The sequence below is a fragment of the Pseudomonas sp. RV120224-01b genome (assembly GCF_003208145.1).
In the GTDB taxonomy this organism is placed as follows: Bacteria; Pseudomonadota; Gammaproteobacteria; order Pseudomonadales; family Pseudomonadaceae; genus Aquipseudomonas; species Aquipseudomonas monteilii.
Window position 1 is genome coordinate 1 of record NZ_QKMQ01000010.1, and the last position, 218,432, is coordinate 218,432.

The 218,432-nt window shown below is 62.7% G+C and carries 209 protein-coding genes and 1 tRNA gene; 117 read left to right on the top strand and 93 right to left on the bottom strand.

All coding sequences use genetic code 11. From position 1 onward, the window contains the following. Window positions 1-402: 402 nt before the first annotated feature. The 4 genes from N436_RS16310 to N436_RS16325 are packed head-to-tail and all read right to left on the bottom strand — an operon-like array spanning window position 403 to window position 4,537. The gene (locus N436_RS16310) at window positions 403-1,512 is read right to left on the bottom strand and encodes an agmatine/peptidylarginine deiminase (protein ID WP_110741551.1); all 1,110 of its coding nucleotides are present in this window, start codon (window positions 1,510-1,512) and stop codon (window positions 403-405) included. Window positions 1,513-1,515: 3 nt separating this feature from the next. Continuing rightward, window positions 1,516-2,601, bottom strand: coding sequence for an extracellular solute-binding protein (locus tag N436_RS16315; RefSeq protein ID WP_105947003.1), 1,086 nt, complete (start codon window positions 2,599-2,601; stop codon window positions 1,516-1,518). Window positions 2,602-2,603: 2 nt separating this feature from the next. Continuing rightward, complete coding sequence (gene aguB / locus N436_RS16320; RefSeq protein ID WP_110741552.1) at window positions 2,604-3,500, bottom strand: N-carbamoylputrescine amidase; 897 nt, start codon at window positions 3,498-3,500, stop codon at window positions 2,604-2,606. After that, complete coding sequence (locus N436_RS16325; RefSeq protein WP_105947001.1) at window positions 3,497-4,537, bottom strand: agmatine/peptidylarginine deiminase; 1,041 nt, start codon at window positions 4,535-4,537, stop codon at window positions 3,497-3,499. The genes aguB and N436_RS16325 overlap by 4 nt, the downstream gene beginning before the upstream one ends. A 135-nt stretch (window positions 4,538-4,672) precedes the next feature. Between N436_RS16325 and N436_RS16330 the strand changes: the two genes are divergently transcribed. From N436_RS16330 to N436_RS16340, 3 genes are all read left to right on the top strand, one after another. Then, a complete protein-coding gene (locus N436_RS16330) occupies window positions 4,673-5,533 on the top strand; it encodes a LysR substrate-binding domain-containing protein (RefSeq protein WP_105947000.1) in 861 nt (286 codons plus the stop codon). Between the two features lie 136 nt (window positions 5,534-5,669). Beyond that, window positions 5,670-6,881 (top strand): enoyl-ACP reductase FabV, encoded by a 1,212-nt coding sequence (fabV, locus tag N436_RS16335; protein WP_110741553.1) that lies wholly within the window; start codon window positions 5,670-5,672, stop codon window positions 6,879-6,881. Between the two features lie 105 nt (window positions 6,882-6,986). After that, entirely contained in the window at window positions 6,987-7,895 is a 909-nt protein-coding gene (locus tag N436_RS16340) for an alpha/beta fold hydrolase (RefSeq protein ID WP_105946999.1), read from the top strand. 129 nt (window positions 7,896-8,024) lie between these two features. Here the strand turns inward: N436_RS16340 and N436_RS16345 are convergent, their stop codons facing one another. The 4 genes from N436_RS16345 to N436_RS16360 all read right to left on the bottom strand — a co-directional run bounded on the left by N436_RS16345 (window position 8,025) and on the right by N436_RS16360 (window position 9,995). Continuing rightward, the gene (locus N436_RS16345; RefSeq protein WP_177410280.1) at window positions 8,025-8,366 is read right to left on the bottom strand and encodes a HopJ type III effector protein; all 342 of its coding nucleotides are present in this window, start codon (window positions 8,364-8,366) and stop codon (window positions 8,025-8,027) included. Then, complete coding sequence (locus tag N436_RS16350) at window positions 8,359-8,655, bottom strand: DUF1244 domain-containing protein (protein ID WP_012274156.1); 297 nt, start codon at window positions 8,653-8,655, stop codon at window positions 8,359-8,361. Before N436_RS16350 ends, N436_RS16345 begins: the two co-directional genes overlap by 8 nt. A 9-nt stretch (window positions 8,656-8,664) precedes the next feature. Continuing rightward, the gene (gene folM, locus N436_RS16355; protein ID WP_110741554.1) at window positions 8,665-9,357 is read right to left on the bottom strand and encodes a dihydromonapterin reductase; all 693 of its coding nucleotides are present in this window, start codon (window positions 9,355-9,357) and stop codon (window positions 8,665-8,667) included. A gap of 77 nt (window positions 9,358-9,434) precedes the next feature. Next, window positions 9,435-9,995: an antibiotic biosynthesis monooxygenase gene (locus tag N436_RS16360; RefSeq protein ID WP_105946997.1), complete on the bottom strand. Its 561-nt coding sequence runs from the start codon at window positions 9,993-9,995 to the stop codon at window positions 9,435-9,437. 218 nt (window positions 9,996-10,213) lie between these two features. On the opposite strand from N436_RS16360, the gene N436_RS16365 reads away from it, so the two are divergent. Continuing rightward, window positions 10,214-11,149: a MerR family transcriptional regulator gene (locus tag N436_RS16365; RefSeq protein WP_105946996.1), complete on the top strand. Its 936-nt coding sequence runs from the start codon at window positions 10,214-10,216 to the stop codon at window positions 11,147-11,149. Here the strand turns inward: N436_RS16365 and N436_RS16370 are convergent. Both N436_RS16370 and N436_RS16375 read right to left on the bottom strand, forming a co-directional pair. Further along, window positions 11,134-11,751 (bottom strand): hypothetical protein, encoded by a 618-nt coding sequence (locus N436_RS16370; protein WP_110741555.1) that lies wholly within the window; start codon window positions 11,749-11,751, stop codon window positions 11,134-11,136. The genes N436_RS16365 and N436_RS16370 overlap by 16 nt on opposite strands. A gap of 59 nt (window positions 11,752-11,810) precedes the next feature. After that, entirely contained in the window at window positions 11,811-12,239 is a 429-nt protein-coding gene (locus tag N436_RS16375; RefSeq protein WP_016713473.1) for a PAS domain S-box protein, read from the bottom strand. Window positions 12,240-12,355: 116 nt separating this feature from the next. Between N436_RS16375 and N436_RS16380 the strand changes: the two genes are divergently transcribed. Beyond that, window positions 12,356-12,811: a flavodoxin gene (locus N436_RS16380; protein ID WP_019098828.1), complete on the top strand. Its 456-nt coding sequence runs from the start codon at window positions 12,356-12,358 to the stop codon at window positions 12,809-12,811. Window positions 12,812-12,836: 25 nt separating this feature from the next. Here N436_RS16380 and N436_RS16385 read toward each other — a convergent pair whose 3' ends face one another. Beyond that, entirely contained in the window at window positions 12,837-13,718 is an 882-nt protein-coding gene (locus N436_RS16385; protein WP_105946993.1) for a LysR family transcriptional regulator, read from the bottom strand. 98 nt (window positions 13,719-13,816) lie between these two features. Between N436_RS16385 and N436_RS16390 the strand changes: the two genes are divergently transcribed. The 10 genes from N436_RS16390 to N436_RS16435 all read left to right on the top strand — a co-directional run bounded on the left by N436_RS16390 (window position 13,817) and on the right by N436_RS16435 (window position 22,844). Continuing rightward, window positions 13,817-14,203 carry a CidA/LrgA family protein gene (locus N436_RS16390; RefSeq protein WP_110741556.1) on the top strand — a complete coding sequence of 129 codons (387 nt, stop codon included), beginning with the start codon at window positions 13,817-13,819 and terminating at the stop codon, window positions 14,201-14,203. Further along, on the top strand, window positions 14,193-14,879 hold the full coding sequence (locus N436_RS16395) for an LrgB family protein (protein WP_016713477.1): 687 nt from the start codon (window positions 14,193-14,195) through the stop codon (window positions 14,877-14,879). The genes N436_RS16390 and N436_RS16395 overlap by 11 nt, the downstream gene beginning before the upstream one ends. A 176-nt stretch (window positions 14,880-15,055) precedes the next feature. Continuing rightward, window positions 15,056-15,961, top strand: coding sequence for an alpha/beta fold hydrolase (locus tag N436_RS16400; protein ID WP_105946992.1), 906 nt, complete (start codon window positions 15,056-15,058; stop codon window positions 15,959-15,961). Window positions 15,962-16,075: 114 nt separating this feature from the next. Next, window positions 16,076-16,987, top strand: coding sequence for an SDR family oxidoreductase (locus N436_RS16405; protein WP_105946991.1), 912 nt, complete (start codon window positions 16,076-16,078; stop codon window positions 16,985-16,987). Between the two features lie 126 nt (window positions 16,988-17,113). Next, on the top strand, window positions 17,114-17,677 hold the full coding sequence (locus tag N436_RS16410) for a GNAT family N-acetyltransferase (protein ID WP_016713234.1): 564 nt from the start codon (window positions 17,114-17,116) through the stop codon (window positions 17,675-17,677). A gap of 56 nt (window positions 17,678-17,733) precedes the next feature. Further along, the gene (locus tag N436_RS16415; protein ID WP_105946990.1) at window positions 17,734-18,261 is read left to right on the top strand and encodes a sigma-70 family RNA polymerase sigma factor; all 528 of its coding nucleotides are present in this window, start codon (window positions 17,734-17,736) and stop codon (window positions 18,259-18,261) included. Continuing rightward, complete coding sequence (locus tag N436_RS16420; RefSeq protein ID WP_105946989.1) at window positions 18,258-19,229, top strand: FecR domain-containing protein; 972 nt, start codon at window positions 18,258-18,260, stop codon at window positions 19,227-19,229. Before N436_RS16415 ends, N436_RS16420 begins: the two co-directional genes overlap by 4 nt. Window positions 19,230-19,305: 76 nt before the next feature. After that, entirely contained in the window at window positions 19,306-21,831 is a 2,526-nt protein-coding gene (locus tag N436_RS16425) for a TonB-dependent receptor (RefSeq protein WP_105946988.1), read from the top strand. A gap of 67 nt (window positions 21,832-21,898) precedes the next feature. Further along, window positions 21,899-22,438, top strand: coding sequence for a hypothetical protein (locus tag N436_RS16430; RefSeq protein ID WP_105946987.1), 540 nt, complete (start codon window positions 21,899-21,901; stop codon window positions 22,436-22,438). Window positions 22,439-22,457: 19 nt separating this feature from the next. Continuing rightward, the gene (locus N436_RS16435; RefSeq protein WP_110741557.1) at window positions 22,458-22,844 is read left to right on the top strand and encodes a lysozyme inhibitor LprI family protein; all 387 of its coding nucleotides are present in this window, start codon (window positions 22,458-22,460) and stop codon (window positions 22,842-22,844) included. A 121-nt stretch (window positions 22,845-22,965) separates the two neighbouring features. Here the strand turns inward: N436_RS16435 and mnmH are convergent, their stop codons facing one another. After that, window positions 22,966-24,078: a tRNA 2-selenouridine(34) synthase MnmH gene (mnmH, locus tag N436_RS16440; protein WP_110741558.1), complete on the bottom strand. Its 1,113-nt coding sequence runs from the start codon at window positions 24,076-24,078 to the stop codon at window positions 22,966-22,968. Next, entirely contained in the window at window positions 24,078-25,112 is a 1,035-nt protein-coding gene (gene selD, locus N436_RS16445) for a selenide, water dikinase SelD (protein WP_110741559.1), read from the bottom strand. The genes mnmH and selD overlap by 1 nt, the downstream gene beginning before the upstream one ends. Window positions 25,113-25,238: 126 nt before the next feature. On the opposite strand from selD, the gene N436_RS16450 reads away from it, so the two are divergent. From N436_RS16450 to phnE, 4 genes are read left to right on the top strand one after another with little or no spacing between them, the layout of a single operon-like run. Continuing rightward, window positions 25,239-26,093, top strand: coding sequence for a putative selenate ABC transporter substrate-binding protein (locus N436_RS16450; protein ID WP_110741560.1), 855 nt, complete (start codon window positions 25,239-25,241; stop codon window positions 26,091-26,093). Further along, complete coding sequence (locus tag N436_RS16455) at window positions 26,090-26,899, top strand: phosphonate ABC transporter ATP-binding protein (protein ID WP_110741561.1); 810 nt, start codon at window positions 26,090-26,092, stop codon at window positions 26,897-26,899. The genes N436_RS16450 and N436_RS16455 overlap by 4 nt, the downstream gene beginning before the upstream one ends. Further along, a complete protein-coding gene (locus tag N436_RS16460) occupies window positions 26,893-27,720 on the top strand; it encodes an ABC transporter permease (protein ID WP_110741562.1) in 828 nt (275 codons plus the stop codon). Before N436_RS16455 ends, N436_RS16460 begins: the two co-directional genes overlap by 7 nt. After that, window positions 27,717-28,484: a phosphonate ABC transporter, permease protein PhnE gene (phnE, locus tag N436_RS16465; RefSeq protein WP_110741563.1), complete on the top strand. Its 768-nt coding sequence runs from the start codon at window positions 27,717-27,719 to the stop codon at window positions 28,482-28,484. The genes N436_RS16460 and phnE overlap by 4 nt, the downstream gene beginning before the upstream one ends. A gap of 129 nt (window positions 28,485-28,613) precedes the next feature. Here phnE and N436_RS16470 read toward each other — a convergent pair whose 3' ends face one another. The 3 genes from N436_RS16470 to N436_RS16485 all read right to left on the bottom strand — a co-directional run bounded on the left by N436_RS16470 (window position 28,614) and on the right by N436_RS16485 (window position 30,896). Beyond that, window positions 28,614-29,501, bottom strand: coding sequence for a bestrophin family protein (locus tag N436_RS16470; RefSeq protein WP_110741564.1), 888 nt, complete (start codon window positions 29,499-29,501; stop codon window positions 28,614-28,616). Between the two features lie 98 nt (window positions 29,502-29,599). Further along, window positions 29,600-30,079, bottom strand: coding sequence for a GNAT family N-acetyltransferase (locus N436_RS16475; RefSeq protein ID WP_110741565.1), 480 nt, complete (start codon window positions 30,077-30,079; stop codon window positions 29,600-29,602). A 169-nt stretch (window positions 30,080-30,248) separates the two neighbouring features. Next, window positions 30,249-30,896 carry a trypsin-like peptidase domain-containing protein gene (locus N436_RS16485; protein WP_060499948.1) on the bottom strand — a complete coding sequence of 216 codons (648 nt, stop codon included), beginning with the start codon at window positions 30,894-30,896 and terminating at the stop codon, window positions 30,249-30,251. 264 nt (window positions 30,897-31,160) lie between these two features. On the opposite strand from N436_RS16485, the gene N436_RS16490 reads away from it, so the two are divergent. The 5 genes from N436_RS16490 to N436_RS16510 all read left to right on the top strand — a co-directional run bounded on the left by N436_RS16490 (window position 31,161) and on the right by N436_RS16510 (window position 36,152). Next, complete coding sequence (locus N436_RS16490; protein WP_105946978.1) at window positions 31,161-31,583, top strand: VOC family protein; 423 nt, start codon at window positions 31,161-31,163, stop codon at window positions 31,581-31,583. 77 nt (window positions 31,584-31,660) lie between these two features. Continuing rightward, a complete protein-coding gene (locus N436_RS16495; RefSeq protein ID WP_060499947.1) occupies window positions 31,661-32,167 on the top strand; it encodes a sigma-70 family RNA polymerase sigma factor in 507 nt (168 codons plus the stop codon). Continuing rightward, window positions 32,167-33,108, top strand: a complete 942-nt coding sequence (locus tag N436_RS16500; protein ID WP_110741566.1) for a FecR domain-containing protein — start codon at window positions 32,167-32,169, stop codon at window positions 33,106-33,108. The genes N436_RS16495 and N436_RS16500 overlap by 1 nt, the downstream gene beginning before the upstream one ends. Window positions 33,109-33,183: 75 nt before the next feature. Then, window positions 33,184-35,706 carry a TonB-dependent receptor gene (locus tag N436_RS16505; RefSeq protein WP_110741567.1) on the top strand — a complete coding sequence of 841 codons (2,523 nt, stop codon included), beginning with the start codon at window positions 33,184-33,186 and terminating at the stop codon, window positions 35,704-35,706. 137 nt (window positions 35,707-35,843) lie between these two features. Next, on the top strand, window positions 35,844-36,152 hold the full coding sequence (locus tag N436_RS16510) for an addiction module antidote protein (RefSeq protein WP_110741568.1): 309 nt from the start codon (window positions 35,844-35,846) through the stop codon (window positions 36,150-36,152). 155 nt (window positions 36,153-36,307) lie between these two features. Here the strand turns inward: N436_RS16510 and N436_RS16515 are convergent. Next, a tRNA-Leu gene (locus tag N436_RS16515) sits at window positions 36,308-36,392 on the bottom strand. A gap of 107 nt (window positions 36,393-36,499) precedes the next feature. On the opposite strand from N436_RS16515, the gene queA reads away from it, so the two are divergent. The 6 genes from queA to N436_RS16545 all read left to right on the top strand — a co-directional run bounded on the left by queA (window position 36,500) and on the right by N436_RS16545 (window position 42,566). Beyond that, entirely contained in the window at window positions 36,500-37,549 is a 1,050-nt protein-coding gene (queA, locus tag N436_RS16520) for a tRNA preQ1(34) S-adenosylmethionine ribosyltransferase-isomerase QueA (RefSeq protein WP_110741569.1), read from the top strand. Window positions 37,550-37,563: 14 nt separating this feature from the next. Beyond that, window positions 37,564-38,679 (top strand): tRNA guanosine(34) transglycosylase Tgt, encoded by a 1,116-nt coding sequence (tgt, locus tag N436_RS16525; RefSeq protein WP_014589748.1) that lies wholly within the window; start codon window positions 37,564-37,566, stop codon window positions 38,677-38,679. Window positions 38,680-38,722: 43 nt separating this feature from the next. Further along, the gene (gene yajC / locus N436_RS16530) at window positions 38,723-39,058 is read left to right on the top strand and encodes a preprotein translocase subunit YajC (protein WP_110741570.1); all 336 of its coding nucleotides are present in this window, start codon (window positions 38,723-38,725) and stop codon (window positions 39,056-39,058) included. Between the two features lie 63 nt (window positions 39,059-39,121). Further along, window positions 39,122-40,984: a protein translocase subunit SecD gene (gene secD, locus N436_RS16535; protein WP_060501849.1), complete on the top strand. Its 1,863-nt coding sequence runs from the start codon at window positions 39,122-39,124 to the stop codon at window positions 40,982-40,984. A 10-nt stretch (window positions 40,985-40,994) separates the two neighbouring features. Next, complete coding sequence (gene secF, locus N436_RS16540; protein WP_012270586.1) at window positions 40,995-41,903, top strand: protein translocase subunit SecF; 909 nt, start codon at window positions 40,995-40,997, stop codon at window positions 41,901-41,903. A gap of 120 nt (window positions 41,904-42,023) precedes the next feature. Further along, a complete protein-coding gene (locus tag N436_RS16545) occupies window positions 42,024-42,566 on the top strand; it encodes a glycine zipper 2TM domain-containing protein (RefSeq protein ID WP_025753813.1) in 543 nt (180 codons plus the stop codon). Window positions 42,567-42,626: 60 nt separating this feature from the next. On the opposite strand, the gene suhB is transcribed toward N436_RS16545, so the two are convergent. Beyond that, window positions 42,627-43,445 carry an inositol-phosphate phosphatase gene (gene suhB / locus N436_RS16550; RefSeq protein ID WP_016713212.1) on the bottom strand — a complete coding sequence of 273 codons (819 nt, stop codon included), beginning with the start codon at window positions 43,443-43,445 and terminating at the stop codon, window positions 42,627-42,629. A gap of 151 nt (window positions 43,446-43,596) precedes the next feature. Here suhB and trmJ point away from each other — a divergent pair, with 151 nt between their 5' ends. The 21 genes from trmJ to N436_RS16655 all read left to right on the top strand — a co-directional run bounded on the left by trmJ (window position 43,597) and on the right by N436_RS16655 (window position 62,317). Next, on the top strand, window positions 43,597-44,352 hold the full coding sequence (trmJ, locus tag N436_RS16555; RefSeq protein ID WP_105946972.1) for a tRNA (cytosine(32)/uridine(32)-2'-O)-methyltransferase TrmJ: 756 nt from the start codon (window positions 43,597-43,599) through the stop codon (window positions 44,350-44,352). 3 nt (window positions 44,353-44,355) lie between these two features. Further along, window positions 44,356-45,141 (top strand): serine O-acetyltransferase, encoded by a 786-nt coding sequence (gene cysE, locus N436_RS16560; RefSeq protein WP_016713210.1) that lies wholly within the window; start codon window positions 44,356-44,358, stop codon window positions 45,139-45,141. A 179-nt stretch (window positions 45,142-45,320) separates the two neighbouring features. Continuing rightward, window positions 45,321-45,812 carry a Fe-S cluster assembly transcriptional regulator IscR gene (iscR, locus tag N436_RS16565; protein ID WP_008092572.1) on the top strand — a complete coding sequence of 164 codons (492 nt, stop codon included), beginning with the start codon at window positions 45,321-45,323 and terminating at the stop codon, window positions 45,810-45,812. 46 nt (window positions 45,813-45,858) lie between these two features. Continuing rightward, window positions 45,859-47,073 (top strand): IscS subfamily cysteine desulfurase, encoded by a 1,215-nt coding sequence (locus N436_RS16570; RefSeq protein WP_105946971.1) that lies wholly within the window; start codon window positions 45,859-45,861, stop codon window positions 47,071-47,073. 46 nt (window positions 47,074-47,119) lie between these two features. After that, window positions 47,120-47,506: a Fe-S cluster assembly scaffold IscU gene (iscU, locus tag N436_RS16575; protein WP_003248539.1), complete on the top strand. Its 387-nt coding sequence runs from the start codon at window positions 47,120-47,122 to the stop codon at window positions 47,504-47,506. Between the two features lie 28 nt (window positions 47,507-47,534). Next, on the top strand, window positions 47,535-47,858 hold the full coding sequence (gene iscA / locus N436_RS16580; RefSeq protein WP_003248536.1) for an iron-sulfur cluster assembly protein IscA: 324 nt from the start codon (window positions 47,535-47,537) through the stop codon (window positions 47,856-47,858). A gap of 8 nt (window positions 47,859-47,866) precedes the next feature. After that, the gene (gene hscB, locus N436_RS16585) at window positions 47,867-48,388 is read left to right on the top strand and encodes a co-chaperone HscB (RefSeq protein WP_060501842.1); all 522 of its coding nucleotides are present in this window, start codon (window positions 47,867-47,869) and stop codon (window positions 48,386-48,388) included. A gap of 42 nt (window positions 48,389-48,430) precedes the next feature. After that, window positions 48,431-50,293, top strand: a complete 1,863-nt coding sequence (gene hscA / locus N436_RS16590; RefSeq protein ID WP_104834021.1) for a Fe-S protein assembly chaperone HscA — start codon at window positions 48,431-48,433, stop codon at window positions 50,291-50,293. Between the two features lie 3 nt (window positions 50,294-50,296). Beyond that, entirely contained in the window at window positions 50,297-50,638 is a 342-nt protein-coding gene (gene fdx, locus N436_RS16595; RefSeq protein ID WP_012270595.1) for an ISC system 2Fe-2S type ferredoxin, read from the top strand. A gap of 10 nt (window positions 50,639-50,648) precedes the next feature. Further along, the gene (gene iscX / locus N436_RS16600; protein ID WP_016713204.1) at window positions 50,649-50,849 is read left to right on the top strand and encodes a Fe-S cluster assembly protein IscX; all 201 of its coding nucleotides are present in this window, start codon (window positions 50,649-50,651) and stop codon (window positions 50,847-50,849) included. Window positions 50,850-50,937: 88 nt separating this feature from the next. Further along, entirely contained in the window at window positions 50,938-51,363 is a 426-nt protein-coding gene (ndk, locus tag N436_RS16605) for a nucleoside-diphosphate kinase (protein WP_008092560.1), read from the top strand. A gap of 28 nt (window positions 51,364-51,391) precedes the next feature. Next, window positions 51,392-52,537, top strand: a complete 1,146-nt coding sequence (gene rlmN, locus N436_RS16610; protein WP_012270596.1) for a 23S rRNA (adenine(2503)-C(2))-methyltransferase RlmN — start codon at window positions 51,392-51,394, stop codon at window positions 52,535-52,537. A gap of 14 nt (window positions 52,538-52,551) precedes the next feature. Then, a complete protein-coding gene (gene pilW / locus N436_RS16615) occupies window positions 52,552-53,313 on the top strand; it encodes a type IV pilus biogenesis/stability protein PilW (protein WP_105946970.1) in 762 nt (253 codons plus the stop codon). After that, window positions 53,310-54,347, top strand: coding sequence for a RodZ domain-containing protein (locus tag N436_RS16620; RefSeq protein WP_110741571.1), 1,038 nt, complete (start codon window positions 53,310-53,312; stop codon window positions 54,345-54,347). Before pilW ends, N436_RS16620 begins: the two co-directional genes overlap by 4 nt. A 3-nt stretch (window positions 54,348-54,350) precedes the next feature. Then, complete coding sequence (ispG, locus tag N436_RS16625; protein ID WP_016713199.1) at window positions 54,351-55,460, top strand: flavodoxin-dependent (E)-4-hydroxy-3-methylbut-2-enyl-diphosphate synthase; 1,110 nt, start codon at window positions 54,351-54,353, stop codon at window positions 55,458-55,460. A gap of 25 nt (window positions 55,461-55,485) precedes the next feature. Next, window positions 55,486-56,775 carry a histidine--tRNA ligase gene (gene hisS, locus N436_RS16630; protein ID WP_016713198.1) on the top strand — a complete coding sequence of 430 codons (1,290 nt, stop codon included), beginning with the start codon at window positions 55,486-55,488 and terminating at the stop codon, window positions 56,773-56,775. 38 nt (window positions 56,776-56,813) lie between these two features. Continuing rightward, window positions 56,814-57,455 carry a tetratricopeptide repeat protein gene (locus tag N436_RS16635; protein ID WP_060501832.1) on the top strand — a complete coding sequence of 214 codons (642 nt, stop codon included), beginning with the start codon at window positions 56,814-56,816 and terminating at the stop codon, window positions 57,453-57,455. Next, complete coding sequence (gene bamB / locus N436_RS16640; protein ID WP_003248513.1) at window positions 57,456-58,598, top strand: outer membrane protein assembly factor BamB; 1,143 nt, start codon at window positions 57,456-57,458, stop codon at window positions 58,596-58,598. It begins immediately after the preceding gene. A 116-nt stretch (window positions 58,599-58,714) separates the two neighbouring features. Further along, on the top strand, window positions 58,715-60,178 hold the full coding sequence (der, locus tag N436_RS16645) for a ribosome biogenesis GTPase Der (RefSeq protein WP_105946966.1): 1,464 nt from the start codon (window positions 58,715-58,717) through the stop codon (window positions 60,176-60,178). Between the two features lie 211 nt (window positions 60,179-60,389). Beyond that, on the top strand, window positions 60,390-61,538 hold the full coding sequence (locus tag N436_RS16650; protein ID WP_110741572.1) for a pyridoxal phosphate-dependent aminotransferase: 1,149 nt from the start codon (window positions 60,390-60,392) through the stop codon (window positions 61,536-61,538). Further along, complete coding sequence (locus tag N436_RS16655; RefSeq protein WP_105946964.1) at window positions 61,526-62,317, top strand: amidohydrolase; 792 nt, start codon at window positions 61,526-61,528, stop codon at window positions 62,315-62,317. The genes N436_RS16650 and N436_RS16655 overlap by 13 nt, the downstream gene beginning before the upstream one ends. 129 nt (window positions 62,318-62,446) lie before the next feature. On the opposite strand, the gene N436_RS16660 is transcribed toward N436_RS16655, so the two are convergent. After that, entirely contained in the window at window positions 62,447-65,002 is a 2,556-nt protein-coding gene (locus N436_RS16660) for a sulfite reductase flavoprotein subunit alpha (protein WP_110741573.1), read from the bottom strand. A gap of 102 nt (window positions 65,003-65,104) precedes the next feature. Further along, a complete protein-coding gene (locus tag N436_RS16665) occupies window positions 65,105-67,396 on the bottom strand; it encodes a TonB-dependent siderophore receptor (RefSeq protein ID WP_110741574.1) in 2,292 nt (763 codons plus the stop codon). A 222-nt stretch (window positions 67,397-67,618) separates the two neighbouring features. On the opposite strand from N436_RS16665, the gene N436_RS16670 reads away from it, so the two are divergent. After that, window positions 67,619-68,299 carry a Fe2+-dependent dioxygenase gene (locus N436_RS16670; protein WP_025753806.1) on the top strand — a complete coding sequence of 227 codons (681 nt, stop codon included), beginning with the start codon at window positions 67,619-67,621 and terminating at the stop codon, window positions 68,297-68,299. 3 nt (window positions 68,300-68,302) lie between these two features. After that, a complete protein-coding gene (locus N436_RS16675; protein ID WP_105946961.1) occupies window positions 68,303-69,052 on the top strand; it encodes a tetratricopeptide repeat protein in 750 nt (249 codons plus the stop codon). A gap of 74 nt (window positions 69,053-69,126) precedes the next feature. Here N436_RS16675 and N436_RS16680 read toward each other — a convergent pair whose 3' ends face one another. Beyond that, window positions 69,127-70,290 (bottom strand): type III PLP-dependent enzyme, encoded by a 1,164-nt coding sequence (locus tag N436_RS16680; protein WP_016713187.1) that lies wholly within the window; start codon window positions 70,288-70,290, stop codon window positions 69,127-69,129. A gap of 507 nt (window positions 70,291-70,797) precedes the next feature. Between N436_RS16680 and N436_RS16685 the strand changes: the two genes are divergently transcribed. From N436_RS16685 to N436_RS16695, 3 genes are all read left to right on the top strand, one after another. Further along, the gene (locus N436_RS16685; RefSeq protein ID WP_105946960.1) at window positions 70,798-71,283 is read left to right on the top strand and encodes a sigma-70 family RNA polymerase sigma factor; all 486 of its coding nucleotides are present in this window, start codon (window positions 70,798-70,800) and stop codon (window positions 71,281-71,283) included. Window positions 71,284-71,303: 20 nt separating this feature from the next. After that, window positions 71,304-72,266 (top strand): FecR family protein, encoded by a 963-nt coding sequence (locus tag N436_RS16690; protein WP_110741615.1) that lies wholly within the window; start codon window positions 71,304-71,306, stop codon window positions 72,264-72,266. Between the two features lie 107 nt (window positions 72,267-72,373). Beyond that, on the top strand, window positions 72,374-74,803 hold the full coding sequence (locus tag N436_RS16695) for a TonB-dependent receptor (protein WP_110741575.1): 2,430 nt from the start codon (window positions 72,374-72,376) through the stop codon (window positions 74,801-74,803). Between the two features lie 135 nt (window positions 74,804-74,938). Here the strand turns inward: N436_RS16695 and N436_RS16705 are convergent, their stop codons facing one another. From N436_RS16705 to N436_RS16720, 4 genes are read right to left on the bottom strand one after another with little or no spacing between them, the layout of a single operon-like run. Then, window positions 74,939-76,096, bottom strand: a complete 1,158-nt coding sequence (locus N436_RS16705) for a betaine/proline/choline family ABC transporter ATP-binding protein (RefSeq protein WP_110741576.1) — start codon at window positions 76,094-76,096, stop codon at window positions 74,939-74,941. After that, window positions 76,093-76,746, bottom strand: coding sequence for an ABC transporter permease (locus N436_RS16710; protein WP_016713182.1), 654 nt, complete (start codon window positions 76,744-76,746; stop codon window positions 76,093-76,095). Before N436_RS16710 ends, N436_RS16705 begins: the two co-directional genes overlap by 4 nt. Next, complete coding sequence (locus N436_RS16715; protein WP_110741577.1) at window positions 76,743-77,657, bottom strand: glycine betaine ABC transporter substrate-binding protein; 915 nt, start codon at window positions 77,655-77,657, stop codon at window positions 76,743-76,745. The genes N436_RS16710 and N436_RS16715 overlap by 4 nt, the downstream gene beginning before the upstream one ends. Window positions 77,658-77,670: 13 nt before the next feature. Further along, complete coding sequence (locus tag N436_RS16720) at window positions 77,671-78,384, bottom strand: ABC transporter permease (RefSeq protein WP_028698933.1); 714 nt, start codon at window positions 78,382-78,384, stop codon at window positions 77,671-77,673. Window positions 78,385-78,918: 534 nt separating this feature from the next. Here N436_RS16720 and N436_RS16725 point away from each other — a divergent pair. Next, window positions 78,919-80,502 carry a peptide chain release factor 3 gene (locus N436_RS16725; protein WP_016713179.1) on the top strand — a complete coding sequence of 528 codons (1,584 nt, stop codon included), beginning with the start codon at window positions 78,919-78,921 and terminating at the stop codon, window positions 80,500-80,502. 33 nt (window positions 80,503-80,535) lie between these two features. Here N436_RS16725 and N436_RS16730 read toward each other — a convergent pair whose 3' ends face one another. From N436_RS16730 to N436_RS16800, 13 genes are all read right to left on the bottom strand, one after another. Further along, window positions 80,536-81,615 (bottom strand): polyamine ABC transporter substrate-binding protein, encoded by a 1,080-nt coding sequence (locus N436_RS16730; RefSeq protein ID WP_016713178.1) that lies wholly within the window; start codon window positions 81,613-81,615, stop codon window positions 80,536-80,538. A gap of 52 nt (window positions 81,616-81,667) precedes the next feature. Beyond that, window positions 81,668-82,009: a cupin domain-containing protein gene (locus N436_RS16735; RefSeq protein WP_016501370.1), complete on the bottom strand. Its 342-nt coding sequence runs from the start codon at window positions 82,007-82,009 to the stop codon at window positions 81,668-81,670. A 32-nt stretch (window positions 82,010-82,041) separates the two neighbouring features. Next, window positions 82,042-83,448, bottom strand: a complete 1,407-nt coding sequence (locus tag N436_RS16740) for an FAD-binding oxidoreductase (protein ID WP_110741578.1) — start codon at window positions 83,446-83,448, stop codon at window positions 82,042-82,044. 64 nt (window positions 83,449-83,512) lie between these two features. Further along, window positions 83,513-84,322: a nuclear transport factor 2 family protein gene (locus N436_RS16745; RefSeq protein ID WP_110741579.1), complete on the bottom strand. Its 810-nt coding sequence runs from the start codon at window positions 84,320-84,322 to the stop codon at window positions 83,513-83,515. 375 nt (window positions 84,323-84,697) lie between these two features. Beyond that, complete coding sequence (locus N436_RS16755) at window positions 84,698-85,666, bottom strand: peptide ABC transporter ATP-binding protein (protein WP_110741581.1); 969 nt, start codon at window positions 85,664-85,666, stop codon at window positions 84,698-84,700. Continuing rightward, window positions 85,666-86,634, bottom strand: a complete 969-nt coding sequence (locus N436_RS16760; RefSeq protein ID WP_016713171.1) for an ABC transporter ATP-binding protein — start codon at window positions 86,632-86,634, stop codon at window positions 85,666-85,668. The genes N436_RS16755 and N436_RS16760 overlap by 1 nt, the downstream gene beginning before the upstream one ends. A 10-nt stretch (window positions 86,635-86,644) precedes the next feature. Then, window positions 86,645-87,571 (bottom strand): ABC transporter permease subunit, encoded by a 927-nt coding sequence (locus N436_RS16765; protein WP_110741582.1) that lies wholly within the window; start codon window positions 87,569-87,571, stop codon window positions 86,645-86,647. 10 nt (window positions 87,572-87,581) lie between these two features. Then, a complete protein-coding gene (locus tag N436_RS16770) occupies window positions 87,582-88,592 on the bottom strand; it encodes an ABC transporter permease subunit (RefSeq protein ID WP_012316108.1) in 1,011 nt (336 codons plus the stop codon). A 91-nt stretch (window positions 88,593-88,683) separates the two neighbouring features. Further along, window positions 88,684-90,294, bottom strand: a complete 1,611-nt coding sequence (locus tag N436_RS16775) for an ABC transporter substrate-binding protein (RefSeq protein ID WP_110741583.1) — start codon at window positions 90,292-90,294, stop codon at window positions 88,684-88,686. A gap of 78 nt (window positions 90,295-90,372) precedes the next feature. Then, on the bottom strand, window positions 90,373-91,752 hold the full coding sequence (locus N436_RS16780; protein WP_110741584.1) for an OprD family porin: 1,380 nt from the start codon (window positions 91,750-91,752) through the stop codon (window positions 90,373-90,375). A gap of 131 nt (window positions 91,753-91,883) precedes the next feature. Further along, on the bottom strand, window positions 91,884-93,476 hold the full coding sequence (locus tag N436_RS16785) for an ABC transporter substrate-binding protein (protein ID WP_110741585.1): 1,593 nt from the start codon (window positions 93,474-93,476) through the stop codon (window positions 91,884-91,886). Between the two features lie 142 nt (window positions 93,477-93,618). After that, on the bottom strand, window positions 93,619-95,244 hold the full coding sequence (locus tag N436_RS16790; RefSeq protein ID WP_110741586.1) for an ABC transporter substrate-binding protein: 1,626 nt from the start codon (window positions 95,242-95,244) through the stop codon (window positions 93,619-93,621). A gap of 391 nt (window positions 95,245-95,635) precedes the next feature. Continuing rightward, window positions 95,636-96,352, bottom strand: coding sequence for an SIMPL domain-containing protein (locus N436_RS16800; protein WP_016713165.1), 717 nt, complete (start codon window positions 96,350-96,352; stop codon window positions 95,636-95,638). A gap of 202 nt (window positions 96,353-96,554) precedes the next feature. On the opposite strand from N436_RS16800, the gene N436_RS16805 reads away from it, so the two are divergent. From N436_RS16805 to N436_RS16820, 4 genes are all read left to right on the top strand, one after another. Next, on the top strand, window positions 96,555-97,811 hold the full coding sequence (locus tag N436_RS16805) for an ATP-binding protein (RefSeq protein ID WP_016713164.1): 1,257 nt from the start codon (window positions 96,555-96,557) through the stop codon (window positions 97,809-97,811). Beyond that, window positions 97,811-98,371 carry a response regulator transcription factor gene (locus N436_RS16810; RefSeq protein WP_003255244.1) on the top strand — a complete coding sequence of 187 codons (561 nt, stop codon included), beginning with the start codon at window positions 97,811-97,813 and terminating at the stop codon, window positions 98,369-98,371. Before N436_RS16805 ends, N436_RS16810 begins: the two co-directional genes overlap by 1 nt. A gap of 216 nt (window positions 98,372-98,587) precedes the next feature. Beyond that, window positions 98,588-99,529, top strand: coding sequence for an AEC family transporter (locus tag N436_RS16815; protein ID WP_110741587.1), 942 nt, complete (start codon window positions 98,588-98,590; stop codon window positions 99,527-99,529). 56 nt (window positions 99,530-99,585) lie between these two features. Next, entirely contained in the window at window positions 99,586-100,944 is a 1,359-nt protein-coding gene (locus N436_RS16820) for an amino acid permease (protein WP_019098687.1), read from the top strand. A 53-nt stretch (window positions 100,945-100,997) separates the two neighbouring features. On the opposite strand, the gene N436_RS16825 is transcribed toward N436_RS16820, so the two are convergent. The 6 genes from N436_RS16825 to gatC form a co-directional block, all read right to left on the bottom strand. Further along, window positions 100,998-101,369: a carboxymuconolactone decarboxylase family protein gene (locus N436_RS16825; protein ID WP_016713161.1), complete on the bottom strand. Its 372-nt coding sequence runs from the start codon at window positions 101,367-101,369 to the stop codon at window positions 100,998-101,000. 10 nt (window positions 101,370-101,379) lie between these two features. After that, a complete protein-coding gene (locus N436_RS16830; protein WP_105946943.1) occupies window positions 101,380-102,423 on the bottom strand; it encodes a calcium/sodium antiporter in 1,044 nt (347 codons plus the stop codon). 60 nt (window positions 102,424-102,483) lie between these two features. After that, window positions 102,484-102,858: a septal ring lytic transglycosylase RlpA family protein gene (locus tag N436_RS16835; RefSeq protein ID WP_105946942.1), complete on the bottom strand. Its 375-nt coding sequence runs from the start codon at window positions 102,856-102,858 to the stop codon at window positions 102,484-102,486. 155 nt (window positions 102,859-103,013) lie between these two features. Next, window positions 103,014-104,459, bottom strand: coding sequence for an Asp-tRNA(Asn)/Glu-tRNA(Gln) amidotransferase subunit GatB (gene gatB / locus N436_RS16840; protein WP_016713158.1), 1,446 nt, complete (start codon window positions 104,457-104,459; stop codon window positions 103,014-103,016). Window positions 104,460-104,470: 11 nt separating this feature from the next. Further along, window positions 104,471-105,922, bottom strand: a complete 1,452-nt coding sequence (gatA, locus tag N436_RS16845; RefSeq protein WP_110741588.1) for an Asp-tRNA(Asn)/Glu-tRNA(Gln) amidotransferase subunit GatA — start codon at window positions 105,920-105,922, stop codon at window positions 104,471-104,473. Window positions 105,923-105,937: 15 nt separating this feature from the next. Next, window positions 105,938-106,225: an Asp-tRNA(Asn)/Glu-tRNA(Gln) amidotransferase subunit GatC gene (gene gatC, locus N436_RS16850; RefSeq protein ID WP_027595588.1), complete on the bottom strand. Its 288-nt coding sequence runs from the start codon at window positions 106,223-106,225 to the stop codon at window positions 105,938-105,940. Between the two features lie 205 nt (window positions 106,226-106,430). Between gatC and mreB the strand changes: the two genes are divergently transcribed. The 8 genes from mreB to tldD all read left to right on the top strand — a co-directional run bounded on the left by mreB (window position 106,431) and on the right by tldD (window position 117,541). After that, on the top strand, window positions 106,431-107,468 hold the full coding sequence (gene mreB / locus N436_RS16855; RefSeq protein WP_003255163.1) for a rod shape-determining protein MreB: 1,038 nt from the start codon (window positions 106,431-106,433) through the stop codon (window positions 107,466-107,468). Window positions 107,469-107,694: 226 nt separating this feature from the next. Further along, a complete protein-coding gene (gene mreC, locus N436_RS16860) occupies window positions 107,695-108,690 on the top strand; it encodes a rod shape-determining protein MreC (RefSeq protein WP_371920915.1) in 996 nt (331 codons plus the stop codon). Further along, window positions 108,690-109,178 (top strand): rod shape-determining protein MreD, encoded by a 489-nt coding sequence (gene mreD, locus N436_RS16865; RefSeq protein WP_016713154.1) that lies wholly within the window; start codon window positions 108,690-108,692, stop codon window positions 109,176-109,178. The genes mreC and mreD overlap by 1 nt, the downstream gene beginning before the upstream one ends. Before the next feature lie 33 nt (window positions 109,179-109,211). Beyond that, window positions 109,212-109,823, top strand: coding sequence for a nucleoside triphosphate pyrophosphatase (locus tag N436_RS16870; RefSeq protein ID WP_105946940.1), 612 nt, complete (start codon window positions 109,212-109,214; stop codon window positions 109,821-109,823). A gap of 54 nt (window positions 109,824-109,877) precedes the next feature. Next, window positions 109,878-111,335, top strand: a complete 1,458-nt coding sequence (rng, locus tag N436_RS16875) for a ribonuclease G (protein WP_105946939.1) — start codon at window positions 109,878-109,880, stop codon at window positions 111,333-111,335. Between the two features lie 82 nt (window positions 111,336-111,417). Further along, window positions 111,418-115,239: a YhdP family protein gene (locus N436_RS16880; protein ID WP_110741589.1), complete on the top strand. Its 3,822-nt coding sequence runs from the start codon at window positions 111,418-111,420 to the stop codon at window positions 115,237-115,239. 8 nt (window positions 115,240-115,247) lie between these two features. Next, entirely contained in the window at window positions 115,248-116,099 is an 852-nt protein-coding gene (locus tag N436_RS16885; protein WP_105946937.1) for a carbon-nitrogen hydrolase family protein, read from the top strand. 2 nt (window positions 116,100-116,101) lie between these two features. After that, on the top strand, window positions 116,102-117,541 hold the full coding sequence (gene tldD / locus N436_RS16890; protein ID WP_012270646.1) for a metalloprotease TldD: 1,440 nt from the start codon (window positions 116,102-116,104) through the stop codon (window positions 117,539-117,541). A gap of 35 nt (window positions 117,542-117,576) precedes the next feature. Here the strand turns inward: tldD and yjgA are convergent, their stop codons facing one another. Beyond that, window positions 117,577-118,098, bottom strand: a complete 522-nt coding sequence (yjgA, locus tag N436_RS16895) for a ribosome biogenesis factor YjgA (RefSeq protein WP_016713148.1) — start codon at window positions 118,096-118,098, stop codon at window positions 117,577-117,579. A 108-nt stretch (window positions 118,099-118,206) separates the two neighbouring features. Between yjgA and pmbA the strand changes: the two genes are divergently transcribed. The 6 genes from pmbA to N436_RS16925 all read left to right on the top strand — a co-directional run bounded on the left by pmbA (window position 118,207) and on the right by N436_RS16925 (window position 123,458). After that, complete coding sequence (pmbA, locus tag N436_RS16900; protein ID WP_019099450.1) at window positions 118,207-119,553, top strand: metalloprotease PmbA; 1,347 nt, start codon at window positions 118,207-118,209, stop codon at window positions 119,551-119,553. A 127-nt stretch (window positions 119,554-119,680) separates the two neighbouring features. After that, window positions 119,681-120,082 carry a hypothetical protein gene (locus N436_RS16905; protein ID WP_051096590.1) on the top strand — a complete coding sequence of 134 codons (402 nt, stop codon included), beginning with the start codon at window positions 119,681-119,683 and terminating at the stop codon, window positions 120,080-120,082. Further along, window positions 120,075-121,451 carry a lyase family protein gene (locus N436_RS16910; RefSeq protein WP_110741590.1) on the top strand — a complete coding sequence of 459 codons (1,377 nt, stop codon included), beginning with the start codon at window positions 120,075-120,077 and terminating at the stop codon, window positions 121,449-121,451. Before N436_RS16905 ends, N436_RS16910 begins: the two co-directional genes overlap by 8 nt. A 27-nt stretch (window positions 121,452-121,478) precedes the next feature. Then, the gene (locus N436_RS16915) at window positions 121,479-121,940 is read left to right on the top strand and encodes a hypothetical protein (protein WP_105946934.1); all 462 of its coding nucleotides are present in this window, start codon (window positions 121,479-121,481) and stop codon (window positions 121,938-121,940) included. Window position 121,941: 1 nt separating this feature from the next. Beyond that, window positions 121,942-122,553: a superoxide dismutase gene (locus tag N436_RS16920; protein ID WP_105946933.1), complete on the top strand. Its 612-nt coding sequence runs from the start codon at window positions 121,942-121,944 to the stop codon at window positions 122,551-122,553. Window positions 122,554-122,564: 11 nt separating this feature from the next. Further along, a complete protein-coding gene (locus N436_RS16925; protein ID WP_105946932.1) occupies window positions 122,565-123,458 on the top strand; it encodes a ZIP family metal transporter in 894 nt (297 codons plus the stop codon). Between the two features lie 36 nt (window positions 123,459-123,494). Here N436_RS16925 and N436_RS16930 read toward each other — a convergent pair whose 3' ends face one another. The 11 genes from N436_RS16930 to N436_RS16980 all read right to left on the bottom strand — a co-directional run bounded on the left by N436_RS16930 (window position 123,495) and on the right by N436_RS16980 (window position 130,912). Further along, window positions 123,495-123,815: a helix-turn-helix domain-containing protein gene (locus tag N436_RS16930; protein ID WP_110741591.1), complete on the bottom strand. Its 321-nt coding sequence runs from the start codon at window positions 123,813-123,815 to the stop codon at window positions 123,495-123,497. 83 nt (window positions 123,816-123,898) lie between these two features. Further along, window positions 123,899-124,171, bottom strand: a complete 273-nt coding sequence (locus N436_RS16935; RefSeq protein WP_016713141.1) for an HPr family phosphocarrier protein — start codon at window positions 124,169-124,171, stop codon at window positions 123,899-123,901. Window positions 124,172-124,191: 20 nt separating this feature from the next. Beyond that, window positions 124,192-125,046: an RNase adapter RapZ gene (gene rapZ, locus N436_RS16940; protein ID WP_105946929.1), complete on the bottom strand. Its 855-nt coding sequence runs from the start codon at window positions 125,044-125,046 to the stop codon at window positions 124,192-124,194. Between the two features lie 2 nt (window positions 125,047-125,048). Next, window positions 125,049-125,513 carry a PTS IIA-like nitrogen regulatory protein PtsN gene (ptsN, locus tag N436_RS16945; RefSeq protein ID WP_105946928.1) on the bottom strand — a complete coding sequence of 155 codons (465 nt, stop codon included), beginning with the start codon at window positions 125,511-125,513 and terminating at the stop codon, window positions 125,049-125,051. 12 nt (window positions 125,514-125,525) lie between these two features. After that, the gene (gene hpf, locus N436_RS16950) at window positions 125,526-125,834 is read right to left on the bottom strand and encodes a ribosome hibernation-promoting factor, HPF/YfiA family (RefSeq protein WP_003255135.1); all 309 of its coding nucleotides are present in this window, start codon (window positions 125,832-125,834) and stop codon (window positions 125,526-125,528) included. Between the two features lie 79 nt (window positions 125,835-125,913). Then, complete coding sequence (locus N436_RS16955) at window positions 125,914-127,407, bottom strand: RNA polymerase factor sigma-54 (RefSeq protein ID WP_110741592.1); 1,494 nt, start codon at window positions 127,405-127,407, stop codon at window positions 125,914-125,916. A 176-nt stretch (window positions 127,408-127,583) separates the two neighbouring features. Beyond that, on the bottom strand, window positions 127,584-128,309 hold the full coding sequence (gene lptB / locus N436_RS16960) for an LPS export ABC transporter ATP-binding protein (RefSeq protein WP_012270657.1): 726 nt from the start codon (window positions 128,307-128,309) through the stop codon (window positions 127,584-127,586). Further along, window positions 128,310-128,834 carry a lipopolysaccharide transport periplasmic protein LptA gene (gene lptA / locus N436_RS16965; RefSeq protein ID WP_012270658.1) on the bottom strand — a complete coding sequence of 175 codons (525 nt, stop codon included), beginning with the start codon at window positions 128,832-128,834 and terminating at the stop codon, window positions 128,310-128,312. Then, window positions 128,821-129,393, bottom strand: a complete 573-nt coding sequence (gene lptC / locus N436_RS16970) for an LPS export ABC transporter periplasmic protein LptC (protein ID WP_019099457.1) — start codon at window positions 129,391-129,393, stop codon at window positions 128,821-128,823. The genes lptA and lptC overlap by 14 nt, the downstream gene beginning before the upstream one ends. 8 nt (window positions 129,394-129,401) lie before the next feature. Then, a complete protein-coding gene (locus N436_RS16975) occupies window positions 129,402-129,926 on the bottom strand; it encodes an HAD family hydrolase (RefSeq protein WP_110741593.1) in 525 nt (174 codons plus the stop codon). An 11-nt stretch (window positions 129,927-129,937) separates the two neighbouring features. After that, window positions 129,938-130,912: an SIS domain-containing protein gene (locus N436_RS16980; RefSeq protein ID WP_016713135.1), complete on the bottom strand. Its 975-nt coding sequence runs from the start codon at window positions 130,910-130,912 to the stop codon at window positions 129,938-129,940. Window positions 130,913-131,160: 248 nt separating this feature from the next. On the opposite strand from N436_RS16980, the gene N436_RS16985 reads away from it, so the two are divergent. The 10 genes from N436_RS16985 (at window position 131,161) to hisC (ending at window position 139,082) form a co-directional block, all read left to right on the top strand. Further along, window positions 131,161-131,970, top strand: a complete 810-nt coding sequence (locus N436_RS16985; protein ID WP_012270662.1) for an ATP-binding cassette domain-containing protein — start codon at window positions 131,161-131,163, stop codon at window positions 131,968-131,970. After that, window positions 131,970-132,767 (top strand): lipid asymmetry maintenance ABC transporter permease subunit MlaE, encoded by a 798-nt coding sequence (mlaE, locus tag N436_RS16990; RefSeq protein WP_016713133.1) that lies wholly within the window; start codon window positions 131,970-131,972, stop codon window positions 132,765-132,767. The genes N436_RS16985 and mlaE overlap by 1 nt, the downstream gene beginning before the upstream one ends. Beyond that, complete coding sequence (mlaD, locus tag N436_RS16995; protein ID WP_016485045.1) at window positions 132,767-133,252, top strand: outer membrane lipid asymmetry maintenance protein MlaD; 486 nt, start codon at window positions 132,767-132,769, stop codon at window positions 133,250-133,252. The genes mlaE and mlaD overlap by 1 nt, the downstream gene beginning before the upstream one ends. A 9-nt stretch (window positions 133,253-133,261) precedes the next feature. Then, window positions 133,262-133,909, top strand: a complete 648-nt coding sequence (locus N436_RS17000) for a phospholipid-binding protein MlaC (protein WP_016713132.1) — start codon at window positions 133,262-133,264, stop codon at window positions 133,907-133,909. Continuing rightward, on the top strand, window positions 133,906-134,208 hold the full coding sequence (locus N436_RS17005) for a lipid asymmetry maintenance protein MlaB (RefSeq protein WP_105946926.1): 303 nt from the start codon (window positions 133,906-133,908) through the stop codon (window positions 134,206-134,208). The genes N436_RS17000 and N436_RS17005 overlap by 4 nt, the downstream gene beginning before the upstream one ends. Before the next feature lie 117 nt (window positions 134,209-134,325). After that, window positions 134,326-134,565, top strand: coding sequence for a BolA family protein (locus N436_RS17010; protein WP_003255121.1), 240 nt, complete (start codon window positions 134,326-134,328; stop codon window positions 134,563-134,565). 23 nt (window positions 134,566-134,588) lie between these two features. Further along, window positions 134,589-135,854 carry a UDP-N-acetylglucosamine 1-carboxyvinyltransferase gene (gene murA / locus N436_RS17015; RefSeq protein ID WP_016713130.1) on the top strand — a complete coding sequence of 422 codons (1,266 nt, stop codon included), beginning with the start codon at window positions 134,589-134,591 and terminating at the stop codon, window positions 135,852-135,854. A 91-nt stretch (window positions 135,855-135,945) separates the two neighbouring features. Further along, window positions 135,946-136,581 (top strand): ATP phosphoribosyltransferase, encoded by a 636-nt coding sequence (gene hisG, locus N436_RS17020; protein ID WP_016713129.1) that lies wholly within the window; start codon window positions 135,946-135,948, stop codon window positions 136,579-136,581. A gap of 126 nt (window positions 136,582-136,707) precedes the next feature. Continuing rightward, entirely contained in the window at window positions 136,708-138,033 is a 1,326-nt protein-coding gene (gene hisD / locus N436_RS17025; protein ID WP_105946925.1) for a histidinol dehydrogenase, read from the top strand. A gap of 2 nt (window positions 138,034-138,035) precedes the next feature. Further along, window positions 138,036-139,082: a histidinol-phosphate transaminase gene (gene hisC, locus N436_RS17030; RefSeq protein ID WP_105946924.1), complete on the top strand. Its 1,047-nt coding sequence runs from the start codon at window positions 138,036-138,038 to the stop codon at window positions 139,080-139,082. Window positions 139,083-139,213: 131 nt separating this feature from the next. Here the strand turns inward: hisC and N436_RS17035 are convergent, their stop codons facing one another. Then, window positions 139,214-140,398, bottom strand: a complete 1,185-nt coding sequence (locus tag N436_RS17035; RefSeq protein ID WP_105946923.1) for an alkaline phosphatase family protein — start codon at window positions 140,396-140,398, stop codon at window positions 139,214-139,216. A gap of 139 nt (window positions 140,399-140,537) precedes the next feature. On the opposite strand from N436_RS17035, the gene N436_RS17040 reads away from it, so the two are divergent. The 4 genes from N436_RS17040 (at window position 140,538) to N436_RS17055 (ending at window position 143,471) form a co-directional block, all read left to right on the top strand. Further along, window positions 140,538-141,188, top strand: coding sequence for a FadR/GntR family transcriptional regulator (locus N436_RS17040; protein WP_105946922.1), 651 nt, complete (start codon window positions 140,538-140,540; stop codon window positions 141,186-141,188). A gap of 13 nt (window positions 141,189-141,201) precedes the next feature. Next, a complete protein-coding gene (locus N436_RS17045) occupies window positions 141,202-142,482 on the top strand; it encodes an MFS transporter (RefSeq protein ID WP_110741594.1) in 1,281 nt (426 codons plus the stop codon). Between the two features lie 178 nt (window positions 142,483-142,660). Beyond that, the gene (locus N436_RS17050; protein WP_016713123.1) at window positions 142,661-143,137 is read left to right on the top strand and encodes a nuclear transport factor 2 family protein; all 477 of its coding nucleotides are present in this window, start codon (window positions 142,661-142,663) and stop codon (window positions 143,135-143,137) included. After that, on the top strand, window positions 143,130-143,471 hold the full coding sequence (locus N436_RS17055; protein WP_110741595.1) for a GIY-YIG nuclease family protein: 342 nt from the start codon (window positions 143,130-143,132) through the stop codon (window positions 143,469-143,471). Before N436_RS17050 ends, N436_RS17055 begins: the two co-directional genes overlap by 8 nt. Here N436_RS17055 and yejK read toward each other — a convergent pair. Continuing rightward, window positions 143,419-144,426: a nucleoid-associated protein YejK gene (yejK, locus tag N436_RS17060; protein ID WP_019098188.1), complete on the bottom strand. Its 1,008-nt coding sequence runs from the start codon at window positions 144,424-144,426 to the stop codon at window positions 143,419-143,421. The genes N436_RS17055 and yejK overlap by 53 nt on opposite strands. 370 nt (window positions 144,427-144,796) lie before the next feature. Here yejK and N436_RS17065 point away from each other — a divergent pair, with 370 nt between their 5' ends. Then, entirely contained in the window at window positions 144,797-145,078 is a 282-nt protein-coding gene (locus N436_RS17065) for an HU family DNA-binding protein (RefSeq protein ID WP_003255106.1), read from the top strand. Window positions 145,079-145,128: 50 nt separating this feature from the next. Here N436_RS17065 and rlmF read toward each other — a convergent pair whose 3' ends face one another. From rlmF to N436_RS17090, 5 genes are all read right to left on the bottom strand, one after another. Then, the gene (gene rlmF, locus N436_RS17070; RefSeq protein WP_110741596.1) at window positions 145,129-146,079 is read right to left on the bottom strand and encodes a 23S rRNA (adenine(1618)-N(6))-methyltransferase RlmF; all 951 of its coding nucleotides are present in this window, start codon (window positions 146,077-146,079) and stop codon (window positions 145,129-145,131) included. Window positions 146,080-146,196: 117 nt separating this feature from the next. After that, the gene (locus N436_RS17075) at window positions 146,197-149,043 is read right to left on the bottom strand and encodes a valine--tRNA ligase (protein WP_110741597.1); all 2,847 of its coding nucleotides are present in this window, start codon (window positions 149,041-149,043) and stop codon (window positions 146,197-146,199) included. Window positions 149,044-149,253: 210 nt separating this feature from the next. Then, entirely contained in the window at window positions 149,254-149,619 is a 366-nt protein-coding gene (locus tag N436_RS17080) for a DNA polymerase III subunit chi (RefSeq protein WP_105946916.1), read from the bottom strand. Window positions 149,620-149,624: 5 nt separating this feature from the next. Next, complete coding sequence (locus N436_RS17085) at window positions 149,625-150,053, bottom strand: DNA polymerase III subunit chi (RefSeq protein WP_019098191.1); 429 nt, start codon at window positions 150,051-150,053, stop codon at window positions 149,625-149,627. Between the two features lie 50 nt (window positions 150,054-150,103). Further along, on the bottom strand, window positions 150,104-151,597 hold the full coding sequence (locus N436_RS17090) for a leucyl aminopeptidase (RefSeq protein ID WP_105946915.1): 1,494 nt from the start codon (window positions 151,595-151,597) through the stop codon (window positions 150,104-150,106). A gap of 301 nt (window positions 151,598-151,898) precedes the next feature. Here N436_RS17090 and lptF point away from each other — a divergent pair, with 301 nt between their 5' ends. After that, on the top strand, window positions 151,899-153,014 hold the full coding sequence (gene lptF / locus N436_RS17100) for an LPS export ABC transporter permease LptF (RefSeq protein WP_016713115.1): 1,116 nt from the start codon (window positions 151,899-151,901) through the stop codon (window positions 153,012-153,014). Continuing rightward, entirely contained in the window at window positions 153,007-154,068 is a 1,062-nt protein-coding gene (lptG, locus tag N436_RS17105; RefSeq protein WP_016713114.1) for an LPS export ABC transporter permease LptG, read from the top strand. The genes lptF and lptG overlap by 8 nt, the downstream gene beginning before the upstream one ends. A 63-nt stretch (window positions 154,069-154,131) precedes the next feature. Here lptG and N436_RS17110 read toward each other — a convergent pair whose 3' ends face one another. The 6 genes from N436_RS17110 to gcvH all read right to left on the bottom strand — a co-directional run bounded on the left by N436_RS17110 (window position 154,132) and on the right by gcvH (window position 161,201). Beyond that, window positions 154,132-154,620 (bottom strand): RDD family protein, encoded by a 489-nt coding sequence (locus N436_RS17110; RefSeq protein WP_009687037.1) that lies wholly within the window; start codon window positions 154,618-154,620, stop codon window positions 154,132-154,134. A 91-nt stretch (window positions 154,621-154,711) separates the two neighbouring features. Continuing rightward, complete coding sequence (locus N436_RS17115) at window positions 154,712-154,924, bottom strand: cold-shock protein (RefSeq protein WP_003257941.1); 213 nt, start codon at window positions 154,922-154,924, stop codon at window positions 154,712-154,714. Window positions 154,925-155,282: 358 nt separating this feature from the next. Next, window positions 155,283-156,404 (bottom strand): glycine cleavage system aminomethyltransferase GcvT, encoded by a 1,122-nt coding sequence (gcvT, locus tag N436_RS17120; protein ID WP_105946914.1) that lies wholly within the window; start codon window positions 156,402-156,404, stop codon window positions 155,283-155,285. Between the two features lie 27 nt (window positions 156,405-156,431). Next, the gene (locus N436_RS17125; protein WP_105946913.1) at window positions 156,432-157,808 is read right to left on the bottom strand and encodes an L-serine ammonia-lyase; all 1,377 of its coding nucleotides are present in this window, start codon (window positions 157,806-157,808) and stop codon (window positions 156,432-156,434) included. Between the two features lie 142 nt (window positions 157,809-157,950). Next, window positions 157,951-160,806 (bottom strand): aminomethyl-transferring glycine dehydrogenase, encoded by a 2,856-nt coding sequence (gene gcvP / locus N436_RS17130; RefSeq protein ID WP_105946912.1) that lies wholly within the window; start codon window positions 160,804-160,806, stop codon window positions 157,951-157,953. Between the two features lie 11 nt (window positions 160,807-160,817). Further along, window positions 160,818-161,201 carry a glycine cleavage system protein GcvH gene (gcvH, locus tag N436_RS17135; protein ID WP_016713109.1) on the bottom strand — a complete coding sequence of 128 codons (384 nt, stop codon included), beginning with the start codon at window positions 161,199-161,201 and terminating at the stop codon, window positions 160,818-160,820. Window positions 161,202-161,793: 592 nt separating this feature from the next. Between gcvH and N436_RS17140 the strand changes: the two genes are divergently transcribed. Together N436_RS17140 and N436_RS17145 are read left to right on the top strand one after the other, a co-directional pair. After that, a complete protein-coding gene (locus N436_RS17140; protein ID WP_105946910.1) occupies window positions 161,794-163,209 on the top strand; it encodes an FAD-binding oxidoreductase in 1,416 nt (471 codons plus the stop codon). A 78-nt stretch (window positions 163,210-163,287) separates the two neighbouring features. Then, entirely contained in the window at window positions 163,288-163,782 is a 495-nt protein-coding gene (locus N436_RS17145; RefSeq protein WP_060497447.1) for a RidA family protein, read from the top strand. Window positions 163,783-163,835: 53 nt separating this feature from the next. On the opposite strand, the gene gltS is transcribed toward N436_RS17145, so the two are convergent. The 7 genes from gltS to arcD (N436_RS17180) form a co-directional block, all read right to left on the bottom strand. Beyond that, on the bottom strand, window positions 163,836-165,038 hold the full coding sequence (gene gltS, locus N436_RS17150; protein WP_110741598.1) for a sodium/glutamate symporter: 1,203 nt from the start codon (window positions 165,036-165,038) through the stop codon (window positions 163,836-163,838). A 127-nt stretch (window positions 165,039-165,165) separates the two neighbouring features. Continuing rightward, window positions 165,166-166,674 carry a sigma-54-dependent transcriptional regulator gene (locus tag N436_RS17155; protein ID WP_110741599.1) on the bottom strand — a complete coding sequence of 503 codons (1,509 nt, stop codon included), beginning with the start codon at window positions 166,672-166,674 and terminating at the stop codon, window positions 165,166-165,168. A gap of 83 nt (window positions 166,675-166,757) precedes the next feature. Beyond that, window positions 166,758-167,126: a DUF5064 family protein gene (locus N436_RS17160; protein ID WP_105946908.1), complete on the bottom strand. Its 369-nt coding sequence runs from the start codon at window positions 167,124-167,126 to the stop codon at window positions 166,758-166,760. A 56-nt stretch (window positions 167,127-167,182) separates the two neighbouring features. Next, on the bottom strand, window positions 167,183-168,112 hold the full coding sequence (gene arcC, locus N436_RS17165) for a carbamate kinase (protein ID WP_016713103.1): 930 nt from the start codon (window positions 168,110-168,112) through the stop codon (window positions 167,183-167,185). A gap of 180 nt (window positions 168,113-168,292) precedes the next feature. After that, a complete protein-coding gene (locus tag N436_RS17170; protein WP_110741600.1) occupies window positions 168,293-169,303 on the bottom strand; it encodes an ornithine carbamoyltransferase in 1,011 nt (336 codons plus the stop codon). 69 nt (window positions 169,304-169,372) lie between these two features. Then, on the bottom strand, window positions 169,373-170,626 hold the full coding sequence (gene arcA / locus N436_RS17175) for an arginine deiminase (RefSeq protein WP_060497442.1): 1,254 nt from the start codon (window positions 170,624-170,626) through the stop codon (window positions 169,373-169,375). Window positions 170,627-170,659: 33 nt separating this feature from the next. Further along, window positions 170,660-172,087, bottom strand: coding sequence for an arginine-ornithine antiporter (gene arcD, locus N436_RS17180; protein WP_105946906.1), 1,428 nt, complete (start codon window positions 172,085-172,087; stop codon window positions 170,660-170,662). A gap of 436 nt (window positions 172,088-172,523) precedes the next feature. Between arcD (N436_RS17180) and arcD (N436_RS17185) the strand changes: the two genes are divergently transcribed. Then, window positions 172,524-173,951: an arginine-ornithine antiporter gene (gene arcD, locus N436_RS17185; protein WP_110741601.1), complete on the top strand. Its 1,428-nt coding sequence runs from the start codon at window positions 172,524-172,526 to the stop codon at window positions 173,949-173,951. Here arcD (N436_RS17185) and N436_RS17190 read toward each other — a convergent pair. The 6 genes from N436_RS17190 to gap form a co-directional block, all read right to left on the bottom strand. Next, the gene (locus N436_RS17190; protein ID WP_105946904.1) at window positions 173,931-174,344 is read right to left on the bottom strand and encodes a YbaN family protein; all 414 of its coding nucleotides are present in this window, start codon (window positions 174,342-174,344) and stop codon (window positions 173,931-173,933) included. The genes arcD (N436_RS17185) and N436_RS17190 overlap by 21 nt on opposite strands. A 54-nt stretch (window positions 174,345-174,398) precedes the next feature. Next, window positions 174,399-174,992 (bottom strand): biliverdin-producing heme oxygenase, encoded by a 594-nt coding sequence (locus N436_RS17195; RefSeq protein WP_105946903.1) that lies wholly within the window; start codon window positions 174,990-174,992, stop codon window positions 174,399-174,401. 142 nt (window positions 174,993-175,134) lie between these two features. Further along, window positions 175,135-177,711 carry a TonB-dependent receptor gene (locus N436_RS17200; RefSeq protein ID WP_110741602.1) on the bottom strand — a complete coding sequence of 859 codons (2,577 nt, stop codon included), beginning with the start codon at window positions 177,709-177,711 and terminating at the stop codon, window positions 175,135-175,137. A gap of 126 nt (window positions 177,712-177,837) precedes the next feature. After that, window positions 177,838-178,800, bottom strand: a complete 963-nt coding sequence (locus tag N436_RS17205; protein WP_105946901.1) for a FecR domain-containing protein — start codon at window positions 178,798-178,800, stop codon at window positions 177,838-177,840. Window positions 178,801-178,888: 88 nt separating this feature from the next. Next, window positions 178,889-179,401, bottom strand: a complete 513-nt coding sequence (locus tag N436_RS17210; protein ID WP_105946900.1) for an RNA polymerase sigma factor — start codon at window positions 179,399-179,401, stop codon at window positions 178,889-178,891. 245 nt (window positions 179,402-179,646) lie between these two features. Next, window positions 179,647-180,648, bottom strand: a complete 1,002-nt coding sequence (gene gap, locus N436_RS17215) for a type I glyceraldehyde-3-phosphate dehydrogenase (RefSeq protein WP_110741603.1) — start codon at window positions 180,646-180,648, stop codon at window positions 179,647-179,649. A gap of 264 nt (window positions 180,649-180,912) precedes the next feature. Between gap and edd the strand changes: the two genes are divergently transcribed. The 10 genes from edd (at window position 180,913) to N436_RS17265 (ending at window position 192,798) form a co-directional block, all read left to right on the top strand. Continuing rightward, window positions 180,913-182,739, top strand: coding sequence for a phosphogluconate dehydratase (edd, locus tag N436_RS17220; protein ID WP_110741604.1), 1,827 nt, complete (start codon window positions 180,913-180,915; stop codon window positions 182,737-182,739). Next, entirely contained in the window at window positions 182,736-183,698 is a 963-nt protein-coding gene (locus N436_RS17225) for a glucokinase (RefSeq protein ID WP_110741605.1), read from the top strand. Before edd ends, N436_RS17225 begins: the two co-directional genes overlap by 4 nt. A gap of 85 nt (window positions 183,699-183,783) precedes the next feature. Then, window positions 183,784-184,509: a two-component system response regulator GltR gene (gene gltR / locus N436_RS17230; RefSeq protein ID WP_016713090.1), complete on the top strand. Its 726-nt coding sequence runs from the start codon at window positions 183,784-183,786 to the stop codon at window positions 184,507-184,509. Further along, entirely contained in the window at window positions 184,490-185,944 is a 1,455-nt protein-coding gene (locus N436_RS17235; protein ID WP_105946895.1) for an ATP-binding protein, read from the top strand. The genes gltR and N436_RS17235 overlap by 20 nt, the downstream gene beginning before the upstream one ends. Window positions 185,945-186,089: 145 nt before the next feature. Next, window positions 186,090-187,376, top strand: coding sequence for an ABC transporter substrate-binding protein (locus N436_RS17240; protein ID WP_110741606.1), 1,287 nt, complete (start codon window positions 186,090-186,092; stop codon window positions 187,374-187,376). A 160-nt stretch (window positions 187,377-187,536) separates the two neighbouring features. Further along, on the top strand, window positions 187,537-188,445 hold the full coding sequence (locus N436_RS17245; RefSeq protein ID WP_019098213.1) for a carbohydrate ABC transporter permease: 909 nt from the start codon (window positions 187,537-187,539) through the stop codon (window positions 188,443-188,445). Then, window positions 188,438-189,283 carry a carbohydrate ABC transporter permease gene (locus tag N436_RS17250; protein ID WP_105946893.1) on the top strand — a complete coding sequence of 282 codons (846 nt, stop codon included), beginning with the start codon at window positions 188,438-188,440 and terminating at the stop codon, window positions 189,281-189,283. The genes N436_RS17245 and N436_RS17250 overlap by 8 nt, the downstream gene beginning before the upstream one ends. A gap of 3 nt (window positions 189,284-189,286) precedes the next feature. Next, entirely contained in the window at window positions 189,287-190,441 is a 1,155-nt protein-coding gene (locus N436_RS17255) for an ABC transporter ATP-binding protein (RefSeq protein WP_110741607.1), read from the top strand. 41 nt (window positions 190,442-190,482) lie between these two features. Beyond that, the gene (locus N436_RS17260) at window positions 190,483-191,826 is read left to right on the top strand and encodes a carbohydrate porin (RefSeq protein ID WP_110741608.1); all 1,344 of its coding nucleotides are present in this window, start codon (window positions 190,483-190,485) and stop codon (window positions 191,824-191,826) included. Between the two features lie 117 nt (window positions 191,827-191,943). Beyond that, a complete protein-coding gene (locus tag N436_RS17265) occupies window positions 191,944-192,798 on the top strand; it encodes a D-hexose-6-phosphate mutarotase (protein ID WP_104834050.1) in 855 nt (284 codons plus the stop codon). On the opposite strand, the gene hexR is transcribed toward N436_RS17265, so the two are convergent. Beyond that, window positions 192,791-193,654 (bottom strand): DNA-binding transcriptional regulator HexR, encoded by an 864-nt coding sequence (gene hexR / locus N436_RS17270; RefSeq protein ID WP_169774905.1) that lies wholly within the window; start codon window positions 193,652-193,654, stop codon window positions 192,791-192,793. The genes N436_RS17265 and hexR overlap by 8 nt on opposite strands. 211 nt (window positions 193,655-193,865) lie before the next feature. Here hexR and zwf point away from each other — a divergent pair, with 211 nt between their 5' ends. From zwf to N436_RS17285, 3 genes are read left to right on the top strand one after another with little or no spacing between them, the layout of a single operon-like run. Further along, window positions 193,866-195,335: a glucose-6-phosphate dehydrogenase gene (gene zwf / locus N436_RS17275; RefSeq protein WP_105946891.1), complete on the top strand. Its 1,470-nt coding sequence runs from the start codon at window positions 193,866-193,868 to the stop codon at window positions 195,333-195,335. Further along, window positions 195,322-196,035 (top strand): 6-phosphogluconolactonase, encoded by a 714-nt coding sequence (gene pgl / locus N436_RS17280; protein WP_110741609.1) that lies wholly within the window; start codon window positions 195,322-195,324, stop codon window positions 196,033-196,035. Before zwf ends, pgl begins: the two co-directional genes overlap by 14 nt. A gap of 17 nt (window positions 196,036-196,052) precedes the next feature. Continuing rightward, complete coding sequence (locus tag N436_RS17285; protein WP_049275724.1) at window positions 196,053-196,733, top strand: bifunctional 4-hydroxy-2-oxoglutarate aldolase/2-dehydro-3-deoxy-phosphogluconate aldolase; 681 nt, start codon at window positions 196,053-196,055, stop codon at window positions 196,731-196,733. Window positions 196,734-196,969: 236 nt separating this feature from the next. Here N436_RS17285 and leuA read toward each other — a convergent pair whose 3' ends face one another. The 4 genes from leuA to N436_RS17305 form a co-directional block, all read right to left on the bottom strand. Next, window positions 196,970-198,643, bottom strand: a complete 1,674-nt coding sequence (gene leuA / locus N436_RS17290) for a 2-isopropylmalate synthase (protein ID WP_060497425.1) — start codon at window positions 198,641-198,643, stop codon at window positions 196,970-196,972. A gap of 432 nt (window positions 198,644-199,075) precedes the next feature. Then, on the bottom strand, window positions 199,076-199,903 hold the full coding sequence (locus N436_RS17295; protein ID WP_019098217.1) for a M23 family metallopeptidase: 828 nt from the start codon (window positions 199,901-199,903) through the stop codon (window positions 199,076-199,078). 3 nt (window positions 199,904-199,906) lie between these two features. Beyond that, complete coding sequence (xseA, locus tag N436_RS17300; protein ID WP_110741617.1) at window positions 199,907-201,286, bottom strand: exodeoxyribonuclease VII large subunit; 1,380 nt, start codon at window positions 201,284-201,286, stop codon at window positions 199,907-199,909. Beyond that, complete coding sequence (locus N436_RS17305) at window positions 201,246-202,202, bottom strand: LysR family transcriptional regulator (protein WP_371920913.1); 957 nt, start codon at window positions 202,200-202,202, stop codon at window positions 201,246-201,248. The genes xseA and N436_RS17305 overlap by 41 nt, the downstream gene beginning before the upstream one ends. A gap of 97 nt (window positions 202,203-202,299) precedes the next feature. Here N436_RS17305 and N436_RS17310 point away from each other — a divergent pair, with 97 nt between their 5' ends. From N436_RS17310 to guaA, 4 genes are all read left to right on the top strand, one after another. Then, window positions 202,300-203,055: a sulfite exporter TauE/SafE family protein gene (locus N436_RS17310; RefSeq protein ID WP_105946888.1), complete on the top strand. Its 756-nt coding sequence runs from the start codon at window positions 202,300-202,302 to the stop codon at window positions 203,053-203,055. A 47-nt stretch (window positions 203,056-203,102) separates the two neighbouring features. Then, complete coding sequence (locus N436_RS17315) at window positions 203,103-203,660, top strand: hypothetical protein (protein WP_028698964.1); 558 nt, start codon at window positions 203,103-203,105, stop codon at window positions 203,658-203,660. Window positions 203,661-203,746: 86 nt separating this feature from the next. After that, window positions 203,747-205,216 carry an IMP dehydrogenase gene (gene guaB, locus N436_RS17320; protein WP_016713074.1) on the top strand — a complete coding sequence of 490 codons (1,470 nt, stop codon included), beginning with the start codon at window positions 203,747-203,749 and terminating at the stop codon, window positions 205,214-205,216. 78 nt (window positions 205,217-205,294) lie between these two features. Then, complete coding sequence (gene guaA / locus N436_RS17325) at window positions 205,295-206,872, top strand: glutamine-hydrolyzing GMP synthase (protein WP_105946886.1); 1,578 nt, start codon at window positions 205,295-205,297, stop codon at window positions 206,870-206,872. Window positions 206,873-206,937: 65 nt separating this feature from the next. Here the strand turns inward: guaA and N436_RS17330 are convergent, their stop codons facing one another. Then, window positions 206,938-207,393: a GNAT family N-acetyltransferase gene (locus tag N436_RS17330; protein ID WP_110741610.1), complete on the bottom strand. Its 456-nt coding sequence runs from the start codon at window positions 207,391-207,393 to the stop codon at window positions 206,938-206,940. Between the two features lie 208 nt (window positions 207,394-207,601). On the opposite strand from N436_RS17330, the gene N436_RS17335 reads away from it, so the two are divergent. Next, entirely contained in the window at window positions 207,602-208,984 is a 1,383-nt protein-coding gene (locus N436_RS17335; protein WP_110741611.1) for a multicopper oxidase family protein, read from the top strand. Next, the gene (gene tadA, locus N436_RS17340) at window positions 208,984-209,463 is read left to right on the top strand and encodes a tRNA adenosine(34) deaminase TadA (RefSeq protein ID WP_105946883.1); all 480 of its coding nucleotides are present in this window, start codon (window positions 208,984-208,986) and stop codon (window positions 209,461-209,463) included. The genes N436_RS17335 and tadA overlap by 1 nt, the downstream gene beginning before the upstream one ends. 111 nt (window positions 209,464-209,574) lie before the next feature. Here tadA and mltF read toward each other — a convergent pair whose 3' ends face one another. Beyond that, complete coding sequence (gene mltF / locus N436_RS17345; protein ID WP_110741612.1) at window positions 209,575-211,032, bottom strand: membrane-bound lytic murein transglycosylase MltF; 1,458 nt, start codon at window positions 211,030-211,032, stop codon at window positions 209,575-209,577. 323 nt (window positions 211,033-211,355) lie between these two features. Between mltF and purL the strand changes: the two genes are divergently transcribed. Continuing rightward, entirely contained in the window at window positions 211,356-215,255 is a 3,900-nt protein-coding gene (gene purL / locus N436_RS17355; protein WP_104834059.1) for a phosphoribosylformylglycinamidine synthase, read from the top strand. A gap of 3 nt (window positions 215,256-215,258) precedes the next feature. Continuing rightward, a complete protein-coding gene (locus tag N436_RS17360) occupies window positions 215,259-215,570 on the top strand; it encodes an NGG1p interacting factor NIF3 (RefSeq protein ID WP_110741613.1) in 312 nt (103 codons plus the stop codon). A gap of 41 nt (window positions 215,571-215,611) precedes the next feature. On the opposite strand, the gene tatC is transcribed toward N436_RS17360, so the two are convergent. Genes tatC through tatA form a run of 3 tightly spaced genes read right to left on the bottom strand, consistent with a single transcriptional unit; the run spans window position 215,612 to window position 216,893 of the window. Further along, on the bottom strand, window positions 215,612-216,373 hold the full coding sequence (gene tatC / locus N436_RS17365) for a twin-arginine translocase subunit TatC (protein WP_110741614.1): 762 nt from the start codon (window positions 216,371-216,373) through the stop codon (window positions 215,612-215,614). Further along, complete coding sequence (tatB, locus tag N436_RS17370) at window positions 216,370-216,660, bottom strand: Sec-independent protein translocase protein TatB (protein WP_028698967.1); 291 nt, start codon at window positions 216,658-216,660, stop codon at window positions 216,370-216,372. The genes tatC and tatB overlap by 4 nt, the downstream gene beginning before the upstream one ends. Further along, the gene (gene tatA / locus N436_RS17375) at window positions 216,660-216,893 is read right to left on the bottom strand and encodes a twin-arginine translocase TatA/TatE family subunit (RefSeq protein WP_025753757.1); all 234 of its coding nucleotides are present in this window, start codon (window positions 216,891-216,893) and stop codon (window positions 216,660-216,662) included. Before tatA ends, tatB begins: the two co-directional genes overlap by 1 nt. A gap of 145 nt (window positions 216,894-217,038) precedes the next feature. Here tatA and gspK point away from each other — a divergent pair, with 145 nt between their 5' ends. Continuing rightward, entirely contained in the window at window positions 217,039-218,004 is a 966-nt protein-coding gene (gene gspK, locus N436_RS17380; protein ID WP_105946880.1) for a type II secretion system minor pseudopilin GspK, read from the top strand. A 72-nt stretch (window positions 218,005-218,076) separates the two neighbouring features. Here the strand turns inward: gspK and N436_RS28625 are convergent. After that, the coding region (locus tag N436_RS28625) for a hypothetical protein (RefSeq protein ID WP_218277672.1) at window positions 218,077-218,432 on the bottom strand (356 nt) is incomplete at its 5' end.

A 218,432-nucleotide genomic window follows, 5' to 3' on the forward strand; every position in this document is an offset into this window, starting at 1 on the left:
AGGATAAGGGGCGCGCGGGGCACACGGTGGCGAAAGTGTTCACTCTCTCATACGTGGTCACAGCTGATTTAGCTGATGCCTACAGGGACTTCACGCCGATACCGTGCGGATCACTCTCCCACGCGGGTGTGCGGACACACACCAGTGCTGGCTACGATCTCTGTCCCGAGCGCACAAACCCTAACAAAGCAAAAGGCGGCTGGCCCTATCGGGCCAGCCGCCTTTTCTTTTTCAAAATGTCAGCGCTGCGCAGATCTGAAGCCGTACATCTCAAGTTTGCTGCGCGACAGCGCAGCCCGGAAGGGCTGGGTGATCTCCCACAGGAAAACCACAGTATCAAGGTCTGTGGAGTACCTGTGGGAGCGGGCTTGCCCGCGAAGAGGCCAGTACAGGCGACATCAATCAGACAGCCGGACACTGATGGGTCACACAGTGAATCCCCCCACCCCCAGCGGCAATGGCATCGATATCCAATTGCACGATATCCCGCCCCGGATACACCGCTGCCAGCAACGCCCGTGCCTTCTCATCAGCCTGCGCATCGCCAAACTGCGGCGCGATGACCGCACCATTGATCACGAAGTAATTGATGTACCCCGCCGCAAAGTCGTCATTGCCTTTGCTGAACCTGTTACGCCGCCCACGCATTGGCGGTGACACCACATGTATCTGCAACTTGCGGCCCTCGGCATCGGTGGCCTGCCTGAGGATATCCAGGTGCTTGCGCGTTACGGCGTAGTCATACGAATCAGGGTCATTGTCCAGATTGGAAATGACCACCCCCGGCCGCACGAAGCGGGCATAGAAATCCACATGCCCGTCGGTAATGTCGTTGCCGGCGATGCCTGGCAGCCAGATGACCTTGCTCAACCCAAGGCGCGCCTTGAGCTCGGCCTCGACGTCTGCCTTGCTCCAGCCCGGGTTGCGGTTGGCGTTGATCCAGCTGCTTTCGGTCATGATGCCAGTGCCATGGCCATCCACTTCAATGGCGCCACCTTCACCTACCAGCTCGCTGCGTTGGTACTGACCGCCAGCCAGGGTAGCGACCCGTTTGGCCAGCTGCGCATCGTTGCGGTGGCGCTGCTTGTTGCCCCAGCCGTTGAAATTGAAGTCCACCGCACCCAGCGCGCCGTCGTCATCGAGGACGAAGTTGGCGCCAATGTCGCGCATCCAGATATCGTCCAGGTTGCATTCGACAAAGCGGGTGCGTGGGCTGCCACAGTGTTGCTCGGCCAGCTTGCGTTCGCTGGCCCGGCAGAACACGGTGACCGGCTGATAACGCGCGATGGCCTGGGCGATACGACCCAGGGCAGCTTGCACATCGGCGGTGAAGTCTTCCCAGATGGCATCCTGCGCGCCAAAGGCGATGAAGGCGCGTTGCTGTGGTTCACCTTCGTCGGGCATGAACCAGCGACCCGGTTCTTCAGCGCGGGCCAGGCCCAGCGGCAGGCCAAGGCCCGCGCCGAGGCCAGCGGCCAGTGACAGTTGCAGGAAGGTTCTACGGCTAGGCATGGGTCAGTCCTGTGCAGTCTTGAAGCGTGTCCACACGCGCATGCGTGCCCGCATGTCGGCCTGTGGGATATCACGTCCCGGAATCAGCCGGGCGTAGGTGGCTTCGTCGAGGTAGATGTCGGGGTTGTCGCGCATGCGCGGGTCCACGGCCTGGCGCGCTTTGGCGCTGGCGGTGGGGTAGCCGGTGAAGTTGCTGATGGCGGCCATGTTTGCCGGGCGCATGACGAAGTTGATGAAACGATAGGCATATTCCGGGTGCTTGGCATCGGCCGGGATGGCCATGGTGTCCATCCACACCGTGGTGCCCTGGCGGGGGACGCGGTATTGGAAGTCTAGGTGCTTGCCTGCGGCATCGGCGGTACGCTGGGCCTGGACCACGTCGCCGCTGTAGCCCAGCGACACACACAGGTTTTCGTTGACCAGTTCGGTCACCGGCTGCGACTGGAACTTGCGCACGTACGGGCGTATGGCCTTGAGTAGTTCGCTGGCGGCGGCCAAGTCTTCACGCTTGGCGCTGCGCGGCTCGCGGCCCAGGTAGTTGAGGACCACGGCCAGCACTTCGTCGGGCGAGTCGATCACCGAAATGCCACAGTCGGCGAACTTGGCGGCCAGCGCTGGTTTGAACAGCAGGTCGAGGTTGTCCAGCGGCGCATCGGGCATGCGCTGGCGGACTTTGTCGGCATTCACCGTCAGGCCGATGGTGCCCCAGGTGTAGGGCACGGTGGCCTGGCTGGCCTTGGGGTAGCGAGCATGCAGCTGGCGCAGGCCGGGCTCGATGTCGTCCAGTGCCTCAAGGCGGCTGTGGTCCAGTGGCTGCAGGCTGCCGGCGCGCATCAGCCGCTCGGCAACGGTGTCACCGGGGAACACCAGGTCGTAGCCACTGCGCCCTGACATCAGCTTGGCTTCGAGCACTTCACTGCCATCCATGACGTCGTAGATCACCTGGATGCCGGTTTCGGCCGTGAACTGCTTGAGGGTGTCTTCGGCAAAATAATCGGCCCAGTTGTACAGGCGCAGCACGGGCTGTTCGGCCTGTGCCTGGCTGGCGCAGATGGCCAGCGCCATTGCGGCTAAAACGTGGCGTTTCATGCTCAGGCCCTCAGGGTGTGTGGATGCTTGCCGTCCAGGGTCAGCAGGGGGGCGTACATCTCTGGGCGACGATCGCGGTAGATGCCCCAGCTCAGGCGGTCTTCGCGCATGGCTGCAAGGTCCAGGTCGTGCAACCAGATGCCCGTGTTGTCGCGGTCCGCTTCGCTGAGCATGGCGCCCTTGTGGTCACAGATGAACGACGAGCCATAGAAGCGCATGGACAACGATGCGTCGCTGGCCGCGACCTCCTCACCGACGCGATTGGCCGCCACCACCGGCAGCAGGTTGGCGGCGGCGTGGCCGCGCATGGCTATTTGCCAATGGTCACGCGAGTCCAGTTCGGCGCAGCCGGGCTCGGAGCCGATGGCGGTGGGGAACAGCAGCACTTCAGCACCCATCAAGGCCAGGCAACGGGCCGTTTCGGGGAACCACTGGTCCCAGCAGATACCAATGCCCAGTCGCCCGAAAGCGGTGTCCCAGACCTTGAAGCCCGTGTCGCCGGGGCTGAAATATTCCTTCTCCTGATAGCCAATGGCGTTGGGGATGTGGGTCTTGCGGTAGACCCCCAGCAGGCGGCCATCGGCATCGGCCACGGTCAGCGAGTTGAAGAAGGCATTGCCGGCGCGCTCGTACCAGCTAAGCGGTAGCACCACGCCCAGCTCGCCGGCCAGCGCCGCGAAGCGCTGCAGTATCGGGCTGTCGGGATAGGGCTGGGCGAGGGCCTGGTGCTGGTGGTCCTGTTCGATGCAGAAGTACGGGGTGGCGAACAGCTCTTGCAGCAGGATCACCTGGGCACCTTTGGCAGCAGCCTGGCGCACCAGCTGTTCGGCGCGGTCGAGGTTATCGGGCAGGTTCCAGCTGCACGGCATCTGCGTGGTGGCCACGCGCAGCAGGCTCATGGCTGCACCTGCGGCTGTTGCTGGGTGATGCAGTGAATGCCGCCACCGCCGTGGGCAATGTGGTCGATGCGCACCGGCACGATCTCGCGGCCCGGGAAGGCGTGGGCCAGTTGCGCAGCTGCGTCCTGGTCGGCTGCGATGCCATAGGCCGGCATGATGATTGCGCCGTTGGCGATGTAGAAGTTGGTGTAGGAGGCGCAGAACACCTCGGCATTCGGGTCAACGGCGGCGCTGGCCTCGTACAGGTCGAGTAGTTCGAAGTGGCGGCCCTGCGCATCGGTCGCCAGCTCCAGGGCGCGGCGGTTTTCCCGCACCACTTCGGCGTACACCGAATGCGGGTCTCGGGTGGCATCCACCAGCAGCACGCCAGGGCGGGCGAAGGCGCACACGCCATCGACGTGGCCGTCGGTCATGTCGCCGGTGACGTACTGCGGGTCACCCGGCAACCAGATGGTCTTGCGGATGCCCAGGTGGCGGGCGAAACAGGCCTCGAAATCGGCCTTGCTCACGCCAGGGTTGCGGTTGGGGTTGAGCAGCACCGATTCGGTGGTGATCAGCGTGCCTTCGCCGTCGACATGAATCGCACCCCCTTCGTTGCACAGTGCAGTGCTGAACCCGTCCAGGCCCAGCTGGTCGAGGATGCGCCGGCCCAGGCTGCGGTCCAGGCTGTGCTGCGACTTGCCGCCCCAGGCATTGAAGCGCCAGCTCAGGCCGGCCAGGCCGTGTTGCGGGTGGCAGACGAAGCTCGGGCCGCTGTCACGGCACCAGCTGTCGTCCACCGCCAGTTCGATCAGTTCGATGTTGGCACCACACAGGGCGCGGGCGCTGGCCACGGCGGAAGGGTCGACCACCATCTTCACTGGCTCGAAACGGGCGATGGCCGCTGCGACTCGGGCGTAGTCCTGCTGGACATCGGCCAGGCGCACGTTCCAGCCGCTTTCCCACAGGGCCTGATTGTGTGGCCAGACCATCCAGGTTGCCGCGTGGCGTGCCCATTCGGCGGGCATGCGCCAGCCGCTGTCGAGGGACAGGTGCATAGTGAACTCCGATCTATTAGGGTTTTTTATCAACGAAGCCCGCCGTCGCGGGTGTTGGTGTTCATGCTATGGCTAGGCCTGGCTGGCGACAAACGATAGATTTAGCGCACATCTGATCAGCAGGGCTTATCAATCATGCTTAAACACTGGCCACCCCTGAATGCCCTGCGCGGCTTCGAGGCCGCCGCGCGGCTGGGCAGCTTCCACAAGGCCGCCGAGGCGCTGAACCTGACCCAGTCGGCCATCAGCCAGCAGATCCGCAGCCTGGAAACCTACCTGGAGCAGCCGCTGTTCTACCGCAGTGGCCGCAGCGTGAGCCTGACCGACGCCGGGCACGACCTGCTCAGTACTACGCAATCATTGCTGCAGCACCTGGCCGTGGGCATTCGCCGGCTCGACCAGTACCGCAAGCCCAACCAGTTGGTGGTGAATACCAGCCCGGCGTTTGCCAGGCACTGGCTGTTGCCGCGACTGACGGACTTCCATCAGCGCTGCCCGGACGTGGACTTGTGGTTGTTCACCAGTTTCGAGGTGCCGGACATGGCCACCGAAACCATCGACCTTGCCATCCGCGACGACCTCAGTGCTCAGGCCGAGTGCAGTTTCAGCGTGCTGCATCAAGACCAGCTGTACCCGGCCTGCCATCCGGCCTTGCTGCAAACGCCGGTACAGCGGCGCACCACGCTGCATGGCGAGCGTGAGATGGACTGGAGCCACTGGCAACTGGAAGGTGGCGAAGATGTGGGGCAGCAGGGCAAAGGGTTGAACTTTTCCGACCCCGGTTTGTTGCTGGATGCGGCGAGCGAGGGGCTTGGGGTGGCGCTGGTCAGCCAGTTGCTGGCGCGGCGGGCAGTGGAAGAGGGGCGTTTGCAGGCGTTGTCGGCGCAGCGCGTTCGCGGGCCCGCGTGGGCTTGTCTGGTACATCGGGACAGCCAGGATGATCCGCTGGCCAGGCAGTTTCTGGATTGGCTTAAAGCGGCTTTACTGCCGGATTGAGGTTGCCACCGTTTTGCATCCCTTTGATCACCCCGTAATATGTGTCGGATAACCTGCGGGGGTAGTCTCACCCTCTGATCAATCGGAATCGCCTCAAGCGGCGCTTCCCCGGCATAAACCTGACGAGGTACAGACATTGGCCATCATTCATCCTAAGGTTCGCGGTTTCATCTGCACCACGACTCACCCGAAGGGCTGCGAGCTCAACGTCCGTGACCAGATCGAAGCCACCCGCAAGCTGGGCGTGCGCGAGGATGGCCCGAAGAAGGTCTTGGTCATCGGTGCTTCCAGCGGCTATGGCCTGGCGGCCCGCATCACCGCAGCGTTCGGCTTCAAGGCCGACACCCTGGGCGTGTTCTTCGAAAAACCAGGCACCGAAACCAAGGCCGGCACTGCTGGCTGGTACAACGCCGCTGCCTTCGACAAGTTTGCCAAGGCCGAGGGCCTGTACAGCAAGTCGATCAACGGCGACGCCTTCTCTGACGAAGCCCGTGCCAAGGTCATCGAGCTGATCAAGAACGAAATGGGCGGCAAGGTCGACCTGGTCATCTACTCGCTGGCATCGCCTGTGCGCAAGCTGCCGCAGACCGGTGAAGTCATTCGCTCGGCACTGAAGCCGATCGGCCAGCCGTACAAGTCGACCGCCATCGACACCAACAAGGACACCATCATCGAGGCCAGCATCGAGCCGGCCACCGAGCAGGAAATCGCTGACACCGTCACCGTAATGGGCGGCCAGGACTGGCAGCTGTGGATCGACGCCCTGGCGGGCGCTGACGTGCTGGCCGAAGGCGCCCGCACCGTAGCCTTCAGCTACATTGGCAGCGACATCACCTGGCCGATCTACTGGCACGGCGCACTGGGCCAGGCCAAGCAGGACCTGGACGAAACTGCCCTGCGCCTGGACCAGAAACTGGCCGGCGAACTCAAGGGTGGCGCCAACGTGGCGGTGCTGAAGTCGGTGGTCACCCAGGCCAGCTCGGCCATCCCGGTGATGCCGCTGTACCTGTCGATGGTCTTCAAGATCATGCAGGAGAAGGGCGTTCACGAAGGCACCCAGGACCAACTGGACCGCATGTACCGCGACCGCATGTACCGTGCCGACGGTGCGCCGGCCGAAGTCGACGAGAAGGGCCGCCTGCGTCTGGACGACTGGGAACTGCGTGACGACGTGCAGAGCGCCTGCAAGGCCCTGTGGCCACAGGTGACCACCGAGAACCTGTTCGAGCTGACCGACTATGCCGGTTACAAGAAGCAGTTCCTCAACCTGTTCGGCTTCGAGCGTGCTGACGTCAACTACGACGAAGACGTGGCTACCGATGTGAAGTTCGACTGCGTCGAGCTGTAATCGGCGATAGCCTGTACCGGCCCTTTTGCGGGTTCACCTGCGAACGGGCCGGTACAGGCTATAAAATCTTTGCTAGTTTTGGCGCACAACAACAGGGAATGCGCCATGAGCAGCCTCACCCAACCCGCCACAGCCTTTCGCCACCCCGCAGCCGACGGTTACAGCCTCGGCGGTTTCTGCTGGCGCCACGCCCAACCAGACCCCCAGCGCCCGCTGGTGATCATCAACGCTGCCACTTCGGTACGCTGCCGCTATTACTCACGCTTTGCCGACTTCCTGTTCGCCCAGGGCTTCGATGTGCTGACCTACGATTACCGGGGTATCGGCGAGTCGCGTCCGGCGTCACTGCGCGGTTTTCAGGCTTCATGGAGCGACTGGGGCAGGCTCGATTTCGAAGCCATGCTGGCGCATGCGGCAACGCATTTCCCTGGCCAGCCGGTGGATGTGGTGGGGCACAGTTTCGGCGGCTGCGCAGTGGGCCTGGCGCCTTCTGCCAGCCGGGTGCGCCGGGTGGTGATGGTGGGCGCGCAGTTTGCCTACTGGCGCGATTATGCGGCTGAGCAGCGCTGGCAGCTGTTTGGCAAGTGGCATGTGGTGATGCCGCTATTGACCCGAGTGTTCGGCTACTTCCCCGGCAAGCGCCTGGGGTGGCTGGAAGACACGCCGTCCGGCGTGGTGCACGACTGGACCACGCGTACACCGCGTTACGAACACCGGCCCAGCGGCCGTGGCCTGGAGGCGCTACCGTTCGCTCATGTGCGGGCGGCAACGCTGGCCATCAGCCTGACCGATGACCCCTTCGGCACCGTGGCGGCGACCGAGCGATTGCTGAGTTATGTACAGGGGGCCGAGCGTAAGCACCTGCGCATCGCGCCTGTGGATATCTCGGTCGAGGAGATCGGCCATTTCGCGTTCTTCCATGACCGGTTTCGCGAAAGCCTGTGGCCAGTGGCCTTGCAATGGTTGCAGCAGGGAGGGCTGGAGGAAGGGGGCCCTGGCAACATCATGGATTGATGGTCGGCGCAGAATTTTGGGGCTGCTTTGCAGCCCTTTCGCGACACAAGGCCGCTCCCACAGGAAGCATGCGATCCCTTGTGGGAGCGGCCTTGCGTCGCGATGGGCCGCAAAGCGGCCCCGGCTATCTCAAGCCTTGCGCGCCAGAGGCTGCCCGGCAAACTTCACACCCGCCAGCCCATGCTTGATCAGCGCACGGATATTGCCATGGTCGCTACCCTCAGGCGTGGCAACCACATCACGGTAATGCTCGCCAAAGGCCAGCAGCGCTTCCTGATCGCTCAGCCCTTCCAGCAGTGCCAGGCCCAACGTCTTGCACGAACCTTCGTTCTGCCCAGCCGCATTTTCCACGCCACCATTGTTGAAGGCCTGAGGCTGGTAGCTGTAATTGTCGGCAATGAACGCCAGGGTATTGGCAAATACATGTTGGCCGCTGGCCAGGCTGGTGCGCAGGGTGTTCAGATCAGTCACGAGGTTTTCCTTTTTCGAACGCCGCTTGTTGTTCGGCGCTGGCTTCTTTCTGGTGTTGGGCTTTCCACTCGGCGTAGGGCATGCCGTACACCGCTTCGCGGGCGTCATCCAGGCTCAGGTCGAGCTGGCGCTCGTCCGCTGCGGCCTTGTACCACTTGGACAGGCAGTTGCGGCAGAAACCGGACAGGTTCATCAGGTCGATGTTCTGCACGTCGGTGCGCTTTTGCAGGTGTTCGACCAATCGCCGGAACGCGGCGGCTTCGAGTTCGAGCTGTTGCTGTGGGGTCATGGGCGTCTCTCAAGTCATGCGGTTTTTCAAGTGGCGGCCGCCGTTGATGACCACCTGGCTGCCGGTGCTGTACTGGCTGGCGAGCAGGTACTTGACGGTCTCGATCAGCGGGCCGGCGCCGGGTTCGAATTCCAGCAAGGCCTTTTTCAGGGTTTGCTGGCGGTAGGCTTCATCGCCCCCTTCCTTGAGGATCAGCAGCCCAGGCAGGATACCGTTCACATGCACCTTGGGCGCATATTTTTCGGCGAACGACAGCACCATGTTCTGCAGCGCGGCCTTGGTGGCGGCATAGCCGATGTGGCTCTTGCTGCCGCGTGAGGACGTTTCGTCGCAGATGTGGATGATGTCGGCCTTGTCCACCCTGGCCAGCAGGTCGCCCAGGGCCAGGTTGAGGTGGTAGGGCGCTTCGACGTGCAGGCGGAACATGGTTTCGAGGTTGTCGAGCCCGTCATCAAGCCACAGCGAGGCATTGTGGATGATGGCGCGCAGGCCGTCGTAATGGCTGTGCAGGTGATCGATCAGGGCCTGGCGGTCGGCCGCCAGGCACAGGTCGGCCTGGAACTGCACGATGTTCGGGTGGGCCGTCTGTGGCTGGACACTGCGGCTGGCACTGACCACCGTATGGCCGGCCTGTGCCAGTTCAAGGGCCAAGGCCAGCCCGACGCGCTGGCTGGCTCCGGTAACGAGAATGGGGCTGTTCATGTTCGGGCGGTCAACTTGTCTGTCCTTTGGTTGCCACCCAGCATACCCGAACTGTTTCCCTGTTGTATGGCCTGCCCTCAGCGGCTGCGCAGGGCGCCAGGGGGCGTTGGGGTGGCATGCAGCCAACCGGCCAGCAGACGGGTGGACAGGGGGATGAACAGGTAGACCATCACGGGTGTCAGCGCCAGGGTGCTGAGCAGTACCCGGGGCACCAGGTCCAACGCTGCCAACCAGTGGCCGAACAGCAGGTTGAACAGCAACGAGACCGGGAAGAATGCCAGCCAGATCGCTACGGCCTGTTTCCAACGGGGTGGTTTTTGCACCATGTTGGTGCCAAACCAGTCATCGATGCCGCTTACGCGCGCCTCTTTGGGGCGTTCGAACAGGCCGTTGCCGCGTTGCAACCAGGCCCGGCGCGAGGCGGAGTGTTCCCAGGCATGCAGGGTGGGCTCGTCGCTGAAGCGGAAGATAATCTGGAATTCGTCGCCATCGCGGGGCGGGGCAAGGATGCCCGAGCCAAGGTAGCCGGGAAAGTCGGTGGCCAGCTGCTCGCCTTCATGCAACCAGGCCAGCAAGTCCTGGTAGCGGCCATGGGCGGCGCGGCGCGACACCATCAGGGTGACGGGTGGGGTAGACATTGTGTATCTCCTGGCAACGGGGCTGGCGGGTAGCTGGCCCCTTTGGCTGTGTGGCCCGGGGTGGTGGGCAACACAGGCGTGCATGCAAGAATCGGGCGCGGATTATCGCGTATCTGCAATATTCGGCAAACGTCGGGCGGCGAACGGTTGCACCCTGCGACCGATGCCGTCGTAGTAGAATGCGCGTTCAACTTCCGCACCCAGGGTAGCTCGTGCAGATGAACGAACAGGGACGTAGTCCGGTGATCGATGCGAGTTTCGAACAGCAGGAGCTGTTTCCAATTCGTGAAGTTTCCCGTCTGACCGGTGTCAACGCTGTGACCCTGCGGGCCTGGGAGCGTCGTTATGGCCTGATCCAGCCGATCCGTACCGACAGTGGCCACCGCCTGTATTCCCAGGCCGATATCGATGAAATCCGCCGTATCCTCGGGTGGCTGGAGCGCGGTGTGGCGGTCAGCAAAGTGGGCAGTATTCTTGCGCGTGGCCATGCCCTTGCCGGCCAGGCCGGTGATGCGACGGACGCCTGGCTACGCTGGCAGCACCAGATCCGCCTGGCGGTGCAGCGTTTCGACGTGGCGGGCCTTGATCTGCTTTTCCAGGAGGTGTTTGCCGCCAGCACCCTGGACCAGGTTTTCAGCGAAGTGTTCATGCCTGTGTGGCACGACATGGCCGTCCGCCAGGGCGGCTATGGGCAGGCCAGTGAATGGCTGTTCTTTGACCAGTTCTTGCGCGGTCGGGTATTCGCTCGTTTGCAGCTTGCCCATGTGCCGCGTAGCCGCACCGTGCTGTTGGCGCCATTACCGGGGCAGTGCCATGAGCTTGAGCTGCTGGTCACCAGCCTGATCCTGGGCAGCGACGAAACAGGTGTGACCCCGTTGGCGAGCGGGCAGCCACTGCAGGAGCTGGCGCTGGTTTGCGAACGCCTGAAGCCGGATGCCCTGGTGCTGTTTTCCCATCAGCCGCCTACCGCAGAACTCATCCGGCACTTGGCTCGCCTGGCGGCGGTATTGGACTGCCCGTTGTTACTGGCCGGTGAGGCGGCGGAAGTGGCACAGGCCAGTCTGGCTGGCAGTGCTATCGCCTGCCTGGGAGCGCAGGGTGGTGTCATGCGCCAGCGGTTGCGGCAGTTTCTGGCAGGTCAGCTAGATACCTGAGTGTGCAGGTCGGGGTGGGCCCGACGGTGGGCCTGGAGGATGTAGTCGCGCAGACGCTCGATTTCTTCGGCCGGGCTTTGGCTGAGGTCGTAGGCCGCCAGGTCCGGGCCAATGCGCCGGCCCAGTACGCCGTGCAGTTCGATCGGGCTGATGCCGCCGGGGGCGAAGCGCAGTTCGAAGCGGGCGGGTGGCGAGGGCAGGTCACGGACTTCCAGCAGCACACCTTTGAAGGAAATATCACGCACCCACAGGCCGCTGATCTCGTCATGGGCATCGAGCAGTGCGCTCGGCTGGTCCATCGACAGGCGCCAAGGGCGCAGCATGGGGCCGTCTTCGTAGATTTCCGGTGAACCCAGTTGCAGGTGCAGGGCGTGGAACTCGTCCTCTACCAATTGCAGGGGGAAGCTGATCTGTTGGTTGTTGAACTGGGCCTGCAAGGTAACCTGCTCGTTGGCCACCAGCCGGGTGAGCAGGCTCTGGATGCGGCGGTCGCCATTGACCAGCAGGCTCGACATGGAGTCGGCCAGGTTCAATTGCGGCGAATGCTGCATGTTCTGGATGAAATCCAGCTCGGCCTGGGTCAGGAGGGCGTCTGCTTGCATGATCGAACTCGGTGGTGGCGATTTCTTCATCGGGATTGACCGTGCATGGCGTACTTGGTTCAAGCGCGTTCGTCGGGTTTCGGACGAGCGCACAGTTCCGCCAGTTGCCGTTCCAGTTCGACTTGGCGGCTGACGTCTTTCTGGATACCGATGAAGTAGGTGCGCTGATCCGCGGCGTGCCTTACCGGGGTAATCGACAGCTCGTTCCAGAAGGCGCTGCCATCCTTGCGGTAATTGCGCAGCACTTCGCGGCAGGGGCGGCCTTCGGCCAAGGCCCTGCGGATACGTGCGCGGCCAAGCTGGTCACGGTCGTCCGCCTGCAGAAAGCGGCAATCCTGATAGAGGATTTCATCGCGGCTGTAGCCGGTCAGGCGTTCGAAGGCGGCGTTCACGTAGATCAGGATAGTGTCGTCGCCTTCCTGTTCGGCAACCACGATCCCGTCATTGGACGCATCGACCATCGATTGCAGCAATTGCGCATTGATCATGTTCGGGCCATTGGGCAAAGAGGGGCTGAGGACGGCGACTTTGGTAGAGGCGGCCTTTTGCCAGCGCTGGATGCTAGTATCCTACGTTTTCACTCAGTTTCGGAATCCTCTACCCGATGAAAGTCGCCATTATTTCCGGATCGGTCTATGGCACCGCCGAAGAAGTCGCCCGTCACGCTGAAACGCTGCTCAAGGCAGCGGGCCTGGAGGCCTGGCATGCGGCACGTGCCACCCAGCAGGACCTTGAAGGTTTTGCCCCCGACGCCTTGCTGGCCGTGACCTCGACCACCGGCATGGGCGAACTGCCGGACAACCTCATGCCACTGTACAGCACCCTTCGCGATACCTTGCCTGCGGCCTGGCGTGGTCTGCCGGGTGCGGTGATTGCACTGGGTGACTCCAGCTACGGTGATACCTATTGCGGCGGTGGCGAGCAGATGCGCGAGCTGTTTGCCGAATTGGGTGTGCGTGAGGTGCAGCCGATGCTGCGCCTGGATGCCAGCGAGACCGTGACTCCAGAGGCGGATGCCGAGCCGTGGTTGGCTGAATTGGCAATCGCACTGAAAGCCTGACCCTAAGGCCACATAAAAAAGCGCGTCAGGCGTGAGGTTCGCGCAACAATGCCAACCACGCCTGCGCCGCCCGTGACAGGTAGGCCCCACGCCGCCAGATAAAGGCGATATCCCAGCGCAAATCCGCCGGCGAACGTAGCGGCAAACGCACCACCCCAGGGCGCTCCAGCGCTTTTGCCACCACTCGGGGCAGCAACACCACACCCTGGCCTGCCGCCACCAACGCCGCCAAAAAATCTGCCTGGCCACTGCGGCCGCCTTCCTTCGGGGTAAAGCCCTGTTGCTGGCACGCCTTCAGCAGCCGGTCGTTGAGCACAAAGCTGCGTTGATACAACAGGAACGGCGTATCGGCCAGTTGCCCCAGGTCCACCCCGTCCAGGCTCGCCAATGAATGCCCCGCCGGCAACAGGGCATCCAATGGTTCGTTGCAGAATGGCTGGTAGTCGAACGCCTCGTCGCTGGGTGTCAGGCTACCACCCAGTTCCAGCTCGCCACTCTTGACCGCCTGTTCGACACTGCGGCTACCGCCTTCCAGCAACTGGATCGCGATGTTCGGGTGACGTCGCCGGTACTCGGCAAAAAGCCCGGCGAACAAGGCGTCACTGCCCAACATCGGTAAGCCCAGGCGCAGTTCGCCGCGCTCCATCTGGCTGAGGTCGTCCAGTTCGTTGAGCAGCGCCTGGCGTTGGCGCAGCAGGGCTTCGCCGCGCTCCAGCACAATGCGTCCGGCCGCTGTCAGGTGCAGCTGGGAGGCCTGACGCTCCAGCAGCGGCTGGCCCACATCTTGCTCCAGCTGCGCCACCTGCTTGCTCACGGCCGATTGACTGATGTGCAGGGTTTGCGCGGCCTGGGTAAAACCACCGCGGTGGACCACTTCGATAAAACTGCGCAGCTGTTTGAATTCCATGCTCTGAATTCCATTCTGGAATGGCGATCAGTCTAACAATTCGCTTCTGGCCTAGGCAGCCAAATCTTAAAATGAGGGCCTGTCGAGGAACCCCCGCCATGAAACCCGCATTGTTGAAAAAAGCCCTGCGCCTGCTTGTCGAGCTGGCGATTCTTTGTGCCTTGTTTCTGCTGGGAGGCCAGCTTGCCACCTGGTTGGATTGGCCGATCCCCGGTGGCGTGATGGGCCTGGCGCTGCTGCTGATACTGTTCGCGTCCGGTGTGCTCAAGCCGGCCATGCTGCAACTGGGCGCCGGCTGGCTGATGGCCGAGATGCTGCTGTTCTTCATTCCGGCGTTGATGAGCCTGCTGGACTACGGCTCGCTGATCCGTGAGGAGGGCTGGCGCATCTTGCTGGTGATCGCCGTGAGCACGCTGATGGTGATGGTGGTGACCGCGCTCACCGTGGAACTGGTGTGCCGCTGGAGGTTGCGCCATGAGCCTTGAACCCATGCCGCTGTTCTGGCTGGCCCTGACCTTGCTGGCCTACCTGGGCAGCCGCTGGCTGTACCGGCGCAGCGGGCGCTACCTGCTGTCGCCGTTGATCCTGGTACCGGTGCTGTTGTTGGCGGTGGCGGTGCCGCTGCACACCGCGTATGCCGAATATGCGCGCAATACCCATTGGTTGATGAGCGTGCTTGGCCCGGTGACCGTCGCCTTCGCGGTGCCCATCTGGCAGCAGCGGGCGATGCTGGCGCGCCATTGGCCGGCGCTGATGGTGGGCATGGTCGCTGGCAGCAGTGCCTCGATCGCCAGTTCCTGGGGGCTGGCGCACCTGCTGGCGCTGGACAGCGCGACCAGCCTGTCGCTGGTGCCGCGTTCGATTACCACACCGTTTGCCATGCCGTTGGCCCATGACCTGGGTGGCGTGCCAGAGCTGACAGCGGTGTTCGTGATGTTCACCGGTGTACTCGGCGCCATGTTCGGCGGCGTGCTGCTGCGTTGGTTGCCGTTGCGCACGCCGCTGGCACGGGGTGCGCTGTTTGGTGTCGGTGCGCACGGTGCCGGGGTCAGCCGGGCACAGGAGGTGGGCCGCGAGGAAGGCTCGGTGGCCGGCCTGGTCATGGTGCTGACCGGCTTGCTGAACCTGTTCGCGGCACCGTTGCTGGCCCTGTTGCTCTGACCGTTCGTGCCACTGACTCGCACAGTCATCAAGCTGGCTGGCAACGCAAGTTCCAGCCAGTGGGCTGCTGGCTAGACTTTGCCTCGACATAGAGAGCACATGTATGTGCCGAGGTGACATGCAATGACCGCAGCCTTGCCCTATCCCGTCCCTATCACTTCACCGGGTTACTTCTGATGCCTATGGCCGAAATTCCATTGTGCGTCTGGCGTACCCGGGGACAAAGCTTCAACTTCCGGGGCCAGAGCATCCGCTACTGGACCGCAGGGCAAGGAGAGCCCCTGCTTCTGTTACATGGCTTCCCCACGGCCAGCTGGGACTGGCACTACCTGTGGGGGCCTTTGACCCAACGCTTTCGGGTGATCGCTTGCGACATGCTCGGTTTTGGCGACTCGGCCAAGCCGGTCGATCACGCGTACAGCCTGATGGAGCAAGCCGACCTGCAGCAGGCCTTGCTCGGCCACTTGCAGGTCGACCAGCCTGTGCACCTGTTGGCTCATGACTACGGCGGCAGCGTGGCCCAGGAACTGCTGGCGCGGCACCACGAACAGCGTGCCGACATAGCCAGCTGCGTGTTCCTCAACAGCGGCCTGTTCCCCGAAAGCTGCCGCATGCTGCTGATCCAGAAACTGCTGCTTAGCCGGTTCGGCTGGCTGGTCGGGCGCTCGTTCGGGCGTGACGACCTGGTGCGCAACGTGACCCAGGTCTACGGCCCCTGCACCCACCCCAGCGAAAGTGCCCTGGATGATTTCTGGAGCCTGATCGCCGCCAACCGGGGCACGCGCATCCTGCACAAGCTGGTGAGCTACATGCCCGAGCGCAGGTTGCATCGCGAACGCTGGGTCGGGGCGATGCAGCGCAAAGGCGTACCCCTGCGCTTCATCAATGGCGTGGTTGACCCACTTTCCGGCGGGCACATGCTGGAGCGTTATCGGCAACTGGTGCCGGAGCCGGATACCGTGCAGTTGCAGGGCATCGGCCATTACCCGCACACCGAGGCGCCTGTGCAGGTCCTGCGCCACTACCTGGCTTTTCGTGAACAGCCGCTGAGCTATTACCCGCAGAAAGTGGCGTGGTCCTGACCGGGCCTCATCGCCCTGCGTTATTGCCAGGCATTCAGCCTGCGTGAGCTTGATTGTCCGCCTGCCGCTGGCGGCGGACACTTGGCTGACCTGAACCTGCCTGGAGCCATGAGCATGAGCGAGCCTGTCCGTCTGCAAGATCGCGTGGTGATCGTCACCGGGGCTGGCGGTGGCCTGGGCCGCGCCCATGCGCTGCTGTTCGCCGCGCGGGGGGCCAGGGTCGTGGTCAACGACCTCGGCGGCTCTACCCACGGTGAAGGTGCCAGCGCTTCGGCTGCCGACCGGGTGGTAGAAGAGATCCGCGCCGCCGGTGGCACCGCCATCGCCAACCATGACTCGGTCAGCCAGGGTGCGCGCATCGTCGAGCAGGCCCTCGACAGCTTCGGCCGGGTCGATGTGCTGGTGAACAATGCCGGCATCCTGCGCGACAAGACGTTCCACAAGATGGACGACAGCGACTGGGAGCAGGTTTATCAGGTGCATGTGGAAGGGGCCTTCAAGGTCACCCGTGCCGCCTGGCCACACCTGCGCGATCAGAACTGGGGGCGGGTGATCTTCACCGCCTCCACCTCTGGTATCTACGGCAATTTCGGCCAGGCCAACTACGGCATGGCCAAGCTTGGCTTGTACGGGCTGACCCGCACGTTGGCAATCGAAGGGCGCAAGCACGGCATTCTGGTGAACGCCATCGCCCCTACCGGCGGCACCCGCATGACCGAAGGGCTGATCCCGCCTCAGGTCTTCGAGCGGCTCAAGCCGGAACTGGTCAGCCCGCTGGTGGTGTACCTGGGCAGCGAGCAGTGCCAGGGCACGGGCGAACTGTTCGAAGTGGGTGGCGGCTGGGTGGGCAAAGTGCGCTGGGAGCGCAGCCTGGGGGTGGGCTTTGACCCGCGCGAAGGCTTTACCCCGGAGCAGGTGGCGGAAAACTGGGCGCGGATTGGCGACTTTGACGGCGCCGTGCACCCGCAGGACAGCCTGCAGGCGCTGCAGCAGATGATGGCGAACCTGCAGAAGTACCCACTCTGAGAAAGCTGGCACGGTCTCGGTAGAGCGGCCCTTTGTCGCGATGGGCTGCGCAGCAGCCCCGGGATGCCCGAACCCTGCGCTTGACGTTAAACTGTCATCTCCCCAGCAATGGACAGGAGATCCGGCGTGACCCCACCCCGCAGTTTCCCCAGTGACCTCTGCCTCGACAGCCCGCGTCTGCACTTGCGCCCCATGCGCCATGCCGATGCCGCGCAATGGCTGGCGATCATGGCCGACCCCGAGGTCATGCGTTATTGGCACCATGCCCCCTGGCAAGACCTGGCCGAAGCCGAAAGCGCCCTGGCCGCCGACCGAGAAGCCTATGCCAATGGCGACCAGCTCAAGCTCGGCATGTACCGCCGCGACAACGGCGAACTCATCGGCATGGTACAGCTGTTCAACATCGACGATGTCTCCCGCCGTGGCGAAATCGGCTACTGCCTGGCCAGCGCGGTGCAGGGCAGGGGCTACATGGACGAGGCATTGACCTGCTTCATCGACTACCTCGCCCACACCCTGCACATGCGCCGCCTTGAAGGCGAAATCGACCCACGCAACCAAGGCTCGGCACGCACGCTGGAGCGCCAGGGTTTCGTGCTGGAAGGCACGCTGCGGGCACGCTGGTGCGTGGCCGGCGAGTTGTCCGACTCGGGTCTCTACGGCCTGCTGCTGGAACCGCCTGTTGCATAGTCTTACGGCGAATAGATACTATTCGGGAACAATTCTCACTTGTGTCCCGGTGCCCCATGCCCGTAGCCGACTCACCGAGCCCGTACCCGCTTGAACAGCTGTACAGCGAGCACCACGGCTGGCTGTTCAGCTGGCTACGGCGCAAGTTGCGCTGCTCGCACAGCGCAGCCGACCTTGCCCAGGACACCTTCGTGCGCATCCTGGCCTCGCGTGATGCCCTGTTGGGCATGCGCGAGCCACGCGCCTACCTCAGCACCACGGCGCGTCGCCTGCTGATCGACCGGGTACGCCGGCAGCAGATCGAAGAGGCCTACCTCAGCGAACTGGCGTTGGCCGCCGAGGCGCTGGAAGGGCACCAGTCCCCCGAGAGTATTCTCATCACCCTGGAAGCGCTGGAGCAAATCGCTTTCCTGCTCGAAGGCCTGCATGCAAACGCACGCGAAGCGTTCGTAGGCTACTACCTGGACGACCTGACCCAGCCGCAGATTGCCGAACGCCTGCATATTTCCCCTCGCATGGTGCGCAAGTACCTGGCCCAGGCCCTGATTCACTGCCACCGCACGCTGGACATCGCCGAGCCGTGAACGCTTCCCGGATCGAACAGGAGGCCGCCGAGTGGGCGCTGTGCCTGGGCGAAGGTGAACTGGACGCAGACGAAGCGCGCGAGTTTCAGGCCTGGCTGCAAGCCGATCCGCGACATGGCGCCACCTTGCGGCGCATGCAAGGGGTGATCAGCCAGATGCAGGCCCTGCGCCAGCAACGCGGGCCGGTGGGCGCGGGTTTGCGTGCTGGCGTGCAGCCTTCGGCGCCACGCTCGGGCGCACGGCGCACCTTGCTCGGCCTGGCAATGGCGGCCTCGGTGCTGGGTGCATTGCCTTTTGCCGGGGTGCAACCCCGGGACTGGCTGGCTGACCTGCACACTGCGCCGGCCGAGTGGCACAGTGAAACCCTGGCCGATGGCTCGCAGCTGACCTTGGCAGGCAATTCTGCCGTGGACGTGCAGTTCAGCGCGGGCGAGCGGCGCATTCGCCTGCTGCATGGCCAGGTGTTGGTGGATGTGAGCCATGACCCTGCGCGGCCTTTCGTGGTGCAGACCGACGAGGGCAGCTTCAAGGCGTTGGGCACTCGCTTCGTGGTCAGCCAAGGACGCGAGCGTAGCGAGCTGACCATGCTCGAATCCCGTGTCGAGGCGCGCAGTGCAGTGTCCGGTGATCAACTGGTTGCCGGGCGCGGTGAACGCGCCTGGGTGGCACGCGACGGGCTTGGCCCGCTGCCGGCCATTGACCCGGCTCGGGTGGACCAAGCCTGGCAACATCACCAGTTGGTGGCCGAAGGCGTGCCACTCGACCAAGTGCTGGACGCACTGTCACAGCAACGGCGCGGCGTACTGCGTTTCGACCGCCAGGCCATGCAGGCCATCAAGGTGTCGGCGGTGCTGCCGCTGGATGACAGTGAGCGCGCCTTGCGCCTGCTGGCCGAAGCGCTGCCGATCCGCATCGGTGGGTTTGGCCGCTGGTGGACCACGGTAGAACCCGCCCCGCAAAGAAATTGATCCAGTTGGTTCCGCTTCTGCGCACTGGCCCGTCAAACAAGAGGCCAACCGATCAAGAACAAGGAGCCGATCCACCATGCGCCGATTCCCTGGCCACCCCGTCCTCAGCCCGCTAGCCCTGGCCTTGCGTTTGTCCTGTGCCGGGTTGGCCCTTTCCGTTGCGGCCCTGCCGGCCGTGGCCGAGGAGGCCGCCCGCCGTAGCTTCGATGTGCCCGCCGGCAACCTGGCCGAGGCACTTGGCAGCTATGCCCAGCAGGCTGCCGTTTCGCTGGCCTTCACCCCCGAAGCGCTGGCCGGCCTGCAAAGCAATGGCCTGCACGGCCTGTATTCGGTGGACAGTGGCTTTGCGGTGCTGTTGGCCGGCAGCGGTTACCGGGTGGAGCGCAGCGACAACGGCTACCGGCTGGTGGCCGAGCCGCAGGCGGCGGTGAGCGGTGATGCGATGGAGCTGAGTGTTACCACCGTGGCCGGGCAGGGCATGGGCGAAAGTACCGAGAACACCGGCTCCTATGCGCCAGGCCTGATCAGCGTCGGCTCCAAGAGCCCGGCCAGCCTGCGCCAGACGCCGCAATCGGTGTCGACCGTGACGCGCCAGTTGATCGAAGATCAGCAACTGACCGACATCAACCAGGCGATGAAAGTGACGCCGGGCATCGTCACCCAAAGCACCACCTTCCGCACCCAGGACTTCCTCTCGCGCGGCTTCAGCATCCAGAACCTGCAAATCGACGGCGCTGCACCCCAGGCCTTGGGTACCGCGATGGGCTCGTTCTATTCGTCGAACATCTTCGAGCTGGCCGAGTTCGACCACATCGAAGTGCTGCGTGGTACTGCTGCGCTGTATGGCGGCTCGGGCGACCCGGGCGGCATCATCAACATGGTGCGCAAGCGGCCCACTGCCTACAACCAGCTGAAGATGACCCTGTCGGCCGGCAGCTGGGACAACTACCGCCAGGAGTTCGACCTGTCTGGCCCGCTGGGCTGGGATGGCCGCCTGCGTGGGCGTTTGGTGATGTCCAACACCGACCGCCAGTATTTCACCGACAACCGTGCCACCGAGCGGCCGCTGGTCTATGGCGTGCTTGAAGCGGACGTTACCGACGACACCATGCTCACCTTCGGTGCCCGCTACAACAAGTCCCACGAAAACGGCACCAACACCGCGTTGCCCCGTTACAGCAACGGTGCCGATCTGAACTTGCCGCGTCATACCGGTTTGACCAAGAACTGGTCTTACGTCGACGCCACCGCGCGTGAATACTTCGCCAAGGTAGACCACCGCATCAACGACGACTGGAAGCTCAACCTCAGTTACACCAACACTTGGGACCTTGGGCTGTTCAAGAATGCCACCACCCTCAATGCGGTAAACCCGGTGACCAATACCGGTGCGACCTGGTACGGCACGTTGACCCGCCAGGAAAACGAGCAGCACCTGTACGACGGTAACGTCTCCGGGCACTTCCAGGCATTCGGCCTGGACCATGAAGTGGTCTTCGGCGCCGACTACCAGAAGATTGACAGCCGTTGGCTGGGTACCGCGCCCAACGCGGCCACTGGTTCGCCGGCCAACGTGTTCGACCCCGACAGCTCGCCCTTCGACAACCCAGGCACTGCGCGTGACTACAAGCGCGACTACAGCCCCAACTCGCAGCGCCAGTATGGCCTTTACGGCAGCCTGCGCCTGCAACTGGCCGAGCCACTGCACCTGATCGTTGGTGCGCGTGCCCAGCGTTTCCACTTCTGGCAGACCTATACCAATGCGCTGACCACCAATGTGACCAAGACCAGCCCCGAGCAGCGCATTGGTACCAAGGTCACGCCGTTCGGTGGCCTGGTGTACGATCTGGATGATCAATGGTCGGCTTATGCCAGCTACTCGGAAATCTACAAACCGCAATCCAGCCAGATCAGCGGCCCTGCAGAAACCGGTTCGCCGCTTGAACCCATGACCGGCAAAACCTACGAAACCGGCCTCAAGGGTGAGCTGTTCAATGGCGCGCTCAACGCCAGCGTGGCGCTGTACTACACCACCCGTGAAAACCAGGCGGTACAAGACCCGAACTTCCCGGCAAGTTTCGCCGGCTTCTCCGGTAGCTGCTGCTATGTGTCCAACGGCAAGGTAGTGAGCAAGGGCATCGACATGGAGCTGTCCGGCGAGGTGCTACCGGACTGGATGCTGGTGGGCGGCTACACCTTCAACCTCAACCGTAACCGCAGTGCCGACACACCGCTGAGCACGGTAATGCCCAAGCACCTGTTCAAGCTGTACACCACCTATCGCCTGCCGGGCATCTTCAGCGACTTCAAGGTCGGCGGCGGCGTGCAGGTGCAAAGCGCTACCTACGTTTCCGGGATGGTTAACCGCTACGACAGCAATGGCGCGCTTGCGGAGCGGGATGTGCCCTTTGACTTCAACCAGAGCGGCTATGCCATCTGGAACGCCTTGGTCGACTATCGGATCGATGATCACTGGAACGTCACGCTCAATGGCAACAACCTGTTCGACAAGAAGTACTACGAAACCGTGGGTACCTCGACCTATGGAAACATGTACGGCGAACCACGCAACTTCATGGTGACCCTGCGCGGCACCTATTGAAGGTTTGGAAGCGGGGCGGGGCCTGGGTTAAGGTCGTAGCCTGTCCCGCTTCCACCAGGTAAACCCCTTGCCCGTTTTCTACCTGAGCATCAGCTTGCTGCTGTACGTGCTCGCCCTGTTTTTCGATGGTGCGCTGATGAGCGGCGAGCGCCACATGCCGGCCCTGCAGATGCTGCTGTACGGGCCATGGGGCATGCCCTTCGGCTTGTTCCAATGGTTTGCCAACCCGCTGCTGGCCCTGGCCATCCTTGCCCATCGGCGGTTCCGCAGGCTGGCTTTGCTGGCCGGGCTGGCCGCGGTGTACCTGGCCGCCAGCAGCTTCGGAATTGACCGCTTGCCGGACAACCAGAGCTACGCGTTTCATGAGCGCACCGGCTTTGGTGCCGGTTTCTACCTGTGGCTGGCGGCTATGGTGGTGTTTTGTGTAGGCCAGGCCTGGCATTGCTGGAAGGCACGCAGCGCCAACGACATGCCGGGTTGGAACTGGCTTGATGTAGCGTTGATCGCAGCGTTGGCTGTGACGCTTTACGCGGCAACGCAGATGCCATCGTTGCGCTTCGAGCCGGGCAACGTACTGATGCCACCAGAGCAGCCGCAGACGCTTTGATACCCACAAGGAGGGGCGCATGACCAAGCATTATCTGACAGGCCTGGTACTGGCTTGTGTGCTGCCATTGGCAGTGGCGGACGATTACACGCCGGCCTACGGGCAGTGCATGGACAAGGCCTCCAGTACGGTGGCCATGAGTGCATGTATCCAGGCTGAAACACAGGTGCAGGACCAGCGTTTGAACCGGGTGTACAAACAGTTGATGGGCAAGCTGGAGACTGGGCAGCAGAAAAGCTTGCGCGATGTGCAGCGCAAGTGGATGGCCTACCGCGATGGCAATTGCCAGTTCCATGTGCAGGCCAGTGGCGGGACCCTGGCGCAGTTGGAAGGTGGGACGTGTGTGATGGACATGACCCGCGACCGGGCAGCGGAGCTGGAGCGGGTGCTCAGCCCAGGGCAGTGAGGTTGCCTGTTCTGACCTCATCGCCGGCAAGCCAGCTCCCACAGGGATCGCAGCGCTCTTAGCTGCAGCGCGATCCCTGTGGGAGCTGGCTTGCCGGCGATGGGCGCGAAGCGGCCCGCTTTTATCTTTCAGGTTCGCGCAGCGCGCGGGCCTTGAGGTACTCGCGCACTTCCAAGGCATCCCCGGCAAATTCGATACGCTCAGCCTTCGCCGCACGCTGGTAGGCATACATCGGGTCGTAATACTCGTTCAACAAGCCTTCGATCCAGCCCCGATGCAACTCCACCGCGCCGCTGCGCTGCTGTTCTTCCAGCGCCTGGGCCAGCAGTGTCGACAACCGCTGATATCGCTCGCCACCCAAGCGCTTGTAGATGTTGGCCATGCTTTGCAGCATGCGTTCGGCAAACAACCGGCGACCTTCTTCCTCGCCATGCACAGCGGCGAACTCGGCACTCAGGTTGACCACATAATCACGCAGGATACGCTCCACGCGGTTGGCAAAGCTGTCTTCCAGCCAAACCAACGGGTATTGCTGCATGCCTTGGTAAAGCTCAAGCGGCACCGTGCAACTGCCGACAATGCGGCCTTCATCTTCCAGTACGAATTGCTCGATCCCGCTGGCACGCTTCTTCAGCACATCGATAGCCAACTGGTTCTCGAAGTCGATTTGCGCCGGTTGCGCAGTAGCGCGCTTGCCGAAGCTGGAGCCGCGATGGTTGGCGTGGCCTTCCAGGTCGAGCACGTTGCCCAGTTGATGCAGTACATCCGTCTTGCCGGTACCGGTAAGGCCGCCCAGTAGCACGAAATCACATTGCGCCACTGCCTGCTGGGTGGTTTCCAGCAGAAAGGTCCGCATGGCCTTGTAACCGCCTTTGACCCGCGGGTACTGGATGCCTGCCTCATCGCGCAACCAGCCCTGCACGATTTGCGAACGCAAGCCGCCGCGCAAGCAGTACAGGTAGCCTTCTGGGTGTGCCTGGGTGAACGCCACCCAGGCCTCCATGCGCGTCTGCTTGGTCGTGCCGCTGACCAGTTGATGGCCAAGGGCGATGGCAGCTGTCTGGCCCTGCTGCTTGAAGCAGGTGCCGACCTTCTGCCGCTCCTGGTCGTTCATCAGCGGCAAATTGACCACGCCCGGAAAGGCGCCTTTGGAAAATTCGACGGGTGCCCGCATGTCCATCATCGGCACGTCGTCGAGGAACAGCTGGCGGAAATCGGTGCAGTCGGGGCGCATCAGATCACCTCGACCGCGTGGCTCTGTCGTTCGACCAGCTTGCCGATTGGCGACAGTTGCAGGCCCAGTTCGGCAGCGACTGCCAGGAACTCGTCTTTACCTTCAGGGCTGACTGCCACCAGCAGGCCGCCGCTGGTTTGCGGGTCGCACAGCAGGTGTTTCTGGTCGTCGCTGAGTGCGCCGAGCTTGTGGCCGTAGCTTTCGAAGTTACGCAGCGTGCCGCCGGGGATGCAACCTTCGGCCAGGTAATGCTCGACGCTGGGCAGGCGCGGTACGGCGGCGTAGTCCAGGTGCGCGGTAAGGCCGCTGCCTTCGGCCAGCTCCACCAGGTGGCCGAGCAGGCCAAAGCCGGTGACGTCGGTCATGGCCTTCACACCGTCGAGTTTGCCGAAGCGGCTGCCGGGGGTATTGAGGGTGCACATCCAGTCTCGGGCCAGGCCCTGGTCCTGTGCGCGCAACTTGGCCTTTTTCTCGGCTGTGGTGAGGATGCCGATGCCCAGGGGTTTGGTCAGGTACAGCTGGCAGCCGGCAGTGGCGGTGTCGTTGCGCTTGAGGTGGCGCTTGCTGACCACGCCGGTCACGGCCAGGCCGAAGATAGGTTCGGGGGCGTCGATGGAGTGGCCGCCGGCCAGCGGAATGCCGGCTTCGGCGCACACCGCACGGCCGCCACGAATCACTTCGCGGGCCACTTCCGGTGGCAGCACATTGACCGGCCAGCCCAAAATGGCAATCGCCATCAGCGGGTCGCCGCCCATGGCGTAGATGTCGCTGATGGCGTTGGTGGCGGCGATGCGGCCGAAGTCGTACGGGTCATCGACAATCGGCATGAAAAAGTCGGTGGTCGAGACCACGCCGCGCTCGTCGTCCAGCGCGTACACGGCAGCGTCGTCGCGCGAGGCGTTGCCAACCCACAGCTTCGGGTCCAGGGCCTGGGTGCCGCTTTCGGCAAGGATCACATCCAGCACCTTGGGGGAAATCTTGCAGCCACAGCCGGCACCATGGCTGTACTGGGTCAGGCGAATCGGCTCGCTCATACGCACCTCGGCAGGTCAGATTGTTGCGCGATTGTAGCAAAGCTGGCCTTTGGGCCTTGGCCTCTTATAATCCTTGGAGTCGACGGATTTGTCGGCATTTCCCCGCTATTGAACCGGAGAACACCCATGCTCAAACGCCCCTTGGCGCTCGCCGCCGGCCTTGTGCTGTCTTGCTGTGCCGTTGTCGTCCAGGCTGCTGAAGTGTTGCGAGTCAGCGCCATCCCCGACGAAGCACCGACCGAGTTGCAGCGCAAGTTCAAGCCGTTGGGCGAGTACCTGGCCAAGCAACTGGGCATGGAAGTGAAGTTCGTACCGGTGGCCGATTACCCGGCTGTGGTCGAGTCGCTGGCCGCCGACCGGCTGGACCTGGCCTGGCTGGGAGGCTTCACGTTCGTTCAGGTGCACCTGAAGGATCCGACCGCCACGCCACTGGTGCAGCGTGAGCAGGACGCGCAGTTCACCTCCAAGTTCATCACCGCCAACCCCGACGTGAAAAGCCTGGCCGACCTCAAGGGCAAGTCGTTCGCCTTCGGCTCCATCTCGTCTACCTCGGGCAGCCTGATGCCGCGTTACTTCATGCTCAAGCAGGACAACATCAAGCCTGAAGAGTACTTCAGCCGTGTGGCCTACTCTGGCGCCCATGACGCCACCGTGGCCTGGGTGCAGGCAGGCAAAGTCGATGGCGGCGTGCTCAATGCCAGTGTGTGGCAGAAACTGGTGGATGCCGGCAAGGTCGATACCGCCAAGGTGAAAGTGTTCGCCACTACCCCGACCTACTTCGACTACAACTGGACCGTGCGCGGCAACATGGCACCGGCGCTGAAAGAAAAGATCAAAAAAGCGTTCCTCGACCTCGACCCGGCCAAGCCGGAGCACAAGGCTATCCTCGACCTGCAGGCCGCCAGCCGCTTCATCGAGACCAAGCCTGAAAACTATGTAGGCACCGAGCAAGCTGCGCGTGAGGCTGGCCTGCTCAAGTGACTGCTTCGAACGCGGCAATCCACCTGCACGGTGCCGGCCTGCGCCATGGCCAGGTACGCGCGCTTGACGCAATCAGCTTGCGCATCGAGCAGGGCGAGCGCGTCGCGATCATTGGGCCGTCGGGGGCGGGCAAGTCGAGCTTGCTGCACCTGATGGCTACGGCCATCCAGCCCAGCAGCGGGCGCGTGGAGTTGCTTGGTGAGCAGCCCTGGACGTTGTCCGCCAGGGCACGCCAGCGCCTTCGGGCGCGGGTCGGCCTGGTGCATCAGGCACCGCCCTTGCCACCGCGCCAACGGGTGGTGACGGCAGTATTGGCCGGCCGACTGGGGCAGTGGGGGGTAACGCGTGGCTTGCTCAACCTTCTGTACCCCAGCGATGTGCCGGGGGCGCGCCAGGTGCTGGCAGAGCTCGGGCTGGCCGACAAGCTTTTCGTGCAGTGCGGGCAGTTGTCGGGTGGCCAGTTACAGCGGGTGGGTATTGCCCGGGCCCTTTACCAGCGGCCACAGGTGCTGCTGACCGACGAGCCGGTGTCGGCCATGGACCCTGTGCTGGCCGACCACAGCCTGGCCTTGCTCAACCGCCATGCCCAGGCCAATGGCGTGACACTGGTGGCGAGCCTGCATGCGGTGGAGTTGGCGCTGGCGCATTTCCCCCGGGTGGTCGGTATCCGCGAGGGCCAGGTAGTGTTTGATTGCCCGGCAGAAGCGGTCACCGAAACCATGCTGGAGGCGCTGTACGCGAATGAACAACTGGCTTCGCCGCCAACCCAGGGGCCGATTCTGACGGTGCAGATCCCGCGATGCTGAGGGCCGACACCCGCGACCCGGCCCTGCTGCCACGGCTGCTGCTGGCCTTGCTGGGCGTGGCGATACTGTGGCCGGGTATCCAGTTGAGCGAACTGAACCCCGGGGTGCTGCTGCAGGCAGAGAACCGACAGCAGATCGTCAGTTTCACCAGCGCTTTCTGGCCACCCGCGCACGATGCCGATTTTCTCGTGTTGCTGTATGAAGCCACGCTACTGACCCTGGCCGTGGCCACCGCCGGCATGGCGTTGGCGTTGCTGCTGGCCGTCCCGGCGGGGCTGTTGGCCAGTCGCGCCTTGTCGTTGCGTGCTGCCTCCCGTGGTGGGCGTGCAGGGCTTTGGTCGCGTTTGCTGCGCCTGCCGGTGCGCGGGTTGCTGATCTTCCTGCGCAGCGTGCCGGAAATTGTCTGGGCGCTGTTGTTCGTGCGGGCCGTGGGGCTGGGGCCGACGGCGGGTGTGTTGGCCATCGCCATTACCTACAGCGGTATGCTGGGCAAGGTCTACGCCGAAATCTTCGAGTCGGTCGACCAGCGCCCGGCCCATGCCTTGTTGCAGGCGGGCAGTGGCCGGCTGACGGCGTTTCTCTACGGCATTCTGCCCAATGCGGCGTCCGAGGTGGTGTCCTACACCGTGTACCGCTGGGAGTGCGCGGTGCGGGCCTCGGTGGTGATGGGGTTTGTGGGGGCGGGCGGGCTGGGGCAGCAGATTGACCTGTCGATGCGGATGTTTGCCGGGGCGGAAGTGGCCAGCATGTTGCTCACCTTCCTGCTGCTGGTGAGTTTGGCCGACTTGCTCAGCCGCCTGCTGCGCTGGAGGCTGGCATGAACCGGGTCATCAACCTGTTGCTGCTGGGCGCCATCGTGTTGGCGGTGTTGGCCTCGTTCGCATACCTGGAGCTGGACCTGCAAGCGCTGGTCGGCAACGGTGGGCTGGGGCAGATGGGCGAGTACGCCGGGCGTTTCCTGCATCCGGACCTGTCTGCCGGGCACTTGAAGGCCGTGTGGCATGGGGCGCTGGAGACGCTGGCCATGTCTGGTCTGGGCACCTTGTTGGCGATGGTCATGGGGATGTTGCTGGCACTGCCGGCTGCAGGGCGATTCGGTTGGCCATTGCAAGGCGCGGCGCGGTTGCTGCTGAATGCCCTGCGCGCCATTCCGGAACTGGTGTGGGCTGCGCTGACAGTACTGGCGGCCGGTCTTGGGCCCAATGCCGGCACCCTCGCGTTGGCGCTGCACACTGCCGGTGTTCTGGGACGCTTGTTTGCCGAGGCGCTGGAGAATGCGCCGCCAGAGCCAGCGGCAGCGATTCGCTTGCAGGGCGGCAGCCAGGTGGCCGCGTTCTGTTTTGGTACCTTGCCCAACGTGTGGCCGCAGTTGCTGGCCTACAGTTTGTACCGCTGGGAAAACAATATCCGTATGGCCAGCGTGCTGGGCTTTGTCGGGGCGGGCGGCTTGGGGCAGATGCTGTACACCACGTTGAGCCTGTTCCAGGAGGCCCAGGCCAGCACGGTGATTATTGGCATGCTGGTGCTGGTGTTGCTGGTGGACATGTTGAGTGATGTGTTGCGCCAGCGCTTTGTGAGGGCGTGACCGACAGCCGGGGCCGCGGTGCGGCCCATCGCCGGCAAGCCAGCTCCCACATGGACCGCGCAATCCTTTGAGTTTGCACTGTACCTGTGGGAGCTGGCTTGCCGGCGATAGGGCCCTTGAGGCCGAATGCTAAGCGAGCTCCCCACACTGCGCTTCCCGTTGCATCGACTCCAAGTTGCGCTCGATCGTCTCGCAAATGGTGTCCATCTGGATCTGGTGCTCACTGAACCTGAACGGGCTCTGCAAATCCGTGCCGATCCGCTCGATGGCCAGCAACATGAACCCCACCACGGTCGAAGCCAGCGGCGTGAACCAGCCCAGCGACTCCACCAGCCCTACTGGCACGATCAGGCAGAACAGGGTGATGAACAGTCGCGGAAAATACACGTAAGGGTAGGGCAGCGGTGTATTGGCAATCCGCTCCATGCCGCCTTGGGCATTGGACAGGTCCACCAGCGTCGATTCCAGCCGCGCCAGGCGGATGCTGTCCAGCCGCCCGGCTTGGTATTCCCGCGCCAGCAAGGCCGCCGAGCCACCGAGAATGTCATTGGCAAAGTTGTTCGAGCGGTTGCGCCGTTCGAACTCAGCCGGCGGGATGAAAGCCATCAGTTCATCCGGGCAACTCTCACCCTTCAAGTGTGCAGCCAGGCAGTTCACATAGGCGATGTGCCGGCGCAGCAGGGTGGCCTTGACCGGGTTCAGGCCATCAGCCGGGTCATCGATCAGGTTTAGCGTCTGCCTTGCGAAGCTACGCGAACTGTTCACCAGCGCCCCCCACAACGTCCGAGCTTCCCACCAACGGTTGTAGGCGCTGCTGTTGCGAAAACTCACCAGCACTACCAGCGCCGAGCCCAGCAAGGTCAGCGGGATCAGCGGCAGGGTGAACTTGCTGTTGAAAAACAGCATGAAATCGATGGTGACCAGCACATCCCAGATCAGCAGCCAGAACAGCGACCAGCCGATGTAGCCGATGGTCTTCACGACCAGGCGGTACTTGCGGGTGATGATGTCTTTCACGCGGGGGGACCTCGAAGCGCGGGGGATGCAGGATGGGACGCCGATGGGAGGGCATGGTTCGGTGCACTTCGTCGAGGTGTGTGTACAAACGTGTCCTGTTAGCGGAGTTGCTGCTTCATCTTTACCAGCGCCACCCGAGAGCCATCCCACGCCTGTCGTTCCTCGATGCCAAACGGCACAAAGCCCAGTTGTGGATAAAGCAGCAAACCCGCGGTGTTGTGATTGAAGCATGACACCCACACTTCCCGGGCTGTGTATTGCTGGCGGGCGAGGGCGATCATGGTGGTGACCAGATACCGCGCTACACCAAGGCCTCGGGCGTTGGGCGCCACGACCACGTTGCCCAAGGCGCACACTCCGTCATGTTCAGCCTTGTAGAAGTTGGCGAAGGCCAGGATCTTGCCGTTGCCTTCCACCACCGTGGAGCTGCTGCGCTGGGCGATGGCATCGCTCAACTGGGCGGGGGTGAGAGGGTAGGTGGCTTTGGGGAACAGGTAAAACAGTTCGTCCGGGCTTTGCGGGAAGTTGCAGATGACGGGGATGTCGTCTGGCTGGACGGGGCGGTGGGTCAGGTGCATGGCAGGTCCTTCTTGCGCTGGCTGTCAGGGCCTCTTCGCGGGCAAGCCCGCTCCCACAGGATCTGCACAGCATCTGAGGGCAGTGCAGTATCTGTGGGAGCGGGCTTGCCCGCGAAAGGGCCATCAGCCTCACATCTTAAGCCGCTTTCCATCCATAAACGCGACCCGCTCAAGGCTTGGCAGCAACCGCCACATAGCCTTTGACCGAAGCCGGTGCCTGAGGTTTGCCCTTGTGCGCCGTCAGGTACTGAAAGCGTCGCCATTCCTTGTCGATCTCGTTGAACGACATGAACACGCTGATCCGCTCCTTGCCAGCCAGATCCGGGCGCTTGCCGGCATCGATCTCGCTGGTGGGGATGATGGCCACATTGATGCCGACCACCTTGCCGTCATCGGCGAACACAGGCCCGCCCGACATGCCCTTGGTGATCGGGCCGTCGTGCACCGAATAGAAGACGCTGCCTGGCGTGCCTTCAAGCCGCACCAGCGACGGCAGCGCATGGCCCTTGCCCTGCATCGGCATCATGAAACTGTTGAAACCCACCGCCGTCACGGCTTCGCCAGGCACATACTGGCGCCAATCCGGCACGTTGCTGGCCTTGTGCTTGAAGAACACCACATCACCGAGGCCCTCGTGGACCACGTTGCGCAGGAAGGGGGTGTGTTTGGCGGTTACGGCGTAATCCTCGTTCCACTGGATGGCGCTGGCCATCAGCAACATGGGCAGCGGGGCACCGGAGGTGACCACGAAAGCCTGGCTGTAGACGGGATCGGAAACGTACGAGGTTGGCACTCCATTGCACCCACTGAGCAGCATCATTGCCGCCATGCAGGGCGCGATTGTTTTCATGGGTCACACGGTGCGTGGTGAAAAGGGAGCGCAACTATGGCGAAGTGCCATTACGCTAACAATACTTTCGGAATATATCCGACGAGTGACAGGTTAAGCGCTGGCGAATATCGTGGCCAATAGGCTTCATGCATGGCTGGAGGCCTTGAAGCCATTGAGGCGGCGTCAAATTGACAAGGGGCTTTAGGCCTTCCGTGTTGTCTTTGTTTTGGGAATTGAAGGGACTCAAGAATGGTTGAATCGAATGCGCTCGTGCCTGAACTCATTGTCAGTGATATCGAACGCAGCCTTGCTTTCTACTGCGGCATACTTGGCTTCAAGGTCGAGTACGAACGGCCTGAAGACCAGTTTGCTTTCCTGTCTTTTGGCGGCAGCCAGTTGATGCTGGAACAGGACTGGCACAGCGAATCGCCCTGGCGCGTTGGCCCGCTGGAGCCGCCCTATGGGCGCGGGATCAACCTGTCTATCGCATGCCCTGATGCATTGGCTTTGGCTGCAGCGTTGAATGCAGCAGGGCATGGCCTGAGAAACCCGGTTGAAGAGCGCTGGTACCGCAGCGCTCACGTATTGATTGGCCAGCGCAACTTCCTGGTGCAGGACCCTGACGGGTACCTGCTTCGGTTTGCTGAGGATCTCGGTACCAAACCCGCCTGAGGCTGTGGTCGGCACAGGAATAATTGATCTGATAATCGTTATCATCTAAGGTGCCATCCTCGCCCGGAGGGATACCCGTGATTAACGACGATCTGAGTCAGGTCTATGCGGAGCACAATGGATGGCTCAAGCAGTGGCTATACCGCCGGCTGGGCTGTTCGGCACAAGCCGCCGACCTGGCTCAGGACACCTTCTTGCGGATTCTTCAGGCCCAGCAGAAGGCGGGTGCCAGCCTGAGCCTGCAGCGCCCCCGGGCCTACCTGGCAACGGTGAGCCGGCGGCTGGTCCATGACCATTTCCGCCGCCAGTCACTGGAGCGCGCCTACCTGGACATGCTCGCGCAATTGCCGGAGTTGTTCGCGCTGTCTGCCGAAGAACAGTGGGAAATGCGCGAAACCCTGCAGCAACTGGATGCACTGCTCGACACCTTCAAACCGGTGGTGCGCTCGGTGTTCCTGCTGGTGCAGCTGGAGGGCCTGACCTATATCGAAGTAGCCCGCCGCCTGGGAATTGGCGAGCGCACGGTGAAGCGGCACATGGCCAATGCTCTGCAAGCCTGCATCCTGTTCGACGAAGATTTCTGATGCCCAGCCAGCAACCCCGCATCACGCCGGAAGTGGCCCGGCAAGCCGCCAACTGGCACATGCTGATGCTCGACGAGGCCGTCAGCCCGGCCCAGCGCGCTGCCTGTAGCCGATGGCGTGCGGCCGCGCCCGAGCATGAGCGGGCCTGGCAGAAGGCGCTTCGGGTGCAGGCCCGGTTGGGCATGCTGCCGCAGCAACTGGCCATGGGCACCTTGAACCGTGAGCGCCGCCAGGTGATGAAGCAGATGCTGGCACTGGCCATCGTCGCGCCGCTCGGTTATGTCGGCTATCGCCAGCTTGTGCCACAGACGGCTTATGCCACCGACGTTGGCCAGCATAAACAGATGACCTTGGCTGACGGCACGTTGCTGGACATGAACACCGATACCGCTGTGGACGTGGACTTCGACGCGCAGCAACGGTTGATCAACTTGCGCCGTGGCGAAGTACTGGTCGACACTGGCCCGGATACCCACAGCACCTTTAACCGGCCATTGCGTGTCTCCACCGAGCAAGGTCTGCTGGAGGCCCTGGGGACCCGCTTCCTGGTCCGCCAGCGCGAAGGCGCGACGCAACTGGCCGTGTTCCAGGGAGCGGTAAGGATTACGCCTGCCCGTGGCCCAGGGCAAACCCTTGATGCCGGGCAGCAGCTGACCTTCGATGCCTGGGGGCAGGGCGCTTTGGCGCCAGCCCGTGAACAAGACAGCCAGTGGACCCATGGCCAGCTTGTGGTCGACGAGATGCCACTGCGCGAATTCCTCAGCGAGCTGGGGCGCTACCGACCGGGCTGGCTACGCTGCCAGCCTGAAGTTGGGCATCTGTTGATCAGCGGCGCTTTCCAGCTGAAAAACACTGACGCCATTTTAGCCGCGCTGCCAGCCACATTGGCGGTGCAGGTGGACTACCGCACCCGTTACTGGGTAACGGTCAGCAAACGTTAATGAGAATTGGCCCGTTTTTGAAACTCGTCAGTCCTTATCTGTGGAACTGCCACACATAATAGGGACAACTTCTCAATGATCCGCTCTTCTTCACCGGTCGCCACGACCGGCTTCGCCATGGTTCAACCACGCGTGTCCAGCTACTGTCGGATACTCGCCCTGAGCGCCCTGGCCTTCGCCCTGCAAGGTGTTGGCGTGCACGCCCTGGCTGCGCCTGTGCAGGCGCCGCAGGCCTACAGCATCGCGTCTGGCTCCCTGGCCCAGGTGCTTGCCCGGTTTGCCAGTGAAGGAGGGTTTACCCTGCAATACACCTCGGAGCTGACCCGTGGCCTCTCCAGCCCGGGGTTGCAGGGCCAGTATGGTGTCGAAGAAGGCTTGCAGCACCTGTTGGCCGGCACCGGCTTGCAGGCCGTGCGCCGGGGCAACAACGTCTATGGCTTGCAGCCCGTCCCCCTGAGTGCAGCGTCTGGCGGTGCCGCCTTGAACCTGGAGCCGCTGAACATCAATGGTGTCCAGGATGACGCAACCACCGAGGGCTCAGGCAGCTACACCGCCAACGCCGTGACCATTGGCAAGGGCACCCACCGCCTCAAGGACATTCCACAATCGGTCAGCGTGGTCACGCGCAAGGCCATGGATGACCAGCGCCTCGATACCCTGGATGAAGTGCTGGAAAAAACCACGGGCATTACCACCCTGCAAAGCCCGTCCGGCGGCAAGTACATCTATTCCCGTGGTTTCGAGGTGGAAACCATCCAGTACGACGGCGTGCCACTCGACCGCCGCTACTACGCCATCGGCAGCAGCTTCACCTCCGACACGCTGCTGTACGACCGCGTCGAAATCCTGCGCGGGGCCAACGGCCTGTTGCAAGGCAGCGGCAACCCCGGCGCAGCCATCAACCTGGTGCGCAAACGCCCGAAAGCCGAGCCATTCTTGTCAGTGACTGCCAGCGCTGGCTCCTGGGACACTTATCGTCAAACCGTCGATGCCGGCGCCCCGCTCAATGCCGACGGCTCGCTTCGTGGCCGTGTGGTGGCCGGGCACGAAGACCAGAACTATTTCTACGACACCGCCGAAAGCCGCAAGAACGTGCTCTACGGCATCCTTGAATACGACCTCAGCGACGCGACTACGGTAGCGGCGGGAGCCAGTGTCGAAGACTTGCATTCAACGCCGTTCTTCAGCGGGCTGCCGCGCAACAAGGATGGCAGCGCCTTGAACGTCAGCCGGTCCACCTACACCGGTGCCGACTGGAACACGTGGGACAACAAACAGACCACCTACTTTGCCGACGTCACCCACGACTTCAACGAAGACTGGCGCCTGAAGGCTTCTGGCAGCTACATGCGCGAAACCAACTACATCCTCTACAGCTTCGGCCGTGGCGCTGTGGACCCGGCCACCGGCGACGGCATGCGCTCGCGTGCCTACATGTACGACTTCGAGAACATCAACAAGGGCGCCGACATCAACCTGACCGGCAAGTGGCGTGCCTTTGGCCGGGAGCACGAAGTGGTGGTGGGCGCCAACGCCAGTGACCTGCAGACCGACGACCTGCAAGGCGGTTTCCTGAACCTGGGCCCGATGAACATCTACGACCCCGTCTCGCCACAGCGCCCGACCCAGGATCAACTGCTGGGCAACGGCACTACAAACACCTACCCCGGCACTTCCAAGGGCAAGATCCGCCAGAACGGGCTGTACGCGGTCACGCGCTACAAGCTGGCCGACCCTTTGACCCTGGTAGTGGGCGGGCGCACTAGCAACTACACCTATGACTATGAACTGCACCGCTTCAACGGCGTGTCGCCAACCCCGGCCCACTCGCGTGAAAGCGGCGAGTTCACGCCTTATGGCGGCCTGATCTACGCGTTGAACGACCAGTGGTCGGCCTACGTGAGCTACGCCGACATCTTCAAGCCGCAGACCGAGCTGAGCGTGGACAACGCCCCGCTCAAGCCCATCGAAGGCGCCAACTATGAGCTGGGCCTGAAGGGTGAGCTGTTCGATGGTCGCGTGAATACCAGCTTCGCGCTGTTCCAGGTTGACCAGGAGAACCGCGCCCAGGCTGCCGAGTGCGGTACTGACGGTGGCGAAAACTGCTACGTGGCCGGCGGCAAAGTGCGCACCCAGGGCTTCGATGCGGAGATCAGCGGTGAAGTGCTGGACCGCATGCAGCTGTTTGCCGGCTACACCTACACCCACACCGAGTACCGCAACGACCCGGCCGATGGCGAGTCGCAGGCCGGCGGCACCTTCAACACCTACACGCCCAAGCACCTGCTGCGCTTCTGGGCGGACTACAACCTGCCTGGCGAACTGGACCCATGGACCGTGGGTGCTGGCGCCAACATCCAGAGCCGCAACTACCACGGTAACTTTGGTGGGACAGACGGGGTAGGGAAGATCGAACAGGCCGGTTATGCGATCTGGAACGCTCGGGTGGCTTACCAGATCAACAAGAACTTCAGCGTGTCGTTGAACGGCAACAACCTGTTCGACAAGAAGTACTTCTCCAGCATCGGTTGGCTGTATGCGGCGAACTACTACGGTGATCCGCGTAACTACACCGTTACCCTGCGGGCGGATTTCTGAGGCCTAAGCACGCACAGGTTGGGGTGGCTTGGTCATGATTGGCAACGTTCGTTGATTGCGCGACGGGGATGGTCGGCTCATAGTGCGTATCCCATGGGATACACTTGAGCCATGAAGACCATCCTCAGGAGGCATCCATGAGTAGCTTCAAACTGAAAAAATGGGACAGTGCCGAACACCTCAAGACGGATGAGGACATGGCGCTTTACCTCGAAGCTTGCATTGAAGAGGCGGGCGATGATGCGGCTTTTATCGCCAAGGCGCTCGGCAACATTGCGCGTGCAAAAGGTATGGCTCAATTGGCGCGTGATACCGGGCTTGGACGTGAAAGCCTGTACAAGGCGTTGTCCGGCGAAGGGAACCCAAGCTTCGCCACCATCCTGAAGGTGACCAGAGCGCTTGGCCTTCAGCTTCATGCTGACGTTGCATCCACTCATACTGGCTAGCGTGAGCGGGCGGCAACCATGATCCCTAACGGTTAGGGTGCACAGAAAGTTACGTTATGTGTAATTTTCTGTTGAGTAAAGGAGGGGACGGCTGTGCCGATGCCCAATCAGCAGGCGAAAAAAAACCGACCATAAGGTCGGTTTTTTCCGGATCTTGGTGCCCCGAGGGAGACTCGAACTCCCACTCCTTTCGAAAACGGATTTTGAATCCGCCGCGTCTACCAATTCCGCCATCAGGGCGTGTGGCGCGCAGTATAGAGAGCTGCCGCTAGTCGGTCAATCGGCTTTCATGGTCAATTTTCACACATTGGGCTAAACTTCCCGGCCCTGCCGAACCGAACATCATCATGCGCGTCGCCGATTTCTCCTTCGAACTCCCTGATTCCCTGATCGCCCGCCACCCGTTGGCCGAGCGCCATGGCAGCCGTCTGCTGGTGCTCGATGGGCCGACCGGCGCGCTGTCGCACCGGCAATTCCCCGACTTGCTCGACCACCTGCGCCCCGGCGACCTGATGGTGTTCAACAACACCCGGGTGATCCCGGCGCGGTTGTTTGGCCAGAAAGCCTCCGGCGGCAAGCTGGAAGTGCTGGTGGAGCGTGTGCTCGACAGCCACCGGGTGCTGGCCCATGTACGTGCCAGCAAGGCGCCGAAAGAAGGCGCGGTCATCCTCATCGATGGTGGTGGCGAGGCCGAAATGGTCGGGCGCCACGACACGCTGTTCGAGCTGCGCTTCACCGAAGAGGTGCTGCCACTGCTCGACCGCGTCGGCCATATGCCGCTGCCGCCCTATATCGACCGCCCGGACGAGGGTGCCGACCGTGAGCGTTACCAGACCGTGTATGCCCAGCGTGCCGGTGCGGTTGCAGCGCCCACAGCGGGCCTGCACTTCGACGAGGCGCTGCTGGAAAAGATCGCCGCCAAGGGCGTGGAGCGGGCCTTCGTGACCCTGCACGTGGGCGCGGGCACCTTCCAGCCGGTGCGGGTCGACAAGATCGAAGACCACCACATGCATAAAGAGTGGCTCGAAGTGGGCCAGGATGTGGTCGATGCCATTGAGGCCTGCCGCGCACGTGGCGGCCGGGTGATCGCGGTCGGCACCACCAGCGTGCGTTCGCTGGAAAGCGCGGCACGTGACGGTGTGCTCAAGGCCTTCAGCGGCGACACCGACATCTTCATCTACCCAGGCCGGCCGTTCCATGTGGTCGACGCCCTGGTGACCAACTTCCACCTGCCGGAGTCCACGCTGCTGATGCTGGTCTCGGCCTTCGCCGGCTACCCCGAAACCATGGCCGCCTACGCGGCGGCGGTCGAGAACGGGTACCGCTTCTTCAGTTACGGTGATGCCATGTTCATCACCCGCAATCCGGCGCCGCGCGGCCCCGAGGATCAAGCATGAGTCGCACCTGTCGAATGTCCTTCGAACTGCTGGCCACCGACGGCAAGGCCCGTCGTGGTCGCATCACCTTCCCTCGTGGCACCGTGGAAACCCCGGCGTTCATGCCAGTGGGCACCTACGGTACGGTCAAGGGCATGCTGCCACGCGATATCGAGGCCATTGGCGCCGAGATGATCCTGGGCAACACCTTCCACCTGTGGCTGCGCCCGGGCACCGAGGTGATCAAGAAGCACAACGGCCTGCACGATTTCATGCAGTGGAAAGGCCCGATCCTCACCGACTCCGGTGGCTTCCAGGTGTTCAGCCTGGGTGCCATGCGCAAGATCAAGGAAGAGGGCGTGACCTTCGCCTCGCCAGTCGATGGCTCGAAGGTGTTCATGGGCCCGGAAGAGTCGATGCAGGTGCAACGTGACCTGGGCTCGGACGTGGTGATGATCTTCGACGAGTGCACCCCGTACCCGGCCGAGCACGACGTGGCGCGCACCTCCATGGAGCTGTCGCTGCGCTGGGCCCAGCGCTCGAAGAACGCCCACGCCGACAATACCGCGGCACTGTTCGGTATCGTCCAGGGCGGCATGTACCAGGACTTGCGCATGCGCTCGCTGGAAGGCCTGGAAAACATCGGTTTCGACGGCCTGGCCATCGGCGGCCTGTCGGTGGGCGAACCCAAGCACGAAATGATCAAGGTGCTGGATTACCTGCCGGGCCAGATGCCTGCTGACAAACCTCGTTACCTTATGGGGGTAGGCAAACCGGAAGATCTCGTTGAGGGTGTGCGCCGCGGCGTCGACATGTTCGACTGCGTGATGCCGACGCGTAATGCGCGCAACGGCCATCTGTTCGTCGATACAGGGGTGATCAAGATCCGCAATGCGTTCCATCGCCACGATGAATCGCCGCTGGATCCGACCTGTGACTGCTACACCTGCACCAACTTCTCCCGCGCCTATCTGCATCACCTGGACAAGTGCGGCGAAATGCTGAGCAGCATGCTGAATACCATCCACAACTTGCGCCATTACCAGCGCTTGATGGCCGGTTTACGCGAGGCTATTCAACAGGGTAAATTGGCCGCCTTTGTCGACGCCTTCTACGCCAAGCGCGGGCTGCCTGTGCCGCCTTTGGACTGACTGTTCGCACACATTATTAGAAAATTTACATTAGGAGTGCCCAATGAGCTTCTTGATCCCCGCCGCCTACGCGGACGCAGCAGCACCTGCCGCCGGCCCAGCCGGTACCGGCTTCGAGTGGATTTTCCTGGTCGGTTTCCTGGTCATCTTCTACCTGATGATCTGGCGCCCGCAGGCCAAGCGCGCCAAAGAGCAGAAGAACCTGCTGAGCAACTTGCAAAAAGGTGACGAAGTTGTCACCAGCGGCGGCATCGCCGGCAAGATCGTCAAGGTTTCCGATGACTTCGTGGTACTGGAAGTGTCCGACACTGTCGAGCTGAAGTTCCAGAAGGGCGCCATCGCGGCAACCCTGCCAAAAGGTACGCTCAAGGCTATCTGAGTTACCGGTTTTATTTTCCAGTCGGGGCGCGCAACGCGCCCCGCGTCTTGAACGGGCGGCGTGATGCTGAACAAATACCCTCTGTGGAAATATGCACTGATCGTGCTGGTACTGGTGGTCGGTTTCATTTATTCCGCTCCCAACCTCTACCCGGATGACCCGGCGGTGCAGATCAGCGGTGCCAGCTCGGCGCTGCAGGTGAACCAGGCCGACCTCGATCGCGTCAGCAAGGCGCTGGTCGATGCCAAGATCGCCGTCAAGGGCGCAAGCCTGGGCGAGAAGGGCAGCGGGCTGATCCGCCTGACCAACCAGGAAGACCAACTGCCGGCCAAGGATGTCGTGCGCAAGGCGCTGGGCGATGATTACGTCGTGGCCCTGAACCTGGCCCAGACTACCCCGCAATGGCTGCGTAACCTGGGTGCAAGCCCGATGAAGCTGGGCCTGGACCTGTCCGGTGGTGTGCACTTCCTGCTGGAAGTGGACATGGACAAGGCCATGACGGCCCGCATGAAAGTCTACGAAGGCGAGGTCAAGACCTTGCTGCGCAAAGAGCGCGTCCGCTACCGCAGCCTGCCTCAGCAGGATGGCGGCATCATGCTGGGCTTCGCTGACGATGCTACCCGCGAACAGGCACGTGCCCTGATCCGCAAGAATTTCAATGATTTCGACCTGACCACCACCGAGCGCAACGAGCTTGCGGTGCTGCGTCTGGCGCTGACCCAGGCAAAAGTTGCCGAAATCCGCGAATACTCGATCAAGCAGAACCTCACCACCGTGCGCAACCGCGTGAACGAGCTGGGCGTGGCCGAGCCGCTGGTACAGCGCCAGGGCGCCAACCGTATCGTGGTCGAGCTGCCAGGCGTGCAGGACACTGCCGAAGCCAAGCGTATTCTCGGTAAAACCGCCAACCTGGAGTTCCGCTTCGGTGCCGAGCCAGGCGCGTCCAAGGCCACTACCGAGGTGTTCGAGTTCCGCGAAGGCGGCCGCTCCGCCCCTGTTGAGCGCGGCCTGATCATCACTGGTGACCAGGTAACCGACGCCCAGGCCAGCTTTGACGAGCACGGCCGCCCACAAGTGAACATCCGCCTGGATGGCCACGGTGGCGAGCTGATGAGCCGCGCTACCCGTAGCAACGTTGGCCGCAGCATGGCGGTGATCTTCATCGAGCAGAAGCCGGTCACCCGCTACGTGAAGCAGACGGTCGACGGTGTCGAGAAGGACGTTGCCGTACAAAGCTTCGTGGAAGAAAAGAAAATCATCAGTCTGGCGACCATCCAGTCGCCGCTGGGCAGCCAGTTCCGCATCACCGGCCTGAACGGTCAGGGCGAATCGTCCGAACTGGCCCTGCTGCTGCGTGCCGGTGGTCTGGCCGCGCCGATGTACTTCGCTGAAGAACGTACCATTGGCCCAAGCCTGGGTGCCGACAACATCACCAAGGGTATCGATGCGTCGCTATGGGGCATGCTGTTCGTCTCGCTGTTCATCATCGCCATCTACCGCGGCTTCGGCGTGATCGCCACCATCGCCCTGGCGGGCAACATGGTGCTGCTGCTGGCCCTGATGTCGCTGCTGGGCGCCACCCTGACCCTGCCGGGTATTGCCGGTATCGTGTTGACCATGGGTATGGCGGTAGACGCCAACGTGCTGATCTTCTCGCGTATCCGCGAAGAGCTGAAAGCCGGCATGTCGGTACAGCGCGCCATCCACGAAGGCTTCAACCGCGCCTACACCGCGATCATCGACGCCAACCTGACCAGCCTGCTGGTGGGCGGCATCCTGTTCGCCATGGGTACCGGCCCGGTCAAAGGCTTTGCGGTCACCATGTCCCTCGGGATTTTCACCTCGATGTTCACCGCCGTCATGGTGACCCGTGCAATGGTCAACCTGACCTGCGGCGGGCGTGACATCAAGAAGCTGTGGGTTTGAGGGAGCTGCGATGAAAACCATCAACTTCATGGGCGTGCGCAATGTCGCGTTCGCCATTACCGTGCTCCTCACCGTGCTGGCGCTGTTCAGCTGGTGGCAGAAAGGCCTCAACTTCGGCCTGGACTTCACCGGCGGTACGCTGATCGAGCTGACCTACGAGCGCCCGGCCGACCTCAAGGCGGTGCGTGCCGAGCTGGTCGATTCCGGCTTCCACGAGGCGGTGGTGCAGAGCTTCGGCGCTACCACCGACCTGCTGGTGCGTATGCCGGGCGATGACCCGCAACTGGGTAACAAGGTAGCTGCTGCCCTGCAAAAGGCGGGCGGTGATAACCCGGCCACCCTCAAGCGTGTCGAGTTCGTCGGCCCGCAGGTGGGTGAAGAGCTGCGCGACCAGGGCGGCATGGGCATGCTCCTGGCCTTGGGCGGCATCCTCATCTACCTGGCCTTCCGCTTCCAGTGGAAGTTCGCCGTGGGTGCGATCATCTCGCTGATTCACGACGTGGTGGTCACCCTGGGTATCCTGTCGTTCTTCCAGATCACCTTCGACCTGACGGTGCTGGCAGCGGTGCTGGCGATCATCGGTTACTCGCTGAACGACACCATCGTGGTATTCGACCGGGTGCGTGAGAACTTCCGCGTCATGCGCAAGGCCTCGTTGATCGAAAACATCAACGTTTCCACCACCCAGACCCTGCTGCGTACCATCGCCACCTCGGTTTCGACCTTGCTGGCCATTGCCGCACTGCTGTTCTTCGGTGGCGATAACCTGTTCGGCTTCTCGCTGGCCCTGTTCATCGGCGTCATGGCCGGTACCTACTCGTCGATCTACATCGCCAACGTGGTGCTGATCTGGCTGAATCTGAACAGCGAAGACCTGATCCCGCCGACCAAGGCGGAAGGTGTGGACGAGCGCCCATAAAGGCTTGTCTCACGCCGTTTGGCTGCCCGAAAGGCGCGAGTATTGAACTCGCGCCTTTTTTTTTGCTCCAAGGCTGGGAGAAGGCGGGCTAACCCCCGCGGGTATGATCAGGAGGTTCATGTGAACAAATCAATGCTGGTGGGTGCGGTACTGGGTGCTGTCGGTGTAACTGCCGGAGGTGCTGTGGCGACCTACAGCTTGGTCAACAAGGGGCCTGAGTATGCGCAGGTCACCGACGTGCAGCCGATCAAACAACAGGTAAAAACCCCGCGCGAAGTCTGCAAGGACGTTGCCGTGACGCGTCAGGCACCGGTCAAGGACCAGCACCAGATCGCCGGTACTGTGGTGGGTGCAATTGCCGGTGGTTTGCTGGGTAACCAGATTGGCGGCGGCACCGGCAAGAAGATCGCCACCGTGGCCGGTGCGGTCGGTGGTGGTTATGCCGGTAACAAGGTGCAGGAAGGCATGCAGGAGCGTGACACCTACACCACCACGCAAACCCGCTGCAACACGGTGAATGACATCAGTGAGAAGGTGGTGGGCTACAACGTGACCTACACCCTTGGCGATCAGGTCGGCAAGGTGAAGATGGACCGTGAGCCGGGGTCGACCATTCCAGTGGACAAGAATGGCAAGCTGATCCTGAGCGAAGCAGGGCAGTAAAACTGTCAGGTACAAAAAAAGCACCCCGCGGGGTGCTTTTTGTTTTCAGGCGATCCGCGCTTAGCGCTTCATGCTCTCTGGCAGGTGCGGCTGGATAGCCGTCAGGACTGCCTTGAAGCACTTGATGTTGCCTGCAACGATGTGGCCCTTGTCGAGGAAGTCGTGGCCACCGTTGAAGTCGCTCACCAGGCCACCGGCTTCCTGGATCAGCAGCACGCCAGCTGCCATGTCCCACTCGGACAGGCCCGACTCCCAGAAGGCGTCGAAGCGGCCGGCGGCCACGTAGGCCAGGTCCAGGCTGGCGGAGCCGGCGCGGCGGATGCCGGCGGTCTGGCCGGTCAGGGCGCGGAACATGCCCAGGTAGTTGTCCATGTCAGCCATCTGGTTGTCACGGAACGGGAAGCCGGTACCCAGCAGGGCGCCTTCCAGGCTGGTGCGCGAGCTGACGCGCAGGCGGCGGCCATTGAGTTGGGCGCCACGGCCACGGCTGGCGGTGAATTCTTCCTGGCGAACCGGGTCGACGATCACGGCGTGCTCAAGGCGGCCACGGTATTTGCAGGCGATGCTGACGGCGAAGTGCGGGATGCCACGCAGGAAGTTGGTGGTGCCGTCCAGCGGGTCGATGATCCACAGGTAATCCTTGCCTTCTTCGCCGCTACCCGCGTGCAGGCCGGTTTCCTCGCCCTGGATGGAGTGGTTCGGGTAGGCCTTGCGCAGGGCGTTGACGATGCTTTGCTCGGCGGCGCGATCAACCTCGGAAACGTAGTCCTTAGCCTCTTTCTCGTCCACCTTGATGCTATCCAGGCGTTCGATGGAGCGGAAGATCAGTTCACTGGCGCTGCGAGCGGCGCGCAGGGCGATATTCAGCATAGGCTGCATGGGCGGGTCACCTGGAGATGTTAAAGAAGAAAGCCGATCATTCTAGCAGAAAACTTTGGCGGCAGAAGTGTCACATTTGCTTTCATGGCGTTACGTCTGTCGGTTCTGTAAGATCGAAGGCCCTGATTCCTGCATCTGTGAGCACAACACCTTGCTGCAAAATATTCGTGTTGTTCTGGTCAATACCAGCCACCCCGGCAACATCGGCGGCGCTGCGCGTGCCATGAAAAACATGGGCTTGTCGCGTCTGGTGCTGGTGCAGCCGAAAGAATTCCCCGCCGTGGATGCCAGTGCCCGTGCCTCGGGCGCCGACGATGTGCTGGATAACGCCCAGGTGGTCGACAGCCTTGAACAGGCGCTGGTCGGCTGCAACCTGGTGATGGGCACCAGCGCCCGCGAGCGCAGCATCCCGTGGCCGTTGATCGGCCCGCGCGAGTGCGGTGCCAAGGCGGTGGAGCATGCCAATGGTGGCGAAGAAATCGCCCTGGTGTTCGGGCGCGAACACGCCGGCCTGACCAACGAAGAACTGCAGCGATGTCACTTCCACGTGCACATTCCCTCCAACCCCGACTTCAGTTCGCTGAACCTGGCCGCTGCCGTGCAGGTGCTCTCCTATGAGGTGCGCATGGCCTGGCTGGCTGGCGGTGCAGCGCCGGAAAAAGTCGAGAAGGTTGACGCCAGCGAGCTGGCGACCATGGACGAAATGGAGCTGTTCTACGACCACCTGGAAAAAACCCTGGTGGGCATCGGCTTCCTCGACCCGGAAAAACCCAAGCACCTGATGCCGCGCTTGCGCCGGCTGTATGGGCGGGTGGCGGTCGAGCGTTCGGAAATGAGCATTTTGCGCGGCATCCTTACCGAGACCCAGAAAGTGGTCCGGGGTGAGCCGCATAAACGGAAGGACTGACAGATGTTCGAACGCCTGCGTGAAGATATTCAAAGCGTTTTCCACCGTGACCCGGCTGCGCGCAATGCCTTCGAGGTGCTCACCTGCTACCCCGGCATGCATGCCATCTGGTTGCACCGCCTCGGCAACGCCTTGTGGAAGCGTGATTTCAAGTGGCTGGCCCGGCTGGTGTCCAACTTCGGCCGCTGGCTGACCGGTATCGAGATCCACCCGGGCGCCACCATTGGCCGGCGCTTCTTCATTGACCACGGCATGGGTATCGTCATTGGCGAAACCGCCGAAATCGGCGACGACGTCACGCTTTATCAGGGCGTGACCCTGGGCGGCACCAGCTGGAACAAAGGCAAGCGCCACCCCACCCTGGAGAACGGCGTGGTGGTAGGGGCGGGGGCTAAAGTGCTGGGCCCGTTCACGGTCGGTGCCGGCGCCAAGATTGGTTCGAATGCAGTGGTGACCAAGGCGGTGCCAGCGGGAGCCACGGCGGTGGGCATCCCGGGGCGGATCATCGTCAAGAGCGAAGACAACGAAGTCGAGGCCAAGCGCAAGGCCATGGCCGAGAAGATCGGCTTCGATGCCTACGGCGTCAGTGGCGACATGCCCGACCCGGTGGCGCGTGCCATCGGCCAGATGCTCGACCACTTGCAAGCGGTCGACGAGCGGCTGGAGGGTATGTGTGGCGCCCTGACCAAGATGGGTAGCGACTACTGTGCCAAGGAGCTGCCAGCCCTGCCGGAAGATGATTTTGCCGAGGAGGCCAAGGTGGCCCAGCGCGACACTCAGTCGCATTGATTGCGCCGCACTGAAATCATAGTGACATACGGGGCGTGTGCTCACGCCCCTCGTCTGCTACACTCGCGCCCGCCTCCCCGATGCAAACCCGACTAAAGCACTAGGTCTTATAGTTGACTTAAATGCTCGGGAATCGCATACTCGCACACATCCCGAAACTCCCGTGGTACCCAATAGCCATGCGACTGACTACCAAAGGCCGATACGCCGTGACCGCCATGCTTGACCTGGCGTTGCACGCGCAGCATGGGCCGGTGTCTTTGGCCGATATTTCCGAGCGCCAGGGCATTTCCCTCTCTTATCTGGAACAGCTGTTCGCCAAGCTGCGCCGCAGCAGCCTGGTTTCCAGCGTGCGCGGTCCAGGCGGTGGCTACCAGCTGTCGCGGGGCATGGAAACCATCCAGGTGGCCCAGGTCATCGATGCGGTCAACGAATCGGTCGATGCTACCCGTTGCCAGGGCCTCGGGGACTGCCATGCCGGTGATACCTGCCTGACCCACCACCTGTGGTGCGACCTCAGCCAGCAGATCCATGAATTCCTCAGCGGCATCAGCCTGGCCGACCTCGTCATGCGCCGTGAGGTGCAGGAAGTCGCCCAGCGCCAGGACTTGCGACGTGTCGCAGGCCGAACCGCCCAGCTGGACAAGATTGAGACGTCCGCCGTCGATTGATCCCCCAGGGACGATGAGCGACGCCACCGCCTGATAGGAGAGACAAATGAAGTTGCCGATCTACCTCGATTACTCCGCGACCACTCCGGTCGACCCACGCGTGGCCCAGAAGATGGCCGACTGCCTGCTGGTCGACGGGAACTTCGGTAACCCGGCTTCGCGCTCCCACGTCTTCGGCTGGAAGGCCGAGGAAGCGGTCGAGAACGGTCGTCGCCAGGTTGCCGAGCTGATTAACGCCGATCCGCGCGAAATCGTCTGGACCAGCGGTGCCACCGAGTCCGACAACCTCGCACTGAAAGGCGTCGCGCACTTCTATCAGACCAAGGGCAAGCACATCATCACCTCCAAGATCGAGCACAAGGCGGTCCTGGATACCGCTCGCCAGCTGGAGCGTGAAGGTTTCGAAGTCACCTACCTTGAGCCAGGCGAAGACGGCATCGTCACCCCGGCCATGGTAGAAGCGGTGCTGCGCGACGACACCATCCTGGTCTCGCTGATGCACGTGAACAACGAAGTCGGCTCGATCAACGACATCGCCGCCATCGGTGAACTGACCCGCTCGCGCGGCGTCCTGTTCCACGTCGATGCCGCCCAGTCGGCCGGCAAGGTCGAAATCGACCTGCAAAAACTGAAAGTCGACCTGATGTCGTTCTCGGCGCACAAGGTCTACGGCCCTAAAGGTATCGGCGCGCTGTACGTCAGCCGCAAGCCGCGTGTACGCCTGGAAGCCATCATTCACGGCGGTGGCCATGAGCGCGGCATGCGTTCGGGCACCCTGCCAACTCACCAGATTGTCGGCATGGGCGAAGCCTTCGCCATCGCCAAGCAGGAAATGGCCGCAGAAAACGTGCGCATCAAGGCCCTGAGCGACCGCTTCTTCAAGCAGGTTTCGGACCTTGAAGAGCTGTACGTCAACGGCAGCCAGACTGCCCGCGTACCGCACAACCTGAACCTGAGCTTCAACTACGTCGAAGGCGAATCGCTGCTGATGTCGCTGAAGGACATCGCCGTTTCGTCCGGTTCGGCCTGCACCTCCGCGTCGCTCGAACCTTCGTACGTACTGCGCGCCCTGGGCCGCAACGACGAGCTGGCGCACAGCTCGATCCGCTTCTCCTTCGGCCGTTTCACCACCGAAGAAGAAGTCGACTACGCCGCGCAGAAAGTCTGCGAGGCCGTCAACAAACTGCGTGAGCTGTCGCCGCTGTGGGACATGTACAAAGACGGCGTTGACATCTCCAAGATCGAGTGGGCCGCCCACTAAGCAGTCGCCGGCAAGAGCGGCTCCCTGATGAGGAAGGAATTGCACCATGGCATACAGTGAAAAGGTCATCGACCACTACGAAAACCCACGCAACGTCGGCAAGATGAATGCCGAAGACCCAGACGTTGGCACCGGCATGGTCGGCGCCCCGGCGTGCGGTGACGTAATGCGTCTGCAAATCAAGGTCAACGAGCAGGGCGTTATTGAAGACGCCAAGTTCAAGACCTACGGCTGCGGTTCGGCCATCGCTTCCAGCTCCCTCGCCACCGAGTGGATGAAGGGCAAGACCCTGGACGAGGCCGAGACCATCAAGAACACCCAGCTGGCCGAAGAACTGGCGTTGCCGCCGGTCAAGATCCACTGCTCGGTACTCGCTGAGGACGCCATCAAGGCAGCCGTACGCGATTACAAGCAGAAGAAAGGCTTGATCTAAGCCGCCTGTTGCGAGGTAAGGAGTCCTGATGGCTATCAGCATGACAGAAGCCGCCGCCAACCACATTCGCCGCTCCCTCGACGGGCGCGGCAAGGGTGAGGGCATTCGCCTGGGCGTGCGCACCACCGGTTGCTCGGGCCTGGCCTACGTGCTGGAGTTCGTTGACGAACTGGCGGACGAAGACCAGGTGTTCGAGAACCATGGCGTGAAGGTGATCATCGATCCCAAGAGCCTGGTCTACCTCGACGGCACCGAGCTGGATTTCGTCAAGGAAGGGTTGAACGAAGGCTTCAAGTTCAACAACCCCAACGTGCGCGGTGAGTGTGGCTGCGGCGAAAGCTTCAACGTTTGAGGCTGGCTGTGGGTACTCCTTGTCATTACGCATTGTTTGACCTCCAGCCAAGCTTCCGCCTGGACCTCGACAAGCTGGCCACTCGCTACCGCGAGTTGGCCCGCGAAGTCCATCCCGACCGCTTTGCCGACGCCTCCGAGCGTGAGCAGCGTGTAGCGCTGGAAAAGTCCGCAGCCCTCAACGACGCTTACCAGACACTGCGCAGTGCGCCGCGTCGCGCCCGCTACCTGCTGGCCATCAGCGGCCATGAAGTGCCTCAGGAAGTCACGGTCCACGACCCGGACTTCCTGTTGCAGCAGATGCAGTGGCGCGAAGAGCTCGAAGAGTTGCAGGACGAAGCCGACCTTGACGGCGTGGGTGTGTTCAAGCGGCGCCTGAAGGCTGCCCAGGACACCCTGAACGAGGACTTTGCCGCCTGCTGGGATGCCCCAGGCGAGCGCGAAAAGGCCGAGCGCCTGATGCGCCGCATGCAGTTCCTCGACAAGCTCGCCCAAGAAGTGCGCCAACTGGAAGAGCGCCTCGACGATTAACCCGGTGTCGCCCGTGATGGCACCTAAGGTATTCAGATAAGCATGGCCCTACTGCAGATTGCCGAACCCGGTCAAAGCCCTCAGCCGCACCAGCGCCGCCTGGCGGTGGGGATCGACCTGGGTACCACCAACTCTCTGGTCGCCGCATTGCGCAGCGGCCGTAGCGAGCCCCTGCCTGATGCGCAGGGTAACGTCATTCTGCCGTCCGCGGTGCGCTACCTTGAAGGGCGCAACGAAGTGGGGCAGGCCGCACGTGATGCCGCTTCCAGCGACCCGCTGAACACCGTGCTGTCGGTCAAGCGCCTGATGGGGCGCGGCCTGGCCGACGTCAAGCAACTGGGCGAGCAGCTGCCATACCGCTTTGTGGGTGGCGAGTCGCACATGCCGTTCATCGACACGGTGCAGGGGCCGAAAAGCCCGGTGGAAGTGTCCGCCGATATCCTCAAGGTGCTGCGCGAGCGCGCCGAAGCGACCCTGGGTGGTGAGCTGGTAGGCGCGGTGATCACCGTGCCGGCCTATTTTGACGACGCCCAGCGCCAGGCCACCAAGGACGCTGCGCGCCTGGCAGGCCTGAACGTGCTGCGCCTGCTCAATGAGCCGACCGCGGCAGCCGTGGCCTATGGCCTGGACCAGAACGCCGAAGGCGTGGTGGCCATCTATGACCTGGGCGGCGGTACCTTCGATATCTCCATCCTGCGCCTGACCGCTGGCGTGTTCGAAGTGCTGGCCACTGGTGGCGATACTGCCTTGGGCGGCGACGATTTCGACCACGCCATTGCCGGCTGGATCATCGAGCAGGCTGGCCTGTCGTCCGACCTGGACCCGGCCACCCAGCGTGCGTTGCTGCAAACAGCATGCGCCGCCAAGGAAGCCCTGACCGACGCCGATGTGGTCAGCGTCAGCCATGGCGCCTGGCAGGGCGAACTGAGCCGCGCCGCCTTCGAAGCCATGATCGAGCCGCTGGTTGCCCGCAGCCTCAAGGCCTGCCGCCGCGCCGTGCGCGACAGTGGCGTGGAGCTGGAAGAAGTCAGTGCGGTGGTCATGGTGGGTGGCTCGACCCGCGTTCCGCGAGTGCGTGAAGCCGTGGGCGCGCTGTTCGGCCGTACCCCGCTGACCTCGATCGACCCTGACCAGGTGGTGGCCATCGGTGCCGCCATTCAGGCCGACACCCTGGCCGGCAACCGCCGCGAAGGTGGCGAACTGCTGCTGCTCGATGTCATCCCGCTGTCGCTGGGTCTTGAGACCATGGGCGGGCTGATGGAGAAGGTGATCCCGCGCAACACCACCATTCCGGTGGCGCGTGCCCAGGAGTTCACCACTTATAAAGATGGCCAGACGGCCATGATGATCCACGTCCTGCAGGGCGAGCGCGAGCTGATCAGCGACTGCCGCTCGCTGGCCCGTTTCGAACTGCGCGGCATTCCGGCCATGGTTGCCGGTGCGGCGAAAATCCGCGTCACCTTCCAGGTGGATGCCGACGGCCTGCTCAGCGTTGCCGCCCGCGAACTGGGCTCGGGCGTGGAAGCCAGCATCCAGGTCAAACCGTCCTACGGCCTGACCGACGGCGAAATCGCCCGCATGCTGAAGGATTCCTTCGAGCACGCAGGTTCCGACAAGCACGCCCGCCAGCTGCGCGAGCACCAGGTGGACGGCGAGCGCCTGCTTGAAGCGGTACAGGGCGCTCTGGACGCCGACGGTGAGCGCCTGCTCAGCAGTGACGAGCGCGAAGCCATCGAATTCCAGATGCAAGAACTACGTGATTTGCTGGCCGGCACCGATGGCGCAGCCATCGAGCAACAGACCAAGCGTCTGTCGCAGGTGACCGACGCATTTGCCGCCCGTCGCCTTGATTCGACGGTCAAAGCCGCACTGGCCGGGCGCAACCTGAATGAGATCGAGGAGTAACCGATGCCGCTGGTGACATTCCTGCCGCATGAGAAGTTCTGCCCCGAGGGGCTGACCGTGGAGGTGCCGACCGGGACCAACATCCTGGAACTGGCCCACGACCATCACATCGAGATGGAAAGTGCCTGCGGCGGCGTCAAGGCCTGTACCACTTGCCACTGCATCGTGCGCAAGGGTTTCGACTCGCTGGAAGAAGCCGACGAGCTGGAAGAAGACATGCTGGACAAGGCCTGGGGCCTGGAAGCGCAGTCGCGGCTTGGTTGCCAGGTGGTCGTCGCTGACGAAGACCTGACCATCGAGATCCCCAAGTACTCGCTCAACCACGCCGCTGAAGCGCCGCACTGAGGTTTGCACCATGAGCCTGAAATGGATTGATGTACTTGAGATCGCCATTCAGCTTGCAGAAAGCAAGCCTGAGGTCGATCCTCGTTATGTGAATTTCGTAGACCTGCACCGCTGGGTGCTGGCATTGCCAGAGTTCAGCGACGATCCGTCACGCGGCGGTGAGAAAGTGCTCGAGGCCATCCAGGCTGCCTGGATCGACGAAGCCGACTAAGCGTCACTTGCAGGTTAGGCAATCCCCCGGAACCCGCGTATAATTCGCGGGTTTAATTTTTCGTGTCACTCATATTCTGGAGTTTTCCATGGCTGTTCAACGTACTTTCTCGATCATCAAGCCTGACGCCGTTGCCAAAAACGTCATCGGCAAGATCACCACTCGCTTCGAAGAAGCCGGCCTGAAAATCGTTGCCTCGAAAATCAAGCAACTGTCCAAAGCCGAAGCCGAAGGCTTCTACGCTGAGCACAGCGCTCGCGGCTTCTTCGGTGACCTGGTTGCCTTCATGACTTCCGGCCCGGTTGTTGTTCAGGTTCTGGAAGGCGAAAACGCCATCGCTCTGAACCGTGAGCTGATGGGCGCTACCAACCCTAAAGAAGCTGCTGCCGGCACCATCCGTGCTGACTTCGCCGAGTCGATCGACGCCAACGCCGTTCACGGTTCGGACTCCGAAGCTGCTGCTGCTCGCGAAATCGCTTACTTCTTCGCTGCTACCGAGGTAACCACTCGCTAAGCGAAAGCTTACGGGTGAGGGTGAATCCATGACGACATCTACTGGCAAAATCAACCTGTTGGGTCTGACCCAGCCGGAAATGGAACAATTCTTCGACTCGATCGGGGAAAAACGCTTCCGTGCCGGCCAGGTGATGAAATGGATTCACCATTTTGGCGTGTCCGACTTTGCGGCCATGACCAACGTAGGCAAGGTCTTGCGCGAAAAGCTCGAGGCCGTTGCCGAGATTCGGCCTCCGGAAGTGGTCAGTGAAGACATTTCCGCCGACGGTACCCGCAAGTGGGTGATCCGCGTTGCCTCCGGCAGCTGCGTCGAGACCGTCTACATTCCTACCGACGACCGCGGCACCTTGTGCGTATCGTCGCAAGCCGGCTGTGCCCTGGACTGCAGTTTCTGCTCCACCGGCAAGCAAGGCTTCAACAGCAACCTCACTGCCGCCGAAGTGATCGGCCAGGTGTGGCTTGCCAACAAATCCTTCGGGACCGTCCCTGCCAAAGTCGACCGCGCGATTACCAACGTGGTGATGATGGGCATGGGCGAGCCCTTGCTGAACTTCGACAACGTCATCGCCGCCATGAAAATCATGATGGATGACCTGGGCTATGGCATTTCCAAGCGTCGCGTCACCCTGTCCACCTCGGGCGTGGTGCCGATGATCGACGAACTGGCCAAGCACATCGACGTGTCGCTGGCCCTGTCGCTGCACGCACCGAACGACGAGCTGCGCAACAAGCTGGTACCGATCAACAAGAAGTACCCGCTGAAAGTGCTGCTGGAATCGTGCATGGGCTACATGTCCACCCTGGGTGGCAAGCGCGTGCTTACTGTCGAGTACACCCTGCTCAAGGACGTCAACGACCAGCCTGAGCATGCCGCACAGATGATCGAGTTGCTGCGCGACGTGCCGTGCAAGATCAACCTGATCCCGTTCAACCCGTTCCCGCATTCGGGCTACGAGCGGCCAAGCAACAACGCCATTCGTCGCTTCCAGGACCTGCTGCACCACGGTGGCTTCAACGTCACCACGCGCACCACCCGTGGTGACGATATCGATGCTGCCTGCGGTCAGCTGGTCGGCCAGGTCAACGACCGCACCCGCCGTAGCGAGCGCTATATTGCCGTGCGCCAGCTTTCCGCAGACGTCGAGCTGCAAGACAGCGCCGCCAGCCACTGACCGGGACCTTGCCCATGAGCCTGCGCGCCGCGCTGTCGATCCTTGCGCTCTCGCTGCTGGCCGGCTGTGTGTCGGGCGGTGCGAGCGACCCCCTGGCCAGCCGCCAGGGCAGGGCGGAGGCGGGGCGGGCTTATGTGCAACTGGGCCTGGGGTATTTGCAACAGGGTTTGACCGAGCAGGCCAAGGCGCCACTGGGCAAGGCCCTGGCCCTCGACAGCACTGATGCCGACGCGCACGCGGCCCTGGCGCTGGTGTTCCAGGCAGAAGGTGAGCCGGCGCTCGCTGAAGCCCACTTTCGCAAGGCCTTGCAAGCCCGCGCCGGCGACACGCGAATGCGCAACAATTACGGCAGTTTCCTTTATGCTCAGGGGCGATTTGCCGAGGCCGAGCAGATGTTTCGCCTGGCCAGCGCCGATACCCTGTATCCTGAGCGCTCACGCGTGTACGAGAACCTGGGCCTGACTGCCCTGAAGCTCGATCGCCGCGACCAGGCGCATGCTTATCTGCTGAAAGCGTTGCAACTCAACCAGCGGCAACCGAAAGCGTTGCTGGAAATGGCTGAGTTGTCCTACGAAAACAGGCATTATGTGCCGGCCCGGGACTACTACGATCGTTTCAGCCAGTTGAGCGACCACGATGCCCGTAGCCTGCTGCTGGGCAGCCGCCTTGCCCGGGTGTTCGACGAGCAGGGCACACTGGCCGAGATGGGCCAGCAATTACAACGACTTTATCCCGGTACGCCGGAATATCAGCAATACCTGTCGGAGCAACGATGAACGCCGCGCATCCCGAAGTAGCAGTAGCGCCTGGCCAGAACCCCGGTGAGCTTTTGCGCCTGGCCCGTGAGAAACGGGACTGGTCTCAAGCCGAGGTGGCCCGCAAGCTCAACCTCACTGTCAGTTCGTTGAACCACGTGGAAACCGGCGCCTTCGACAAGCTGCCCGGGCATACCTTTGCCCGTGGCTACATCCGCGCCTATGCCAAATTGATGGAACTCGACCAGGCCGCCTTGGTAGAGGCCTTCGACCGCTACACCGGCACCCACGCCAAAGGCAGCGAGGTGCACTCGCTGGGCCGTATCGAAGAGCCGGTGCGCCTGTCGCACAACATCCTGCGCGGTGTCAGCCTGCTGTTGCTGGTGGCTGTGGTCGGTGGCGGCTTCGTCTGGTGGCAGGACCAGGGCAGCCTGCGTGGCAAAGACCTGGCCAAGATTGCTTTGGAGCACGTCGAAGTCGAAAGCGCCGACGGCACCACCCAGATTCACCCGCTCGATGAGCCTGAAGACCAGGCTGTATCCGCTGGCCAGCAAGCCGAAAGCGCACCGCTGGCGCTGGAGCAGGGCGCTGCCGAACAGCCCGCCGCCGCCGCTGAACAGGCCCCGGCAAGCCCGGCGCCAACCCTTGCTGCAGTGCCAGCGCCGACACCGGCCCAGCCAGCGCCCGCGCAACCTGCACCTGCTGCAGTGGCTACCCCGGTAGCACCGGCGGCTACCCCGGCACCGGCCGCTGTTGCACCTGCCGCACCGGCGCCGGTCGTGGCCGCCACCGAGCCAGCCGCAGTACCGGCTGGCAGCGCCAAGGTTGCCATCCAGTTCACCGCCGATTGCTGGACCCAGGTGTCCGATGGCAACGGCAAGGTGCTGTTCAGCGCCATCAAGCGCAAGGGGGACAACCTCGAACTGACCGGCAAGCCGCCGTTCGCGGTGCGCCTGGGCTTTGCCCGTGGTGCCCAGGTCAGCTACAACGGCCAGGCCGTCGATGTTGCCCCGTTCACCAGTGGCGAGACCGCTCGCCTGAAGTTGGGACAGTAAGTCATGCACGGCGAATCTCCGATCAAACGTCGCGAATCCCGCAAAATCTGGGTCGGCAATGTGCCGGTGGGTGGTGATGCGCCCATCGCGGTGCAGAGCATGACCAACACCGACACCAACGATGTGGCCGCCACGGTGGCGCAAATCCAGCGCCTGGTCGATGCCGGCGTGGACATCGTGCGCGTTTCGGTGCCGGACATGGACGCCGCCGAGGCGTTCGGCAAGATCAAGCAGCTGGTCAGTGTGCCGCTGGTTGCCGACATCCACTTCGATTACAAGATTGCCCTGCGTGTGGCCGAACTGGGCGTGGATTGCCTGCGCATCAACCCCGGCAACATCGGCCGTGAAGACCGTGTACGCGCCGTGGTCGATGCCGCCCGCGACCGTGGCATCCCGATCCGTATCGGGGTCAACGCCGGCTCCCTGGAAAAAGACCTGCAGAAGAAGTACGGCGAGCCGACCCCGGCCGCATTGGTCGAGTCGGCCCTGCGCCACGTCGAGCACCTCGACCGCCTGGACTTCCAGGACTTCAAGGTCAGCGTCAAGGCCTCCGACGTGTTCATGGCCGTCGAAGCCTACCGCCTGCTGGCCAAGCAGATCGTGCAGCCGCTGCACTTAGGGATAACCGAAGCCGGTGGCCTGCGTTCGGGGACGGTGAAATCCGCCGTCGGCCTCGGTATGCTGCTGGCCGAAGGCATTGGCGATACCATCCGTATCTCGTTGGCGGCCGACCCTGTCGAAGAAGTGAAAGTCGGCTACGACATCCTCAAGTCGCTGCACCTGCGCTCGCGTGGCATCAACTTCATCGCCTGCCCGAGCTGCTCGCGGCAGAACTTCGATGTGGTCAAGACCATGAACGAGCTGGAAGGGCGCCTTGAAGACCTGCTGGTGCCGCTGGACGTGGCAGTGATCGGTTGCGTGGTCAACGGCCCGGGCGAAGCCAAGGAAGCCCATGTAGGGTTGACCGGCGGTACACCGAACCTGATCTACATCGATGGCAAGCCTGCGCAGAAGCTGACCAATGACAACCTGGTCGATGAGCTGGAAAAACTCATCCGCCAGAAAGCGGCCGAAAAGGCCGAAGCCGACGCGGCGCTGATCGCCCGTGGCTGACACACAGAATTCGTAAGGACTATTCGTGAGCAAATCGCTGCAAGCCATCCGTGGCATGAACGACATCCTGCCAGAACAGTCGCCACTGTGGCGCTACTTCGAAGGCACCGTGGCCGGGCTGCTGGACACCTACGGGTACAGCCAGATCCGTACGCCGATCGTCGAGTTCACCGAGCTGTTCAAGCGCTCGATCGGTGAAGTGACCGATATTGTCGAAAAAGAGATGTACACCTTCGAGGACCGCAACGGCGATTCGCTGACCTTGCGCCCTGAAGGCACCGCCGCCTGCGTGCGTGCCGTGCTGGAGCATGGCATCACCGGCAATGGCCAGGTGCAGAAACTGTGGTACATCGGCCAGATGTTCCGCCACGAGCGCCCGCAGAAAGGCCGCTACCGCCAGTTCCACCAGATTGGCGTGGAAGTGTTCAACCTGGACGGCCCGGACATCGATGCCGAGCTGATCATGCTGACCTGGCGCCTGTGGGGCCTGCTGGGCATCCAGGACGCGGTCAAGCTGGAGCTCAACAGCCTGGGTACCAGTGAGGCCCGTGCACGCTACCGTGACGCGCTGGTCGAGTTCCTCTCGGCGCGCCTGGAGCAGCTGGACGAAGACAGCCAGCGCCGCCTGAAGAGCAACCCGCTGCGCATTCTCGACAGCAAGGACCAGAACACCCAGGCCGTCCTGGTGGGGGCGCCGAAGCTGGAAGACTACCTGGACGAAGCGTCCCGCGTGCACTTCGAAGGCCTGAAGGCCCGCCTGGACGCAGCCGGCATTCCGTTCGTGATCAACACCAAGCTGGTACGTGGCCTGGACTACTACAGCAAGACCGTGTTCGAGTGGGTCACCGACAAGTTGGGCGCCCAGGGCACCGTGTGTGCCGGCGGCCGCTACGACGGCCTGGTCGAGCAGATGGGCGGCAAGCCGACCACCGGCGTTGGTTTCGCCATGGGTATCGAGCGCCTGATCCTGCTGCTGGAAACCCTCGGCAAGGTGCCGGAGTCCATCAGCCGCCAGATCGACGTCTACCTGTGCGCCTTTGGCGAGCAGGCCGAACTGGCTGGGCTGCGCCTGTCCGAAGGCCTGCGTGACCGCCTGCCGGGCCTGCGCCTGGCGGTAAACGCCGGTGGTGGCAGCTTCAAGAGCCAGTTCAAGAAAGCCGACAAGAGTGGCGCGCTGTTCGCCCTGATCCTGGGCGATGACGAGCTGGCCAAGCAAGAAATCGGCTTGAAGCCCCTGCGTGGCCAGGGCGAACAACAGAACATTGCCTGGGATGCTCTGGCAGAGCACCTGGAAACCGCGATCGCGCAGGCGTAACGCGGTTCAATAACGAATAGGCGAAAAGGAGTATTGGGGTGTCGAGTACCGATGATGATGATCTGGCAGGCGTCAAGGACTGGTGGAACCGCAACGGCAAGCCGCTGCTGACCGGCGCATTGCTGGCCGGCGTGGTGGTATTGGGCTGGAATACCTGGCACAAGTACCAGAACAACCAGTCGCAAGGTGCCTCGCAGTTGTACCAGGCGTTGCTTGAGACCAGCCTGACGCCGACTGGCCAGCCAGACGCCTCCAAGGTCGCGGAACTGGCCGGCAAGCTCAAGAGCGAGTTCGGCGGTACTGCTTACGCCCAGTACGGCAGCCTGTTCGTGGCCAAGGTGGCAGTCGAGAGCGGCAAGCTCGACGACGCCGCTGCCGAGCTGAAAAGCGTGCTGGACAAGCCGGCCGACGTGACCTTGGGCGAGATTTCGCGCCAGCGCCTGGCTCGCGTGCTGGCCGCCCAGAACAAGGCCGAAGACGCCCTCAAGCTGCTTGACGGCGACGCCGACAAAGCCTTCCTGGCCAGCCGTGAAGAGTTGAAAGGTGACCTGCTGGTGCAACTGGGCCGTGCCGCCGATGCACACAGCGCTTACGAAAAAGCCAAGGCTGCGCTGTCCGATGACGCGGCAGTCGGTGGCCTGCAATTGAAGCTGGATGACCTGGCTAAAGGGGACGCGTAAGTGATCGGTTGGAAACATGCAGCAGTGCTGACCCTGGCCGTACTGGCCGCAGGTTGCAGCAGCAACAGCAAGAAGGAACTGCCTCCGGCCGAGCTGACCAAGTTCACCGAGGAAGTGGTGCTGAAGAAGCAGTGGAGCCGTTCGATCGGTGACGGCCAGGGTGAGACCTACAACACCCTGGTGCCGGCCATCGAGAACGACCGTATCTACGCCTCCGACGTCAACGGCGAAGTGTTCGCCCTGGACCGCATCACTGGCGATGTCGTGTGGAAGAAGGACCTGGAGCTGCAGGTTTCCGGCGCAGTTGGCGTGGGCTACGGCCTGGTCATGCTCGGCACCCTCAAGGGTGAAGTGATTGCCCTGGATTCCAGCACCGGTGAAGAGCGTTGGCGCTCCCGCGTGACCAGCGAAGTGCTGGCCCCGCCTGCCAACAACGGTGATGTGGTGGTGGTGCAAACCCAGGACGACCGCCTGATTGGCCTGGATGCCGCTACTGGCGACCGCCGCTGGATCTACGAAAACTCCCCGGCCGTGCTGACCCTGCGTGGCACCGGCGCGCCGATCGCCACCAACCGCCTGGCCGTCGCCGGCCTGTCCACCGGTAAAGTGGTAGCGGTGGACATCAACAATGGCGTACCCGTGTGGGAAAGCCGTGTGGCCATCCCCAAGGGCCGCTCCGAGCTGGACCGTGTGGTTGATATCGACGGCGGCTTGCTGCTGTCTGGTGGTACCCTGTACGTCAGCACCTACCAAGGCCGTGTAGCGGGCCTGGACCTGGAAAGCGGTCGCGAGCTGTGGCAGCGTGATGCTTCCAGCTATGTGGGCGTTGCCCAGGGCTTCGGTAACGTCTACGTCAGCGAAGCATCGGGTACCGTGGAAGGCGTGGATGAACGCTCCTCCAGCGCCCTGTGGAGCAACGACAGCATGGCTCGCCGCCAGTTGACCGCACCTGAAGTGTTCAGCAGCTACGTGGCAGTGGGTGACTTTGAAGGTTACTTGCACCTGCTGAGCCAGGTAGACGGCCGCTTCGTAGGCCGTGAGCGTATCGACAGCGATGGCCTGCGCGCCCGCCCACTTGTGGTCGGTGACACCATCTACGTCTTCGGCAACAGCGGCAAGCTCGAGGCACTGACCATCCGCTGAAGCTATGCTTGAAGCCTTGGCGGGCTTCAAGCCGCGGCGTAGGACACGCCGCCCGTACTCCGGCCGCTGCCTTGCAGCGGCCTTTGCATTTTCAAGAATTCGAGAGTGGAGAGCCGATGGTTCCCGTAATTGCCCTGGTGGGCCGCCCGAACGTCGGCAAATCCACCATGTTCAACCGCCTGACCAAAACCCGCGATGCCATCGTCGGTGACTTGTCGGGCCTGACCCGTGACCGCCAGTATGGCGATGCCAGCTGGCAGGGTCGTTCCTTCATCCTGATCGACACCGGCGGTATCACCGGTGACGAAGTGGGCATGGACGAGAAAATGGCCGAGCAGTCGCTCATGGCCATTGAAGAAGCCGACTACGTGCTGTTCCTGGTCGATGCCCGCGCCGGCATGACCGCCGCCGACCAGATGATTGCCGAGCACCTGCGCAAGCGCAACAAAGAGGCGATTCTGGTCGCCAACAAGATTGACAACATCGACGCCGACGTCGCCCGCGCCGAGTTCTCGCCGCTGGGCATGGGCAACGCCATTCCGGTGGCGGGCTCCCAGGGCCGTGGCATCAACGCGCTGATGGAGGCCGTGCTTGGCCACCTGCCGCGCGACCAGGTCGAAGAAGCCCTGGACGCCGAAGTCGCCGAAGGCGAAGAGGCCGTGCGCATCCCAGGCCCGAGCGAGAAAGATGGCATCAAGATCGCCATCATCGGCCGCCCGAACGTGGGTAAATCCACCCTGGTCAACCGCATGCTCGGTGAAGAGCGCGTGGTGGTCTATGACCAGCCGGGTACCACCCGTGACAGTATCTACATCCCGTTCGAACGCGATGACGAGAAGTACACCTTCATCGACACCGCCGGTGTGCGCAAGCGCGGCAAGATCCACGAGGAAGTCGAGAAGTTCTCGGTGGTGAAGACGCTGCAGGCGATCAAGGACGCCAACGTGGTGATCTTCGTCATGGACGCCCGCGAAGGTGTGGTGGACCACGACCTGAACCTGCTGGGCTTTGCCCTGGAAGCGGGCCGTGCCATCGTCATCGCACTGAACAAGTGGGATGGCATGCAGCCGGGCGAACGCGACTACGTGAAGACCGAGCTGGAGCGCCGGCTGTTCTTCGTTGACTTCGCCGACATTCACTTCATTTCTGCCTTGCATGGCACTGGCGTGGGCAACCTGTACAAGTCGGTGCAGGCCGCGTTCAAGTCGGCGGTAACCCGTTGGCCGACCAGCCGCCTGACGCAGATCCTGGAAGACGCCGTGAGCGAGCACCAGCCACCGCTGGTGAACGGTCGCCGCATCAAGCTGCGCTATGCCCACCTGGGGGGGGCCAACCCGCCGCTGATCGTGATTCACGGTAACCAGACCGAGAAGATTCCAAAGTCGTACTCGCGTTACCTGGAGAACACCTACCGCCGCGTGCTGAAGCTGGTCGGTACGCCGATCCGCATCGAGTACAAGGGCGGTGAGAACCCGTACGAGGGCAAGAAGAACACCCTCACCGACCGCCAGGTCAACAAGAAGCGCCGCCTGATGTCGCACCACAAGAAGGCCGAGAAGAAGCGCCGCGACAAGCGCTGATTCCGCGTCAGCCTCTTCGCGGGTAAACCCGCTCCCACAGGTACTGCACAGTTTTCGAAATCTGTGGTGTCCCTGTGGGAGCGGCTTTAGCCGCGAAGAGGCCCTTTGATCCAAAGCAATGCCCCTAATGTTTCAATCTTTTTCCTGACCGCTCGATCCGCTATGCTCGGACTCCACCCCGTGCCGGATACACCCCAGGAAAGAGGGCTCCATGATCCGCAGCAAACTGCCGAATGTCGGCACGACCATCTTCACCACCATGTCCCAGCTCGCCGTGCAAACCGGCGCGCTCAACCTGTCTCAGGGTTTTCCCGACTTCAACGGCCCTCGGGCTCTGCTCGATGCAGTGGGCCGGCATGTGGCTGCCGGGCATAACCAGTATTCGCCGATGACCGGCCTGCCGGCCCTGCGCCAGCAGGTGGCAGCCAAGGTCGAGCGCCTGTATGGCGCCAAGGTGGATGCGGACCAGGAAGTGACCATCACCCCCGGTGCCACCGAGGCGATTTTCTGTGCCATTCAGGCTGTGGTGCATGCGGGTGACGAGGTCATCGTCTTCGACCCTTGCTACGACAGCTACGAGCCGTCCGTGGAACTGGCCGGTGGCCGCTGCGTGCATGTGCAACTCAGCGACGGCGACTTCCGCATCGACTGGCAGAAGTTCAGCGATGCCTTGAGCCCGCGCACGCGCATGGTCATCCTCAACTCGCCGCACAACCCCAGCGGCGCGCTGATCACCCGCGACGACCTTGACCAGCTGGCAAAGCTTATTGCCGACCGCGATATTTACCTGGTCAGCGATGAAGTCTACGAGCACCTGGTGTACGACGGCGTGCGCCACGCCAGCGTGCTGGCCCATGAGCAGTTGTACCAACGCGCCTTCGTGGTCAGCTCGTTCGGCAAGACCTACCACGTGACCGGCTGGAAGACCGGCTACGTGATCGCCCCTCCGGCGCTGAGTGCGGAGCTGCGCAAGGTGCACCAGTACGTCAACTTCTGCGGCGTGACGCCATTGCAGTGCGCGCTGGCCGACTTCATGGCCGAGCACCCCGAGCACATCGATGAACTGCCGGCCTTCTACCAGGCCAAGCGGGACCTGTTCTGCGGCTTGCTGGACGGTTCACGGTTCAGCTTCACCCGCACGACGGGCACCTATTTCCAGCTGGTGGACTACTCGCAGATCCGCCCGGACCTGAACGATGTCGACATGTCGCTGTGGCTCACCCGTGAGCACGGCGTGGCGACCATTCCGGTGTCGGTGTTCTACCAGCATCCCATCCCCGAGCAACGCCTGGTTCGCCTGTGCTTTGCCAAACGAGAGGAGACGCTGCGTCAGGCAGCGGAACGACTATGCGCGATCTGAGCACACTGCCGAACCTGAAAGTAGCCCTGGTGCAAACCACCCTGGCCTGGCACGACCGCGAGGCCAACTATGCGCACTTCGAGGTGCTGCTGGAGCAGGTGGGCGAGGTGGACCTGGTAATCCTGCCGGAAATGTTCACCACTGGTTTTTCGATGCAATCGGAAAGCCTGTGCGAGCCGGAGAACGGCCCGACCTACAAGTGGCTGAAGGCCCAGGCGAAGAAATGTAACGCGGTGATTACCGGTAGCGTGATCATCCAGGCCGCTGACGGCAGCCACCGCAACCGCCTGCTGTGGGCGCGGCCGGACGGCGAAATCCTGCATTACGACAAGCGCCACCTGTTCCGCATGGCCGGTGAGCACAAGCACTACACCCCGGGCGAGCGGCAGGTCCAGTTCGAGCTCAAGGGCTGGCGAATTCGCCCACTGATCTGCTACGACCTGCGCTTCCCAGTGTGGAGCCGCGATGCCCAGGACACCGACCTGCTGCTGTACACCGCCAACTGGCCGGCTGCGCGCCGCCAGCACTGGAACCGGCTGCTGCCGGCGCGGGGGATCGAGAACCTGTGCTATGTGGCGGCGGTGAACCGGGTGGGTACGGATGGTAAAGGCTTTGCCTATTCGGGGGACAGCCAGGTGCTGGACTTCCAGGGCGAGAGCCTGCTCAGTGCCGGGGAAGCGGACGGGGTGTTTACAGCCGTGTTGAGTGCGGCGGAGCTGGCGGCTTACCGGGCCAAGTTCCCGGCCAACCTGGATGCCGATACCTTCGAGCTGCACTGACAACCTGTACCGGCCCTATCGCCGGCAAGCCAGCTCCAACAGGTACAGCACCCGGCCCGAGGGCAGTAGGGTACCTGTGGGAGCTGGCTTGCCGGCGATAGGGCCGGTACTGGCTACATCAATGATTGATCAGTAAACATCCCGTCGATACCGCCCATCTTCGATCAACTGCTGCACAGCGGCCTCCCCAAGCATACCGTTGAGCGCTGCATCCACCCCCGCAGCCATGCCTTGCAGGCTGCCGCAGACGTACACGCATGCGCCGTCAGCCACCCAGCGCTTGAACGCCTCGGCCTGCTGCAGCAACACATCCTGCACATACACCTTCTCGGCCTGATCCCGCGAAAACGCCAAGTCCAGCCGTGCCAAATCGCCACTATCCAGCCAACCTTGCAGCTCATCGCCACACAGCAGGTCATGCGCCCGGTTACGCTCGCCGAACAGCAGCCAGTTACGCTGCTCGCCAGCATTCACCCGCGCCCGGATCAGGCTACGCAGGCCGGCCAGGCCGGTGCCGTTACCGATCAGAATCATCGGTGCGGCACTTTCCGGCAGGTGGAAGCCGCTGTTACGCCGCAGGCGCAGGCTCAAGGTGCCGTTCAGCGGCAGGTACTCGGTCAGCCAGCCCGAGCCCAGGCCCAGGTGGCCATCGGCATGGCGTTCCTGGCGCACGATCAGCTCCAGCACGCCATCGCTGGCGATCGAGGCGATGGAGTATTCGCGGCTGCCGATCGGCACCAGTGCATCGATCAACGCCTGCGGCTGCAAGCCGATCAAGTGATCACGGCGTGCCGGCAACTGGCGGCCAGCGAGGGCCTGGGCCAGGGTTTCGCTCAGGCCATTCACCTGCACCTTGGCACTGGCGTCTAGCGCCAGGCCATTGAGGAAAGCGTCGACACGGGGCTGGCCATTGAGTGGCAGGATCTCCACCAGGTCGCCGGCCTCCCAGCTGGCAGGCGCTTGCGGTTGCAAGCCAAGCAGGTACACCGGCTGCCCTTGGCTGCCAGGGTTCAACAGTTCGCGGCGCACCAGTGACCAGTTGCCAAAGCTCGGCGGCTGCCAGGCGGCCACCGGCTGGGCGCCGGTTAGTTGCGCCAGTTCTTGCTGCCACTGCTGCAGCGCTGCCTGGTCGGCATTGTCCACTTCCACCGGGCTGAACGCGCTGCTGGCGCCGCGCTCACCCAGCCATGCCTGCAAGCGGCGGGCGAAGCCGCAGAAGTGCGGATACTGGCGGTCGCCGAGGGCGAGTACAGCGTAGCTGAGGTTGTTCAGCGCCCAAGGTTGGCCAAGTACCTTGCGCTCGAAGGCGCGGGCGCTGTCGGGGGCTTCGCCGTCGCCGAAGGTGCTGACCACGAACAGCGCGCGGCGGGCTTGGCGAAGGTCGTTTTCACCCAGTTCGGCCAGGGCGCGCACCTGTACCGGCATGCCCGCTGCTTGCAGCTGCCCGGCGCTCTGCCAGGCCAGTTGCTCGGCAAAGCCGCTTTGGCTGGCAAAACCGATCAGCCAGCTTTCGCCGCTGCCATCGTTGCTGGCAACGTTGCCTCGTGCCTCGCGCACCTGGCGCTTCTTGCGGCGGCGGTCGAGGTACAGCAGCCAGCCGGTGACGAAGAACAGCGGCATGGTCAGGCTGGCGATGGTGACGATGATGCGGCCCGGCAGGCCGAAGTATTCGCCAACGTGCAGGGCGTAGACGCTCTGCAGCAGCTGGGCCTTGAAGGACTTGTCGGTGTAACGGTCGTGGTTTTTCACCTGTCCGGTGGCTGGGTCCAGCACCAGGGTGTTGAAGGCGCGCGGGTGATCGGCGTTGTCCAGCAAGTAGAACAGGTTGGCAGGCTGGCCACCCGCTGGCGGCAGGCGCAGGTTATACATGGCCAGGCCTGGGCCGGCAGCGTTTTTGAGGTTGGCCCAGATTGCGTCGTAGTCGACCACCAGCGGCGGGGCGTTCTTGTCGACTTTCTGCGGCCCGTGGCGGCCACGGCCTTCGCCGCGTTTTTGTTGCTGGCCGGCGGCCGGCGCGTCGGCCAGCAGTTTGTTCAGGCCTTCGCGGTACCATTCATAGGACCAGAACAGCCCGGTCAAGGCGAACAGCAGATAGAACAGCAGGCACCAGGTACCGGCGACAGCGTGCAGGTCCCAGTTGAAGGCTCGGCCTTTCTTGGCCCAGTCGAAGGTCAGCCAGGTGCGCCAGTCCAGCGCCTTGCGCGGCCAGCGCAGGTACAGGCCGGAGAGGCAGAAGAACACCAGCATCAGGGTGCAGGCACCGGTAATCTGCCGGCCGGTGTCGCCCATGGCCAGGAAGCGGTGCAGGTTGAGCATGAGGTTGAAGAAGCCTTGCCCGGCCACTTCGCCCTTGAGTTCGCCGGTATAAGGGTCGGCATAGCGCAGCTCGCCACGGCGTTCGCCCGGTGGCGGCATGAAGAAGACCCGTGCGGCGTTACCTTCACGCACGTCGACCCACAGCATTGACACCTTGTCGTGTTGCTGGGCCTCTACACGCTGCACCAGTTCGGCTGGCGGCAGCACGCCTTCGGCGCGCACCTCTACCTTGAGCACATCGGCATTGAATGCGCGCAGCAGTTCTTCCTGGAACGAATACAAGGCCCCGGTGATGCCCATCAAGGCCAGCACCAGGCCAGCGGTGATGCCAAAGAACCAGTGCAATTGGAACAGCGTCTTCTTCACCACGTCTCTCACCTTGTGTTGCTGCCGCTACCTGCGCGGCGTGCATTATGCCTTGATACGCAAAAGCCCCGCTCACTGGAATGAACGGGGCTTTGGGTTGCTGCTTTAGAAGTGAACGCTGGTGGTCAACAGTGCAGTCCGCCCGGCCGCCTGGTTGGCGAAGTGGGTGGAGAAGGCCTTGTCGTAATACACCTCGTTGGTCAGGTTCTGCACGTTCAGCTGCAGGTCGACGTTCTTGGTCAGCTTGTAGGCGGCCATGGCGTCGTAGCGTACATAGCTGTCGACCATGGTGGTGTTGGCCACGCTGCCGTACACGTCATCCACGTAGAACGCACCACCACCGATGGTCAGCTTTGGTGTGATCGCGTAAGTGGTCCACAGGCTGGCGCTGTTGTTCGGCGTGTTCGGCAGCTGGTTGCCGTCGTTGGCCTTGCCCAGCGGGCCGCCGTCGATCTGGCGGGCCTGCATGTAGGTGTAGCCGGCGAACACCTGCCATTTGTCGGTCAGCTTGCCGCTGGCAGACAGTTCAATACCTTGCACGCGGGTTTCACCGACGTTCTCGTAGGTGTTGGTGTTGACCTGTACCCGGGCGTTTTCTTTCTCGGTGCGGAACAGCGCCGCAGCCAGAGACAGGCGCTCGTCAAGCAGGTTCCACTTGGTGCCGATCTCGTAGTTGGTGGTTTCTTCCGGCTCCATATCGCTGGCCAGCAGATTCCCGTTGCGGTCAGGTGTGCCACCCAGCGGGTTGCCTTCGGTACCTTCGCCGAGCATGGCGCCTGGTGGCGTAGCCGAGGTGGCGTAGGACACGTAGATGCTGCCGTTTTCGGCCGGCTTCCACACCAGACCCAGTTGGCCGGTCACGAACTCGCTGACGTCGTTGCCTTTGGCAGTGGTGGTGCCAGCGGCGTTGTAGGTTTTGTAGTCGGTGTCGAAGTGGTCGTATCGCAGGCCCATGTTGACCAGCCACTCGGGGGTCAGCTCCAGGGTATCGAACACGTAGATCGCACGGGTCTTGCTGTTGGTGGTGGTGCCAGCGTAGTTGCGCGAGATGGTGCCGTTCCACGGATCATCCGGGTTCGGGTTGCTCAGCGAGGTGCAGTTGTAGCCGCTGGTGGCGCCGATCATGCCCGGGGTGCAGTTGGTGTTGGCGCTGCCGCCTGGGACGGTGTCGGTGTCAACGGTGTAGCTGGAGCGCTCGCTTTCTTCGCGGCTCAGTTCGATACCGGTGGAGAAGCTGTTCTTCAGGCCACCGACGTAGAACTCGCCAAACAGGTCGGTCTGGTTGGTGGTGGTAGCGGTGTTGCCCACACGGGTGTTGGCCCGGCGCCATACGCTGCCGTTGTTGACGTTGCCCTTGCTGTCGTCAGGCTGGGTCAGGATGTAGTCCTGCATGCTGTTGCCGTGACGCAGGGTGTTCTTGATGGTCAGCGCGTCGGTCAGGTCGTGCTCGATGGCGAAGGTGGCGATGTCCACGCGGGTCTTGCGGAAGTCGCGACCGGTCAGGCCGTAGAAGTTGTCGCTGTCGCCGCCGTCATCCGGTTTGCTCGGGTGCGCCGAGGTGCGCCCGCCGCTGCCATTGGTCGGGATGGTGTACGGAATGCCCGAATCCGGCAGGTCGTCGCTTTCCAGGTGGTAGTAGTCAAGGTTGACGCGGGTCGGCGTGCCCAGGCCGAATGCCAGCGACGGGGCGATACCCCAGCGGTCGTAGTTGACCTTGTCGCGGCCGGCGACGTTGCTTTCGTGGGTCATCAGGTTCAGGCGGCCGGCAACGGTATCGCTGAACTGGTAGTTGCCATCGAAGGTGTAGCGCTGGGTCTGGTCGCTGCCCCAGGTCCAAGCACCGTCCAGCGAGTTACCCAGATGCGCACGCTTGCTCACCAGGTTGATGGTACCGCCGGCAGCGCCACGGCCACCGATGGCCGAGTTAGGGCCTTTGGCCACTTCCACCGATTCGATGGCGAAGATTTCGCGGGTTTGCGCGCCAGTATCACGCACGCCGTCCAGGTAGGTATCGCCCTGGGCGTCGAAGCCACGGATGAACGGGCGGTCGCCTTGCGGGTTGCCGCCTTCGCCGGCACCGAAGGTAATGCCCGGCACAGTGCGCAGTGCGTCCTGCAGGGTCAAGGCATTGGTGTCCTTGATCACTTGCTGCGGGATCACGGTAACCGAGCGCGGGGTGTCTACCAGCGGCGCGGTGTACTTCTGCGAGGAGGCCTTTTCGACCTTGTAATCGGTGCTGGCTTGTTCAGCCTTGCCATTGACGCTGGTGGCGTCGAGGGTAATGGCGCTGTTCGCGGCCGGGTCGGCGGCGTAGACCGACGTGGCGCTAAGGGCGACACCGATGGCAGACACGATCAGGCGTGGTGAGCTCACTGCAGATGGTACGGACTGGCGCATTGCTAAGGACCTTCCCCAAGGTGTTGAGGCGGCGGATCTTAATGTAAGCAATTGTGACTCACAATTGAGAGTCGTTACCATTCGTGAAGAATTTACAATCTTTACAATTTGCCTTTACGGTTTCATACAGCTGAAACGTCTTAAGCGGCGAATGGGGCTTGTGCAGCGCAAAAGGGAATCAATATCATTGGCGCCTTTACACTTCCTAACGGTGCTGCTGCCATGCTGCTTCACATCCCAGGCCTGTTCGACGCTGATGAGCTGGCCCGTATCCGCGAGGCGCTGGAGCAGGCCGACTGGGCTGATGGCAAGGCTACGGCTGGCTACCAGTCGGCCAAGGCCAAGCACAACCTGCAGTTGCCGGAAGGGCACCCGCTGGCCAAGGAGATTGGCAGCGCGCTGATCGACCGGCTGTGGAAAACCCCGCGCTTCATGTCGGCGGCCTTGCCACACAAGGTGTTCCCGCCGCTGATCAACTGCTACCGCGAAGGCGGCAATTTCGGCTTCCACATCGACAACGCCCTGCGCCAGCCCAAGGGCAGCCCGGAGCGGGTGCGTACCGACCTGTCTTCCACGCTGTTCCTCAGCGACCCGGACAGCTACGACGGTGGCGAGCTGGTGATCCAGGACACTTACGGCGTGCAGCAGGTCAAGTTGGCCGCCGGTGACCTGGTGCTGTACCCCGGTACCAGCCTGCACAAGGTAAACCCGGTAACCCGTGGCCAGCGTTACGCCGCATTTTTCTGGACCCAGAGCCTGGTGCGTGAGGACAGCCAGCGGACGCTGTTGTTCGAGATGGATAACGCTATCCAGCAATTGACTGCCGATGTGCCGGACCATCCGTCGCTGCTGCAACTGACCGGCACCTACCACAACCTGCTGCGCCGCTGGGCCGAGGTCTGAGCCGTGTCCTACCAGTTGCGACGTGAGGAAGTGGTGGATGTGGCCGGTTTGCAGGCCATGCTGGAGGAAAGCCCCGGCAAGGCCGCGCAAGCGATTCTGGCGGCGGCGGGGCAGGGCGCGGTCGAGGCGCAGTTGCTGCTAGGCCAGATCCTGCTGGATGGCCGCGGTATCGAAGAAGATGCCACCGTGGCCCGGCGTTGGTTTGGCATCGCCGCACAGGGTGGCAGTGCCATGGCGCACAACATGCTCGGGCGTTGCCTGGAGCATGGTTGGGGCGGTGAGCCGAGCCTGACGCAGGCGGCCATCCACTATGCGCGTGCCGCCGACGCGGGACTGGACTGGGGCCTGTACAACCTGGGCAACCTGTTGGCCACCGGACGTGGGGTGCCGGCCGATCAGGGGCAGGCCCTGATGTGCTACGAGAAGGCTGCGCAGATGGGGCATGCCAAGTCGATGAACCTGTATGGGCGTTACCTGGAGCAGGGCATTGCCACGGCACCCAGCCCGGCGCGGGCAGTGCGCTGGTATCGGCGCTCGGCCGAGGCGGGCGATTTTCGCGGGATGTTCAGCCTGGCGCTGGTGCTGGTCGAGCGTGGGCAAATGGCGGAGGCCGGGCAGTGGCTGGAGCGGGCGCGGGTTGAGGGGAACATGAATTTCCTGCGCGCTGCGTTGGTGACTTTGCAGAAAGCAGGACCGGTGTTGATGGCCTTTGCGGCAAGGTATGCCGAGGAAATCGAACGGCGCGGGGACTAAGGTTGCCTGTGCCGGCGATAGGGCCGGTACAGGAAAGCACAAATGAAAACGGGGCCTCGCGGCCCCGTTTTGCATTACAGGTAGTAAGCCTTCAGCGGCGGGAAGCCGTTGAATTCCACCGCGCTGTAGCTGGTGGTGTAGGCGCCGGTCGACAGCCAGTACAGGCGGTCACCGATGGCCAGGTTCAGCGGCAGGCCGTACTTGTAGTTTTCGTACATGATGTCGGCGCTGTCGCAGGTTGGGCCGGCGATGACCACTTCTTCGGCTTCGCCTTTCTTCTCGGTCCAGATCGGGAACTTGATGGCTTCGTCCATGGTTTCGATCAGGCCGGAGAACTTGCCCACGTCGGTGTAGATCCAGCGCTCGACGGCGGTACGCGACTTGCGCGCCACCAGCACCACTTCGCTGACCAGGATACCGGCGTTGGCAATCAGCGAACGGCCTGGCTCCAGGATGATTTCCGGCAGCTCGTCACCGAAGTCTTCCTTCAGGAAGCGGATGATTTCTTCAGCGTAGGTTTCCAGGCTGTTGGTACGGGTGATGTAGTTGGCCGGGAAGCCGCCACCCATGTTGATCAGCTTCAGCTCGATGCCGTCTTCTTCCTTCAGGCGCTCGAAGATCACCTTGACCTTGGCAATGGCAGCATCCCACACGCTGATGTCGCGCTGCTGCGAGCCCACGTGGAACGAGATGCCGTAAGGCACCAGGCCCAGGTCGCGGGCGAGGATCAGCAGGTCCATGGCCATGTCGGTCTGGCAGCCGAACTTGCGGGACAGCGGCCAGTCAGCCGTGGTCGAGCCTTCAGTCAGGATACGCACGTACACTTTCGAGCCCGGTGCGGCCTTGGCGATGTTGCGCAGGTCGGCTTCGGAGTCGGTGGCGTACAGGCGCACGCCCTTCTCGTAGAAGTAGCGGATGTCCTTGGACTTCTTGATGGTGTTGCCGTAGCTGATACGGTCGGCGCTGACGCCACGGCCCAGCACTTTGTCCAGCTCGTAGATCGAGGCGATGTCGAAGCTCGAACCTTTCTCTTTGAGCAGGTCGATGATTTCGACGGCCGGGTTGGCCTTGACCGCGTAGTACACCTTGGCGAATTCGAAACCGGCGCGCAGGTCGTCATAGGCCTGGCTGATCATCTGGGTATCGATGAGTACGAACGGGGTTTCCTGCTTGTCGGCGAACGCCTTCATTTTCTGGAAGGTGTCACGCGCGAAATAGTCTTCGACCTGGATCGACATGCTCAGGGACTCCATGGGCAAACTGAAAGAATAAGTGGCTGCAAACTGAACGTCCTCCGTATCCCCACTTTGGTTCGCCTACTCAGTACTTGAGCCGGATGGATCGTTTCCAGCATGGACGTTCGGCGCGCACTTTAGGGCGTGAAGAATGCAGAATCAACAGGTAATCCGGGCGTGATCGGCGTGGATCGACGACCAGCCATTTGAATAACCGACCCATGTGACCGGCTGATGTTCCCCACGATGTTTCAAGCGTTAAATATTGTGGAATAGACCGTATTGGCTCCTTCGCGGGCGCGCCCGCTCCCACAGGCATCGCGCGCTTTGTGTGGGAGCGGGCGTGCCCGCGAAAGGGCTTCAGGTGTTCATATTTATGGCCACATTTTCCTGGTACCCACGTACAGGAAATCGCGCATAAATTTTTTGTTACCGACTGGCGGATTTGCTGGTTTTGATGAGAAACATTACTATTCGCACCCTTATCTGCCTCCCTGATGACCCCCGACCGTGTCCGGACACAAAGGCTTCCTCGACCATTACCATGAGCTGATCGGCACCTGGACGCGCAAACTGCGCAGTCGTCAGCAGGCCGAGGACCTCACCCACGATGCCTTTGTCCGGGTACTGGAAAACCCGCGCGAACAGGTTGAGCAGCCGCGCGCCTATCTGCACCAGACCGCACGCAACATTGCCGTGGATGGCTTCCGCCGCGAAGACCGCCGCCAGGCCCTGGAACTGGAAACCTTCGACGAGGGCAGTGGCGGCAGTGGCGACCCGGAGGCCTACGTGCAAGCCCTGGAGCTGGCCGACAGCGTCGAGCGGGCACTGGCCCAGTTGCCGCTCAACTGCCGGCAGGTGTTCATCTGGCAGAAGCTCGAAGGCCTGACCCAGGCCGAAATCGCCGAGCGCATGGGGCTGAGCAAGAACATGGTCGAAAAGTATATGATCCGCACGCTCCGGCATTTGCGTGAGCATCTGGATGTGTCGGCATGAAGCGTCAGGAGACCTTTTCGATGAAACAGCACGGTACCGATACCGTCCGCGAGCAGGCGGCCGCATGGTTTGCCCGCGTGCAGGATGCGCCTCGGGATGCCGGGTTGCAGACCCAGTTGCGCGCCTGGCTGGTGAGCGACGAGCGCCACCGGGAAGAGTACGAACACCTCAACCGCGTGTGGCAGGCCGCCACCTTCATTCCACGTCAGCGCCTTGAAGCGCTGTGCCAGCCAGACCCGGTGCAGCAACTGCCACGTCGGCGTTTCGTGCGTCAGGCCTTGGCCGCCAGCGTGGCGGTGTTGGCGTTGGGCCTGGGCTGGGGGGGCTGGCATTATCAGCAACTGAACCATCAGGGCAGCCTGCAGACTGCCTTTAACGAGCGCCGCCAGGTTGAGCTGCCGGATGGCACGCACCTGGAACTCAATGGCAACACACAGGTGCAGGTCGATTTCAGCGCCGGCCAGCGGCATATCCGCCTGAGCGCCGGTGAGGTGATGTTCAGCGTCGCCCACGACAGCGCCAGGCCGTTCGTGGTCGATACTGCCCAAGGCAGCGTGACCGTAACCGGTACCCGCTTTGATGTACGTCTGGACCCGGCCAGCACCCGGGTGGCAGTGGAGCAGGGCTCGGTGCGCGTGCAGGGCAAGGGGACTTCGCTGGCGCAGCTAACGGCCGGCCAGGGTTCGCATATCGATGCACAAGGCGTGGTTGCCGCACCTTATGCAGTCAACGCGGCTGCCGTAACGGCCTGGCGTCAGGGCAAACTGGTGTTCGATAACGCGACCCTGGCCGAGGTGGTGGCCGAAGCCTCGCGTTATCGCAGCCAGCCGCTACGGGTTGCCCCTGGGAAAGTCGCCCGGATGCGCCTGTCCAGCACCTTCAGCACTGACGATACTGACGCTCTGCTGCGGGCCTTGCCGAGCATCCTGCCGGTGGCCATCAAGGCCCATGAAGACGGCTCTCGCGAAATAATTGCGAAATAGATTCAGGTTTTTTTCCACTCGTTCGTCTTCCTCGCCAGCTGCAACTGCCAAGCATTTCCATTTGCACGCGGTTGGCGTTTATTCCGCATTCAGGATGTTTCGACGACGTGAACAACAACAAGCCTTTCCCACGCTTCCGCGCCCTGGCGCTGGCCCTGGCGGTCGGTGCCGTGGCCGTCAACAGCCAGGCTGCACAGGCCGGCAACACCATCCAGATCCAGGCCCAGCCGCTGGGTTCGGCGCTGAGCCAGCTTGGCCAGCAGACCAACCTGCAACTGTTTTTCAGCCCCGAGTTGGTGGCTGGCAAGCAGGCTCCGGCGGTGTCCGGCAACCTGGCGCCGGTGCAGGCGCTGCAACAGTTGCTGCAAGGCAGCGGGCTGACCTTCGAGATGTCCCAGGACACCGTCGTGGTAAAGCCGCTGCCGACTACCCTTGACCTGGGCAGTGGCAGCCTGGAGCTGGCGCCCACCGACATCAAGGTAGTCGGTGACTGGCTGGGCGATGCGCAGCAGAGCGTGGTGCAGAACCACCCCGGCGCGCGCACCGTGGTGCGCCGCGAGGCGATGGTAGAGAAGGGCGCGATGAACGTGCGCGATGTGCTGCGCGGCATCCCGGGTGTGCAGGTGCAGGACTCCAACGGCACTGGCGGCAGCGACTTGTCGCTGAACGTGGGCGTGCGCGGCCTCACCTCACGCCTGTCGCCGCGCTCCACCGTGTTGATCGACGGCATCCCGGCCGCGTTCGCGCCGTATGGCCAGCCGCAGCTGTCGATGGCGCCGATTTCCTCGGGCAACCTCGACAGCATCGACGTGGTACGTGGTGCAGGCTCGGTACGCTATGGCCCGCAGAACGTGGGCGGGGTGATCAACTTCGTCACCCGGGCAATTCCGGAAAAGGCCTCGGCAGAGCTGTCCACCACCCTGGAAACCTCCCAGCACGGCGGCTGGAAGCACACCGAGTCGGCCTTCGTCGGCGGCACGGCAGACAACGGCATGGGTGTGGCACTGCTGTACACCGGCGTCAACGGCAACGGCTACCGTGAAAGCAACAACGGCAACGACATCGACGACGTTATCCTCAAGACCCACTGGGCGCCGACCGATGTCGACGAGTTCTGGCTCAACTTCCACTACTACGATGGCCGCGCCGACATGCCCGGTGGCCTGACCCAGGCCCAGTACGACAGCAACCCGTACCAGTCGCTGCGCGACTACGACTACTTCGCCGGTCGGCGCAAGGACGTGTCGTTCAAATGGCAACGCCAGCTCGACGATGCCACCCAGTTCGAAGTGCTGACTTATTACACCGACAGCTTCCGTGGCAGTGCCATCGCTTCGCGTGACATGAAGACCCTGTCGTCGTACCCGCGCAACTATCACACCTTCGCCATCGAGCCGCGTGTGTCGCGCATCTTCTTTGCCGGCCCGACCACCCAGGAAGTCAGCGTGGGTTATCGCTACCTGAAGGAAGCGATGCGTGAGCAGTCGACGCGCCTGGCGCTGATCGACAACGTGCCCACCGTGACCCCGACCTCCGACGGCCATGTGTTCCAGGACCGCAGCGGTGGCACCGAGGCCAGCGCCTACTACATCGACGACAAGATCGACGTGGGCAACTGGACCATCACTCCGGGCATCCGCTTTGAGCACATCAACACTGACTGGCGCGACCGCCCGGTGCTGGATGCCAACAACCGCCCGGTGGCGGAGAAGAAACGCAGCATCACCAGCAACGAGCCGCTGCCGGCGCTGAGCGTGATGTACCACATCTCCGACGCGTGGAAAGTGTTCGCCAACTACGAAACTTCGTTCGGCAGTTTGCAGTACTTCCAGCTGGGGCAGGGCGGGACAGGCAACAGCACGGCCAATGGCCTGGAGCCGGAAAAGGCCAAGACCTACGAAATCGGCACGCGTTATGACGATGGCGGTTTTGCCGGTGAGCTGACGGCGTTCTACATCGACTTTGATGACGAACTGCAATACATCAGCAACGACGTGGGCTGGACCAACCTGGGTGCGACCAAGCACCAAGGGATCGAGGCTTCTGTGCGCTATGACCTGGCCGGGCTGGACCCGCGCCTGGATGGCTTGTCGGTGAGCGGTGGCTACACCTTTACCCGTGCAACCTATGAAGGTGAGATTCCGGGCTTCAAGGGCCGTGACTTGCCGTTCTATTCACGTCAGGTGGCCACTGCCGGCGTGCGCTACGCGGTCAACCGCTGGACCTGGAACCTGGATGCCTACGCCCAATCCAAGCAGCGTGCGCCGGGCACCGGGATCAACGCCGATGGCAGCTTCAACGGTGACTACATCACCGAGCCGAGTGCGGATGGACAGTATGGCGATATTCCGGGTTACGTGACATGGCATGCCCGTGGCGGGTATGAGTTCGGGCCAGAGATGTCCAACCTGAAGTTGGCGGCGGGGGTGAAGAACCTGTTCGACAAGCAGTACTTTACCCGCTCCAGCGACAACAATGCCGGCATTTATGTGGGTGAGCCGCGGACCTTCTATGTGCAGGCCAGTGTAGGGTTCTGATCTGAGATCGCCGGGGCCGCCTTGCGGCCCATCGCAGGCAAGCCAGCTCCCACAGGTACAGCGCCAATCTCAAGGTTTGCGCTGTACTTGTGGGAGTTGGCTTGCCTGCGAAGGGGCGCAAAGCGCCCCCAGCGATTACGAAACCACCGCCTCAGCGGGCGAGACAATGCTGGTCTTCGCCCCACGCGACCGCCCCGAACTCAGGTAAGCCGCAATCGACTCCTGCGTCACCTCGCCCAAGAACACCTGCTCGGCATCCAGCACCGGCAACCACGCCCTATTAAATTCGTACATCCGCGACAGCAGGATGCGCAAATGCTCATCATGCGACGCCGTGGCATTGAACGGCCGCAGGAAGTCACCACAGGTGCCTTGCTGGCGGTGTATGTCGCGCCGGCGCACATACCCCAGCGCCTTGTTCTGCGCATCGGTCACCACCACATAGCGGCGGTCGTGTTCATCCAGCAGTTCCAGTGCATCGCTGACCGGCGTTTCCGGGCTCACCGACGGCGCGTTGTCCGCCGCATCCTCGGCACGTACCAGCAATAGGCGTTTGAGGGTGCTGTCCTGGCCAACGAAGTTGCTGACAAAGTCATCTGCCGGGTGCGCCAGCAGGGTGTCCGGGTGGTCCAGCTGCAACAGTTTGCCGGCACGGAAGATGGCGATCTTGTCGCCCAGCTTGATCGCCTCGTCGATGTCGTGGCTGACCATGATCACCGTCTTGTTCAGCGCCCGCTGCATCTCGAAGAACTCGTTCTGGATCATTTCGCGGTTGATCGGGTCGACCGCGCCGAACGGCTCGTCCATCAGCAGTACCGGCGCTTCTGCCGCCAAGGCGCGAATCACGCCGATGCGCTGCTGCTGGCCACCAGACAGCTCGCGCGGGTAGCGCTGCAGGTACTGCTTGGGCTCGAGCTTGATCATGTGCATCAGCTCGCGCGCACGCTCGTGGCACTTTTGCTTGTCCCAGCCGAGCAGGCGCGGGACCACGGTGATGTTCTCTTCGATGGTCATGTTGGGGAACAAACCGATCTGCTGGATCACATAGCCGATGTGCCGGCGCAGGGTCACTTCGTCCAGCCCGGTGGTGTCCTCGCCATTGATGAACACCTGGCCCGAGGTGGGCGTGATCAGGCGGTTGATCATTTTCAGCGTGGTGCTTTTGCCGCAGCCCGAGGGGCCGAGGAACACGCAGATTTCCCCTTCGTTGACGGTGAGGTTTACCGCGTCGACGGCTTTCACGTCCTTGCCGTTGACGTTGAAGGTTTTGCTGAGGTTCTTCAGTTCGATCATGAGCGCAGTCCTTCTGGAGTCAGGGCACGTTGCAGGGTTTGCAGGAGCAGGTCGGCAATGATCGCCAGCAGGCTGACCAGCACGGCGCCGACCAGCAGCATCGACATGTCGCTGCGGCTGATGGAGGTGAGGATGAGCACACCCAGGCCGCCGGCTCCGATGGTGGCGGCAATGGTCATGACGCCGATGTTCATGACCACGGCGGTGCGCACGCCGGCGAGGATCACCGGCACGGCGATGGGCAGCTCGACCATGCGCAGGCGCTGGCCGAAGGTCATGCCGATGCCGCGTGCGGCTTCACGGATGCCGGGCTCGACGTTGGTCAGGGCCAGGTAGGTGTTACGCATGATCGGCAGCAGCGAATAGAGGAACACGGCAGTGATCGCCGGGAGTGGTCCAAGGCCTTGGCCGAATTTGGAGTAGAACGGCAGCAGAAGGCCGAACAGGGCGATGGAGGGGATGGTCAGCAGCACCGTGGCGCTGGCCTGCAATGGGCCAGCGAGGGCCGGGAAGCGCGTCATCAGAATGCCCAGCGGCACCCCGACGAGGATCGCCAGGCCTACAGCGATGCCCACCAGCATGATGTGCTGCCAGGTCAGTTGCAGCACCTGGGCCCAGTCCAGGTGGCTGAAGGTATCGATCAGGTTCATGGCTGGCCCTCGCTGTTCAGTGGGTGCTCACGCAGGAAGGCGGCGGCAACGGCGGTCGGGTTCTGGTGCTCGACGTCGACCTTGGCGTTGAGCTGGCGCATGGTTTCGTCATCCAGCTGCTCGGCCAGCGGCTTGAGCAGGCCGGCCAGTTGCGGGTTGGCGTCGAGCACGGCTTTGCGCACCACCGGGGCGGCGGTGTAGTCCGGGAAGTAGTGCTTGTCGTCTTTCAGCAGCTTGAGGTCGAAGGCGTTCAGGCGGCCATCGGTGGTGTACACCAGGCCGGCGAACACCTGGTTGTTGCGCATGGCCGTGTAGACGAGGCCGCCGTCCATCTGGCGGATGTTGCGCCGGTCCAGTGGCAGGCCGTACATCTCGCGCAGGCCGACCAGGCCGTCGGGGCGGTTGGCGAACTCGGTGTCCAGCGCCACCAGGTGGGTACGCTGGCTTTCGTCACGCAGCACCTTGTTGAGGTCGCTGATGGTGTTCACCTGCGGGTAGGCTTCGGCCACTTGCCGGGGCAGGCCCAGCGCATAGGTGTTGCTGAACTTCGACGGGGTCAGCCAGATCAGGTCCTTCCTGGCATCCAGTGCCTTTACCCTGGCGAAAGTGGCTTCGGCGTTGGGCATGCGCTCGTCGATGTGGTTATACGACACCAGCGACACGCCGGTGTATTCCCACATCAGGTCGAGCTGGCCGGTCTCCTGGGCCTGGCGTGCGATGTTGCTGCCAAGGCCGGTGGTGACGCGCACGTCGAAGCCATTGGCACGCAGGTATTGCGCGGTGATTTCGGCGAGCACGGTCTGTTCGGTGAACACCCGCGCGCCGATGCGCACCAGCGGTTTTTCCGCTGCCTGGGCAAATCCTGCGAACAGCAGGGCCGCGCCCAGCAGCAAGGCGATTCTTTTCTTCATACGTTCCCTATCCTTATTGGGCCAGGCCACGTTCCAGCCAGCGCTTGCTGGAGAAACTCACCGCTGCGTCCAGCACCAGGGCCAGCAGCGCGGTGCACGCGGCGCCCAGCAGCAGCTGTGGCTGGTTGTTCAGGGCGATGCCGGGGAAGATCAGGCTGCCCAGGCTGTTGGCGCCGATCAGGAATGCCAGCGGCGCGGTGCCCACGTTCAATGCCAAGGCCACGCGTACACCCCCGACGATGATCGGCACGGCATTGGGCAGTTCCACCTGCCACAGTTGCTGGCGCGGGGTCATGCCGATGCCGGTGGCGGCTTCCTTGAGCGAGGCGGGGACGTTTTTCAGGCCTTCGTAGGTGTTGCGCACGATGGGCAGAAGAGAGGCGAGGAACAGTGCGAAGATCGCAGGCCCGGCGCCAATGCCCAGGATACTGAGCGCGATGGCCAGAACGGCCAGGGGAGGGATGGTGTTGCCAACGTTGAAGAACTGCATGAAGCGCTCGGCTTTGTCGACCCGGTGCGGTCGACTGAGCGCAATGCCGGCGGGGATGCCCACGGCTAACGCCGCCGCCATCGAAGCCAGCACCAGTACCAGGTGCGCTTGCAGGTAGAACCCAAGATCATCGCGATAACGCGTGATCGTGTCGATGCCGATCCAGTGGATCAGCAGGGCCAGGATGACGAGCACGGTGGCGCATCCCAACAGCCCTTTTCCGTAGCGTTTAGCCACAGGCGGACTCCTTGTGTTGTCGGCGAGCACACTTCTTTTTTGCCGGCCAGTGCTGGCGGCGAATGGTGTGTTCGCGAGTAGCAGCTTGATACACGCCGAAGGCTGCGATCAGGCCATGAGCCGAACCCCGTCGGGCCCGAAAATGCTGATGAAACCAGTCCCCAACCGAAGCGGGTTGCAGGGGAGTGGACGTCTCCGTGGGTGTAAAGGTTCCCATCTGAGGCGGCATTTGGCCAGCGTTAATCACTGGGGTCTTGAATTTTTGGCGAGAAAAAACAGCAGCTTAATGCGGCACAGGCGTTGATATCACTGCGCTTTGGCCATTTGTCGTGATAAAGCGATTGCCTGATGAATAGGTTGCTACTCAGCTCCCACAGGTACTGCGCAAGGCGTTAATGCTGTAGAGGTCTTTGTGGGAGCTGGCTTGCCGGCGATGAGGCCGGAACAGGTGCCGCTGGTTCACTAGATTTTGGTCCAGGCCCAACTTCAGGTATGATATCGCCCCTTTTTAATCCCCCAGTCAGGCGATTTCCCATGACCAACCAGGCCGCCGAAGTCGCGAAGCGCCGCACTTTCGCAATCATTTCCCACCCCGACGCCGGTAAAACCACCATCACCGAGAAGCTGCTGCTGATGGGCAAGGCCATTGCCGTCGCCGGTACCGTGAAGTCGCGCAAGTCCGACCGCCACGCCACCTCCGACTGGATGGAAATGGAGAAGCAGCGCGGCATCTCCATCACCACCTCGGTGATGCAGTTCCCATACCGCGAGCACATGATCAACCTGCTCGACACCCCCGGCCACGAAGACTTCTCGGAAGACACCTACCGCACCCTGACCGCAGTGGACTCGGCGCTGATGGTGCTCGACGGCGGTAAAGGGGTTGAGCCGCGTACCATCGCCCTGATGGACGTGTGCCGCCTGCGCGACACGCCGATCGTCAGCTTCATCAACAAACTCGACCGTGACATCCGTGACCCGATCGAACTGCTGGACGAGATCGAAGCCGTACTGAAGATCAAGGCCGCGCCGATCACCTGGCCGATTGGTTGCTACCGCGACTTCAAAGGCGTGTACCACCTCACCGGCGACTACATCGTGGTGTACACCCCTGGCCACGGCCATGAGCGCACCGAAGCCAAGATCATCCAGAAGCTGGACTCGGACGAAGCCCGCGCACACCTGGGTGACCAGTACGATTCGTTTGTCGAGCAGCTGGAGCTGGTGCAGGGTGCCTGCCATGAGTTCAACCAGGAAGAGTTCATCAACGGTCAGCTGACCCCGGTGTTCTTCGGTACGGCACTGGGCAACTTCGGTGTGGATCACGTGCTCGACGCCGTGGTCGACTGGGCGCCGCGCCCGCTGGGCCGCGTTGCCCACGAGCGTACCGTCGAGCCTGTGGAAGAGAAGTTCACCGGCTTCGTGTTCAAGATCCAGGCGAACATGGACCCGAAACACCGCGACCGTATCGCCTTCATGCGCATCTGCTCGGGCAAGTACGAGAAGGGCATGAAGATGCGCCATGTGCGCCTGAACAAGGACCTGCGTATCGGCGATGCGCTGACCTTCTTCTCCTCCGAGCGTGAACAGCTGGAAGAGGCCTTTGCCGGTGACATCATCGGCCTGCACAACCACGGCACCATCCAGATCGGTGACACCTTCACCGAGGGTGAAGCGCTGGGCTTCACCGGTATCCCGCACTTCGCCCCGGAGCTGTTCCGTCGCGTGCGCCTCAAGGACCCACTGAAGTCCAAGCAGCTGCGCCAAGGCTTGCAGCAGCTGGCTGAAGAAGGTGCCACCCAGGTGTTCTTCCCGGAGCGCAGCAACGACATCATCCTGGGTGCGGTCGGTGTGCTGCAGTTCGACGTGGTCGCCAGCCGCCTGAAGGAAGAGTACAAGGTCGAGTGCGCCTACGAGCCGATCACCGTGTGGTCGGCCCGCTGGATCAGCTGCGACGACAAGAAGAAGCTTGAGGAATTCCAGACCAAGGCCATGGAAAACCTGGCCATCGACGGTGGTGGTCACCTGACCTACCTGGCCCCGACCCGGGTCAACCTGTCGCTGATGGAAGAGCGCTGGCCGGACATCAAGTTCCGCGCTACCCGCGAACATCACTAATAATTGAGAATGGGGCCGCCAAGCGGCCCCTTTTCAATTCCCGGCTTTGATACTGGTCCAGATCCGCGTGCGAATGCGGTCGATCTTCGCCGGCATCGCTTCCAGCGCATACAGCTTGCCCATCACATCCTCGCTCGGGTAAATCATCGTATTACCCTTCATCGCCGGGTCCACCAGCCCGTCCGCCTTCAGGTTGCCGTTGGCGTACTGCACATGGTTGCTGATGTTGGCCATCACGTCCGGTTGCAGCAGGTAGTTCATGTAGGCATACCCGGCTTTTTCATCCGGTGCATCGGCCGGCATGGCCACCATGTCGAACCACATGGGCGCGCCTTCCTTGGGGATCGAGTAGCCCACCTTCACCCCGTTCTTCGCTTCTTCGGCACGGTTCTTCGCTTGCAACACATCCCCCGAGAAGCCCACCACCACGCAAATGTCGCCATTGGCCAGGTCGCCGGTGTACTTCGATGAGTGGAAGTAGCTGATGTACGGGCGTACCTGCATCAGCAATGCCTTGGCCTTGTCGTAGTCCGCCGGGTTCTGGCTATGGTGTGGCAGGCCCAGGTAGTGCAAGGCAATCGGCAGCAGTTCAGGGCCGTTATCCAGCACGGCAACGCCGCAGCTTTTCAGCTTGCTCATGTACTCGGGCTTGAAGATGAGGTCCCACGAATCAACCGGCGCATTGTCGCCGAGCACCGCCTTGACCTTGTCGATGTTGTAGCCGATGCCGGTACTGCCCCACAGGTAAGGGAACCCGTACTGGTTGCCTGGGTCGTTCACTTCCAGCGCTTTGAGCAGCACCGGGTTGAGGTTTTGCCAGTTGGGCAACTGCGACTTGTCCAGGCGCTTCAGGGCCTTGCCCTGGATTTGCCGGGCCATGAAGTGGTTGGAGGGGAACACCACGTCGTAGCCGGAGTTACCGGTCATCAGCTTGCCGTCGAGGGTTTCGTTGCTGTCGTACACGTCATAGGTGGGCACGATGCCGCTGGCTTGCTGGAAGTTCTTCAGCGTGTCGGGGGCGACATAGCTGGACCAGTTGTAGATCTTCACTGTTTCGGCGGCGCCGGCCACGCTGGCGGCCAGCATCAGGGGTGCAAGAAGGAGCGTGCGCATGTCGGGGTTACCTTGCTTTGTCTGTTGTTATCGAAGGCAGGCGATCAGCGGATCAGAAGATAAGGACGTAGGTCTTGCGCACGGTCTCCTGGATGTCCCAGGTGCCAGTGCTGTTGGCCGGTAGCATCAATGCGTCTCCGGCTTCTATGACCAGAGGTTCGCCACCGTCGGGGGTGAAGGTGCAGCGGCCCTTGATGAAATGGCAGAACTCCTGCTGCACGATCTGCCGGCGCCAGCGCCCGGGGGTGCATTCCCAGATGCCGGTTTCCACGCCGTCGCTGCGCTCCACGCAGGTGACCGACGTCACGGCTACGGGTTCGCCAAGCGGTACCGCGACCGGGTTGCTGCTGTCGAGCACGGCGCTGTCAGTGTTCTTGAACTGGGTGATGCTCATGACCGGTGGATCCTGTGTAGGGGAAAGGAAAGTCAGTGCATGAAGCCTTCCATGAAGTCCGCAAGCGAGCTGGCCAGGCGCCGCCTCCAGGGCGCGCTGGCGGGGTTGGCGAGGGTCCGGTCCTCGTGGACGAAGCTTTGGATGATGGCGTTGTAGCCCAGCCAGCGGCAGGGTTCGGGTGGCCAGCTGGCCAGGCTGGAAACCGGGCGGTTGTCGAGCACCCAGGGCTGCGCGGTCAGTTCGTTGTGCTGGTTGAGGATAAGCGCTGCAAGCGTGCGCCCGCCCAGGTTGGTGGCGCCGACACCTTCGCCGCCGTAGCCGCCAGCCAGGGCAATGCCACGCTGGCGGTCGCACAGCATATGCGGGCGGAAGCGTCGGGCCATGCCCAGGTTGCCACCCCAGGAGTGGGTGATGCGTACGTGTTTCAGTTGCGGGAAAAGCTCGCTGAACAGGTAACGGCGCAGTTCGATTTCATGCGCGTCGAGGTTGAAGTTTTCGCGCAGTCGGCCGCCGAAGCGATAGCCTCCGCGGGCACCGAATACCAGGCGGTTGTCGGCGGTGCGCTGGCCATAGGTGACCTGGCGGCTGCTTTCGCTGAAGGCCTGGCCTTGGCTCAGGCCGATCTGCTCCCAGGTCGACTCCGGCAGCGGCTCGGTGGCCACCAGCAGGCTCTGTACCGGCAACTGATGTTTGCCCAGTGGCGGCAGGCTGGCAGCGTAACCTTCCACGGCAGGCACTACCCACTGGCAGCGAATCCGTGCCAGCGGCGTGCGCACCTCGCCGGGCTGCCAATCGATGGCCGGCGTGTTTTCATAGATCGGCACGCCCATCGCCTCCACTGTCCGAGCCAAGCCGCGCACGAGTCTGGCCGGCTGGATGGTCGCGGTGTGCGGGCTGTAGATGGCGCCAAAGGCATTGCTGACCCGCAGTTGGGCGTCCAGTTGCTCGGGGCGCAGCCAGCGGTAGTCGTCTTCGGTCATGCCTTGGCGATACAGATCGTCCAGGTAAGCGCGCAGGCTGCGTTCCTGCTCTGGGTAGCGTGCGGCGCAGTACAGCACGCCGCCCTTGCGGTAGTCGCAGTCGATGCCTTCGCGTTGCAGCACACGCTGTACTTCATCGGGAATGCCGTGCAGCAGGTCGATGCTGGCGCGGCGCTGTTGTGGCGACAGGGTGGCCAGCAGGCGGTCTTCGCCCAGCAGGTTGCCCATCAGCCAGCCGCCGTTGCGCCCGGAGGCGCCGAAACCGGCGATGTTGGCGTCGATCACCGCGATGTTCAGCTGCGGGGCCTGGCGCTTGAGGTAGTAGGCAGTCCACAGGCCGGTGTAGCCGGCACCGATGATGCACACGTCCGCAACCAGGTCTTCACGCAGGGCCGGGCGAGCGCACAGTGGCTCGTCGAGCTGGTCCATCCACAGGCTGAGCGTGCGCAGGGGTTGCATCGGGTCGGGCTCCACATCCGTCAAGGTCTGTGGGCGATCCTAGTGGGGTGTGCGGGCGGCTGTCTTACGTGCGTGCACGCAGGGAAATTTGCTTCAGGTATGCCTTGGGCGTGAGGCCGGTGTGCTCCCGGAAGCACTTGTAGAACGCTGACAGTGAGTTGAAGCCGGCGCTGAACGCCAACTCGTCAATCGTTGCCTCGACGCTGTCGTCGTCCAGGCTGGCCATCAGGTGTTGCAAGCGCGCCTGGTTGACGTAGCGGTAGAAGCTTTGCCCAAGCACCTGGTTGAGCAGGTAGGAAATCTGGTTGCGGCTGTAACCACTGGCGTCGGCAACCTGTTGGAGGTCCAGCTCCGGGTCCAGGTAGGGGCGCTGGCGCTGGAAGTAGTGTTCCAGGTCCTGGGCCATGGTCGACAGTTGCCGTGGTGACAACCCCAGGCGGCTGGTGGCAGGGCGCGGGCCGGCACTGGCGTGCCCGCTGCTGTTCTGGCGAACCAGCGTGGCGTATTCGTTGACCCGCCAGATCAGGCCATCCTTGACGGTGATCGCTTCGCTGGACTGGAACGCCACCAGGCCATCGCCACCCTGGACCGTGACCTGGTACTGGATGAATGCGGTGCAGCCATCGACGCGGATGCGGTCGCTGTGGACGATGTCTTCGCCGGCTTCATGGGGCAGGCAGGCGCGCACGTAGTCATGCAGTTCGCGGTAGCCGAGCACGCGGTTCTGGAAGAAGTCGTGGTACTGGACGTCGGGGTGGTAAAGCGCGATGACGCCGTCGAGGTCGCGGTGCTTCCAGCACAAGTGGTAGCGCAGCACGGTGTCGGCGGTGAGCGGGGTTTGCTCGGGGCCGTCGGGGAGGGTGGTGGCGGTCATGAAACTGATAGTGCATTGCAGAACACCCAGGTGCAAGGGTGTGGATCTGGCATTTTGCACGGTTTGATCAAGCGGTTCTGAGGCTAAGCCTTTGAATTATTTAAAAGTAATTTTTTGATACAGCTGGCATGGGCGCTGCACTGGTTTTAATTAACAACGAACAAGGAGAAAGGCCATGCGCTCGATACTGCTGTGGATGATTGGGGTACCGATTCCAGTGATTATCCTGATCTGGTTCTTCATGCATTGAGAACCTGGGGCCGCTCTGCGGCCCATCGCCGGCAAGCCAGCTCCCACAGGCCTGGCACAGGCCTTGAGGGCTGTGGAGTACCTGTGGGAGCTGGCTTGCCGGCGATGAAGGCGACACCGATCTAGCTAGAGAAACTGCTCGGCATAGTGACAAGCCACCTGCCGGGTACTCACCTGGCGCAGCGCCGGCACTTCCTTGGCACACCGCTCGGTCGCATGCGGGCAACGCTTGTGAAACGCGCACCCGTCAGGCGGGTTCAGCGGGTTGGGTAACTCGCCGGCAATGCGGATCTTCGGCTTCAGCGGGTCCGGGTGAATAGCGGGAGTTGCCGACAGCAACGCCTGGGTATAGGGATGCAACGGCTTCTCGTAGATATCCTCTTTAGGCCCCATCTCTACCGGCCGCCCCAGATACATCACCAGCACCTGATCGGCCACATGCCGCACCACCGCCAGGTTGTGCGAGATGAACACGTAGGCAGTGTTGAATTCCTTCTGCAAGTCCATGAACAGGTTCAGTACCTGCGCCTGGATCGACACGTCCAGTGCCGAAGTCGGCTCGTCCGCTACCAGCACTTTTGGCTGCAGCATCATCGCCCGGGCAAGGGCGATACGCTGGCGCTGGCCACCCGAGAACATGTGCGGATAGCGCTGGTAGTGCTCGGGGCGCAGGCCCACCTGCTCCATCATCTTCTGCACTTTGTCGCGCCGTTCGGCCTTGCTCAGTGACGTGTTGATCAGCAGGGGCTCGGCCAGCTGGTCGCCAATCTTCTGCCGTGGGTTGAGCGAAGCGTAGGGGCTCTGGAACACCATCTGCACGTCGCGGCGCAGTTGCTTGCGCTCAGCCTTGCTGGCGCCTTTCACCTCGGTGCCGGCGATTTGCAGCGACCCGGAAGACGGCTCTTCGATCAGGGTGAGTGCGCGGGCCAGGGTCGATTTGCCACAGCCGGACTCGCCAACCACGGCCAGGGTCTTGCCGGCTTCCAGCTCGAACGACACACCATTCAGCGCACGGACCAACGCATGGCCTTTGAACAGCCCGCGGGAGACTTCGTAATGCCGGGTCAGCTCCCGGGCGGATAGAACGACGGTCATTACGCCACCTCCTGGTTCAGCGGGTAGAAGCAGCGCACCAGGCTGTACGCCTGGGGATCAAGGGGCGGCCGTTGGTGGCGGCAGTTGTCCTGCACATAGGGGCAGCGCGGCGACAACAGGCAGCCGACAGGGCGGTCGTAACGGCCGGGGACGATGCCGGGTAGGGTGGCCAGGCGTTCGGCGCCGATGCTGTGCTCGGGGATGGCCGCCAGCAAGGCTTCGCTGTAAGGGTGGGCGGGTACGTCGAACAGCTCCGGCACCTGGCCTACTTCCACCGCCTGGCCGGCGTACATCACGCACACGCGCCTGGCTGTTTCGGCGACCACGGCGAGGTCGTGGGTGATCAGAATGAGCGCCATGTTGCGCTCCTTCTGCAGGTTGACCAGCAGTTCCATGATCTGCGCCTGGATGGTCACGTCCAGTGCGGTGGTCGGTTCGTCGGCGATCAGCAGTTTGGGCTCGCCGGCAATGGCCATGGCAATCGCCACACGTTGGCTCATACCGCCGGACAGCTGGTGCGGGTAGGCATCCAGGCGGCTCTCCGCAGCCGGGATCTCGACTTTTTTCAGCAGCTCCAGGGCACGCTGGCGCGCGGCCTTGCCCTTCAGGCCCAGGTGCTGGCGCAGCACTTCCTCGATCTGGTAGCCCACGGTGTAGCTGGGGTTGAGTGCGGTCATCGGGTCCTGGAAGACCATGGCGATGTCCTTGCCCACCACCTTGCGTCGCTGGCGGCCGCTGAGCTTGAGCATGTCGGTGCCATCGAAGGTGAGGGCGTCGGCGGTGATGCGCCCGGGGGCGTCGATCAGGCCCATCAAGGCCATCATGGTGACCGATTTGCCCGACCCGGATTCGCCGACGATGGCCAGGATTTCGCCGGCTTCTACCGTCAGGTCCAGGCCGTCGACCACCGGTACCGCCGTGGCGTCGCCGAAGCGCACGTTCAGGTTGTTGATCTGCAACAGTGACATGGCGTTCTCCTCAGGCGGCGTTCTTGAGTTTCGGGTCCAGCGCATCGCGCAGGCCGTCGCCCATCAGGTTGATTGCCAGCACACTGAGCAGAATGGTCAGGCCAGGCAGGCTCACCACCCACCAGGCGCGCTCGATGTAGTCACGGGCCGAAGCCAGCATGGTGCCCCACTCCGGGGTCGGCGGTTGCACACCGAGGCCGAGGAAGCCCAGGGCGGCCGCGTCGAGGATCGCCGAGGAGAAGCTGAGGGTTGCCTGCACGATCAGCGGTGCCATGCAGTTGGGCAGCACGGTGACGAACATCAGCCGTGGTAGCCCGGCACCGGCCAGGCGTGCTGCGGTCACGTAGTCGCGGTTCAGCTCGCCCATCACGGCGGCGCGGGTCAGGCGCACGTAGGAGGGGAGGGAAACGATGGCAATGGCAATGACGGTGTTGATCAGGCCTGGGCCGAGGATGGCAACGATGGCCACCGCCAGCAGCAGCGAGGGCAGGGCCAGCATCACGTCCATCAGGCGCATGATCGACGGGCCGAGCAACTGCGGGAAAAAGCCGGCCAGCAGGCCCAGCAGGATGCCCGGGATCAGCGACATCACCACTGACGACAGGCCGATCAGCAGCGACAGCCGCGCGCCCTGGATCAAGCGCGAAAGCAGGTCGCGGCCCAGCTCGTCGGTGCCGAGGATGAACTGCCAGGTGCCGCCCTCCAGCCACACGGGCGGTGTCAGCAGGAAGTCGCGGTACTGCTCGCTGGGGTCATGCGGGGCGACCCACGGTGCAAACAGCGCGCAGAACACCACCAGGCTCATGAAGGCCAGGCCCATCACAGCGCCTTTGTTGCGCGCGAAGGCTTGCCAGAATTCTTTGTACGGCGAGGGGTAGAGCAGGCTCTGGTCCACCGGGCTGGCCGGCGACACGGGTTTGGGAATCGGGCTAGTCATGGCAAGGGCCTCAGCGCTGATGACGGATGCGTGGGTTGGCCAGGCCGTAGAGAATGTCCACGACGAAGTTGACCAGGATCACCAGGCAGGCGATCAACAGGATGCCGTTCTGGACCACGGGGTAGTCACGGGCGCCGATGGCTTCGATCAGCCATTTGCCGATGCCCGGCCAGGAAAAGATGGTTTCGGTCAGCACCGCACCGGCCAGCAATGTGCCGACTTGCAGGCCGAACACGGTCAGCACCGGGATCAAGGCATTGCGCAGGCCATGCACGAACACCACGCGCGCTGGCGACAGGCCTTTGGCGCGGGCGGTGCGGATGTAGTCTTCGCGCAATACTTCGAGCATCGACGAGCGGGTCATGCGGGCGATGACCGCCAGCGGGATGGTGCCGAGCACGATGGCCGGCAATATCAGGTGCATCACCGCGTCCTTGAACGCGCCTTCTTCGTCGCTGAGCAGCGTGTCGATAAGCATGAAGCCGGTTTTCGGCTCGATGTCGTAGAGCAGGTCGATGCGCCCGGACACCGGGGTCCAGCCCAGGCTCACCGAGAAGAACATGATCAGGATCAGGCCCCACCAGAAGATCGGCATCGAGTAGCCGGCCAGGGAAATACCCATCACCCCATGGTCGAACAGCGAACCGCGCTTGAGCGCGGCGATTACCCCGGCCAGCAGGCCGACGATGCCGGCGAACAGCAGGGCGGCGAAGGCCAGTTCCAGGGTGGCCGGGAACAAGGTGAGAAACTCGCTCCACACGCTTTCGCGGGTACGCAGCGATTCACCCAGGTCACCTTGGGCGAGCTTGCCCACGTAGTCCAGGTACTGGACCGGCAGTGGCTTGTTCAGGCCCAGGCGTTCCATGGCCTGGGCATGCATTTCAGGGTCGACCCTGCGCTCGCCCATCATCACTTCCACCGGGTCGCCGGGGATCAGGCGTATGAGCGCGAAGGTCAGCAAGGTGATGCCGAAAAAGGTCGGTATCAACAGGCCCAGGCGCCGGGCAATAAAGCTCAACATTGTCGGGGTTACCTCTTCAGACCGTGCGGCCAGCAGCACGCCACGGCAGTGCCGCCGGTTCCCGTGTGGGTTGCCGGCGGTCGTTGTTGTTCTACTTCACCTTGGTGGTGGCGAAGTTATTTTTGGTCAGAGGGCTGATCACGTAGCCCTCCACGTTGTCACGCATGGCCACGAACACCTTGGGGTGGGCCATGCTGATCCAGGGTTGGTCGTCATCGTACACCTTCAATGCCTCGCTATAGAGCCTTGCACGTTCCTCGTCATTGATCACTTCGCGGGCGCGGGTGATCAACTCCTGGAATTTCGGGTTGCACCAGCGGGCGTAGTTTTCGCCGTTCTTCGCCGCTTCGCAGCTCAGCAGCGGGGTGAGGAAGTTATCGGGGTCGCCGTTGTCGCCGGCCCAGCCGGTGGACACCAGGTCGGCTTCGCCCTTTTTGGCGCGGCGCAGCATTTCGGCCCATTCCATTACGCGAATATCCAGCTTCAGGCCGATCTGCTTCAGGTCAGCCTGCAGCATTTCGGCGGACAGCCGCGGGTTGGGATTGGTCATGCCGCCGCCGTTGCGGGTGAACAGCGTGATCACCGTACCCTGCGGAACGCCAGCTTCCTTGAGCAGCGCGCGCGCCTTGTCGAGGTCGCGTGGCGGGTTCTGGTTACGGGTGTTGTAACCGATCATGGTCGGTGGATAAGGGTTCACGCCGACCAGCGCATTGCCTTTGCCAAAAAGCTGGTCAACGTGGGCCTGGCGGTCGAAGGCCATGTCGATGGCTTTGCGCACGCGCACATCGCTGAGGTATTTGTGCTCGGTATTCATGGCGATGTAGCCCGTGACCAGCGCTTCGGTCTCGGCCACCTTGAGCCTGGGGTCGGCCGTGATCGCCGGTACGTCTTCCGGCTTGGGGTACAGCGCGATCTGGCACTCGTTGGCGCGCAGTTTCTGCAGGCGCACGTTGCTGTCGGTGGCGATGGCGAAAATCAGGGCATCGGCCGGCGGCTTGCCGCGGAAGTAATCCGGGTTGGGTTTGAAGCGGACCTGGGCGTCCTTGTTGTAGCGCTGGAAGATGAACGGGCCGGTGCCGATCGGCTTGCTGTTCAGCTCGGCGGTTTTACCGGCCTTGAGCAACTGGTCGCCGTATTCGGCGGAATAGATCGACGTGAAGCCCATGGCCATGTCGCGCAGGAACGGTGCTTCGGCCCGGGTGAGGGTGATCACCACGGTGTGGTCGTCGGTCTTGTCCACCGACTTGAGCAGGCTCTTGAAGGCCATGCTTTCGAAATACGGGTAACCGACACTGGTCTTGTCATGCCAAGGGTGCGCAGGGTCGAGCTGACGGCGCAGGCTCCATAGCACATCGTCGGCGTTGAACGTGCGCGTGGGGGTGAAGTAGTCGGTGCTGTGGAATTTGACGCCCTGTCGCAAGTGGAAGGTGTAGGTCAGGCCGTCTGGGGAAATGTCCCAGCGTTCGGCCAGGGCCGGCTCGATGTCGGTGGTACCTGGCTTGAAGTCGACCAGGCGGTTGAACAGCGTTTCGGCGGTGGCATCGAACGTGACGCCGGTGGTGTACTGCACAACGTCGAACCCTTCCGGGCTTGCCTCGGTACACACCACCAGCGGTTTGGCCGCCAGCTGCGTGGCGCTGCTCAGCACCAGCGCGGCAAGGGCAAGGCGTAACGGTATCGATTTGATGAAAGCGCTCTGCATGGGTCACGGACTCCCGGCTTGCATTGATTCCAGCGTAGCTGCCACGGCCCGCAGCGAAACGGGCCGTGGCGCTAACGGTCAGAGAATGTTGAATGGAATGGTGGTCACCACCCGGAACTCGTCGAGGCTGCCGTCACCTTGTGCCTTGCTGGCGCGGTGCGCGGTATAGGTGGCGCGGATGCTGGTGTCTTTGAGCGGCCCGCTTTGCACCGCATAGCTGGTGCCGATGCCCCACTCATAGTGGTTTTCGCCGTCCAGGCCCTTCACGTCGTAGGCCGTGCCACGGTAATGGGTACCGTCGATACCCCAGCCACGGGCGTTGTACAGGTTGAACTTCAGGCCCGGCACGCCATAGGGCGCCATGTTCAGCACGTAGGAAATCTTCAGCGATTTTTCGTTGGGGCCGTTGAAGTCCGACAGTAGCGAGTTGGCCAGGTAGATGCCGTTGGTCTCGTGCAGGTAGTCGAAGTACTCGTTGCCGTTGACCTGCTGCCAGGAGGCGCCGAGGGTGTGGGCCTGGTGGGTCAGGTCGAGCGACAGGCTGTAGACGTCGTTGTCGATCTTGCCCATTTTCTGGCTGCCGGCGTCCACGGTCTTGTAGTAGTTCAGGCCGGTGCTCAGGCTGAGTACTGCGCTGTCGCCCAGCATGTGGTTGGCGCCGAAGTAGTACTGGTTCCAGAAGTCGTCGACCTTGGTGGCGTACAGGCTGGTGCTCAGGCTCTTGAACGGCTGGTAGTTGATGCCGGCGGTACTGGCGCGGTCGGTTTCCACGCCGGTGGCGCTGTATTCGCTGCGGAATTTGCTGAGGCTTTGCTCGGTACGTGGCGAGACGCGGTCGAAGGTGCCCGCGTCGAAGCTGAGGTTGTCGAACTCGGCGCTGTGCAGGAACGCACCCTGGAAACTCGACGGCAGGGCGCGGTTGCCGATGTAGGCGATCATCGGCGTGTCCACCGACTGACGGCCGAGGGTAAGGGTGGTGTTGGACACGCGCGCCTTGATATTGCCCAGGCCCAGTTTGCTCCACTGGCCGATGGGGTCGCCATCGCTGTGGGTGAGCGTGCGGTTGTTGGGGCCAGCGACGGCCTGGCGGCTCTGTTGCAGGGCGATGGCGTTGTAGCCGGCGGCCTCGACGGCAATGCCCACGGTGCCTTGGGTGAAGCCGGAGCTGTAGTTGAGGATGTTGCCCTGCAGCCAGTTTTCGCGGCTGTGGGTGGCGTGGCGGGTGCCATCGCTTTTGTAGTAGCGCCACAGCGGGGCGCGGGCGGCACGCTCGCGGGCGTACCAGTTGCGGGTGGTACCGGACAGGCTCTGGCCGTCAATGAAGCCGCTGGCTTGTGCCTGCTCGCTGCTGGCTTTGAGGGTGAGGGGAATGTATTCCTGGCTTTGCGGGTCGGCCTGGGCCACGGTGGATAAGGCACTGATGGATAAAGCCAGTGCGGTCAAGGTGAATACTCTCAAGGTTGAAGCTCCCATTCTTTTCTAGTTATTGCCGGCCTTGTGGGCCGGATGGTTGTTGCGGTGTTGCCAGGGTTGCCGCGGGATCGCCGGGCTAAATCGGGGGTGTTGTGTTGGCCGGGACTGGCTAACGCTTAATCAACACTCACACCGGAAAAATCATTGCGCCCAAACGGGCTGACCTTGAACTGGGAAACCTTGACGCTGAGCGGTTGGTTAACCGTGGAATGCGCAACCGGGGTAATCGGCACCTGTTGCTTCAGCCGCTGCTGGGCCTGCTGGTACAGGGCGGTGCGCTGGGTGCGGTCGGTAACCTGCTTGGCTTGCTTGACCAGGCTGTCGTATTGCGGGTCGCACCACAGCGAGTAGTTGTTGCTGCCGATGGCATCGCAGCTGTAGAGGGTGCCCAGCCAGTTGTCCGGGTCGCCGTTGTCACCGGTCCAGCCGATCAGGGCGATGTCGTGCTCGCCGCTTTTCATGCGCTTGAGGTATTCACCCCACTCGTAGCTGACGATGCGCACCTGGAAACCGAGCTTGTTCCAGTCGGCCTGGAGCATTTCAGCCATCAGCTTGGCGTTGGGGTTGTACGGGCGCTGTACGGGCATGGCCCACAAAGTGACTTCGGTGCCAGGCTTGACCCCGGCCTGCTGGAGCAGCTGTTTGGCCTTTTCCGGGTCGTAGGGTGCGTCCTTGAGGCTTTCGTCATAGGACCACTGGGTGGGCGGCATGGCGTTGACCGCCAGTTGGCCAGAGTCCTGATACACCGCCTGGATGATGGCTGCCTTGTTCACCGCCATGTCCATCGCCTGGCGTACTTCCAGGCGGTCGAATGGCGGGTGCTGGGTGTTGTAGGCGATGTAGCCGAGGTTGAAGCCCGGCTGCTGCAAAACCTGCAGCTTGCTGTCGACCTTGAGTGCCGGCAGGTCGGCCGGGCGTGGGTGCAGGGTGACCTGGCATTCGTTGCGGCGCAGCTTCTGGATACGCACAGAGGGGTCGATGTTGATCGAGAACACCAGGTTGTCGATCTTCACTTCATTCGGTGCCCAGTAATCCTTGTTGCCCTTGAAGCGTATCTGCGAATCCTTCTGGTAGCGCTGGAACACGAACGGCCCGGTGCCGATGGGCCAATGGTTGATGTCACTGGGGCGGCCGCTGACCATCAGCTGGTCGGCGTATTCGGCAGAGAGGATGGAGGCGAAACTCATGGCCAGGTTCTGGATGAACGCGGCATCGACCGTGTTCAGGGTGAATGCCACGGTCATCGGGTCGATTTTCTCGACGTGGGCGATGTTCTTGTCCAGGCCCATGCTGATGAAATAGGGAAATTCGGCGGGGTAGGCCTTGCGGAACGGATGGCCCTTGTCGAGCATGCGATTGAACGTGAACAGCACGTCGTCGGCGTTGAAGTCACGGCTCGGGGTAAAGGCCTTGTTGCTGTGGAACTTCACCCCTTCGCGCAGGTGGAAGGTGTAGTGCAGGCCATCGTCCGATACCTCCCAGCGCGTTGCCAGGGCAGGGTGTACGGCGGTGCCGCCGCGCTCGAACTCCACCAGGCGGTTGTAGATCGGTTCGGCGGCGTCGTTGTCGGTGGCGCTGGTGTACTGGGCCGTGTCGAAACCGGCAGGGCTGCCTTCGGAGCAGAACACCAGGCTGTTGGCCAGCGAGGCAGGGGATTGGCTGATCAGGCCCAGGGCCAACAGGGCTGACAGGCAGGTAGCGTGGCGCATGGCGAATCCTTTTTCGTCTGTTTGCACCGCCTCGGGTACGAATGGCGGCAACAGTTCACCCAACCCGCGGCGGGTAGCCGCAGGACGACATGAAGAGGTGATGGGGGAAGGCACCCGCTATTGCGCGGGTGCCGCAGTTACCCTATTTGTCCACGCTGACGCCGTAGAAGGCGTTCAGCGCAAACGGGCTGATCTTGAAGTCCTTCACCTTGGCGCTCATGGGCTGGTAAACGGTGGAGTGGGCGATCGGGGTGATCGGCACCTGCTCCTTGAGGATGTGCTGTGCCTTCTGGTACAGCTCGGTGCGCTTGGCCTGGTCGGAGGTGGCCTTGGCCTGCTTGATCAGGTCGTCGTAGGGCTTGTAGCACCATTTGGAGAAGTTGTTGCCATCGACCGCATCGCAGCCGTAGAGCGTGCCCAGCCAGTTGTCCGGGTCGCCGTTGTCGCCGCTCCAGCCAATCAGCATGGCGCCCTGTTCGCCGCCTTTGGAGCGTTTGATGTACTCGCCCCATTCGTAGCTGACGATTTTTGCCTTGATGCCGATCTTGGCCCAGTCGGACTGGAGCATTTCGGCCATCAGCTTGGCATTGGGGTTGTACGGGCGTTGCACGGGCATGGCCCACAGAGTGATTTCGGTGCCTTCCTTGATGCCGGCTTCCTTGAGCAACTGCCTGGCCTTCTCGGGGTCGTATGGCGCATCCTTGATGCTGTTGTCATACGACCACTGGGTCGGTGGCATGGCGTTGACGGCCAACTGGCCGGCGCCCTGATAGACCGACTCGATGATCTTCTTCTTGTCCACCGCCATGTCCAGCGCCTGGCGCACTTTCAGCTGGGCCATCGGGTTGGCCTCATTACTGCCCTTGATCTTCTCCATCACGTTGTAGGCGATGTAGCCGAGGTTGAAGCCGGCCTGCTGTGGCATTTGCAGGTTCTTGTCGGCCTTTAGCGGCTCGATATCGGCCGGGCGGGGGAACAGGGTGACCTGGCACTCGTTCTTCTTCAGCTTCTGCATGCGCACCGAGGCATCGGTGGTGATGGCGAAGATCAGGTTGTCGATCTTCACGTCATCGGGTTGCCAGTAGTCCTTGTTGCCCTTGAAGCGGATCTGCGCGTCTTTCTGATACTTGCTGAACACGAACGGGCCGGTACCGATCGGCTTCTGGTTGATGTCGGCCGCCTTGCCGTTATTCAGCAACTGGTCGGCGTATTCGGCGGACTGGATCGAGGCGAAGCTCATGGCCAGATTCTGGATGAACGCGGCGTCGACTTCGTTGAGGGTGAATTTCACCGTGTGCTCGTCGAGTTTCTCCACCTTGGCGATGTTCTTGTCCATGCCCATGTCGGTGAAGTACGGGAACTCGGTGGGGTAGGCCTTGCGGAACGGGTGGTCCTTGTCGAGCATGCGGTTGAAGGTGAACAGCACGTCGTCGGCGTTGAAGGGGCGGGAGGGTTTGAAGTAGTCGGTGGTGTGGAACTTGACGCCTTCACGCAGGTGGAAGGTGTAGGTCTTGCCATCGTCGGACACTTCCCACTTGGTCGCCAGGCCCGGGATGACTGCTGTACCGCCACGTTCGAACTGGGTCAGGCGGTTGAACATGGTCTCGGCCGAGGCGTCGAAGTCGGTCCCGGTGGTGTACTGCCCCGGGTCGAAACCGGCCGGGCTGCCTTCGGAGCAGAACACCAGGTTGGACGCGGCAAGCGCCGACGGTGCGCCGGTGAGCAAGCCTGCACCCAGCAGGAACGGAATGACTGCGTGTTTGAGCATGGTGGCCTCATTGTTGTCATTTTTCGGATGAGGTGGCCTCGTGAGCCGACCTGCGGATACTTATGCAGGGGATGTTCCCAATGCAACAGGTAGAAGGATAGTTGGCGCCAGAAAAGTGGTACGACCGTACATGGATGTCGCATCGTTGTAACTTTCGACGAAGTTAAACGTTTGCGCAGGCAAAATGATGGCATTTTGCAGGATGTTTCGAGGCGGGATTAAATGTAGGAAGCACCGTTGTAGTGCGTAGGAAAGGTCTGAAAGCGCTTATTTTGGTTGATGCGGTCCCTGTGGGAGCGGGCAAGCCCGCGAACATGGGCGAAGCCCGTGCCATGCACCGCGGTGTCTTTTTCGCGGGCACGCCCGCTCCCACAGGTGTTGCGTGGATCTGTTAAGGCATCTGCACTTCGATCAAGCCATCGGCATTCATGCTCACTTCACTGGTACCCGCCTCGATATCCGGCGCTGGCGCCGCCTCGTCAGCCCCCATGGCCTTCATGGCCATCGGTGCGCTACGCAGGTACGGGCGCGGGTAGCCGCTGCTGTTGAGGTTCAGGCTGACCACTTTGTAGCCCTTGCCGCCCAGCGCCTCGGTGGCCAGTTGCGCACGCGCCTTGAAGGCATCGACTGCGTCCTTGAGCAGTGCATCCTCGCTGGCCTTGCGTGTGGCCGGGGCAATGGAGAAGTCCATGCCGCCCATTTTCAGTTCTTGCAGCAGGTCGGCGGTAAGCTGGGACAGGGCCGGGAAGTTGGCGCTTTCCAGGCGCAGCTCGGCGCGCTCGCGCCAGCCGGTGATCTTCTGGCCCTTGCTGTCATAGACCGGGTAGCTGTTGCGGCTACCCTGGCTGATCTTCACATCCTTGACCTGGCGCGACTGCTGCACGGCCTTGTTCATGGTTTCGGTGATCTGCTTGGCGAGCTTGCCCGGGTCGGTGTTCTGCGCTTCGCTGTACAGGGTCACGACCATCAGGTCACGCGCCACTTCCTTGCTGACTTCGGCACGCAGCGATACCTGGTTGTAACGCGGTTCATCGGCAGCCAGCACCGGCAGGCTGGCGAGCAGGCCGCAAGACAGGACAAGGGCGGCGCCGCGACGAGGGATTTGCATGTGGTACTCCTTGGCAATAAAAGGCGTGGGGTCTGGTCATCCATTCCACGCATGGCCCATCTGACCGGCAACAGTGTAGTGGGTTCAAAAGTGCCATCATGAACCTGTGACAAAGTGTGGCGCTTTGCCGCATCGCTGCAGCGAGGCGCCCGGCTTCGGTATACTCCAGCCGATTTTTCTGGAGCACTCATCAGGAGAGCTCATGCTCGCCGCCGTACAACCGCTGTCTGCTACCCGCCAGAACCTCTGGCGCCTGACTGTCATTCGGGTCCTGGTCCTGGCTGCCCAGGCAGGCTCCGTGGGCGTTGCCTACTGGACCGAACTGCTGCCTTTACCTTGGCTGTCGCTGGCTGGCACCTTGGCCTTGTCCTCGCTGCTGTGCGCCTTCACGGCGCTGCGCCTGCGCCTGTCGCTGCCGGTCACCGAAATGGAATATGCCCTGCAGCTGGCTTGCGACCTGCTGATCCACAGTGCCTTGCTGTATTACTCCGGTGGCTCGACCAACCCGTTTGTGTCGTATTACCTGGTACCGCTGGCGATTGCTGCGGTGACCTTGCCGTGGCTGTATTCGCTGATTCTTTCGGGCATTGCCCTGACGGCCTACAGCCTGCTGCTGGTGCAGTTCTACCCGCTCGAAGGCCTGCCGATGGCGCGGGACAAGATGCAGGTGTACGGCATGTGGCTCAGTATTGCCCTGGCCGCAGCGGTGATCACCTTCTTTGCTGCGCGCATGGCCGAAGAGCTGCGCCGCCAGGAGCAACTGCGTTCCGAGCGCAGGGAAGAAAGCCTGCGAGACGAGCAGCTACTGGCCGTGGCCACCCAGGCCGCTGGCGCCGCCCATGAACTGGGCACGCCGTTGGCGACCATGAGCGTGCTACTGAATGAAATGCGCCAGGACCACGCCGACCCGTTGCTGCAAGAAGACCTGCAGATCCTTCAGGACCAGGTAAAACTGTGTAAAGAGACTTTGCAGCAGCTGGTGCGCGCCGCCGAAGCCAACCGCCGCCTGGCGATCGTGGAGCAGGACGTGACCGCCTGGCTGGACGAGGCGCTGAACCGCTGGCACCTGATGCGCCCGGAAGCCAGTTACCGCTTCCAGCGCCTGCGCGACGGCAAAGTGCCGCGCCTGACACCGCCACCGGACCTGACCCAGGCGTTGCTGAACCTGTTGAACAATGCCGCCGATGCCTGCCCCGATGACCTGGAAGTGCGCCTGGACTGGGACGCCCACGACATCGTCATCAGCATCCGCGACCACGGCCCGGGCGTGCCGCCGGCCATTGCCGAAGCCATCGGCAAACCCTTCATTACCACCAAAGGCAAAGGCTTCGGCCTTGGCCTGTTCTTGAGCAAGGCCAGCGTGACCCGTGCGGGCGGTTCGGTGAAACTCTATAGTCATGAACAGGGTGGCACCCTGACCGAACTGCGCCTGCCCTATGGCAAGCGAGGAGATGAATGATGAGCGAAGAAAACCAGGTCGAAAGCGAAGAGCTGCCGCACCTGCTGCTGGTGGATGACGATGCCACCTTCACCCGGGTCATGGCCCGGGCCATGAGCCGCCGCGGTTTCCGCGTGAGCACTGCCAGTTCTGCCGAGGAGGGCTTGATCCTGGCCCAGCAGGACCTGCCGGACTACGCCACGCTGGACCTGAAGATGGACGGCGACTCGGGCCTGGTGCTGCTGCCCAAGCTGCTGGAGCTGGACCCGGAAATGCGCGTGGTGATCCTGACCGGGTACTCAAGCATTGCCACGGCGGTGGAGGCGGTGAAGCGTGGCGCCTGCAATTACCTGTGCAAGCCGGCCGATGCCGATGATGTGCTGGCGGCGCTGCTGTCGGAGCACACCGACCTGGATACCCTGGTGCCGGAAAACCCGATGTCGGTCGACCGCCTGCAGTGGGAGCACATCCAGCGCGTGTTGAATGAGCACGAGGGCAACATCTCGGCCACTGCACGGGCGCTGGGCATGCACCGGCGGACCTTGCAGCGCAAACTGCAGAAGCGGCCAGTTCGGCGCTGATTCATTCCGCCTGTACCGGCCTCATCGCCGGCAAGCCAGCTCCCACAGAGACCCCGCAGGTTTCGGTATCTGTGCAATACCTGTGGGAGCTGGCTTGCCGGCGATAGGGCCGGTACTGTCTGAAACGTCTCTTTATCGTATCCTGATCCCCGCAACTAGCGGCCGTTGGCGTATCATTAGCCCCCTAACGGCAACCCCCTCCAGGATCGCTTGCGCATGCTCGCCCTTCTTATCCAGACGCTGAACATCACGGCACCGGTCTTCGCCATGCTGTTCATGGGCGTACTGCTCAAACGCATCCACCTGATCGACGACAATTTCAATCGGGTCGCCTCGCAGCTGGTGTTCAACGTCTGCATGCCGGCGCTGCTGTTCCTCGGCATCTACCACGCCGACCTGGCCTCTGCGGTAAAACCGGGTGTCATCCTCTACTTCGTCGTCGCCACCCTGGTCGGCTTCGCCATCGCCTGGGGCCTGGCCATCTGGCGCAGCCCGCTGGCAGAGCGGGGCATCTATACCCAGGGCGCGTTTCGCGGCAACAACGGCGTGATCGGCCTGGCCTTGGCCGCCAGCCTGTACGGCGACTATGGTATTTCCTTGGGGGCGGTGCTCGCCGGCCTGGTCATCCTCATGTACAACTCGCTGTCGGCAGTGGTACTGGCGGTGTACAGCCCGGACCTCAAGTCCGACCCGTGGAGCATCTGCAAGAGCATTTTCAGCAACCCGTTGATCATCAGCGTATTGGTAGCCACGCCCATGGCTTACGGCCAGGTGCCGCTGCCCAACTGGCTGCTGACCTCGGGCGACTACCTGGCGCAGATGACCCTGCCGCTGGCGCTCATCTGCATTGGCGGCACACTGTCGCTGGCGGCGTTGCGCGACAGTGGCAGGCTGGCCATCGATGCCAGCCTGGTGAAGATGGTCTGGCTGCCACTGCTCGGTACCCTCGGTGCATGGTTGTGCGGTTTCCGGGGTGCGGAGCTGGGTATCCTGTTCCTGTACATCGGCAGCCCGACCGCCGCCGCCAGCTATGTGATGGCGCGAGCGGCCAATGGTAACCATGAGTTGGCAGCGTCGATCATCGTGATTACCACGCTAATGGCGGCGATCACCACCAATATCGGCATTTTCATCTTGCAGTGGGGCGGATGGATCTAGATCCTTGACTGCAAACAACACAAAAAACACAGCCTCACTGAGCTAAAGGACACTTCATGCAAGACCAGAGCACGCCCGAGCGGTTACAGCGCGGGCTGAAGAATCGCCATATCCAGCTGATCGCGCTGGGCGGGGCCATCGGCACCGGTTTGTTCCTGGGCATCGCCCAGACCATCCAGCTGGCAGGCCCTTCCGTCCTGCTGGGCTATGCCATCGCCGGCCTGATGGCTTTCCTGATCATGCGCCAGTTGGGCGAAATGGTGGTGGAAGAGCCGGTTGCCGGCAGCTTCAGCCACTTCGCCCACCAGTACTGGAGCGAGTTCGCCGGCTTCGTGTCGGGCTGGAACTACTGGGTGGTGTACGTGCTGGTCGGCATGGCCGAACTGACTGCGGTGGGCATCTACGTGCAGTACTGGTGGCCAGAGTTCCCAACCTGGGCCACGGCAGCGATCTTCTTCGTGGTGATCAACCTCATCAACCTGACCCAGGTAAAGGTCTACGGCGAGATGGAGTTCTGGTTCGCCCTGGTCAAGGTGGTGGCTATCGTCAGCATGATCGGCTTTGGCGCCTGGCTGCTCAGCAGCGGCCATGGCGGCCCGGATGCCAGCGTGGCCAACCTGTGGCAGTACGGCGGCTTCTTCCCTAACGGTGTCACTGGCCTGGTGATGGCGTTGGCGGTGATCATGTTCTCGTTCGGTGGCCTGGAGCTGGTGGGCATCACCGCTGCCGAGGCTGACAACCCTCGCCAGAGCATTCCCAAGGCCACCAACCAGGTGGTTTACCGCATCCTGATCTTCTACATCGGGGCCCTGGCGGTACTGCTGTCGCTGTACCCGTGGCAGAAGGTGGTGCAGGGCGGCAGCCCGTTCGTGATGATCTTCCACGAGCTGGACAGCGACCTGGTGGCGACCATCCTCAACATCGTGGTGCTGACGGCCGCGCTGTCGGTGTACAACAGCTGTGTCTATGCCAACAGCCGCATGCTGTTCGGCCTGGCCAGCCAGGGTGACGCGCCGCGTCAATTGCTGAAAGTGAGCCGCAGCGGCGTGCCGCTGACTGCATTGGGTGTTTCGGCCTTTGCGACCGGCCTGTGCGTGGTGATCAACTACCTGATGCCGGGTGAGGCCTTTGGCTTGCTGATGGCCCTGGCAGTGTCGGCATTGGTCATCAACTGGGCGAGCATCAGTATTACCCACCTGAAATTCCGCAAGGCCAAGCTGGCCGCCGGCATTACCCCGTTCTACAAGAGCTGGGGGCACCCGTTGACCAACTACCTGTGCCTGGCGTTCATCGTGCTGATTCTGGTGGTGATGTACCTGACTCCACCGATCCGCATTTCGGTGATGCTGATCCCGGGGTGGATCCTGGTGCTGTGGGTGGCCTTCAAGATGAAGAAGGCTCGCCAGGCCAGGTAAGACAGTGCCGGCCTCTTGGCGGGTTTGCCCGCGAAGAGGCCGGTACAGGCAAACTACTGATAGCTGTCGATCACTTCCTGTGCCGCCCTGAAGGCATCAATCGCCGCCGGCACTCCTGCATACACTGCGCAATGCAGCAACGCCTCGCGAATCTCTTCCACCGTACAGCCGTTGTTCAAGGCCCCGCGCACATGCCCCTTGAGCTCTTGCGGGCACTTGAGTGCCGTCAGCGTGGCCAGGGTAATCAGGCTGCGGGTCTTCAGTGGTAGACCCTCGCGGGCCCATACGCTGCCCCAGGCATGTTCATTGACAAAGTCCTGTAGCGGCTGGGTAAAGTCGGTGGCATTGCCCAGTGCGCGGTCGACGAATGCATCGCCCATTACCTGGCGGCGAATCTGTTCGCCGGTCTTGTTGCTATCAGCCATGTTGTTTTCCTTAGTGTTGGCGACGCCAGGCGCGCACGGTGGTGAACAGCAGCACCATGGCGAGCACCGGCAGTACATAGAACAGCATCAAATGTTCAAGTCGACCAGCCAGCGGCATCCCCATGGTAAAGGCTGCTACGTGCAGGCCGTAGGCCAGGTACAGGCAAAGGAATACCAGGCCTTCGGCACGGGTGACGCGATAGCCGGAATAAAACACCGGCAGGCTCAGTGCCGCAACGCCGAGCATCACTGGCAGGTCGAAAGACAGCGCATTGGGTGAGATCGACAGCGGCTCGGGCGTGACGAGTGCGGTCAGGCCCAATACAGCCAGCAGGTTGAACAGGTTGCTGCCGATCACCGTACCCACTGCGATTTCCCGTTCGCCGCGCAGGGCGGCAATCAGCGCGGCGGCCAGCTCAGGCAGGGAGGTGCAGATGGCGACAACGGTAAGGCCAATGATGCGCTCGGACAGGCCCAGGTCGGTGGCAACCTCCACAGCGGCCTCCAGCAGCAGGTGGCCCGCCAGGCTCAGCAAGCCAAGGCCGGCCAGCACCTGCAGCAGCGTGCCGGACCAGAAGCGCCCGGCACCGGTTTTTGCGCTGTCCGGGGCAGGGTAGGTGCGGGCATAGTGGCGCGACTGGTGCCAGAGCATCGCCAGGTAACCGCCCAGACCCAGCAGCAACAGCCCCCCTTCAACCCGGCCCAGGTGGCCGTTGGCAGACAGCGCATAGACCAGGCCGCTGGCGATGATCATCAGCGGAATGTCCAGGCGCACCAGTTGGCGAGACACGCGCAGGGGAATGATCAGCGCGGCCAGGCCAAGAATGACCAGCACGTTGAAGATATTGCTGCCGATTACGCTGCCCACCGCCACGTCCGGCGCGCCCTGGTAGGCAGCCTGCAGGCTTACGGTAAGTTGTGGCGCGGTACTGCCGAAGGCCACCAGGCTCAGGCCGATGATCAGCGGGCGTACGTGAAGGCGCTGGGCAAGGCGCAGCGCGGCGCGCACCAGCAACTCGGCGCCGCCAACCAGCAACACCAGGGCGATGCCCAGTTGCAGGAGGCTGAAGGTGGGAAGGGTGGCCAGGTCGAAAATGGTCGGACTCCTGTCGCGTCAGTCGCTAAGCCCTTGTACTCGCACGCGCGCTGTTCCGCTACGGAGCATGCCGATTTTTTCTGCGGCGGCGCGTGACAGGTCGATCAGCCGGCCGCGGGTATGTGGGCCACGGTCGTTGATGCGTACCACCACACTGCGCTGGTTGGCCATGTTGGTCACCAGCACGCGGGTGCCGAAAGGCAGGCTGCGGTGGGCGGCGGTAAGGCCATGCTGGTTGAAGGGTTCGCCGCTGGCGGTACGTTTGCCGTGGTGGCGTGAACCGTAATAGGAGGCGGTTCCGGTTTTGTCATAACCGCGTGGGTCGATGTCGTGGCTGGCGCAGCCGGCCAGCAGGGAAAAGAGGGCAAGGGTGCCGAGGGATCGTTTTAGCAAGTCAGGTGCTCCGGTGCTGCAATTGGGGCCGCTGTGCGGCCCATCGCCGGCAAGCCAGCTCCCACAGGAATAGTGCAGGCCTTTGGAGCGGCGCTGTACCTGTGGGAGCTGGCTTGCCGGCGATCGAGGGCAAGGCCCTCGCCGCTTTTTTCAGCTCACCCTTCGAGCTTGGCCTTGAGCAATTGGTTCACCTGCCCTGGGTTGGCCTTGCCTTTGGAGGCTTTCATTGCCTGACCGACAAAGAAGCCGAACATCTTGCCACGCTTGGCTTCATCGGCCGCGCGGTACTGTTCGACCTGCTCGGCATTGGCTGCCAGCATCTCGTCGAGCATCTTGTCGATCGCACCGGTGTCGGTGACCTGCTTCAGGCCTTTGCTCTCGATGATGCTGTCGGCATCGCCTTCACCGGCAGCCATAGCCTCGAACACGGTCTTGGCGATCTTGCCGCTGATGGTGTTGTCGCGGATGCGCAACAGCATGCCACCCAGCTGTGCGGCGCTGACGGGCGCCTGGTCGATTTCGACACCCAGCTTGTTCAGCAGGCTGCCCAGTTCGACCATGACCCAGTTGGCGGCCAGCTTGGCATCGCCACCGATCTTGACCACTTCTTCGAAGTAGTCAGCCTGTTCGCGGCTCGACGCCAGCACGTTGGCGTCGTAGGCCGACAGGCCGTACTGGCTCTGGAAGCGCTCGACCTTTTGCGGCGGCAGTTCCGGCAGGCCGGCGCGGACGGTTTCGAGGAAGCTGTCCTCGATGACCACCGGCAGCAGGTCCGGGTCGGGGAAGTAACGGTAGTCGTTGGCTTCCTCCTTGCTGCGCATGGAGCGGGTTTCGTCCTTGTTCGGGTCGTACAGGCGGGTTTCCTGCACCACCTTGCCGCCGTCTTCGATCAGGTCGATCTGGCGCTGGATTTCGCTGTTGATCGCGCGCTCGATGAAGCGGAACGAGTTGACGTTCTTGATCTCGCAGCGGGTGCCGAATTCGGCCTGGCCTTTCGGGCGGATCGACACGTTGCAGTCGCAACGCAGCGAGCCTTCGGCCATGTTGCCGTCGCAGATGCCCAGGTAGCGCACCAGTGCGTGGATTGCCTTGACGTAGGCCACGGCTTCCTTGGCGCTGCGCATGTCAGGCTCGGAGACGATTTCCAGCAGCGGGGTGCCGGCACGGTTCAGGTCGATGCCGGTAGAGCCGCTGAAGTCTTCGTGCAGGCTCTTGCCGGCGTCTTCTTCAAGGTGCGCGCGGGTGACCCCGATGCGCTTGATGGTGCCGTCTTCCAGGGCGATGTCCAGGTGGCCCTTGCCGACGATCGGCAGGTCCATCTGGCTGATCTGGTAACCCTTGGGCAGGTCCGGGTAGAAGTAGTTCTTGCGTGCGAACACGTTGCGCTTGCCGATCTCGGCATCGATGGCCAGGCCGAACATGCACGCCATGCGCACGGCTTCCTGGTTCAGCACCGGCAGTACGCCAGGCATCCCCAGGTCAACCAGGCTGGCCTGGGTGTTCGGCTCGGAGCCAAAGGTGGTGGCGCTGCCGGAGAAGATCTTCGACTGGGTGGCGAGCTGAGTGTGGATTTCCAGCCCGATCACAACTTCCCATTGCATGTGTGAATTCCTCAGAAGCCGTTGGGGGCGCGGGTGTGCCAGTCGGTCACTTGCTGGTAGCGGTGCGCGACGTTGAGCAGGCGGCCTTCCTGGAAGTACGGCGCCAGCAACTGCACGCCGACCGGCAGGCCGTCGACGAAGCCGGCTGGCATCGACAGGCCCGGCAGGCCCGCCAGGTTGGCGGTGATGGTGTAGACGTCTTCCAGGTAGGCGGCGACCGGGTCGCTGCTCTTGGCGCCAAGCTTCCAGGCCGGGTTTGGCGTGGTCGGGCCGAGGATCAGGTCGACGTCGTTGAAGGCGGCCATGAAGTCGTTCTTGATCAGGCGGCGGATTTGCTGCGCCTTCACGTAGTAGGCGTCGTAGTAGCCGGCCGACAGGGCGTAGGTACCGACCATGATACGGCGCTGTACTTCAACGCCGAAGCCTTCGCCACGGGAGCGCTTGTACAGGTCGGTGAGGTCCTTCGGTGCTTCGCAGCGGTAGCCGAAGCGCACGCCGTCGAAGCGCGACAGGTTGGAGGAGGCTTCAGCCGGAGCGATCACGTAGTAGGCCGGGATGGCGTGCTGCATGTTCGGCAGGCTGATTTCCTTGACCATGGCGCCGAGCTTTTCCAGCTCCTTGACGCTGGCCTGGACCAGGTCGGCAATGCGCGGGTCGAGGCCGGCGCCGAAGTATTCCTTCGGCAGGCCGATGCGCAGGCCCTGCAGCGAGGCGTTGAGGTTGGCGCTGTAGTCCGGCACCGGTTCTTCGATGCTGGTGGAGTCCTTGGCGTCGAAACCGGCCATGCCTTGCAACAGCAGGGCGCAGTCCTCGGCAGTGCGGGCCAGCGGGCCACCCTGGTCGAGGCTGGAGGCGTAGGCGATCATGCCCCAGCGCGAAACGCGACCGTACGTCGGCTTGAGACCGGTGAGGTTGGTCAGTGCTGCCGGCTGGCGGATCGAGCCGCCGGTGTCGGTGCCGGTGGTGGCCGGCAGCAGGCGTGCAGCCACGGCAGCGGCCGAACCACCCGACGAACCGCCCGGAACGTGTTCAAGGTTCCACGGGTTCTTCACCGCGCCGTAGTGGCTGGATTCGTTGGCCGAACCCATGGCGAACTCGTCCATGTTGGTCTTGCCCAGGGTGACCATGCCGGCTTCGGCCAGCTTGGCGACCACGGTGGCGTCATACGGCGCCTTGAAGTTGTCGAGCATCTTCGAGCCGCAGCTGGTGCGTACGCCGTTGGTGCAGAACAGGTCCTTGTGGGCGATGGGGGCACCCAGCAGCGCGCCGGTTTCGCCAGCGGCGCGACGGGCGTCGGCGGCACGCGCCTGGTCCAGGGCCAGGTCTTCGGTGACGCTGATGAAGCTGTTGATCTGCGGGTCGAGCTGCTTGATGCGCGCCAGCAGGGCGCCGGTCAGCTCTTCGGAAGAAAACGACTTGTCGGCGAGTCCGCGGGCGATCTCGGCCAGGGTCAATTGATGCATGGCAGGCTCTATCCCTTACTCGATGACTTTGGGAACCAGGTACAGACCGCTTTCGGTCGATGGCGCGATTGCCTGGTAGGCTTCACGCTGGTTGCTTTCGGTGACCTGGTCGGGGCGCAGGCGCTGGCTGGCCTCCAGGGGGTGGGCCAGGGGTTCGATGCCGGTGGTATCGACCGCTTGCATCTGGTCGACCAGCCCGAGAATGCTGTTCAGGGCGTCAGTAATGCGTGGCAGTTCGCCATCATTCAGGCCCAGGCGGGCCAGATGGGCGATCTTTTCCACGTCGCAGCGTTCAAGCGCCATGGGGATCTCCAGGGGAAACAAAGAACGGAATTTGGGTCCGCAGTGAGGAACATGTCAGCTTTCTGACGGTCTAACGGCCGCGAATTTCTGCTGGCGTGCTCGGAAAAACAGCCAATTTAACATATTGGCTCCTTGCCCAAAATCCCTGCCATTGTTAGAGTTTGCCGCACTTTTTTACCCACGCTTTCCCCAGGGTCACTTTCCCATGTTCAAGAAACTGCGTGGCATGTTTTCCAGCGATCTTTCCATCGACCTGGGTACTGCCAACACCCTTATTTACGTGCGTGAGCGCGGTATCGTCCTGAATGAGCCCTCGGTTGTTGCCATCCGTACCCATGGCAACCAGAAAAGCGTTGTCGCCGTCGGTACCGAAGCCAAACGCATGCTGGGCCGTACGCCTGGTAACATTGCTGCCATTCGTCCGATGAAGGACGGCGTCATCGCCGACTTCAGCGTGTGCGAAAAAATGTTGCAATATTTTATCAACAAGGTTCACGAGAACAGCTTCCTGCAGCCAAGCCCGCGTGTGCTGATCTGCGTGCCGTGCAAGTCGACCCAGGTAGAGCGCCGCGCCATTCGCGAGTCGGCCCTGGGTGCCGGTGCCCGTGAAGTGTTCCTGATCGAAGAGCCAATGGCTGCCGCCATCGGTGCCGGCCTGCCGGTTGAAGAAGCCCGCGGTTCGATGGTCGTCGATATCGGTGGTGGTACCACTGAAATCGCCCTCATCTCGCTGAACGGCGTGGTTTATGCCGAATCCGTCCGCGTTGGCGGCGACCGCTTCGACGAAGCCATCGTCACCTACGTGCGCCGCAATTACGGCAGCCTGATCGGTGAGTCCACCGCCGAGCGCATCAAACAGGAAATCGGTACCGCCTACCCGGGCGGCGAAGTGCGCGAAGTCGACGTGCGTGGCCGTAACCTGGCCGAGGGCGTACCGCGTGCCTTCACCCTGAACTCCAACGAAGTGCTCGAAGCGCTGCAGGAATCGCTGGCGACCATCGTTCAGGCGGTCAAGAGCGCTCTGGAGCAGTCGCCGCCCGAGCTGGCTTCGGACATCGCCGAGCGTGGCCTGGTGCTGACCGGTGGTGGCGCGCTGCTGCGTGACCTCGACAAGCTGCTGGCCCAGGAAACCGGCCTGCCGGTGATCGTCGCCGAAGACCCGCTGACCTGTGTCGCCCGTGGCGGCGGTCGCGCTCTGGAGATGATGGACAAGCACGCGATGGACCTGCTCTCCAGCGAGTGATCCCACTTGCTGTTCGCGAGCGCCCGGTTTACAGGTAGTACGCACAGTGCTACCTGTATGTGCTGGGCTGGCGCCCGTTCAGGGCGCCGTATCCGTCAACCCGCAACCAGGCTGGTGCGTTGTCCCATGTCCAATGACCTCCTGAGTCGTCCACGAGGAACGGCCCATTAAACCGCTTTTCTCCAAGGGCCCTTCGCTGGGCGTTCGCCTGCTCGTTCTGGTGGTGATGTCGGTCGCGTTGATGGTTGTCGACGCGCGCTTTGACGTGCTCAAACCTGTGCGCAGCCAGATGGGCGTGGTACTGATGGAGTCGTACTGGATCACCGACCTGCCGCAGCGTGCGTGGCAAGGTGTGGCCGGCCAGTTCGGCAGCCGCAACGAACTGATCGCCGAAAACGAAAAGCTCAAGACCGAGGCCCTGCTGCTGCAGGGGCGCCTGCAGAAGCTGGCGGCCCTGACCGAGCAGAACGTGCGCCTGCGCGAGTTGCTGAACTCTTCGGCGCTGGTCAACGAAAAGGTCGAAGTGGCCGAGCTGATCGGTGTCGACCCCAATCCGTTCACCCACCGCATCCTGATCAACAAGGGCGAGCGTGACGGCGTGTTCCTTGGCCAGCCGGTGCTCGATGCCCGGGGTCTGATGGGCCAGGTGGTCGAACTGATGCCCTACACCTCGCGGGTACTGCTGCTGACCGACACTACCCACAGCATTCCGGTGCAGGTCAACCGCAACGGCCTGCGCGCCATTGCCAGCGGCACGGGCAACCCGGAGCGCCTGGAACTGCGTCATGTGGCCGATACCGCCGACATCAAGGAAGGCGACCTGCTGGTCAGCTCCGGCATGGGTCAGCGTTTCCCTGCAGGTTATCCGGTGGCCACGGTCAACGAAGTGATTCACGATTCCGGCCAGCCGTTCGCCATCGTGCGCGCCATCCCCACTGCCGCGCTCAATCGCAGCCGCTACATGCTGCTGGTGTTCAGTGACCGGCGTACCCCGGAACAACGTGCTACCGATGCAGCCATCGCCCAGGAAGAAGCTGACCGCAAGGGCGCCTCGGCGCCTGGCCAGCCGGTAAGCCCGGGCGAGCAGGGCGTGCCAGCCAGCACTGCGCCAGTTGTACCGGCCGCACCCGCCGCACCGGCCGCTCAGCCAGCCGCTCCGGCTGCTGCCCCTGTCACGCCGGCTGCAGCGCCTGCCGCACCTGCTCACACCCGGAGGCAATGATGCCTGCATCGCGCCGCAACAACGGCTGGGTCATCTGGCTGACTTTTGCTATCGGCCTGCTGCTCAGCGTCTCGCCCATGCCGCAGTTCATGGAAGTGTTCCGCCCCATGTGGCTGGCCTTGCTGGTGTCGTTCTGGACCCTGGCCGTGCCGAACAAGGTCGGCATGACCACGGCGTTCGTGCTGGGCCTGGCCGAGGACGTGCTCTATGGAACCCTGCTGGGGCAGAACGCCCTTATCCTGACCCTCATCACCTTCCTGGTGCTGTCGCTGCAACAGCGCTTGCGCATGTTCCCCATGTGGCAGCAGAGCCTGGTCATCCTGGTGATCTTCGGCATCGCCCAGTTGATCCAGCTGTGGCTCAGCGCACTGACCGGCAATCGCCTGCCTACCCTGGCGCTGGTCTGGTCGGCGGTCATCAGTGCCTTGCTCTGGCCGTGGATCAGCTTCGCCCTGCGCGACCTGCGCCGACGCTTGCATATCAACTGACGGCGACGTCGACACTGACAGGGAGATGTCTGCATGAACCCGCTATACCTGGCCTCCGGCTCGCCCCGTCGTCGTGAACTGCTGACCCAGATCGGCGTGCCGTTCAGCGTCGTCAGTGCCCCCATCGATGAAACCCCGCTGCCCGACGAAAGCGCCCCGGCCTACGTTGAACGCCTGGCCCGGGCCAAGGCTGCCGCCGGCCTGGCCAGTGTCGAAGGCCCGGCTGTCGTGCTGGGCGCAGACACCGCCGTGGTGCTCGATGGTCGTATTCTCGGCAAGCCGGAAAGCCGCGAAGATGCCTTGGCCATGCTGGCCGACCTGTCAGGCCGCGAGCATCAGGTACTGACCGCCGTCGCCCTCACCGATGGCCAGCGCGTTCAAAGCCTGTGCGTCACCAGCCAGGTGCGCTTCCGTGCGATCAGCGACGATGAAGCGCAGCGCTACTGGGCCAGCGGCGAGCCGGCGGACAAGGCGGGTGGCTACGCCATCCAGGGCCTGGGGGCGGTGTTCGTCACTGGCCTGTCCGGCAGCTATTCGGCGGTGGTCGGCCTGCCCCTCAGCGAAACGGCCGATTTGCTTGGCCAGTTCGGCGTTGCCTGCTGGCAATCGCCGGCGCATACGCCAGAGGTAACAAACCAGCGGTAGCCAGCAATGCATACGCCATCCATCATTACAAAAGACCTTTGACGAGAGCCGGCCATGAGTGAAGAGATCCTGATCAACATCACCCCGATGGAGTCACGCGTGGCGGTGGTGGAAAACGGGGTACTGCAGGAGGTGCACGTCGAGCGCACCCAGCGCCGTGGCATCGTTGGCAATATCTACAAGGGCAAGGTGGTGCGCGTGCTGCCGGGCATGCAGGCGGCCTTCGTCGACATCGGCCTGGAGCGCGCGGCGTTCATCCATGCCTCGGAAATTTCCCAGCGCGAAGGCTCGGCGGTAGAGAACATCACCGCCCTGGTCCACGAAGGCCAGGCCTTAGTGGTGCAGGTGACCAAGGACCCGATCGGCACCAAGGGCGCGCGCCTGACGACCCAGTTGTCGATCCCTTCGCGCTACCTGGTGTACATGCCCCGCAGCAGCCATGTTGGCATATCGCTGAAGATCGAAGACGAAGCCGAGCGAGATCGCCTCAAGCAGGTGGTCAGCGACTGCATGGAAAGCGAAAACATCAAGGATGCCGGTGGCTTTATCCTGCGCACCGCCGCCGAAGGCGCACGCGCTGAAGAAATCCTGCAGGACATCCGCTACCTGCGTCGCCTGTGGGAGCAGATTGGCACCCAGATCAAGACCTGCGGCGCGCCCACGGTCATCTACGAAGACCTGGGCCTGGCTCTGCGCACGCTGCGTGACCTGGTCAACCCGAAAATCGAGAAGATCCGCATCGACTCGCGGGAAACCTTCCAGAAAACCACGCAGTTCGTTGGCGAACTGATGCCGGAAATCGCAGACCGCCTCGAGCACTACCCGGGTGAGCGACCGATCTTCGACCTGTACGGCGTTGAAGACGAGATCCAGCGTGCGCTGGAGCGCAAGGTGCCGCTCAAATCGGGTGGCTACCTGGTGGTCGACCCGGCCGAAGCGATGACCACCATCGATGTGAACACCGGCGCGTTCGTCGGCCATCGCAACCTGGAAGAGACCATCTTCAAGACCAACCTGGAAGCCGCCACCGCCATTGCCCGGCAACTGCGCCTGCGCAACATCGGCGGCATCATCATCATCGACTTCATTGACATGGAAGATGAAGAGCACCAGCGCCAGGTGCTGCGCACCCTGGAAAAACAGCTGGAGCGCGATCACGCCAAGACCAACATCATCGGTATTACCGAGCTGGGCCTGGTGCAGATGACCCGCAAGCGCACCCGTGAAAGCCTGGAGCAGGTGCTGTGTGAGCCTTGCCTGGCTTGCCAGGGGCGCGGCAAGCTGAAAACCCCCGAGACCATTTGTTACGAGATCTTCCGTGAGATCCTGCGTGAGGCCCGGGCCTATCAGGCTGAGGGCTACCGTGTACTGGCCAACCAGAAGGTGGTCGACCGCCTGCTGGATGAAGAGTCTGGCAACGTCGCTGAGCTGGAGGCTTTCATCGGTCGAACCATTCGCTTCCAGGTCGAGTCGATGTATTCGCAGGAACAATACGACGTGGTGCTGCTCTGAGTTCTTCCAGAGCACGCCGCAGGATGGTCGGGCTGGCAAAACCGCCGCTACCGGCCATCATGGATAAACGACTTGGAGGGCCATGGCCATGGGACGTCTGACCCGCGTTCTTGTCGCCTTGACCCGCTGGGGGCTGGGCGTGTGCGCCCTGTTGGCGGTATTGGTGGCGCTGTATGTCAGCCTCGGTCGCGAACTGGTGCCGCTGGTGGCCGAGTACCGCGCCGATGTGGAAAGCAAGGCCGAGCAGGCGCTGGGCCTGCCGGTGCATGTCGGTGCCCTTGAGGGCCGCTGGAGCGGGCTGGCTCCGGTGCTGCGGGTACGTGACCTGCAACTGGGCGAAGGCGCTACGGCGTTGCGCCTGGATGACGTGAAGGTGGTGCCTGATGTCTGGGCCAGCCTTACCGCCCGTGAAGTGCGCCTGGCGCGCATTCAGCTGGGCGGCCTGCAACTGATCTTGCGCGAGAACGAGCAGGGCGCCTGGAACCTTGAAGGCCTGCCGAAAAAAGACGACGCACCACTCGACCCCGCCGACCTGCTGCAGCGCCTGCGTCAATTGGGCCGCGTCGATGTGTTCGACAGCCAGGTCACCTTGCACCCTTGGCAGCGTGACCCGCTCACCCTCACCTATGTCAGCGCCGGCCTGCAGGCGGGTGCTTCACGGCAAGTGCTGGAGTTGCGCGCCACCTTGCCTGATGGCCAGCCTCTGTCGCTGAACCTGCAAAGCCGTGTCTCAGCCAAGGCCTGGCGTGATGGCCAGGTGGAGGCCTACCTGAGCCTGCCGCAAAGTGACTGGGCGCGCTGGTTGCCACCACGCCTGCTCGGTGAGTGGCAAGCTGACGCGTTGCGAGCGGGTGGCGAGTTCTGGGTCGATTGGCGCAAAGGGCAGTTGCAGCAGGCTGTGGTGCGGCTTAATGCGCCTGAACTGCGGGGTGCCTATACCGGTCGCAAGGCTGCCACGCTGAGCAACCTGGCCCTGGGCGCCTGGTTCCAGCGCCGGGATCAAGGCTTCGATGTGGTGGTCGACTCCCTGGCCATGGACATCGGCAAGGCCCGCTGGGAGTCGCACTTGCAGTTGCAGCAGCGCCCGGGCGAGAGCGCTGCCGATGAAAACTGGCGGGTGCAGGCCGACCGGCTCGACCTCACGCCCTTGACCCCGCTGATCGATGCTTTGGCGCCATTGCCTGACAAAGTCATGGCCGTGGTCGATGGCCTGAAAGTAACCGGCGCGCTGCGCAATGTGCGCCTGGAGGCCCGCCCGAAAGCCGAGGGCGACAAACGCCTGCAGTTCGAGGCCAACCTGGAAAAGGTCGGTTTCGATGCGTATCACAATGCCCCGGCTGCCGGTAACGTCAGCGGCAGCATCAGTGGTGACCTGGGCCATGGTGAGCTGCGGTTGGATACCGAGGCGTTCATGCTGCATCTGTACCCGATCTTCGCCAAACCCTGGCACTACCAGAAGGCCAATGCACGCCTGACCTGGGCTTTGGACAATGACGGTTTCACCCTGATAGCGCCGTACCTCAAGGTGCTGGGCGAAGAGGGCAAGATCGCAGGTGATTTCCTGATTCGCCTGTTGTTCGAGGAAGGCCGCGAAGACTACATGGACCTGCGCGTCGGCCTGACCGAAGGCGATGGCCGCTATACCGCCAAATACCTGCCCGAGGTGCTCAGCCCCGCCCTCGACGAGTGGTTGCGCAGCGCCATCGTCAAAGGCACGGTGGATGAAGGCTACTTCCAGTACCAGGGCTCGCTGAATCATGGCGCGGCTCCTGAAGCGCGCAGTATCAGCCTGTTCTTCAAGGTGCGTGATGCCGCCCTGGACTTCCAGCCTGGCTGGCCGCAGGTGCAGCACGTGGATGGCGATGTGTTCATCGAGGACAGCGGTGTGCGCATCAAGGCCCAACGCGGCGTGCTGCTCGACACCAAGGTCAGCGATGTGACGGTCGATATCCCGCATGTCGACGGTGACCAGCACAGCCACCTGTACCTGGATGGAGACTTCGACGGCACCCTGGGTGATGGGCTGAAGATTCTCAAGGAAGCGCCAATCGGCACCGGTGAGATGTTCGCCGGCTGGGAGGGTGAAGGGCCGCTGAAGGGCAAGGTCAAGCTCGATATCCCCTTGGCTCATGGGCCGCGACCGAAAGTACAGGTGGACTTCGCCACCAACGAGGCGCGCCTGAGAGTCGCGCCGCCGAGCCTGGAGTTGAACCGCCTGAAGGGTGATTTCAGCTTTGATTTCGACAAAGGCCTGAGCGGCAAGGGCATCAGCCTGCAAGCCTTCGGCAAGCCGGTAACGGCGCAAATCACTGCTGAAGGCCAGGCCGGCCAGATGCAGACCCGCATTAATGCCAATGGCCAGGTGTCGCTCAAGGCGTTGACCGAATGGCTGCAGTTCAAGCAGGCCCTGCCGGCCTCCGGCGACTTGCCTTACCAGCTACAGGTCAACCTGGGTAGCCGGGCAAACAGCCTGAGCGTCACTTCCAACCTCAAGGGCCTGGCGATCGACCTGCCGGCACCGTTCGGCAAAGCGGTGGCGGATACCCGCGACAGCCGTTTCAGCATGAACCTGCAGGGGCCGGAGCGTCGCTTCGATGCTGCCTATACCGACCTTGCCCGCTTTGCCTATGCCGCGCCGGCCGACGCACTGGCCCAGGGGCGCGGTGAGTTGTTGCTGGGCGCCGGTAACGCTCAACTGCCGGGCGGTCAAGGGCTGCGGGTACGTGGCCGCCTGGAGGCTTTGGACCTGGCACCCTGGCAAGAGCAGGCAGCGCGCCTGGCGGGCGACGACCCCGGTGGCAGTGCACGGCAAAACCTGCAAGGCGTAGACCTGAGCATTGGCCAGTTGAAAGCCTTTGGCATGGACCTGAATCAGGCAGTGGTCAGGCTGGCACGAGGCGGCCAGGCTTGGGACCTGCGCCTGGACAGCAAGGAAGTGATAGGCAACGCACGCGTGCCGGATGCCAAAGGCTCGCCCATGGTGGTGCGTATGCAAACCTTGCGTTTGCCGGCAGCCGACCCTGCCCAGGCACAAGCCGAGGATGGCCCCGATCCGCTGGCCTCGTTCGACCCGCGCAAGGTCCCGGCGCTGGACCTGAGCATCGACAAGCTGTACCGCGGCGACGACTTGTTCGGCAGTGCCTCGATCAAGTTGCGACCCACCGCGCGTGGTGTTAGCGCCAGTGATATCGACCTCGACTTCAAAGGCCTGCGTATCGACGGCGGCGGTGGCTGGGAAGGCGAAACAGGCAAGACCAGCAGTTGGTACAAAGGGCGCCTGGACGGCAAGAACCTGGCCGATGTACTCAAGGCCTGGGGCTTTGCCCCGACCGTGACCAGCCGCGATTTTCGCCTGGATGTGGACGGCCGCTGGCCGGGTTCGCCGGCTGCGGTGGGGCTGAAGCGCTTCTCGGGCAGCATGGACGCGGCACTGCGTACCGGCCAGTTCGTCGAGGTTGAAGGCAGCGCCCAGGCGTTGCGGGTATTCGGCCTGCTCAACTTCAACTCCATTGGCCGACGCCTGCGTCTGGACTTCTCCGACCTGTTCGACAAAGGCCTGGCCTATGACCGGGTCAAGGGCCTGCTGGTGGCCAGTGACGGGGTGTATGTGACCCGCGAGCCCATCAGCGTGACCGGCCCGTCGAGCAATTTCGAGCTGGACGGGACCCTGGACATGCTACGCGACCGGATCGACGCCAACCTGCAGGTGAGCCTGCCGGTGACGAACAACCTGCCGCTGGCGGCACTGATTGTCGGCGCGCCGGCCGTAGGTGGCGCCTTGTTCCTGGTCGATCGGTTGATCGGTGACCGTGTTTCGCGCTTTGCCAGTGTGCACTACCGTGTCGAAGGACCGGTTAAAGAGCCTAGAATCACCTTTGTGAAACCTTTCGAGAAATCCCGCTAGGAGTGCCCATGAAGGCAGCGGTAATCCAGATGGTCAGCCAGGACGATGTGCTGGCCAACCTGCAACGTGCCGGTGCCCTGTTGGAGCAGGCCGCGTTGGGCGGCGCGCGGCTGGCGGTGCTGCCAGAAAATTTCGCTGCAATGGGCCGTAAGGATGCCGCTGCCATCGGCCGTGCCGAAGCGTTGGGCGAAGGGCCGATCCTGCCATGGTTGAAACGCACCGCCCGTGACCTCAAGTTATGGATTGTTGCCGGTACCTTGCCCTTGCCACCGGTCGGCCAGCCCGAGGCCAAGGCCCATGCCTGCTCGCTGTTGATCGATGAACACGGCGAGGTGGCGGCACGTTATGACAAGCTGCACCTGTTTGACGTGGATGTAGCCGACAACCGTGGCCGTTACCGTGAGTCGGACGACTACGCCCATGGCGCTCAGGTGGTGGTGGCTGATACGCCGGTCGGGCGGCTGGGGTTGAGCGTGTGCTACGACTTGCGCTTCCCCGAGCTGTACAGCGCACTGCGTGCTGCCGGCGCGGAGCTGATCACTGCGCCGGCTGCCTTTACGGCAGTGACAGGCGCGGCCCATTGGGAGGTACTGGTACGCGCCCGAGCCATCGAGACCCAGTGCTACCTGCTGGCTGCGGCGCAGGGAGGCACCCACCCAGGCCCACGGGAAACCCATGGGCATGCGGCGATTGTCGACCCTTGGGGGCGCATCGTTGCAGAACAGGCGCAAGGCGAAGCGGTACTGCTTGCCGAGCGCGACATTGAAGAACAAGCGTCCATTCGGGCGCGCATGCCGGTGGTATCGCACCGGCGCTTTTTCTCGCAGGGCGCGTTGCGGCCTGCGCACACCGCGGAGTGACTATGAGCCAGATGTTATCCACCGTCAGTGAGCAGCTCCTGGCCCCAGGCGGCTTGACCCTGGACAGCCTGCAGAGCGTGCTGGGTGAATTGGCTGGCCCCGGCATCGACGCCGCCGACCTGTATTTCCAGGGCCAGATCTCGGAAACCTGGGCGCTGGAAGACGGCATCGTCAAAGAGGGCAGTTTCAACCTCGACCAGGGCGTGGGCGTGCGTGCCCAGTCCGGTGAAAAGACCGGGTTCGCCTACAGCAATGCAATCAACCTCGAGGCGTTGACCTCGGCGGCGCGCGCCGCCCGTTCCATTTCCCGTGCCGGTCAAAACGGCACGGTTCAGGCCTTCCGCAGCCAGGAAGTCACTGCCCTGTATGCGGCAGACAACCCGCTGGATGTACTGAGCCGTGCCGAAAAGGTCGAGCTGCTCAAGCGTGTCGATGCCGCCACCCGTGCCCTGGACCCGCGAATTCAGCAGGTCAGTGTGAGCATGGCCGGGGTCTGGGAGCGTATCCTGATTGCGGCGGCTGATGGCAGCCTGGCTGCCGACGTGCGCCCGCTGGTGCGCTTCAACGTCAGCGTCATCGTCGAGCAGAACGGCCGCCGCGAACGCGGCGGGCAGGGCGGTGGCGGGCGTACCGACTACCGCTTCTTCACTGAAGAGCGGGTGATGGGCTATGCCCGTGAAGCGCTGCGTCAGGCCTTGGTGAACCTGGAAGCGATTCCGGCTCCGGCCGGTACCTTGCCGGTGGTGTTAGGTTCGGGCTGGTCGGGTGTGCTGTTGCACGAGGCTGTCGGCCATGGCCTGGAAGGTGACTTCAACCGCAAGGGCAGTTCGGCTTTCAGCGGCCGTATCGGCGAGAAAGTGGCATCGAGCCTGTGCACCATCGTTGACGATGGCACGCTCGAGGGCCGCCGTGGTTCGCTGAGCGTCGACGACGAAGGTACCCCGACCGAGTGCACCACGTTGATCGAGAACGGGGTGCTCAAGGGCTACATGCAGGACAAGCTGAACGCACGCCTGATGGGCATGGCGGTGACCGGCAACGGGCGCCGCGAATCCTACGCACACCTGCCGATGCCACGCATGACCAATACCTACATGCGGGCTGGCGAAAGCGACCCGCAGGAAATCATCGCATCGGTGAAAAAAGGGATCTACTGCGCCAATCTGGGCGGCGGCCAGGTGGACATCACCAGCGGCAAGTTCGTGTTCTCGACCAGTGAGGCCTACCTGATCGAAGACGGCAAGATTACTGCACCTGTAAAAGGCGCAACCCTGATCGGCAATGGTCCTGAGGCGATGAGCCGGGTGTCGATGGTCGGTAACGACCTGGCGCTGGACAGCGGAGTGGGCACATGCGGCAAGGACGGGCAGTCGGTGCCGGTGGGGGTAGGGCAGCCTACCTTGAAACTGGATGCGATTACCGTGGGCGGTACCGGGGCGTGATGGCTTTTGGGGGCCGCAAAGCGGCCCCCAAGGGTTCAGCGCAACCCGCGCTGCAACTCGTCGAGGTCGCGGATGTACTTGAACACCTTGCGCGCAGCGGCAGGTGGCTTGTTCCGGGCCTTTTCGTGTTGAGCATGGCGCACCAGCGAACGCATTTGCTGGCGATCGGTTTCGGGGTACTCGTTGACGAAACGCTCGAGGTCTTCGTCGTTACCGTCGATCAGCCGGTCACGCCAGCGCTCCAGGTTGTGGAATCGCTCGTTGTACTGGCGAGTCGAGCTGTCCATCTGTTCGAGCAAGGCGTGGATGGCGTCCAGGTCCTGCACGCGCATCAGCTTGCCGACGAACGACATGTGGCGCTTACGGGCGCCATGAGCGGTGTGCTTGCTGGCTTCAGCCAGTGCTTTGCGCAGCTCGTCGGTCAACGGCAGGCGTGCCAGGGTATCGGCCTTGAGTGTGGTCAGGCGCTCGCCAAGTTCGACCAGCGCATGCAGTTCGCGCTTGATCTGGGTTTTGCTTTTTTCGCCGTCGAAGGCGTCGTCGTTTGAATCAACCATGGTGGCAGTCCGCTAGAAATCGCCGCCATGATAACCAGTCGGGGGCCGCTTGTCCGGCCCGGTCGTAGAATGACCCTCGCCGAACGCAGAATTTGAGTGGAGAGAACCATGAGTGCAGTCCAGAGCGTAGGTCCGAAAGACCTGCCAGCATTGCAGGAGCAGGTCGAGGCAATCATCGCCGAGGCGCGCCGCCAGGGGGCCAGTGCCTGCGAAGTGGCCGTGTCGCTGGAGCAGGGCCTGTCCACCACGGTACGCCAGCGTGAGGTCGAGACCGTCGAGTTCAATCGCGACCAGGGTTTTGGCATTACCCTCTACGTTGGCCAGCGCAAAGGTTCGGCCAGCACTTCGGCCAGTGGCCCGGACGCGATCCGCGAAACCGTCGCTGCGGCGTTGGCCATTGCCAAGCATACTTCCGAGGACGAATGCTCTGGCCTGGCGGACGCCGCGTTGATGGCCCGGGACATCCCGGACCTGGACCTGTATCACGACTGGGACATTGAACCCGAGAAGGCCATCGAGATGGCCCTGGCCTGTGAGGCTGCGGCGTTCGATGCCGACCCGCGCATCCTCAATGCCGACGGCACCACCCTCAATACCCACCAGGGCTGCCGTGTGTATGGCAACAGCCATGGCTTCATCGGGGGCTACGCGTCGACCCGGCACAGCCTGAGTTGCGTCATGATCGCCGAAGGCGACGGGCAGATGCAGCGCGACTACTGGTATGACGTAAACCGCCAGGGCAACCTGCTCGCCGATCCGCGCAGTATCGGTGTACGCGCTGCCCAGCGCGCCGCCAGCCGCCTGGGCGCGCGCCCGGTGCCCACTTGCGAAGTGCCGGTGCTGTTTTCCGCCGAGCTGGCCGGCGGCCTGTTCGGCAGCTTCCTCTCGGCCATTTCCGGCGGCAATCTTTACCGCAAATCGTCGTTCCTTGAAGGGACCATTGGCCAGCGCCTGTTCCCCTCCTGGCTAACCCTCGACGAGCGCCCGCACATTCCGCGAGCGCTGGGCAGCGCCGCATTCGATGGTGACGGCCTGGCCACCTATGCCAAGCCGTTCGTCGACAAAGGCGAGCTGGTGTCGTACCTGCTGGGCACGTATTCCGGGCGCAAGCTGGGCTTGCCAAGTACCGCCAACGCCGGTGGCGTGCACAACCTGTACGTCAGCCATGGTGTCGAAGACCAGGCAGCACTGATCCGCCGCATGGGCCGTGGCCTGCTGGTCACCGAGCTGATGGGGCATGGCCTGAACATGGTGACCGGGGATTATTCCCGAGGTGCGGCAGGGTTCTGGGTTGAGAACGGCGAGATCCAGCACGCGGTGCAGGAAGTGACCATTGCCGGCAATATGAAGGACATGTTCCAGCAAATTGTCGCGATCGGGAGTGATCTCGAAACCCGTAGCAACATTCACACGGGTTCTGTGCTGATCGAGCGAATGACTGTAGCGGGTAGCTAATTCGTTCCAGATACCTTGGCAAATCAGAAGACCCGGCCCTGTGCCGGGTTTTTTGTTTCATCACCTTTTTCTTGAAGTGATTCTGTTTATCACTTAATAATGAATATCATTATCCAGTAACCCGGCGATGATGTTCATGAAACCCGTCCTCCGCGAACTGCCCTACCTGGAAAACTGGCGCTGGCTCAGCCGGCGCATCCGCTGTGCGCTTGAACCCGACGAGCCGCGCCTGATCGAGCATTACCTGGCCGAGGGCCGCTACCTGGTGTGCTGCACCGAAACCTCGCCATGGACGGTGGCACTGACCTCCTTCCGCCTGTTACTGGATACCGCCTGCGACCGCATGCTGCCCTGGCATTGGCGCTGTCTGTGCCTGGACCAGGCCTGGCGCCCCTTGCTGGACCTGCGCAATCTCGATCGCCAGGAACAGAACCAGCGCTGGCAGCCCTACGCCCTGCAGTTGGCCAATTGCCGCCTGCTGCCGTCGATTTCTCCCGATGAACTGATGCAAGGATTTGATGATGAGTGATACCCGTATCGAGCGTGACAGCATGGGCGAACTGCAGGTGCCGGTCCAGGCCCTGTACGGTGCCCAGACCCAGCGCGCGGTCGACAACTTCCCGGTCAGCGGCCAGCGCATGCCGGCCCAGTTCATTCGCGCGCTGTTGCTGGCCAAGGCGGCTGCCGCCAAGGCCAACGTCGAGCTGGAGCAATTGTCTGCCGCGCAGGGCAATGCCATCGTCAAGGCGGTCGAGCAACTGCTGGCCGAGGATTTCATCCAGCACTTCCCGGTGGATGTGTTCCAGACCGGTTCCGGCACCAGCTCGAACATGAACGCCAACGAGGTGATTGCCACCCTGGCCAGCCGTGTACTGGGTGATGCGGTGAACGCCAACGACCACGTCAACTGTGGCCAGAGCAGCAACGACATCATCCCGACGACCATTCACGTCAGTGCTGCACTGGCCCTGCACGAACAACTGCTTCCGGCCCTGAGCCACCTGGTGCAGGTGATCGAGAGCAAGTCGGTGCAGGTGCATCAGTACGTGAAAACCGGCCGTACCCACTTGATGGACGCCATGCCGGTGCGCATGAGCCAGGTGCTGGATGGCTGGGCCGCGCAGATCAACGCTGCCAAGGCGCACATCGAGGCGACCCTGCCGAGCTTGCAGGCGCTGGCCCAAGGTGGCACGGCCGTGGGGACCGGCATCAACGCCCACCCACAGTTCGCGGCCGGTTTCGCCCGCCAGCTCAGCGGCCTGACCCAGGTCGAGTTCGCCCCGGGCCAGAACCTGTTCGCCCTGATCGGTTCGCAAGACACTGCCGTGGCGCTGTCTGGCCAGCTCAAGACCACTGCCGTGGCGCTGATGAAGATCGCCAACGACCTGCGCTGGATGAACTCCGGCCCGCTCGCCGGCCTGGGCGAAATCGAGCTGCAAGGCCTGCAACCGGGCTCTTCGATCATGCCTGGCAAGGTCAATCCGGTGATTCCTGAGGCCACCGCCATGGTGGCTGCCCAAGTGATCGGCAACGACGCCACCATCGCTGTCGCTGGCCAGTCCGGCAACTTCGAGCTGAACGTGATGCTGCCGGTGATCGCCCGCAACCTGCTGGAAAGCATCGAGCTGATGGCCAACGTCAGCCGTCTGCTGGCCGACAAGGCCATCGCCACGTTCAAGGTCAACGAGGGCAAGCTCAAGGAAGCCCTGGCGCGCAACCCGATTCTGGTCACTGCGCTGAACCCGATTATCGGCTACCTCAAGGCTGCCGAAATCGCCAAGACCGCCTACAAGCAGGGCCGCCCGATCATCGACGTGGCGTTGGAACACACCGACCTGTCGCGCGACCAGCTGGAAGCACTGCTGGACCCGGAAAAACTTACCGCTGGCGGTATCTGACACTGCGTCACCGCTCAGGAGACAACCATGCAGCACTGGAAACGCACTACGGAAACCGCCAACCGCCTGTTCGAACAAGGCGAGCTGGTCGACGCCCGGGAACACTACCTGCAAGCCCTGGCGCTGGCACAGGTGCTGTTCGAGCGCTGGCATGACGTCGACGAAGCGGTGGCTGCATTCGTCATCGCCCATCACAACCTGGCCGACCTGCACCTGCGCCTCAACCAGCCGCACGAGAGCGCCGACTACCTGTGTGCCGCTCACCAGCGGCTGCTGCAGGCCAGCCAGGAGGCGCGTTTACCCCAGGCGCTGCGTGACGCAGCCCTGCGTCACAGTGGACGCACCTACACCGAGCTGCTGAGTTTTATCGCCGAATACGGCCAGTACCCACGTACCGAGCGTCTGCTCAACCGCCACGGCACCGGGGCCAGCGAGCTCGCTGCCCAGCCAGACGTGGCGCCCAGAACCCAAGCCTACGGAATTCACTGACATGCCGCATACCTTGCCTGCTTTGCCCTACGCCTACGATGCGCTGGAGCCGCACATCGACGCGCAGACCATGGAAATTCACCACACCAAGCACCACCAGACCTACGTCAACGGCCTCAATGCCGCCATCGAAGGCACCGAATGGGCCGAATGGCCTGTGGAAAAGCTGGTTGGTGCAGTCAAGCAACTGCCGGAAAACCTGCGTGGCGCTGTGACCAACCATGGCGGGGGGCACGCCAACCATAGCCTGTTCTGGACGGTGATGTCGCCGCAAGGTGGTGGTGAGCCACACGGCCAGCTGGCGCAGGCCATCACCTCGCAACTGGGTGGTTTCGATGCCTTCAAGGAGGCGTTCACCAAGGCTGCGCTGACCCGCTTTGGCAGCGGCTGGGCCTGGCTCAGCGTAACGCCGCAGAAAACCCTGGTGGTCGAGAGCAGTGGCAACCAGGACAGCCCGCTGATGCACGGCAACACGCCAATCCTCGGCCTGGACGTGTGGGAGCATGCCTACTACCTGAAGTATCAGAACCGTCGTCCGGAATACATCGGTGCCTTCTACAACGTGATTGACTGGGCCGAAGTGGAACGCCGTTACCTCGAAGCCCTTAAGTGAGTCGGACCGGTATGCGCTCTGAGGTGATGTCTGTCAGCAGTGTGCGCCTGTTTCGGCTGGCGCTTGGGACTTTGCTTTTGCTGGCTGGCACCGCGCTGCTAGTGGCGCGTGGCCTTGCCTGGCTGGACCTGGAGCCGCGCATGTTGCGTGCGCTGGAGGGCGGCGCATTATGCGCCCTGGGGACGGCGCTGGGCGCGGTACCGGTACTGGTCATTCGCAACATGCCGGTGGCCTTGGCCGATACGCTGCTGGGCTTCGGCGCTGGCGTAATGCTGGCGGCCACCGCGTTTTCCCTGATCATTCCGGGGCTGGACGCCGCTCAATCCATCGGTTTCAGCCCTTGGGGCGCGGGTGGCCTGATCAGCTTTGGCCTGATGTTCGGTGCGCTGTGCCTGTTTCTGGTTGACCTCAAGGTGTCAGGTGCCTCGCCGGAAGCACTGGTCGGCACCGGCAATCAGCCAGTGATTGCTGCGCGCATCTGGCTGTTTGTCATCGCGATCATCGCGCACAACATTCCCGAAGGCATGGCGATTGGCGTATCGGCCGGTGGTGGCATGGCCGACGCCGACAGCCTGGCCATGGGCATCGCCTTGCAAGATGTGCCTGAGGGGCTGGTGATTGCGCTGGTGCTGGCAGGGGCGGGCATGCCGCGCTTCAAAGCCTTCCTGATCGGTGCTGCTTCTGGGCTGGTCGAGCCGGTAGCCGCAGTGATCTGTGCCTGGTTGGTGAACATCGCCGAACTGCTGCTGCCGCTCGGCCTGGCCTGTGCGGCGGGGGCCATGCTGCTGGTGGTTACGCAGGAAATCATCCCGGAATCACGCAGCAACGGCCATCATCGCCTGGCCAGCCTGGGGTTGTGCATCGGGTTCTGCCTGATGATGGTGATGGATACCGCCATGTCATGAATCGCTTCAGGGGCGCCTGCTTACTGCGGGCGCCTTTCAGGCGAAAATAACTTCAATTCGCCCTTCACGACGAGAGCGGGGGGCTGGCTTCACCACTATCTGAACATCGCGCCCTAGTCGCGCCAGGCAATCGATCATCTTGTTTTCGCTGATACCGCGAAACTTGCCCCTCATCATCTCGGATATCTTGGGTTGAGGTAAGCCAAGTACTGCTGCGGCCTGCACTTGAGTGAGGTGACGCGCCTTGATGATGCTGCAGATTTTGCTGGCAAGCTGAGCTTTTATCAGCATCTCATTGGCGTCGGCGCTGTTGAGGTCGGCGTACACGTTACCGCTGCTTGCTTCGATCTCAGTCATTTGTTCCTCTCATACCTATATAGGTATAAACACAATCGCGGCCGATTGCATCCTGACAATTGACAGGAGATGTTGCGGGTGGCTTATTCGCCTTCGTCGAAGAAGTTGTTGATCAGCTCGACCAGCGCATCCATGGCGTCGTTGTCCTGCTCACCCTCGGTAAGCAGGTGAACCTGTGTGCCTTTGCCGGCCGCCAGCATCATCACCGCCATGATGCTCTTGCCATCCACCAGCTTGTCCGGCGCACGGCCAACCCGTACCTGGCAGGGGAAGCGGCCGGCCACGCCGACGAACTTGGCTGCCGCCCGGGCATGCAGGCCCAGCTTGTTGATGATGGTGATTTCGCGGGCGGGCATCGTGGGGCGGATCCTTGGGCTTAGAGGTCGCGGTGGCGGACCTGGACGTTTTTCAGGGATTGCTGCAGCAACTGGCCAAGGCGTTCGGTGATGTAGACCGAGCGGTGGTGGCCGCCGGTGCAGCCGATAGCAATGGTGACGTAGGCGCGGTTGCTGGCGGCGAAGCGGGGTAGCCACTTGAGCAAGTAGCTGGAAATGTCATTGAACATGTCCTCTACGTCTGGCTGTGCGGCCAGGTAGTCGGCGACCGGTTGATCAAGGCCGGAGTGCTCACGCAGCTCGGGTTTCCAGTAGGGGTTGGGCAGGCAGCGTACATCGAACACCAGGTCGGCATCGACTGGCATGCCGCGCTTGAAACCAAACGACTCGACCAAAAAGGCTGTGCCGGGCTCGGGCTGGTTGAGCAGGCGCAACTTGATCGAATCCCGTAGTTGGTACAGGTTGAGGCTGGTGGTGTCGATCTTCAGGTCTGCCAGGTCGGCAATTGGCCCCAGCAGCTCGCTCTCCACGCGAATGGCTTCTGCCAGCGAACGGTTGGCATTGGTCAGTGGATGGCGACGGCGGGTTTCCGAGAAGCGCTTGAGCAGCATGTCTTCGTCGGCATCCAGGAACAGCACGTCACACTGGATGTTCCGCGCACGGGCTTCTTCGAGTAGCTCGGGGAAGCGCGTAAGGTGGCTGGGCAGGTTGCGTGCATCGATCGACACGGCAACCTTGGGTTGCAGTAATTCCGTGTTGATCAGTGCATCCTCCGCCAACTGCGGCAGCAGCCCGGCGGGCAGGTTGTCAATGCAGTAAAAACCGTTGTCTTCCAGGACATCGAGGGCGGTGCTCTTGCCGGAGCCGGACCGGCCGCTGACAATGATCAGGCGCATGTTCAGTGCTCGTTCTGTACGTCCAGGACAACCTGGTACAGGTCCTCGTTACTGCTGGCGGCACGCAGACGATCACGGACTTCTTTGCGATCGAGCATGCTGGCAATCTGGCGCAGCAGTTCCAGATGCGCATCGGTGGCGGCTTCAGGCACCAGCAGGACGAACAGCAGGTCCACGGGCGCACCATCAATGGCGTCGTAATCGATTGGGGCTTCCAGGTGCAGCAGGGCACTGACCGGGGAGGAACAACCTTCAAGCCGACAGTGCGGGATGGCGATGCCATTGCCGAAACCGGTCGAGCCGAGTTTTTCGCGGGCGACCAGCTTTTCGAAGACGTCTTGCATCTCCAGTTCTGGCACTTGTTCGGCGATGACGGTGGCGACCTTTTCCAGGGCGCGCTTCTTGCTGCCGCCCGGCACGTTCACGAGTGAACGGCCGGGGGTCAGGATGGTTTCAAGTCGGATCATGGATGAGGGGGATCAGCGGGCAGCTGCACCTTGCAGCAGGCTTTGCTGTTTTTCCTTGTGTTTTTTCAGTTGGCGGTCGAGCTTGTCGGCCAAGGCGTCGATCGCTGCATACATGTCTTCGTGTTCGGCGTTGGCTACCACTTCGCCGCCAGGAATCTGCAGGGTCGCCTCGACCTTTTGCTGCAGCTTCTCGACTTTCATGATGACCTGCACGTTGGTGATCTTGTCGAAGTGACTTTCCACGCGGGCGAGCTTTTCAAGCACGTAATCGCGCAGTGGCTGGGTGACTTCTACATGCTGTCCACTGATATTGACTTGCATACAGCTTCTCCTTTGTTGCCCGTGCATAAAGAGGCAGGTCTTGCACCTGCCCCACAAACGCTGTGGCACATCTCAGGCGCTACATCAGTCGCTTGCGCTCGCTCGACGGTGCGATGCCGAGGGACTCGCGGTACTTGGCGACGGTGCGACGGGCTACCTGGATGCCTTGTGCCTCCAGTAAACCAGCGATCTTGCTGTCACTCAATGGCTTTTTCTGATTTTCCGCCGCAACCAGTTTTTTGATGATCGCGCGGATCGCCGTGGACGAGCATTCTCCACCTTCGGAGGTGCTGACGTGGCTGGAGAAAAAGTATTTCAGTTCGTAGATACCACGCGGTGTGTGCATGTATTTCTGCGTGGTAACCCGCGAAATGGTCGACTCGTGCATGCCCACCGCTTCTGCAATGTCATGCAACACCAGCGGCTTCATGGCTTCGTCACCATGGTCGAGGAAACCGCGCTGGTGCTCGACGATCTGTGTGGCAACCTTCATCAGGGTTTCGTTGCGGCTTTGCAGGCTCTTGATGAACCAGCGCGCTTCCTGCAACTGGTTGCGCATGAAGGTGTTGTCGGCGCTGGTATCGGCACGGCGCACGAAGCCGGCGTACTGCGGGTTGACGCGCAGGCGCGGGATAGCCTCCTGGTTCAGCTCCACCAGCCAGCGGTCGCTGTCTTTGCGCACGATGACGTCAGGCACCACGTACTCGGGCTCGCTGGACTCGATCTGCGAACCGGGGCGCGGGTTGAGGCTCTGTACCAGTTCGATCACCTGGCGCAGCTCGTCTTCCTTGATTTTCATGCGACGCATCAGCTGGCTGTAATCGCGGCTGCCGAGCAGGTCGATGAAATCGGTGACCAGGCGCTTGGCTTCGGTCATCCAGGGGGTGCTGGCAGGCAACTGGCGCAGTTGCAGCAGCAGGCATTCGCCCAGGTTGCGCGCGCCGACGCCGGCTGGCTCGAACTGCTGGATGCGGTGCAGCACCGCTTCGACCTCGTCCAGCTCGATATCCAGCTCCGGGTCGAAACCGGCGCAGATTTCCTCGAGGGTGTCTTCCAGGTAGCCCTGGCCATTGATGCTGTCGATCAGCGTGACGGCGATCAGGCGGTCGGTGTCGGACATCGGCGCCAGGTTCAGTTGCCACAGCAGGTGGCTCTGCAAGCTCTCGCCGGCTGAGGTGCGGGTGGTGAAGTCCCACTCGTCGTCATCGTTGCTTGGCAGGCTGCTGGCGCTGGTCTGGTAGATGTCTTCCCAGGCGGTATCGACCGGAAGCTCGTTGGGGATGCGCTCGCTCCACTCACCGTCTTCCAGGTTGTCGGCACTGACGGTGCTTTCCTGGAAGCTGTTGTCCTGGACTTCGGCGGTCGGCTTGTTCTCGGCGTTGTCCGCCATCGGGTCGCTGTTGTCGAAGTCGTCGCCGTCTTCCTGACGTTCGAGCATCGGGTTCGACTCCAGCGCTTCCTGGATTTCCTGTTGGAGGTCCAGGGTGGAAAGCTGGAGTAGGCGGATGGCCTGTTGCAACTGCGGTGTCATCGTCAGTTGCTGGCCCATTTTTAGGACGAGCGATGGTTTCATGGCTGGGGCTTAATACCTTGTTCGCCGGCGCGCATGCGCCATCCACTACACGAGGGCGCCGGGGCGCCAGATCAAGCAAGTTTTATGCCTTAAATTGTAGCGTTTGCCTAGAGCACTGTAACAACTTTCACCCCGGTTTCAGGGCGATTTGCCAGTACTCCAGGCATGTGCCGGGGTCAGAGCCGGAACTCGTGACCCAGGTAAACCTCTTTGACCAGATCGTTGGCCAGGATGGTCTCGGCATCGCCTTCGGCGATCAGGCGGCCATCGTTGACGATATAGGCGGTTTCGCAGATATCCAGGGTTTCGCGCACGTTGTGGTCGGTGATCAGTACACCGATACCCTTGGCCTTGAGGTGGTGGATGATCTGCTTGATGTCGCCGACCGAAATCGGGTCGACGCCAGCGAACGGTTCGTCCAGCAGGATGAACTTGGGTGCGGTTGCCAGGGCGCGGGCAATCTCGACGCGGCGGCGTTCACCACCGGACAGGCTCATGCCGAGGTTGTCGCGGATATGGCTGATGTGGAACTCCTGCAGCAGGCTTTCCAGTTCTTTGCGGCGCCCTTCGCGGTCGAGGTCCTTGCGGGTCTCGAGGATGGCCATGATGTTGTCGGCCACCGACAGCTTGCGGAAGATCGAGGCCTCCTGCGGCAGGTAGCCGATGCCGGCGCGGGCGCGGCCGTGCATGGGCTGGTGGCTGACATCGAGGTTATCGATAAGCACACGCCCCTGCTCGGCCTGGACCAGTCCGACAATCATGTAGAAGCAGGTGGTCTTGCCGGCGCCGTTGGGGCCAAGCAGGCCTACGATCTGGCCGCTGTCGATCGACAGGCTGACGTCACGTACCACCTGCCGCCCCTTGTAGCTTTTGGCCAGGTGCTGGGCTTTGAGGGTTGCCATTTACTCGGCCTTCTTCTTGGGCTGGATCACCATGTCGATACGCTGACGCGGTGTGGTCACGTTGCCACCGCGACCCGCAGTCGCCACCTGGGTCTGGGTGTTGTAGACGATTTTCTCGCCTTCGGTGGTGTTGCCCTCGTTCTCGACCTTGGCACGGTCGGTGAGGATCACCAGGTCCTTCTGCGACTGGTACTGGATGGTGACGCCCCAGCCTTTCATCTTGTCCGGCTTGGCCGCGCTCTGCTGCTGCTCGAAGTAGGCCAGGTTGCCCACCGAGGTCACCACGTCGATGTCGCCAGAGGCGGAACGGGTGATGGTCACGGTGTTGCCTTTGATCATCATCGAACCCTGGGTGATGATCACGTCGCCGGTGTAGGTGGCCACGCCTTGCTTGTCGTCCAGGTGGGCATTGTCGGCCTGGATGCGGATCGGCTGGTCACGGTCGTTCGGCAGGGCGAGGGCGCTCGCGCTTCCCAGTGCTGCGCTCAGGCTGAGCAAAAGGGGGAGGGTTTTAACGAGCCTCATACTGTCCTCTTACGTTAGAGAGCAAGTCCATCTTGCCTTCTTTCAAATACGCTTTCATTCCTTTGCCCGTAGTAGTGCCACCGGCGCCGTCGATTCTAACGGCTTGCTCGGTCTGCGCATATTGCTTCTGCGGGAACACGGTCATGCGTGAGCTGGTAATGATGGTTTCGCGCTGCTTTTCGTCAGTGCGGGCAACCCGTACCTTGTCGATCAGTTCGACCTCGGTACCGTCCGGGTTGACCTCGGCGCGGGTGCTCTGCACATGCCACGGGTATTCGGTGCCGCGGTACATGTGCAGGTCCGGCGTGGTCAGCAGGGTGATTTCACTGGCCTTGAGGTGTTCGACCTTGTCGGCGGTCATCTCGTACTGCAGTTTGCCGTCGGGCAGAAACTGCACGCTGTGGGCGTTGATCGCATAGTAGTCGATAGCGCTTTCGTCGACCTGGGCCACCGGCTTGTCGAGGAAGCTTTCCGGGCTGACATTCCAGTAGCCGATCGCCACCAGCAGGGCAGCGATCACTGCGAGCAGCGCAGCATTGCGGGCTTTCTTGCTGAACATGGGCAGCCTTACAGGTAATTGGCGTTGGCAGTGTCCAGGGTGCCCTGGGCCTGCATGATCAGTTCGCAGAATTCACGGGCCGCCCCCTCGCCGCCGCGTGCCTGGGTCACGCCGTGGGCGTGCTGGCGAACGAACGGCGCGGCGTTGGCCACGGCCATGCCCAATGCTACCCGACGAATGACCGGCAGGTCCGGCAGGTCGTCGCCCAGGTAGGCTACTTGATCATAGCTTAGGCCCAGTTCGGCGAGCAGGCCGTCAAGCACGACCAATTTGTCCTCGCGGCCCTGGTACAGGTGCGGGATGCCGAGGTTTCTGGCGCGGCGCTCGACCACCGGGGTTTTGCGGCCGCTGATGATCGCGGTGGTCACGCCCGAATTCATGAGCATCTTGATGCCCTGGCCGTCGAGGGTGTTGAAGGTCTTGAATTCGCTGCCGTCTTCGAGGAAGTACAGGCGCCCGTCGGTGAGCACGCCGTCCACGTCGAACACTGCCAGCTTGATGTGCTTGCCGCGTTGCATGAGGTCCTGGTTCATTCCATCGCTCCTTACATTACGCCGGCGCGCAGCAGGTCGTGCATGTTCAGGGCGCCGGTGGGGCGGTCTTCGCGATCCACCACCACCAGGGCGCCGATCTTGTGGTCTTCCATGATCTTCAGGGCTTCGGCGGCAAGCATTTCGGCACGTGCCGTCTTGCCATGCACGGTCATGACCTGATCGATCAGGGTGGTGTGTACGTCGATGTTGCGGTCCAGGCTGCGGCGCAGGTCGCCGTCGGTGAAGATCCCGGCCAGCTTGCCGTCAGCTTCGACAATCACGGTCATGCCCAAACCTTTGCGGGACATTTCAAGGAGCGCGTCCTTGAGCAGGGTGCCACGCGGTACCTGAGGCAGTTCGTCGCCGGCATGCATCACGTTTTCGACCTTGAGCAGCAGGCGTCGGCCCAGTGCGCCGCCCGGGTGCGAGAAGGCAAAGTCCTCGGCGGTGAAGCCTCGGGCTTCGAGCAGGGCGATGGCCAGGCAGTCACCCAATACCAGCGATGCCGTGGTAGAGGAGGTGGGCGCCAGGTTCAGCGGGCAGGCCTCTTGCTCGACGCGGGCATCAAGGTTGACCTCGGCGGCCTGGGCCAGCGGCGAATCCGGGTTGCCGGTGAGGCTGATCAGCTTGATGCCCAGGCGCTTGATCAGGGGCAGCAAGGTGACGATCTCTGCGGTGCTGCCGGAATTCGACAGGGCAAGGATGACATCCTCGCGGGTGATCATGCCCATGTCGCCATGGCTGGCTTCGGCCGGGTGCACGAAAAATGCCGGGGTGCCGGTGCTGGCCAGGGTGGCGGCGATCTTGTTGCCGATGTGTCCGGACTTGCCCATGCCGACCACGACAACCCGGCCCTTGCAGGCCTGGATCAGTTCGCAGGCCTTGACGAAATTGTCGTCGATGCGCGCCAGCAGGGCCTCTACGGCCTCGAGTTCCAGGCGCAGGGTGCGTTGGGCGGATTGGATCAGCTCGCTGGATTGGCTCATGTCGAAAAAGCAATGCCTGATGAAAAGGCCGCGATTATACGCGCAATGACAAAAACCCTCACCCTTTCGATTGCTGTAGCGAATGTCATCAAAGCCTGTCTCAGGGCTGAACGACTCGTTGCCCGGCCTTGGGGCGGCGCTGTCAGCGGTGCTATAGTTCGCCGCTATTCGGCCTGCCAGGGGTGCGTGTGCCTTCCTGATGGAGGCCGGCGTCCATTAGGACGAGGCTGCACTAGCAAGGAGTCTAGATGAGTGTGGATAGCGCCTACGCGGTCGAGTTGAAGGGGGTTACCTTCAAACGCGGTTCGCGCAGCATTTTCAGCAACGTCGACATTCGCATCCCGCGCGGCAAGGTCACCGGCATCATGGGGCCATCGGGTTGCGGCAAGACCACGTTGCTCCGCCTGATGGGCGCACAGCTGCGCCCCTCCAGCGGTGAGGTATGGGTTGCCGGGCAAAACCTGCCGACGCTGTCGCGCAGCGACCTGTTCGACGCCCGCAAGCAGATGGGTGTGCTGTTCCAGAGCGGCGCGCTGTTCACCGACCTCGATGTGTTCGAGAACGTCGCGTTCCCGCTGCGCGTGCACACCCAGCTGTCGGACGAGATGATCCGTGACATCGTGTTGATGAAGCTGCAGGCCGTGGGGCTGCGCGGTGCCATCGACCTGATGCCCGACGAGCTGTCTGGCGGTATGAAGCGCCGTGTGGCGCTGGCCCGGGCCATTGCCCTGGACCCGCAGATCCTCATGTACGACGAACCGTTCGTCGGCCAGGACCCGATCGCCATGGGCGTACTGGTGCGCCTGATCCGCCTGCTCAACGATGCGTTAGGCATCACCAGCATCGTCGTGTCCCACGATCTGGCAGAAACCGCCAGCATTGCCGACTACATCTATGTGGTGGGGGACGGCCAGGTGTTGGGCCAGGGCACGCCCGATGAGCTGATGGGGTCGGACAACCCACGGATTCGCCAGTTCATGAAGGGCGACCCGGACGGCCCGGTTCCCTTCCACTTTCCTGCGCCTGATTACCGCGCCGACCTGCTGGGGGCGCGTTGATGCGCAGAAGATCCTTACTTGAACGTGTCCGCCTGCTGGGTCGCTCGGCGATCGACGTGCTGGCGGTACTGGGGCGTTCCTGCCTGTTCCTGTTCCATGCACTGATCGGCCGCGGCGGCATCGGCGGCGGTTTCCAGTTGCTGACCAAACAGCTGTACTCGGTAGGCGTGCTGTCGCTGGCGATCATCGTCGTGTCCGGGGTGTTCATCGGCATGGTGCTGGCGCTGCAGGGCTACAGCATCCTGACCAAATACGGTTCGGAGCAGGCGGTGGGGCAGATGGTCGCCCTGACCCTGCTGCGCGAGCTTGGTCCGGTGGTGACGGCGTTGCTGTTCGCTGGCCGTGCAGGCTCCGCACTGACCGCTGAAATTGGCAACATGAAGTCCACCGAGCAGCTGTCGAGCCTGGAAATGATCGGCGTCGACCCGCTCAAGTACATCGTCGCGCCACGCCTTTGGGCCGGTTTCATCTCGCTGCCGCTGCTGGCGCTGATCTTCAGCGTGGTCGGCATCTGGGGTGGCTCGTGGGTGGCCGTGGACTGGCTGGGTGTATACGAGGGCTCGTTCTGGGCCAACATGCAGAACAGTGTTTCCTTTACCGACGACGTGCTCAACGGGTTGATCAAGAGCCTGGTGTTCGCCTTCGTCACGACCTGGATCGCCGTATTCCAGGGGTACGACTGTGAGCCCACCTCAGAAGGGATCAGCCGTGCCACCACCAAGACCGTGGTTTATGCCTCGTTGGCAGTGCTGGGTCTGGACTTTATTCTGACCGCCTTGATGTTTGGAGATTTCTGATGCAAAACCGCACCCTGGAAATCGGTGTCGGCCTGTTCCTCCTGGCCGGGATCCTGGCGCTGCTGCTGCTGGCCCTGCGTGTCAGCGGGCTGTCGGCCAGCCCGAGCAGCGATACCTATAAAGTTTATGCCTACTTCGACAATATCGCCGGTTTGACGGTCAGAGCTAAAGTGACCATGGCCGGTGTGACGATCGGTAAGGTTACCGCCATCGATCTGGACCGTGATTCCTACACCGGTCGGGTGACGCTGCAGCTGGACAAGTCGGTGGACAACCTGCCGACCGACTCCACTGCCTCGATCCTGACCGCCGGCTTGCTTGGCGAGAAGTACATCGGCATCAGCGTGGGCGGCGAAGACCAGGTGCTCAAGGACGGTGCGACCATCCACGACACCCAGTCGGCACTGGTGCTGGAAGATCTGATTGGCAAGTTCCTGCTCAACTCCGTTGGCAAGGAACCGAAAGAAGCGCAACCGGCTAATTAAGGAGTTTCCATGATTTCGATCCTGCGACGTGGTCTGCTGGTTTTGCTGGCGGCCTTCCCTCTGATGGCACTGGCCGCGCAGTCGCCGCACGACGTGGTGCAGAGCACCACCACCGAGCTGTTGAGTGAGCTCAAGGCCAACAAGGAGCAGTACAAGTCCAACCCGCAAGCTTTCTACGACACCCTTGACCGGATCCTTGCGCCGGTGGTCGATGCCGACGGTATTTCCAAAAGCATCATGACCGTCAAGTACTCGCGCAAGGCCACGCCCGAGCAGATGCAGCGCTTCCAGGAAAACTTCAAGCGCAGCCTGTTCCAGTTCTACGGTAACGCACTGCTGGAGTACAACAACCAGGGTATCGTCGTAGACCCGGCCAAAGCCGATGACGGCAAGCGCGCTTCCGTAGGCATGAAGGTCACCGGCAACAATGGCGCCGTATACCCAGTGCAGTACACTCTGGAAAACCTGGGTGGCGAATGGAAAGTGCGTAACGTCATCGTCAACGGCATCAACATCGGCAAGCTGTTCCGCGACCAGTTCGCCGATGCCATGCAGCGCAACGGCAACGACCTGGACAAGACCATCGATGGTTGGGCCGGTGAAGTGGCAAAGGCCAAGCAGGCTGCCGACAGCTCGCCAGAGAAGACCGTCAAATGAGTGAGGCCGCTGTAAGCATGGCCGAGCCGGGCGTGCTGCGCCTGGCCGGCGTGCTGGATTACCGTAGCGGCCCGGTCCTGCGCAAGCAGGGCAAGGCACTGATCGCGGCTTGCCGCGAGGCGCAGCTGGTGCTGGATTGCTCGGCGGTGCAGCACTCCACCAGCGTAGGTCTGTCGCTGTTGCTGGCATTCATGCGCGACGCCCAGGCCGCCGGCAAAGGCTGCCAGGTGCGCAGCATGCCCGACGACATGCGGGAAATTGCCGGGGTCTATGACCTCGATGAAGTGCTGGCAACCTGATGGCCCAGCGCGGATGATGGCCCCTCGGTCAGCGAAACCCTCGTTGGGCTTCGCAGGCGAGGGGCTTTTTTGTATGATGGCCGACCCGTGCGCATCGGGCGCCGATTGAGGTTGAGCATGCAGGCCGTAGAAGTTAAAAGCTTCCTTGAAGAGAAATTGCCGGGTTCCCGGGTCGAAGTTGAAGGCGAAGGCTGCAACTTCCAGTTGAACGTGATCAGCGACGAGTTGGCTGGCCTGAGCCCGGTCAAACGCCAGCAGGCGATCTATGCTCACCTGAATCCGTGGATTGCCAATGGCAGCATCCATGCGGTAACCATGAAATTTTTCAGCAGCGCAGCCTGGGCTGAGCGCACCTGAGCCAACTTGGCGGCGAGATTCCAATGGACAAACTGATTATTACTGGCGGCGCTCGCCTTGACGGCGAGATCCGCATTTCGGGCGCGAAGAACGCAGCCCTGCCAATTCTGGCGGCTACCCTGCTGGCTGACGGCCCGGTCACCGTGGGCAACCTGCCGCACCTGCACGACATCACCACCATGATCGAGCTGTTCGGCCGCATGGGCATCGAGCCTGTGATCGACGAAAAGCTGGCGGTGGAGATCGATCCACGTACCATCAAGACCCTGGTCGCGCCTTACGAGCTGGTCAAGACGATGCGCGCCTCGATCCTGGTGCTGGGCCCGATGGTTGCCCGTTTCGGCGAAGCCGAAGTGGCCCTGCCTGGCGGTTGCGCCATTGGCTCACGCCCGGTCGACCTGCACATCCGTGGCCTCGAAGCCATGGGCGCGAAAATCGAAGTGGAAGGCGGCTACATCAAGGCCAAGGCGCCTGAGGGTGGCCTGCGCGGTGCGCACTTCTTCTTCGACACCGTCAGCGTGACCGGTACCGAAAACATCATGATGGCCGCTGCCCTGGCCAAAGGCCGCAGCGTGCTGCAGAACGCCGCGCGTGAGCCGGAAGTGGTCGACCTGGCCAACTTCATCAACGCCATGGGTGGCAACGTCCAGGGCGCTGGCACCGACACCATCACCATCGATGGCGTCGAGCGCCTGCACTCGGCCAACTACCGCGTGATGCCGGACCGCATCGAGACCGGTACCTACCTGGTCGCTGCTGCCGTGACCGGCGGCCGTGTCAAGGTCAAGGACACCGACCCGACCATCCTTGAAGCCGTACTGGAAAAGCTCAAGGAAGCCGGCGCTGACATCAACACCGGCGAAGACTGGATCGAGCTGGACATGCACGGCAAGCGGCCGAAAGCCGTCAACCTGCGTACCGCTCCGTACCCGGCGTTCCCGACCGACATGCAGGCGCAGTTCATCTCGCTGAACGCCATTGCCGAAGGCACGGGCGCGGTGATCGAGACCATCTTCGAAAACCGTTTCATGCATGTTTACGAAATGCACCGCATGGGCGCGCAGATCCAGGTCGAAGGCAACACTGCCATCGTCACTGGCGTAAAAGCGCTGAAGGGTGCCCCGGTCATGGCCACCGACCTGCGTGCTTCCGCCAGCCTGGTGCTGTCGGCGCTGGTTGCCGAAGGCGATACCCTGATCGATCGCATCTACCACATCGACCGTGGTTACGAGTGCATCGAAGAGAAACTGCAGATGCTCGGCGCGAAAATCCGCCGCGTACCGGGCTAGTAGCCCGAAGGTGCATGGACGCACCCTTTGAATTGAATGCGGCCAGGTCGATGACCTGGCCGGCAGCAGCCGCTTAAGGACCGACGTTCCAATGTTGACCATCGCGCTTTCCAAAGGCCGTATTCTCGACGATACCCTGCCGTTGCTGGCCGAGGCCGGTATCGTGCCGACCGAGAACCCGGACAAGAGCCGCAAACTGATCATCCCCACCACGCAGGACGACGTGCGCCTGCTGATCGTGCGTGCTACCGACGTGCCGACCTATGTCGAGCATGGTGCCGCCGACCTGGGTGTGGCCGGCAAGGACGTGCTGATGGAGTACGGCGGCCAGGGCCTGTATGAGCCCCTGGACCTGCAGATTGCCCAGTGCAAGCTGATGACGGCTGGCGCGGTTGGCGCTCCTGAGCCCAAGGGCCGCCTGCGCGTGGCCACCAAGTTCGTCAACGTAGCCAAGCGTTACTATGCCGAACAGGGGCGTCAGGTCGACATCATCAAACTGTACGGCTCGATGGAGCTGGCACCGCTGATCAACCTCGCCGACAAGATCATCGACGTGGTCGACACCGGCAACACCCTGCGTGCCAACGGCCTGGAACCCCAGGAACTGATCGCCACGATCAGCTCGCGCCTGGTGGTCAACAAGGCCTCCATGAAAATGCAGCACGCCCGTATCCAGAGCCTGATCGACACGCTTCGTCAAGCGGTCGAATCGCGACACCGCGGCTGACTCCTGCGCGCGGCCTTCGCTGTCGCGCCCGTCTATCCGCGTCATAGCCATTTTTCTCGGGTGCCCGCGCGGATGGACTGGTAGCCTAGGGCGCCTGAGCATTCGCTAATAATCGAGGCCCTCGCCATGACCGTGTCCACTGCAATTGCCCGTCTCAACGCCGCTGATCCGGATTTCGCCCGACATCTGGATCATCTGCTGAGCTGGGAAAGTGTGTCCGATGACGCGGTCAACCAGCGCGTGCTCGACATCATCAAGGCCGTGCGTGAGCGCGGTGATGCGGCGCTGGTCGAGTTCACCCAGCGCTTTGATGGCGTAGATGCCAAGTCGATTGACGACCTGATCCTCAATCGTGAACGCCTGGAACTGGCGCTGACCCGCATCACCCCGGCCCAGCGCGAAGCCCTGGAGACAGCCGCCAATCGCGTGCGCATGTACCACGAGCGGCAGAAGCAGGATTCCTGGCAGTACACCGAGGCCGACGGCACTGTGCTTGGCCAGAAGGTCACCCCGCTGGACCGTGCTGGCCTGTATGTGCCAGGCGGCAAGGCGTCGTACCCGTCGTCGGTGCTGATGAACGCCATCCCGGCCAAGGTTGCCGGCGTGGCCGAAGTGGTCATGGTGGTACCGACCCCGCGTGGTGAGGTCAACGAGCTGGTGCTGGCGGCCGCGTGCATTGCGGGTGTCGACCGCGTGTTCACCGTCGGCGGAGCCCAGGCTGTTGCCGCGCTGGCCTACGGTACCGAAAGCGTGCCGCAGGTGGACAAGATCGTCGGCCCTGGCAACATCTACGTTGCCACTGCCAAGCGCCATGTGTTCGGCCAGGTGGGCATCGACATGATTGCCGGCCCGTCGGAAATTCTTGTGGTGTGCGATGGCCAGACCGACCCGGACTGGATCGCCATGGACCTGTTCTCCCAGGCCGAGCACGACGAAGACGCCCAGGCCATTCTGGTCAGCCCGGATGCCGCCTTCCTCGACCGCGTTGCCGCCAGCATCGACAAGCTGATGCCGACCATGGAGCGTGCCGAAATCATCGAGAAGTCGATCAACGGCCGTGGTGCACTGATTCAGGTGCGTGACATGCAACAGGCAATGGAGGTGGCCAACCGCATTGCGCCGGAACACCTGGAACTGTCGGTGGCCGACCCGCAAGCCTGGTTGCCGCACATTCGCCACGCTGGCGCGATCTTCATGGGCCGCCACACCAGCGAAGCGCTGGGCGATTACTGTGCCGGTCCCAACCACGTGTTGCCGACCTCCGGCACCGCACGTTTCTCGTCGCCGCTGGGGGTGTATGACTTCCAGAAGCGTTCGTCGATCATTTTCTGCTCCGAGCAGGGTGCGTCCGAGCTGGGCCACACCGCGTCGATCCTGGCCCGTGGCGAGTCGCTGACCGCCCACGCCCGCAGCGCTGAATACCGTATCCTGACCCAAGAGAAGGGGAACTGAGCATGAGTCGATTCTGGAGCCCCTTCGTCAAGGACCTGGTGCCTTATGTGCCGGGCGAGCAGCCCAAGCTGGCCCGTCTGGTCAAGCTCAACACCAACGAAAACCCCTATGGCCCATCGCCCAAGGCGCTGGAGGCCATGCGCGGTGAGTTGAACGATAACCTGCGCCTTTACCCGGACCCGAACGGTGACCGCCTCAAGCAAGCGGTGGCCGACTACTACGGCGTAACCCCGGCGCAAGTGTTTGTCGGCAACGGCTCGGATGAGGTGTTGGCGCACATCTTCCACGGCCTGTTCCAGCACGATGCACCGTTGTTGTTCCCGGACATCAGCTACAGCTTCTACCCGGTCTACTGTGGCCTCTACGGTATTGCCTTCGAGCAGGTGGCGCTGGACGAGCAGTTCCAGATCCGCATCGAGGACTACAACAAGCCCAACGCCGGCATCATCTTCCCCAACCCCAACGCGCCGACAGGTTGCCTGATGCCGCTGCAGGCAGTGGAGCAGTTGCTGCAGGCCAACCGTGACTCGGTGGTGGTGGTGGATGAGGCTTACATCGATTTCGGCGGCGAGACGGCCATCAGCCTGGTGGACCGCTACGACAACCTGCTGGTCACCCAGACGCTGTCGAAGTCGCGCTCGCTGGCTGGCCTGCGGGTTGGCCTGGCGGTGGGGCATCCGGACCTGATCGAGGCACTGGAGCGGATCAAGAACAGCTTCAACTCCTACCCGCTGGACCGAGCGGCGATCGTAGGTGCTGCGGTGGCGTTCGAAGACCGTGAGTACTTCGAAGAAACCTGCCGTAAAGTGATCGACAGCCGCGAAGCCTTGGTCGGGCAGTTGCAAGCCAAGGGCTTTGAAGTGTTGCCTTCGGCCGCCAACTTCATCTTTGCCCGTCACCCTCAGCAGGATGCTGCCGAGCTGGCGGCACGCCTGCGCGAGCAGGGTGTGATCGTGCGTCATTTCAAGCAGCAACGTATTGCCCAGTTCCTGCGCATTACCATCGGCACGCCAGAGATGAACCAGGCGTTGCTTGATGCGTTGAACTGACCTGTCTGGGGCTGCTTTGCAGCCCATCGCCGGCAAGCCAGCTCCCACAGGTACAGTGCAGAACTTCAGCATTGCGCGGGCCATGTGGGAGCTGGCTTGCCGGCGATGGGCCGCAACGCGGCCCCAAAGGCCTAATAGCTACTCTCTTCAATGGCAAACGCCTTGCCCGCCGGCCGATTGCGCACCGCTGCCGGGGTGCCATCGAGCACCAGCACATAGTCGTTCTCCTGCCCCATGCCTTCCGGGTCGGTCCATTGCCCGTCCTTGGCCGGTACTTGCGCAACCACATGCCCGTTCTTGAGTATCGTCAGGTAGCCGCGCGCATTGCTGTTCCAGCGTACCCGCCCTTTGTTTTCGTCGACCCGTATCTTGCGCACGCCGGTATCACCCAGCAAGGGTGTGCCATCCAGTAGCCATTCCGGCAGCAGTTTCAGGCCCATGTGACGTAACACGGTGGGGGCGACCGAGGTTTGCGCGGGCAGGCTGTACAAGTGGTTCGGCCCAGGGTTTTCCGCTGGAATGCCGGGTTGCGAAAGCTCCTGGTTCAACGGCTTGTTACTGGCAATGAAAATGGTTTTTTCCTGCTCCGAAATGCCGCCATGCGCTTTGCCCCAGTAATCCCGCCCATGGTCCGTACTGACGATCACCAGCCAGTCTTCCTGCGGGTTCAGGCGTTGGCGCTCATCGACCTTGTCCAGCAAATGGCCGATCTGGCTGTCGAGGGTGCGCAACGACTGTTGATAGCGTTTGCCAAAGCCGCTGTCGTGGCCAGCCTGGTCCGCTTCATCGAGTTGAATGAAGGTGAAGTCGGCGGGTGTATTGTCCAGGATCTGCAGCGTTCGCTCGATGACTCGTGCATCTGATAAACCACTCTCACGTACATCCGCGCCATGGGCGTCTTCCAGCAGGTAGGCCGTGTTCAGCGGTGACCAGCCGACCACGCTGGACAGGTAGGCATTCGGCATGGCCAGTCGCAGCCGTTTGAACAGGCTGGGAAACGACGGGTCTACCCGCAATGACTCGGCATTGTTGCTGACGCCGTGCTTGTTGCTCCAGACACCCGTCAGCAACGTGACCCATCCCGGGCCGCTCAAGGTCAGTTGCTCGCTGGCCTTGCCGTTGATGCCACCCGTATAGGCCTTGCCGTAATACAGCCGCTGCCTCAGGTTGGTCGCGTCGCCCAATTGCAGGTAGCGATCAAGCTGCACCCCGTCGAGGCCGATTAACAAGGCCTTGGGGCGGCTTGGGTGTCGGGTCGGTTCGCAACCCGGGAGTATGGCCAGAAGCAGCAGTAACAGCAGGCTAGTGAGTCGCATGTCAGGACGCCCTTGAAAGTACACCGCGAGCGTTGCAACAACGGGGTTTGTTCACAACTGGCAGAAATGTCAGGTGGTTTGCGGCGTCGACCGCCCTCCAGTAAGCTGTGCAAATTCATCGGATGATTGGTTGAATGCAATGAATACAGAGCTGACCAAGCGTTCCCTGGTTGAGCTTGCCGTGGATCGCATGCGTGAGCGCATCGTGCTGGGCGACTGGCAGGTTGGCCAGCGACTGCCTACCGAGCCGGAGTTGGCCCTGCAACTGGGCATCAGCCGCAATACCGTGCGCGAAGCCATGCGTGTGCTGGCGTTCAGTGGCCTGGTGGAAATTCGCCAAGGTGACGGTAGCTACCTGCGCACGGCCCTGGACCCGCTGCAGGCGGTGCAGGCGATGTCTCGCTGCACCGCTGAGCAGGCCCGGGAAACCCGTCACATCCTCGAAGCCGAAGCCATCGGCTTGGCGGCGCTGCGCCGTACCGATGCCGATCTGCAGGCGCTGCGCGATGCGCTGGCCAGCAGCGCCGGGCACTTTCATGGGGATGTCGATGCTTATGTGGCCTGCGACCTGGTGTTCCACCAGCGGTTGGTCGATGCCGCCCACAACCCGGCGTTAAGCGAGCTGTATCGCTACTTTTCCGGGGTGGTGGCTGCCGCGCTGCAACGCAACATGGCGACTGTTCCGCGCTGCCAGGCCACGTTCGACCTGCACGGGCAGATCCTCGAAGCCATCGAACAACGCGACGCGGAGCGGGCCAAGCGCCTGAGCCGTACCCTCATCGAATCCTGACACCGAGAAGGCCATGGCTGAATCCATCACCCGCAATACCCCGCCGAACGAGCGGGACCTCGATGAGCTGCTGATCGATGCCGAGGCTGACGACGAGCAGGTGCAGCAGCAGCCTGTAGTGTTGCGGCGGCCCTGGCTGTTGTTGCTGGGCCTGGTGCTGGTGGCCCTGAACCTGCGCCCGGCGTTGTCGAGCATGGCGCCGGTGCTGGGGGTGGTGTCTGAAGGGCTGGGGCTGAGTGCCTCGCAGGCCGGCTTGCTGACCACCTTGCCGGTGCTGTGCCTGGGGCTGTTCGCCCCGCTGGCACCCGTGCTGGCGCGGCGTTTTGGCAGTGAGCGGGTGATCCTCGGCATTCTTGTCACGTTGGCGCTGGGTATCGGGGTGCGAAGCGCCTTCGGCGCCGTTGGCGTGTTCCTCGGCAGCCTGATGGCGGGGGCCAGCATTGGCATTATCGGCGTGCTGCTGCCGGGTATCGTCAAGCGCGACTTCCCGCAGCACGCTGGCACGCTGACCGGCGTGTACACCATGGCGTTGTGCCTGGGCGCCGCCATGGCGGCGGGGGCTACCGTACCGTTGGCCCAGCATTTTGGCGGTAGCTGGGCACTTGGGCTGGGCTTCTGGGTGCTGCCGGCCTTGCTGGCGATGCTGGTGTGGCTGCCACAGGCCCGCCAGGGGCATGGCCTGCACAAGGTGGCCTACCGGGTACGGGGCCTGTGGCGCGATCCGCTGGCCTGGCAGGTGACCTTGTACATGGGCTTGCAGTCATCGCTGGCTTACATCGTGTTCGGTTGGTTGCCATCGATCCTGATAGGCCGTGGCTTGAGCCCAACCGAGGCTGGGCTGGTGCTGTCGGGGTCGGTGATCGTGCAGTTGATTAGCTCGCTGAGTGCGCCTTGGCTGGCCACCCGTGGCAAGGACCAACGCCTGGCGATCGTGCTGGTCATGCTGATTACCCTGGCGGGCCTGTTCGGTTGCCTGTATGCGCCGGTTTCGGGGCTGTGGGGATGGGCCGTGGTGCTGGGCCTGGGGCAGGGCGGTACTTTTGCCCTGGCGCTGACCCTGATTGTGCTGCGTTCGAAAGACGCGCATGTAGCGGCGAACCTGTCGAGCATGGCGCAGGGCGTGGGTTACACCCTGGCGTCGATGGGGCCGTTTGCGGTGGGGCTGGTACATGACCTTACCGGGGGCTGGGCGGCGCTGGGCTGGATTTTTGCGGTATTGGGGATTGGTGCCATCGTGTTCGGGCTGGGTGCCGGGCGGGCGTTGCATGTGCAGGTGACTAGCGAAAAAGTCTGAAGCCACTGTTGGCAACACTGGCCCTATCGCCGGCAAGCCAGCTCCCACAGGTATAGCGCATGCCTTGAAACCTGCGCCGTACCTGTGGGAGCTGGCTTGCCGGCGATAGGGCCGGTACTGGCATAAGCCATCGGGGCAGATTATCGTGCTGGTTTCGACCCCAGGACGGACCTGCCCCATGAGCGACGCCAACCGCGACCTGATCACCCGCTTCTACCAGGCCTTCCAGCGCCTGGACGCCGAGGCCATGGTGGCCTGCTACAGCGACGATATTGTTTTCAGCGACCCGGTCTTCGGTACCTTGCGCGGCAAGGATGCAGGCGATATGTGGCGTATGCTCACCCGCCGCGCCAAGAACTTCACCCTGACGTTCGACAGCGTCCGCGCCGATGAGCGCAGTGGCGGCGCGCACTGGGTGGCCACCTACCTGTTCACCCAGACCGACCGTGTTGTGGTCAACGACATCCAGGCGCGTTTTGTCATTCGTGATGGGCTGATCTGCCAGCATGACGACACCTTCGACCTGTGGCGCTGGTCGCGGCAGGCTTTGGGTATGCCTGGCGTATTGCTGGGCTGGTCGCCCCTGGTGCAGAACAAGGTTCGCCTGCAGGCATTCAAGGGACTGCGCGCATTCCAGCAGGCCCAAGGTGAGTGAAACCGTCGAATCCGTTGTTGGCAAACCCTGGTATGTCTATCTGGTAAGGGCCGCCAACGGCTCGCTGTACTGTGGCATCAGCGATGACCCTCAGCGGCGTTTTGCGGCGCACCAGAAAGGGCAGGGCGCCCGCTACTTCAAGACCAGTCCGGCCCAAGCACTGGTGTATGTGGAGCAATGGCCGGATAAAGGCGAGGCTTTGCGCCAGGAGCGGCTGGTAAAGCGGCTGCGCAAATCGGCAAAGGAGGCGCTGGTGGCCTCCTTTACCGGCTTTGAGGGGATTAGTCTTTGCGCCGCTTCAACTGATCCACCAGCGTTGTCGGCAGCCCCTTGATGATCAGGGTGCCTGCCGCCTCGTCATACTCCACTTTGTCGCCCAGCAAGTGTGCCTCGAAGCTGATCGACAGGCCCTCGGCACGCCCGGTGAAGCGGCGGAACTGGTTGAGGGTGCGCTTGTCCGCCGGAATTTCTGGCGACAGGCCATAGTCCTTGTTGCGGATGTGGTCGTAGAACGCTTTGGGCCGGTCTTCGTCGATCAGGCTGGACAGCTCTTCCAGCGTTACCGGCTCGCCCAGCTTGGTCTGGGTGGTGGCGTACTCGACCAGGGTCTGGGTCTTTTCGCGGGCGGACTCTTCCGGCAGGTCTTCGCTCTCGACGAAGTCACTGAAGGCTTTGAGCAGGGTACGGGTTTCGCCCGGGCCGTCTACACCCTCCTGGCAGCCGATGAAGTCGCGGAAGTAATCCGACACTTTCTTGCCGTTCTTGCCCTTGATGAACGAGATGTACTGCTTGGAGTTCTGGTTGTTCTTCCACTCCGACAGGTTGATGCGTGCCGCCAGGTGCAACTGGCCAAGGTCGAGGTGGCGCGAAGGCATCACGTCGAGTTCGGCGTTCACCGCTACCCCTTCGCTGTGGTGCAGCAGGGCGATGGCCAGATATTCGGTCATGCCTTGCTGGTAATGGGCGAACAGGATATGGCCGCCAGTGGACAGGTTGGACTCTTCCATCAGCTTCTGCAGGTGTTCCACGGCAATGCGGCTGAAGGCGGTAAAGTCCTTTTCTTCGTCCAGATACTGCTTCAGCCAGCCGCTCAGTGGGTAGGCGCCCGACTCACCGTGGAAAAAGCCCCAGGCCTTGCCTTGCTTGGCGTTGTAGCTGTCATTGAGGTCGGCCAGCAGGTTCTCGATGGCATCGGAGGCGGCCAGTTCGGAGTCGCGAGCATGCAGCACCGCGGGGCTGCCATCAGGCTTTTTGTCGATCAGGTGAACGATGCAATGACGGATTGGCATGGGATTCTCGGCGAGCTGCAAAAGTTGCCAAGTTTACCCTAGACGCAAGGTGATGCAGTGGCCGTATGTTGGCAGATATGTCGGTTGTTCGTTTTTTGTTCAATTTTGTGCGTTTTAAGCTAAAACCCCCGAAAAACCTGCATTAAATCGAAGTGCGCAGCGGATATTTATCTGCTCCTGTGGTAGTTTTGCGCGGTCTTGTGCCCCTCGTGTGGCGCATTGCTGGCAGCGTGCTGTCGTCGTGTCGAACCAAACGCCGATTTACGTATCTACATACGCGATTGGCGCGGCCCTCCACTTTCAGGGGCTGGCCCGATAACGTCGTAGTTCGCTGCATAACCATCGAATTTGATAGGGAAGGAACACCACCATGGCATTGACCAAAGACCAACTGATTGCCGACATCGCCGAATCGATCGCCGCGCCAAAAGCCACCGCCAAGAACGCTCTGGAGCAACTGGGCCAGATCGTTGCCGACCAACTGGAAAACGGCGCTGAAATCACCCTGCCAGGCATCGGCAAGCTGAAAGTCTCCGAGCGTCCTGCCCGTACCGGCCGCAACCCTTCGACTGGTGCTGCCATCGAAATCGCTGCCAAGAAAGTCGTCAAGTTCGTTCCAGCCAAAGTGCTGACCGACGCCATCAACAAGTAATTGTTGAAGTGTTGACGAAACCGCGCCCGGCTTGCCCGGGCGCGGTTTTTTCATGCCTGTGATTTACGCTGGGCGTGCCAGGCCCGGCGCGTGGCATCGTCAAGGAAGCTCCAGGCGACCATGCGGCTCTGTTTCTGCCCCTGGCCCATTTCGATGATGCGTACGGCCTTGGCGCCTGCCTTCTTCAGTGCGGTCTCGATGCCCGGCAAGTTACTGGCCTTGGACACCAGGCTGGTGAACCACAGCACCCGCTCGGCGTATTGCACGCTCTCGCCGACCAGTTGGGTAACAAAGCGGATTTCGCCGCCCTCGCACCACAGTTCATTGTTCTGGCCACCGAAGTTGAGCACAGGCAGCTTGCGCTTGGGGTCTTGCTTGCCCAGGTTCTTCCACTTGCGCTGGCTGCCACGGGTGGCTTCTTCGCGTGAGGCATGGAAGGGCGGGTTGCACAGGGTCAGGTCGAAGCGTTCGTCATCCTGCAGCAGGCCGCTGAGGATGTGCGTGCGGTTGGCCTGTTGGCGCAGGGTGATGGCCTTGCCAAGACCATTCGCCTGGACGATGGCCTTGGCTGAGGCCAGGGCAACAGGGTCGATGTCCGAGCCCAGGAAGCGCCAGCGGTAGTCGCTGTGGCCCAGCAACGGGTAGATGCAGTTGGCACCCACGCCGATATCCAGCGCACGCACCTGGGCGCCTCTGGGGACTTCGCCAGCATTGTCTTCAGCCAATAGGTCGGCGGCTACGTGGATGTAGTCGGCGCGGCCGGGGATGGGTGGGCATAGGTAGTCGGCGGGAATGTCCCAGTGCTGAATGCCGTACTGGGATTTGAGCAGGGCACGGTTGAATACCCGCACGGCTTCAGGGTTGGCGAAGTCGATGCTGGGTTTGCCGTGAGGGTTGGTGATGGTGAAGCGCGCGAGGTCCGGATGGGCCTTGATCAAGCTGGGGAAGTCGTAGCGGCCCTGGTGGCGATTACGCGGGTGCAGGGTGGGTTTCTGAGTCATGGTGGGGTCCTGAAAAGCATCGCCGGCAAGCCAGCTCCCACAGGTACGGTGCATTCCTGTGGGAGCTGGCTTGCCGGCGATGGGCTGCAAAGCAGCCCGCTATGGCTTCACTTTTGATTACAGCGCAGCGATGCGCGCATGCTGCTCGGTGAAGTTGGCCAGGGCCTGTTCAGACTCGGCCAGCTTGGCACGTTCCTTCTCGATCACCGCAGGCGGAGCCTTGTCGACGAAGGCGGCGTTGGACAGCTTGCCTCCCACGCGTGCCACTTCGCCTTGCAGGCGCTGGATTTCCTTGTTCAGGCGCGCCAGCTCGGCATCCTTGTCAATCAGGCCGGCCATTGGCACCAGCACTTGCAGGTCACCGACCAGGGCGGTGGCCGACAGCGGCGCTTCATCGGCATCGCCGAGCACGGTGAACGACTCCACCTTGGCCAGCTTCTTCAGCAGCGCTTCGTTTTCCAGCAGGCGGCGCTGGTCGTCGGCGTTGGCGTTCTTCAGGAACAGCGGCAGCGGCTTGCCTGGGCCGATGTTCATTTCGGCGCGGATGTTGCGCAGACCGACCATCAGTTCCTTGAGCCACTCGATGTCACCTTCAGCGGCGGCGTCGATGCGGGCTTCATTGGCCACCGGCCACGGCTGCAGCATGATGGTCTTGCCTTCGATACCGGCCAGCGGCGCGATGCGCTGCCAGATTTCTTCGGTAATGAACGGCATGAACGGGTGCGCCAGGCGCAGCGCCACTTCCAGCACGCGCACCAGGGTGCGGCGGGTGCCACGGGCGCGCTCGACCGGGGCGTTTTCGTCCCACAGTACCGGCTTGGACAGCTCCAGGTACCAGTCGCAGTACTGGTTCCAGATGAACTCGTACAGCGCCTGGCTGGCCAGGTCGAAGCGGAACTGCTCCAGCTGGCGGGTCACTTCGGCTTCGGTGCGCTGCAGTTGCGAGATGATCCAGCGGTCAGCCAGCGACAGTTCGTAAGCTTCGCCGTTCTGGCCACAGTCCTCGCCCTTGTCCAGCACGTAGCGGGCGGCGTTCCAGATTTTGTTGCAGAAGTTGCGGTAGCCTTCGACGCGGCCCATGTCGAACTTGATGTCGCGGCCTGTGGAGGCCAGCGAGCAGAAGGTGAAGCGCAGGGCGTCGGTGCCGTAGCTGGCGATACCTTCAGGGAACTCGGCCTTGGTCTGCTTGGCGATCTTCTCGGCCAGCTTGGGCTGCATCATGCCGCTGGTGCGTTTTTCCAGCAGGGCGTCGAGGGTGATGCCGTCGACGATGTCCAGCGGGTCCAGTACGTTGCCCTTGGACTTGGACATCTTCTGGCCCTGGCCGTCACGCACCAGACCGTGTACGTAAACGGTCTTGAACGGTACTTGCGGGGTGCCGTCCTCGTTCTTGATCAGGTGCATGGTCAGCATGATCATGCGCGCAACCCAGAAGAAGATGATGTCGAAGCCAGTCACCAATACATCGGTGGAGTGGAACTTCTTGAGGAACTCGGTCTGCTCCGGCCAGCCCAGGGTGGAGAAGGTCCACAGGCCCGAGCTGAACCAGGTGTCGAGTACGTCGTCGTCCTGGCGCAAGGCCACGTCGGCGCCCAGGTTGTGCTTGGCGCGCACTTCTTCCTCGTTGCGGCCAACGTAGACCTGGCCGGCCTCGTCGTACCACGCCGGGATGCGGTGACCCCACCACAGCTGGCGGCTGATGCACCAGTCCTGGATGTCACGCATCCAGGAGAAGTACATGTTCTCGTACTGCTTGGGCACGAACTGGATACGGCCATCTTCCACGGCGGCGATGGCAGGTTCTGCCAGCGGCTTGGTGGAGACGTACCACTGGTCGGTCAGCCACGGCTCGATCACGGTGCCCGAACGGTCGCCTTTCGGCACCTTCAGGGCGTGGTCGTCGATGCTCACCAGCAGGCCCTGGGCATCCAGGTCGGCAACGATCTGCTTGCGCGCGACGAAGCGGTCGAGGTTGGCGTACTGGGCTGGCAGTCGGGTATCAACCTGCTCGTTGATGCTGCCGTCGAGGTTGAAGGCCTGGGCGCTGGCCAGCACGAAGGCGTTCTTGTCGAAGATGTTCAGCAGCGGCAGGTTGTGGCGTTTGCCGACTTCGTAGTCGTTGAAGTCGTGGGCCGGGGTGATCTTCACGCAGCCGGTACCGAACGCAGGGTCGCAGTAGTCGTCGGCGATGATCGGGATGCGGCGGCCTACCAGTGGCAGTTCGACGAACTTGCCGATCAGTGCCTGGTAGCGTTCGTCATTCGGGTTGACCGCAACGGCCGCGTCACCCAGCAGGGTTTCCGGACGGGTGGTGGCAACCACCAGGTAGTCGTTGCCTTCGGCGGTCTTGGCGCCGTCGGCCAGCGGGTAGCGCAGGTTCCACAGGTGGCCCTTCTCGTCGTGGTTTTCCACTTCGAGGTCGGAGATGGCCGTGTGCAGCTTGGTATCCCAGTTGACCAGGCGCTTGCCACGGTAGATAAGGCCGTCTTCATGCAGGCGCACGAACGCTTCTTTAACGGCTTCGGAGAGGCCGTCGTCCATGGTGAAGCGCTCGCGGCTCCAGTCTACCGAAGAGCCCAGGCGGCGGATCTGGCGGCTGATGTTGCCACCGGACTGGTCCTTCCATTCCCAGACCTTTTCCAGAAACTTCTCGCGGCCCAGGTCATGACGGTTCTGGCCTTTGGCTTCGAGCTGGCGCTCGACCAGCATCTGCGTGGCGATACCGGCGTGGTCGGTGCCTGGCTGCCACAGGGTGTCGCGGCCTTGCATGCGGCGGAAACGGATCAGGGCGTCCATGATCGCGTTGTTGAACCCATGGCCCATGTGCAGGCTGCCGGTCACGTTCGGCGGCGGGATCATGATGGTGTAGGACTCGCCTGCACCTTGTGGGGCGAAATAGTTCTCGGACTCCCAGGTGTTGTACCAGGAAGTTTCGATGGCGTGCGGCTGGTAGGTCTTATCCATGCGCGGCGGGACCCTGTGCATTTATTCGGGAAAGCCGGGAAGTATAACCAAGGTGGGGGCCGCAGGCGACAAGCTGCTGCTATCTGGCAGTGCGTCGGCGTCTGCTTCGCGGGCAAGCCCGCTCCCACAGGATCACCACAGCCTTCAAGACTTGTGGCGACCCTGTGGGAGCGGGCTTGCCCGCGAAGCAGGCACCGCCGAAATTCAGGCTTACTCCGAACGCTTGATCAACCGCTCGATCCGCGCATCCAGCCGGCGCTTGATCTCGTTCTCGATGTGCGGGGTGAAGTCGTTGATCACGTCCTGCATGATCATCTGCGCCGCGGCACGCAGTTCGCTCTCCAGGTGCAGCAGGGTGTCCTGGCGGCGGGTTTGCGGGTCGTCCTCGGGTTCGGCAGCCACCGGTTCGGCAACCGGTGCTGGGTTGCCGGCAGGCTCTTCCAGCAGCAACGGAATCTGCTCCACCGTTTCGGTCAGCAGCGGCGGTTGCAGATCGGCGTCGCCAAGCAGCTGGCGGATCGACTCGAGGTCATCGAGCAGATGGGCGGAGTCGGGCAAAGGGGAGGGCTTGTCCATCGTCGTCAAAGTCGCTGTAAGCGGTGGTCTTGCAGAGCATAGCCCTGTTCACGGTAGAAACGGAATCGCTCTCGGGCCGATTGGCGGATGCCAGGCTCCTCAACCACGATTTCGGCCACCCGCTCGAACTGGCCGACAAAGCCCGGCACGCTGGCGCCCAGGTTGATCAGCAGGTCGCGGTGCTCGCCGGCGCTGTCTGCCAGCCCCAGGGCCACGCCGGCATCGGCATGCACTTCGGCCAGGTCGTGGGGCACGAACGCCTCGCCCTTGAAGCGCCACAAGCGTTGGTCCAGCTCGCTGCGCTGTTCCGCGTCCTGGCAGTGCAGGTAGACCCGGTGGCCGAGGCGCCAGGCCTTTTCGCACAGCTTGCAGGCGAAATCGAGCCGCGCCGACAGCGAGTCGGTGGGCAAGATGTAGAAGTCGACTTTGCTCATGGTGAGAATCGCCGGCCAGTGGCGCACAAGGCGCCACCGGCCTCACGGCGTCACGCGCCAGCGCGGTCCAGCAGGTACTGGGTCAGCAGAGGCACTGGGCGGCCGGTGGCGCCTTTGTCCTTGCCGCCACTGACCCAGGCGGTACCGGCGATGTCCATGTGCGCCCAGTTGTAAGCCTTGGCGAAGCGCGACAGGAAGCAACCCGCGGTGATGGTGCCGGCCTTCGGCCCGCCGATGTTGCCCATGTCGGCGAACGGGCTGTCCAGCTGTTCCTGGTACTCATCGAACAGCGGCAACTGCCAGGCACGGTCGTCGGCGCGCTTGCCGGCGTCGAGCAACTGGCCGACGAGGTCGTCGTTGTTGCCCATCAGGCCGGAGGTGTGGCTGCCCAGGGCGACGATGCAGGCGCCGGTCAGGGTGGCGATGTCGATCACCGCCTGCGGCTTGAAGCGCTCGGCGTAGGTCAGGGTGTCGCACAGCACCAGGCGGCCTTCGGCGTCGGTGTTGAGAATTTCCACAGTCTGGCCGCTCATGGTGGTGACGATGTCACCTGGGCGGGTGGCACCGCCGCTTGGCATGTTTTCGGCGCAGGCCAGCAGGCACACGAGGTTGATTGGCAGTTGCAGTTCCAGCACGGCACGCAGCGTACCGAACACGCTTGCGGCGCCGCACATGTCGTATTTCATTTCGTCCATGCCGGCACCTGGCTTGAGGCTGATGCCGCCGGTGTCGAAGGTGATGCCTTTACCGACCAGCACGAATGGCTTGTCGGCCTTTTTGCCGCCCTGGTAATTCAGCACGATCAGGCGTGGAGGCTGGTCGCTGCCCTGGCCCACGGCATAGAACGCACCCATGCCCAGGTCCTTGATCTTCTTCTCGTCCAGCACCTCGACCTTCAGCGCCTTGTGCGCCTTGCCCAGGTCCTTGGCCTGCTCGGCCAGGAAGCTTGGGTGGCAGAGGTTAGGTGGCAGGTTGCCCAGGTCGCGGGTGAAAGCCATACCGGTGGCGATGGCGCTGGCGTGTTTGACCGCACGCTCGACTTCGGCCTGGCCGGCCTTGTCGGCCAACAGGGTGACCTTTTTCAGGGCGCGCGGCTCGGCCTTCTGGCTCTTGAAACGGTCGAAGACGTATTCGCCATCGAGCAGGGTTTCGGCCAGCAGGCGGTATTTACCGTAATGGGCGTCGCGGTTGCTGACCGCCACATCGTCCAGTGCCAGCACTGCATCGGCGCCGTTCAGGCCCTTGAGTACGCCGGCCACGCTGGCAACCAGTTTGCGCCAGGCACGGTCGCCCAGGGCTTCATCCTTGCCGCTGCCTACCAGCAGCACGCGCTCGGCCTTCAGGCCCGCAAGGTTCTGCAGCAGCAGGGTCTGGCCCGGCTTGCCGGCCAGGTCGCCGCGCTTGAGCACTGCGCTGATGGCACCCTCGCTGGCCAGGTCGACAGCCTTGGCCACAGCACCGAGCTTGCGGTTTTCACCTACCGGAATGACCAGTGTGGCGGTTTTTACGGATGCAGCAGCTACGCTTTTTACAACCAGTTCCATGTCAGGATCCCCGAATGATCGATACGAATGGCGCTGTGTGTGCCAGCGCTCTGGACGGGCCTGGCCGCTTAGTCGCGCGCCAGCGGAAAAGCTGCCAGTTTGAGCCTGCGGCAAGCGTGCTGACAACCCCGTTATGCGCGTTCATGCGCGGCCAAGTGACAGGGGCGGTCAATCACAGGATAATGCGCGCACTTTACATGGAGGTTCGCCTTTGGCGAACCGGCATTGGTCTTGGATGTACTAAGTCATTGTTTGGCGCCATTGCATGGCAGTCCGCCCTGACAACCCAGGAGTGTCTGGTTTGATCGTCTTTCGTTATCTGTCCCGCGAGGTCCTGGTGACCTTGAGCGCCGTCAGCGCTGTGCTGCTGGTGATCATCATGAGCGGGCGCTTCATCAAGTACCTGGCCCAGGCTGCCCAGGGCGTGCTCGACCCGGGCGTGCTGTTCCTGATCATGGGCTTCCGGTTGCCGGGTTTCCTGCAGTTGATCCTGCCGCTGGGGCTGTTCCTTGGCATTCTCCTGGCTTACGGGCGCTTGTACCTGGAAAGCGAGATGACCGTGTTGTCGGCCACCGGCATGAGCCAGCAGCGCCTGTTGGGCCTGACCATGGTGCCGGCCGCGCTGGTCGCCCTGCTGGTGGCCTGGCTGAGCCTGAGCCTTGCACCGCTGGGCGTGGCCCAGGTGCAGCAGATCATCGCCCAGCAAGACGCGCTGACCGAGTTCGACACCCTGGTGCCTGGCCGCTTCCAGACGTTGCGTGACGGCTCGCGGGTAACCTATACCGAGCAGCTGTCGGATGACCGCATCAACCTGGCCGGGGTGTTCATTTCCGAGAAGCGCTTCAACCAGGACAAGACCAAGGACCGCGCGCCGTCGGTGCTGGTCGCGGAAAAGGGCCACCAGGAAATCCAGGCCGACGGCAACCGCTATCTGGTGCTGGAAAACGGTTACCGCTACGACGGTAACCCGGGCCAGGCCGACTACCGTGCCATCAAGTACGACACCTATGGCGTGCTGCTGCCCAAGCCGGAAGTCAGCGAGGAAGTCACCGAACGTGAAGCCATCCCTACCTCCGAGTTGATCGGCAAGAAGGGCCTGCGTGAGCGTGCCGAGTTGCAATGGCGGTTGTCGCTGCCGATCCTGGTGTTCGTCGTCACCCTGCTGGCGGTGCCACTGTCCCGGGTCAACCCGCGTCAGGGCCGCTTCCTCAAGCTGCTGCCGGCAATTCTTCTGTACATGGCCTACCTGACAATGCTGATTTCCGTACGCGGTGCCCTCGAGAAGGGCAAACTTCCGATCGGCCTGGGCATGTGGTGGGTCCACGGTCTGTTCCTGCTGATCGGCCTGGGGCTGATGTACTGGGAGCCGCTGCGCCTCAAACGCGCTGCCCGTCGTGCGGAGGTGGCCCATGGCTAAGCTCGACCGCTATATCGGCCAGAGCGTGCTGCTGGCCATCCTGGCTGTGCTGGGAATCATCCTCGGCCTGGCTTCGCTGTTCGCCTTCATCGACGAGATGAGCGACCTGAGTGATACCTACACGGTGATGGAGGCTGGCAACTTCGTCCTGCTCACCGCACCGCGGCGGCTGTACGAAATGCTGCCGATGGCGGCACTGATCGGCTGCCTGATCGGCCTGGGTAGCCTGGCCAGCAGCAGCGAGCTGACCATCATGCGTGCGGCCGGCGTTTCCATCGGCCGTATCGTCTGGGCGGTGATGAAGCCGATGCTGGTACTGATGCTGGTCGGCCTGCTGATCGGTGAATACGTGGCACCGGTGACCGAGAACAAGGCCCAGGCCGACCGCTCCCTGGCCCAGGGCGGTGGTGAGGCGCAAAGCTCCAAGCGCGGTATGTGGCACCGTCAGGGTGAAGAGTACGTGCATATCAACGCCGTGCAGCCTAACGGCTTGCTGCTGGGGGTGACCCGTTACCGCTTCGACAACGAGCGCAAGATCGTCACGTCGAGCTTCGCCCGCCGTGCCCAGTACCAGAACGACCACTGGCTGCTCGCCGACGTGCGCACCACCTACTTCCGTGGCGACCACACCGAAGTCGTCAGCGCGCCGCAAGAGCGCTGGGACGTTTCGCTCACGCCAGAGCTGCTCAATACCGTGATCCTGGCGCCGGAGTCGCTGTCGATTACCGGGCTGTGGGACTACATCCACTACCTGTCTGACCAGGGTTTGAACAATGCCCGCTACTGGCTGGCGTTCTGGACCAAGGTACTGCAGCCGATGGTGACTGCGGCACTGGTGCTGATGGCAATTTCCTTCATTTTCGGCCCGCTGCGCTCGGTAACCCTCGGGCAGCGCGTGTTCACCGGTGTGCTGGTGGGCTTCGTGTTCCGCATCGGCCAGGACCTGCTGGGGCCTTCAAGCCAGGTGTTCGGCTTCCCGCCGCTGCTGGCGGTGGTGATCCCGGCGGGCATCTGTGCCTTGGCCGGTGTGTGGTTGTTGCGCCGGGCGGGTTGATGGCCTGAGCTGCACAAGAAAGCCGACCTCAGGGTCGGCTTTTTCATGGGTGTTAACCTGTGCTCACTTCTTCTGCTTCGGCACCCGCACCAGCTGGCTCTCCGAATAGATGTCATGCCAGCCCCGCTTGCGCTTGTCGATCAACACCCAGAAGAACCCCAGCCCCAGGCACAGCCACGAGGCGATCGAGACCACAAAGCGCAACAGCGCCTGCCACAGGCTGATGGCCGAACCATCGGCGTTCTGCACTCGCACGCCCCATACCTGCATGCCCAGCGTTTGCCCGCCATGGGTCCAGAACTTGGCAAAGAAGCCGAACAGGGCGAACAGCAGCACCGTCGACAGCAGTGGGTCGCCATCCAGTGCCCCCGCCTCGGTCAGCTCGCGCATGCGTGCTTCGCCGATGATCGCCATCTGGATCATCTTGTAAGCGCCAGCGGTCACGATCAGCAGGGCCGTGCACAGCAAAAAGTCATAGAACATTGCCGCCAGGCGCCGGCCCAGGCCGACCGGTGGAAAATCTCCCTGAGGGGTGAGCAGAGGCTTGGACATGCGGGACGGCTCCAGAAGACGAAGCCGCTATTCTACGGGCAAAAAAAAGCCCCTGCACTTGGCAGGGGCTTTTCTCGAAGTCGGGTTCGGCTTAGCCGGCGACCTGAACTTTGTCAGCCTGCATGCCTTTCTGGCCCTGGACTGCTTCGAAGGTAACCTTCTGGCCTTCTTTCAGGCTCTTGAAGCCGTTGCCTTCGATAGCGCGGAAGTGCACGAACAGATCCGGACCGCTTTCTGGGGTGATGAAGCCGTAACCTTTTTCGTCATTGAACCACTTGACGGTACCGTTCTGACGCTCAGCCATTGTCTTATTTCCTATGAAGCTTAAATTTTGATGACAGTTTCTTTCGCACTTGTTTGTAAGCGAAAGATTACTGGGCTGGGTTGCAGGAAAGTAAGAGACGTCGAACGGGTTGTAGCAAATCTCGGCTACTGGCCCAGGTCACGAACTGTTGCGACCCATGCAAACACAGTGCAGTGACTCTACGCCAACTCCCGAGCGAAAAACAAGCCCTTGGTCGTATGGAAAATCAGCCGTTTGCCGATAACCGACCGATTTGACGGAAACGGCATGGCGCCTGGCCTGGCGCCATGTTCAAAAGTTATTGGGCAGGTTCGAAAACGAATATGTCGAACCTGCCCGTAACCTTCACAAAGCCGTTTCAACCACGGTAGTAACGTTGTGCTACGAAAGGCATTTTGCTGACTTTCAAGGCAACCTTCTTGCCCCGCACCACGGCAAACAGCGGGGTGTCGACTGCAGCATGTTCACTATCGATATAACCCATTGCTACAGGTGCACCGAGTGTCGGGCCAAAGCCGCCGCTGCAGACTTTACCGACCGGTTTATCGTTTGCATCGACAATATCCGCACCTTCACGAACGGGCGTACGTTCTTGCGGTAGCAGCCCGACGCGTTTGCGTGCCACGCCATCGCGCTGCTGGGTGTAGATGGCCTCGGCACCCGGGAACCCGGCAGCACGTGCACCGTCGGCACGGCGCACCTTGGAAATCGCCCACAGCAGGCTGGCCTCGACCGGGGTGGTCTCGGTATTCATGTCGTGGCCATACAGGCACAGGCCGGCTTCCAGGCGAAGCGAGTCGCGAGCCCCCAGGCCAATCGGCTGTACTTCCGGCTCGGCCAGCAGACGGCGGGCGAGGGCATCTGCAGCGTTTGCCGGCACCGAGATTTCGTAGCCATCTTCGCCGGTGTAGCCCGAGCGGCTGACGAAGCAGTCTTCGCCCAGCAGCTTCACCGGGCGGAACTGCATGAAGGTCATGCCGGTCACTTCCGGTGCCAGGCGTTCCAGCACCTTGACCGCAGCCGGGCCTTGCAGGGCCAGCAGGGCACGTTGCTCGAACAGCGGCTGCACCTCGCAACGGTTGCCGATGTGTTTTTGCAGGTGGGCCAGGTCCTGGTCTTTGCAGGCGGCGTTGACCACCAGGAACAGCGTGTTGTCACCCAGGTTGGCGACCATCAGGTCGTCGAGGATGCCACCCTGCTCGTTGGTGAACATGGCATAGCGCTGCATGCCTGCCGGGAGGTCGATGATGTCCACGGGTACCAGGCTTTCCAGGGCCTTGGCGGCATCAGCGCCGCGCAGAATGATCTGGCCCATGTGCGAAACGTCGAACAGGCCGGCCTGCTCGCGGGTGTGCAAGTGTTCCTTGAGCACGCCCAGCGGGTACTGCACCGGCATGTCGTAGCCGGCGAACGGCACCATGCGGGCACCCAGTTCCAGGTGCAGGGCGTGCAGAGGGGTCTTGAGCAGTGTTTCGGACATCGGTGACTCCTTGGTGTTGTTGTCGGGTCAACATTCGATGATGTTGACGGCCAGGCCGCCACGGGCGGTCTCTTTGTATTTGCTTTTCATGTCGGCGCCGGTCTGGCGCATGGTGCGGATGACCTTGTCGAGCGACACGTAGTGTTGCCCGTCGCCGCGCAAGGCCATGCGCACCGCGTTGATTGCCTTCACCGAGCCCATGGCATTGCGCTCGATGCACGGCACCTGGACCAGCCCGCCGATCGGGTCGCAGGTCAGGCCCAGGTTATGTTCCATACCGATTTCTGCAGCGTTCTCCACCTGCTGCACGCTGCCGCCCATCACCTCGCATAACGCGCCGGCAGCCATCGAGCAGGCCACACCGACCTCGCCCTGGCAGCCCACTTCCGCGCCAGAGATGGAGGCGTTTTCCTTGTACAGGATGCCGATGGCCGCAGCGGTGAGCAGAAAACGCACCACCCCGTCCTCGCTGGCGCCCGGCACGAAGCGCATGTAGTAGTGCAACACTGCCGGGACGATACCTGCCGCCCCATTGGTGGGTGCGGTGACCACGCGCCCGCCGTAGGCGTTTTCTTCGTTCACGGCCAAGGCGTAGAGGTTGACCCAGTCGAGCACCGACAGGGCATCGCGCAGGCTGGCCTCCGGGTGGCGGCTCAGTTGACGGTACAACGCGGGCGCCCGCCGCTTGACCTTGAGCCCGCCCGGCAATATGCCTTCATGCTGGCAGCCCGCTTCGACGCAATCCTGCATCACCTGCCAGATGCGCAGCAGCCCGGCGCGGGTTTCTGCCTCTGGGCGCCAGGCGGCCTCGTTGGCCAGCATCACTTGGCTTATCGACAGGTTTTGCGCGGTGCAATGGCCGAGCAGTTCCTTGGCGGTCTTGAACGGGTAGGGCAGCACGGTGCTGTCCTCGACGATGCGGTCGTGGCCGGCGGCGTCCTCGTCGACCACAAAACCGCCGCCCACCGAGTAATACTCGCGGCTGCGGATTTGCAGGCCGGCGTCGTCGAAGGCGCGGAAGATCATGCCGTTGGGGTGGTAATCCAGCGGCTTGCGGATCATCGACAGGTGTTGTTTTTCGATGAACGCGATGCTGTGCTCGCCCAGCAGGTTGAGGCGGCCGCTGTCGCGGATGGCCTGCAGGCGGGCGGGGATGCTTTCGGTGTCGATAATGTCCGGGTGTTCGCCTTCAAGGCCCAGCAGCACGGCCTTGTCACTGCCGTGGCCCTTGCCGGTGGCGCCCAGTGAGCCATACAGCTCGGCCTTGACGCTGGTGGTGCGGGTTAGCAGGCCATCACGGCGCAGCCCTTCGGCGAAGCGTGCAGCGGCGCGCATCGGGCCGACCGTGTGGGAGCTGGAGGGGCCGATGCCGATCTTGAACAGGTCGAAGACGCTCAAAGACATTGCTCGTTCCCTCCAGAGGGTAAAGGCGAGTGCTGCGCACTCGATCGCCGGCAAGCCAGCTCCCACAGGTACTGCACAAGCCTTGGGAGCAGTGGGAAGCCTGTGGGAGCTGGCTTGCCGGCGATGAGGCCAGTGAGCCGGATCAGGCGTCCTGATAGCTCTCGATCGACGGGCAGGCGCACACCAGGTTACGGTCGCCGAACACGTTGTCGACCCGGCCCACCGGCGGCCAGTACTTGGCTTCCACCAAGCTTGGCAGCGGGTAAACCGCCTGCTCGCGGCTGTAGCCGTGGGCCCATTCGCCAACCAGCTCGGCCGCGGTGTGCGGGGCGTTTTTCAGCGGGTTGTCGTCTTTGTCCAGGCTACCGTTTTCGACCGCACGGATTTCTTCGCGGATCTGGATCATCGCGTTGCAGAAGCGGTCCAGTTCTTCCTTGGACTCGCTTTCGGTCGGCTCGATCATCAGCGTGCCCGCCACCGGGAAGGACATGGTCGGGGCGTGGAAGCCAAAGTCGATCAGGCGCTTGGCCACGTCGTCGACGCTGATGCCGCTGGTGTCCTTCAGCGGGCGCAGGTCGAGGATGCACTCGTGGGCCACCAGGCCATTACCGCCGGTATATAGAACAGGATAGTGCTCTTCCAGGCGGCGGGCGATGTAGTTGGCATTGAGGATTGCCATCTGCGAAGCACGCTTGAGGCCGGCACCGCCCATCATGCGGATGTACATCCAGGTGATCGGCAGGATACTGGCGCTGCCGAACGGCGCGGCGCATACGGCCCCTTCGGTGTTATCAAGCTGCGCGTGGCCGGGCAGGAACGGCGCCAGGTGCGACTTGACGCCAATCGGGCCAACGCCCGGGCCGCCACCGCCGTGCGGAATGCAGAAGGTCTTGTGCAGGTTCAGGTGGGACACGTCGCCGCCGAACTTGCCCGGGGCGCACAGGCCGACCATGGCGTTCATGTTGGCGCCATCGATGTACACCTGGCCACCGTTGTCGTGGATGATTGCGCAGATTTCGCCGATCGCTTCCTCGAACACGCCGTGGGTCGACGGGTAGGTGATCATGATCGCGGCCAGGCGCTCGCGGTGCTCGATGGCCTTGGCGCGCAAGTCTTCTACGTCGACGTTGCCGCGGGCGTCACAAGCGGTAACCACCACGCGCATGCCGGCCATGTGGGCGGTCGCAGGGTTGGTGCCGTGGGCCGACGACGGGATCAGGCAGATGTCGCGGTGGCTTTCGCCACGGCTGCGGTGGTAGGCACGGATGGCCAGCAGGCCTGCGTACTCGCCCTGGGAACCTGCGTTGGGCTGCAGCGATACGGCGTCATAGCCAGTGGCGGCGCACAGCATGGCTTCCAGCTCGGTGGTCATCTGCAGGTAGCCCTGGCTCTGCTCGGCCGGGGCGAACGGGTGCAGGTTGCCGAACTCGGCCCAGGTGACCGGGATCATCTCGCTGGCGGCGTTCAGTTTCATGGTGCACGAGCCCAGCGGGATCATGCTGCGGTCCAGCGCCAGGTCCTTGTCGGCCAGGCGGCGCAGGTACCGCATCAGCTCGGTTTCGCTGTGGTAGCGGTTGAACACCGGGTGCTCGAGGATGGCCGACTGGCGCAGCAGGGCGGTAGGCAGCAGCGAACCGGTGCTGGCGGCCAGCGCGGCGAAGTCTGGTTGAGCCTGGTCGCCAGCGAACAATTGCCACAGCGACTCGACGTCAGCCTGGCTGCTGGTTTCGTCCAGCGACAGGCCCAGGTGGGTGGCGTCGACCTGGCGCAGGTTGATGCCTTGGGCGCGGGCCTTGTCATGCAGGCTGGCGGTTGCAGTGCCGGTGGCCAGGGTCAGGGTGTCGAAGGCGCTGGCGCCCACTACCTGCACGCCCAACGCTTTCAGGCCGGCGGCCAGGATCGCGGTCAGGGCGTGGGTGCGCTCGGCAATGCGCTTGAGGCCGGCCGGGCCGTGGTACACGGCAAACATGCTGGCAATGTTGGCCAGCAGCACCTGGGCGGTGCAGATGTTGCTGGTGGCCTTTTCGCGGCGGATATGCTGCTCGCGGGTTTGCATGGCCAGGCGCAGGGCGGTCTTGCCGAAGCGGTCGATCGATACGCCGACCAGGCGGCCCGGCATGTCGCGCTTGAAGGCGTCACGGGTAGCGAAGTAAGCCGCGTGCGGGCCACCAAAGCCCAGTGGCACGCCGAAGCGCTGAGCGCTGCCGATGGCCACGTCGGCATCGAACTCGCCCGGCGGGGTCAGCAGGGTCAGGGCCAGCAGGTCGGCGGCCACGGCAACCAAGGCGTTGGCGGCGTGGAAGCGCTGTACCACGTCACGGTAGTCGAACACGTCACCGTTGCTGGCCGGGTATTGCAGCAGGGCGCCGAAGAAGGCGCTGACATCGCCCAGTTCGCGCTCATCGCCGATCACGACTTCGATACCCAGCGGCTCGGCACGGGTGCGCAGCACGTCGAGGGTTTGCGGGTGGCAGTGCACGGAGGCGAAGAAGGCGTGGCTGGCCTTGTTCTTCGACAGGCGTTTGCAGAAGGTCATGGCCTCGGCCGCCGCAGTGGCTTCGTCGAGCAGGGAGGCGTTGGCGATCGGCAGGCCGGTGAGGTCGCTGATCAGGGTCTGGAAGTTCAGCAGCGCTTCCAGGCGGCCTTGGGAAATTTCTGGCTGGTATGGGGTGTAAGCGGTGTACCAGGCCGGGTTTTCCAGCAGGTTGCGCAGGATCGGTGCCGGGGTGTGGGTGTTGTAGTAGCCCTGGCCGATGTAGCTCTTGAACAGTTGGTTCTTGCCGGCAATGGCCTTGAGTGCGGCCAGTGCATCGGCTTCGCTCTGGCCGTCGTGCGAACCGAGCACGCTGGTGCCCTTGATGCTGTCGGGGATGACCGCAGCGGTCATGGCTTCTAGCGAGTCGAAGCCCAGGGCGGCGAGCATGGCCTGCTCGTCAGCGGCGCGTGGGCCGATGTGGCGGGCGATGAATTCGTTGGCGGTGCCGAGGTTGATGGTCATGGCGGGGGTCCTCAGGCGTCGTCGTTGGCTTTGAGCAGGCGGTCGTAGGCGTCCTGGTCGAGCAGGGCGGTTACGGCGCTGGCGTCGGCAGGGATGAAGCGGAAGAACCAGCCTTCGCCCATCGGGTCTTCGTTGACCAGTTCCGGGCTGTCTTCGAGCTGGCCGTTGACCTCGACCACTTCACCGGTCAGGGGCATGTAGACACCGCTGGCGGCTTTTACCGACTCGACGGTGGACGCTTCGCTGCCTTTCTCATACGGCTGCAACTCTGGCAGTTGCACGAAAACCACATCGCCAAGGGCGTTCTGGGCGTAGGCGGTGATGCCCACGGTGACGCTGCCATCGGCTTCGACGCGCAGCCATTCGTGATCTTCAGTGAAACGCAACTCGCTCATGGGGAATCCTCGGGAAGCAGGGCGTTGGGCGCGGTGGCTCCGCGCTCTTGGGGTTGCTTTCCCTTAGCAATAATGCGGCCAATCGAAGAAATTCCTCTAAAAACAATGAGTTATTGATTTTTGTAGAGTGGCCGTTTGTTCGTCTGGAACGAAAACGCTACAGAAGGTTGTGCATGAAAAAGGGTTTGGGGATCAAACCCTTGCGCAATAGCACCCGAACGGGTGTGTACTGATTTCATTACGGTGTATTGAAATCGATACGGTGCGTTGAGACGGTTCAGTTGTTGGCAAGCCGGAATGAATCAAGCAAGTTCGATACTTGCAAAACTTTGCGCACTTTCTTCTTGCACCTATACCGTGTCGCCATATCAACTATTTGTGTCACCTGCGTGATAGTTTTCAAATGGCTGAACTAAGTATTTGCCCTCAACGATTTTCCCGCCTATAGCGCGTCACCAGAATGGCCACCTTTCATGTGAGCCGTCAGCCTGAAGCAATAACCACAAAGTTGGTAATTCGGCTGTCGGCCAAGCATGTGCCTTGCTGCCAGGGCTCATGCAACCAGCACCGAATATCAGGAAGGGAAAGTGTCATGGGAATGACGAGGCGTAAATTTTTGATTGGCGGCGGCGTCGTGGCGATCGCAGGCGGCGCAGGGGTTCTGACCCCGTTGTTGACCCGGGAAGGCCGATTGATTCCCGGCAAACCGCGGTTTGGTTATGTTGCAGGCACCGAGGGGGCGCTTCCCAAGCAGGCAGACGTAGTGGTTGTTGGCGCTGGTATTCTGGGGCTCATGACCGCAATCAACCTTGTCGAGCGCGGCCTCTCGGTCGTTGTCGTTGAAAAAGGTGAAATTGCCGGCGAACAGTCTTGCAGGTTCTATGGCCAGGTCATGACCTACAAGATGCCTGATGCGACATTCCAGTTGCACCATCTTGCCAAGCAACGTTGGCGAGAGATGAATGCCAAAGTGGGGGCGGACACAAGTTACCGCACACAAGGCCGGGTCGAAGTACCTTTCGATGAAGAAGACCTGGAAGGTGTCAGAAAGTGGATCGATGTCAAAACGCGGGAAGTCGGCGCAGACATTCCCTTCAAGACGCGAATCATTCAAGGCAGTGAACTTGAACAGCGCCTGCGCGGTGCATCCTCGCGCTGGACGGTCGCAGGCTTCGAGGAAGACTCCGGTAGCCTGGATGCCGAGCGCGCTTCGTTCGTCATGGCCGAGTATGCCAAGAAAGTGGGGGTGCGGATCTACACCCACTGCGCCGCCAGGGGCCTGGAAACCCAGGCAGGTGCCATCTCCGACGTGGTGACGGAAAAGGGCGCCATCAGGGCGTCTCGCGTGATCGTGGCGGGCGGTGCATGGTCCCGGCTGTTCATGCAGAACCTGGGCGTCGATGTGCCTACCTTGCCCGCCTACCAGTCCCAGCAAATCATCAGCGCGGCACCCCGTGCACCCGGGGGCAACGTTGCATTGCCGGGGAATATCTACTTCCGCGAGCAGGCTGACGGGACATACGCCACCTCGCCACGCGTCGTCGTTGCCCCGGTGGTCAAAGAGTCGTTCATGTATGGCTATAAGTACCTGCCACTGCTGGCCATCCCCGACTTCCCGGTGCACATCTCACTCAACAAGCAACTGATCGATTCGTTCATTCAGCCAACGCACTGGAAGCTGGACGAGGTTTCGCCTTTCGAGAAAAACCGGCTGATGACCGCAGCCCCGGACCTGCCGGAACTGAATGCCTCACTGGAAAAACTCAAGGTCGAGTTCCCCGCGTTCAGCGATGCGAAGCTGATTGATCAGTGGAGCGGTGCCATGGCTATCGCACCTGACGAAAACCCCATCATTTCGCAGGTCAATGAGTACCCGGGGCTGGTCCTCAACACCGCAACCGGTTGGGGGATGACCGAAAGCCCGGTGTCGTCCGAACTGTCGGCGGACTTGCTGCTTGGAAAGGCGCCGGTGCTGGACCCCAAACCCTTCAGCCTGTATCGGTTCTAAGCCCACCAGGCGCAATGGAATGACCCGTGCGCGCAGCATCGATGCGTACACATTTTTGGCAATCATCAGGAGAACAGTATGAAAGTGGCTTTAACGACCGCAGCAATGGCCGTGGCACTCGCGGGTGCCGGGAGCGTTCATGCACAAGAAATCGTGCGCCATGGCGCAGGTAGTTTCCCTATCTCGTCGGCTGTAGAGGTGCCTGCCGGGAAGACGGTTGTCTACCTGAGTGGTTCTGTCCCGTCGGTTATCCACCCTGACGCACCCAAGGGTTCGCTGGAAGCCTACGGTGATACCAAGGCACAAACCATCAATGTGCTTGGAAACATCCAGCAGCAGCTGAAAGAACTGGGCCTTGGTCTTGCCGACGTGGTGAAGATGCAGGTGTTCCTGGTGGGCGGCCCGGAGAACGGCGGGAAGATGGACTTCGACGGTTTCATGGCCGGTTATACCCAATTCTTCGGGCCAGCCGCCAAGCAGCCTGTCCTTCCTGCACGCTCTGCGTTCCAGATTGCCGGCCTGGCCGACCCTGCCTGGCGTGTCGAGATCGAAGTGACAGCGGTTCGTCCCTGAACCCAGGCATGCGACGGTCCCGGGCTAGCCATGCCCGGGACTGGCCGGTGGGTTTAGCCAGTGATAAATGGCAATGCCAGGTACAGTTTGATCACGATCACGTTGATGATGTCGATGAAGAACGCACCCACCATCGGCACCACCAGGAAGGCGATGTGCGAGGCGCCGTAACGTTGGGTCACCGCTTGCATGTTAGCGATCGCCGTGGGTGTTGCACCCAGGCCGAAGCCACAGTGCCCCGCCGCCAGCACCGCTGCATCATAGTTGCGGCCCATGACCCGGAATGTCACGAAGATCGCAAACAGTGCCATGACCAATGTCTGTGCAGCCAGCAGTATGAAGAACGGCAAGGCCAGTGCTGCCAGGTCCCACAGTTTGAGTGACATCAAGGCAATTGCCAGGAACAGCGACAGACTGACGTTGCCCAGTACCGAGACTTCCCGTTCGAAGACATGATAAAAACCGAACGCCGAAAGGCCGTTGCGCAACAATACGCCCACGAAGAGTACGCAAACGAATGTTGGCAGTTCGAATGCGGTACCTTTCAACAGGCTGTTAAGTAATGTGCCGGCCAGTAAGCTGACGGCAATAAGTGCCAAGGTTTCGATAAATGAAAACGAAGTAATCAACCGCTCTTTGTTCGGCTGCTCAAAGCCCTTGGGTAATTGTGGTACTTCTTCTTCCACACCCGGTGTTTTGACACGCTTGATCAGCAACCGGGCAACCGGGCCACCAATCAAACCGCCCAGCACCAGGCCGAACGTGGCAGAGGCCAGTGCAAGTTCCGAGGCTGAAGCCAACCCAAACTTTTCAGTGAAGGTCGCGCTCCAGGCAGCGCCAGTGCCGTGGCCACCTGACAGGGTGATCGAACCGGCCAGCAGGCCCATCAGTGGGTCGAGCCCCAATGCCGTTGCCAGCCCGATACCCATGGCGTTCTGAACCAGCAGCAAGCCCGTCACCACCAGCAGGAACACGGCAACCACGCGTCCGCCCTTCTTCAGGCTGGCAAAGTCTGCACTCAAACCGATGGTGGCGAAGAATGCCAGCATCAACGGTGCTTGCAACGAGGTATCAAACTGGACCTGTACATCGAAACTGCGCAATGCCAAGAGTGCTAGCGCAACGACCAAACCACCTGCAACAGGCTCCGGAATATTGTAAGCGCGCAGAAAGCCAATACGTGCGACCAGACCGCGCCCCAGTAACAGTACCAAGGAGGCGGCTACAAGTGTCCCGTAAAAATCGAGTTCAAACATCAGGGTACTCTTCGCTCAGGGTGACATGCAAAATTACAATGTCACCATTCTACGGCGAGCACTCCAGTCAATTGCGGCTGAGCGGCTAGGAAAAATCTGAATCAACGGTAAGTTTTGACGACAAGTGTCAGGCTTTTCCGGGTATTCCATATTTACGCAGTCGCTGGGCAATAGCGGTATGTGAAGTTTGCAAACGCCCGGCCAACTGCCGCGTCGACGGATAGCTGGCATACAAGCGCTGCAACAGCTCACGCTCGAAGTCACCCACGGCCTGCTCCAGGCTGGCTACGTCGCCATCCAGCCCACGCGCCACCGAAGTACCGGCGATGTCCAGGTCGCCGATGTCCACCAGGTTGCCCTCACAGATAGCCGCTGCGCGGAAAATCACGTTCTGCAGTTGGCGTACATTGCCCGGCCAAGGGTTGGCCAGCAGCGCCGAATGGGTGGCTGGCGTCAATCGGCAGGGCGGGCGCTGAATCTGCGTGCAGGCTTGCTGCATGAAGAAGTGCGCCAGCATCAGGATATCCTGGCCCCGGTCGCGCAGTGGCGGTACCTGCAGGTTGAGCACGTTCAGGCGGTAGAACAGGTCTTCGCGGAAGCTGCCGTCGGCAACCATGCGTTCCAGGTCGCGGTGGGTGGCGCTGATGATGCGCACATCCACCTTCACTTCGCGGTCACCGCCCACCCGGCGGAAGCTGCCGTCACTGAGAAAGCGCAGCAGTTTGGCCTGCAGGTATGGCGACATTTCGCCAATTTCATCGAGGAACACCGTGCCCTGGTTGGCCAGCTCCATCAGCCCGGGCTTGCCGCCCCGTTGCGCGCCGGTGAAGGCGCCAGGGGCGTAACCGAACAGCTCGCTCTCGGCCAGGCTCTCGGGCAGCGCGGCACAGTTAAGGGCCAGGAACGGTGCCGCGTGGCGGCTGCTGATGGCATGGCAGGCACGGGCTACCAGTTCTTTGCCGGTGCCGGTTTCGCCATGCACCAGCAATGGCGCATCGAGCGCCGCCACGCGCAGGGCGCGGGCCTTGAGGGTGCGGATGGCCGGTGACTCGCCGAGCAGGGCATCGAAACCTTCGGCGTGGTCGTGGTGCAAGGCTGACAGGCGTTCGCCCATGCGTGAAGGTGGGTACAGCGTCAGCAGGCCGCCGGTATTGGTGATCGGCATGGCGTCCAGCAGCAGGCTCTGGCCGTTCAGCTGCATCTCGCGCATGGGCAGGTGGAAGTTGTTGTCCAGCAGGGCTTGCAGCAGCGCCGGGTCGCCAAACAGTTCGCCCACCGAGCGCCCAGCGGATTCGCGGCCACACAGTTCGATCAGTGCCGGGTTGGCCAGTAGCACCAGCCCTGCGCTGTCCACCGCCAGCACCGGGTCGCTCATGGCGGCCAGCAGGGCATCCAGTTGCAGGTGGCGGCGTTGGCCAGGGAGGATGTCGACCACGTCCACCGATTGCACGCCATGCACCTCGAAGAGCGCGTCGTGCAGTTCTTCAAGCACGGCGGGGCTTAGGGTGGGGGCGTCGATGTAGACGTTCGGCGGGACCATCTCCACGGCGTCCAGGTTGAGGTTGCGGGCACCGAGCAGGGCGAGGACTTCCTGGGTGATGCCGACGCGGTCGATGAAGCTGACGTGGATGCGCATGGGGGAGGGTGAGGTGGTGGCCGGGAAGGGCGGTAGTATGCCTTAACATCGCCGGGGCCGCTGTGCGGCCCCGGTTCTTGAAATCACTCCAGATGTTCAGGCTTGATCGGATCGCCCGATTTCACATCGAGCTTTTCGCGAATGTCGGCGAACATGTAGTCATAGAGCTTGTGCGGCGAACTCAGGGTCTCGAATTTCTTCGGCGGCGCCAGATACGACTGGGCCTTGCGGCTCAGTTGCATGAGAAAGCTGGGCAACACCTGGTCCTTGGCGAGGAAGAACTTTTCTTCCACCGTTTTGCCTTCGATGCTGCCATGCATGTGGAACTGAATGCCTCTGCCTTCCTTGGGATCAGACACTGCCTCATACTCGATGTTCAGGTCGTAGCTGTGGTCTGCCGCGTTCAGCGCAGTGCGCTCGATGTGTACATGACCGGGGTGGTACTGGGCCATGGCTAACTCCTCTGGAAGGTCGAAAATGGCGGGCGCCAGGCGCCCGCCCACTGCATTCAACGGTAGCTGATCCCCGGCTTCGCGGTGGAGACCCGAGTGCCAGCAGTGCCTTTGACGATGTCCTCGATGTTCTCGAGCGAACTGATTACCGCCACTTTGCCGGTATTGCGGGCGAAGTCACTGGCAGCCTGCACCTTTGGCCCCATGGAGCCGGCGGCGAAGCCAAGCCGTTCGAGTTCGTCAGGGTGTGCCTGGGCGATGGCTTTTTGCGTAGGCTTGCCCCAGTCAATGTACGCCGCATCGACGTCAGTGGCGATTATCAGAAGGTCGGCATCCAGTTGCTCGGCCAGCAAAGCCGAGCACAGGTCCTTGTCGATCACCGCCTCGATGCCCTTGAGCTTGCGGTTTTCATCGTACATGGTGGGGATACCACCACCGCCTGCGCAAATCACGATGCTGCTCTTTTCCAGCAGCCACTTGATCGGGCGGATTTCGAAGATGCGCTTGGGTTTGGGGCTGGCCACCACGCGGCGGTACTTGTCGCCGTCGGCCTTCACCACCCAGCCCTTTTCCTTGGCCAGCCGTTCGGCTTCGTCCTTGCTGTAGACCGGGCCGATGAACTTGGTGGGGTCTTTGAAGGCGGGGTCATTGGCGTCCACTTCCACCTGGGTCAGCAGGGTGGCGAATGGCACTTCGAAGGCCAGCAGGTTGCCCAGTTCCTGCTCGATCATGTAGCCGATCATGCCCTCGGTTTCGGCACCCAGCACGTCCAGCGGGTAGGCCTCGTCGGGTTTGTAGGACAGTGCCTGGAGTGACAGCAGGCCAACCTGCGGGCCGTTGCCGTGGGCAATGACCAGCTCGTTGCCAGGGTGGATCTTGGCGATCTGTTCGGTGGCGGTGCGGATATTGGCGCGCTGGTTCTCAGCGGTCATGGGCTCGCCGCGACGCAGCAGGGCGTTGCCGCCCAATGCAACAACGATACGCATGGGGAATGTCCTTTAACTAAAAGAATGAGCTGCCGCTGCACGGAGGCTGCCGGGTTCCCTGTGGGAGCGGGCGTGCCCGCGAAGAGGCCAGGCCAGACACCTTCAATGGTGCGGCTGACGCATTCGCGGGCATGCCCGCTCCCACAAGTACAGTGCAATCCTCCGGTAGGCGGATATGGCTTACAGATCAGCCAGGGTCGACACCAGGATCGCCTTGATCGTGTGCATGCGGTTTTCCGCCTGCTCGAAGGCGATGCAGGCCGGTGACTCGAACACGTCGTCGGTCACTTCGATGCCGTTGGCCAGGTCCGGGTACTGTTCGGCGATTTGCTTGCCCACCTTGGTATCGGAGTTGTGGAACGCCGGCAGGCAGTGCATGAACTTGGTCCGCGGGTTGCCGGTGGCCTTCATCAGCTGCGCATTCACCTGGTATGGCTTGAGCTGTTTGATACGCTCGCCCCAGGCCTCGATTGGCTCACCCATCGATACCCACACGTCGGTGTGCACGAAGTCCACACCCTTGACCGCAGCAACCGGGTCTTCGGTGAGGGTGATGCGGGCGCCACTTTCTTCAGCGTACTTCTTGCAACGCTCGACCAGGTCATCATGCGGCCACAGCGCCTTCGGTGCGGCGATGCGCACGTCCATGCCCAGCTTGGCGCCAATCAGCAGCAGGGAGTTACCCATGTTGTTGCGGGCGTCGCCCAGGTAGGCGTAGCTGATGTCGTGCAGCGGCTTGTCGCTGTGCTCGCGCATGGTCAGCACGTCAGCGATCATCTGGGTGGGGTGATATTCGTCAGTCAGTCCGTTGAACACCGGCACGCCGGCAAACTTGGCCAGCTCTTCGACGATTTCCTGCTTGAAGCCACGGTATTCGATGGCATCGTACATGCGCCCGAGCACGCGGGCGGTGTCCTTCATGCTCTCTTTGTGGCCAATCTGCGAGGAATTGGGGTCGATGTAGGTGACGTTGGCGCCCTGGTCATAGGCCGCCACTTCGAAGGCGCAGCGGGTACGGGTAGAGGTCTTTTCAAAGATCAGGGCGATGTTGTTGCCCTTCAGGTGCTGCTGCTCGGTGCCGGTGTACTTGGCGCGCTTCAGGTCGCGGGACAGGTCCAGCAGGTAGCGCAACTCGCGCGTGGTGTGGTGTTCCAGGCTGAGCAGGTTGCGGTTGTGAATGTTGAACGCCATGACTTTTCTCCTTGAGTTTGGTGAACGCACCGGCCGCCGCTTTGTGAGGGCGGCCGGGGGTAATGGGCGTTAGTAATCGATAGGGTCGCGCACGATCGGGCAGGTCATGCAGTGGCCGCCGCCCCGGCCCCGGCCCAGTTCGCCGGCGCTGATGGTGATGACCTCGATACCCGCCTTGCGCAGCAGGGTATTGGTGTAGGTGTTACGGTCATAGCCGATGACCACACCCGGCTCGATGGCCACCACGTTGTTGCCGTCATCCCACTGTTCGCGCTCGGCGGCGAAGCTGTTGCCGCCGGTCTCGACCACGCGCAGCTTGACCCCCAGTTGCTCGCCCACCACTTCGATGAACGACTTGTTGATGCGGCGAACGTCCATGCCGTATGGCTTGCCTTCGTCCGGACGGATGATGAACGGCACGATCTCTTTCACCACTTCCGGGAAGACCGTGACCAGGTCGCGGTCGCAGAAGCTGAACACGGTATCCAGGTGCATGGCGGCACGGGACTTCGGCAGGCCGGCGACGATCACTTCCTTGACGGCGCCCTTGGCGAACAGGTTCTGTGCCAACTGGCCGATGGCTTGGCGCGAGGTACGCTCGCCCATGCCGATGAGCACGATGCCGTTGCCGATCGGCATCACGTCACCGCCTTCGAGGGTGGCATTGCCGTGGTCTTTGTCAGGGTCGCCGTACCACACCTGGAAGTCGGCGCCGGTGAACTCCTTGTGGAACTTGTAGATGGCTGTGGTCAGCAGGGTTTCCTGGCGTCGCGCCGGCCAGTACATCGGGTTTAGCGTCACGCCACCGTAGATCCAGCAGGTGGTGTCGCGGGTGAACTGGGTGTTGGGCAATGGCGGCAGGATGAAGCTGGAATGGCCCAGGTAGTCGTTGTACATCTTGACCACATCGGCGCCTTCGCTTTGTGGCAGGTCCTGGCCCGCCACGCCACCGATCAGGAATTCGGCCAGGTGGCGAGGATCAAGGCCTTCGAGCCAGCTGCGCACTTCGTTGGTCAGGCCGACACCCACGGTGTCGGGGGTGATCTTGCGGTCGAGGATCCACTTCAGTGCTTCGGGTTGCTGGACGATGTCGGTCAGCAGGTTGTGCATTTCCAGCACATCTACGCCGCGCTCGCGCATCTTGGTGACGAAGTCGAAATGGTCACGCTTGGCCTGGTCGACCCAGATCACATCGTCGAACAGCAGTTCATCACAGTTGCTCGGCGTCAGGCGCTTGTGCGCCAGGCCCGGGGCGCAAACCATCACTTTGCGCAGTTTGCCGGCTTCGGAGTGGACACCGTACTTCTGTTTTTCAGCGGACATGGTTTCATTCCTCCAATTGAACGAAGACGTGGGTCAAAGGGTCAGGAAGCCGTCATACAGGCCAAAGGCTGCCACCAGGGCGCCGATGACCACGGCTGCGAAGATCAGTTTTTCCACGTTGGTGAAGACAGGTTGGCCTACCTCACGCTTGGCCTTGGCGAACAGGATGGCGCCAGGTGCGTAGAGCAGGGCCGAGAGCAGCAGGTATTTCACGCCGCCGGCGTACAGCAGCCAGATGGCGTACAACAGGGCGATACCGCCGATGATCAGGTCTTTCTTGCGTTCGGCCAGGGCCTGTTCGTAGGTTTCGCTGCGCAGTGCCAGCAAGAAGGCGTAGGCCGCCGACCACAGGTAAGGCACCAGGATCATCGAGGTGGCGAGGTAGATCAGCGACAGGTAGGTGCTGTTGGAGAACAGCGTGATTACCAGGAAGATCTGCACCATGGCGTTGGTCAGCCACAGGGCGTTGGCCGGCACCTGGTTGGCGTTTTCGCGGCGCAGGAACTCCGGCATGGTGTGGTCCTTGGCGGCGGCGAACATGATCTCGGCGCACAGCAGTACCCACGACAGCAGGGCCCCCAGCAGCGAGATGATCAGGCCGACGCTGATCAGCACCGCACCCCAGTGGCCGACCACATGTTCCAGCACGGCCGCCATCGACGGGTTCTGCAGCTTGGCCAGCTCCGGTTGGGTCATGATGCCCAGCGACAGCACGTTGACCAGCACCAGGAACAGCAACACGGTGACGAAGCCGATGACCGTGGCCTTGCCCACGTCAGAGCGTTTTTCCGCCCGGGACGAGAAGATGCTCGCACCTTCGATGCCGATGAACACCCATACGGTGACCAGCATCATGTTGCGGACCTGGTTCATCACACTGCCAAGCTCTGGTGTGCCTACGGCCCAGATGTCGGCGGTGAAGATGTCGAGCCTGAAGGCGAACAGGCAGATCAGTGCGAACAGCACCAGCGGCACCACTTTGGCCACGGTGGTGACCAGGTTGATGAATGCCGCTTCCTTGATGCCGCGCAGCACCAGGAAGTGCACGGCCCACAAGAGGATCGACGCGCCAATGATGGCGGCCGGTGTGTTGCCTTCACCGAAGATCGGGAAGAAGTACCCCAAGGTACTGAACAGCAACACGAAGTAGCCAACGTTGCCCAGCCAGGCACTGATCCAGTAGCCCCAGGCCGAGGAAAAGCCCATGTAGTCGCCGAAACCGGCCTTGGCGTAGGCATACACCCCGCCGTCCAGGTCAGGCTTGCGGTTGGCCAGGGTCTGGAACACGAAGGCCAGGGTCAGCATGCCGACGGCGGTGATGCCCCAGCCAATCAACACCGCACCAACCCCAGCGCTGGCGGCCATGTTTTGCGGCAGCGAGAAGATCCCGCCGCCAATCATTGAGCCGACGACAAGTGCAACTAACGCGCCGAGCTTTAGTTTTCCGGATGAATCAGACATTTAACAACTCCTGCCAGGAGAAAGTTGACATCAGCATAAATCTGACGCCTCTGCCGTAACCTGACTTGTGTCAGTTTAAGGCGACGTGAAGGTAGGAAATTTCCTTCACGGGTGCTCCTGGAGAGTGCCGACAGCTTAAGCTGCAGGCCTTGCGCGCTGGCACCTCCATGTCGTTCTAGAGCAAACGCTCTGTTCAGCCTGCGATGCTTGAAGCTAGCCGCTTTTGCCGCTTTCGCAAATTTTTCACAAGAATTTCGAGTTTTATCAGTTTCTTTTCTAGTTGCCGCGCAGCTGCTAGTTTTTACAGGGTAGGTGCATAGACAAAGCAGTTATTAGTGCTATAGCTTCAATGCCATGCTTCATTATAAGTAACAGCATTTATATGGCCCGAAACGCTGTTTCAAATGCGTGACAGTGCAGGAAAAAAGGGAGGCTCATGAGCGAACCGGGACAGAAGCTGCGCCTCGGCGCGCTGATCGCGCTGGTGGTCGGCTCGATGATTGGTGGCGGCATCTTTTCGCTGCCGCAGAACATGGCGGCGCGTGCCGATGTAGGGGCGGTTTTGATCGGCTGGGGCATCACGGCTGTCGGCATGCTGGCGCTGGCCTTCGTGTTCCAGACCCTGGCCAACCGCAAGCCGGAGCTCGATTCGGGGGTGTACGCCTACGCCAAGGCGGGCTTCGGTGAATACATGGGTTTCTCCTCGGCCTGGGGTTACTGGATCAGCGCCTGGCTGGGTAACGTCGGTTACTTCGTACTGCTTTTCAGCACCCTGGGCTTTTACTTCCCGGTGTTTGGCGAAGGCAACACGCCAATCGCCATCGGCTGTGCTTCGCTGCTGCTGTGGGCGGTGCATTTCCTGGTGCTGCGCGGCATCAAGGAGGCAGCGTTCATCAACCAGGTGACCACCGTGGCCAAGGTGGTGCCATTGCTGATGTTCGTGGTGATTGCCGCGTTTGCCTTCCGCGCCGATATCTTCACCCGGGATATCTGGGGCATGAGCAACCCGCAGTTCGGCAGCGTGCTGCAGCAGGTGCGCAACATGATGCTGGTGACCGTGTTCGTGTTCATCGGTATCGAGGGGGCCAGCGTGTATTCCGGGCGAGCCGAGCGCCGTTCGGACGTGGGTAAGGCTACGGTCATCGGTTTTCTCGGTGTGCTGGCGTTGCTGGTGCTGGTCAACGTGTTGTCGCTGGGGGTGATGACCCAGCCGGAACTGGCCGGGCTGCAGAACCCCTCACTGGCCTCGGTGCTGGAGCACATTGTCGGCCCTTGGGGTGCGTTGCTGATCAGCCTTGGGCTGGCGGTCTCTTTGCTCGGTGCCTTGCTGTCCTGGGCGCTGCTGTGCGCCGAGATTCTGTACGCCACGGCGCGGGACAAGACCATGCCACGCTTTCTGGCCAAGGAAAACGCCAACCATGTGCCGGCCAACGCCCTGTGGCTGACCAACTGCATGATCCAGGGCTTCCTGTTGATCACGCTGTTCTCGGCCGGTACCTACACCAGCCTGATCTACCTGGCTTCTTCGATGATCCTGGTGCCCTACCTGTGGTCGGCGGCTTATGCCGTGCTGCTGGCGGTGCGTGGGGAAACCTACGCCACGCAACCGGGCCTGCGCCGCAAGGACCTGCTGGTGGCGCTGGTTGCCCTGCTGTATGCCGTTTGGCTGCTGTACGCGGGGGGGCTGAAGTACCTGCTACTTTCTGCGCTGTTGTACGCACCCGGTGTGATCCTGTTCGCCAGGGCCAAGCATGAGCAGGGGCAGACCCTGTTCACCACCTGGGAAAAGCTGATTTTTGCTGCCGTGCTTGTGGGTGCGGCACTGGCGGCCTACGCCTTGTATTCAGGGCTGCTGAGCTTGTGACGGGGCAGGGCAGGCATGCTCCGGGCGCGACCAGATCCACAGGTTGCCCAGGGTCATGCCGGCGATGGCCAGGAACACCGGCCAGCGGTGTTCGAGAAAGGTCAGCATCAGGCCAGCACACAGCAGCATGCTGAGGGTTGCGCTTACCTTGGCCCGGCGCTGGATCACCTTGCCATTGCGCCAGTTGTAAAGGATTGGCCCGAACAACCGGTGGTTTTCCAGCCAGGCTGAAAGGCGCGGTGAGCTGCGCGTGGCAGCCCAGGCGGCCAGCAGGATGAACTCGGTGGTCGGCAAGCCGGGAATCACGATGGCGACCAGGCCCACGCCCAGGCTCACGTAAGCCAGTATTCCATACAGCAGGCGGGCGAGTTTGGAGCGGGCGGGTCGGGTCATGGTCTCACTGCATAAAACGGTGCGGCCACCGGAAGGGTGGCCGGCTACGGCGTATCAAACCAGCGCGGCATCTGCAGCATAGGCGTGCTTGAGCAGCTCGGTGAAGCGTTCGAAGGCGGCAACGGCGCCGCGTTCGGCAGCGGCTTCCTCTTCGGCCGACAATTCCAGGCCATCGAGGATGCGGGTGAACTGCTTCCAGCCTTCGGCACGGCCACCGGCCGGTTCGCCCAGGTGGCGGGCACCGAAGCTGTCGGACAGTTCCAGGGCCACGGCACGCTTGATCAGAAACGCAGCGCCCAGTTTGGAGCCTTCGGAGACGAAGATCCAGCCCATTGCCTCACCCAGGCTCGGTTTGCCCAGGGCACCCGGCACGGCGGCTGGCACTTCGGTGTCGAGGTCCGCGAGGTCCAGGCGGGCCTGGTCGGCACGGCAGCGCTCGGCCAGGTCGGGCACGATGGCGATCAGTTGCGGGTCGTTGTACAGGGCCTGCAATTCAGACTGGAACAGGTACTGGGCAACGACGAAGCGGGCAAAGCTTTCGCGGCTGTCGAAGGGCGCGTGGGATTTGACCAGGGCATCCAGCTCGGCGTGCGGGGCGTGGGTGATCTGGTTCAGGCGCTGGGAGCGCAGGGCTGGGCGTTCGGTCATGGGGGCAGTCCTTGGAAAAAGGGGCGTCTAGATACAAGACGAAGCAGCGGGGGCGGGACAGTAAAAAAAGCCAGTATTTGTGTTGCCTGAACCGGCCTCTTCGCGGGTTCACCCGCGAAGAGGCCGGTTCAGGCGAGTGGAATCAGATATCCCAAACCACATTGATACCGAAGTTGCGCCCCGGCATGGTCAGGCGGTCGATGTTGGCTGGCTGGGTCACGGCCGCTTCACCCTGGCCGTCGTAGCTGCGTACCGAATCCCACTGCCAGTATTTCTTGTCGGTCAGGTTGTACAGGCCGGCGTTGATGGTGACGTCGTCGGTCACCTTGTAGTAGCCGGTCAGGTCCAGCACGCCGTAGCCCGGTGTACGGAACTTCGAGGTCGAGCCGTCCGGCGAGTAGAAGGTGCTGTCGTCGACGCGGGTCTTACGCTTGACCAGCGTCCAGCTCAGCAGGCCGCCATAGTTCTGCTGCTCGTAACCCAGGCCGAACACGCCTTTCAGCGGATTGACGCTGTTCAGCGGCTGACCGGTGTCATCGTTGCGGCCGTAGGTGTAGGCAATCGAGCCCTGGGTATACAGGCCTTGCGGCGCACCGAAGTGGTCGAGGTTCAGGCGGCCCTTGACCTCGGCACCCTTGATGGTGGCGTGCTTGATGTTGTTGGCCTGGAAGGTTTGTTCTAGGTTGGCGCTTTGCACGGCGTCTTCATCGATGAAGTCGCGGTACTTGTTGTAGAACACCGCCACGTCGAAGTTACCGGCGTCGAAGTTGCCACGCAGGCCGGTTTCGTAGCTTTTGCTCTTCTCCGGTTCGAGGTTCGGGTTGCCCTCTACACGGTAGCCTTGCTCGATGTTTTCAAAGCGACCGTACATGGCCTTGGCGGTCGGGGTGCGGAAGCCTTCGGCATACTGGCCGTACCAGGTGTAGTTGTCGTTGAAGGCGTAGGTCAGGCCGAATTTGGGCGAGACGCGGTGCCACTTCTTGTCCGAGTCGTCCTGGGACGTAGGCGCTGTACCGGTCGACGCCAGGCCACGCAGGAATTCGTCGGTGAACTTGGGTTCCATGCGCGTGTAGTCGTAGCGGGCGCCGGGCATGAAGGTCCAGTTGTTCCAGCGGATCTCGTCCTGCACGAACAGGCTGTAGGTGTTCACGGTCGGGTCCGGGAAGTCGCTGACCAGTGCCTGGCCGTCTGCCGGGCGGTCGGCGCCGATGGCGGTGCAACCGGAGCCAATGGTCAGGCAGGTACCGGTGCCGCTGCGCGATCCGGTGACTTTCTCATGCTTGAGTGTGGTGCCGTAGGTCAGCAAGTGGTCGGTTGCGCCGATGCTGAAGGCCTTGTCCAGCTGTGCATCGAACACCCACTGGCGGTCCTTGTAGGTGGTGTCGCGGGTACGCAGAACCTGGCGGCCAGGCGGTGCGTAGACTTCCTCTGTGTGCTGGTCGGTCTTGGCGATCTGGTAGTTCAGGCTCCATTTCACGTGGTCGGCGACCAGCGAGTCCAGGCCGAATTCGTGATTGATGCCAAAGCGCTCGCGGGTGATGGTGTCGTTGCCATTACGCGCCTTGTAGTAGCCCATGCCGCCAAAACCGGGAATGAACGGCCCACCCACTGCGCTGAGAATGTTCTGGTCGCGATCATCCTTGTAACGCTCGTAGGTCACGCCCAGGCGTGCGTCGTCGGCGTAGTTCCAGCCCAGTTTGGCCAGCACGTTGGTGGTGCGCACGTCCATCGGGTTGGCTTCGGTGCGCGACAGGCCGTCACCGCTGTGGCTGCCGTGGGTTTCGGTCTCGTGGCCGTTGCGCTGGCTCAGGTGCAACAGGCCGTCGAAGTCGCCCTCGCGGCCGGCGACGGTGGCAGAGGTGAGCCAGCTTTCGTCGGCCGAGCTGTAGCCGGTTTTGAGGCGTGCGCCTACATCTTTGCCGGGCTTGATGATGTCGTCGGGGTCGAGGGTGAAGTAGCTTACCGCGCCGCCGATGGCGTTGCTGCCGTACAGCACCGAGGCCGGGCCACGCAGGATTTCCACGCGCTTGACGATTTCCGGGTCGACGTAGTTGCGTTGGGTCTGGGCATAGGGGCCGTAGAAGAAGCTGTCCGGGATCGACACGCCGTCGACCTGGGTGAGGATGCGCTCGCCGTCGATACCGCGGATGTTGTAGCCGTTCAGGCCGCTGCGCTGGCCGGTACCGGCCACCGACACACCCGGCTCGTAGCGCACCAGGTCCTGGATGTTGTTGACGTTCTGGCGGTCCAGTTGCTCGCGGGTCTGCACGCTGACGGTGCTCGGCACCTGGCTGACGTCCTGGACGCTACGGGTGGCGCTGACGGTCACCTGCTGCAGGGCGATCACATTGCCGCTGGCCTGGCGTTCAAGCACCACGTTGCCGTTGCTGATCTTGCGGAAACCCAGCCCGGTACCGTGCAGCAGGCGCTTGAGCGCCGCTTCGGGTGCCAGCGAGCCTTGTACACCCGGCGAAGCCACGCCATCGGCCAGTTCGGCGCTGAAGCCGACTTGCCAACCGGTGACCTGGCTGAAGGCATTGATGGCCGACACCAGCGGCTGCTGGCTGATACTGAAGCGGTAGTCACCCATGCGCGGGCTGCTGGCCTGGGCCGGTTCTGCGGCCATTGCAGGCAGGCTGCAGGCGCCGCTGGCAAGCAGGGCCAAGGTCAACAAGGACAGGCGGGGAAGGGTGGACGAGCGGGTAGGACCAGTGGACATCGGAAGCGCTCCCAGACGCGCGGGCTGTTATAGGTGATGGCTGTTCTCGTTTTCAAACAAGAATCAGTTGCATTGGCTATAACGAGACGGGCGGGGTAGCGCGATTGCGTAAAAATAATTTTCGGGTCAGTTCAGAATGACCAACGCCGGGTACTCATGCAGCTGTGCCGAGGTGATGTGGGCCAGCGCGCGCAGGGTTTCCAGCGGCTGGTCGAGGCGGTAGTTGCCAGTGACGGCCACGTCTTCCAGCTGCGCATTGCGGTTGATGATCCAGCCGGGGTAGTAGCGCCGCACTTCGGCCAGCACCTGGCTCAAGGGGCAGTTCTCGAACACCAGGCGGCCATCGATCCACGCCAGGTCCTTGTGCATGTCGGGGCGCTGGCGTTGGCCAAAGCCCTGCGGGCCGACGCTGATGCTGTCGCCGGCACTCAGGCGGATGCGCTGGTCGCGCGCGCCCTGCAGGTCGACATCGCCGCGTTGCACCCGCACTTGAGCCTCGCCGTCCAGGTAGCGCACGGCAAAGTCGGTGTCGCGCACCTGGGCACGCAACGGCCCGGCTTCTACCTCCAACGGCAGCAGCGCGTCCTCGGGTACCTGGAAGTAGGCCTCGCCTTGCAGCAGGCGGGCGACCTGGCGGCCGTCGCGGCGGTCGCTGGCAAAGGCCGAATTGGTGTTGAGCAGCACTTTTGCGCCGTCTTCCAGTTGCAGGCGCTGGCGCTCGCCCACCACGGTCAGGTGGTCAGCCTGCAGGCGCATGGGCAGGTTACCGACGGTGAACAGCCCGACCAGCAGCACAGCCGCAGTGGCCAGGGGTTTCCAGTGGCTGCGCAGGCGCCCGCGCCATGAGCGGCGCTGCTGCTGGTGCATCTGCGCGGCTGCGTGGTGCAGTGGGGCACCGTTCCACAGCGCTTCTGCCTCGACATAGGCCTCGGCGTTTTCGGGAGCCGCGCTCAGCCAGGCTTCGAAAGCCTGGGTATCTGCAGCATCGGCACATTGCAGGCGCACCAGCCAGTCCAGCGCCTCGTCCATGGCACGAGCACGGGCGCTGGGCCCGGCGGGTGACGGGCGAGGGGCGGGGCTGTCGGTCACGGGAAATCCTTGAATGGTTTTTCGCGAATGATCAAGGCTAAGGCGGGGTGTGGCAAGGGCTTTGCGTAACCGCCGGGCAGCGGTCGGCTCACTTGAGGCGGTCGGCGACACCCATGCAGATCGCCATGATCAGTTTCAGCTCCTTCTGCACCGTGCTGGGCGACACATTCAGCTGTTCGGCGATTTCCAGGTAGGTGGCGCCATGCAGCCGGCTGAGGATGAAGATGCGCTGCTGGCGCTCGCTCAGCTGGTTGAGGCTGATGCTGAGTTGCTTGAGCAGTTGCTCGGCATGGGCGGCGTCCTCGCTGCTGGTGGCGGGGGCAGCCACACTGTGCAGGACCTCGTCGGGCACGTCGTCGACCAGCATCCGTGCCTGCACCCGGCGTGCGCGCAGATGGTCCAGTGCCAGGTTGCGCGCGGTCTGGAACACGAACGGCTCGATATGCTCGATGGGCCGCTCGCCCAAGGCGCGGGACACCCGCAGGTAGGTTTCCTGCAGCAGGTCCTCGGCCGTGCTGGGGTTACCGACCATGCGTTGCAGGGTGCGCAGCAGGGTAAGGCGCTGGACGAGGAAGACGGAGTTGAACCGGGACTGACTCACGGGGGGACCTGGTCGACGAAAGGTTAATGATAATGCTTATCATCTGTGCCGAAGGTCAAGTGTGGAAGTGTTAGGAAAAGGTAAAGATTGTGAGTCACGAGTCTTGCACGGTCCCCTGTAGGAGCGGCCTTGTGTCGCGATGGGCCGCAAAGCGGCCCCGACAATTTGTGCTGGAACCGAGATTTCGGGGCTGCTGCGCAGCCCATCGCGACACAAGGCCGCTCCTACAGGGCGCGTGCCAAATCTTAGCCTGCCCGGCACAACGCCAGGCAGTTATCCAGCATCCGGTTGCTGAACCCCCACTCATTGTCATACCACGCCAGCACCTTGAGCATGCGCCCGTTGGCACGGGTATGGTTGGCATCGAAAATGGACGACAGCGGGTTGTGGTTGAAGTCGCAGGAAACCAACGGCAAGGCGTTGTAGCCCAATACCCGGGAATGCTTGCTGGCTTCAAGGAACAGCTGGTTGACCTGCTCGGCGGTAGCCTCGCGCTTGAGGTTGACGGTGAGGTCCACCAGCGACACGTTGATCACCGGCACCCGCACCGCCATGCCGGTCAGCTTGCCGGCCAGTTCCGGCAGCACCAGGCCCACGGCCTCGGCAGCGCCGGTCTTGCTCGGGATCATCGACTGGGTGGCCGAACGCGCACGGTACGGGTCGCTGTGGTACACGTCGGTCAGCACCTGGTCGTTGGTGTAGGCGTGAATCGTGGTCATCAGGCCCTGCTCGATGCCGAACTCGCGGTGCAGCACCTGGGCAATCGGCGCCAGGCAGTTGGTGGTGCAGGAGGCGTTGGAAATGACCTGGTGCGAAGCACGCAGGATGTCATGGTTGACCCCGTACACCACGGTGGCATCGGCACCCTTGGCCGGCGCCGAAACAATCACCTTGTCAGCCCCTGCGGCCAGGTGTGCAGCGGCCTTGGCACGGTCGGTGAACAGCCCGGTGCATTCGAACACCACGTCGATCGCCTCGGCCTTCCAGGGCAGTTCGGCCGGGTTGCGGATGGCACTGACCGCGATACGGTCACCATTGACCGTCAGGCTTTCGTGGTCGGCCTCGACCGTGGCGTCGAAGGTGCCGTGCACGCTGTCGTACTTGAGCAGGTGGGCATTCATGGCGCTGTCGCCCAGGTCGTTGATGGCGACGACCTGCAGGTCCTGGCGGTAGCCTTGGGTATACAGTGCGCGCAGGACGTTGCGCCCGATGCGGCCGAATCCATTGATGGCGATGCGTAGGGTCATGGCAGTACCTCTGGCAGTCCGAGTGAAACCTGTGGCAAAAAGGAGCTTCACTGAAACGGTTTTGTTGTTGGAATTACAAGATTATTCACTGGATGATAGAAAACAAGCCTTTTTAGTGGCAGTATTTTGTTTAAACATACAACGAGTGGTCGGGCGATGTGCCTCCACCGATGCAGCGGGCTCCTTACCTTGAGCCTAGGCCGCAATCGTTTGGAGGGGAAATGCCTGGTAAACCGCCCTTACAATTAGCCTGGAGTCCAGTACATGCATCCGCGCATCCTTGAGGTCACCCAACGGCTGGTCGAACGCAGCCGTGCCACCCGCGAACGCTACCTGCAGCTGATTCGCGGTGCGGCCAGTGAAGGCCCCATGCGTGCCAGCCTGCAGTGCGCCAACTTCGCCCATGGCGTGGCCGGTTGCGGCAGCGAGGACAAACAGACCCTGCGCCTGATGAACGCGGCCAACGTGGCCATCGTCTCGGCCTACAACGACATGTTGTCTGCCCATCAGCCGTACCTGCACTTCCCCGAGCAAATCAAGCAGGCCCTGCGCGAAGTCGGCTCGGTCGGCCAGTTTGCGGGTGGCGTGCCGGCCATGTGCGACGGCGTGACCCAGGGCGAGCCAGGCATGGAGCTGGCCATCGCCAGCCGCGAAGTCATCGCCATGTCCACTGCGGTAGCGCTGTCGCACAACATGTTCGACGCGGCGCTCATGCTGGGCATCTGCGACAAGATCGTCCCCGGGCTAATGATGGGGGCGCTGCGCTTCGGCCACCTGCCGACCATCTTCGTCCCTGGCGGGCCGATGGTGTCCGGCATCTCCAACAAGCAGAAAGCCGACGTGCGTCAGCGCTATGCCGAAGGCAAGGCCAGCCGTGAAGAGCTGCTGGAGTCGGAGATGAACTCGTACCACAGCCCTGGCACCTGCACCTTCTACGGCACCGCCAACACCAACCAGCTGGTGATGGAAGTGATGGGCCTGCACCTGCCGGGTGCTTCGTTCGTCAACCCGTACACGCCGCTGCGCGACGCCCTTACCGCCGAGGCCGCGCAGCAGGTCACGCGCATGACCAAGGCCAGCGGCAGCTTCATGCCGCTGGGTGAAATCGTCGACGAGAAGGCGCTGGTCAACTCCATCGTCGCCCTGCACGCCACGGGCGGCTCGACCAACCACACCTTGCACATCCCGGCGATTGCCCAGGCGGCAGGTATCCAGCTGACCTGGCAGGACATGGCCGACCTCTCCGAAGTGGTGCCGACCCTGTCCCACGTCTACCCCAATGGCAAGGCCGACATCAACCACTTCCAAGCTGCCGGTGGCATGGCCTTCCTGATCCGCGAGCTGCTCGATGCCGGGCTGCTGCACGAAGACGTCAACACAGTGGCCGGCTATGGCCTGCGCCGCTACACCCAGGAACCGTTCCTCGACAACGGCAAGCTGGTGTGGCGCGAAGGGCCGCTGCAGAGCCTGGACGAAAGCATCCTGCGCCCGGTGGCGCGGCCGTTCTCGGCCGAAGGCGGCCTGCGGGTGATGGAGGGCAACCTGGGCCGTGGCGTGATGAAGGTGTCTGCCGTGGCACCTGAGCACCAGGTGGTCGAGGCCCCGGCGCGGGTGTTCCACGATCAACAGTCGCTGGCCGACGCGTTCAAGGCCGGCGAGCTGGAACGTGACTTTGTCGCGGTGGTGCGTTTCCAGGGCCCGCGTTGCAACGGCATGCCCGAACTGCACAAGCTCACGCCGTTCCTCGGGGTGTTGCAGGACCGTGGCTTCAAGGTGGCGCTGGTCACCGACGGGCGCATGTCCGGTGCCTCGGGCAAGATCCCGGCTGCGATCCACGTATGCCCCGAAGCCTATGATGGCGGCCCGCTGGCGCGGGTGCGCGATGGTGATATCGTGCGGGTCGACGGTGTCGAAGGCACGTTGCGGGTGATGGTATCGGCCGAAGAACTGGCCAGCCGCGACCTGCCGCCAGCGCCTCAGGGCAACGACCTGGGTTGCGGGCGTGAGCTGTTCGGCTTCATGCGCATGGCGTTCAGCCCGGCAGAGCAGGGCGCAAGCGCCTTCACCTCGGCCCTGGAGAACCTCAAATGAAGGACCTGCTGGTTGGCGACATCGGCGGCACCAATGCCCGTTTTGCGTTGTGGCGTGACAACCAGTTGCATGAAGTCAAAGTCTTCGCCACGGCGGATTACACCAGCCCGGAGCAGGCCATCGAAGCCTATCTGCAAAGCCAGGGCATTGCCCGCGGCGGCCTGGCGGCGGTATGCCTGGCAGTGGCCGGGCCGGTCGATGGCGACGAATTTCGCTTCACCAACAACCACTGGCGCCTGAGCCGCGCGGCCTTCTGCAAGACCTTGCAGGTCGAGCGGCTGTTGCTGATCAACGATTTCACGGCCATGGCGCTGGGCATGACTCGCCTGCGCGAGGGCGAGTTCCGCGAAGTGTGCCCAGGCCAGGCTGACCCGTCACGGCCGGCGCTGGTGATCGGGCCCGGTACGGGGCTGGGTGTGGGTTCGCTATTGCGCCTTGGCGAACAGCACTGGCAGGCCTTGCCGGGGGAGGGCGGGCATGTCGACCTGCCGGTGGGCAATGCCCGCGAAGCGGCGATCCATCAGCAAATCCATGGCCAGATCGGCCATGTCAGCGCTGAAACTGTGCTCAGTGGTGGCGGCTTGGTGCGCCTGTATCAGGCAATCTGCGCGCTGGACGGCGACACACCCAGGCACACAACCCCGGCGCAGGTCACCGATGCCGCATTGGGCGGCGAGCCGCGGGCGCTGGCGGTGGTCGAACAGTTCTGTCGGTTCCTTGGGCGTGTGGCCGGTAACAATGTGCTGACGCTGGGCGCACGGGGCGGGGTTTATATTGTTGGCGGCGTGATCCCGCGCTTTGCCGAGTTGTTTTTGCGCAGTGGGTTTGCGGCGAGTTTTGCAGACAAAGGCTGTATGAGCGGCTACTTCGCTGGCGTGCCGGTGTGGCTGGTGACGGCGGAGTTTTCCGGGTTGCTTGGGGCCGGGGTGGCCCTGCAGCAAGCGTTGGATCACAACTAGGTGAAATGGGGCTGCGCAGCAGCCCCAGAAGGCAACACCCGACAGCAGGCAAAAAGACCTGTAACCAACAAGAGGAAGGACCACCTTGAGCACTGCCGGCAAATCGATCCTGATGGTCGACGACGACCAGGAAATCCGCGAACTGCTGCAAACCTACCTGAGCCGCTCCGGTTTCCAGGTGCATGCCGAAGCCGACGGCGCAGGCTTTCGCCGCGCCCTGGAAAGCACCCCCTTCGACCTGGTCATCCTCGACGTCATGCTCCCTGACGAAGACGGCTTCAGCCTGTGCCGCTGGGTACGCCAGCACCCGCGTCAGGCGCGGGTGCCGATCATCATGCTCACGGCCAGTTCCGATGAAACCGACCGGGTCATTGGCCTGGAGCTGGGCGCCGACGACTACCTGGGCAAACCCTTCAGCCCTCGCGAACTGCAAGCGCGAATCAAGGCCCTGCTGCGCCGCGCCGAATTCGGCACGGCGGCACCCGGCAATGCCGTGCTGGCCTTCGATGACTGGCGCCTGGACACGGTCAGCCACCGGCTGTTCCATCGCGACGGCGAAGAGGTGATTCTGTCGGGCGCCGACTTTGCCCTGCTCAAGCTGTTCCTCGACCACCCGCAGCAGATTCTCGACCGCGACACCATCGGCAATGCCACCCGTGGCCGCGAGCCCATGCCGCTGGACCGCATTGTCGACATGGCGGTCAGCCGCTTGCGTCAGCGCCTGCGCGATACCGAAAAACCACCCCGGCTGATCCGCACGGTGCGCGGCAGTGGCTACCTGCTGGCGACGCATGTCTGCAATGCGCCCTGAGCGGCACTGGCGCTTGCTGCCGCGTTCGCTGCTGGGGCGCATGCTGCTGCTGACCCTGTTGGTGGTGCTGCTGGCCCAGGGGCTGTCGAGCATCATCTGGGTGGCCCAGCTGCGTGCCAGCCAGCTGCAGGGCCTGCGTGCCAGCGCCAGCAGCCTGGCCCACTCGATGAGCGCCAGTGTCAGTTACTTCCGTTCGCTGCCGGTGGCCTACCGGCCCATGGTGCTCGACCAGTTGCGCAGCATGGGGGGGACGCGCTTTTTCGTGTCACTCAATGCCAAACCCCTGGATATGCCGGTGCTGCCCGTTACCCCGCGCAAGCAGGCGGTGATCGATGTGTTCCAGCAGGTGCTGCATGAGCGCCTGGGTTCGCAGATGGACATTTCCGTGGAATTCGTCGGGCCCGATGACCTGCGCATCTTCAACAGCGGCCTGAAGCTCGACGAGCTGCCACGTTCCTGGGCGCATTACTCGTTGACCCTGGAACCGCTCAACCCGCCGGTGCTGGTAACGCAGATCCGCCTGGGCGAGGGCGAGTGGCTGTACATCGCCTCGCTGCTGCCCGAACCCTACACCAGCCTTGAGGCCGAACGCCTGCCTCGCCAGCAGATCGGTTTCATCGTGCTCACCACGGCCTTGCTGTTGTTGTTCATCGGCTTGCTGGTGCACTGGCAAAGCTGGCCGCTCAAGCGCCTGGCGCGGGCCGCGCGGGAGATGTCGCTGGGCGCCGATGTGGCGCCGGTGGCCGAAGGCGGTGGCAGCGAGGTGGTCGAGGTGGGTCGGGCGTTCAACAGCATGCGCGAGCGCATCAGCCGCTACCTGACGGAGCGCAGCCAGCTGTTCAGCGCCATTTCACATGACCTGCGCACCCCGATTACGCGCCTGCGCCTGCGCGTCGAACTGCTGGAAGACGAACACTTGCAGGCCAAGTTCAGCCAGGACCTGGATGAACTGGAACTGCTGGTCAAAGGCGCCTTGCAGTGTGTGAAAGACACCGACATCCACGAAAACATCGAGCCGGTGGACCTCAACCAGGTGCTGGAAATCCTGGCCGAGCCCTACCTGCGCGATGGCCGTATCACGGTTGAGGGCCGCGCGCTGGCGCCATACCCCGGCAAACCGCTGGCGCTGCGCCGCTGCATCGGCAACCTGATCGACAACGCCATCAAGTACGGCGAGCGGGCACGGTTGCGCATCATCGACAGTGCCGAGGGTTTTGTGCTGCAGGTGGACGATCAGGGGCCGGGCGTGCCGCAGCAGCAGCTGGAGCAGGTGTTCGAGCCGCATTTCCGTCTGGCCGCGCAGCAGCAGGGTTATGGGCTGGGGCTGGGGATTGCCCGCAACATTGCCCACAGCCATGGGGGTGAGGTGAGCCTGCTGAACCTGAGGGAGGGTGGTTTGCGGGTGACCTTGTATCTGCCGCGTGGCTTGGAGTGAGTCTGTGTATGGCGTGTGCCGGCAATGTAACCAAACGATGACATTCACGCATCGCTTCGTTACCTGGCGAGGTGGGCAGGCTGTTTAGACTTCAAGCAACGCAAGCGCTCGACTTGCACGGCATAACAACAAGAAAGGTGCTTCGATGAATTCCACGCTCCGGCTCGCTGCCGCAATCTCCCTGGCTTCCCTACTCCCGCTCAGTGCCCAGGCTGCCGAACCCAAAGGCACTGTCGAAGTCGTGCATTGGTGGACTTCGGGGGGTGAAAAAGCTGCTGCCGATGTGCTCAAGGCCCAGGTCGAAAAAGACGGCTTTACGTGGAAAGATGGTGCTGTCGCGGGTGGTGGCGGTGCCACGGCCATGACCGTGCTCAAGAGCCGCGCCGTGGCCGGCAACCCACCGGGTGTCGCGCAGATCAAAGGGCCTGACATCCAGGACTGGGCGGCCACCGGCTTGCTCGATGGCGATGTGCTCGAGGACGTGGCCAAGGCCGAACAGTGGGACACACTGCTCGACAAGAAAGTCGCCGACACCGTGAAGTACGACGGTAATTACGTCGCCGTACCGGTAAACATCCACCGTACCAACTGGCTGTGGATCAACCCGGAAGTCTTCAAGAAGGCCGGCATCGACAAGGCGCCCACCACCCTCGACGAATTCTACGCCACCGCCGACAAGCTCAAGGCTGCCGGCTTCATCCCGCTCGCCCATGGCGGCCAGCCATGGCAGGACAGCACCGTGTTCGAAAGCGTGGTGCTGTCGGTAATGGGCACCGACGGCTACAAGAAGGCCATGGTCGACCTCGACAGCGCCGCGCTGACCGGCCCGGACATGGTCAAGGCGTTGACCGAGCTGAAAAAGGTCGCCACCTACATGGACCCGGACGGCAAAGGCCAGGACTGGAACCTGGAAGCGGCCAAGGTCATCAACGGCAAGGCCGGCATGCAGATCATGGGTGACTGGGCCAAGAGTGAGTGGACCCTGGCGAAGAAAACCGCCGGCAAGGATTACCAGTGCGTGCCGTTCCCCGGCACCGAAAAGGCCTTCCTCTACAACATCGACTCGCTGGTGGTGTTCAAGCAGAACAACCCCGGCACGGCTGCCGGCCAGCAGGACATTGCCCGCAAGGTGCTGGGCGAGGACTTCCAGAAGGTCTTCAGCACCAACAAAGGGTCGATCCCGGTGCGCAACGACATGCTGGCCGACATGGGCAGGTATGGCTTTGATGCCTGCGCGCAGGCGTCTGCCAAGGACTTCCTGGCGGATGCCAAAACCGGCGGCCTGCAGCCAAGCATGGCGCACAACATGGCCACCACGCTGGCCGTGCAGGGCGCGTTCTTCGATGTGGTGACCAACTACATCAACGACCCCAAGGCCGACCCGGCCGATGCGGCGAAGAAGCTGGCGGCGGCGATCAACGCCGCCCAGTAACGATCTGATGGCCTCATCGCCGGCAAGCCAGCTCCCACAAGGTATTCACTGCATCTGAATACTGTGGGGTACCTGTGGGAGCTGGCTTGCCGGCGATAGGGCCAGTACAGACAACACAAAAGGCAGTGCCCCACACTGCCCGGGCTCTGGGTACCACATCATGACCACAACAACCGCCCAACTGCGGGCCTCACCCCTAGACGCGCTTCAGCGCTGGCTGCCCAAACTGGTGCTGGCGCCCAGCATGTTCATCGTCCTGGTGGGCTTCTACGGCTACATCCTCTGGACCTTCGTGCTGTCCTTCACCACCTCGACCTTCCTGCCCACCTACAAATGGGCCGGCCTGGCGCAATACGCCCGGCTGTTCGACAACGACCGCTGGTGGGTGGCCAGCAAGAACCTGCTGCTGTTCGGTGGCCTGTTTATCGCCATCAGCCTGGCCATCGGTGTGTTGCTGGCGGTGCTGCTGGACCAGCGCATCCGCCGCGAAGGCTTCATCCGCACCATTTACCTCTACCCCATGGCGCTGTCGATGATCGTCACCGGCACCGCCTGGAAGTGGCTGCTCAACCCCGGCATGGGCCTGGACAAGCTGCTGCGCGACTGGGGCTGGGAGGGCTTTCGGCTGGACTGGCTGATCGACCCCGACCGGGTCGTGTACTGCCTGGTGATCGCGGCCGTGTGGCAGGCCTCGGGCTTCATCATGGCGATGTTCCTGGCCGGCCTGCGCGGTGTCGACCCTTCGATCATCCGCGCGGCGCAAATGGATGGCGCCAGCATGCCGCGCATCTACTGGACCGTGGTACTGCCCAGCCTGCGCCCGGTGTTTTTCAGTGCGCTGATGATCCTTTCGCACATCGCCATCAAAAGCTTCGACCTGGTGGCGGCGATGACCGCTGGCGGCCCGGGTTACTCATCCGACCTGCCTGCGATGTTCATGTACGCGTTCACCTTCAGCCGCGGCCAGATGGGCATGGGCTCGGCCAGTGCCATTCTCATGCTCGGGGCGATCCTGGCGATCCTCGTGCCTTACCTGTACTCGGAGCTGCGGAGCAAACGCCATGCATAGCCCTGTCGAAAAGCCCGTGCTCAGCATGAGCCGTATCGCCATCCATGCGGTGCTGCTGCTGGCCGTGGCGCTGTACCTGGTGCCGTTGGTGGTGATGCTGCTGACCAGCTTCAAGACCCCGGAAGACATCAGCACCGGCAACCTGCTGAGTTGGCCGCAGGTGATGACCGGCATTGGCTGGGTCAAGGCCTGGGGCACGGTCAGCGGTTACTTCTGGAACTCGATCATGATCACTGTGCCCGCAGTGCTGATTTCCACCACCATTGGGGCGTTGAACGGCTATGTGCTGTCGATGTGGCGCTTTCGCGGCTCGCAGCTGTTCTTCGGCCTGCTGCTGTTCGGCTGCTTCCTGCCGTTCCAGACCGTGCTGCTGCCCGCCTCGTTCACCCTCGGCAAGCTCGGCCTGGCCAGCACGACTGGCGGCCTGGTGCTGGTGCACGTGGTCTATGGCCTGGCCTTCACCACGCTGTTCTTCCGCAACTTCTACGTGAGCATCCCCGATGCGCTGGTCAAGGCTGCACGCCTGGACGGTGCCGGCTTCTTCACCATTTTCCGCCGCATCATCCTGCCGATGTCCACGCCCATCATCATGGTCTGCCTGATCTGGCAGTTCACCCAGATCTGGAATGACTTCCTGTTCGGCGTGGTGTTCTCCAGTGGCGACTCGCAACCGATCACCGTGGCCCTGAACAACCTGGTCAACACCAGCACCGGGGCCAAGGAATACAACGTCGACATGGCGGCGGCGATGATCGCCGGCCTGCCAACCCTGCTGGTCTATGTGGTGGCAGGCAAATATTTCGTGCGCGGGCTGACGGCCGGCGCGGTCAAGGGGTAAGCCATGGCAACGCTCGAACTTCGCAATGTGAACAAGACCTACGGCAGTGGCCTGCCAGACACCCTCAAGGACATCCAGCTGTCGATCAGGGATGGCGAGTTCCTGATCCTGGTCGGCCCCTCGGGCTGCGGCAAGTCAACCTTGATGAACTGCATTGCCGGCCTGGAGCAGATCACTGCCGGTGCGATTCTCATCGACGAGCAGGACGTCAGCGGCATGAGCCCCAAGGACCGCGACATCGCCATGGTGTTCCAGTCCTACGCGCTGTACCCGACCATGAGCGTGCGCGAGAACATCGAGTTTGGCCTTAAGATCCGCAAGCTGCCCCAGGCCGCCATCGACGAAGAGGTGGCGCGGGTGGCCAAGCTGCTGCAGATCGAACACCTGCTGGCGCGCAAGCCGGCGCAGCTGTCCGGTGGCCAGCAGCAACGGGTAGCCATGGGCCGTGCGCTGGCACGGCGGCCGAAGATCTACCTGTTCGACGAACCGCTGTCCAACCTCGATGCCAAGCTGCGCGTCGAGATGCGCACCGAAATGAAGCTGATGCACCAGCGCCTGAAAACCACCACCGTGTACGTCACCCATGACCAGATCGAGGCCATGACCCTGGGCGACAAGGTGGCGGTGATGAAGGACGGCATCATCCAGCAGTTCGGCACCCCCCAGCAGATCTACAACGACCCGGCCAACCAGTTTGTCGCCAGCTTCATCGGTTCGCCGCCGATGAACTTCATTCCGGTGCGCCTCACGCAGCAGGAGGGGCGCTTGTTGGCCGTGCTCGACAGCGGCCAGGCACGCTGCGAGCTGCCCTTGGGCGTAGCCGGTGACGAACTGGAGGGCCGCGAGATCATCCTCGGCATCCGCCCCGAGCAGATTGCCTTGGGCACCGTCGAGGGCAACGGCCTGCCGGGCATTCGTGCCGAGGTGCAGGTAACCGAGCCCACCGGGCCGGACCTGCTCGTATTCGTCACCCTCAACCAGACCAAGGTGTGCTGCCGCCTGGCGCCCGATGTGGCGTGCCGGGTGGGGGACACCCTCAACCTGCAATTCGACCCGGCCCGGGTGCTGCTGTTCGATGCCGGCACGGGCGCGCGCCTGCACCCGGCCAGCCCAGGCGCAGCGGTGAAGGACAACGTGGCTCACTTCAAAGGCCGTTGACTCGTCTACACCATCAATAAGAAAAAAGAGGACGCAAAGGGATGGAACAGCGCAAACGCATCAGGACATTGGGCTCGCTGGCTTTGCTCGCCGTTGTCGGCAGCAGCGGCGCGCAGGCTGCCGAGGCCTTTTCCAGCGAATCGAAATGGATGACCGGCGATTGGGGCGGCACCCGCACCGAGCTGCTGGAGAAGGGCTACGACTTCACCCTCGACTACGTCGGCGAGGTGGCTGGCAACCTGCACGGCGGCTACAACGACGACAAGACGGCGCGCTACAGCGATCAGTTTGCCCTTGGTGCACACCTGGACTTGCAAAAGATCCTTGGCTGGCACGATGCCGAGTTCAAGCTGGCGATCACCGAGCGCAGTGGCCGCAACCTGTCCAACGACCGCATCAGCGACCCGCGCGCCGGGCAGTTCAGTTCGGTGCAAGAGGTGTGGGGCCGTGGCCAGACCTGGCGCCTGACCCAGATGTGGATCAAGCAGAAGTACTTCGATGGCGCGCTGGATGTGAAATTCGGGCGCTTCGGCGAGGGCGAGGACTTCAACAGCTTCCCCTGCGACTTCCAGAACCTGGCCTTCTGCGGCTCGCAGGTGGGCAACTGGGTGGGCGGCATCTGGTACAACTGGCCGGTCAGCCAGTGGGCGCTGCGGGTGAAATACAACATCACCCCGGAATTTTTCGTGCAGGTCGGTGCCTTCGAGCAGAACCCCTCCAACCTGGAAACCGGCAACGGCTTCAAGCTCAGCGGCAGCGGTACCAAGGGTGCGATCCTGCCGGTAGAGGCGGTGTGGTCGCCCAAGGTCAACGGCCTGCCGGGTGAGTACCGCCTGGGGTACTACTACAGCACGGCCAAGGCCGACGATGTGTTCGACGACGTCAACGGCAACCCGCAGGCGTTGAGCGGCGAGGCCTTCAAGTCACACTCCAGCAAGCATGGCTGGTGGGTGGTGGCGCAGCAGCAGGTCACTGCACAGGCGGGTGACGTCAACCGTGGCCTTAGCCTGTTCGCCAACTTCACCGTGCACGACAAGGCCACCAACGTGGTCGACAACTACCAGCAGATGGGGCTGGTCTACAAAGGCGCCTTCGATGCCCGGCCCAAGGATGACATCGGCTTCGGCGTGGCGCGTATTCATGTGAATGACGACGTGAAGAAGCGTGCCGAACTGCTCAATGCCCAGAGCGGTATCAGCGATTACGACAACCCAGGCTTCGTGCCGCTGCAGCGCACCGAGTACAACGCCGAGCTCTATTACGGCTTCCACGTCACCAACTGGCTGACCGTGCGGCCCAACCTGCAGTACATCAAGAGCCCTGGCGGGGTGGACGAGGTGGACAACGCGCTGGTCGCAGGTTTGAAGATTCAGTCGTCATTCTGAGGGCAATTGTTGTAAATTTACGCCAATCCCTTTTCGGTTCCCGGCACCCACTGGCCTGCAGTGGGTGTCAGGGATAGGCCGAGACAGCGCTATCTCAAACAACAAGAGCTCTGAACCATGCCCGAACATCCGCTCCATCGCTTCTTTTCCTCGCAGCGGCCCAGGCCGACATTCGAGTGGGAGCGTTACCAGCAGCGCGATGTGCTGATCATCGATCACCCCCGTTGCCAGGCGGTATTCAGCCGCCAGGGCGCGCAACTGCTGCACTTTCAGCCAGCGGGTGAGCGCCCTTGGCTGTGGTGCGCCGAGCAGTGGCCGCAGGTGGGGGCGATCCGTGGTGGCGTGCCGGTGTGCTGGCCGTGGTATGGCCGCCACCCCAGTGAGGATTTGTGGCCAGCCCATGGCTGGGCACGGTTGCTGGACTGGAAGCTGGTGGACAGCCGCGAGGACGAGGAGGGCGTGACCCTGAAGTGGCGGCTGGACCTGTGTGACTGGCAGGTAGACCTGCATGCCCGGCTGGGTAGCCGCATGGAACTGAGCCTGAGCACCGAGCATCAGGACAGCGAACCCTGCCAGTTGAGCCATGCGCTGCTGGCCTACTGGCGCATCAGCGACGTGTCCGAGATAGCGCTGTCCGGGCTTGAGGACATCGAAGGTTACGACCGCTTGAACCGCCAGGCCTGCCGAGAAGATGGCGCGCTGAAGCTCAAGGGGGGCTGCCAGAAGGTCTACCCCGGCACACCGCGTGTGCAACTGCAGGATCCGGCCTGGCAGCGTGAGCTATGCATCGATACGGGTGACAGCGACGACACCGTGGTCTGGCACCCGGGCAACCGCCCGTTGATGGGCGTGACCGGCCGCGAAACTCAGCATTTTGTTTGCGTCGAGGCGGCCAGCGGCAGTGGCGAGGGCCTGAGCCTGGCGCCGGGGCAGCGTGCCCACCTGCGCTTGCAGGCGCACCGGCTCAGTTGAGTTCGTCGTCCTCGATCGGGTAGCGGCTGGCGTTCAGGCTTTCCTTGATCTTGCGCAGGTGTGGCTGGAAGTCCACGCCGCGGCGCAAGGTCATGCCGGTGGCCAGCACATCGAGCACCGTCAGCTGGATGATCCGCGAAGTCATCGGCATGTAGATGTCGGTGTCTTCCGGCAGCGGAATGTGCAGGCTCAGGCTGCAGGCGTTGGCCAGTGGCGAGCCGGCGGCGGTCAGGCCCAGTACCGAGGCGCCGTTTTCACGGGCCAGGCGGGCCACTTCGACCAGTTCGCGGGTGCGCCCGGTGTAGGAAATGATCACGAACAGGTCGCCGGTGTGCGCCACCGAGGCCAGCATGCGCTGCATCAGCACGTCAGCATGGGCCGACACGGCCAGGTTGAAGCGGAAGAACTTGTGCTGTGCATCCAGGGCTACCGGCGCCGAGGCGCCCAGGCCGAAGAAGTGGATCTGCCGGGCCTGGATCATCATGTCCACGGCGCGGCTGACCTGTTGCGGGTCCAGTTGCTGGCAGGCGCTGTCGAGCGAGGCGATGGCACTGGCGAAGATCTTCTGGGTGTAGGCGGCCGGGTCATCGTCGGCCTCTACTGCGCGGCTGACGTAGGCGGCGCCGCTGGCCAGGCTCTGTGCCAGCTGCAGCTTCAGTTCGGGGTAGCCGCTGACGCCGAACGAGCGGCAAAAGCGGTTGACGGTCGGTTCGCTGACCTTGGCCGCCTGGGCCAGCGCAGCAATGCTGAAACGGGTGGCTTGTTGCGGGTTGAGCAGGATGACTTCGGCGACTTTGCGTTCGGCCTTGTTCAGCTCGTCGAGGCGTCCCTGGATCTGCTCCAGGAGGTTTCGCACGCGGTCCATGGGTGTGTCCTTGGGTCGGGAAGACAGCCGGCTGTGGAAGCAGCAGGCTTTTTGCACGGTCGTCTATCGTACTGTCGGCGCGGTTGGCGTACCACTTGTCTGTAACACTTGTGTGTAATGTTGTGGTTTTTACTACATTATCCCTTGAAAACCGCATGTGAAAGCGGTATTCCTAGACCAACTTTAGGAAAGAACCAACATCATGGCTGCGATCAGTGTCGAACCTTGCACCTTTGCCCTGTTTGGCGCCCTCGGCGACCTGGCATTGCGCAAGCTGTTTCCTGCGCTTTACCAGCTTGACCGGGCCAACCTGTTGCACCCGGACACCCGCTTGTTGGCGTTGGCCCGCGAAGCCGGCAGCGCGCAGGAGCACCTGAACAGCATCGAGGCGCACCTGCGCCGGCATGTGCCCGAGGCGGATATCGAGCCAGCAGCGCTGGGGCGCTTTCTCGCCAGGCTAAATTACCAACATCTGGATTTTCTTCAGCCCGAGGGCTACCAGGCCCTGGCCGAGCAATTGCCAGGCGAACTGCCGCTGATCGCTTACTTCGCCACGGCGGCAGCGGTGTATGGGGCAATCTGTGAAAACCTCGACAAGGCCGGGCTGGCCCCGCGCACCCGTGTGGTGCTGGAAAAGCCTATTGGCCACGACCTGGAGTCGTCGCGTCGGGTCAACGATGCCGTAGCACGGTTCTTCCCCGAAAGCCGGGTTTACCGTATCGATCACTACCTGGGCAAAGAGACGGTGCAAAACCTCATTGCCCTGCGCTTCGCCAACAGCCTGTTCGAAACCCAGTGGAACCAGAATTCCATCTCCCACGTGGAGATCACCGTTGCCGAAAAAGTCGGTATCGAAGGCCGCTGGGGCTATTTCGACAAGGCTGGCCAACTGCGTGACATGATCCAGAACCACCTGCTGCAGCTGCTGTGCCTGATCGCCATGGACCCGCCCAGCGAACTGTCGGCCGATGCCATTCGCGACGAGAAGGTAAAAGTGCTCAAGGCCCTGGCACCGATCACCGGCGACGGGCTAAGCACCCGTGTGGTGCGTGGCCAGTACATTGCCGGCTACAGCGAAGGCAAACCGGTGCCCGGCTACCTGGAAGAAGACAACGCCAATGCCCAGAGCGACACCGAAACGTTCGTCGCACTGCGTGCCGACATTCGCAACTGGCGTTGGTCGGGCGTGCCGTTTTACCTGCGTACCGGCAAGCGCATGCCGCAGAAACTGTCGCAGATCGTTATCCACTTCAAGGAAACGCCGCACTACATCTTCGCCCCGGAACAGCGTTTGCAGATCGGTAACAAGCTGATCATCCGCCTGCAACCGGACGAAGGCATTTCTTTACGGGTAATGACCAAGGAGCAGGGCCTGGACAAGGGCATGCAACTGCGCAGCGGCCCGTTGCAGCTGAATTTTTCCGACACCTGGCGCAGTGCGCGGATTCCGGATGCCTACGAGCGCTTGCTGCTCGAAGTGATGCGTGGCAACCAGAACCTGTTCGTGCGCAAGGACGAAATCGAATATGCCTGGAAATGGTGCGACCAGTTGATCGCCGGCTGGCGTAATGCGGGCGATGCGCCCAAGCCTTACGCGGCGGGCTCCTGGGGGCCGATGAGCTCGATTGCACTGATCACACGCGATGGGAGGGCGTGGTATGGGGATATCTGAACTGAAATTGCCAGCGGCTGTGAAGGTACACGCGCTGGCAGATGCCAAGGCGCTGGCCGCCACTCAAGCCCACGACGTGGCCGAGCGCCTGCGTGCGGCGATTGCTGCCAAGGGCCAGGCCTGCCTGGTGCTGTCCGGCGGCCGCAGCCCGGTGCCGTTCCTGGAGAAGCTGGCCAGCGAAAACCTGGACTGGTCCAAGGTCACCGTCAGCCTGGCCGATGAGCGCTGGGTGCCCGTGGAGCACGCTGACAGCAATGCTGGCCTGCTGGCCCGCCACCTGCTGAAGGGTGCAGCGGCCAAGGCCCGCTTTGTTGGCCTGTACCAGCAGGCGGAGAACCTCGATGCCGCCGCGCTCAAGGCCGACCAGGCCTTGGCCGGGCTGCCACTTATCGATGTGTTGGTGCTGGGCATGGGCGACGATGGCCATACCGCCTCGCTGTTCCCGGCCAGCCCTAACCTGGAAGCAGGCCTGGACCTGTCCAGCCCGCGCCGCTGCCTGCCGTTGCTGGCACCGAGCGTGCCACACCAGCGCCTGTCGATGACCCGCTCGCTGCTGGCCAGTGCCGCCTTTACTGCGCTGTCCGTGCAAGGTCAGGGCAAACTCGCTACCCTGCGCGCCGCGCTGGTTGGCAACGACCTCACTGAAATGCCGATTCGCGCTTTTCTTCACGACCCCCTGGACATCTACTGGTGCCCATGAGCCAAGGATCCACAGTCATGACCACCCTTGAACGCCCACAGCCCAAGCTCTCGATGGCCGATAAAGCCGCGCGGATCGATGCCATTTGCGAAAAGGCGCGCATCCTGCCGGTGATCACCATCGCCCGTGAGGAAGACATCCTGCCACTGGCTGATGCCCTGGCCGCCGGCGGCATCCGTACCCTGGAAGTGACCCTGCGTTCGCAGCATGGCCTGAAGGCCATCCAGGTGCTGCGCGAACAGCGCCCGGAGCTGTGCGTCGGCGCCGGTACCGTGCTTGATCGCAGCATGTTCGCTGCTGTCGAAGCGGCCGGTGCGCAGTTCGTCGTTACCCCGGGCATAACCCAGGACATTCTGGAAGCCGGTGTGGACAGTGAAATCCCGTTGCTGCCAGGCATCAGCACACCGTCCGAAATCATGATGGGCTACGCCCTGGGTTACCGCCGCTTCAAGCTGTTCCCGGCGGAAATCAGCGGCGGTGTTGCAGCGATCAAGGCCTTTGGCGGGCCGTTCGGTGATATCCGCTTCTGCCCAACCGGTGGCGTCAACCCGGCCAACGTGCGCAATTACATGGCCTTGCCTAATGTGATGTGCGTGGGCGGGACCTGGATGCTCGACAGCAGCTGGATCAAGAACGGCGACTGGGCGCGGATCGAGGCGTGCAGTGCCGAGGCGATGGCGTTGCTGGACGCCAACTGAATTTGTTGTGTGCTTTACGGCTTATGGGGCGCTTGGTCGGCGCCCCTTTTTTTTGCCTGGAATTCTTCTGTTGCCTGTACCGGCCTCTTCGCGGGCTTGCCCGCTCCCACAGGTATCGCGCCGCTCTCAGGTGCTGTGCAGTACCTGTGGGAGCGGGCGAGCCCGCGAAGAGGCCGGCACAGGACAACAAAAAAGCCCGCATCAAACGATGCGGGCTTTTTCATTCAAGCAAAGGCTCAGGCCGCTTTGGCTTCCTGCTGGCTCAACGAGCGGTTCAGTGCGCTGAACAGCGCCTTGAAGCTGGCGGTGGTGATGTTTTCATCGATACCCACACCATGCACCGGACGGCCACCGGCCACGCGCAATTCAATGTAGGCAGCAGCCTTGGCATTGGTGCCTGCGCCAATGGCATGCTCGTTGTAGTCCATGATCTCCACCGAGATCGGCAGGCCGGCTACCAAGGCTTCCAGGGCGCCATTGCCCTTGCCACGCCAGTGCAGGGTGGTTTCGCCTTCGCCGGCAACTTCCACTTCCACGGCGCTGTGGCCGTTTTCTTCCTGCAGGCGGTGGCTGACCAGCGCGTACGGCGCGTTGGCCTGGAGGTATTCCTTGTGCAGCAGGCTGTAAATCTGCTGGGCGGTCATTTCCAGGCCCAGGCGGTCGGTTTCACCCTGCACCACCTGGCTGAATTCGATCTGCATGCGGCGTGGCAGGCTGATGCCGTATTCCTGCTCAAGCAGGTAGGTGATGCCGCCTTTGCCCGACTGGCTGTTGACGCGGATGACCGCCTCGTAGCTGCGGCCGATGTCGGCCGGGTCGATTGGCAGGTAAGGCACTTCCCACAGCTCGCCTTCCTGCTGCTTGGCGAAACCTTTGCGGATGGCGTCCTGGTGCGAGCCGGAGAACGCGGTGTGGACCAGATCGCCCACATACGGGTGGCGTGGGTGCACCGGCAACTGGTTGCACTCTTCGACCACTTTGCGCACGCCGTCGATGTCGGAGAAGTCCAGCAACGGGTCGATGCCTTGGGTGTAGAGGTTCAGTGCCAAGGTCACCAGGTCGACGTTACCGGTACGCTCGCCGTTGCCGAACAGGCAGCCTTCGGCGCGGTCGGCACCCGCCATCAGGCCCAGTTCGGTGGCGGCGATGCCGGTGCCACGGTCGTTGTGGCAGTGCAGGCTGATGATTACGCTGTCGCGACGGCTGACGTTACGGCAGAACCACTCGATCTGGTCGGCGTAGATGTTCGGGGTGGACACTTCCACGGTGGCCGGCAGGTTGAGGATGATCTTGTGCTCAGGCGTCGGGTTCCACACCTCGATGACTGCGTCACAGACTTCCTTGGCGAACTCCATTTCGGTGGCGCTGAAGGTTTCTGGCGAGTACTGGAAGGTCCACTGGGTTTCCGGCTGCTGGGCGGCGTACTTGACGAACAGCTTGGCCGCGTTCACCGCGATGTCCTTCACGCCTTGCTTGTCCTGGTTGAAGACGATGCGGCGGAACGACGGGCTGGTGGCGTTGTACAGGTGGACGATGGCTTTCTTGGCACCGCGCAGCGATTCGAAGGTACGGGCGATCAGGTCTTCACGGGCCTGGGTGAGCACCTGAATGGTGGTGTCGTCCGGGATGTGGCCGTCTTGAATCAGGGTGCGCACGAAGTCGAAGTCGGTTTGCGAGGCAGACGGGAACGAGGCTTCGATTTCCTTCACGCCCACCTGCACCAGGGTCTTCCAGAAGCGCAGTTTCTTCTCCGAATCCATCGGCTCGATCAGCGACTGGTTGCCATCACGCAGGTCGGAGCTGCACCAGATCGGCGCGGCAGTGATGGTCTTTGACGGCCAGGTGCGGTCAGGCAGGTCGATGGTCGGGAAAGCGCGGTACTTCTTCGAAGGGTCTTTGAGCATGGTCATGGAAGCAATCCTTTTGTGTGCGGCCGAGATCGGGCCTGCCGAGCGATAACGAGATGAAGAGGCGAGGCGACGCGATTCAACCTGGTAGTCGGGCGCTGACCAGGCAGAGGCTGCGATGTTGTCGGAGCAGGATGAGGGTGCTGAAGGTTTTCATGCCTTCAAACTTAACCAGTGGGGTGGGGGATGGCAAGCGTTCGAGGAAAATTGAGAGGAATGCTTAAAAAAAGCTTATGGGCGAGATTTTATGGCTTAGGTTTTCTGAGTGCTTCTTGATTCTTGCGCAGTATTTTTCGATGGCGCAACACCGTTAAACCTAGTCTGCCTGCACTGTCCTCATCGCCGGCAAGCCAGCTCCCACAGGATTGCCACAGGTCTTGAGTCCTGTGCAGGACATGTGGGAGCTGGCTTGCCGGCGATGCAGGCGGTGCGGTCTCAAGGTTGGAACGCGCCAATGAAAATGGCCGGGTCCACCCGCGCATCATTCAAGCTGACATTCCAGTGCATATGCGGCCCGGTCGCCCGCCCGGTGGAGCCCACACGCCCGACCACCTCGCCACGGCGCAGCTGCTGCCCCACCTGCACATCGATCTTCGACATGTGGCAGAACATGCTGATGAAGCCCTGCCCATGGTCGACGAACACTGTGCGGCCATTGAAGAAGTAGTCCCCCACCAGAATCACCTTGCCATTGGCGGGGGTCTTGATTGGCGTGCCCGCCGGCACCGCGAAGTCCAGCCCGGCATGCGGGTTGCGTTCTTCGCCATTGAAGAAGCGGCGCACGCCAAACTTGCTCGACAGCGGGCCGTTGACCGGCTTGTCGAGGATCAGGTTGCTCGGCAGGCTCGGGCTGAAGCTGCGGTAGGCCTTGATCTGCTCGGCCAGTTCGCGGTCGATGCGCTTGAGGTCGGCCGGGTTCGGGTTGACCTGGCGGGTGTTCTTCAGGGTGATGCGCTGCTCGGGGTATTTCTTGCTCCCCACGCTGAAGGGCAGCGTGCGACCACCCTGGTTCAACGTGGCAGTGCCGGGCTTCTGGGTCAGCGGGATGCCGACGATGGCCAGCCAGGTATCCTGCTCCTTCACCACCAGCACCGGTTTGCCGTCGAAGCGGGCACTGGGCGCGCTGGCGGCGGGGCCCAGGTCGACCACTGCAACGCCGCCGGGCACCGGCTTGTTCAGCGTGCGGGTGATGTAGCTGGCCTGAGCGCCGCCGGCCAGCAGCAACAGGGAAAGGGCAAGCAGGGGCGCAAGCAGGCGGGGCATGTGTCAGTCCAGTAGTGAGAGGGTGACCGGGGTCAGGTGGTTGTCTTCGACCCGCACCAGCAGCTCGCCTTCGTTCAGGCGAGCGGTCAGGCGCTGGCCGTTGCGGGTCTGTTCGGCGCTGCGGATGGCCTGGCCTTGTTCATCCAGCAAAATGCTGTAGCCGCGGGCGAGGGTGGCCAGCGGGCTGACCACCTGCAGGGTTTGCAACTGAGCCTGGAAGCGTTGGCGGCGATCTTTGAGCACTTCGCGCATGGCCCGTGGCAGGCGCTCGGCCAGGCTGTCCAGGCGCTGGCTCAGCAGTTTCAGGTTACGCCCCGGGTGCTGTGCGGCCAAGCGCGTATCCAGGCGTGCCAGGCGCTCGCGGCGCTGGTTGAGGCTGAGCATGAAGGCGCGGCGCAGGCGCATGTCCAGGTCGTCCAGGCGCTGGGCTTGCTGGCGCAAACGCTCGCCCGGGTGGCGCAGGCGCCGGGCCAGGGATTCCAGGCGCAGGCGGTCGTGGGTCAGGCGGTTCTGCATGCGCAGCAGCAGGCGCCGTTGCAGGCCATCCAGGCGTTGCTGCAGGCCACTGTTGTCGGGGGCCAGCAGTTCGGCGGCAGCAGACGGCGTGGGCGCGCGCACGTCAGCGACAAAGTCGCTGATCGACACATCGGTTTCATGGCCCACGGCGCTGACAATCGGCGTGACGCAAGCGGCAACCGCACGCGCCACGGCTTCTTCGTTGAAACACCACAGGTCTTCCAGCGAGCCGCCTCCGCGGGCCAGGATCAGCGCATCGAAACCGAGGCTGTCGGCGAGGCGGATGGCACGCACGATCTGCGCGATGGCTTCGCGGCCCTGTACCGCTGTCGGGATCAGGTTCAGCTCTACCTGGGGGGCACGGCGGCCGAACACACTGATGATGTCGCGGATCACTGCACCGGTGGGTGACGTGATGATGCCGATGCGCTGTGGGTGGGCCGGTAGCGGCTTCTTGCGTTCGGCGCTGAACAGCCCCTCGGCACCGAGCTTTTCCTTCAGGGCTTCGAACGCCAGGCGCAGTGCGCCATCGCCGGCCGGCTCGACGGTGTCGAGAATCAGCTGGTAGTCGCCACGCCCCTCGAACAGCGAAACCTTGCCGCGCACACGAACGGCAAGGCCGTCTCGCAGGGCCTGGCGTACGCGGGTGGCATTCTGCCGGAACAACGCACAGCGCACCTGGGCGCCGCTGTCCTTGAGGGTGAAGTACATGTGGCCGGACGCCGGGCGGGCGAGGTTGGAAATCTCGCCTTCCACCCACACGCTGCGGAACACGTCTTCCAGCAGCACGCGGGCGCGGCCGTTGAGTTGGCTGACGGTAAGGACCTCACGGTCCAGGCCGAGTCGTTCGAAGGGGTCTTTGATCATGGCGGGCATCATAAAGGACATCGGCCCCGGTTGTCTGTCCTGGCCCTATCGCCTTCACGAACTGGCGCACCATCTGCCCTGCATCACGTCGGCAAGCCAGCGCTACGGTGCTCTCGCAGCCCCCTTCCAGCGCCACGAAACTGACCGAAGCCGGCGCAATTTCACGCATGCACGCTGGCAGTAACGCCACCCCGAAACCTGCCTGAATCAGCTGCAATTGCGTAGTCTTGCGCGACAGCACCTGCGCCGCGCGCGGAAAGAAGCCGGCCTCCATGCACAACGAAGCCGACAGGTAACTCAGCCCGCCACGGTCCCGGTGCGGAATGGAAATAAAGCGTTCTTCCCTCAATTGCTCCAGTTGAACGTGCGGCGCGTTGGCCAACGGGTGCCCAGCGGCGACCGCCAGCAACAGTGGTTCGCTGAACAGTTCGTGCAGCACCACGCCTTCGTGCTGGCGCAACACTGGCAAGCGCAGCAGGCCAATGTCCAGCCGCCCGGCCGCAATATCCTCCAGCTGAGCCTCCGACGACTGCTGCGCGATCTCCAGCGAAACCCCCGGGTTTTCCCGCAGATAGCTCCCCAGGCGAGCCAGCAACGGGCCGATCAGCGGCACGGTGCTGGAATGGTTCAGGCGCAGGCTGCCTTGCAACCCCTCGCCAATGTCGCGCGTTACCCGCTCTGCTTGCGCCAGGTCGGCCAGCAAGCGGCGTGCCCGTTCGAGAAAGGCCTGCCCGGCCAGCGTCAGGCGCGGCAGGCGTGCCGTGCGTTCGAACAGCGGCGTGCCCAGTTGCTGCTCCAGCTCCTTGATCTGCCGGCTCAGCGCCGACTGGGCGATGTACAACCGTTCGGCGGCGCCGCTGAAGCTGCCACACTCGGCGATTTCCACGAAGTAACGCAACTGGCGGATCGACGTCATGTCATGCCTTTTCAAGATAGCTATGGCGATAAAGGCATATTAGTCGGCATGGCTCATGGCTGGCTAACCTTGGCCTGTCTTTTCAGGAGCTGCTGCCATGCTTGCCCAACTGTCGTTTTCCGGCCTTGACTGGCTGCCCATCCTGCTCGGTGTCGGTGCCGCCTACATTGTTTTTGGCATCGCCGGTTTCGGCACGGCGTTGGTGGCCGGCCCTGTGCTGATCCACTTCATGCCGTTGTCACGCATCATCCCGCTGTTGGTGCTGCTGGACTTCGTTGCCGCGTTCGGCAACCTGCTGCCATCGCGCCGGGATGTGGTGCGCAGCGAGTTGTTGCGGCTGCTGCCGTTCATGGCGCTGGGCTGCACGCTGGGCGTGGTATTTCTTCTGCAACTGAAATCCGACCTTTTGCTGCTACTGATGGGCTTGTTCGTCACGGCCTACGCGCTGTACGGGTTGGCGGTGAAGGTGCGGCCGGCCCGGTTGTCTGGTGTGTGGGCGGTGCCGATGGGTACGGCAGGTGGTTTGTTCGGTGCGCTATTTGGCAGCGGTGGTTTCTTGTACGCCCTTTACCTGAGCGCACGTCTGGAGGTAAAGGAACAGGTACGTGCCACCCAGAGCGCGCTGATCAGTTGCAGCACGGTGGTGCGCCTGACGCTGTTCCTGGTCGCCGGTGTCTATGCCGACCAAAGCTTGCTGCTGCTTGCCGCCTGCTTGCTGCCGGTCATGTTCGTCGGCCTTTGGCTGGGGCGCAGGCTGACCCACCGGCTGTCCCGTGAGGCATTTGTACGCCTGGTCACCTGGCTGGTGCTGGCCAGCGGGCTGGCGTTGATCGGTCGCTACCTGAGCGCCTGAGCGGTAGAATTGCGTCATTACCGCAGTTTTTCAGGCTTTTCCCGTTCATGAACACCCAGAGCATCATCGTTCCCAAGCTGTCCACCGTCCCGGTGCATGAAGCCCGCGCCCGCGCCATCCTGCGCTGGCTGGTGCGCGAAAAGGTCGTCGAGGAGCAACTGACCACCTGTGGCCGCACCGGCAACCGCATGGGGCATGCCTTGGCTGCAGGCGCGCGCAAAGTGGCCCTGCACCCGGAAAAACTGCCCTTCGGCCAGCAGGTCAACGGCCTGGAAGTGATGCTCAAGCGCTGCATCTATACCCCGACCGATGGCTTTCTTGAAGAAGCCGGTTGCCCGGAATGCCGGCGCGAAGTGGGCGAGCCGCTGTTCGAAAGCCTGGAAGAGTGGATGCCGGGGGTAAGTGACAACTTCACCTGCCCGCTGTGCGGCTTCGAAGATGACATCAATGGCTTCATTTATCTGCAGCCATGTGCCTTTTCCAACCTGGGGTTCATCTTCAACAACTGGGGCGAGGCCGGGTTCACCCAGGCCTTTCTCGACAGCTTCGCCGACTGGCTCGACCAGCCGGTGGCCGTGGTGCAGGTAAAACTGCCACAAGGCTGACCGAAGGCCCTTATTTTGCATTGAGCGGCGCGCCGTGCATGAGTATAATGGCGCGCTTCCATTTTTCCCGCCCGGGAGCCCCCGCGATGCTGCGTATCAGCCAAGAAGCCCTGACCTTCGACGATATCCTCCTTGTACCTGGTTATTCCGAGGTACTGCCCAATGAAGTCAGTCTCAAGACCCGTTTGACCCGTGGCATCGAGCTGAACATTCCGCTGGTTTCCGCCGCCATGGATACCGTGACCGAAGCGCGCCTGGCCATTGCCATGGCCCAGGAAGGCGGTATCGGCATCATCCACAAGAACATGACCATCGAACAGCAGGCCGGCGAAGTGCGCAAGGTCAAGAAGTTCGAGGCTGGCGTGGTCAAGGACCCGATCACCATCGACGCCGACGCCACCGTGCGCGACCTGTTCGACCTGACCCGCCTGAACAACATCTCCGGCGTACCGGTGCTGGCGAACGGCGACCTGGTCGGTATCGTCACTTCCCGTGACGTGCGCTTCGAAACCCGCCTGGACGCCAAGGTCCGCGACGTGATGACGCCAAAAGAGCGTCTGGTCACCGTCCGCGAAGGCGCCGACAAGAACGAAGTGCGCGAGCTGCTGCACAAGCACCGCCTGGAAAAGGTCCTGATCGTTGACGACAAGTTCAACCTCAAGGGCATGATGACCGTCAAGGACATCGAAAAAGCCAAGGCCTACCCGCTGGCCAGCAAGGACGACCAAGGTCGCCTGCGCGTTGGCGCTGCGGTCGGCACCGGCAAGGATACCGGCGAGCGCGTTGCTGCCCTGGTAGCCGCTGGCGTTGACGTGGTGGTTGTCGACACCGCGCACGGCCACTCCAAAGGCGTGATCGACCGCGTTCGCTGGGTAAAAGAAACCTACCCGCAAGTGCAGGTTATCGGCGGCAACATCGCCACCGGCGCCGCTGCCAAGGCCCTGGCCGAAGCGGGCGCTGACGCCGTCAAGGTCGGTATCGGCCCAGGCTCCATCTGCACCACCCGTATCGTTGCCGGTGTCGGCGTGCCGCAAATCAGCGCCATCGCCAACGTTGCCGCCGCACTGGAAGGCACTGGCGTGCCACTGATTGCCGACGGCGGTATCCGCTTCTCCGGTGACCTGTCCAAGGCCATCGTTGCCGGTGCTTCCTGCGTGATGATGGGTTCGATGTTCGCCGGTACCGAAGAGGCTCCGGGTGAAGTCGAGCTGTTCCAGGGCCGTTCTTACAAGGCCTACCGTGGCATGGGCTCGCTGGGTGCCATGGCACAGGCGCAAGGCTCGTCCGACCGTTACTTCCAGGACTCCTCGGCCGGCGCCGAGAAGCTGGTACCGGAAGGCATCGAAGGCCGTGTTCCTTACAAAGGCGCCCTGGCTGCGATCATCCACCAGCTGATGGGCGGCCTGCGTTCGTCCATGGGCTACACCGGCAGCGCAACCATCGAAGAGATGCGCACCAAGCCGGAATTCGTGCGCATCACCGGTGCAGGCATGGCCGAGTCCCACGTGCATGACGTGCAGATCACCAAAGAAGCCCCTAACTACCGCGTAGGCTGAGGCTTCCAGCAATATAAGCATGCGGGGCTGTCACGACAGCCCCGCGTCGTTTCCGATTTCCACTGACGAGATTGAGTCATGGCCCTCGACATTCACGCTCACCGCATCCTGATCCTCGATTTCGGTTCCCAGTACACCCAGCTGATCGCCCGCCGCGTGCGCGAAATCGGCGTGTACTGCGAACTGCACCCGTTCGACATGGACGATGAAGCGATCCGCGAATTCAACCCGCGCGGCATCATCCTCGCCGGCGGCCCCGAGTCGGTCCACGAAGCCAACAGCCCACGCGCTCCGCAGGCCGTGTTCGACCTGAACGTACCGGTGCTGGGCATCTGCTACGGCATGCAGACCATGGCCGAGCAGATGGGCGGCAAGGTAGAAGGTTCCGACCTGCGTGAATTCGGTTATGCCCGCGTAGACGTGGTCGGCAAGAGCCGCCTGCTCGACGGCATCGAAGACCACGTTGATGACGACGGCGTACTGGGCCTGGACGTGTGGATGAGCCACGGCGACAAGGTTACCCAGATGCCGGGCAACTTCCACGTGCTGGCCAGCACCCCAAGCTGCCCGATCGCCGGCATGTTCGACGATTCCCGTGGCTACTACGGCGTGCAGTTCCACCCGGAAGTGACCCACACCAAGCAAGGCGGTCGCATCCTGTCCCGCTTCGTGCAGGACATCTGCGGCTGTGAAGCCCTGTGGACGCCTTCCAACATCGTTGAAGACGCCATCGCCCAGGTGCGTGAGCAAGTCGGTTCGGCCAACGTCCTGCTGGGCCTGTCCGGCGGCGTCGACAGCTCGGTGGTTGCCGCGCTGCTGCACCGCGCCATCGGCGACCAGCTGACCTGCGTATTCGTCGACAACGGCCTGCTGCGCCTGCACGAAGGCGACCAGGTGATGGCCATGTTCAAAGAGAACATGGGCGTCAAAGTGATCCGCGCCGATGCTGAAAAGCAGTTCCTCGACAACCTGGAAGGCGAAGCCGACCCGGAGAAGAAGCGCAAGATCATCGGCCGCACCTTCATCGACATCTTCGATGCCGAAGCCAGCAAGCTGGAAAACATCCAGTTCCTCGCTCAGGGCACCATCTACCCGGACGTGATCGAGTCGGCTGGCGCCAAGAGCGGCAAGGCCCACGTGATCAAGTCGCACCACAACGTGGGCGGCCTGCCGGAAGAAATGAACCTCAAGCTGGTCGAGCCGCTGCGTGAGCTGTTCAAGGACGAAGTACGCAAGATCGGCCTGGAACTGGGCCTGCCGTACGACATGGTCTACCGCCACCCGTTCCCGGGCCCGGGCCTGGGCGTGCGCATCCTCGGTGAAGTGAAGAAGGAATACGCCGACATCCTGCGTCGTGCCGACCACATTTTCATTGAAGAACTGCGCAAGGCCGACTGGTACCACAAGACCAGCCAGGCCTTCGTGGTGTTCCAGCCGGTCAAGTCGGTCGGCGTCGTTGGTGACGGCCGTCGCTACGCCTGGGTCGTGGCCCTGCGTGCTGTCGAGACCGTGGACTTCATGACCGCGCGTTGGGCACACCTGCCGTACGAACTGCTGGAAACCGTCAGCGGCCGTATCATCAACGAAATCGACGGTATCTCCCGCGTTACCTACGACGTGTCGAGCAAGCCGCCGGCGACTATCGAGTGGGAATGATCCCGCGCCAATAGCCGGAAACACCCAAAAGCCCGCTTGAATGCGGGCTTTTGCATTTTTTGGCGCTACATCGAACCGAGCTGCAGGATCTCGTCTCCCGCTTCATCCTGCTCACCTGTCGGTTTCCAGCCCAGATGACGATAGAAGCCATATGAGCGTACGTTCGGGTCGCTGGAGCAAGCCAGGAAAGGGCGTTCGAACCCCAGCTCCCGCAGCTGATCGACAACCATCTGAAGCAAACGCTTGCCGGTTCCCTGGCCCTCGTATGCGGGTAGCAGGGCAAGTACGGTGACCTCGCCGCTGTCCTTGTCGGCGAAGCAGTAGCCGACTATCTCATCAGCATTGCAAGCCACGAACCCAGGGGAGCCCCCGTCGCGAATGCCGCTGCTCCAGGTGTCGACGGTGATGCCCAGGGCGCGCAGGTCCTCTTCCGTGAATGCGTTCTCCCTGGTCAAGGCCCGGATGGCTATACAGGTTACGGCGTCTTCAGGTACTGCAGGGCGAAAGGTAATGGCTGCCATGATGTCGGCCTTGCTGAATAAAAAACCATTGTGCGTGTACAGCGGTTTGCGAATCTGTAAACAAGCGTAAACACCAGGGACAGGGTGGCTTAGGCCATTGAAACAACACTTCACTTAATCTTTCCTATTTGCAGGTGTATCGTATTCGCCCTTCATCGCCAGCCGCTGCTGGCAGCTTGATTGCGCAGAACACGAGGTACCCGCACCGATGTCCTTCACCCGTCGACAAATGCTCAAGGGCCTCACCGGCCTGGTTGTGGTTGGCCTGGGCGCCGGTGGCGCGGCGCGTTACTGGCTGGGCAAGGTCGAGGACGACAATGCCGGGCATGATTACGAGCTGATCGCAGCGCCGCTGGATGTCGAGCTGGTGCCGGGCTTCAAGACCGAGGCCTGGGCTTTCGGCCCTTCGGCACCAGGCACCGAGCTTCGCGTGCGCCAGGGCACCTGGCTGCGGGTACGCTTCATCAACCACCTGCCGGTGGAAACCACCATTCACTGGCACGGCATTCGCCTGCCGCTGGAAATGGACGGCGTGCCCTACGTCTCGCAACTGCCGGTCAAGCCGGGCGAGTATTTTGACTACAAGTTCCGCGTACCGGATGCCGGCAGCTACTGGTATCACCCGCATGTCAGCAGCTCCGAAGAGCTGGGGCGCGGCCTGGTCGGCCCGCTGATCGTCGAGGAGCGTGAGCCGACCGGCTTCCAGCATGAGCGCACCCTGAGCCTGAAGAACTGGCACGTGGACGAGCAGGGCGCCTGGCTGCCCTTCAGCATCCCGCGTGAGGCCGCGCGCAACGGCACCGCCGGGCGCTTGATTACCATCAATGGCCAGCCCGACTCGGTGACCGAGCTGCCGGCCGGCCAAGTGGTGCGGGTGCGCCTGCTGAACCTGGACAACACCTGGACCTACCGCCTCAACCTCAAGGGCAACTGCGAGGCAAAAATCTATGCCCTCGACGGCAACCCGGTGACCCCGCGCCCATTGGAAGACGAGTACTGGCTCGGCCCGGGCATGCGTATCTGCCTGGCCATCCGTATTCCCGAGGCGGGTGAGGAGATTTCCCTTCGAGACGGTTTCGTGCGCCTGGGCACCCTGCGTTCGGTGGCCAGCAACGACGTGCCGGGTGACTGGCCGCCAGCGCTGCCGCCCAACCCGATCGCCGAGCCGGACCTGGAGAATGCCGAAAAGCTCAACTTCAATTTCGAATGGGCGGCCAACGTCACTGTCACCCCTGACCCGGACAAGCCATCGAGCATGTGGCAGATCAACGGCCAGGCCTGGGACATCACCGACAAGACCTGCGCCGACCGCCCCATCGCCACGCTGAAGAAGGGCAAGAGCTACATCTTCGAGCTGAAGAACATGACCCAGTACCAGCACCCGATCCACCTGCACGGCATGAGCTTCAAGGTGATCGCCTCCAACCGGCACGACATCAAGGAGCCGTGGTTCACCGATACCTACCTGCTGGGCAAGAACGAACGCGCCCAGGTAGCCCTGGTGGCGGATAACCCGGGCACCTGGATGTTCCACTGCCACGTCATCGACCACATGGAAACCGGCCTGATGGCCGCGATCGCGGTGGTCTGATGCGCCCGCAGATCATCGATCGCAGCCGCGATCAGGAATTCATGCGCCTGGCACTGGCCCTGGCTGCTGAAGGCGCAACCATGGGGGAAGTGCCGGTGGGGGCGGTGCTGGTGCAGCATGGTCAGGTGATCGGCCAGGGCTTCAACCGGCCGATCATCGACAGCGACCCCAGTGCGCATGCCGAGATGGTGGCCATCCGCGCAGCGGCGAAGTCTGCCAGTAATTACCGGCTGCCCGGCAGCACCCTTTACGTGACCCTGGAGCCGTGCAGCATGTGTGCGGGGCTGATCGTGCATTCGCGGGTGATGCGCGTGGTGTTTGGGGCGCTGGAGCCCAAGGCAGGGATTGTGCAGAGCCAGGGGCAGTTCTTCGGGCAAGGGTTCCTGAACCATCGGGTGATGGTGGAGGGCGGGGTGCTGGCTGAAGAGTGCGGGCAGATCCTCAGTGATTTCTTCAAGGCTCGCCGGGCCAAGGCTTAACCTGTACCGGCCTCTTCGCGGGCGCGCCCGCTCCCACAGGAATATCACTGCCCTTAAAACCTGTGGTGTACCTGTGGGAGCGGGCATGCCCGCGAAGAGGCCGGTGCAGGCTTACATCGGCGGCGACTGATCCGCCGGCTTGTCCTTGTTCACCCCAGGCACATGCAGGTTGCCCTCGGCCACCTGGCCCTCGAGCTGCGGCTGGGTCACCCAGGTGAGGATGTCGTAGTAGCGGCGGATGTTGGCCACGAAGTGCACCGGCTCGCCGCCACGCGCATAGCCGTATTTGGTCTGGCGATACCACTGCTTCTGCGACAGGCGCGGCAGCATTTTCTTCACGTCCAGCCACTTGTTCGGGTTGAGCTTCTCGCGCTTGGCCAGGGTACGGGCGTCTTCCAGGTGGCCGCTGCCGACGTTATAGGCCGCCAGTGCGAACCAGGTGCGGTCCGGCTCCTGAATGCTGTCGTCCAGCTCTTCCTTGATCTTCATGAAGTATTTGGCGCCGCCCTGGATGCTCTGTTTCGGGTCCAGGCGGTTGGATACGCCCATGGCCTGGGCAGTGCGCTGGGTCAGCATCATCAAGCCGCGCACGCCGGTCTTGGAGGTAACCTCCGGCTGCCACATCGATTCCTGATAGCCGATAGCGGCCAGCAGGCGCCAGTCCACCTGCTCGACCTTGGCGTAGCTCTTGAAGTGCTTCTCGTACTTGGGCAGGCGTTGCTGCAGGTGCTGGGCGAAGGTGTAGGCGCCCACATAGCCCAACACGTCGACATGGCCGTAATAACGGTCTTTCAGGCGCTGCAGGGTGCCATTCTTCTGCGCCTTGTCGAGAAATTCGTTGATCTCGTTGAGCAGGCTGTTGTCTTCGCCCGCAGTCACTGCCCAGCGCTGGTCACGGGTATCGCCCAGGTCGAAGGCAACCCGCACGTTGGGGAAGTACACCTGGTTCATTGCCAGCTCGTTGGAGTCGACCAGGGTCAGGTCGATCTGCCCTTCGTCGACCATGCGCAACAGGTCGACCACCTCGACAGCGTCGGACTCTTCGTATTGCAGGCCCGGGTACTGCTTCTTCAGCTCGGCCAGCTGGTCGGCATGGCTGCTGCCCTTGAGTACCATGATCTTCTTGCCGACCAGACCCTTGGCGTCTGTGGGGCGCGGGCGGCCGTTGCGGTAGATGACCTGCGGGGTCACCTCCAGGTACGGGTGAGAGTATCTGACCTGGGCCTTGCGCCGCTCGCTGCTGACCAGGCCGGCAGCGGCCAGCACCGGGCCGGAGGGCTTGCCGAGGGCGTCGTACAGCTCGTCGAGGTTGTCGGCGGTCTCGATTTGCAGCTTTACGCCGAGATCTTCGGCGAAATGCTGGACCAGCTCGTATTCGAAGCCGGTTTCGCCGTTGCGGTCCTGGAAGTAGGTGGCCGGGCTGTTGCGGGTGATGACGCGCAGCACGCCATCCTCCTTCACGCGCTCGAGGGTGCTGGGTTTTTCAACGCAGGCACCGAGCAGCAGAAAGAGTCCGGTTGCGAGAAGCCATTTGGCGCAACGCTGGCGCAAAGCAGTGTGGGCGAACATAGGTTGCAGTATACGCAAAGGACCGGCCCAACCATATCTCGACAACTGTTAGCTTGTCTGGTAGCACTTTATGTGCTGCACCGGCCTCATCGCCGGCAAGCCAGCTCCCACAGGTACAACACCGACCTTGAAACCTGTGGTGCACCTGTGGGAGCTGGCTTGCCGGCGATGAGGCCGGTGCAGGCAATACAGGGCAAATTTTCTGACCCGAAAGTCCGGTTCCACCGCCCGGCAGCCGTGGCGTAGAGCGGGTGCCGAAAGCCATCGAATTAGGCTAGAATGCACGGCCTCTAAGCACACCCCTTCCTGAGGCTGTCCCGACGATGTTGATCCTGCGCGGCGCTCCTGCCCTTTCTGCCTTTCGCCACGGTAAATTACTCGAGCAACTGAGCCAGAAAGTCCCCGCTGTTACTGGTTTGTATGCCGAATTTGCCCACTTCGCCGATGTTGACGGCGAGCTGACCGCCGACCAGCAGCAGGTGCTGGGCCGTCTGCTCAAGTACGGCCCGAGCGTGCCGGTACAGGAGCCGACCGGCCGCCTGTTCCTGGTCGTACCGCGCCTGGGCACCATTTCGCCTTGGGCCAGCAAGGCCAGCGACATCGCCCACAACTGCGGCCTGCAGTCGATCCAGCGCCTGGAGCGCGGCATCGCCTACTACGTCGCCGGCACCCTGAGCGATGCTGACGCTGCCTTGATCGCCGCCGAGCTGCACGACCGCATGACCCAGCGCGTGCTGGCTCAGCTGGAGCAGGCGGCCGACATGTTCAGCCACGCCCAGCCCAAGCCGATGACCTCGGTCGACATCCTGGCCGGTGGCCGCGACGCCCTGGCCAAGGCCAACATCGACCTGGGCCTGGCCTTGGCCGAAGACGAGATCGATTACCTGGTCAACGCCTTCCAGGGCCTCAAGCGCAACCCGAACGACATCGAACTGATGATGTTCGCCCAGGCCAACTCCGAGCACTGCCGCCACAAGATCTTCAACGCCAGTTGGGACATTGACGGCCAGGCTCAGGAAAAGAGCCTGTTCGGCATGATCAAGAACACCTACCAGATGCACAACGAAGGCGTGCTGTCCGCCTACAAGGACAACGCCTCGGTCATCGTCGGTAACGTGGCCGGCCGCTTCTTCCCGAACCCTGAAACCCGCCAGTACGGCGCGGTGCAGGAGCCGGTGCACATCCTGATGAAGGTGGAAACCCACAACCACCCGACCGCCATCGCCCCGTTCTCTGGCGCCTCCACCGGCTCCGGCGGCGAAATCCGCGACGAAGGTGCTACCGGCCGTGGCGCCAAGCCCAAGGCTGGCCTCACCGGCTTCACCGTATCCAACCTGCGCATCCCAGGCTTCGAGCAGCCATGGGAGCAGGCTTACGGCAAGCCTGAGCGCATCGTCGACGCCCTCGACATCATGATCGAAGGCCCTCTGGGTGGCGCGGCGTTCAACAACGAATTCGGTCGCCCGGCCCTGACCGGTTACTTCCGTACCTTCGAGCAGGCCATCAACACCCCGCACGGCGAAGAAGTGCGCGGTTACCACAAGCCGATCATGCTGGCCGGTGGTATGGGCAACATCCGTGAAGACCACGTGCAGAAGGGCGAGATCACCGTCGGCGCCAAGCTGATCGTGCTCGGTGGCCCGGCCATGCTGATCGGCCTGGGCGGCGGCGCCGCTTCGTCGGTGGCGACCGGTGCCAGCTCGGCAGACCTGGATTTCGCCTCGGTGCAGCGCGAAAACCCTGAAATGGAGCGCCGTTGCCAGGAGGTCATCGACCGCTGCTGGCAGCTGGGCGACGCCAACCCGATCGCCTTCATCCACGACGTTGGCGCCGGCGGTATCTCCAACGCCTTCCCTGAGCTGGTCAACGACGGTGGCCGTGGTGGCCGCTTCGAACTGCGTAACGTGCCCAACGACGAGCCGGGCATGGCCCCGCACGAAATCTGGAGCAACGAATCGCAAGAGCGTTACGTACTGGCCGTCAGTGCCGTTGACTTCGACCGCTTCCAGGCCATCTGTGAGCGCGAGCGCTGCCCGTTTGCCGTAGTCGGTGAAGCGACTGAAGAGCAACACCTGACCGTCAGCGACAGCCACTTCGGCAACACCCCGGTGGACATGCCGCTGGACGTGCTGCTGGGCAAGCCGCCACGCATGCACCGTTCGGTTACCCGCGAAGCCGAGCTGGGCGATGACTTCGACCCGAGCAAGCTGGACCTGGACAACGCCGTCCAGCGCGTTCTTAGCCACCCGGCCGTGGCCAGCAAGAGCTTCCTGATCACCATCGGCGACCGCACCATCACCGGCCTGGTTGCCCGCGACCAGATGGTCGGCCCGTGGCAGGTACCGGTAGCTGACTGCGCCGTCACCGCCACCAGCTTCGACGTGTACACCGGTGAAGCCATGGCCATGGGTGAGCGTACCCCGTTGGCACTGCTGGATGCCCCGGCGTCCGGCCGCATGGCCATCGGCGAAACCCTGACCAACCTGGCTGCCTCGCGCATCGAGAAGCTGTCCGACATAAAACTGTCGGCCAACTGGATGTCCGCTGCTGGTCACCCGGGTGAAGACGCCCGCCTGTACGACACCGTCAAGGCTGTCGGCATGGAGCTGTGCCCGGAGCTGGGCATTACCATTCCGGTCGGCAAAGACTCGATGTCGATGAAGACCAAGTGGAGCGATGAAGGCGTCGAGAAGAGCGTTACCTCGCCAATGTCGCTGATCATCACCGGCTTCGCCCCGGTCACCGACATCCGCAAAACCCTGACCCCGCAACTGCGCATGGACAAGGGCGAGACCGACCTGATCCTGATCGACCTGGGCCGTGGCAAGAACCGCATGGGCGCCTCGATCCTGGCCCAGACCTACGGCAAGATCGCTGCCCAGGCGCCGGACGTCGACGACGCCGAAGACCTCAAGGCCTTCTTCGCCGTGATCCAGGGCCTGAACGCCGACGGCCACCTGCTGGCCTACCACGACCGTTCCGACGGCGGCCTGGTCACCACCGTGCTGGAAATGGCCTTCGCCGGCCACTGCGGCCTCGACCTGCACCTCGACCCGCTGACCGACAGCAAGGGCGACGTGCCGGCCATCCTCTTCAACGAAGAGTTGGGCGCAGTCATCCAGGTTCGCCAGGATGCCACTCCGGACGTACTGGCACAGTTCAGCGCTGCTGGTCTGGGCGAAGGTTGCGTCGCGGTGATCGGCAAGCCGGTCAACAACGGTGAAGTGTCCATCAGCCTGAACGGCGAAGTGCTGTTCGACGACGACCGCCGCATGCTGCAGCGCCAGTGGGCCGAAACCAGCTACCAGATCCAGCGCCTGCGCGACAACGCCGACTGCGCGGACCAGGAATTCGACCTGCTGCTCGAGGAAGACAACCCGGGCCTGTCGGTGAAGCTGGGCTTCGACGTCAACGACGACATCGCCGCACCGTACATCAAGAAGGGCGTGCGCCCGCAAGTGGCCATCCTGCGCGAGCAGGGTGTCAACGGCCAGGTTGAAATGGCTGCTGCCTTCGACCGCGCCGGCTTTGCCGCCATCGACGTGCACATGAGCGACATCCTCGCTGGCCGTGTCGACTTCGAAGCCTTCAAGGGCCTGGTCGCCTGCGGTGGTTTCTCGTACGGTGACGTACTGGGTGCCGGCGAAGGCTGGGCCAAGTCGGCGTTGTTCAACGCCCGTGCCCGTGACGCCTTCCAGGCCTTCTTCGAGCGTACCGACAGCTTCGCCCTGGGCGTGTGCAACGGTTGCCAGATGATGTCCAACCTGCACGAGCTGATCCCGGGCACCGAGTACTGGCCGCACTTCGTGCGTAACCGCTCGGAGCAGTTCGAAGCCCGTGTGGCCATGGTCGAGGTGCAGAAGTCCAACTCGATCTTCCTGCAGGGCATGGCCGGTTCGCGCATGCCGATCGCCATCGCCCACGGCGAAGGCCACGCCGAGTTCGCCAACGAAGCGGCACTGCTGGAAGCCGACGTGTCCGGTTGCGTGGCCCTGCGCTACGTCGACAACCACGGCAAGGTCACCGAAGCCTACCCGGCCAACCCGAACGGCTCGCCGCGTGGTATCACCGGCCTTACCAGCCGCGACGGCCGCGTGACCATCATGATGCCGCACCCGGAGCGTATGTTCCGCGCCGTGCAGAACTCCTGGCGCCCGGACGAGTGGCAGGAAGATGCCGCGCTGATGCGTATGTTCCGCAACGCACGGGTGTGGGTGAACTAAGGCGTGTACAAGCTCGCCTTCTTCGTCCCCGCCAGCCATGTCGAAGTGGTCAAGGCCGCCGTATTCGCCGCCGGTGGCGGGCGCATCGGTGACTATGACCACTGCGCCTGGCAAACCCTCGGCCAGGGCCAGTTCCGCCCGTTGGACGGCAGCCAGCCGTTCCTCGGGCAAGCCGGCCAGGTCGAGGTGGTGGAAGAGTGGAAGGTGGAGCTGGTGGTGGCGGACGACCTGATTGCCCAGGTCGTCGCTGCGCTCAAGCAGAGCCACCCGTACGAGACGCCAGCCTATGAAGTCTGGCGGCTCGCCGAGTTCTAGACCGCATCAAGGCCATTCGCGGGCTTGCCCGCGAAGAGGCCCTACAATCCAGCCACAATGTCCTTGCCAGGCTCCGGCCGCTTCAACCAGGCACAAGCCAGCAACCCCACCTCGAACAGTACCCACATCGGCACCGCCAGCATCGTCTGCGAAAACACATCCGGCGGCGTCAATATCATCCCCACCACAAAGCACCCGACGATCACGTAGGGCCTGCTGCGCCGCAACGTGGCCACATCGGCCAACCCCACCCAGACCACGATGAACGTCGCCACCGGGATCTCGAACGCCAGCCCGAACGCCAGAAAAAGCGCCAGGATAAAGTCCAGGTACTGGCTGATGTCGGTCATCATCGCCACGCCGTCCGGCGTCACGCTGGCAAAAAAGCCGAACATCATCGGGAACACCAGGAAGAACGCGAAGGCCATGCCGGCATAAAACAGCACGATGCTCGACACCAGCAGCGGCAGGGCAATGCGCCGTTCACGGTGGTACAGCCCCGGCGCCAGAAAGCCCCAGGCCTGGTGCAGCAGCAGCGGCATGGCCACGAACAGCGCACACATCGCGGTCAGCTTGAACGGTGTCAGAAACGGCGAGGTGACGCTGGTCGCGATCATGCTTGCGCCTTCTGGCAAAAAGCGCCGCAGCGGTTCGGAAATGAGCGTGTACAGCGTTTGCGCAAAGGGGAACAGGCCGGCGAACACCAGCGCCACCAACGCCAGGCAACGCACCAGGCGTTTGCGCAGGTCGCGCAGGTGTTCGGTCAACGGCATGCTGGCCGCCGGGTCCATGGCAATACTCATGAGGCGTTTTCCTTGGGCAGGGCGACCGTGGCTGCATCATTGGCCGGCTCCGCGTTCAGGCTTATGCCTTGGCGGATCTCCTGCTCCAGGCGCTGTAATGGGGCGCTGTCGAGGTTCGGCATGTCGATTTCGCGTTCTACCTGCGTGCGTAAGGCGTGCATGGCCCGGCGCGCCTGACCCAGTCCGCGCCCCAGGGTACGCGCCGCCACTGGCAGGCGTTCCGGGCCCAGCACCAGCAACGCGACGATGCCGACCAACAGCAACTCGCTGAAGCCTACCTCGAACATCAGGCCTGACGATCCGCTTGAGGCTGCTGAGTGGCCTGGCCGTTCAGCGGCGCCTGCTGCTGTACCTGTGCCTGGCCAGCGGCATTGACATCGTTGTCACCGCCCATGGATTTGCGAAAACCCTGGATCGCCTCACCCACATCGCTGCCCAGGCCCTTGAGGCGCTTGGTGCCAAACAGCAGGAATACGATCAGCAGTACGATCACCAGTTGCCAGATTCCAATGCCACCCATTGCGACCACTCCTGTAAGGTCATGAAAAGGAAGGCTAATCCTGCCTCGTGTAGATGACGTACACATGACGGATGGGCATTGCCATCTACCTGCAACACGCCGCGTGTTGACTGGCGTCTTTATTCTGCGAGCGAGGCACGCACGGATGGGTGGCAGGCAACAGCAGGGGGCGGCCCTGTTGATGGTGATGGTGGTGCTGGCAATGTTGGCGGCGGGCATGGCCTGGCTGGTGGAAGACGGCCGGCGCCAAGTGGATGAGGTGCGCCTGCTGCGCCAGCGGGTGCAAGCGCGGGCCATGGAGCAGGCCGGCCTGGCCTACGCCGAGCAAGCCCTGCGCGACCCCGCCTGGCGGCTTAGCCCGTTGTTCTGGCAGGCCCTGCGTGGGCAGCCGTTGAACTATGACTTTGGCGCCGGCCAGGCGCAGTTGCGGGTGCGCGATCAGCACACCTGTTTTAACGTCAATGCGTTGTTAGGTGCTGATGGCGAGCGAGCCGAGCGTCAGTTGCGCTATTTGCTAGGCGACGACATGGCGGCAGAGCGACTGGTCGATGCGCTGGCCGACTGGCTCGACGCCGACAGCGATACTCGCCTGCAAGGCGCCGAAAGCGCCCAGTACCTGCGTCAGCAGCCGGCTCGGTTGGCGGCCAACCAGCCGATGCTCGACACCAGCGAACTGAACCTGCTGCTGGAGCCGGACGCCAGCCGGCAGGCCCGCTACCCGATGCTATGTGCCTTGCCGCAGGTAACCGGCTGGCGGCTGAACGCCAATGCGCTTGGGCTGGAGCATTTGCCGCTGCTGGAGGCGTTGTACGAAGGGCGCTATTCGCGCTCGTTGCTCAGCCGCATCATCAGCGGGCGGCCGGCGTCGGGGTATGTGGATGCAGGTGCCTTGCGTCAGGCGTTGGGAGCGGTGGATGACGAAACGTTCGAACGGCTGAGCGAAGGGTTGTTGCTGAACAGCGGGTATTTCCTGTTGCAGTTGTCGTTCGAGGAAGAAGGGCGGGTGATACGCAGCGAGTTCCAGGTGGAGGCGTTGGGGGTGGTGCAATGGCATGCCCGGGTGCCAGCGCAGCAAGTGCGGGTGCGTAGCCGGGAGCCGATGGCCTGGTAAGGATTGAAATTGCCGGGGCTGCTTTGCAGCCCAATCGCCGGCAAGCCAGCTCCCACAGGAGTACCACAGCATTCAGAGGCTGCGGTTTCCCTGTGGGAGATCACCCAGCCCTTCCGGGCTGCGCTGTCGCGCAGCAAACTTGAGATGTACGGCTTCAGATCTGCGCAGCGCTGACATTTTGAAAAAGAAAAGGCGGCTGGCCCGATAGGGCCAGCCGCCTTTTGCTTTGTTAGGGTTTGTGCGCGCGGGACAGAGATCGTAGCCAGCACTGGTGTGTGTCCGCACACCCGCGTGGGAGAGTGATCCGCACGGTATCGGCGTGAAGTCCCTGTAGGCATCAGCTAAATCAGCTGTGACCACGTATGAGAGAGTGAACACTTTCGCCACCGTGTGCCCCGCGCGCCCCTTATCCTGCGAGGATTCATCAT

What these genes read in the sequence shown, in the direction of transcription:
- folM (WP_110741554.1), bottom strand. Translation starts at nt 9,357, where the DNA reads ATGAACAGCCCCATTCTCGTTACCGGAGCCAGCCAGCGCGTCGGGCTG.
- aguB (WP_110741552.1), bottom strand. Translation starts at nt 3,500, where the DNA reads ATGAGCCTGCTGCGCGTGGCCACCACGCAGATGCCGTGCAGCTGGAAC.
- ndk (WP_008092560.1), top strand. Translation starts at nt 50,938, where the DNA reads ATGGCTGTTCAACGTACTTTCTCGATCATCAAGCCTGACGCCGTTGCC.
- gcvP (WP_105946912.1), bottom strand. Translation starts at nt 160,806, where the DNA reads ATGACCATCAACCTCGGCACCGCCAACGAATTCATCGCCCGCCACATC.
- tatB (WP_028698967.1), bottom strand. Translation starts at nt 216,660, where the DNA reads ATGTTCGAGGTAGGCTTCAGCGAGTTGCTGTTGGTCGGCATCGTCGCG.
- N436_RS16670 (WP_025753806.1), top strand. Translation starts at nt 67,619, where the DNA reads ATGCTGCTTCACATCCCAGGCCTGTTCGACGCTGATGAGCTGGCCCGT.
- mreD (WP_016713154.1), top strand. Translation starts at nt 108,690, where the DNA reads ATGCCTGCATCGCGCCGCAACAACGGCTGGGTCATCTGGCTGACTTTT.
- N436_RS17225 (WP_110741605.1), top strand. Translation starts at nt 182,736, where the DNA reads ATGAAGGACCTGCTGGTTGGCGACATCGGCGGCACCAATGCCCGTTTT.
- N436_RS16680 (WP_016713187.1), bottom strand. Translation starts at nt 70,290, where the DNA reads ATGTCGATCCAGGTCGAAGACTATTTCGCGCGTGACACCTTCCAGAAA.
- ispG (WP_016713199.1), top strand. Translation starts at nt 54,351, where the DNA reads ATGCACGGCGAATCTCCGATCAAACGTCGCGAATCCCGCAAAATCTGG.
- N436_RS17125 (WP_105946913.1), bottom strand. Translation starts at nt 157,808, where the DNA reads ATGTCTTTGAGCGTCTTCGACCTGTTCAAGATCGGCATCGGCCCCTCC.
- N436_RS16915 (WP_105946934.1), top strand. Translation starts at nt 121,479, where the DNA reads ATGCAGCACTGGAAACGCACTACGGAAACCGCCAACCGCCTGTTCGAA.
- N436_RS16655 (WP_105946964.1), top strand. Translation starts at nt 61,526, where the DNA reads ATGCGCGATCTGAGCACACTGCCGAACCTGAAAGTAGCCCTGGTGCAA.
- tldD (WP_012270646.1), top strand. Translation starts at nt 116,102, where the DNA reads ATGAGCCAGATGTTATCCACCGTCAGTGAGCAGCTCCTGGCCCCAGGC.
- N436_RS16730 (WP_016713178.1), bottom strand. Translation starts at nt 81,615, where the DNA reads ATGCGCACGCTCCTTCTTGCACCCCTGATGCTGGCCGCCAGCGTGGCC.
- iscA (WP_003248536.1), top strand. Translation starts at nt 47,535, where the DNA reads ATGGCTATCAGCATGACAGAAGCCGCCGCCAACCACATTCGCCGCTCC.
- N436_RS16510 (WP_110741568.1), top strand. Translation starts at nt 35,844, where the DNA reads ATGAGTAGCTTCAAACTGAAAAAATGGGACAGTGCCGAACACCTCAAG.
- N436_RS16490 (WP_105946978.1), top strand. Translation starts at nt 31,161, where the DNA reads ATGGTTGAATCGAATGCGCTCGTGCCTGAACTCATTGTCAGTGATATC.
- N436_RS16765 (WP_110741582.1), bottom strand. Translation starts at nt 87,571, where the DNA reads ATGACTAGCCCGATTCCCAAACCCGTGTCGCCGGCCAGCCCGGTGGAC.
- N436_RS17035 (WP_105946923.1), bottom strand. Translation starts at nt 140,398, where the DNA reads ATGCGACTCACTAGCCTGCTGTTACTGCTGCTTCTGGCCATACTCCCG.
- hpf (WP_003255135.1), bottom strand. Translation starts at nt 125,834, where the DNA reads ATGCAAGTCAATATCAGTGGACAGCATGTAGAAGTCACCCAGCCACTG.
- N436_RS17050 (WP_016713123.1), top strand. Translation starts at nt 142,661, where the DNA reads ATGAGCGACGCCAACCGCGACCTGATCACCCGCTTCTACCAGGCCTTC.
- N436_RS16460 (WP_110741562.1), top strand. Translation starts at nt 26,893, where the DNA reads ATGCTGAGGGCCGACACCCGCGACCCGGCCCTGCTGCCACGGCTGCTG.
- N436_RS16620 (WP_110741571.1), top strand. Translation starts at nt 53,310, where the DNA reads ATGAACGCCGCGCATCCCGAAGTAGCAGTAGCGCCTGGCCAGAACCCC.
- N436_RS16975 (WP_110741593.1), bottom strand. Translation starts at nt 129,926, where the DNA reads ATGAACCAGGACCTCATGCAACGCGGCAAGCACATCAAGCTGGCAGTG.
- N436_RS17240 (WP_110741606.1), top strand. Translation starts at nt 186,090, where the DNA reads ATGAATTCCACGCTCCGGCTCGCTGCCGCAATCTCCCTGGCTTCCCTA.
- N436_RS16500 (WP_110741566.1), top strand. Translation starts at nt 32,167, where the DNA reads ATGCCCAGCCAGCAACCCCGCATCACGCCGGAAGTGGCCCGGCAAGCC.
- N436_RS17195 (WP_105946903.1), bottom strand. Translation starts at nt 174,992, where the DNA reads ATGACCGAACGCCCAGCCCTGCGCTCCCAGCGCCTGAACCAGATCACC.
- tadA (WP_105946883.1), top strand. Translation starts at nt 208,984, where the DNA reads ATGCGCCCGCAGATCATCGATCGCAGCCGCGATCAGGAATTCATGCGC.
- N436_RS16935 (WP_016713141.1), bottom strand. Translation starts at nt 124,171, where the DNA reads ATGCCCGCCCGCGAAATCACCATCATCAACAAGCTGGGCCTGCATGCC.
- arcC (WP_016713103.1), bottom strand. Translation starts at nt 168,112, where the DNA reads ATGCGTATCGTTGTTGCATTGGGCGGCAACGCCCTGCTGCGTCGCGGC.
- tatC (WP_110741614.1), bottom strand. Translation starts at nt 216,373, where the DNA reads ATGAGTATTGCCATGGACCCGGCGGCCAGCATGCCGTTGACCGAACAC.
- N436_RS16330 (WP_105947000.1), top strand. Translation starts at nt 4,673, where the DNA reads ATGCTTAAACACTGGCCACCCCTGAATGCCCTGCGCGGCTTCGAGGCC.
- N436_RS16740 (WP_110741578.1), bottom strand. Translation starts at nt 83,448, where the DNA reads ATGCAACCCCTGCGCACGCTCAGCCTGTGGATGGACCAGCTCGACGAG.
- N436_RS16705 (WP_110741576.1), bottom strand. Translation starts at nt 76,096, where the DNA reads ATGATCGAACTGAAGAACCTCAGCAAAACCTTCAACGTCAACGGCAAG.
- N436_RS16800 (WP_016713165.1), bottom strand. Translation starts at nt 96,352, where the DNA reads ATGCAAATCCCTCGTCGCGGCGCCGCCCTTGTCCTGTCTTGCGGCCTG.
- N436_RS16920 (WP_105946933.1), top strand. Translation starts at nt 121,942, where the DNA reads ATGCCGCATACCTTGCCTGCTTTGCCCTACGCCTACGATGCGCTGGAG.
- N436_RS16380 (WP_019098828.1), top strand. Translation starts at nt 12,356, where the DNA reads ATGAAAGTCGCCATTATTTCCGGATCGGTCTATGGCACCGCCGAAGAA.
- N436_RS16370 (WP_110741555.1), bottom strand. Translation starts at nt 11,751, where the DNA reads ATGCAAGCAGACGCCCTCCTGACCCAGGCCGAGCTGGATTTCATCCAG.
- hisC (WP_105946924.1), top strand. Translation starts at nt 138,036, where the DNA reads ATGAGTCGATTCTGGAGCCCCTTCGTCAAGGACCTGGTGCCTTATGTG.
- N436_RS16435 (WP_110741557.1), top strand. Translation starts at nt 22,458, where the DNA reads ATGACCAAGCATTATCTGACAGGCCTGGTACTGGCTTGTGTGCTGCCA.
- rng (WP_105946939.1), top strand. Translation starts at nt 109,878, where the DNA reads ATGAGTGAAGAGATCCTGATCAACATCACCCCGATGGAGTCACGCGTG.
- N436_RS16955 (WP_110741592.1), bottom strand. Translation starts at nt 127,407, where the DNA reads ATGAAACCATCGCTCGTCCTAAAAATGGGCCAGCAACTGACGATGACA.
- pgl (WP_110741609.1), top strand. Translation starts at nt 195,322, where the DNA reads ATGGGGATATCTGAACTGAAATTGCCAGCGGCTGTGAAGGTACACGCG.
- guaB (WP_016713074.1), top strand. Translation starts at nt 203,747, where the DNA reads ATGCTGCGTATCAGCCAAGAAGCCCTGACCTTCGACGATATCCTCCTT.
- edd (WP_110741604.1), top strand. Translation starts at nt 180,913, where the DNA reads ATGCATCCGCGCATCCTTGAGGTCACCCAACGGCTGGTCGAACGCAGC.
- N436_RS16570 (WP_105946971.1), top strand. Translation starts at nt 45,859, where the DNA reads ATGAAGTTGCCGATCTACCTCGATTACTCCGCGACCACTCCGGTCGAC.
- N436_RS16710 (WP_016713182.1), bottom strand. Translation starts at nt 76,746, where the DNA reads ATGAACCTGATCGATACCTTCAGCCACCTGGACTGGGCCCAGGTGCTG.
- N436_RS16885 (WP_105946937.1), top strand. Translation starts at nt 115,248, where the DNA reads ATGAAGGCAGCGGTAATCCAGATGGTCAGCCAGGACGATGTGCTGGCC.
- gcvH (WP_016713109.1), bottom strand. Translation starts at nt 161,201, where the DNA reads ATGAGCGAGTTGCGTTTCACTGAAGATCACGAATGGCTGCGCGTCGAA.
- gatA (WP_110741588.1), bottom strand. Translation starts at nt 105,922, where the DNA reads ATGCATCAATTGACCCTGGCCGAGATCGCCCGCGGACTCGCCGACAAG.
- N436_RS16810 (WP_003255244.1), top strand. Translation starts at nt 97,811, where the DNA reads ATGAGCGAAGAAAACCAGGTCGAAAGCGAAGAGCTGCCGCACCTGCTG.
- lptG (WP_016713114.1), top strand. Translation starts at nt 153,007, where the DNA reads ATGGCTAAGCTCGACCGCTATATCGGCCAGAGCGTGCTGCTGGCCATC.
- queA (WP_110741569.1), top strand. Translation starts at nt 36,500, where the DNA reads ATGCGCGTCGCCGATTTCTCCTTCGAACTCCCTGATTCCCTGATCGCC.
- N436_RS16735 (WP_016501370.1), bottom strand. Translation starts at nt 82,009, where the DNA reads ATGAGCATCACCCAGTTCAAGAACACTGACAGCGCCGTGCTCGACAGC.
- N436_RS16325 (WP_105947001.1), bottom strand. Translation starts at nt 4,537, where the DNA reads ATGCACCTGTCCCTCGACAGCGGCTGGCGCATGCCCGCCGAATGGGCA.
- gap (WP_110741603.1), bottom strand. Translation starts at nt 180,648, where the DNA reads ATGACCCTACGCATCGCCATCAATGGATTCGGCCGCATCGGGCGCAAC.
- N436_RS16365 (WP_105946996.1), top strand. Translation starts at nt 10,214, where the DNA reads ATGAACGAACAGGGACGTAGTCCGGTGATCGATGCGAGTTTCGAACAG.
- N436_RS16475 (WP_110741565.1), bottom strand. Translation starts at nt 30,079, where the DNA reads ATGCACCTGACCCACCGCCCCGTCCAGCCAGACGACATCCCCGTCATC.
- N436_RS16775 (WP_110741583.1), bottom strand. Translation starts at nt 90,294, where the DNA reads ATGCAGAGCGCTTTCATCAAATCGATACCGTTACGCCTTGCCCTTGCC.
- N436_RS17140 (WP_105946910.1), top strand. Translation starts at nt 161,794, where the DNA reads ATGGGAATGACGAGGCGTAAATTTTTGATTGGCGGCGGCGTCGTGGCG.
- N436_RS16315 (WP_105947003.1), bottom strand. Translation starts at nt 2,601, where the DNA reads ATGAAACGCCACGTTTTAGCCGCAATGGCGCTGGCCATCTGCGCCAGC.
- N436_RS17200 (WP_110741602.1), bottom strand. Translation starts at nt 177,711, where the DNA reads ATGTCCACTGGTCCTACCCGCTCGTCCACCCTTCCCCGCCTGTCCTTG.
- N436_RS17330 (WP_110741610.1), bottom strand. Translation starts at nt 207,393, where the DNA reads ATGGCAGCCATTACCTTTCGCCCTGCAGTACCTGAAGACGCCGTAACC.
- N436_RS17155 (WP_110741599.1), bottom strand. Translation starts at nt 166,674, where the DNA reads ATGCGCATCCACGTCAGCTTCATCGACCGCGTCGGCATCACCCAGGAA.
- N436_RS16770 (WP_012316108.1), bottom strand. Translation starts at nt 88,592, where the DNA reads ATGTTGAGCTTTATTGCCCGGCGCCTGGGCCTGTTGATACCGACCTTT.
- N436_RS17065 (WP_003255106.1), top strand. Translation starts at nt 144,797, where the DNA reads ATGGCATTGACCAAAGACCAACTGATTGCCGACATCGCCGAATCGATC.
- N436_RS17265 (WP_104834050.1), top strand. Translation starts at nt 191,944, where the DNA reads ATGCCCGAACATCCGCTCCATCGCTTCTTTTCCTCGCAGCGGCCCAGG.
- N436_RS16870 (WP_105946940.1), top strand. Translation starts at nt 109,212, where the DNA reads ATGAACCCGCTATACCTGGCCTCCGGCTCGCCCCGTCGTCGTGAACTG.
- rlmN (WP_012270596.1), top strand. Translation starts at nt 51,392, where the DNA reads ATGACGACATCTACTGGCAAAATCAACCTGTTGGGTCTGACCCAGCCG.
- xseA (WP_110741617.1), bottom strand. Translation starts at nt 201,286, where the DNA reads ATGATCAAAGACCCCTTCGAACGACTCGGCCTGGACCGTGAGGTCCTT.
- tatA (WP_025753757.1), bottom strand. Translation starts at nt 216,893, where the DNA reads ATGGGTGGCATTGGAATCTGGCAACTGGTGATCGTACTGCTGATCGTA.
- secD (WP_060501849.1), top strand. Translation starts at nt 39,122, where the DNA reads ATGCTGAACAAATACCCTCTGTGGAAATATGCACTGATCGTGCTGGTA.
- N436_RS16690 (WP_110741615.1), top strand. Translation starts at nt 71,304, where the DNA reads ATGAAACAGCACGGTACCGATACCGTCCGCGAGCAGGCGGCCGCATGG.
- N436_RS17255 (WP_110741607.1), top strand. Translation starts at nt 189,287, where the DNA reads ATGGCAACGCTCGAACTTCGCAATGTGAACAAGACCTACGGCAGTGGC.
- lptC (WP_019099457.1), bottom strand. Translation starts at nt 129,393, where the DNA reads ATGTTCAGCAAGAAAGCCCGCAATGCTGCGCTGCTCGCAGTGATCGCT.
- N436_RS16905 (WP_051096590.1), top strand. Translation starts at nt 119,681, where the DNA reads ATGATGTTCATGAAACCCGTCCTCCGCGAACTGCCCTACCTGGAAAAC.
- mreC (WP_371920915.1), top strand. Translation starts at nt 107,695, where the DNA reads ATGTCGGTCGCGTTGATGGTTGTCGACGCGCGCTTTGACGTGCTCAAA.
- N436_RS16745 (WP_110741579.1), bottom strand. Translation starts at nt 84,322, where the DNA reads ATGACCGCCACCACCCTCCCCGACGGCCCCGAGCAAACCCCGCTCACC.
- N436_RS16790 (WP_110741586.1), bottom strand. Translation starts at nt 95,244, where the DNA reads ATGCTCAAACACGCAGTCATTCCGTTCCTGCTGGGTGCAGGCTTGCTC.
- N436_RS16815 (WP_110741587.1), top strand. Translation starts at nt 98,588, where the DNA reads ATGCTCGCCCTTCTTATCCAGACGCTGAACATCACGGCACCGGTCTTC.
- rlmF (WP_110741596.1), bottom strand. Translation starts at nt 146,079, where the DNA reads ATGACTCAGAAACCCACCCTGCACCCGCGTAATCGCCACCAGGGCCGC.
- N436_RS17160 (WP_105946908.1), bottom strand. Translation starts at nt 167,126, where the DNA reads ATGGCCCAGTACCACCCCGGTCATGTACACATCGAGCGCACTGCGCTG.
- N436_RS17145 (WP_060497447.1), top strand. Translation starts at nt 163,288, where the DNA reads ATGAAAGTGGCTTTAACGACCGCAGCAATGGCCGTGGCACTCGCGGGT.
- N436_RS16415 (WP_105946990.1), top strand. Translation starts at nt 17,734, where the DNA reads ATGCCCGTAGCCGACTCACCGAGCCCGTACCCGCTTGAACAGCTGTAC.
- N436_RS16390 (WP_110741556.1), top strand. Translation starts at nt 13,817, where the DNA reads ATGAAACCCGCATTGTTGAAAAAAGCCCTGCGCCTGCTTGTCGAGCTG.
- N436_RS16760 (WP_016713171.1), bottom strand. Translation starts at nt 86,634, where the DNA reads ATGTCACTGTTGCAGATCAACAACCTGAACGTGCGCTTCGGCGACGCC.
- gltS (WP_110741598.1), bottom strand. Translation starts at nt 165,038, where the DNA reads ATGTTTGAACTCGATTTTTACGGGACACTTGTAGCCGCCTCCTTGGTA.
- yejK (WP_019098188.1), bottom strand. Translation starts at nt 144,426, where the DNA reads ATGCCAATCCGTCATTGCATCGTTCACCTGATCGACAAAAAGCCTGAT.
- N436_RS16350 (WP_012274156.1), bottom strand. Translation starts at nt 8,655, where the DNA reads ATGACCCCACAGCAACAGCTCGAACTCGAAGCCGCCGCGTTCCGGCGA.
- N436_RS16755 (WP_110741581.1), bottom strand. Translation starts at nt 85,666, where the DNA reads ATGACCGTCGTTCTATCCGCCCGGGAGCTGACCCGGCATTACGAAGTC.
- mltF (WP_110741612.1), bottom strand. Translation starts at nt 211,032, where the DNA reads ATGTTCGCCCACACTGCTTTGCGCCAGCGTTGCGCCAAATGGCTTCTC.
- N436_RS16340 (WP_105946999.1), top strand. Translation starts at nt 6,987, where the DNA reads ATGAGCAGCCTCACCCAACCCGCCACAGCCTTTCGCCACCCCGCAGCC.
- N436_RS16785 (WP_110741585.1), bottom strand. Translation starts at nt 93,476, where the DNA reads ATGCGCCACGCTACCTGCCTGTCAGCCCTGTTGGCCCTGGGCCTGATC.
- mlaD (WP_016485045.1), top strand. Translation starts at nt 132,767, where the DNA reads ATGCAAAACCGCACCCTGGAAATCGGTGTCGGCCTGTTCCTCCTGGCC.
- purL (WP_104834059.1), top strand. Translation starts at nt 211,356, where the DNA reads ATGTTGATCCTGCGCGGCGCTCCTGCCCTTTCTGCCTTTCGCCACGGT.
- N436_RS17045 (WP_110741594.1), top strand. Translation starts at nt 141,202, where the DNA reads ATGGCTGAATCCATCACCCGCAATACCCCGCCGAACGAGCGGGACCTC.
- lptA (WP_012270658.1), bottom strand. Translation starts at nt 128,834, where the DNA reads ATGAGGCTCGTTAAAACCCTCCCCCTTTTGCTCAGCCTGAGCGCAGCA.
- N436_RS16980 (WP_016713135.1), bottom strand. Translation starts at nt 130,912, where the DNA reads ATGAGCCAATCCAGCGAGCTGATCCAATCCGCCCAACGCACCCTGCGC.
- N436_RS16405 (WP_105946991.1), top strand. Translation starts at nt 16,076, where the DNA reads ATGAGCGAGCCTGTCCGTCTGCAAGATCGCGTGGTGATCGTCACCGGG.
- gatC (WP_027595588.1), bottom strand. Translation starts at nt 106,225, where the DNA reads ATGGCGCTTGAACGCTGCGACGTGGAAAAGATCGCCCATCTGGCCCGC.
- murA (WP_016713130.1), top strand. Translation starts at nt 134,589, where the DNA reads ATGGACAAACTGATTATTACTGGCGGCGCTCGCCTTGACGGCGAGATC.
- mreB (WP_003255163.1), top strand. Translation starts at nt 106,431, where the DNA reads ATGTTCAAGAAACTGCGTGGCATGTTTTCCAGCGATCTTTCCATCGAC.
- N436_RS17295 (WP_019098217.1), bottom strand. Translation starts at nt 199,903, where the DNA reads ATGCCCCGCCTGCTTGCGCCCCTGCTTGCCCTTTCCCTGTTGCTGCTG.
- N436_RS17170 (WP_110741600.1), bottom strand. Translation starts at nt 169,303, where the DNA reads ATGGCGTTCAACATTCACAACCGCAACCTGCTCAGCCTGGAACACCAC.
- pmbA (WP_019099450.1), top strand. Translation starts at nt 118,207, where the DNA reads ATGAGTGCAGTCCAGAGCGTAGGTCCGAAAGACCTGCCAGCATTGCAG.
- N436_RS17335 (WP_110741611.1), top strand. Translation starts at nt 207,602, where the DNA reads ATGTCCTTCACCCGTCGACAAATGCTCAAGGGCCTCACCGGCCTGGTT.
- N436_RS17040 (WP_105946922.1), top strand. Translation starts at nt 140,538, where the DNA reads ATGAATACAGAGCTGACCAAGCGTTCCCTGGTTGAGCTTGCCGTGGAT.
- N436_RS17000 (WP_016713132.1), top strand. Translation starts at nt 133,262, where the DNA reads ATGATTTCGATCCTGCGACGTGGTCTGCTGGTTTTGCTGGCGGCCTTC.
- N436_RS17315 (WP_028698964.1), top strand. Translation starts at nt 203,103, where the DNA reads ATGAACACCCAGAGCATCATCGTTCCCAAGCTGTCCACCGTCCCGGTG.
- iscU (WP_003248539.1), top strand. Translation starts at nt 47,120, where the DNA reads ATGGCATACAGTGAAAAGGTCATCGACCACTACGAAAACCCACGCAAC.
- N436_RS17235 (WP_105946895.1), top strand. Translation starts at nt 184,490, where the DNA reads ATGTCTGCAATGCGCCCTGAGCGGCACTGGCGCTTGCTGCCGCGTTCG.
- N436_RS16925 (WP_105946932.1), top strand. Translation starts at nt 122,565, where the DNA reads ATGCGCTCTGAGGTGATGTCTGTCAGCAGTGTGCGCCTGTTTCGGCTG.
- tgt (WP_014589748.1), top strand. Translation starts at nt 37,564, where the DNA reads ATGTCCTTCGAACTGCTGGCCACCGACGGCAAGGCCCGTCGTGGTCGC.
- leuA (WP_060497425.1), bottom strand. Translation starts at nt 198,643, where the DNA reads ATGACCATGCTCAAAGACCCTTCGAAGAAGTACCGCGCTTTCCCGACC.
- N436_RS16385 (WP_105946993.1), bottom strand. Translation starts at nt 13,718, where the DNA reads ATGGAATTCAAACAGCTGCGCAGTTTTATCGAAGTGGTCCACCGCGGT.
- selD (WP_110741559.1), bottom strand. Translation starts at nt 25,112, where the DNA reads ATGAGCGAGCCGATTCGCCTGACCCAGTACAGCCATGGTGCCGGCTGT.
- N436_RS17260 (WP_110741608.1), top strand. Translation starts at nt 190,483, where the DNA reads ATGGAACAGCGCAAACGCATCAGGACATTGGGCTCGCTGGCTTTGCTC.
- N436_RS16715 (WP_110741577.1), bottom strand. Translation starts at nt 77,657, where the DNA reads ATGAAGAAAAGAATCGCCTTGCTGCTGGGCGCGGCCCTGCTGTTCGCA.
- N436_RS17305 (WP_371920913.1), bottom strand. Translation starts at nt 202,202, where the DNA reads ATGACGTCGATCCGCCAGTTGCGTTACTTCGTGGAAATCGCCGAGTGT.
- pilW (WP_105946970.1), top strand. Translation starts at nt 52,552, where the DNA reads ATGAGCCTGCGCGCCGCGCTGTCGATCCTTGCGCTCTCGCTGCTGGCC.
- N436_RS16910 (WP_110741590.1), top strand. Translation starts at nt 120,075, where the DNA reads ATGAGTGATACCCGTATCGAGCGTGACAGCATGGGCGAACTGCAGGTG.
- arcD (WP_110741601.1), top strand. Translation starts at nt 172,524, where the DNA reads ATGAGCGAACCGGGACAGAAGCTGCGCCTCGGCGCGCTGATCGCGCTG.
- rapZ (WP_105946929.1), bottom strand. Translation starts at nt 125,046, where the DNA reads ATGCGCCTGATCATTGTCAGCGGCCGGTCCGGCTCCGGCAAGAGCACC.
- N436_RS16825 (WP_016713161.1), bottom strand. Translation starts at nt 101,369, where the DNA reads ATGGCTGATAGCAACAAGACCGGCGAACAGATTCGCCGCCAGGTAATG.
- mlaE (WP_016713133.1), top strand. Translation starts at nt 131,970, where the DNA reads ATGCGCAGAAGATCCTTACTTGAACGTGTCCGCCTGCTGGGTCGCTCG.
- cysE (WP_016713210.1), top strand. Translation starts at nt 44,356, where the DNA reads ATGTTCGAACGCCTGCGTGAAGATATTCAAAGCGTTTTCCACCGTGAC.
- iscR (WP_008092572.1), top strand. Translation starts at nt 45,321, where the DNA reads ATGCGACTGACTACCAAAGGCCGATACGCCGTGACCGCCATGCTTGAC.
- N436_RS16395 (WP_016713477.1), top strand. Translation starts at nt 14,193, where the DNA reads ATGAGCCTTGAACCCATGCCGCTGTTCTGGCTGGCCCTGACCTTGCTG.
- N436_RS17245 (WP_019098213.1), top strand. Translation starts at nt 187,537, where the DNA reads ATGACCACAACAACCGCCCAACTGCGGGCCTCACCCCTAGACGCGCTT.
- N436_RS16505 (WP_110741567.1), top strand. Translation starts at nt 33,184, where the DNA reads ATGATCCGCTCTTCTTCACCGGTCGCCACGACCGGCTTCGCCATGGTT.
- phnE (WP_110741563.1), top strand. Translation starts at nt 27,717, where the DNA reads ATGAACCGGGTCATCAACCTGTTGCTGCTGGGCGCCATCGTGTTGGCG.
- N436_RS16820 (WP_019098687.1), top strand. Translation starts at nt 99,586, where the DNA reads ATGCAAGACCAGAGCACGCCCGAGCGGTTACAGCGCGGGCTGAAGAAT.
- N436_RS17115 (WP_003257941.1), bottom strand. Translation starts at nt 154,924, where the DNA reads ATGGCTGAGCGTCAGAACGGTACCGTCAAGTGGTTCAATGACGAAAAA.
- N436_RS17310 (WP_105946888.1), top strand. Translation starts at nt 202,300, where the DNA reads ATGCTTGCCCAACTGTCGTTTTCCGGCCTTGACTGGCTGCCCATCCTG.
- iscX (WP_016713204.1), top strand. Translation starts at nt 50,649, where the DNA reads ATGAGCCTGAAATGGATTGATGTACTTGAGATCGCCATTCAGCTTGCA.
- N436_RS16450 (WP_110741560.1), top strand. Translation starts at nt 25,239, where the DNA reads ATGCTCAAACGCCCCTTGGCGCTCGCCGCCGGCCTTGTGCTGTCTTGC.
- N436_RS17080 (WP_105946916.1), bottom strand. Translation starts at nt 149,619, where the DNA reads ATGGACAAGCCCTCCCCTTTGCCCGACTCCGCCCATCTGCTCGATGAC.
- gatB (WP_016713158.1), bottom strand. Translation starts at nt 104,459, where the DNA reads ATGCAATGGGAAGTTGTGATCGGGCTGGAAATCCACACTCAGCTCGCC.
- N436_RS16880 (WP_110741589.1), top strand. Translation starts at nt 111,418, where the DNA reads ATGGCCATGGGACGTCTGACCCGCGTTCTTGTCGCCTTGACCCGCTGG.
- hisG (WP_016713129.1), top strand. Translation starts at nt 135,946, where the DNA reads ATGTTGACCATCGCGCTTTCCAAAGGCCGTATTCTCGACGATACCCTG.
- guaA (WP_105946886.1), top strand. Translation starts at nt 205,295, where the DNA reads ATGGCCCTCGACATTCACGCTCACCGCATCCTGATCCTCGATTTCGGT.
- mnmH (WP_110741558.1), bottom strand. Translation starts at nt 24,078, where the DNA reads ATGCGCCCCGACTGCACCGATTTCCGCCAGCTGTTCCTCGACGACGTG.
- gcvT (WP_105946914.1), bottom strand. Translation starts at nt 156,404, where the DNA reads ATGTCCGAAACACTGCTCAAGACCCCTCTGCACGCCCTGCACCTGGAA.
- arcA (WP_060497442.1), bottom strand. Translation starts at nt 170,626, where the DNA reads ATGTCCGCTGAAAAACAGAAGTACGGTGTCCACTCCGAAGCCGGCAAA.
- N436_RS16485 (WP_060499948.1), bottom strand. Translation starts at nt 30,896, where the DNA reads ATGCTGCTCAGTGGGTGCAATGGAGTGCCAACCTCGTACGTTTCCGAT.
- N436_RS17010 (WP_003255121.1), top strand. Translation starts at nt 134,326, where the DNA reads ATGCAGGCCGTAGAAGTTAAAAGCTTCCTTGAAGAGAAATTGCCGGGT.
- suhB (WP_016713212.1), bottom strand. Translation starts at nt 43,445, where the DNA reads ATGCAGCCTATGCTGAATATCGCCCTGCGCGCCGCTCGCAGCGCCAGT.
- hscA (WP_104834021.1), top strand. Translation starts at nt 48,431, where the DNA reads ATGGCCCTACTGCAGATTGCCGAACCCGGTCAAAGCCCTCAGCCGCAC.
- N436_RS16310 (WP_110741551.1), bottom strand. Translation starts at nt 1,512, where the DNA reads ATGCCTAGCCGTAGAACCTTCCTGCAACTGTCACTGGCCGCTGGCCTC.
- N436_RS16375 (WP_016713473.1), bottom strand. Translation starts at nt 12,239, where the DNA reads ATGATCAATGCGCAATTGCTGCAATCGATGGTCGATGCGTCCAATGAC.
- lptB (WP_012270657.1), bottom strand. Translation starts at nt 128,309, where the DNA reads ATGGCAACCCTCAAAGCCCAGCACCTGGCCAAAAGCTACAAGGGGCGG.
- hisD (WP_105946925.1), top strand. Translation starts at nt 136,708, where the DNA reads ATGACCGTGTCCACTGCAATTGCCCGTCTCAACGCCGCTGATCCGGAT.
- fdx (WP_012270595.1), top strand. Translation starts at nt 50,297, where the DNA reads ATGCCGCTGGTGACATTCCTGCCGCATGAGAAGTTCTGCCCCGAGGGG.
- arcD (WP_105946906.1), bottom strand. Translation starts at nt 172,087, where the DNA reads ATGTCTGATTCATCCGGAAAACTAAAGCTCGGCGCGTTAGTTGCACTT.
- N436_RS17005 (WP_105946926.1), top strand. Translation starts at nt 133,906, where the DNA reads ATGAGTGAGGCCGCTGTAAGCATGGCCGAGCCGGGCGTGCTGCGCCTG.
- N436_RS16985 (WP_012270662.1), top strand. Translation starts at nt 131,161, where the DNA reads ATGAGTGTGGATAGCGCCTACGCGGTCGAGTTGAAGGGGGTTACCTTC.
- N436_RS17190 (WP_105946904.1), bottom strand. Translation starts at nt 174,344, where the DNA reads ATGACCCGACCCGCCCGCTCCAAACTCGCCCGCCTGCTGTATGGAATA.
- der (WP_105946966.1), top strand. Translation starts at nt 58,715, where the DNA reads ATGGTTCCCGTAATTGCCCTGGTGGGCCGCCCGAACGTCGGCAAATCC.
- N436_RS17285 (WP_049275724.1), top strand. Translation starts at nt 196,053, where the DNA reads ATGACCACCCTTGAACGCCCACAGCCCAAGCTCTCGATGGCCGATAAA.
- N436_RS16930 (WP_110741591.1), bottom strand. Translation starts at nt 123,815, where the DNA reads ATGACTGAGATCGAAGCAAGCAGCGGTAACGTGTACGCCGACCTCAAC.
- secF (WP_012270586.1), top strand. Translation starts at nt 40,995, where the DNA reads ATGAAAACCATCAACTTCATGGGCGTGCGCAATGTCGCGTTCGCCATT.
- ptsN (WP_105946928.1), bottom strand. Translation starts at nt 125,513, where the DNA reads ATGATCCGACTTGAAACCATCCTGACCCCCGGCCGTTCACTCGTGAAC.
- zwf (WP_105946891.1), top strand. Translation starts at nt 193,866, where the DNA reads ATGGCTGCGATCAGTGTCGAACCTTGCACCTTTGCCCTGTTTGGCGCC.
- N436_RS17085 (WP_019098191.1), bottom strand. Translation starts at nt 150,053, where the DNA reads ATGAGCAAAGTCGACTTCTACATCTTGCCCACCGACTCGCTGTCGGCG.
- N436_RS17250 (WP_105946893.1), top strand. Translation starts at nt 188,438, where the DNA reads ATGCATAGCCCTGTCGAAAAGCCCGTGCTCAGCATGAGCCGTATCGCC.
- N436_RS16650 (WP_110741572.1), top strand. Translation starts at nt 60,390, where the DNA reads ATGATCCGCAGCAAACTGCCGAATGTCGGCACGACCATCTTCACCACC.
- yjgA (WP_016713148.1), bottom strand. Translation starts at nt 118,098, where the DNA reads ATGGTTGATTCAAACGACGACGCCTTCGACGGCGAAAAAAGCAAAACC.
- N436_RS16400 (WP_105946992.1), top strand. Translation starts at nt 15,056, where the DNA reads ATGCCTATGGCCGAAATTCCATTGTGCGTCTGGCGTACCCGGGGACAA.
- yajC (WP_110741570.1), top strand. Translation starts at nt 38,723, where the DNA reads ATGAGCTTCTTGATCCCCGCCGCCTACGCGGACGCAGCAGCACCTGCC.
- N436_RS17110 (WP_009687037.1), bottom strand. Translation starts at nt 154,620, where the DNA reads ATGTCCAAGCCTCTGCTCACCCCTCAGGGAGATTTTCCACCGGTCGGC.
- N436_RS16360 (WP_105946997.1), bottom strand. Translation starts at nt 9,995, where the DNA reads ATGTCTACCCCACCCGTCACCCTGATGGTGTCGCGCCGCGCCGCCCAT.
- N436_RS16665 (WP_110741574.1), bottom strand. Translation starts at nt 67,396, where the DNA reads ATGCGCCAGTCCGTACCATCTGCAGTGAGCTCACCACGCCTGATCGTG.
- gspK (WP_105946880.1), top strand. Translation starts at nt 217,039, where the DNA reads ATGGGTGGCAGGCAACAGCAGGGGGCGGCCCTGTTGATGGTGATGGTG.
- N436_RS16805 (WP_016713164.1), top strand. Translation starts at nt 96,555, where the DNA reads ATGCTCGCCGCCGTACAACCGCTGTCTGCTACCCGCCAGAACCTCTGG.
- N436_RS17075 (WP_110741597.1), bottom strand. Translation starts at nt 149,043, where the DNA reads ATGGATAAGACCTACCAGCCGCACGCCATCGAAACTTCCTGGTACAAC.
- N436_RS16725 (WP_016713179.1), top strand. Translation starts at nt 78,919, where the DNA reads ATGACCAACCAGGCCGCCGAAGTCGCGAAGCGCCGCACTTTCGCAATC.
- N436_RS16425 (WP_105946988.1), top strand. Translation starts at nt 19,306, where the DNA reads ATGCGCCGATTCCCTGGCCACCCCGTCCTCAGCCCGCTAGCCCTGGCC.
- N436_RS17090 (WP_105946915.1), bottom strand. Translation starts at nt 151,597, where the DNA reads ATGGAACTGGTTGTAAAAAGCGTAGCTGCTGCATCCGTAAAAACCGCC.